Annotated in this window: 207 protein-coding genes, 20 tRNA genes and 5 pseudogenes (2 of these 232 only partly in view); 74 read left to right on the forward strand and 158 right to left on the reverse strand. The window is 71.5% G+C overall.

The window, feature by feature from the left end:
- Positions 1-526: the 3' portion of an SDR family NAD(P)-dependent oxidoreductase gene (locus tag ACIBO8_RS22035; RefSeq protein ID WP_396117171.1), read on the forward strand. It extends 254 nt beyond the left edge of the window; only the last 526 of its 780 coding nucleotides appear in the window; the start codon falls outside the window, past its left edge; its stop codon occupies positions 524-526.
- Positions 527-532: 6 nt separating this feature from the next.
- Here the strand turns inward: ACIBO8_RS22035 and ACIBO8_RS22040 are convergent, their stop codons facing one another.
- From ACIBO8_RS22040 to dxs, 6 genes are all read right to left on the reverse strand, one after another.
- On the reverse strand, positions 533-1,732 hold the full coding sequence (locus ACIBO8_RS22040) for a sensor histidine kinase (RefSeq protein ID WP_396117725.1): 1,200 nt from the start codon (positions 1,730-1,732) through the stop codon (positions 533-535).
- Between the two features lie 26 nt (positions 1,733-1,758).
- On the reverse strand, positions 1,759-2,448 hold the full coding sequence (locus tag ACIBO8_RS22045) for a response regulator transcription factor (protein WP_396117172.1): 690 nt from the start codon (positions 2,446-2,448) through the stop codon (positions 1,759-1,761).
- An 86-nt stretch (positions 2,449-2,534) separates the two neighbouring features.
- Positions 2,535-3,860, reverse strand: coding sequence for a hypothetical protein (locus ACIBO8_RS22050; RefSeq protein WP_396117173.1), 1,326 nt, complete (start codon positions 3,858-3,860; stop codon positions 2,535-2,537).
- 48 nt (positions 3,861-3,908) lie between these two features.
- Positions 3,909-5,246 (reverse strand): PQQ-binding-like beta-propeller repeat protein, encoded by a 1,338-nt coding sequence (locus ACIBO8_RS22055; RefSeq protein ID WP_396117174.1) that lies wholly within the window; start codon positions 5,244-5,246, stop codon positions 3,909-3,911.
- Positions 5,247-5,248: 2 nt separating this feature from the next.
- On the reverse strand, positions 5,249-6,568 hold the full coding sequence (locus ACIBO8_RS22060; protein ID WP_396117175.1) for a PQQ-binding-like beta-propeller repeat protein: 1,320 nt from the start codon (positions 6,566-6,568) through the stop codon (positions 5,249-5,251).
- Positions 6,569-6,612: 44 nt separating this feature from the next.
- Positions 6,613-8,532 carry a 1-deoxy-D-xylulose-5-phosphate synthase gene (gene dxs, locus ACIBO8_RS22065; RefSeq protein ID WP_396117176.1) on the reverse strand — a complete coding sequence of 640 codons (1,920 nt, stop codon included), beginning with the start codon at positions 8,530-8,532 and terminating at the stop codon, positions 6,613-6,615.
- A gap of 126 nt (positions 8,533-8,658) precedes the next feature.
- Here dxs and ACIBO8_RS22070 point away from each other — a divergent pair, with 126 nt between their 5' ends.
- Positions 8,659-10,062, forward strand: coding sequence for a cation:dicarboxylate symporter family transporter (locus ACIBO8_RS22070; protein WP_396117177.1), 1,404 nt, complete (start codon positions 8,659-8,661; stop codon positions 10,060-10,062).
- Here the strand turns inward: ACIBO8_RS22070 and ACIBO8_RS22075 are convergent.
- Entirely contained in the window at positions 9,992-11,242 is a 1,251-nt protein-coding gene (locus tag ACIBO8_RS22075) for a class I SAM-dependent RNA methyltransferase (protein ID WP_396117178.1), read from the reverse strand. The two genes, ACIBO8_RS22070 and ACIBO8_RS22075, sit on opposite strands and share 71 nt — an antisense overlap.
- Positions 11,239-13,311, reverse strand: coding sequence for an APC family permease (locus ACIBO8_RS22080; protein ID WP_396117179.1), 2,073 nt, complete (start codon positions 13,309-13,311; stop codon positions 11,239-11,241). The genes ACIBO8_RS22075 and ACIBO8_RS22080 overlap by 4 nt, the downstream gene beginning before the upstream one ends.
- 113 nt (positions 13,312-13,424) lie before the next feature.
- On the opposite strand from ACIBO8_RS22080, the gene ACIBO8_RS22085 reads away from it, so the two are divergent.
- On the forward strand, positions 13,425-14,090 hold the full coding sequence (locus tag ACIBO8_RS22085) for a potassium channel family protein (protein WP_396117180.1): 666 nt from the start codon (positions 13,425-13,427) through the stop codon (positions 14,088-14,090).
- Complete coding sequence (locus ACIBO8_RS22090; RefSeq protein ID WP_396117181.1) at positions 14,090-14,764, forward strand: potassium channel family protein; 675 nt, start codon at positions 14,090-14,092, stop codon at positions 14,762-14,764. Before ACIBO8_RS22085 ends, ACIBO8_RS22090 begins: the two co-directional genes overlap by 1 nt.
- 6 nt (positions 14,765-14,770) lie before the next feature.
- On the opposite strand, the gene ACIBO8_RS22095 is transcribed toward ACIBO8_RS22090, so the two are convergent.
- The 4 genes from ACIBO8_RS22095 to dut form a co-directional block, all read right to left on the reverse strand.
- Positions 14,771-15,532: a DUF3159 domain-containing protein gene (locus ACIBO8_RS22095; RefSeq protein WP_396117182.1), complete on the reverse strand. Its 762-nt coding sequence runs from the start codon at positions 15,530-15,532 to the stop codon at positions 14,771-14,773.
- Positions 15,529-15,906: an OB-fold nucleic acid binding domain-containing protein gene (locus ACIBO8_RS22100; RefSeq protein WP_396117183.1), complete on the reverse strand. Its 378-nt coding sequence runs from the start codon at positions 15,904-15,906 to the stop codon at positions 15,529-15,531. Before ACIBO8_RS22100 ends, ACIBO8_RS22095 begins: the two co-directional genes overlap by 4 nt.
- A 143-nt stretch (positions 15,907-16,049) precedes the next feature.
- Positions 16,050-16,769, reverse strand: coding sequence for a DUF3710 domain-containing protein (locus ACIBO8_RS22105; RefSeq protein WP_396117184.1), 720 nt, complete (start codon positions 16,767-16,769; stop codon positions 16,050-16,052).
- Positions 16,770-16,789: 20 nt separating this feature from the next.
- A complete protein-coding gene (gene dut, locus ACIBO8_RS22110; RefSeq protein WP_396117185.1) occupies positions 16,790-17,299 on the reverse strand; it encodes a dUTP diphosphatase in 510 nt (169 codons plus the stop codon).
- 43 nt (positions 17,300-17,342) lie between these two features.
- On the opposite strand from dut, the gene ACIBO8_RS22115 reads away from it, so the two are divergent.
- Entirely contained in the window at positions 17,343-17,825 is a 483-nt protein-coding gene (locus ACIBO8_RS22115) for a DUF3093 domain-containing protein (protein ID WP_396117186.1), read from the forward strand.
- Here the strand turns inward: ACIBO8_RS22115 and ACIBO8_RS22120 are convergent.
- On the reverse strand, positions 17,812-18,582 hold the full coding sequence (locus ACIBO8_RS22120; protein ID WP_396117726.1) for a hypothetical protein: 771 nt from the start codon (positions 18,580-18,582) through the stop codon (positions 17,812-17,814). The genes ACIBO8_RS22115 and ACIBO8_RS22120 overlap by 14 nt on opposite strands.
- Positions 18,583-18,760: 178 nt before the next feature.
- The gene (locus ACIBO8_RS22125) at positions 18,761-19,057 is read right to left on the reverse strand and encodes a DUF4193 domain-containing protein (protein WP_023561654.1); all 297 of its coding nucleotides are present in this window, start codon (positions 19,055-19,057) and stop codon (positions 18,761-18,763) included.
- Between the two features lie 388 nt (positions 19,058-19,445).
- On the opposite strand from ACIBO8_RS22125, the gene ACIBO8_RS22130 reads away from it, so the two are divergent.
- Entirely contained in the window at positions 19,446-19,985 is a 540-nt protein-coding gene (locus ACIBO8_RS22130) for a LytR C-terminal domain-containing protein (protein ID WP_396117187.1), read from the forward strand.
- A 16-nt stretch (positions 19,986-20,001) separates the two neighbouring features.
- Here ACIBO8_RS22130 and ACIBO8_RS22135 read toward each other — a convergent pair whose 3' ends face one another.
- Positions 20,002-20,820 (reverse strand): inositol monophosphatase family protein, encoded by an 819-nt coding sequence (locus ACIBO8_RS22135; protein ID WP_396117188.1) that lies wholly within the window; start codon positions 20,818-20,820, stop codon positions 20,002-20,004.
- A gap of 254 nt (positions 20,821-21,074) precedes the next feature.
- Here ACIBO8_RS22135 and ACIBO8_RS22140 point away from each other — a divergent pair, with 254 nt between their 5' ends.
- The gene (locus ACIBO8_RS22140) at positions 21,075-22,649 is read left to right on the forward strand and encodes an RNA polymerase sigma factor (protein ID WP_396117189.1); all 1,575 of its coding nucleotides are present in this window, start codon (positions 21,075-21,077) and stop codon (positions 22,647-22,649) included.
- 440 nt (positions 22,650-23,089) lie between these two features.
- Positions 23,090-23,329 carry a hypothetical protein gene (locus ACIBO8_RS22145; RefSeq protein ID WP_396117727.1) on the forward strand — a complete coding sequence of 80 codons (240 nt, stop codon included), beginning with the start codon at positions 23,090-23,092 and terminating at the stop codon, positions 23,327-23,329.
- 66 nt (positions 23,330-23,395) lie between these two features.
- Here ACIBO8_RS22145 and ACIBO8_RS22150 read toward each other — a convergent pair whose 3' ends face one another.
- From ACIBO8_RS22150 to ACIBO8_RS22160, 3 genes are all read right to left on the reverse strand, one after another.
- On the reverse strand, positions 23,396-25,126 hold the full coding sequence (locus tag ACIBO8_RS22150; protein WP_396117190.1) for a DEAD/DEAH box helicase: 1,731 nt from the start codon (positions 25,124-25,126) through the stop codon (positions 23,396-23,398).
- 90 nt (positions 25,127-25,216) lie between these two features.
- Complete coding sequence (locus ACIBO8_RS22155) at positions 25,217-25,831, reverse strand: trimeric intracellular cation channel family protein (protein WP_396117191.1); 615 nt, start codon at positions 25,829-25,831, stop codon at positions 25,217-25,219.
- Between the two features lie 16 nt (positions 25,832-25,847).
- Complete coding sequence (locus ACIBO8_RS22160) at positions 25,848-26,066, reverse strand: DUF3039 domain-containing protein (protein WP_396117192.1); 219 nt, start codon at positions 26,064-26,066, stop codon at positions 25,848-25,850.
- Between the two features lie 166 nt (positions 26,067-26,232).
- Between ACIBO8_RS22160 and ACIBO8_RS22165 the strand changes: the two genes are divergently transcribed.
- Positions 26,233-27,180, forward strand: a complete 948-nt coding sequence (locus ACIBO8_RS22165; RefSeq protein WP_396117728.1) for a pseudouridine-5'-phosphate glycosidase — start codon at positions 26,233-26,235, stop codon at positions 27,178-27,180.
- Positions 27,177-28,049 carry a carbohydrate kinase family protein gene (locus ACIBO8_RS22170; RefSeq protein WP_396117193.1) on the forward strand — a complete coding sequence of 291 codons (873 nt, stop codon included), beginning with the start codon at positions 27,177-27,179 and terminating at the stop codon, positions 28,047-28,049. The genes ACIBO8_RS22165 and ACIBO8_RS22170 overlap by 4 nt, the downstream gene beginning before the upstream one ends.
- Here the strand turns inward: ACIBO8_RS22170 and ACIBO8_RS22175 are convergent.
- Positions 28,046-28,393 carry a DUF3099 domain-containing protein gene (locus ACIBO8_RS22175; RefSeq protein ID WP_396117194.1) on the reverse strand — a complete coding sequence of 116 codons (348 nt, stop codon included), beginning with the start codon at positions 28,391-28,393 and terminating at the stop codon, positions 28,046-28,048. The two genes, ACIBO8_RS22170 and ACIBO8_RS22175, sit on opposite strands and share 4 nt — an antisense overlap.
- Before the next feature lie 130 nt (positions 28,394-28,523).
- Here ACIBO8_RS22175 and ACIBO8_RS22180 point away from each other — a divergent pair, with 130 nt between their 5' ends.
- Complete coding sequence (locus tag ACIBO8_RS22180) at positions 28,524-30,887, forward strand: putative bifunctional diguanylate cyclase/phosphodiesterase (RefSeq protein WP_396117195.1); 2,364 nt, start codon at positions 28,524-28,526, stop codon at positions 30,885-30,887.
- Here ACIBO8_RS22180 and ACIBO8_RS22185 read toward each other — a convergent pair.
- A complete protein-coding gene (locus ACIBO8_RS22185) occupies positions 30,841-31,419 on the reverse strand; it encodes an HhH-GPD-type base excision DNA repair protein (RefSeq protein WP_396117196.1) in 579 nt (192 codons plus the stop codon). The genes ACIBO8_RS22180 and ACIBO8_RS22185 overlap by 47 nt on opposite strands.
- 71 nt (positions 31,420-31,490) lie before the next feature.
- On the opposite strand from ACIBO8_RS22185, the gene ACIBO8_RS22190 reads away from it, so the two are divergent.
- The gene (locus ACIBO8_RS22190; RefSeq protein WP_396117197.1) at positions 31,491-32,219 is read left to right on the forward strand and encodes a GntR family transcriptional regulator; all 729 of its coding nucleotides are present in this window, start codon (positions 31,491-31,493) and stop codon (positions 32,217-32,219) included.
- Positions 32,216-32,920 (forward strand): deoxyribose-phosphate aldolase, encoded by a 705-nt coding sequence (deoC, locus tag ACIBO8_RS22195; RefSeq protein WP_396117198.1) that lies wholly within the window; start codon positions 32,216-32,218, stop codon positions 32,918-32,920. Before ACIBO8_RS22190 ends, deoC begins: the two co-directional genes overlap by 4 nt.
- Here the strand turns inward: deoC and ACIBO8_RS22200 are convergent.
- On the reverse strand, positions 32,914-36,141 hold the full coding sequence (locus tag ACIBO8_RS22200; protein WP_396117199.1) for an NACHT domain-containing protein: 3,228 nt from the start codon (positions 36,139-36,141) through the stop codon (positions 32,914-32,916). The two genes, deoC and ACIBO8_RS22200, sit on opposite strands and share 7 nt — an antisense overlap.
- Before the next feature lie 63 nt (positions 36,142-36,204).
- Here ACIBO8_RS22200 and ACIBO8_RS22205 point away from each other — a divergent pair, with 63 nt between their 5' ends.
- On the forward strand, positions 36,205-36,444 hold the full coding sequence (locus ACIBO8_RS22205; protein ID WP_396117200.1) for a hypothetical protein: 240 nt from the start codon (positions 36,205-36,207) through the stop codon (positions 36,442-36,444).
- Positions 36,445-36,463: 19 nt separating this feature from the next.
- Complete coding sequence (gene dtd / locus ACIBO8_RS22210) at positions 36,464-36,886, forward strand: D-aminoacyl-tRNA deacylase (RefSeq protein ID WP_396117201.1); 423 nt, start codon at positions 36,464-36,466, stop codon at positions 36,884-36,886.
- On the opposite strand, the gene ACIBO8_RS22215 is transcribed toward dtd, so the two are convergent.
- Positions 36,883-37,668: a sporulation protein gene (locus ACIBO8_RS22215; protein WP_396117202.1), complete on the reverse strand. Its 786-nt coding sequence runs from the start codon at positions 37,666-37,668 to the stop codon at positions 36,883-36,885. The two genes, dtd and ACIBO8_RS22215, sit on opposite strands and share 4 nt — an antisense overlap.
- Before the next feature lie 282 nt (positions 37,669-37,950).
- Between ACIBO8_RS22215 and sigB the strand changes: the two genes are divergently transcribed.
- Both sigB and ACIBO8_RS22225 read left to right on the forward strand, forming a co-directional pair.
- Positions 37,951-38,949, forward strand: a complete 999-nt coding sequence (gene sigB / locus ACIBO8_RS22220) for an RNA polymerase sigma factor SigB (protein ID WP_396117203.1) — start codon at positions 37,951-37,953, stop codon at positions 38,947-38,949.
- Between the two features lie 64 nt (positions 38,950-39,013).
- A complete protein-coding gene (locus ACIBO8_RS22225) occupies positions 39,014-39,364 on the forward strand; it encodes a YrdB family protein (protein WP_396117204.1) in 351 nt (116 codons plus the stop codon).
- Between the two features lie 42 nt (positions 39,365-39,406).
- Here ACIBO8_RS22225 and ACIBO8_RS22230 read toward each other — a convergent pair whose 3' ends face one another.
- The 5 genes from ACIBO8_RS22230 to ACIBO8_RS22250 all read right to left on the reverse strand — a co-directional run bounded on the left by ACIBO8_RS22230 (position 39,407) and on the right by ACIBO8_RS22250 (position 45,915).
- Positions 39,407-40,291, reverse strand: a complete 885-nt coding sequence (locus ACIBO8_RS22230; RefSeq protein WP_396117205.1) for a trypsin-like serine protease — start codon at positions 40,289-40,291, stop codon at positions 39,407-39,409.
- 162 nt (positions 40,292-40,453) lie between these two features.
- On the reverse strand, positions 40,454-41,203 hold the full coding sequence (locus ACIBO8_RS22235; protein ID WP_396117206.1) for an SRPBCC domain-containing protein: 750 nt from the start codon (positions 41,201-41,203) through the stop codon (positions 40,454-40,456).
- Positions 41,200-41,511, reverse strand: coding sequence for an ArsR/SmtB family transcription factor (locus ACIBO8_RS22240; protein WP_396117207.1), 312 nt, complete (start codon positions 41,509-41,511; stop codon positions 41,200-41,202). Before ACIBO8_RS22240 ends, ACIBO8_RS22235 begins: the two co-directional genes overlap by 4 nt.
- A gap of 70 nt (positions 41,512-41,581) precedes the next feature.
- Complete coding sequence (locus ACIBO8_RS22245) at positions 41,582-44,179, reverse strand: GNAT family N-acetyltransferase (RefSeq protein ID WP_396117208.1); 2,598 nt, start codon at positions 44,177-44,179, stop codon at positions 41,582-41,584.
- A 551-nt stretch (positions 44,180-44,730) separates the two neighbouring features.
- On the reverse strand, positions 44,731-45,915 hold the full coding sequence (locus ACIBO8_RS22250; RefSeq protein WP_396117209.1) for an acetoin utilization protein AcuC: 1,185 nt from the start codon (positions 45,913-45,915) through the stop codon (positions 44,731-44,733).
- Between the two features lie 217 nt (positions 45,916-46,132).
- Here ACIBO8_RS22250 and ACIBO8_RS22255 point away from each other — a divergent pair, with 217 nt between their 5' ends.
- Complete coding sequence (locus ACIBO8_RS22255; RefSeq protein ID WP_396117210.1) at positions 46,133-46,831, forward strand: metal-dependent transcriptional regulator; 699 nt, start codon at positions 46,133-46,135, stop codon at positions 46,829-46,831.
- A 39-nt stretch (positions 46,832-46,870) separates the two neighbouring features.
- Here the strand turns inward: ACIBO8_RS22255 and ACIBO8_RS22260 are convergent, their stop codons facing one another.
- Both ACIBO8_RS22260 and ACIBO8_RS22265 read right to left on the reverse strand, forming a co-directional pair.
- Positions 46,871-47,425 carry a hypothetical protein gene (locus ACIBO8_RS22260; protein WP_396117211.1) on the reverse strand — a complete coding sequence of 185 codons (555 nt, stop codon included), beginning with the start codon at positions 47,423-47,425 and terminating at the stop codon, positions 46,871-46,873.
- A gap of 63 nt (positions 47,426-47,488) precedes the next feature.
- Positions 47,489-47,722, reverse strand: a complete 234-nt coding sequence (locus ACIBO8_RS22265; RefSeq protein ID WP_396117212.1) for a DUF5522 domain-containing protein — start codon at positions 47,720-47,722, stop codon at positions 47,489-47,491.
- A 60-nt stretch (positions 47,723-47,782) separates the two neighbouring features.
- Between ACIBO8_RS22265 and ACIBO8_RS22270 the strand changes: the two genes are divergently transcribed.
- Both ACIBO8_RS22270 and ACIBO8_RS22275 read left to right on the forward strand, forming a co-directional pair.
- A complete protein-coding gene (locus ACIBO8_RS22270; protein WP_396117213.1) occupies positions 47,783-48,265 on the forward strand; it encodes a hypothetical protein in 483 nt (160 codons plus the stop codon).
- Positions 48,255-49,163 carry an alpha/beta fold hydrolase gene (locus ACIBO8_RS22275; protein WP_396117214.1) on the forward strand — a complete coding sequence of 303 codons (909 nt, stop codon included), beginning with the start codon at positions 48,255-48,257 and terminating at the stop codon, positions 49,161-49,163. The genes ACIBO8_RS22270 and ACIBO8_RS22275 overlap by 11 nt, the downstream gene beginning before the upstream one ends.
- On the opposite strand, the gene ACIBO8_RS22280 is transcribed toward ACIBO8_RS22275, so the two are convergent.
- Both ACIBO8_RS22280 and ACIBO8_RS22285 read right to left on the reverse strand, forming a co-directional pair.
- Entirely contained in the window at positions 49,138-50,316 is a 1,179-nt protein-coding gene (locus ACIBO8_RS22280; RefSeq protein ID WP_396117729.1) for an MFS transporter, read from the reverse strand. The genes ACIBO8_RS22275 and ACIBO8_RS22280 overlap by 26 nt on opposite strands.
- 31 nt (positions 50,317-50,347) lie before the next feature.
- The gene (locus ACIBO8_RS22285) at positions 50,348-51,094 is read right to left on the reverse strand and encodes a DUF6597 domain-containing transcriptional factor (protein WP_396117215.1); all 747 of its coding nucleotides are present in this window, start codon (positions 51,092-51,094) and stop codon (positions 50,348-50,350) included.
- A gap of 80 nt (positions 51,095-51,174) precedes the next feature.
- Here ACIBO8_RS22285 and ACIBO8_RS22290 point away from each other — a divergent pair, with 80 nt between their 5' ends.
- On the forward strand, positions 51,175-51,744 hold the full coding sequence (locus tag ACIBO8_RS22290; RefSeq protein WP_396117216.1) for a TIGR03086 family metal-binding protein: 570 nt from the start codon (positions 51,175-51,177) through the stop codon (positions 51,742-51,744).
- Between the two features lie 64 nt (positions 51,745-51,808).
- Here ACIBO8_RS22290 and ACIBO8_RS22295 read toward each other — a convergent pair whose 3' ends face one another.
- The 3 genes and pseudogenes from ACIBO8_RS22295 to ACIBO8_RS22305 all read right to left on the reverse strand — a co-directional run bounded on the left by ACIBO8_RS22295 (position 51,809) and on the right by ACIBO8_RS22305 (position 56,817).
- A complete protein-coding gene (locus ACIBO8_RS22295; RefSeq protein WP_396117217.1) occupies positions 51,809-54,721 on the reverse strand; it encodes a vitamin B12-dependent ribonucleotide reductase in 2,913 nt (970 codons plus the stop codon).
- Positions 54,722-55,041: 320 nt separating this feature from the next.
- Positions 55,042-55,497: pseudogene (gene nrdR / locus ACIBO8_RS22300) on the reverse strand (transcriptional regulator NrdR); the annotation flags it as partial.
- 993 nt (positions 55,498-56,490) lie between these two features.
- The gene (locus tag ACIBO8_RS22305) at positions 56,491-56,817 is read right to left on the reverse strand and encodes a LysM peptidoglycan-binding domain-containing protein (RefSeq protein WP_396117218.1); all 327 of its coding nucleotides are present in this window, start codon (positions 56,815-56,817) and stop codon (positions 56,491-56,493) included.
- Positions 56,818-57,085: 268 nt separating this feature from the next.
- Between ACIBO8_RS22305 and lexA the strand changes: the two genes are divergently transcribed.
- Positions 57,086-57,883 carry a transcriptional repressor LexA gene (gene lexA / locus ACIBO8_RS22310; protein WP_396117219.1) on the forward strand — a complete coding sequence of 266 codons (798 nt, stop codon included), beginning with the start codon at positions 57,086-57,088 and terminating at the stop codon, positions 57,881-57,883.
- Positions 57,884-58,597: 714 nt separating this feature from the next.
- Here lexA and ACIBO8_RS22315 read toward each other — a convergent pair.
- The 22 genes from ACIBO8_RS22315 to hflX form a co-directional block, all read right to left on the reverse strand.
- Positions 58,598-58,672 (reverse strand) — tRNA-Cys (locus tag ACIBO8_RS22315).
- A gap of 42 nt (positions 58,673-58,714) precedes the next feature.
- Positions 58,715-58,787 (reverse strand) — tRNA-Arg (locus ACIBO8_RS22320).
- A gap of 4 nt (positions 58,788-58,791) precedes the next feature.
- A tRNA-Tyr gene (locus ACIBO8_RS22325) sits at positions 58,792-58,874 on the reverse strand.
- A gap of 4 nt (positions 58,875-58,878) precedes the next feature.
- Positions 58,879-58,954: transfer RNA gene (locus ACIBO8_RS22330), tRNA-His, on the reverse strand.
- Positions 58,955-58,984: 30 nt separating this feature from the next.
- Positions 58,985-59,058, reverse strand: a tRNA-Val gene (locus ACIBO8_RS22335).
- Positions 59,059-59,107: 49 nt separating this feature from the next.
- Positions 59,108-59,195, reverse strand: a tRNA-Ser gene (locus ACIBO8_RS22340).
- An 11-nt stretch (positions 59,196-59,206) separates the two neighbouring features.
- A tRNA-Pro gene (locus ACIBO8_RS22345) sits at positions 59,207-59,281 on the reverse strand.
- A gap of 34 nt (positions 59,282-59,315) precedes the next feature.
- Positions 59,316-59,388: transfer RNA gene (locus ACIBO8_RS22350), tRNA-Arg, on the reverse strand.
- 1 nt (position 59,389) lies between these two features.
- Positions 59,390-59,466, reverse strand: a tRNA-Ile gene (locus ACIBO8_RS22355).
- A gap of 6 nt (positions 59,467-59,472) precedes the next feature.
- Positions 59,473-59,558 (reverse strand) — tRNA-Ser (locus tag ACIBO8_RS22360).
- A gap of 51 nt (positions 59,559-59,609) precedes the next feature.
- Positions 59,610-59,686, reverse strand: a tRNA-Ala gene (locus tag ACIBO8_RS22365).
- A gap of 15 nt (positions 59,687-59,701) precedes the next feature.
- Positions 59,702-59,776: transfer RNA gene (locus tag ACIBO8_RS22370), tRNA-Leu, on the reverse strand.
- 37 nt (positions 59,777-59,813) lie between these two features.
- Positions 59,814-59,886 (reverse strand) — tRNA-Thr (locus ACIBO8_RS22375).
- A gap of 26 nt (positions 59,887-59,912) precedes the next feature.
- Positions 59,913-59,986 (reverse strand) — tRNA-Leu (locus tag ACIBO8_RS22380).
- Between the two features lie 6 nt (positions 59,987-59,992).
- Positions 59,993-60,064, reverse strand: a tRNA-Gln gene (locus ACIBO8_RS22385).
- Positions 60,065-60,305: 241 nt separating this feature from the next.
- Positions 60,306-60,377 (reverse strand) — tRNA-Gly (locus ACIBO8_RS22390).
- A 25-nt stretch (positions 60,378-60,402) separates the two neighbouring features.
- Positions 60,403-60,472 (reverse strand) — tRNA-Thr (locus ACIBO8_RS22395).
- A gap of 23 nt (positions 60,473-60,495) precedes the next feature.
- Positions 60,496-60,569 (reverse strand) — tRNA-Glu (locus ACIBO8_RS22400).
- A gap of 114 nt (positions 60,570-60,683) precedes the next feature.
- A tRNA-Ala gene (locus ACIBO8_RS22405) sits at positions 60,684-60,755 on the reverse strand.
- Between the two features lie 105 nt (positions 60,756-60,860).
- Positions 60,861-60,934, reverse strand: a tRNA-Trp gene (locus ACIBO8_RS22410).
- Between the two features lie 368 nt (positions 60,935-61,302).
- Complete coding sequence (locus ACIBO8_RS22415; RefSeq protein WP_396117220.1) at positions 61,303-63,219, reverse strand: hypothetical protein; 1,917 nt, start codon at positions 63,217-63,219, stop codon at positions 61,303-61,305.
- A 141-nt stretch (positions 63,220-63,360) separates the two neighbouring features.
- Positions 63,361-64,758 carry a GTPase HflX gene (gene hflX, locus ACIBO8_RS22420; RefSeq protein ID WP_396117221.1) on the reverse strand — a complete coding sequence of 466 codons (1,398 nt, stop codon included), beginning with the start codon at positions 64,756-64,758 and terminating at the stop codon, positions 63,361-63,363.
- 172 nt (positions 64,759-64,930) lie between these two features.
- Between hflX and ACIBO8_RS22425 the strand changes: the two genes are divergently transcribed.
- The gene (locus tag ACIBO8_RS22425; protein ID WP_396117222.1) at positions 64,931-66,391 is read left to right on the forward strand and encodes an NAD-dependent malic enzyme; all 1,461 of its coding nucleotides are present in this window, start codon (positions 64,931-64,933) and stop codon (positions 66,389-66,391) included.
- Here ACIBO8_RS22425 and ACIBO8_RS22430 read toward each other — a convergent pair.
- The 3 genes from ACIBO8_RS22430 to miaA are packed head-to-tail and all read right to left on the reverse strand — an operon-like array spanning position 66,352 to position 68,890.
- Positions 66,352-67,113 (reverse strand): glycerophosphodiester phosphodiesterase, encoded by a 762-nt coding sequence (locus ACIBO8_RS22430; protein WP_396117223.1) that lies wholly within the window; start codon positions 67,111-67,113, stop codon positions 66,352-66,354. The genes ACIBO8_RS22425 and ACIBO8_RS22430 overlap by 40 nt on opposite strands.
- A complete protein-coding gene (gene dapF / locus ACIBO8_RS22435; RefSeq protein WP_396117224.1) occupies positions 67,113-67,958 on the reverse strand; it encodes a diaminopimelate epimerase in 846 nt (281 codons plus the stop codon). The genes ACIBO8_RS22430 and dapF overlap by 1 nt, the downstream gene beginning before the upstream one ends.
- A gap of 8 nt (positions 67,959-67,966) precedes the next feature.
- Complete coding sequence (gene miaA, locus ACIBO8_RS22440; protein ID WP_396117225.1) at positions 67,967-68,890, reverse strand: tRNA (adenosine(37)-N6)-dimethylallyltransferase MiaA; 924 nt, start codon at positions 68,888-68,890, stop codon at positions 67,967-67,969.
- Between the two features lie 172 nt (positions 68,891-69,062).
- Here miaA and ACIBO8_RS22445 point away from each other — a divergent pair, with 172 nt between their 5' ends.
- A complete protein-coding gene (locus ACIBO8_RS22445; protein ID WP_396117226.1) occupies positions 69,063-70,271 on the forward strand; it encodes a DUF349 domain-containing protein in 1,209 nt (402 codons plus the stop codon).
- 20 nt (positions 70,272-70,291) lie between these two features.
- Here the strand turns inward: ACIBO8_RS22445 and ACIBO8_RS22450 are convergent, their stop codons facing one another.
- The 3 genes from ACIBO8_RS22450 to ACIBO8_RS22460 are packed head-to-tail and all read right to left on the reverse strand — an operon-like array spanning position 70,292 to position 73,783.
- Entirely contained in the window at positions 70,292-71,728 is a 1,437-nt protein-coding gene (locus ACIBO8_RS22450; RefSeq protein ID WP_396117227.1) for a diguanylate cyclase domain-containing protein, read from the reverse strand.
- Positions 71,729-71,768: 40 nt separating this feature from the next.
- Positions 71,769-73,259: a tRNA (N6-isopentenyl adenosine(37)-C2)-methylthiotransferase MiaB gene (gene miaB / locus ACIBO8_RS22455; protein ID WP_396117228.1), complete on the reverse strand. Its 1,491-nt coding sequence runs from the start codon at positions 73,257-73,259 to the stop codon at positions 71,769-71,771.
- A gap of 38 nt (positions 73,260-73,297) precedes the next feature.
- The gene (locus tag ACIBO8_RS22460; protein WP_396117229.1) at positions 73,298-73,783 is read right to left on the reverse strand and encodes a hypothetical protein; all 486 of its coding nucleotides are present in this window, start codon (positions 73,781-73,783) and stop codon (positions 73,298-73,300) included.
- A 140-nt stretch (positions 73,784-73,923) separates the two neighbouring features.
- Between ACIBO8_RS22460 and ACIBO8_RS22465 the strand changes: the two genes are divergently transcribed.
- The 4 genes from ACIBO8_RS22465 to ACIBO8_RS22480 are packed head-to-tail and all read left to right on the forward strand — an operon-like array spanning position 73,924 to position 77,301.
- Positions 73,924-74,670, forward strand: a complete 747-nt coding sequence (locus tag ACIBO8_RS22465; RefSeq protein ID WP_396117230.1) for an amino acid ABC transporter ATP-binding protein — start codon at positions 73,924-73,926, stop codon at positions 74,668-74,670.
- Between the two features lie 50 nt (positions 74,671-74,720).
- A complete protein-coding gene (locus tag ACIBO8_RS22470; RefSeq protein WP_396117231.1) occupies positions 74,721-75,593 on the forward strand; it encodes a glutamate ABC transporter substrate-binding protein in 873 nt (290 codons plus the stop codon).
- A 44-nt stretch (positions 75,594-75,637) separates the two neighbouring features.
- Complete coding sequence (locus ACIBO8_RS22475) at positions 75,638-76,345, forward strand: amino acid ABC transporter permease (RefSeq protein ID WP_396117232.1); 708 nt, start codon at positions 75,638-75,640, stop codon at positions 76,343-76,345.
- Positions 76,342-77,301: an amino acid ABC transporter permease gene (locus ACIBO8_RS22480; RefSeq protein ID WP_396117233.1), complete on the forward strand. Its 960-nt coding sequence runs from the start codon at positions 76,342-76,344 to the stop codon at positions 77,299-77,301. The genes ACIBO8_RS22475 and ACIBO8_RS22480 overlap by 4 nt, the downstream gene beginning before the upstream one ends.
- 339 nt (positions 77,302-77,640) lie before the next feature.
- Here the strand turns inward: ACIBO8_RS22480 and ACIBO8_RS22485 are convergent, their stop codons facing one another.
- From ACIBO8_RS22485 to ACIBO8_RS22500, 4 genes are all read right to left on the reverse strand, one after another.
- Positions 77,641-78,132: a GNAT family N-acetyltransferase gene (locus tag ACIBO8_RS22485; RefSeq protein ID WP_396117234.1), complete on the reverse strand. Its 492-nt coding sequence runs from the start codon at positions 78,130-78,132 to the stop codon at positions 77,641-77,643.
- Between the two features lie 167 nt (positions 78,133-78,299).
- Positions 78,300-80,024 (reverse strand): ribonuclease Y, encoded by a 1,725-nt coding sequence (gene rny / locus ACIBO8_RS22490; protein WP_396117235.1) that lies wholly within the window; start codon positions 80,022-80,024, stop codon positions 78,300-78,302.
- 969 nt (positions 80,025-80,993) lie between these two features.
- Positions 80,994-81,722, reverse strand: a complete 729-nt coding sequence (locus ACIBO8_RS22495) for a hypothetical protein (protein ID WP_396117236.1) — start codon at positions 81,720-81,722, stop codon at positions 80,994-80,996.
- A 1,003-nt stretch (positions 81,723-82,725) separates the two neighbouring features.
- Complete coding sequence (locus tag ACIBO8_RS22500) at positions 82,726-83,580, reverse strand: hypothetical protein (protein ID WP_396117237.1); 855 nt, start codon at positions 83,578-83,580, stop codon at positions 82,726-82,728.
- Between the two features lie 570 nt (positions 83,581-84,150).
- On the opposite strand from ACIBO8_RS22500, the pseudogene ACIBO8_RS22505 reads away from it, so the two are divergent.
- Positions 84,151-84,340: pseudogene (locus tag ACIBO8_RS22505) on the forward strand (transposase); the annotation flags it as partial.
- A gap of 223 nt (positions 84,341-84,563) precedes the next feature.
- Here ACIBO8_RS22505 and ACIBO8_RS22510 read toward each other — a convergent pair.
- The 7 genes from ACIBO8_RS22510 to ACIBO8_RS22540 form a co-directional block, all read right to left on the reverse strand.
- Complete coding sequence (locus ACIBO8_RS22510; RefSeq protein WP_396117238.1) at positions 84,564-85,082, reverse strand: hypothetical protein; 519 nt, start codon at positions 85,080-85,082, stop codon at positions 84,564-84,566.
- 84 nt (positions 85,083-85,166) lie between these two features.
- Positions 85,167-86,153 (reverse strand): DUF5937 family protein, encoded by a 987-nt coding sequence (locus ACIBO8_RS22515; protein ID WP_396117239.1) that lies wholly within the window; start codon positions 86,151-86,153, stop codon positions 85,167-85,169.
- A gap of 393 nt (positions 86,154-86,546) precedes the next feature.
- Positions 86,547-87,236: a regulatory protein RecX gene (locus tag ACIBO8_RS22520; RefSeq protein ID WP_396117240.1), complete on the reverse strand. Its 690-nt coding sequence runs from the start codon at positions 87,234-87,236 to the stop codon at positions 86,547-86,549.
- A gap of 537 nt (positions 87,237-87,773) precedes the next feature.
- A complete protein-coding gene (gene recA / locus ACIBO8_RS22525) occupies positions 87,774-88,820 on the reverse strand; it encodes a recombinase RecA (protein ID WP_364714475.1) in 1,047 nt (348 codons plus the stop codon).
- Positions 88,821-89,019: 199 nt separating this feature from the next.
- The gene (locus tag ACIBO8_RS22530; protein ID WP_396117241.1) at positions 89,020-89,220 is read right to left on the reverse strand and encodes a DUF3046 domain-containing protein; all 201 of its coding nucleotides are present in this window, start codon (positions 89,218-89,220) and stop codon (positions 89,020-89,022) included.
- Positions 89,221-89,373: 153 nt separating this feature from the next.
- Positions 89,374-90,036 carry a UdgX family uracil-DNA binding protein gene (locus ACIBO8_RS22535; protein WP_396117242.1) on the reverse strand — a complete coding sequence of 221 codons (663 nt, stop codon included), beginning with the start codon at positions 90,034-90,036 and terminating at the stop codon, positions 89,374-89,376.
- A gap of 106 nt (positions 90,037-90,142) precedes the next feature.
- Complete coding sequence (locus ACIBO8_RS22540; RefSeq protein WP_396117243.1) at positions 90,143-91,486, reverse strand: aminotransferase class I/II-fold pyridoxal phosphate-dependent enzyme; 1,344 nt, start codon at positions 91,484-91,486, stop codon at positions 90,143-90,145.
- A 46-nt stretch (positions 91,487-91,532) separates the two neighbouring features.
- On the opposite strand from ACIBO8_RS22540, the gene ACIBO8_RS22545 reads away from it, so the two are divergent.
- Positions 91,533-92,771 (forward strand): bifunctional pyridoxamine 5'-phosphate oxidase family protein/GNAT family N-acetyltransferase, encoded by a 1,239-nt coding sequence (locus ACIBO8_RS22545; protein WP_396117244.1) that lies wholly within the window; start codon positions 91,533-91,535, stop codon positions 92,769-92,771.
- A 488-nt stretch (positions 92,772-93,259) separates the two neighbouring features.
- Positions 93,260-94,027, forward strand: a complete 768-nt coding sequence (leuE, locus tag ACIBO8_RS22550) for a leucine efflux protein LeuE (protein ID WP_396117245.1) — start codon at positions 93,260-93,262, stop codon at positions 94,025-94,027.
- Positions 94,028-94,239: 212 nt separating this feature from the next.
- Here leuE and ACIBO8_RS22555 read toward each other — a convergent pair whose 3' ends face one another.
- The 7 genes from ACIBO8_RS22555 to ACIBO8_RS22585 all read right to left on the reverse strand — a co-directional run bounded on the left by ACIBO8_RS22555 (position 94,240) and on the right by ACIBO8_RS22585 (position 102,312).
- Positions 94,240-95,043 (reverse strand): sporulation protein, encoded by an 804-nt coding sequence (locus ACIBO8_RS22555; RefSeq protein WP_396117246.1) that lies wholly within the window; start codon positions 95,041-95,043, stop codon positions 94,240-94,242.
- Between the two features lie 13 nt (positions 95,044-95,056).
- The gene (locus tag ACIBO8_RS22560) at positions 95,057-96,112 is read right to left on the reverse strand and encodes a hemolysin family protein (RefSeq protein ID WP_396117247.1); all 1,056 of its coding nucleotides are present in this window, start codon (positions 96,110-96,112) and stop codon (positions 95,057-95,059) included.
- Positions 96,109-97,404: a hemolysin family protein gene (locus tag ACIBO8_RS22565; protein ID WP_396117248.1), complete on the reverse strand. Its 1,296-nt coding sequence runs from the start codon at positions 97,402-97,404 to the stop codon at positions 96,109-96,111. Before ACIBO8_RS22565 ends, ACIBO8_RS22560 begins: the two co-directional genes overlap by 4 nt.
- An 85-nt stretch (positions 97,405-97,489) precedes the next feature.
- Complete coding sequence (locus ACIBO8_RS22570) at positions 97,490-99,061, reverse strand: M28 family peptidase (RefSeq protein ID WP_396117249.1); 1,572 nt, start codon at positions 99,059-99,061, stop codon at positions 97,490-97,492.
- A 45-nt stretch (positions 99,062-99,106) separates the two neighbouring features.
- Positions 99,107-100,780: a protein kinase gene (locus tag ACIBO8_RS22575; RefSeq protein WP_396117250.1), complete on the reverse strand. Its 1,674-nt coding sequence runs from the start codon at positions 100,778-100,780 to the stop codon at positions 99,107-99,109.
- Between the two features lie 63 nt (positions 100,781-100,843).
- Positions 100,844-101,503 carry a class F sortase gene (locus ACIBO8_RS22580; RefSeq protein ID WP_396117251.1) on the reverse strand — a complete coding sequence of 220 codons (660 nt, stop codon included), beginning with the start codon at positions 101,501-101,503 and terminating at the stop codon, positions 100,844-100,846.
- Positions 101,503-102,312 carry a DUF4397 domain-containing protein gene (locus ACIBO8_RS22585; RefSeq protein ID WP_396117252.1) on the reverse strand — a complete coding sequence of 270 codons (810 nt, stop codon included), beginning with the start codon at positions 102,310-102,312 and terminating at the stop codon, positions 101,503-101,505. Before ACIBO8_RS22585 ends, ACIBO8_RS22580 begins: the two co-directional genes overlap by 1 nt.
- 164 nt (positions 102,313-102,476) lie before the next feature.
- On the opposite strand from ACIBO8_RS22585, the gene ACIBO8_RS22590 reads away from it, so the two are divergent.
- From ACIBO8_RS22590 to ACIBO8_RS22600, 3 genes are all read left to right on the forward strand, one after another.
- On the forward strand, positions 102,477-107,027 hold the full coding sequence (locus ACIBO8_RS22590; RefSeq protein WP_396117253.1) for an ATP-dependent helicase: 4,551 nt from the start codon (positions 102,477-102,479) through the stop codon (positions 107,025-107,027).
- A gap of 5 nt (positions 107,028-107,032) precedes the next feature.
- A complete protein-coding gene (locus ACIBO8_RS22595; RefSeq protein WP_396117254.1) occupies positions 107,033-107,452 on the forward strand; it encodes a DUF6086 family protein in 420 nt (139 codons plus the stop codon).
- 86 nt (positions 107,453-107,538) lie between these two features.
- Positions 107,539-107,856: a TM2 domain-containing protein gene (locus tag ACIBO8_RS22600; protein WP_396117255.1), complete on the forward strand. Its 318-nt coding sequence runs from the start codon at positions 107,539-107,541 to the stop codon at positions 107,854-107,856.
- On the opposite strand, the gene ACIBO8_RS22605 is transcribed toward ACIBO8_RS22600, so the two are convergent.
- Together ACIBO8_RS22605 and ACIBO8_RS22610 are read right to left on the reverse strand one after the other, a co-directional pair.
- Positions 107,847-108,377: a GNAT family N-acetyltransferase gene (locus tag ACIBO8_RS22605; protein ID WP_396117256.1), complete on the reverse strand. Its 531-nt coding sequence runs from the start codon at positions 108,375-108,377 to the stop codon at positions 107,847-107,849. The genes ACIBO8_RS22600 and ACIBO8_RS22605 overlap by 10 nt on opposite strands.
- A gap of 99 nt (positions 108,378-108,476) precedes the next feature.
- Positions 108,477-109,406, reverse strand: a complete 930-nt coding sequence (locus tag ACIBO8_RS22610) for an LLM class F420-dependent oxidoreductase (protein WP_396117257.1) — start codon at positions 109,404-109,406, stop codon at positions 108,477-108,479.
- Between the two features lie 81 nt (positions 109,407-109,487).
- Here ACIBO8_RS22610 and ACIBO8_RS22615 point away from each other — a divergent pair, with 81 nt between their 5' ends.
- Both ACIBO8_RS22615 and ACIBO8_RS22620 read left to right on the forward strand, forming a co-directional pair.
- On the forward strand, positions 109,488-110,273 hold the full coding sequence (locus tag ACIBO8_RS22615; RefSeq protein WP_396117258.1) for an S-adenosyl-l-methionine hydroxide adenosyltransferase family protein: 786 nt from the start codon (positions 109,488-109,490) through the stop codon (positions 110,271-110,273).
- 5 nt (positions 110,274-110,278) lie between these two features.
- Entirely contained in the window at positions 110,279-111,067 is a 789-nt protein-coding gene (locus tag ACIBO8_RS22620; RefSeq protein WP_396117259.1) for a DNA-formamidopyrimidine glycosylase family protein, read from the forward strand.
- Between the two features lie 62 nt (positions 111,068-111,129).
- Here ACIBO8_RS22620 and ACIBO8_RS22625 read toward each other — a convergent pair whose 3' ends face one another.
- Both ACIBO8_RS22625 and ACIBO8_RS22630 read right to left on the reverse strand, forming a co-directional pair.
- Positions 111,130-111,300 (reverse strand): nuclear transport factor 2 family protein, encoded by a 171-nt coding sequence (locus ACIBO8_RS22625; protein WP_396117260.1) that lies wholly within the window; start codon positions 111,298-111,300, stop codon positions 111,130-111,132.
- A gap of 76 nt (positions 111,301-111,376) precedes the next feature.
- A complete protein-coding gene (locus ACIBO8_RS22630; protein ID WP_396117261.1) occupies positions 111,377-112,240 on the reverse strand; it encodes a helix-turn-helix transcriptional regulator in 864 nt (287 codons plus the stop codon).
- 150 nt (positions 112,241-112,390) lie between these two features.
- Between ACIBO8_RS22630 and ACIBO8_RS22635 the strand changes: the two genes are divergently transcribed.
- From ACIBO8_RS22635 to ACIBO8_RS22655, 5 genes and pseudogenes are all read left to right on the forward strand, one after another.
- Positions 112,391-113,131, forward strand: coding sequence for a dienelactone hydrolase family protein (locus ACIBO8_RS22635; protein ID WP_396117262.1), 741 nt, complete (start codon positions 112,391-112,393; stop codon positions 113,129-113,131).
- Positions 113,128-113,544 (forward strand): carboxymuconolactone decarboxylase family protein, encoded by a 417-nt coding sequence (locus tag ACIBO8_RS22640; RefSeq protein ID WP_396117263.1) that lies wholly within the window; start codon positions 113,128-113,130, stop codon positions 113,542-113,544. The genes ACIBO8_RS22635 and ACIBO8_RS22640 overlap by 4 nt, the downstream gene beginning before the upstream one ends.
- A gap of 210 nt (positions 113,545-113,754) precedes the next feature.
- Positions 113,755-114,750 carry a beta-ketoacyl-ACP synthase III gene (locus tag ACIBO8_RS22645; RefSeq protein ID WP_396117264.1) on the forward strand — a complete coding sequence of 332 codons (996 nt, stop codon included), beginning with the start codon at positions 113,755-113,757 and terminating at the stop codon, positions 114,748-114,750.
- Positions 114,729-115,127: pseudogene (locus ACIBO8_RS22650) on the forward strand (MFS transporter); the annotation flags it as partial. The gene ACIBO8_RS22645 and the pseudogene ACIBO8_RS22650, both read left to right, overlap by 22 nt.
- 28 nt (positions 115,128-115,155) lie before the next feature.
- A complete protein-coding gene (locus tag ACIBO8_RS22655; protein WP_396117764.1) occupies positions 115,156-115,425 on the forward strand; it encodes a hypothetical protein in 270 nt (89 codons plus the stop codon).
- Here ACIBO8_RS22655 and ACIBO8_RS22660 read toward each other — a convergent pair.
- From ACIBO8_RS22660 to ACIBO8_RS22690, 7 genes are all read right to left on the reverse strand, one after another.
- Positions 115,397-116,158 (reverse strand): hypothetical protein, encoded by a 762-nt coding sequence (locus ACIBO8_RS22660; RefSeq protein WP_396117265.1) that lies wholly within the window; start codon positions 116,156-116,158, stop codon positions 115,397-115,399. The two genes, ACIBO8_RS22655 and ACIBO8_RS22660, sit on opposite strands and share 29 nt — an antisense overlap.
- Positions 116,159-116,195: 37 nt before the next feature.
- Positions 116,196-117,053, reverse strand: coding sequence for a PspA/IM30 family protein (locus ACIBO8_RS22665; protein ID WP_396117266.1), 858 nt, complete (start codon positions 117,051-117,053; stop codon positions 116,196-116,198).
- Between the two features lie 282 nt (positions 117,054-117,335).
- On the reverse strand, positions 117,336-117,848 hold the full coding sequence (locus tag ACIBO8_RS22670) for a helix-turn-helix domain-containing protein (protein ID WP_396117267.1): 513 nt from the start codon (positions 117,846-117,848) through the stop codon (positions 117,336-117,338).
- A gap of 170 nt (positions 117,849-118,018) precedes the next feature.
- Positions 118,019-118,516 (reverse strand): CinA family protein, encoded by a 498-nt coding sequence (locus tag ACIBO8_RS22675; protein ID WP_396117730.1) that lies wholly within the window; start codon positions 118,514-118,516, stop codon positions 118,019-118,021.
- A gap of 32 nt (positions 118,517-118,548) precedes the next feature.
- Positions 118,549-119,139 (reverse strand): CDP-diacylglycerol--glycerol-3-phosphate 3-phosphatidyltransferase, encoded by a 591-nt coding sequence (gene pgsA, locus ACIBO8_RS22680; RefSeq protein ID WP_396117268.1) that lies wholly within the window; start codon positions 119,137-119,139, stop codon positions 118,549-118,551.
- The gene (rimO, locus tag ACIBO8_RS22685) at positions 119,136-120,605 is read right to left on the reverse strand and encodes a 30S ribosomal protein S12 methylthiotransferase RimO (RefSeq protein ID WP_396117269.1); all 1,470 of its coding nucleotides are present in this window, start codon (positions 120,603-120,605) and stop codon (positions 119,136-119,138) included. Before rimO ends, pgsA begins: the two co-directional genes overlap by 4 nt.
- Positions 120,606-120,631: 26 nt before the next feature.
- Positions 120,632-123,190 (reverse strand): DNA translocase FtsK, encoded by a 2,559-nt coding sequence (locus ACIBO8_RS22690; RefSeq protein ID WP_396117270.1) that lies wholly within the window; start codon positions 123,188-123,190, stop codon positions 120,632-120,634.
- Positions 123,191-123,277: 87 nt separating this feature from the next.
- On the opposite strand from ACIBO8_RS22690, the gene ACIBO8_RS22695 reads away from it, so the two are divergent.
- Positions 123,278-123,694, forward strand: a complete 417-nt coding sequence (locus tag ACIBO8_RS22695; protein WP_396117271.1) for a YbjN domain-containing protein — start codon at positions 123,278-123,280, stop codon at positions 123,692-123,694.
- On the opposite strand, the gene ACIBO8_RS22700 is transcribed toward ACIBO8_RS22695, so the two are convergent.
- From ACIBO8_RS22700 to ACIBO8_RS22725, 6 genes are all read right to left on the reverse strand, one after another.
- Complete coding sequence (locus tag ACIBO8_RS22700; RefSeq protein WP_396117272.1) at positions 123,623-124,027, reverse strand: DUF2784 domain-containing protein; 405 nt, start codon at positions 124,025-124,027, stop codon at positions 123,623-123,625. The genes ACIBO8_RS22695 and ACIBO8_RS22700 overlap by 72 nt on opposite strands.
- A 77-nt stretch (positions 124,028-124,104) precedes the next feature.
- Positions 124,105-125,445, reverse strand: coding sequence for a S1 family peptidase (locus tag ACIBO8_RS22705; protein ID WP_396117273.1), 1,341 nt, complete (start codon positions 125,443-125,445; stop codon positions 124,105-124,107).
- 86 nt (positions 125,446-125,531) lie between these two features.
- Entirely contained in the window at positions 125,532-127,220 is a 1,689-nt protein-coding gene (locus ACIBO8_RS22710; RefSeq protein ID WP_396117274.1) for a ribonuclease J, read from the reverse strand.
- A 16-nt stretch (positions 127,221-127,236) separates the two neighbouring features.
- Positions 127,237-128,133, reverse strand: a complete 897-nt coding sequence (dapA, locus tag ACIBO8_RS22715; protein WP_396117275.1) for a 4-hydroxy-tetrahydrodipicolinate synthase — start codon at positions 128,131-128,133, stop codon at positions 127,237-127,239.
- 44 nt (positions 128,134-128,177) lie between these two features.
- Positions 128,178-128,726, reverse strand: coding sequence for a DUF2752 domain-containing protein (locus ACIBO8_RS22720; protein WP_396117276.1), 549 nt, complete (start codon positions 128,724-128,726; stop codon positions 128,178-128,180).
- Between the two features lie 118 nt (positions 128,727-128,844).
- A complete protein-coding gene (locus ACIBO8_RS22725) occupies positions 128,845-130,065 on the reverse strand; it encodes a winged helix-turn-helix domain-containing protein (protein ID WP_396117277.1) in 1,221 nt (406 codons plus the stop codon).
- 18 nt (positions 130,066-130,083) lie between these two features.
- Between ACIBO8_RS22725 and ACIBO8_RS22730 the strand changes: the two genes are divergently transcribed.
- From ACIBO8_RS22730 to ACIBO8_RS22740, 3 genes are read left to right on the forward strand one after another with little or no spacing between them, the layout of a single operon-like run.
- The gene (locus ACIBO8_RS22730) at positions 130,084-130,581 is read left to right on the forward strand and encodes a GNAT family N-acetyltransferase (RefSeq protein WP_396117278.1); all 498 of its coding nucleotides are present in this window, start codon (positions 130,084-130,086) and stop codon (positions 130,579-130,581) included.
- A gap of 10 nt (positions 130,582-130,591) precedes the next feature.
- A complete protein-coding gene (locus ACIBO8_RS22735; RefSeq protein ID WP_396117279.1) occupies positions 130,592-131,155 on the forward strand; it encodes a GNAT family N-acetyltransferase in 564 nt (187 codons plus the stop codon).
- Between the two features lie 4 nt (positions 131,156-131,159).
- Positions 131,160-133,130 (forward strand): glycogen debranching N-terminal domain-containing protein, encoded by a 1,971-nt coding sequence (locus tag ACIBO8_RS22740; protein ID WP_396117280.1) that lies wholly within the window; start codon positions 131,160-131,162, stop codon positions 133,128-133,130.
- On the opposite strand, the gene dapB is transcribed toward ACIBO8_RS22740, so the two are convergent.
- The 6 genes from dapB to ACIBO8_RS22770 form a co-directional block, all read right to left on the reverse strand.
- On the reverse strand, positions 133,116-133,877 hold the full coding sequence (dapB, locus tag ACIBO8_RS22745) for a 4-hydroxy-tetrahydrodipicolinate reductase (RefSeq protein ID WP_396117281.1): 762 nt from the start codon (positions 133,875-133,877) through the stop codon (positions 133,116-133,118). The genes ACIBO8_RS22740 and dapB overlap by 15 nt on opposite strands.
- Positions 133,874-134,806, reverse strand: coding sequence for a phosphatase PAP2 family protein (locus ACIBO8_RS22750; protein WP_396117731.1), 933 nt, complete (start codon positions 134,804-134,806; stop codon positions 133,874-133,876). The genes dapB and ACIBO8_RS22750 overlap by 4 nt, the downstream gene beginning before the upstream one ends.
- 86 nt (positions 134,807-134,892) lie before the next feature.
- The gene (locus tag ACIBO8_RS22755; protein ID WP_396117282.1) at positions 134,893-136,230 is read right to left on the reverse strand and encodes a M16 family metallopeptidase; all 1,338 of its coding nucleotides are present in this window, start codon (positions 136,228-136,230) and stop codon (positions 134,893-134,895) included.
- Between the two features lie 8 nt (positions 136,231-136,238).
- Complete coding sequence (locus ACIBO8_RS22760; protein WP_396117283.1) at positions 136,239-138,578, reverse strand: polyribonucleotide nucleotidyltransferase; 2,340 nt, start codon at positions 138,576-138,578, stop codon at positions 136,239-136,241.
- 192 nt (positions 138,579-138,770) lie between these two features.
- Positions 138,771-139,040 carry a 30S ribosomal protein S15 gene (gene rpsO, locus ACIBO8_RS22765; protein ID WP_396117284.1) on the reverse strand — a complete coding sequence of 90 codons (270 nt, stop codon included), beginning with the start codon at positions 139,038-139,040 and terminating at the stop codon, positions 138,771-138,773.
- 130 nt (positions 139,041-139,170) lie between these two features.
- Complete coding sequence (locus ACIBO8_RS22770) at positions 139,171-140,103, reverse strand: bifunctional riboflavin kinase/FAD synthetase (RefSeq protein ID WP_396117285.1); 933 nt, start codon at positions 140,101-140,103, stop codon at positions 139,171-139,173.
- A gap of 80 nt (positions 140,104-140,183) precedes the next feature.
- Between ACIBO8_RS22770 and ACIBO8_RS22775 the strand changes: the two genes are divergently transcribed.
- Together ACIBO8_RS22775 and ACIBO8_RS22780 are read left to right on the forward strand one after the other, a co-directional pair.
- Complete coding sequence (locus tag ACIBO8_RS22775; RefSeq protein WP_396117286.1) at positions 140,184-142,793, forward strand: response regulator; 2,610 nt, start codon at positions 140,184-140,186, stop codon at positions 142,791-142,793.
- Positions 142,790-143,203: a response regulator gene (locus ACIBO8_RS22780; protein WP_396117287.1), complete on the forward strand. Its 414-nt coding sequence runs from the start codon at positions 142,790-142,792 to the stop codon at positions 143,201-143,203. Before ACIBO8_RS22775 ends, ACIBO8_RS22780 begins: the two co-directional genes overlap by 4 nt.
- Here ACIBO8_RS22780 and truB read toward each other — a convergent pair.
- Positions 143,200-144,084 (reverse strand): tRNA pseudouridine(55) synthase TruB, encoded by an 885-nt coding sequence (truB, locus tag ACIBO8_RS22785; protein WP_396117288.1) that lies wholly within the window; start codon positions 144,082-144,084, stop codon positions 143,200-143,202. The two genes, ACIBO8_RS22780 and truB, sit on opposite strands and share 4 nt — an antisense overlap.
- Before the next feature lie 24 nt (positions 144,085-144,108).
- A complete protein-coding gene (locus ACIBO8_RS22790) occupies positions 144,109-145,428 on the reverse strand; it encodes an MATE family efflux transporter (protein WP_396117289.1) in 1,320 nt (439 codons plus the stop codon).
- Positions 145,429-145,901: 473 nt separating this feature from the next.
- Between ACIBO8_RS22790 and ACIBO8_RS22795 the strand changes: the two genes are divergently transcribed.
- On the forward strand, positions 145,902-146,339 hold the full coding sequence (locus ACIBO8_RS22795; RefSeq protein ID WP_396117290.1) for a helix-turn-helix domain-containing protein: 438 nt from the start codon (positions 145,902-145,904) through the stop codon (positions 146,337-146,339).
- Positions 146,340-146,648: 309 nt separating this feature from the next.
- Here the strand turns inward: ACIBO8_RS22795 and ACIBO8_RS22800 are convergent, their stop codons facing one another.
- The 8 genes from ACIBO8_RS22800 to rimP form a co-directional block, all read right to left on the reverse strand.
- Complete coding sequence (locus ACIBO8_RS22800) at positions 146,649-147,662, reverse strand: bifunctional oligoribonuclease/PAP phosphatase NrnA (protein WP_396117732.1); 1,014 nt, start codon at positions 147,660-147,662, stop codon at positions 146,649-146,651.
- Between the two features lie 62 nt (positions 147,663-147,724).
- The gene (gene rbfA, locus ACIBO8_RS22805; protein ID WP_396117291.1) at positions 147,725-148,195 is read right to left on the reverse strand and encodes a 30S ribosome-binding factor RbfA; all 471 of its coding nucleotides are present in this window, start codon (positions 148,193-148,195) and stop codon (positions 147,725-147,727) included.
- Between the two features lie 121 nt (positions 148,196-148,316).
- Positions 148,317-148,610, reverse strand: a complete 294-nt coding sequence (locus tag ACIBO8_RS22810) for a DUF503 domain-containing protein (protein WP_396117292.1) — start codon at positions 148,608-148,610, stop codon at positions 148,317-148,319.
- Positions 148,611-148,643: 33 nt separating this feature from the next.
- Positions 148,644-149,669 (reverse strand): TRM11 family SAM-dependent methyltransferase, encoded by a 1,026-nt coding sequence (locus ACIBO8_RS22815; RefSeq protein WP_396117293.1) that lies wholly within the window; start codon positions 149,667-149,669, stop codon positions 148,644-148,646.
- 64 nt (positions 149,670-149,733) lie between these two features.
- Positions 149,734-152,784: a translation initiation factor IF-2 gene (gene infB, locus ACIBO8_RS22820; RefSeq protein WP_396117294.1), complete on the reverse strand. Its 3,051-nt coding sequence runs from the start codon at positions 152,782-152,784 to the stop codon at positions 149,734-149,736.
- A 107-nt stretch (positions 152,785-152,891) separates the two neighbouring features.
- Complete coding sequence (locus ACIBO8_RS22825) at positions 152,892-153,275, reverse strand: YlxR family protein (protein WP_396117295.1); 384 nt, start codon at positions 153,273-153,275, stop codon at positions 152,892-152,894.
- Positions 153,253-154,269 carry a transcription termination factor NusA gene (gene nusA / locus ACIBO8_RS22830; protein ID WP_396117296.1) on the reverse strand — a complete coding sequence of 339 codons (1,017 nt, stop codon included), beginning with the start codon at positions 154,267-154,269 and terminating at the stop codon, positions 153,253-153,255. Before nusA ends, ACIBO8_RS22825 begins: the two co-directional genes overlap by 23 nt.
- Positions 154,266-154,937: a ribosome maturation factor RimP gene (gene rimP / locus ACIBO8_RS22835; protein WP_396117297.1), complete on the reverse strand. Its 672-nt coding sequence runs from the start codon at positions 154,935-154,937 to the stop codon at positions 154,266-154,268. Before rimP ends, nusA begins: the two co-directional genes overlap by 4 nt.
- 218 nt (positions 154,938-155,155) lie before the next feature.
- Here rimP and ACIBO8_RS22840 point away from each other — a divergent pair, with 218 nt between their 5' ends.
- The 3 genes from ACIBO8_RS22840 to ACIBO8_RS22850 are packed head-to-tail and all read left to right on the forward strand — an operon-like array spanning position 155,156 to position 156,784.
- The gene (locus ACIBO8_RS22840; RefSeq protein ID WP_396117298.1) at positions 155,156-155,596 is read left to right on the forward strand and encodes a hypothetical protein; all 441 of its coding nucleotides are present in this window, start codon (positions 155,156-155,158) and stop codon (positions 155,594-155,596) included.
- On the forward strand, positions 155,593-156,015 hold the full coding sequence (locus ACIBO8_RS22845; RefSeq protein ID WP_396117299.1) for a DUF4439 domain-containing protein: 423 nt from the start codon (positions 155,593-155,595) through the stop codon (positions 156,013-156,015). The genes ACIBO8_RS22840 and ACIBO8_RS22845 overlap by 4 nt, the downstream gene beginning before the upstream one ends.
- Positions 156,016-156,070: 55 nt before the next feature.
- Positions 156,071-156,784: a nucleotidyltransferase domain-containing protein gene (locus ACIBO8_RS22850; RefSeq protein WP_396117300.1), complete on the forward strand. Its 714-nt coding sequence runs from the start codon at positions 156,071-156,073 to the stop codon at positions 156,782-156,784.
- Between the two features lie 6 nt (positions 156,785-156,790).
- Here ACIBO8_RS22850 and ACIBO8_RS22855 read toward each other — a convergent pair whose 3' ends face one another.
- Genes ACIBO8_RS22855 through map form a run of 3 tightly spaced genes read right to left on the reverse strand, consistent with a single transcriptional unit; the run spans position 156,791 to position 158,655 of the window.
- A complete protein-coding gene (locus ACIBO8_RS22855) occupies positions 156,791-157,078 on the reverse strand; it encodes a DUF1330 domain-containing protein (RefSeq protein WP_396117301.1) in 288 nt (95 codons plus the stop codon).
- Positions 157,079-157,105: 27 nt separating this feature from the next.
- On the reverse strand, positions 157,106-157,801 hold the full coding sequence (locus tag ACIBO8_RS22860; RefSeq protein WP_396117302.1) for a VIT1/CCC1 transporter family protein: 696 nt from the start codon (positions 157,799-157,801) through the stop codon (positions 157,106-157,108).
- Positions 157,798-158,655: a type I methionyl aminopeptidase gene (gene map / locus ACIBO8_RS22865; protein WP_396117303.1), complete on the reverse strand. Its 858-nt coding sequence runs from the start codon at positions 158,653-158,655 to the stop codon at positions 157,798-157,800. Before map ends, ACIBO8_RS22860 begins: the two co-directional genes overlap by 4 nt.
- Positions 158,656-158,744: 89 nt before the next feature.
- Between map and ACIBO8_RS22870 the strand changes: the two genes are divergently transcribed.
- Positions 158,745-159,062: an STAS domain-containing protein gene (locus ACIBO8_RS22870; RefSeq protein WP_396117304.1), complete on the forward strand. Its 318-nt coding sequence runs from the start codon at positions 158,745-158,747 to the stop codon at positions 159,060-159,062.
- Here the strand turns inward: ACIBO8_RS22870 and ACIBO8_RS22875 are convergent.
- The gene (locus ACIBO8_RS22875; protein ID WP_396117305.1) at positions 159,049-162,684 is read right to left on the reverse strand and encodes a SpoIIE family protein phosphatase; all 3,636 of its coding nucleotides are present in this window, start codon (positions 162,682-162,684) and stop codon (positions 159,049-159,051) included. The two genes, ACIBO8_RS22870 and ACIBO8_RS22875, sit on opposite strands and share 14 nt — an antisense overlap.
- 62 nt (positions 162,685-162,746) lie before the next feature.
- Between ACIBO8_RS22875 and ACIBO8_RS22880 the strand changes: the two genes are divergently transcribed.
- The gene (locus ACIBO8_RS22880) at positions 162,747-163,301 is read left to right on the forward strand and encodes an HD domain-containing protein (protein ID WP_396117306.1); all 555 of its coding nucleotides are present in this window, start codon (positions 162,747-162,749) and stop codon (positions 163,299-163,301) included.
- Positions 163,302-163,307: 6 nt separating this feature from the next.
- Here ACIBO8_RS22880 and ACIBO8_RS22885 read toward each other — a convergent pair whose 3' ends face one another.
- Positions 163,308-164,057 (reverse strand): gamma-glutamyl-gamma-aminobutyrate hydrolase family protein, encoded by a 750-nt coding sequence (locus ACIBO8_RS22885; RefSeq protein WP_396117307.1) that lies wholly within the window; start codon positions 164,055-164,057, stop codon positions 163,308-163,310.
- A 347-nt stretch (positions 164,058-164,404) separates the two neighbouring features.
- Positions 164,405-165,106: a gamma-glutamyl-gamma-aminobutyrate hydrolase family protein gene (locus tag ACIBO8_RS22890; RefSeq protein ID WP_396117308.1), complete on the reverse strand. Its 702-nt coding sequence runs from the start codon at positions 165,104-165,106 to the stop codon at positions 164,405-164,407.
- 1,396 nt (positions 165,107-166,502) lie between these two features.
- Between ACIBO8_RS22890 and ACIBO8_RS22895 the strand changes: the two genes are divergently transcribed.
- Complete coding sequence (locus ACIBO8_RS22895; protein WP_396117310.1) at positions 166,503-167,570, forward strand: methyl-accepting chemotaxis protein; 1,068 nt, start codon at positions 166,503-166,505, stop codon at positions 167,568-167,570.
- 163 nt (positions 167,571-167,733) lie between these two features.
- Here the strand turns inward: ACIBO8_RS22895 and ACIBO8_RS22900 are convergent, their stop codons facing one another.
- From ACIBO8_RS22900 to ACIBO8_RS22915, 4 genes are all read right to left on the reverse strand, one after another.
- Positions 167,734-168,498, reverse strand: a complete 765-nt coding sequence (locus ACIBO8_RS22900; RefSeq protein WP_396117311.1) for a 3-oxoacyl-ACP reductase — start codon at positions 168,496-168,498, stop codon at positions 167,734-167,736.
- Between the two features lie 11 nt (positions 168,499-168,509).
- Positions 168,510-169,871: an aldehyde dehydrogenase family protein gene (locus ACIBO8_RS22905; RefSeq protein WP_396117312.1), complete on the reverse strand. Its 1,362-nt coding sequence runs from the start codon at positions 169,869-169,871 to the stop codon at positions 168,510-168,512.
- 36 nt (positions 169,872-169,907) lie between these two features.
- Positions 169,908-171,254, reverse strand: a complete 1,347-nt coding sequence (locus ACIBO8_RS22910) for a glutamine synthetase family protein (RefSeq protein WP_396117313.1) — start codon at positions 171,252-171,254, stop codon at positions 169,908-169,910.
- Between the two features lie 72 nt (positions 171,255-171,326).
- Complete coding sequence (locus ACIBO8_RS22915) at positions 171,327-172,856, reverse strand: amino acid permease (protein ID WP_396117314.1); 1,530 nt, start codon at positions 172,854-172,856, stop codon at positions 171,327-171,329.
- A 672-nt stretch (positions 172,857-173,528) separates the two neighbouring features.
- Here ACIBO8_RS22915 and ACIBO8_RS22920 point away from each other — a divergent pair.
- The gene (locus ACIBO8_RS22920) at positions 173,529-173,927 is read left to right on the forward strand and encodes a MerR family transcriptional regulator (RefSeq protein WP_396117315.1); all 399 of its coding nucleotides are present in this window, start codon (positions 173,529-173,531) and stop codon (positions 173,925-173,927) included.
- Here the strand turns inward: ACIBO8_RS22920 and ACIBO8_RS22925 are convergent.
- Complete coding sequence (locus tag ACIBO8_RS22925; protein WP_396117733.1) at positions 173,885-174,739, reverse strand: SDR family NAD(P)-dependent oxidoreductase; 855 nt, start codon at positions 174,737-174,739, stop codon at positions 173,885-173,887. The two genes, ACIBO8_RS22920 and ACIBO8_RS22925, sit on opposite strands and share 43 nt — an antisense overlap.
- A gap of 46 nt (positions 174,740-174,785) precedes the next feature.
- Between ACIBO8_RS22925 and ACIBO8_RS22930 the strand changes: the two genes are divergently transcribed.
- Both ACIBO8_RS22930 and ACIBO8_RS22935 read left to right on the forward strand, forming a co-directional pair.
- Positions 174,786-175,457: a DUF998 domain-containing protein gene (locus tag ACIBO8_RS22930; protein ID WP_396117316.1), complete on the forward strand. Its 672-nt coding sequence runs from the start codon at positions 174,786-174,788 to the stop codon at positions 175,455-175,457.
- On the forward strand, positions 175,409-175,936 hold the full coding sequence (locus tag ACIBO8_RS22935; RefSeq protein ID WP_396117317.1) for an ArsR family transcriptional regulator: 528 nt from the start codon (positions 175,409-175,411) through the stop codon (positions 175,934-175,936). The genes ACIBO8_RS22930 and ACIBO8_RS22935 overlap by 49 nt, the downstream gene beginning before the upstream one ends.
- Positions 175,937-175,956: 20 nt before the next feature.
- On the opposite strand, the gene ACIBO8_RS22940 is transcribed toward ACIBO8_RS22935, so the two are convergent.
- From ACIBO8_RS22940 to ACIBO8_RS22950, 3 genes are read right to left on the reverse strand one after another with little or no spacing between them, the layout of a single operon-like run.
- Positions 175,957-176,541 (reverse strand): TetR/AcrR family transcriptional regulator, encoded by a 585-nt coding sequence (locus ACIBO8_RS22940; protein WP_396117318.1) that lies wholly within the window; start codon positions 176,539-176,541, stop codon positions 175,957-175,959.
- A 5-nt stretch (positions 176,542-176,546) separates the two neighbouring features.
- Positions 176,547-178,691: a YhgE/Pip family protein gene (locus tag ACIBO8_RS22945; RefSeq protein ID WP_396117319.1), complete on the reverse strand. Its 2,145-nt coding sequence runs from the start codon at positions 178,689-178,691 to the stop codon at positions 176,547-176,549.
- A complete protein-coding gene (locus ACIBO8_RS22950; protein WP_396117320.1) occupies positions 178,688-179,755 on the reverse strand; it encodes an ATP-binding cassette domain-containing protein in 1,068 nt (355 codons plus the stop codon). The genes ACIBO8_RS22945 and ACIBO8_RS22950 overlap by 4 nt, the downstream gene beginning before the upstream one ends.
- 975 nt (positions 179,756-180,730) lie before the next feature.
- Between ACIBO8_RS22950 and ACIBO8_RS22955 the strand changes: the two genes are divergently transcribed.
- Complete coding sequence (locus tag ACIBO8_RS22955) at positions 180,731-181,696, forward strand: LLM class F420-dependent oxidoreductase (RefSeq protein ID WP_396117734.1); 966 nt, start codon at positions 180,731-180,733, stop codon at positions 181,694-181,696.
- A gap of 346 nt (positions 181,697-182,042) precedes the next feature.
- Here ACIBO8_RS22955 and ACIBO8_RS22960 read toward each other — a convergent pair whose 3' ends face one another.
- On the reverse strand, positions 182,043-182,240 hold the full coding sequence (locus tag ACIBO8_RS22960) for a hypothetical protein (protein ID WP_396117322.1): 198 nt from the start codon (positions 182,238-182,240) through the stop codon (positions 182,043-182,045).
- A 470-nt stretch (positions 182,241-182,710) separates the two neighbouring features.
- The gene (locus tag ACIBO8_RS22965) at positions 182,711-183,304 is read right to left on the reverse strand and encodes a PadR family transcriptional regulator (RefSeq protein WP_396117323.1); all 594 of its coding nucleotides are present in this window, start codon (positions 183,302-183,304) and stop codon (positions 182,711-182,713) included.
- A 124-nt stretch (positions 183,305-183,428) separates the two neighbouring features.
- Between ACIBO8_RS22965 and ACIBO8_RS22970 the strand changes: the two genes are divergently transcribed.
- Entirely contained in the window at positions 183,429-184,268 is an 840-nt protein-coding gene (locus ACIBO8_RS22970; protein WP_396117324.1) for a GNAT family N-acetyltransferase, read from the forward strand.
- 40 nt (positions 184,269-184,308) lie between these two features.
- Here ACIBO8_RS22970 and ispG read toward each other — a convergent pair whose 3' ends face one another.
- Genes ispG through ACIBO8_RS22990 form a run of 4 tightly spaced genes read right to left on the reverse strand, consistent with a single transcriptional unit; the run spans position 184,309 to position 188,564 of the window.
- Positions 184,309-185,481: a flavodoxin-dependent (E)-4-hydroxy-3-methylbut-2-enyl-diphosphate synthase gene (gene ispG, locus ACIBO8_RS22975; protein WP_396117325.1), complete on the reverse strand. Its 1,173-nt coding sequence runs from the start codon at positions 185,479-185,481 to the stop codon at positions 184,309-184,311.
- A 7-nt stretch (positions 185,482-185,488) separates the two neighbouring features.
- Positions 185,489-186,739: a M50 family metallopeptidase gene (locus ACIBO8_RS22980; RefSeq protein WP_396117326.1), complete on the reverse strand. Its 1,251-nt coding sequence runs from the start codon at positions 186,737-186,739 to the stop codon at positions 185,489-185,491.
- Positions 186,739-187,950 carry a 1-deoxy-D-xylulose-5-phosphate reductoisomerase gene (gene dxr / locus ACIBO8_RS22985; protein ID WP_396117327.1) on the reverse strand — a complete coding sequence of 404 codons (1,212 nt, stop codon included), beginning with the start codon at positions 187,948-187,950 and terminating at the stop codon, positions 186,739-186,741. The genes ACIBO8_RS22980 and dxr overlap by 1 nt, the downstream gene beginning before the upstream one ends.
- A gap of 29 nt (positions 187,951-187,979) precedes the next feature.
- Positions 187,980-188,564 carry a Uma2 family endonuclease gene (locus ACIBO8_RS22990; protein ID WP_396117328.1) on the reverse strand — a complete coding sequence of 195 codons (585 nt, stop codon included), beginning with the start codon at positions 188,562-188,564 and terminating at the stop codon, positions 187,980-187,982.
- Here ACIBO8_RS22990 and ACIBO8_RS22995 point away from each other — a divergent pair.
- Entirely contained in the window at positions 188,496-189,455 is a 960-nt protein-coding gene (locus ACIBO8_RS22995; protein ID WP_396117329.1) for a YhjD/YihY/BrkB family envelope integrity protein, read from the forward strand. The two genes, ACIBO8_RS22990 and ACIBO8_RS22995, sit on opposite strands and share 69 nt — an antisense overlap.
- Here the strand turns inward: ACIBO8_RS22995 and ACIBO8_RS23000 are convergent.
- A pseudogene (locus ACIBO8_RS23000) lies at positions 189,454-191,445 on the reverse strand (MMPL family transporter); the annotation flags it as partial. The gene ACIBO8_RS22995 and the pseudogene ACIBO8_RS23000 sit on opposite strands and share 2 nt — an antisense overlap.
- 123 nt (positions 191,446-191,568) lie before the next feature.
- Between ACIBO8_RS23000 and ACIBO8_RS23005 the strand changes: the two are divergent.
- The 3 genes from ACIBO8_RS23005 (at position 191,569) to ACIBO8_RS23015 (ending at position 194,571) form a co-directional block, all read left to right on the forward strand.
- Complete coding sequence (locus tag ACIBO8_RS23005; protein ID WP_396117330.1) at positions 191,569-192,282, forward strand: TetR/AcrR family transcriptional regulator; 714 nt, start codon at positions 191,569-191,571, stop codon at positions 192,280-192,282.
- Positions 192,283-192,293: 11 nt separating this feature from the next.
- Positions 192,294-193,889 carry a phytoene desaturase family protein gene (locus ACIBO8_RS23010; RefSeq protein WP_396117331.1) on the forward strand — a complete coding sequence of 532 codons (1,596 nt, stop codon included), beginning with the start codon at positions 192,294-192,296 and terminating at the stop codon, positions 193,887-193,889.
- 205 nt (positions 193,890-194,094) lie between these two features.
- A complete protein-coding gene (locus ACIBO8_RS23015; RefSeq protein WP_396117735.1) occupies positions 194,095-194,571 on the forward strand; it encodes a winged helix-turn-helix domain-containing protein in 477 nt (158 codons plus the stop codon).
- Between the two features lie 147 nt (positions 194,572-194,718).
- Here ACIBO8_RS23015 and ACIBO8_RS23020 read toward each other — a convergent pair whose 3' ends face one another.
- On the reverse strand, positions 194,719-196,266 hold the full coding sequence (locus ACIBO8_RS23020; protein WP_396117332.1) for a Rieske 2Fe-2S domain-containing protein: 1,548 nt from the start codon (positions 196,264-196,266) through the stop codon (positions 194,719-194,721).
- Between the two features lie 133 nt (positions 196,267-196,399).
- Between ACIBO8_RS23020 and ACIBO8_RS23025 the strand changes: the two genes are divergently transcribed.
- Entirely contained in the window at positions 196,400-196,645 is a 246-nt protein-coding gene (locus tag ACIBO8_RS23025; protein WP_396117333.1) for a DUF2631 domain-containing protein, read from the forward strand.
- 48 nt (positions 196,646-196,693) lie between these two features.
- Here the strand turns inward: ACIBO8_RS23025 and ACIBO8_RS23030 are convergent, their stop codons facing one another.
- From ACIBO8_RS23030 to ACIBO8_RS23065, 8 genes are all read right to left on the reverse strand, one after another.
- The gene (locus ACIBO8_RS23030; protein ID WP_396117334.1) at positions 196,694-197,731 is read right to left on the reverse strand and encodes a DivIVA domain-containing protein; all 1,038 of its coding nucleotides are present in this window, start codon (positions 197,729-197,731) and stop codon (positions 196,694-196,696) included.
- A 40-nt stretch (positions 197,732-197,771) separates the two neighbouring features.
- Positions 197,772-198,950 (reverse strand): 23S rRNA (adenine(2503)-C(2))-methyltransferase RlmN, encoded by a 1,179-nt coding sequence (gene rlmN, locus ACIBO8_RS23035; protein ID WP_396117335.1) that lies wholly within the window; start codon positions 198,948-198,950, stop codon positions 197,772-197,774.
- 34 nt (positions 198,951-198,984) lie between these two features.
- Positions 198,985-199,878, reverse strand: a complete 894-nt coding sequence (locus ACIBO8_RS23040) for a phosphatidate cytidylyltransferase (RefSeq protein WP_396117336.1) — start codon at positions 199,876-199,878, stop codon at positions 198,985-198,987.
- Positions 199,879-200,066: 188 nt separating this feature from the next.
- Positions 200,067-200,624: a ribosome recycling factor gene (gene frr, locus ACIBO8_RS23045; protein ID WP_396117337.1), complete on the reverse strand. Its 558-nt coding sequence runs from the start codon at positions 200,622-200,624 to the stop codon at positions 200,067-200,069.
- A gap of 55 nt (positions 200,625-200,679) precedes the next feature.
- Positions 200,680-201,456: a UMP kinase gene (gene pyrH, locus ACIBO8_RS23050; protein WP_396117338.1), complete on the reverse strand. Its 777-nt coding sequence runs from the start codon at positions 201,454-201,456 to the stop codon at positions 200,680-200,682.
- A 92-nt stretch (positions 201,457-201,548) separates the two neighbouring features.
- Complete coding sequence (tsf, locus tag ACIBO8_RS23055; RefSeq protein ID WP_396117339.1) at positions 201,549-202,379, reverse strand: translation elongation factor Ts; 831 nt, start codon at positions 202,377-202,379, stop codon at positions 201,549-201,551.
- Between the two features lie 80 nt (positions 202,380-202,459).
- Positions 202,460-203,308, reverse strand: coding sequence for a 30S ribosomal protein S2 (gene rpsB / locus ACIBO8_RS23060; protein WP_396117340.1), 849 nt, complete (start codon positions 203,306-203,308; stop codon positions 202,460-202,462).
- Between the two features lie 263 nt (positions 203,309-203,571).
- On the reverse strand, positions 203,572-204,189 hold the full coding sequence (locus ACIBO8_RS23065; RefSeq protein ID WP_396117341.1) for a hypothetical protein: 618 nt from the start codon (positions 204,187-204,189) through the stop codon (positions 203,572-203,574).
- A 145-nt stretch (positions 204,190-204,334) separates the two neighbouring features.
- Here ACIBO8_RS23065 and ACIBO8_RS23070 point away from each other — a divergent pair, with 145 nt between their 5' ends.
- The 3 genes from ACIBO8_RS23070 to dprA all read left to right on the forward strand — a co-directional run bounded on the left by ACIBO8_RS23070 (position 204,335) and on the right by dprA (position 207,575).
- On the forward strand, positions 204,335-204,694 hold the full coding sequence (locus ACIBO8_RS23070) for a YraN family protein (protein ID WP_396117342.1): 360 nt from the start codon (positions 204,335-204,337) through the stop codon (positions 204,692-204,694).
- A gap of 1 nt (position 204,695) precedes the next feature.
- Positions 204,696-206,234 (forward strand): YifB family Mg chelatase-like AAA ATPase, encoded by a 1,539-nt coding sequence (locus tag ACIBO8_RS23075; protein ID WP_396117343.1) that lies wholly within the window; start codon positions 204,696-204,698, stop codon positions 206,232-206,234.
- A 120-nt stretch (positions 206,235-206,354) separates the two neighbouring features.
- Positions 206,355-207,575 carry a DNA-processing protein DprA gene (dprA, locus tag ACIBO8_RS23080; RefSeq protein ID WP_396117344.1) on the forward strand — a complete coding sequence of 407 codons (1,221 nt, stop codon included), beginning with the start codon at positions 206,355-206,357 and terminating at the stop codon, positions 207,573-207,575.
- Positions 207,576-207,625: 50 nt separating this feature from the next.
- Here dprA and ACIBO8_RS23085 read toward each other — a convergent pair whose 3' ends face one another.
- Entirely contained in the window at positions 207,626-207,808 is a 183-nt protein-coding gene (locus ACIBO8_RS23085) for a DNA-binding protein (RefSeq protein WP_366158473.1), read from the reverse strand.
- Positions 207,809-209,175: 1,367 nt separating this feature from the next.
- On the opposite strand from ACIBO8_RS23085, the gene ACIBO8_RS23090 reads away from it, so the two are divergent.
- From ACIBO8_RS23090 to ACIBO8_RS23110, 5 genes are all read left to right on the forward strand, one after another.
- Positions 209,176-210,585, forward strand: coding sequence for an APC family permease (locus tag ACIBO8_RS23090; protein ID WP_396117345.1), 1,410 nt, complete (start codon positions 209,176-209,178; stop codon positions 210,583-210,585).
- Positions 210,586-210,589: 4 nt separating this feature from the next.
- Complete coding sequence (locus ACIBO8_RS23095) at positions 210,590-211,612, forward strand: acetamidase/formamidase family protein (RefSeq protein ID WP_396117736.1); 1,023 nt, start codon at positions 210,590-210,592, stop codon at positions 211,610-211,612.
- Positions 211,612-212,277, forward strand: a complete 666-nt coding sequence (locus ACIBO8_RS23100; protein ID WP_396117346.1) for a GPP34 family phosphoprotein — start codon at positions 211,612-211,614, stop codon at positions 212,275-212,277. Before ACIBO8_RS23095 ends, ACIBO8_RS23100 begins: the two co-directional genes overlap by 1 nt.
- Before the next feature lie 43 nt (positions 212,278-212,320).
- Positions 212,321-213,124 carry an SAM-dependent methyltransferase gene (locus ACIBO8_RS23105; protein ID WP_396117347.1) on the forward strand — a complete coding sequence of 268 codons (804 nt, stop codon included), beginning with the start codon at positions 212,321-212,323 and terminating at the stop codon, positions 213,122-213,124.
- A 333-nt stretch (positions 213,125-213,457) separates the two neighbouring features.
- On the forward strand, positions 213,458-213,862 hold the full coding sequence (locus tag ACIBO8_RS23110) for a winged helix-turn-helix domain-containing protein (protein WP_366158448.1): 405 nt from the start codon (positions 213,458-213,460) through the stop codon (positions 213,860-213,862).
- Positions 213,863-214,260: 398 nt separating this feature from the next.
- On the opposite strand, the gene ACIBO8_RS23115 is transcribed toward ACIBO8_RS23110, so the two are convergent.
- Together ACIBO8_RS23115 and ACIBO8_RS23120 are read right to left on the reverse strand one after the other, a co-directional pair.
- A complete protein-coding gene (locus ACIBO8_RS23115; protein WP_396117348.1) occupies positions 214,261-214,722 on the reverse strand; it encodes a pyridoxamine 5'-phosphate oxidase family protein in 462 nt (153 codons plus the stop codon).
- 38 nt (positions 214,723-214,760) lie between these two features.
- Complete coding sequence (locus ACIBO8_RS23120) at positions 214,761-215,327, reverse strand: DUF6636 domain-containing protein (protein ID WP_396117349.1); 567 nt, start codon at positions 215,325-215,327, stop codon at positions 214,761-214,763.
- 83 nt (positions 215,328-215,410) lie between these two features.
- Here ACIBO8_RS23120 and ACIBO8_RS23125 point away from each other — a divergent pair, with 83 nt between their 5' ends.
- Both ACIBO8_RS23125 and ACIBO8_RS23130 read left to right on the forward strand, forming a co-directional pair.
- Entirely contained in the window at positions 215,411-216,289 is an 879-nt protein-coding gene (locus ACIBO8_RS23125; protein ID WP_396117737.1) for a tyrosine recombinase XerC, read from the forward strand.
- Positions 216,290-216,955: 666 nt separating this feature from the next.
- On the forward strand, positions 216,956-218,143 hold the full coding sequence (locus ACIBO8_RS23130) for an aminotransferase class V-fold PLP-dependent enzyme (protein WP_396117738.1): 1,188 nt from the start codon (positions 216,956-216,958) through the stop codon (positions 218,141-218,143).
- 5 nt (positions 218,144-218,148) lie between these two features.
- Here the strand turns inward: ACIBO8_RS23130 and ACIBO8_RS23135 are convergent.
- The 12 genes and pseudogenes from ACIBO8_RS23135 to ACIBO8_RS23190 form a co-directional block, all read right to left on the reverse strand.
- Positions 218,149-218,632, reverse strand: a pseudogene (locus tag ACIBO8_RS23135) (M23 family metallopeptidase); the annotation flags it as partial.
- A 281-nt stretch (positions 218,633-218,913) separates the two neighbouring features.
- Positions 218,914-219,237 (reverse strand): DUF2469 domain-containing protein, encoded by a 324-nt coding sequence (locus ACIBO8_RS23140; protein ID WP_043532656.1) that lies wholly within the window; start codon positions 219,235-219,237, stop codon positions 218,914-218,916.
- The gene (locus tag ACIBO8_RS23145) at positions 219,234-220,097 is read right to left on the reverse strand and encodes a ribonuclease HII (RefSeq protein WP_396117350.1); all 864 of its coding nucleotides are present in this window, start codon (positions 220,095-220,097) and stop codon (positions 219,234-219,236) included. Before ACIBO8_RS23145 ends, ACIBO8_RS23140 begins: the two co-directional genes overlap by 4 nt.
- Positions 220,097-220,540: an NUDIX hydrolase gene (locus ACIBO8_RS23150; protein ID WP_396117351.1), complete on the reverse strand. Its 444-nt coding sequence runs from the start codon at positions 220,538-220,540 to the stop codon at positions 220,097-220,099. Before ACIBO8_RS23150 ends, ACIBO8_RS23145 begins: the two co-directional genes overlap by 1 nt.
- A 47-nt stretch (positions 220,541-220,587) precedes the next feature.
- The gene (gene lepB / locus ACIBO8_RS23155; protein WP_396117352.1) at positions 220,588-221,238 is read right to left on the reverse strand and encodes a signal peptidase I; all 651 of its coding nucleotides are present in this window, start codon (positions 221,236-221,238) and stop codon (positions 220,588-220,590) included.
- Complete coding sequence (gene lepB / locus ACIBO8_RS23160; protein WP_396117353.1) at positions 221,235-222,119, reverse strand: signal peptidase I; 885 nt, start codon at positions 222,117-222,119, stop codon at positions 221,235-221,237. Before lepB (ACIBO8_RS23160) ends, lepB (ACIBO8_RS23155) begins: the two co-directional genes overlap by 4 nt.
- A gap of 225 nt (positions 222,120-222,344) precedes the next feature.
- Positions 222,345-222,704, reverse strand: coding sequence for a 50S ribosomal protein L19 (gene rplS, locus ACIBO8_RS23165; RefSeq protein ID WP_364704692.1), 360 nt, complete (start codon positions 222,702-222,704; stop codon positions 222,345-222,347).
- Positions 222,705-222,829: 125 nt separating this feature from the next.
- Entirely contained in the window at positions 222,830-223,594 is a 765-nt protein-coding gene (trmD, locus tag ACIBO8_RS23170) for a tRNA (guanosine(37)-N1)-methyltransferase TrmD (protein WP_396117354.1), read from the reverse strand.
- A 13-nt stretch (positions 223,595-223,607) separates the two neighbouring features.
- The gene (gene rimM / locus ACIBO8_RS23175; protein ID WP_396117739.1) at positions 223,608-224,168 is read right to left on the reverse strand and encodes a ribosome maturation factor RimM; all 561 of its coding nucleotides are present in this window, start codon (positions 224,166-224,168) and stop codon (positions 223,608-223,610) included.
- An 18-nt stretch (positions 224,169-224,186) separates the two neighbouring features.
- Positions 224,187-224,444 (reverse strand): RNA-binding protein, encoded by a 258-nt coding sequence (locus ACIBO8_RS23180; protein ID WP_014447131.1) that lies wholly within the window; start codon positions 224,442-224,444, stop codon positions 224,187-224,189.
- Positions 224,422-224,946, reverse strand: coding sequence for a 30S ribosomal protein S16 (gene rpsP / locus ACIBO8_RS23185; protein ID WP_396117355.1), 525 nt, complete (start codon positions 224,944-224,946; stop codon positions 224,422-224,424). The genes ACIBO8_RS23180 and rpsP overlap by 23 nt, the downstream gene beginning before the upstream one ends.
- 194 nt (positions 224,947-225,140) lie before the next feature.
- On the reverse strand, positions 225,141-225,777 hold the 3' portion of the coding sequence (locus ACIBO8_RS23190; protein WP_396117356.1) for a hypothetical protein. It continues 20 nt past the right edge of the window; only the last 637 of its 657 coding nucleotides appear in the window; its start codon lies beyond the right edge, outside the window — the gene reads right to left on this strand; the stop codon is at positions 225,141-225,143.

Raw genomic sequence — 225,777 nt, forward strand, 5'->3', positions numbered from 1 at the left:
CGAGCTGCACGGCCGGCTCGACGTGGCCTTCAACAACGCCGGGACGTTCGTGCCGCCCGGGCCGCTGGACCAGGTCGCCCTGGGGGACTTCGACCACGTGTACGCGGTCAACCTCCGCGGACCGTGGCTCTCCATGGTGGCCGAGGTGGCCGCCATCCGGGCCACCGCCGGAACGGGCGCCATCGTGAACAACTCCAGCATCGGCAGCCTGCGGGGCAATCCGGCGCTGCCCGCGTACGCGGCGATGAAGCGTGCGGTCAACAGCCTCACGGAGTCGGCAGCTGTCACGTACGGGCCGGAGGGCATCCGGGTCAACGCGATCGCCCCGGGCCACACCCGGACGGAGATGATCGACGTCTGGCAGGCGGCCTCGCCCGGCGTGGTGGAACGGCTGAAGGCTCTGACCCCGCTGCGCCGCGGCGCCGACCCGGACGAGATCGCCCAGGCCGCGGCGTGGCTCCTCAGCGACCGGGCATCGTTCGTCACCGGCGCGGTGCTCCCCGTCGACGGCGGTGCCCGTGCCTGACCCGGCTCAGCTCGGGGCTATGCCGAGGCCCTTGGTGCGGCGGACGGTGGCCGACGCCGCCACCACCGGCGTCGTGTCGGCGGCCGGCAGACTCACCGTGACCTCCAGGCCGCCTCCGGGCTGCGCGACCGCGGACACCGTGCCGCCGTGCGCGTCGCAGACCGCCCGGACGATGGAGAGTCCCAGGCCGGAGCCGCGGGAGCCGGTACGCTCCCACCCGCCGCGCCGGAACGGCTCGAACAGCCCCGGCACGTCCGCCGGATCCACCTCGTAGCCGGTGTTCCCGACCACCAGCCGGGCCTGCCCGTCCACGTTGTCGGTACGCAGCCAGAGCTTGCCCATCAGGTGGTTGTAGCGGATCGCGTTCTCGATCAGGTTGCCCGCCAGCCGGTCCAGCAGGCTCGGGTCGCCCACCACGTTCGCCGCCTGCAGGTCCGTCGTCACGTCGAGCTTCATCCGCTCGGCCTCGGCCTTCACCGCCGACAGCGCGTTGTAGACGCTCGTGGCGAGGTCGGCGGGGACCTTACGGACCAGCCGGCGGCCGGACTGGGCCTCGCTGCGTGCCAGCACGAGCAGCGCGTCGACCAGGCCGTTGGCGCGTTCGGAGGCGTTGCGGACGACCTTGGCCATGCGGCGGTACTCGGCGACGTCGGCCTCGTCGTCGCTGAGGGTCACGTCGATCTCCGTACGCATCACCGCCAGCGGCGTCCGCAGCTCGTGGGAAGCGTTCGCCACGAACCGTTTCTGCGACTCGAAGGCGCCGGCCAGGCGGTCCAGCATGGCGTCGAACGTCCGGGCGAGCTCGGCCACCTCGTCGTCCGCGCCGGAGTAGCGGATGCGCTGGTCGAGCGTCTCCTCGCCGAGCCGGCGTGCGGTCGCCGTGACGTGGTGCAGCGGGCGCAGGGCCCGGCCGGCCACCGCGTACGCCCCCGCGATGCCGATGATGCCGATGGCGAAGAGGGCCACCAGGCCCTTGACCAGGAGCTCCCGCGAGGCGTTCCGGACCAGGGCGGTCTGCCAGGTGAGGGCGTCGAGGCGGCTGCCGTCGTCCAGCACCACCTGGGTGCCGGGCTGCAGTTTGTCCGAGGGGTGCAGCGCGTCACCGACCAGCAGCCAGGCGAGCAGCACGAGGATCGCGCCGGCGCCGACGAGCAGGATGCCGTTGAGAAGCGTGAGCCGCAGCCGGAGGGTGGGCCGCAGCCGCATCTGCTCCCGGCGGCTGGCGTAGACGGTCACGCGGGGCCGCCGGGTGTGACGACGACGGGTTCGGGAACCCGGTAGCCGGCGCCCACCACCGTCTCGATCAGCGGCGGGTCGCCGACCTTCTTCCGCAAGGTCATGACGGTGACCCGCACGGTCGTGGTGAACGGGTCGGTGTTGGCGTCCCAGACGCGCTCGAGCAGTTCCTCGCTGGAGACGACGCCGCCGCGGGCCTTGAGCAGCTCCTCGAGGACCCCGAACTCCTTGTTGGTGAGGTCGATCGGCGCACCGCCGCGGGTCACGACCCGGCGCGTCTGGTCGAGCACGAGGTTGCCGACGGTGAGCACCGGTGGCGCGGCCGGGGTCGCCCGCCGGCCGAGGGCCTGCACCCGGGCCACCAGCTCGTCGAAGGCGAACGGCTTGGGCAGGTAGTCGTCGGCGCCGAGCTGGAGCCCCTCGACGCGGTCGGCGACCGTGCCGCTGGCGGTGAGCATCAGGACCCGGGTCAGCGCGCCGGACTCGACCAGCGCCGCGCAGATCTCGTCGCCGTGCATGCCGGGCAGGTCCCGGTCCAGCACGACGACGTCGTAGCGGGTCACGTACGCCATCTCGTGGCCGGTCAGGCCGTCGTACGCGACGTCGACCGCCATCCCCTTGCGCCGCAGTCCCCGCGCGATCGCATCGCAGAGGTTCCGCTCGTCTTCCACCACCAGCACGCGCACCCGCGGGTCCTCCGGAATCGTTTCTGTCCGCCGCCCAGCTTCGACGCTGCCACGTTAAGCGGCTGTGAGTGCAGGCTACCTCTATGTCACGACTCGGTAAGAGGCCAGATCGCGACGGACGCGTCGATGCCCCGGCAGACCAGAACCCCCGTCGCGGCCTGGCAGTCCCCCGAGACTCGGGAGGCCCGGCCCAGCACCCGTACGGCCAGCGTGCGCGGGTCGAGCAAGGCGTACCAGACCACGTCGTCGCCGATCCGCTGGCGCAGGCCGACGACCGTACCGTCGGCGCGGACCTGGCCGACCGACCGCCACATCCCGAAGTCGCCGTGCAGCTCGCCGGTCCGCGGGTCGACCACGGCGAGCGGATATCGGGCTTCCAGGCCTTCCCGGCCGGTGACCAGCAGCAGGCCGCCGACGTCGACGGCGGAGGTCCAGCGCGTGCTGGACCAGCGGAAGGCGCCGGTGAGCGGGTCGATGACCTGGACGCCGCCGCGGTAGCCGAAGAGACAGACGGCGCCCGCGCACCCCGGTTGGACCCAGCGCCCGGAGAGGTCGAGCGAGCTGGTCCAGCGCTTGCCGAGGTCGGTGAGGGCGTACGCGGTCACCCCGCCGAACCCGCCGAGCAGGACGATGTCCCCGGCCGCCCAGACGGTGATCCCGCGCCGCGACCAGCTCGGCGGCGCGGGTACGTCGGCCGTGGCCGTGATCCGTCCGCTCACCGTGTCGCGAACCTCGAGGTGCCCGTCGACGGTGGCGGTGACGAGCCGGGACGGGAAGCCGTCCGCGTCGTTCCCGGCCTCGGTCGTGTAGCCGAGCACCGGCTGGCGGAGGATCCACCGGTTGCGCCCGGTGGCGAGGTCGACGCCGTACCAGTTGAGCTTGCCGAACTGGGGGCTGTTCTCGCGCAGCAGCACGACGCCGTCGGCCGGGGACACGCTGAGCAGCCGGGCGGGCACCCGCCACAGCGCGTGATCGGTGCCGGCCGCCACGGCGACGGTGGCCTCGGCGCCCACGGTGTCGACCTGGTACGACACCAGCACAGTGTTCCCGGCGGAGGTCACGTCGAAGACCGCACCGGTGACCGCGGCCGTCGTCCGCGAGAGCAGCGCACCCCCGGGAAGCGCGTACGTGCTGATGACCCGGCTCTGCACGGACGTCGTCGGCTGGGTGGGCGGGGCGTCCACCACGTACAGGCGGTCCCGCTCGACGAACATGGAGTCGCCCAGCCGGGCCGGCACGACCATCGGCCGCACCGGTTCCGCCCGCGGGACCGAGCCGGTCACCAGCGCGAGCAGCACCACCGCGGCGACGCAGAGGGCAGCCCGGTACGGGTGCGGTGACGCCCGGGCGGGCACGGGCGCCGGCTGCTCCTCGTGGCGCAGCTCGCCCAGGTCGATGACCACGTCACCCACGTGGTCATTGTCCGCCGGGAACCATTTTGCGGCGACCGCACACCACGCTCACCCCAGGTGGCGATAGATCCCGACACCGCCGGGTACGCGACAGGCCACGGCCGCGGTGTCAGCCCGGCATTCCCCGGTCGTCTGCGGGATCCGGCCGAGCGGCTGGACCGCCGTCGCCCCGGGCCGCAGGATTCCCGTCACCGTGCTGCTCGTGGCGGCCTCGAACCGCGTCAGCAGATACGCGTCCGCGCGCGGCGAGCTCGTATACGTCATCCAGTACCGCAGGTCGGTGATCGTGCGCCCGGTGCCCCGGTCGGCGATCCGCAGCGGGCGGCTCGAGTTCCGGCTTTCCAGCACCGCGCCCGCGCCGAGCGCGGCCAGGTCGTTGCCCGGCGCCGCCCGCCACAGCGGTGCACCGGTCCGCGGGTCCAGCAGGGCGAGGTCCGTGCGGCTGTTGGCGCAGGGCAGCCCGGCACAGGTGACCGAGCTGCCCTGCGTGTCCGGCTCGTCCCGCTGCCAGAGCAGGTCGAGCGTGTCCTGCGCGTACGCGGCGACCCGGCCGCCCTCGGCGAAATCGCCGTAGTGGACCAGCAACACGTCGCCGATGGGCTCGAACCATGCCGGTGCGCGCCCGCCGATCCGCGGAACCGTTTGCTCGCGGACGACCGCGCCGGTCGAGCCGGACCGCAAGGTGAGGTGGTCGGCGGACAGCACCGCCACCATCTCGTGTTCCGGTCCGAGCCACTGCGCCGAGACCGAGCCGGGCATCACCGCCGACCACAGCCGGCGTCCGGTGGTCATGTCGACGGCGGACAGGGACGTGCTGAGCGCCGGCTCGGTGTGCAGGATGTCGCTGGTGGAGCCGTACAGCCGGCCGGGTTCGCCGGATTCGGGGTCGTACTCGGTGCCGGGCCGGAACCGTTCCTCCTGGACCAGCCCGGTGTCGCCGCCGAGGCGCTGCACGAGGTGGGGCGTCCGCCAGCGCTGCTGCCCGGTGCCCGCGTCGAGGACGGTCGTCGCCCGCCCGGTCCGGACCATCACCAGGCCGGCCGAGGCGTCTGTGATGAAGTAGGGCTGCTCCTGGTTGCCCGGCGGCCCGGGGACACTCCACAGCTCGCGGACCGGGTCCGTCGTCAGCGCCCGGATCCGGGGCGGGGCGCTGCCGTAGTCGACGGTGTAGAGGCGGCCGCCGAAGAGCTGGAAGTCGCCGGACTCGGGCAGCGGCACGACGCCGGTGCGCCGCCAGATCAGCGACGAGGCGGGCGCCGATCCACCGAGGGCCAGCAGGAGGAGCACGGCGAGCAGGAGACCGGCGCGGCGGTAGACGTACGCGGGTGGCGGGGTGGCCGCTGCGGGCGGAGCCGGGGTCTCGGGGCTCAGCTCGATCAGCGCCACGTCTATCCCTTCCGCTCGTACGCCCGGACCACGAGTTCGCCCGCCGTCGAGCGGCAGACCAGCCGGCCCGGTGCCGCCTGGCAGTCGCCGGTGCCGGCGGGCAGGTCGGACAGCAGCTCCGGTCGCGCATCGCCGGGGGCGGCGACGGCGACCATGGTACGGCCACCCACGCCGACGGGCCGCGTCACGAGCAGGTGGTCCCCGCCCGAACCGGGCACCAGCCGCCAGCCGTGGAGGTCGGCGAGGACCCGGCCGGTGCCGGGGTCGATGATGCCGACCGGGTCGTTGTCGCCGGCGGGCGTACCGAAGGCGACGACCAGGCCGCCGCGCTGTTCGACGCTGCGCCAGGCGGGCCGGAACCAGGCGGGGCTGCCGTCGGCGGGGTCTACGGCCCGGACCCCGTCGGGGCCGGCGAGGCACGCGAACCGCCCGCAGGTGGTGATGCCGAAGGCGAACCCGGCCGCCCGGGTCCAGCGGTGCTTCAGGGTCACCGGGTCGAAGGCGGACACCACGCGGCCGGTCAGCGTGGGGTGCCGCAGCAGCAGGAGACCGCCGGATACGACGGGGTTGTCCGGCCCGTAGTCGGCGGCCGGCAGCTTCCCGGTGGCCAGGAGGGCACCGGTGGCCAGGTCGTGCACCGCCGCGGTGCGGTTGTCGTGCACGAGCAGCATCCGCGGCGCGACGTCGCCGGACCTGGGCACTCCGAGCAGCACCGCGGTCGACGGTACGGGCACCTGCCACCCGGTCCGTCCGGTCGCCGGGTCGACCGCCGCCACCGTCCCCTGCACCCGGCGGCCCGGGCCGGCGAAGCTGCGCACGCCGGAGACGGCGAGCAGGGTGGACGAGCCGGCCACGGTGACGACGCTGCCGGCGCGCCGCCACAGGACGGAACCGTTGGTCAGCGAGACGGCGGTGGTGCCGGGATCGATCCGGACCGTTCCCGAGTACGGCCGCAGCAGCACGAGCCCGCCCCCGGTGCGCAGCCGGTACGTGGGCGCCTCCGAGCCGGCCTGCCACCGCATCCGACCGTCGCGGAGGTCGTACGAGAGGAGCGTGCCGAGGCTCTGCACCAGCAGGTCGCCGGCGTCGGTCAGCGCGTACGGGTCCGCCGGCCCGACCCGCACGGTGATCAGCGACGACAGGGCCGGCCGGGGTGGGGCGGCGGACGCGGCGGAGCCGAGCAGCACGAGCAGCGCGACGAGCACGGGCGGGAACCAGCGCGGCACGGTGGAGTGGGCCGGCGAGGCGTACTCGTCGGGTTCACCCCGGTCCAGGCCGAGGTCGATGACTACCGTCGCGCCGCCGAACGTCTCCGCCGCCATACCCCCAAAGGTAACGGCTTAATAACGAAAACGCGCGGCGAGCGTCAGGAGGCGGATTCGCGGACGGCCGCCGGATCCTCCAGCTGCGACACCCACTCGGTGACGTCACGCGCGATGTCCTGGGCGGTCAGGCCCAGGGAGGCGAGGATCTCGGCCCGGGTGCCGTGCGGGTGGAAGCCGACCGGCACGCCGAGGTCCCGCAGCGGCACGTCGACGCCGGCGTCCCGCAGCGTGCTCGCCACGGCCTCGCCGACCCCGCCGGCCCGCACGCCGTCCTCCAGCGTCACCACGAGGCGGTGGCCGCCGGCCAGGCCCACGAGCTCGATCGGCACCGGGCGCACCCAGCGCGGGTCGACGACCGTCACGCCGTACCCCTGCTCCGCGATCCGTTCGGCGACCTCCATGCCGAGCTTGGCGAAGGCACCCACGGCGACCAGGAGCACGTCCTTGCGGTCCTGCTCGCGGAGCACGTCGACCGGGCCGACCCGGCGCAGCGCCGGGAGGTCCGCGGCGACCGAGCCGGTCGGGAAACGCACGATGGTCGGGCCGTCGTCCACCGCGACCGCCTCGCGCAGCTCCTCGCGCAGCGTCGCGGCGTCCCGGGGCGCGGCGATGCGCAGACCCGGCACGACGCCGAAGACGCTCATGTCCCAGATGCCGTAGTGGCTGGGACCGTCCGGGCCGGTGATGCCCGCCCGGTCGAGCACGAAGGTGACCGGCAGCTCGTGCATCGCCACGTCCAGCAGGACCTGGTCGAAGGCGCGGTTGAGGAAGGTCGCGTACACCGCCACCACGGGGTGCAGGCCGCCCATGGCGAGGCCGGCCGCGGAGGTGGCCGCGTGCTGCTCGGCGATACCGACGTCGTACGCCCGCTCCGGGTACTTCCTCGCCAGCGCGGCGATGCCGGTGGGCTCGGCCATCGCGGCGGTGATGCCGACGATGTCGGGCCGCTCGTCGGCGATGGCCACCAGCTCCTCGGCGAAGACGTTCGTCCACTTCACCGACGGCTTGGCGGTCAGCGCACCGGTCTGCGGGTCGAAGGCGCCCGGGCCGTGCAGGCAGTCGGCCTCGTCGTCCTCGGCGGGCCGGTAGCCGTAGCCCTTGCGGGTCACCGCGTGCACGATGACCGGCGCGTTGAAGCCCTTCGCGCGGCGCAGCGCTGACTCCATGGCCTGGGTGTCGTGCCCGTCGACGGGGCCGATGTACTTGATGCCGAGGTCCTCGAACATCGGCTGCGGGCTGACCGCGTCCTTGATGCCCTTCTTGACCGCGTGCAGCACCTCGTACGCCGGCTTGCCCACCACCGGCGTCGACCCGAGGGCGTTCTTGACCAGGTCGAGCACCCGCTCGTAGCCGGGGTTGAGGCGCAGCGTGGAGAGGTGGTCCGCGAGCCCGCCGATCGTCGGCGCGTACGACCGGCCGTTGTCGTTGACGACGATGACCAGCTTGTTCCTGGCGGCGGCGATGTTGTTGAGCGCCTCCCAGCACATGCCGCCGGTCAGCGCGCCGTCGCCCACGACCGCCACCACGTGCCGGTCCTCGCCGCGCAGCGTGAACGCCTTGGAGATGCCGTCCGCGTACGACAGGGCGGTGGAGGCGTGCGAGTTCTCGATGAGGTCGTGCTCGCTCTCGGCGCGGCTGGGGTAGCCGGTGAGGCCACCGCGCTGCCGGAGCAGGTCGAACCCGTCCTGGCGGCCGGTCACGATCTTGTGCACGTACGCCTGGTGCCCGGTGTCGAACAGGATCTTGTCGCGTGGCGAGTCGAACACCCGGTGCAGCGCCAGGGTGGTCTCCACCACGCCGAGGTTGGGTCCGAGGTGGCCGCCCGTGCGGGACACCTTGGCGACCAGGAAGTCGCGGATCTCGGCGGCGAGCAGGGTGAGCTGCTCGGCGCTCAACCGCTTGAGGTCGCCGGGCGTCTCGATGGTGCCGAGGATGCCGGCCTGATCACTGCGCTCGCTCATGAGGCGTCAGTCTATCGGCGTACGGCACGCACGCACGCGGCGCGATCGATTACTGCGACGTCCTGCACAGAACCTGCACAATCGCCTGGTCGTGACTCAGATCACAAGGTGCGGTAGGAAGGACGCATGACCGTCGATGCGCCCCCGGCCCGCCGCGACCGCAGTCACCTGCTCTACATCGCCGTGCTCGTGGCGATGGCCCTCGGCATCGCCGTCGGCTTCCTCTTCCCCGACGTCGGCAAGGAGCTGCGCCCGCTCGGGACCGGCTTCGTCGCGCTGATCAAGATGATGATCTCGCCGATCATCTTCTGCACGATCGTGCTGGGTGTGGGCTCGGTCCGCCGCGCCGCCCAGGTCGGCCGGGTCGGCGGCCTGGCGCTGCTCTACTTCCTCGTCATGTCGACCGTCGCGCTGACGATCGGCCTGGTGGTCGGCAACATCCTGCATCCCGGCTCCGGGCTGCACCTGAGCGCCGAGCTGGCCCGGACCGGCCAGGCGCAGGTGAGCGGAGAGGCGGAATCGGGCGTCGACTTCGTGCTCGGCATCATCCCGGACAGCCTGCTGAGCGCCCTGACCAGCGGCGAGGTGCTGCAGGCCCTGCTGGTCGCGCTGCTCGTCGGCTTCGCCGTGCAGGCGATGGGCGACCGCGGCGAGCCGGTGATCCGGGCGATCGGCGTCATCCAACGACTGGTGTTCAAGATCCTCGCCATGATCATGTGGCTGGCGCCGATCGGCGCGTTCGGCGCCATGGCGGCGGTGGTCGGCGCGACCGGGTTCGACGCCCTCAAGAGCCTCGCCGGCATCATGATGGGCTTCTACACCACCTGCGTACTGTTCGTCTTCGTCGTGCTCGGCCTGCTGCTGCGCCTCGTCGCCCAGATATCGATCTTCAAGCTGCTGCGCTACCTGGCCCGCGAGTTCCTGCTCATCCTGTCCACCTCGTCGTCCGAGTCGGCGCTGCCGCGGCTGATCGCCAAGATGGGGCACCTCGGGGTGAGCCGCCCGGTGGTCGGCATCGTCGTGCCGACCGGCTACTCGTTCAACCTCGACGGCACGGCGATCTACCTCACGATGGCATCGCTGTTCATCGCCGACGCGCTCGACAAGCCGCTCTCCGTGGGCCAGCAGATCGGGCTGCTGGCGTTCATGATCATCGCCTCCAAGGGCGCGGCCGGCGTGACCGGGGCGGGGCTCGCGACGCTCGCCGGCGGCCTGCAAAGCCACCGCCCCGACCTGGTGCCCGGCGTGGGCCTGATCGTCGGCATCGACCGCCTGATGTCCGAGGCGCGGGCGCTGACCAACTTCGCCGGCAACGCCGTCGCCACCGTGCTGATCGGCACCTGGACCGGCGAGTTCGACCGCGAACAGGCTCGCGCCGTGCTCTCCGGCGAGGCCCCGTTCGACGAGACCAGCTACGACGACGAGCCGCACGACGCCACCAAGGTGCCGGAGGCGCCTCTCAGCGATCGGGAACCAGCAGAGCCACGCACTCCACGTGCTGAGTCATCGGAAAGCAGTCGTACGCCCTGAGCGCCGCCACCCGCCAGCCGAGCCCGGTGAACGTCTTGACGTCCCGGGCCAGGGCCGCGGGATCGCACGCCACGTAGGCCACCGCCCGGGGTGCCGCCGCGGCGACCGCCCGGACCACCTTCGCCCCGGCGCCGGCACGCGGCGGATCGAGCACCACGAGGTCGACCGGACCGGCGATCCGGCGGCGGGCCAGCGCGACGTCGACCTTCGCCGCGACCACCTCGGCTTTCACGTCGGCCAGGTTGCGCCGGGCCGCCGCCACTCCCGCCGGGGACGACTCGACCACCGTGGTGCGCCCCCCGGTCCGCTCCGCGAGGGCGGCGGCGAACAGGCCGGCGCCGCCGTAGAGGTCCCACGACGACTCGCCCGGACGGGGGTCGAGCAGCTCCAGCACCGCCGCGACGAGGGTGTCCGCGGCGGCCGGGTGGATCTGCCAGAAGCCCTCGGCCGGCACGTCCCACTCCCGGCCGGCGGCCCGCTCCCGTACGTGCGCCGAGCCCTCGAGCAGGGCGCGGTCACCGCCGTGCGCCTCGTCCAGCAGATCCGCGGGCGCCGAGGCCTCGCGGGCGAACACCGTCACGTCGCCGCCGGTCGACGCGACCGCCTCGATCGCCGAGACGTCCGGCCAGCTGCGCGCGGTCACGTCGAGCTCCTGCAACGCCGGGTGGGCGATGCGGCAGCGGTCGATCGGCACCACCTCGTGCGAGCGGTGCTTGAGCAGGCCGGGACGGTCGGCGGCGTCCACCGCGTACCGGATCCGGGTGCGCCAGCCGAGGAGGCCACCGGGCAGGGGTTCCACCCGTACGCCGAGGGTGTCCGTCAGCCCGCCCATGCGCATCAGCAGCTCGCGCACGACGGCCGTCTTCCACTCCAGCTGTGCTGCCGGCGCCACATGCTGGAGGTCGCAACCCCCACACGCGTCGGGCCGGGCGTACGGGCACGGCGGCGTGACCCGATCCGGCGAGGCCTCCTGCACGCTCACCGCGTCCGCGCGCAGGTATCCCTTGTGCAGTTCGGTGATCTCGGCCGTCACCCGCTCCCCCGGCAGCGCGTGCCGGACGAAGACGACATGGCCGTGCTCGCCGCCGATCCGCGCCACGCAGTGGCCGCCGTGCGCGGGCGCGCCCACGGTGACCTCGACCCGGTCCCCTTCGACGAGATCGTGCTCCGCGAGGCTCACCGGGACTCGTCCGGCCCGGCCGCCGAAGCCGCCGTCCGGTCGTCCGCCCCGGACGCCGGCACCGCGGCGGCCATGTCGGTGCGGCGCGTGCGGGGGCCGCGGGCCGGCGCGCGGCTCAGGTTCTCGTCGAGCCGGTCCAGGTCCCGGTCCTGGCTGGAGCGCAGCTGCCACGGCACGCTGGTCACCATCACGCCCGGCTCGAAGAGCAGCCGGCCCTTGATCCGCAGCGCGCTCTGGTTGTGCAGCAGGTTCTCCCACCAGCGGCCCACGACGTACTCCGGCACGAAGACCGTGACCACGTCGCGCGGCGAGCCCCGGCGGACGCTCTTCACGAAGTCGATGATCGGCCGGGTGATCTCCCGGTACGGCGATTCCACCACGGTCAGCGACACCGGGATCTGCCGCCGCTCCCACTCCGCCTGGATCTTGCGGGTGTCCTTGTCGTCCACGTTGACCGTCACCGCCGTCAGCGTGTCCGGCCGGGTCGCCTGCGCGTACGCCACCGCCCGCAGCGTCGGCAGGTGCACCTTGCTGACCAGCACCACGGCGTGGTTGCGCGACGGCAGCACCGGGCGTTCCTCGGTGGGCTGCAGCTCCGCCGCCACCCGGTCGTAGTGCTTGCGGATGCTCAGCATGAGCACGTAGATCACCACCATCCCGGCGATCGCGATCCACGCGCCCAGCAGGAACTTGGTGACCAGTACGACGATCAGCACCGCACCGGTCATCGCCATGCCGACGGTGTTGATCCCCCGGGAGCGGTACATCTGCCGGCGCTTCGTGGGATCTCGCTGCGTCCCCAGCATCCGGTTCCAGTGCCTGATCATCCCGGCCTGGGAGAGCGTGAACGACACGAAGACGCCCACGATGTAGAGCTGGATCAGCCGGGTGACCTCGGCGTCGAACGCCATGATCAGGACCATCGCGGCGACGGCCAGGAAGATGATGCCGTTGCTGAAGGCCAGCCGGTCGCCGCGGGTGTGCAGCTGACGCGGCAGGTAGCGGTCCTGCGCCAGGATCGAGCCGAGCACCGGGAAGCCGTTGAAGGCGGTGTTCGCGGCCAGGAAGAGGATGAGGGCGGTGACCGCGCCGACCAGGTACAGCAGGATCGAGCCGCTGCCGAACACCGTCTCGCCCAGCTGGGTGGTGACCGTCTTCTGGACGTAGTTCACCGGCCCGCCGACGATCTGCGAGGGGTCCTCGACGTACTGCAGGTGGGTCGCGCGGGCCAGCAGCACGATGCCGACCAGCATCATGATCGCGATGCCGCCGAGCATCAGCAGGGTGGTGGCGGCGTTCTTGCTCTTCGGCGGCTTGAAGGCGGGCACGCCGTTGGAGATGGCCTCCACACCGGTCAGCGCCGCGCAGCCGGACGAGAAGGTCCGCAGCAGCAGGAAGACGAACGCGAAGCTGGTCAGGTGGCTCTCCTCGGCCTTGATGACCAGGTCGGCGCTGGGCGCGTGCAGGTCCTGGCCGAGGACGAAGACCCGGACCATGCCGGTGATGATCATGCCGAGGATGACGACGATGAACGCGTACGTCGGGATGGCGAACGCCGTGCCGGACTCCCGCAGCCCCCGCAGGTTGAGGGAGGTGAGCAGGGCCACGGCCGCCAGCGCGATGCCGATCTTGTGCTCGGCGACGAACGGCACGACCGAACCGAGGTTGTTCACGCCGGCGCTGACCGACACCGCCACCGTGAGGATGTAGTCGACCAGCAGGGCGCTGGCCACGGCCACGCCGAAGCGCGGGCCCAGGTTGACCGTCGCCACCTCGTAGTCGCCGCCGCCCGACGGGTAGGCGTGCACGTTCTGCCGGTAGCTCGCCACCACGGTGATCATCACCACCGCCACGGCGAGCGTGATCCAGGGCGAGTAGACGAACGCACTCGCTCCGGCGATGGAGAGGGTCAGCAGGACTTCATCGGGCGCATAGGCGACGCTGGACAGCGCGTCGGAGGCGAACACGGGCAGCGCGATCCGCTTCGGCAGCAGCGTGTGCTGCAGCTTGTCGGAGCGGAAGGGCCGGCCGAGCAGCAGGCGCTTGGCTAAGGACGTCGAACTCGCCACAAGGGCCAAGCGTACGGCTGTCCGCGCCACGCCGTCTTCCGCCCCGGCCAGCGCCCGCCGCGCGGGCATGGCACGCTCTGCTGAGTACGCAACCAGTGGGAAGGCGCAAAACGGTGCACGTGGTGATCATGGGCTGCGGGCGGCTCGGCTCGACGCTGGCCCACAAGCTCGATGCCCGCGGCCACTCGGTCGCGATCATCGACCAGAATTCGGACGCCTTCCGCCGGCTCGGTGCCGAGTTCAGCGGCCTCACGGTCACCGGCATCGGCTTCGACCGGGACGTGCTGCGCCAGGCCGGCATCGAGCGGGCGGACGCCTTCGCGGCGGTCTCCAGCGGCGACAACTCCAACATCATCTCGGCGCGCCTGGCGCGGGAGACGTACGGCGTCTCCCGGGTGGTCGCCCGCATCTACGACGCCCGCCGCGCGCTGGTGTACGAGCGCCTCGGCATCCCGACCGTGGCGACGATCCGCTGGGCGGCCGACCGGATGGTCCGCCACCTGGTGCCCGAGGGAACGATCGAGGTGTTCCGCGACCCGACGAGCGCCGTGTCGATCGTCGAGGCGCCGCTGCACCGCGAGTGGGTGGGCCGCACGATCAAGGCGCTGGAGGAGGCCACCGGCGCCCGCGTCGCCTACCTGATGCGCTTCGGCATCGGCTCGCTGGCCACGCCGTCGACCGTCCTGCAGGACGGCGACCAGGTCTTCATGCTGGTCACCGACGACATCGTCGATCAGGTGCTCGCGGCGGCCGCGACCACCGAGGTGGGGGGTCACTGATGAGGATCGCCATCGCGGGCGCCGGCAACGTCGGCCGCTCCATCGCGCAGGAGCTCATCGGCAACGGTCACCAGGTCATGCTGATCGAGCGTCAGCCCCGCCAGCTGCGTCCCGAGCGGGTGCCGGAGGCCGAGTGGGTGCTGGCGGACGCGTGCGAGGTCAGCAGCCTCGAGGAGGCCGACGTGGCGGGCTGCGACGTCGTCGTGGCGGCCACCGGTGACGACAAGGCCAACCTGGTCGTCTCCTTGCTCGCCAAGACCGAGTTCGCGGTCGGCCGGGTGGTCGCCCGGGTCAACCGCGCCGAGAACGAGTGGCTGTTCACCGAACAGTGGGGCGTCGACGTCGCGGTGAGCAAGCCGCGCCTCATGGCCGCCCTGGTCGAGGAGGCGGTCACCGTCGGCGACCTGGTCCGGATCATGACCTTCCGGCAGGGCGAGGCCAACCTGGTCGAGATCACGCTGCCCGGCACGGCCCCGTACGTGGGTCAGCCGGTGCGCTCGGTCCCGCTGCCCCGGGACGCGGCGCTGGTGGCCGTCCTGCGGGGCAAGCGCGTGCTGGTGCCGACCCCGGACGACCCGCTGGAGGCCGGGGACGAGCTGATCTTCGTCTGCACGACGGAGGTGGAGGACGCGGTCCGGGCCGTGGTGCTCGGCAAGACCGGCGAGCTCGGCTGACGGCTCTCAGGCCGCCTCTGCCGCTTCGGCGGCCTGGGCCGCCGTCACCCGGTGCACGGCCCAGGCGGTGTACGCGAACGTCGCGGCGTAGATGGGCCAGCTGATGAGGACGCGCACGATGCCGATCGCGTTGGCCTCGTCGGCGAGGTAGAGCCAGCCCTGCACGCCCGCGCGGACGAAGAGGGAGGCGGCCCAGACCAGGGTCAGCCACTGGAACGTACGGAACAGCCGCTGGTTGCTGAACCAGTCGTGCTTCCCGCCGTTGGCCAGCACGCCCCACACGTACCCGATGATCGGCCTGCGGACGGCGACCGACGCGATGAGCAGGACCACCTGTCCCAGCGTCAGCAGGATGCCGGGCAGGTAGAAATTCTTGGCGTCGCCGGTACGCCACGCCAGGAAGGCGCCGACCGCGATGCCGAAGATGCCGTTGACCGCGTGCCGGACCGGCTGCTTGCGGCTCAGCCTGTACGCGCCGATCGCCAGCGCCGAGCCCACGCTGCCGCCGATCGCCCAGTAGAGCGCGGTCTTCTTGGGCAGGTCCAGGACGGCGTCCCCGAGCAGCACGTTGAGCACCACGAACACGAGCACCGGCAGGCTGGACTCGATGAGCCCGCGGACCCCGCCCAGCTGCTCGGCGATCTGCTCGCTCATCGAGGGCAGCGGCTCCTCGACCGGATGCAGGTCGAGTTCCTCGACAACCTCCTCGGCGACCCGCTCCTCCACCGTTTCGTGCGCGGCGTGACGGGGCTCGCTGCCGGGTGTCACCGGGGCGCCTCCAGCTCGTAGTACGGGTTGTAGATGACCTTGCGATCGTCCCGGATCGCGATCCGGCCGCGCGCGGTGAGCTGACGCCCCGGTTCGATGCCGACGATCGAGCGGCGGCCCAGGAAGACGAGCGTGACCACGTCGCTGCCGTCGTAGAGGTCGGCCTCCAGCGTCGGCAGGTTGGTGCGGGGAGTGTACGCCACCGTCCGCAGCCGCCCCGACACGGAGACGACCTGGCCCCGGCGGCACTGTCCCGCCGGCATCGCGCCGCACTTGGCGCTGTCGCGCTGCAGCTCCTGGGCGTCGAGTTCCGCCTCGGAGGCGGTCAGCCGTTCGAAGAACCGGCGCAGGCCGGTGCGCTCATCGGTCGTCATGACCCTCGTGCCACCTCTGTCGGCAAGCCACGGATTCCCACCGGCGGGGGTACCGGCGGACGGCCCCAGTGTGGGCAGGGGCCGTTTCTCCACGGTACGCCGGAAGTGCCTCCGGTGACCTAGGTCACCGGAGGCGAATTCGATCACGTGCCGGCGTGACGCCCGTTGACGCCCGGCATCTGCTGGTTCGGGGCGACGTCCGGCGGCGTGGGGTCCTCGTGGTGGTGGGCGTGCTCCTCGGCCACCTCGGCCATCTCACGCGGCAGCCGCAACGGCAACGCCTCGCGCACCGGCCGCGCCTCGTTGTCCCGCACGACCACCAGGCCGCGCAGGCACTCCCCGAGCACCCCCTCCTGCGCCGGGTCGGCCGCGGCCAGCCCCTGGAACAGGGCGCGGACCATCCAGCGCGGCCCGTCCACGCCGACGAAGCGCACGTCGGCCGGGCCGTCGGGGGTGTTCACCCGGGCCGCCAGCTCCACGCCGTACGGGCCGTCCAGCTCGCGAGGCGCGGCGCCGTCGGCCTTCATGGCGCCGGCGATCTCCTCGCGCACCTCGTCCCAGATGCCCTCGGAGCGCGGCGCGGCGAAGACGCCCAGCTGCAGGGCGCTGTTGCCGTGCACCAGGACGATCTGCTCGACACCGCCGTCCGGGTTCGCCTGCACCCGCACCTCGACCCCCTCGACCGCGGGGATCAGCAGGCTGCCGAGGTCGAGGCGCTGGACTCCCTCCGGCGCCTGCGCGCTGTCCCAGGGACCGAACTCGGGCGCCGGCGGCAGGTCACCCATGCTCTGGGCGAGGGCCGCCGTCTGGGGCGCGTCGTCCGGGCGTACGTGCCGCGGGCCTCCGCGCTTGCGGGAGAACATCTGCTTGCCACCTTCCCGATCTAGAGCTTCTGCTGCGCCAGGGCGCCGTGGCCGCCGGTCGAACCGTGGCCGCCGGTGCCGCGCGCGCTGTCGTCGAGCTCGTCGACGACGTGGAACACGGCCCGTTCGACCCGCTGGACGACGAGCTGGGCGATGCGGTCCCCCCGGGAGATCTTGACGGTGTTCTCCCGGTCGTGGTTGATGAGATTCACCAGGATCTCGCCGCGGTAACCAGCGTCGACCGTACCGGGGGCGTTGAGGACCGTCACACCCAGGCGAGCGGCCAGCCCCGAGCGCGGGTGCACCAGCCCCACGTAGCCCTCCGGCAGGGCGACGGCGACACCGGTCGGCACGCACTTCCACGCCCCGGGGGCGAGCTCCACGGTCTCGGCCGCGTACAGGTCGGCACCGGCGTCGCCGGGGTGCGCGTACGACGGCAGCGGCAGGCCGGGATCGAGGAGACGGACCTGGATGTCCACGGGCGGAAAGTCCTCACGTCGAAGCGGATCGGGCGGCACCCACCCTGCCATCCTGCCGTCGCCGGGGACGGAGGCGCGCCGTACCCTCACCAGCGTGACATCCGAGCCCTCCGCACGCACGGCCCGGCCCGCCGCGTACGCCGAGCGGCTGCGCGCCCCGTGGTGGATGTGGCCCGCCACGGTGGCCGTCGCCGCCCTGCTCGCGGCCGAGATCTGGATGGGCAGCGGCGGGCTGCGCGCATGGATGCCCTTCGCCGTCCTGCTGCCGTTGTCGGCGCTGGTGCCGTGGCGGCTGGGCCGCCTCCGGGTGGCCGTCACGGCGACGGAGTTCCAGGTCGACGACGCCCGGCTGCCGGTCGCGGTGATCTCGGACGTGGTGGCGCTGGACGCCGACGGCAAGCGCGAGGTGCTGGGCGTCGGCTCGCACCCGCTGGCCTTCGTGGTGCAGCGGCCGTGGATCAAGGGTGCGGTGCAGGTGGTCCTGGACGACCCGGCGGACCCGACCCCGTTCTGGGTGGTCAGCACCCGGCACCCGGTCGAGCTGGCGACCGCGCTGCTGGCGGCTAAGCAGGATTGATCGGGCGCCGCTTGCGCAGGTCCTTGACGAGCTTCTCGCCGAGCGAGCGGGTGGCCCGGCGGTTCAGGTAGCTGGCCACGGCCGCGCCGGTCAGCAGCGGTCCCATCGTGGTCAGGTTGCGCCCGAAGCGGCGCAGCAGCGTCTTCTGCAGCTCCTGGCGCGCCGCCGTGCCCAGCACGGTGGCGACCCCGACGCCGGGGACCAGGGGGTTCACGCCGCGCTGGCCGGACCAGGCCTGCACCAGCGCCACTGCCTTCTGCCCGGTGGAACCGGCCACGGGCTGGGCGTACACCTCGTGCAGCTCGCCGATCAGCTTGAGCTCGACGGCGACCACGGCGACCGTCTCGGCGGCCAGCAGCACCGGCGCGGAGAGCAGGGTCGGAGCGGCGACCCACTCGAGCGAGGCCACACCGCCGCCGGCCGCGCCGACCCCGGCGGTGGTCCGGGCGGCGTTGCGGATGAGACGCTCGGCGAGCTCGTCGCCGTCGAGACCGTCGAAGTGGCGGCGCAGCGTGGCCAGATCACGGACCGGTACGTGCGGAGCGACGTCGGCGACCACGTCGGCCATCCAGCGCATCGCCGCGCGCGGGCGGAACAGCTGGCCGAGGCCCCGCCGGCGCACCTCGCCGACCAGCCGGCCGAGCAGATGACGGCGCTTGTCCGGGGCCAGGTCGTCGGCGGTCAGCGCGGCCACGGTGGCACCGATCTCGGCGTCCTCCGCGACCTGCTCCGGCGTCCCTGCCGGGTCGACCTTCATGAGCTCACGCCCCGGCTCTGCGGTCGGTGCCGAGTTCTCTTCTGGGCGGCTCATGGTGGTCGACCTCCCCGTCACGTCTGCCGTCGAAGACCCTTTACCCAGTGAAACAGGCGGGCACACGGGTCACACGGCGCCCGGCCGTCGACGACGGCCGGGTGGTCCTGCTGCGGGGGCGCCGTCAGGCGCACTCGCGGCAGATCAGTTCCCCGTTGCGCTCGACCGCCAGCTGGCTGCGGTGATGCACGAGGAAACAGCGGGCGCAGCGGAACTCGTCGGTCTGCATGGGCAGCACCTTGACGGTCAGTTCCTCGTCGGCCAGGTCCGCACCGGGGAGCTCGAAGCTCTCCGCCACCTCGACCTCGTCGACGTCCACTGCGCCCGACTGCGAGTCGGCGCGGCGGGCCTTGAGCTCCTCGAGGCTGTCCTCGCCGAGGTCGACCTCATCGCGACGCGGAGCGTCGTAGTCGGTGGCCATCGGTTTTCACTCTCCTGTATCGATGTGTCACTTGGCGTAAGTAACGCCGGCGACGACGTTTCGGTTCCCGTTGCGACGGACTTTTCTCCCCGGCCCGAACAGCAGGGAACGACCATCCGCCGAGGCGCCCCCATCCCCTCGTGAAACTGCCCCGGCAGACGCGGCACCTTACCGCCCTGGTGCGACGCTTGTACGTCCATGGGCGGCCAATTGTTCCCGATGTGACTGAGGCGACATCAAGGTAGGGGCCCGACGGCGTGGATCATCGTCGGCGCGCCGGAAACATTCCCTCTTTCCGCGCGCCCGACGGCCAGACGCTAACCTCACCGGCAGACCCTTACGCCACGCGGCCACCGGCCTGCCCGCCTGACCCGGGAGTACCCCACCCATGAGCTTTGCGCGCGTCCGAGCGCTCGTCGTGGTCGGCGTACTCGCCGTCGCCGCCGTGGTCTTCGTCGTCGTGGCGCTGGTGCGCGACACCCAGGGCGGCGCGGTGGCCGGCGGCGGGTGCCCCGACGGCTCGGTCATGGCGAACGTGACGCTGCCCGACGACCCGCAGCAGGTGACCGTCAAGGTCTACAACGGCACCGACCAGCCCGGCCTCGCCGACAACGTCACCAACGAGTTCAAGAACCGGCGCTTCCAGACCCAGAAGCCGGCCGAGAACAACAAGAAGGTCGACGGCGTCGCGGTCATGCGGTACGGCCCCGACGCGGTCGGCGCGGCGTGGCTGCTGCGGGCGTACTTCCTGAACCAGGCCGACCCGCAGTACAACCCCAAGCGCAAGGGCGCCGTGGTCGACGTCGTCATCGGCAGCCAGTTCCAGCAGCTCGCCACCACGACCGAGGTCAACCAGTCGCTCGTGGAGCTGGGCGAGCCGCAGGTCCCGCCGGGCGCCTGCCCCGCACCGGACAAGAAGGACTCCTGACAGTGCCCCGGGGCCGTCAGGGTCCGCCGGCTGCGTCGAGCTCGACGAGGACGTCATGAAGCGCGGGGAAGATCGCCGGTGGCGCGGCCACGAGCATGTCCTTGCCGGCCGCGCGACCGTCGAGTCCGGACACCCGCAGACCGGCCTCGGCGGCGACGAGGCCGCCCGCCGCGTGGTCCCAGGCGTTGAGCCCCTTCTCGAAGTAGGCGTCCAGGCTGCCCTCCGCCGCCATGCACAGGTCCAGGGCGGCGGAGCCGAAGCGGCGGATGTCGCGTACCCGGGTGATCAGGCCGGCCAGCACGGCACCCTGGTGGGCCCGGCGCTCCGGGTCGTAACCGAACCCGGTGCCGACGAGCGCCTGGTCCAGCGTCGTCCGCGCCGACCCGCCGAGCCGCCGGCTGCCGCGCCACGCGCCACCGCCGCGGGTCGCCGTCCACTCGTCTCCGGTCGCCGCGTTGCGGACCACGCCGGCGACCACGGTGCCGTTCACCTCGGCCGCGAGGGACACCGCGTACTGCGGGAGGCCGTAGAGGTAGTTCACCGTGCCGTCGATCGGGTCGAGGATCCAGCGGACCCCGCCGGTGGTCGCGGTGCTGTCGCCGTACTCCTCGCCGAGCACGCCGTCGCCCGGCCGCTCGCGCCGCAGCGCCTCGACCACCTGCCGTTCGACGGCCTTGTCGGCCGCCGTGACCACATCGGTGTCGGTGCTCTTCGTCTGCACGTCCGTGATCGCCTCGGTGCGCATGCGGCGAGCCGTGTCAGCGGCCTCCCGCGCGATCCGTACGGCGATCGCCAGCAACTCGTCCGGCGTCGGCTCCCCGGCGTTCTCAGCCACTCCACACGCCCCTTTCAGCCGCTACTATTCTCCCGCCCGGCAGCTGACAGTAGGTCGGCGACCCCCCGCGGCGTGCTGCGGCGGGAGGATCTCGCTGGACGGCGCTACAATTCACCCCTGCCCACGCTTCACGGACACCGCCTGCAAGCCCCGTCCGGGTCACGAGGGCTCCCACACCACACCGGCCAGCCTCGTTTCGCCGCGTGCTGCGCTGGGCCCATGGCCGTGTTTCATCGCCCTCCGGAAGGTCATTCGTGACAGAAGCCCACCAGACCGGTGCCGACGTTCGCTCTCTCACCGAGGCCCTGATCGCCCACGCGCAGGGTGCGGGTGGGCAGATCACGTCGGCCGAGGTCGTGCAGACGGTCGAGTCCGCCGAGGTGACACCGGCCCAGGCCAAGAAGATCCTCCGCGCCCTCGTGGACGCGGGCGTCACGGTCGTCGTGGACGGCTCGGCGAGCACCCGCCGCCGGGTGGCCGCCGCCCGGGCCGCTACCCCGGCCTCGAAGGCCACCACCGCCAAGGCGACCCGCGCCCCGGCCAAGAAGGCCGCCCCGGCGCCCAAGCAGGCGACCGACGGCGAGGCCGGTGACCCCGCCGAGGCTCCCGCCAAGAAGGCGGCGGCGGCCAAGAAGGCCGCCCCGGCGAAGAAGGCCGCGGCCGGCCCGGCCAAGGCCGCCAAGGCCACGAAGGCGGCGGCCCCCGGCGAGGGTGAGCCCGAGGTCGCCGAGGACATCGACCCCGAGGAGCTCGCCGCCGACCTCGAGGACGTCGTCGTGGAGGAGCCGGCCGCCATGGTGCAGGCCGCCGCCAGCGACGCCGCCAGCTCGGCCACCGACGGCGACTTCGAGTGGGACGACGAGGAGTCGGAGGCGCTCAAGCAGGCCCGCCGCGACGCGGAGCTGACCGCGTCCGCCGACTCCGTCCGTGCCTACCTGAAGCAGATCGGCAAGGTCCCCCTGCTGAACGCGGAGCAGGAGGTCGAGCTCGCCAAGCGCATCGAGGCGGGGCTGTACGCGGCCGAGCGCCTGCGCGCCTGCGAGGAGGGCGAGGAGAAGCTCGACCGCAACTTCGAGCGCGACCTGCGCTGGATCGGCCGTGACGGCGAGCGCGCCAAGAACCACCTCCTCGAGGCCAACCTGCGCCTCGTGGTGTCGCTCGCGAAGCGCTACACCGGCCGCGGCATGGCGTTCCTCGACCTCATCCAGGAAGGCAACCTCGGCCTGATCCGCGCGGTCGAGAAGTTCGACTACACCAAGGGCTACAAGTTCTCCACGTACGCCACCTGGTGGATCCGCCAGGCCATCACCCGCGCCATGGCCGACCAGGCCCGCACCATCCGCATCCCGGTGCACATGGTCGAGGTCATCAACAAGCTGGGCCGCATCCAGCGCGAACTCCTCCAGGACCTGGGCCGCGAGCCCACCCCGGAGGAGCTGGCCAAGGAAATGGACATCACCCCGGAGAAGGTGCTGGAGATCCAGCAGTACGCCCGGGAGCCCATCTCGCTGGACCAGACCATCGGCGACGAGGGCGACAGCCAGCTGGGTGACTTCATCGAGGACTCCGAGGCCGTCGTCGCGGTCGACGCGGTGTCGTTCTCGCTGCTGCAGGACCAGCTCCAGCAGGTGCTGCAGACCCTCTCCGAGCGCGAGGCGGGCGTCGTCCGGCTCCGTTTCGGCCTGACCGACGGCCAGCCGCGCACGCTGGACGAGATCGGCCAGGTGTACGGGGTGACCCGCGAGCGCATCCGGCAGATCGAGTCGAAGACGATGTCGAAGCTGCGCCACCCGTCGCGGTCCCAGGTGCTCCGCGACTACCTCGACTGAGGCGTTCCCCGCTCCGCCGGGCTCACGGCCGCCGCTACCCGTACGGGTTGGCGACTCTGCGTGCGGGAGCCTGGCGGGCGGGGTCTACTCTGCCCGTGGGCGAGCGGTACGACGGCCGGGCGCTCCTCGCGCTTGCGCGTCCAAGATCAGTTGTCCGGAACTGGACACGGACAGTGTGATCAATACGGGACGACCGGCCATTCCGTCAACACTGCGTGCCCTTTTGGTCACCACCCGTACATCATCGGGTGGTGATCAGACCGTTGTGCAGAAGTGATCGTTGACGTGGCACCCTTGGGACACGGCACACTAGCCGGACCACGTGTGACTTGGGTCCCCCCAGGGCACTGTGGGAAGGCTGCAACGGCCGAGGGTGTTGCACGATGGGTGAGCAGTAGCCGAGGAACATGTTCATCGGTGACGACCAGAGGAGGAAGGCGATGACCCCGACTCTCACGCCGCCGGCGGGAAGCGTGGCCGGACCAGCAGCCGATGAACGGTGCGACCGCTGCAATGCAGCCGGGAAGCTCCGTTTGACCCTGGCTGGTGGCAGCGAGCTGGTGTTCTGCGGACACCACGCCAACCGGTACGCCGAGGACCTGGTGAAGATCGCGGTGCAGTACGCGGCCGACCCCGAGTTCACGTGGCGCGGCGCGGAAATGATGTCTAACTCCAACTAACCCCCAGATAGACAGCGAAGGGCGCCCCCGGTGTGTGGGGCGCCCTTTTTCCTGCCCGTCCGACGCTCAGAAGGTCTGGATGGTGGCGATCCGCTCCTCGAGCTGCTCGATCGTCGCCTGGGCGCTCGGCGGGCCGCCGCACAGCCGCCGCAACTCGGCGTGGATCTTGCCGTGCGGCAGGTTGGTGCGGTGGTGGTGGGCGGCCACCAGGGTGTTCAGCTGGCGGCGCAGCGCGACCCGGCGCTCCGCCGCGCTCATCGTTGCCACCGGCTCCCGGGGGGCCGGCACGGCATCCTTGGGCGCCGCCGCGGCCGCTCGCTTCTGGGCGGCGATCTGGTCCGCCTGGCGCTTGTTCAGCAGCACCGCCACCTGGTCCGGGCTCAGCAGCCCCGGCAGGCCCAGGTATTCCTCCTCCTCGGGCGTGCCCGTGCGGGCTCCCGTGCCGAACGAGGCGCCGTCGTAGATGACCTGGTCGAGCTCCGCCGTGGCGGACAGGGCCTCGAAGCGCTTCTCGAGCTCGCCCTCGGCGTCCTCGGCTCGCTGGGCCCGTTCGAGGAGGGCGTCGTCGAGGCCGTCCGGGTCCTTGGGGGCGCCGAGGATGTGGTCGCGTTGCGCCTCCATCTCGCTGGCCAGGCCGAGCAGGTGGGGGACGCTGGGCAGGAAGACCGTCGCCGTCTCGCCCTGGACGCGGGCGCGGACGAAGCGGCCGATCGCCTGGGCGAAGTAGAGCGGCGTGGAGGCGCTGGTGGCGTACACGCCGACGGCGAGGCGGGGGATGTCGACGCCTTCGGAGACCATGCGGACGGCCACGAGCCAGCGGTGTTCCGAGGCCGCGAACTGGGCGATGCGGGCCGAGGCGCCCTGGTCGTCGGAGAGCACCACGACCGCCTTCTCGCCGGTGATCTCGTCGAGGAGCTTCGCGTACGCCCGGGCGGTCTGCTGGTCGCTGGCGATGACCAGGCCGCCCGCGTCCGTCATGCCGTGCTCGCGCAGCTTGGACAGGCGGGCGTCGGCGGCGCGGAGGACCTGGGGCATCCAGTCGCCCCGGTGGTCCAGGGCCGTACGCCAGGCCTGGGCGATCAGGTCCTTGGTCATCGGCTCGCCGAGGCGGGCGGCCAGCTCGTCGCCCGCGCTGGTGCGCCAGCGGGTCTCGCCGGAGTACGCGAGGAAGATCACCGGGCGGACGACGCCGTCGCGCAAAGCGTCGCTGTAGCCGTACACCGAGTCGGAGCGGGAGCGTTGCAGGCCATCCTGGCCGCGCTCGTATTCGACGAACGGGATCGGGTTCTCGTCGGAGCGGAACGGGGTGCCCGTCAGCATCAGGCGGCGCTCGGCCTCGTCGAAGGCCTGCTTGACGCCGTCGCCCCAGGTGCGGGAGTCGCCGGCGTGGTGGATCTCGTCGAGGATGACCATCGTGGGGCGGGTCATGGTGCGCCGCCGGTGCACCGCCGGGGCCATGCCGACCTGGGCGTACGTGAGGACGGCCCCGTGGAAGTCGCGCGAGCTGTGCACGTCGGCGTTGCGGAACGCCGAGTCGAGCTGGATGCCCACCCGGGCCGCCGCCTGCGCCCACTGGGTCTTCAGGTGCTCGGTGGGGCAGACCACGGTGACCGCCTCGACGGTGCCGTCGCAGAGCAGCTCCGCCGCGATGCGCAGGGCGAAGGTGGTCTTGCCGGCGCCCGGGGTCGCGACCGCCATGAAGTCCGGGGACCGTTTGCGCAGGTATCGCACCAGCGCCTTGCGCTGCCAGTCGCGCAGCGGGGGGAAGGTCTCCAGGTTCGGCAACGGCGGGCTCAAGCTGCGACGATCCCTTCCACTCACACAAACGCCCCCGCGGACTGCCGCGGAGGCTGACCCCAGCATAGCGGCGGGGACCGACGGGAACGGCTACGGCACGGCCACGGGGGCGGACCACCGGCGGTACAGGGCGAGCATGCGTACCGCCGTCATGCCGGCGGCCGCGGCGGCCAGGTTCACCGGATCGGCGACATCGAGCCAGCTCAGCACGGTGACCGAGACGGCGCCGCCGAGGGCGACCACCGCGTAGATGTCGCGCTGGAGCACCGCCGGGATCTCACCGGTGAGCAGATCGCGGGCCAGGCCACCGCCGATCCCCGTGAGCATGCCCACCAGGCAGGCCCCCACCGGCGGTACGCCGGCGTCGAGTGCCTTCAAGGTGCCGGTGACCGTGAACAGGCCGAGACCGGCGGCGTCGAGGAGCAGCACGCTGCGGCGCAACCGGTTGAGCTGCGGGTGCAGCCAGAAGACGGCGAGCGAGGCCGCGACGGCGGTGACCGCGTACCGCCAGTCGCCGAAGGCGAGCGGCGGCACCGCGTCGATGACCAGGTCCCGCAGGATTCCGCCGCCGAGGGCCGCGACGAAGCCCACGAAGGCCACGCCGAAGAGGTCGAGGCGCTTCGCGACCGCGGCGCTCGCGCCGGAGGCCGCGAACACCGCCACGCCGATCAGGTCCGCGACGAGGAGGCTGTAGCTTCCCGTCAACGGACGAACCCCCTGATCAACCCTGCATCGACTCGTAGATCTCCTTGCACTGCGGGCACACCGGCGAGCCCGGCTTCGGTGACTTCGTCACCGGGAACTTCTCCCCGCAGAGCGCCACCACGAAGGTGCCCATGACGGCGCTCTCGGCGATCTTCTCCTTGCGCACGTAGTGGAACATCTCCGGCCCGGTGTCGGCGTCTTTCGTCTCCGGGCGCTCGAGGATCTGCGTGCTCACGGCATCTGCCTCTCGTCGGTAACAAAGTTCTGCCCGCCACGTGCCCCCCGGTCTCCGCGGCAGAAGCTCCAACCCGCAAGTCTGACACCTCACGCCTGGTCGGTCCAACGACGGTCGCCCGGCTCGGCGCCGTACCGTTGCCATCGTGACCGATTCCACGCGGCCGGTGGGCCGCTTCACCATCCGTTACGGCGACCACGTGACCCGGGCCCGCCGCGACGGCCGCCCGGTGGTGGCGCTGGAGAGCACGATCGTCTCGCACGGCCTGCCCCGCCCCGACAATCTGCGGGTCGCCCGCGAGATCGAGCAGACCGTACGGGACAACGGCGCCGTACCCGCCACGATCGGGATGATCGGGGGCGAACTGTTCGTCGGCCTGGAGGATCACCAGATCGAGCACCTGGCCGGCGCGGACGGCGTCGCCAAGCTCTCCGTGCGGGACCTCGCCGTCGCGGCCGCGTCCGGGGCGGACGGCGCCACGACCGTCGCCGCCACCAGCGCGGTGGCCGCGGCGGCCGGCATCGGCGTGTTCGCCACCGGGGGCCTCGGCGGCGTGCACCGCGAGGCCGGCACGACGTTCGACGAGTCGGCCGACCTGACCACGCTCGCGCGGACCCCGATCGTCGTGGTGTGCGCGGGCGTCAAGTCGATCCTCGACGTCGGGGCCACCCTGGAACGCCTCGAGACGCTGGGCGTGTCGGTCGCCGGGTACGGCACCCGCCGCTTCCCCGGCTTCTTCGTCACCGACGGCGGCTTCGAGGTGGACTGGCAACTCGACTCCCCCGCCCAGGTGGCGGACGTGATCGCCGCCCGGGAGGAGCAGGGCGTGGGCGCCGGCGCGCTGGTGCTCGGCAACCCGCTGCCGGTGGACGAGCAGCTCGACCCGGAGCTGCACGACCGCACGCTGACCGAGGGCCTGGAGCTGCTCGCGCGCGACGGCATCACGGGCAAGGCGGTGACGCCGTTCCTGCTCTCGCACTTCCACAGCAGCACCGAGGGCAAGAGCCTGGAGGTCAACGTCCGGATCATCCTGCGCAACGCCGCTCTGGCCGCGCAGATCGCCGCGGCGGCCACCCCGGCGCACTCGGCGCTCGGCTTCGCACTCCCCGGATGATCATCGTCGTCGGGGACCTGGTCACCGACGTGCTGATCGCGCAGGCCGGGCCGCTCGCCGCCGGGTCGGACACGGATGCGCGGATCCGCGTCGGCGGGGGCGGGCAGGCGGCGAACACCGCCGCCTGGCTGGCCCACGCCGGCGCGGCGGTGACCCTGATCGCCGCCGTCGGCGACGACACCGCCGGCCGGGAGCGGGTCGCCGAGCTGACCGCCGGCGGGGTGCGCTGCGCGGTGCGGCACCACGCGGGCGCGGCGACCGGCAGTGTCGTGGTGCTCAGCTCCCCGGACGAGCGCACGATGATCACCGACCGGGGTGCGGCGCTGCTGCTGGATCCGGCGGACGTCACGGCGGCGGTCAAGGAGGTCCCGGGCGCGGTGCATCTGCACCTGTCCGGCTATCCGCTGCTGCACGCGGGCTCCCGGCCGGGCGGCCTCGCCGCGCTCGCGGCGGCCCGCGAGCGGGGGCTCACCACCAGCGTCGACGCGGCCTCGGCGGCGCCCTTGCGGCAGTCGGGTGACTTCCTGGATTTGGTACGCGGGACCGACCTGCTGCTGTGCAACGCCGACGAGGCGGACGTGCTGGCCGGACCGGGCCGGCCGGAGGACCAGGCGGGGTTGCTCACCGCTTACGCCCGGAACGTGATCGTCAAGCGTGGCGGCGACGGCGCCGTCTGGAGAATCCGGGACGGGGTGTTGCGGTCGGTCACGGGTGTCCGCGTACCGTCGATCGATCCGACCGGGGCGGGTGACGCCTTCGCGGCCGGCCTGCTCCGGGCATGGTGTTCCGGCGCGGAGCCGCAGGCCGCGCTGGAAGCCGGCGCGGCACTCGGCGCCGCGGCCGTGCAGAAGGTCGGCGCGCGGCCCTAGGGCTCGAGGTCGATGGTGCGGGGCGCGGGATCGTCCGGCTGCTGTTCCAGGGCGCGCGGGAGAGGCTCCGAGCGGGGAGCCGGCGGCTGGGCCCGGCGCTTCGGCGGGCGGTCGTTGGCGATCAGGACGGCCGCCCACGGCAGGAAGACCATCCCGGCGGCGCAGAGGATCAGCCAGACCGGCAGCAGGGGCGGCTTGACGCTGATGAGAATCGCGCCGGCGATCAGGCAGGCGGCGCGCACCGCCATCATCGAGACGTAGCGGATCTCGCGGCTGCGGAGCTGGTCGCTCTGGCTACGGGCGGCGTCGGTGATCAGCACCGGCCGCTCCGGCGGCTTCTTCACCGGCCCATCCTTGCACCGCGACGACCCCGGCGACCAGAATCGACGCAGCGGAAGCGGGCGGTTCGGCCGGTTCCTTCATTCTGTCGCCCGGCGACCGATCTAGAGTTTCGTGCGGCTGACCACACCGGTCTTGCAGCGACGCCGATGGGCCGGCGTCGCGCTCGTCGTCGTGGTTGCGCTCATCGGCGCTGCGGCGTCGTGGGGTGCCGCGCGCGACGCCCGCGCCGCCGAGCAGCGCTATGCCGCCCAGCTCATGGACCGCTACACCAGCGATCTCACCCGGGCGATCAACACCGAGATCCAACGGTACGGCGACACGCTCACCGACGTGGCGATCGCCCTCGGGGCGCAGACGGACCTCACCGCCGACGACTTCAACTGGATCACGTCCAAGGTCAGCAACCGGCGCCTGCCGGGCGCGACGGCGCTCGGCTTCGTCGTCTCGGCGCGGGACACGGGCGTCAAGACACTCGAGAGCTTCTGGCGCGGCCAGGGCGCGCACCACCTTCGGCTCCAGCCTGTCGGCAGCGGCATGGAGCACTCCTTCATGGTGTTCACGCGCTCGTTCGACGGCAGCCCGGTCACGGCGGGCTGGGACCTGAACTCCGCCCCCGAGGTGGACAAGACCCTGGATGAGGCGCGGATCATCGGCGGGATGGCGGTGAGCCGGGCGTACATCTTTCCCGCCGACCGGAGCCTGCCCGCGGCGGAACAGCAGCAGTCGGTCACCCTCGCCGTGCCGGTATACCTCCTGGGCGGCACCTTCCGCGGCTGGCTGACACTGGGCGTGCACGGGGGCGATCTGCTCAACGAGACCTTGCGTACGCAGTCGCACGGCGCCGTGAGCGCCGAGCTGATCGATCCGAACGGGGGCGGCGACGGTGTCATCGCCCGGTCCGCCGCGGGCCAGGCCCAGCCCTCCCGGACGTTGAACCGGGTGTCCTACATCGGCGCCGGACTGCGCACCTGGACGCTGCGGGTGCACCCGACCAGCCGGCTGCTGCAGGAGTCCGACCGCGGCATCGTGAGCTCCACCTGGGCCGTCGCCCTCACCATCACCCTGCTGCTGACCGCCCTCGTCGGCCTGCTCGCCGGCGCCCGGAACCGCGCCATGAGCAAAGTGGACGCGGCGACGGCAGCGCTGCGCCTCGACATCGAGCGCCGCCAGGAGGTCGAGACCAAGCTGCGGCAGCGCGAGAACGAGCTGCGGCAGATGGCGCTGCACGACCCACTCACCGGGCTCGCCAACCGGGCCGGTCTGGACGCCCAGCTGGCGCGGACGGTCGGGCGCCGGGAGGACGTGGCGCTGCTGCTCATCGACCTGGACGACTTCAAACTGGTCAACGACGCGTACGGGCACGCCGCCGGCGACACGATGCTGACCGAGTTCGCGCACATCCTGCGCTCGTCCGTACGGACCGAGGACCTGGCGGCGCGCATCGGCGGCGACGAGTTCGTCGTGCTGCTCACCGACATGCCGGACGACGACGGGGCGGTCAACGCCGCCCAGCGCATCCTGGCGTCCGCCGCGGCATCGCCGGTCCGCCTGGGCGAGGACCTGGTGCCCGTACGCGCGAGCGTCGGCGTGGCCACCACCCGCGTCGGCGACACCCCGAAGGAACTACTGCGCCGCGCCGACATCGCGATGTACCAGGCGAAACACCTGGGTACGCACGGCGCCCAGCTGCACGACCCCTCGATGACCGACCGCCGCGCCGCCGACGCCCAGCTCGGCGAGGACCTGGCCGGTGCCGTGGAACGCGGCGAACTGACGCTGCTCTACCAGCCCCTGGTCGACCTCTCCGACAGCCGCCCGATCGGCGTGGAGGCCCTGGTCCGATGGCAGCACCCGACGCTCGGCGTGGTGTCACCGGCCCGCTTCATCCCGATCGCCGAACGCAACGGCACCATCAGCGGCCTCGGCCTGTGGGTGCTCGAGGAGGCGTGCACCCAGGTCGCGGGGTGGGACGCCGACACGTACGTGAGCGTGAACCTGTCGCCGCGGCAGCTGCAGGAGCCGACGCTCGTGCAGGACGTGCTCGGCGTCCTGCACCGGACCGGCCTCGAGCCCGCCCGCCTGGTCCTCGAGATCACCGAATCGGCGCTGGTCGACGACGCCGCGGGCATCACGATGCTGGCGGCGTTCCGGGAGCACGGCATCCGCGTGGCCATCGACGACTTCGGCACGGGCTATTCGTCGCTGCACTACCTGACCCGGCTGCCCGTCGACATCCTGAAGATCGACCGCAGCTTCGTGGCGGAGCTGAACGGCACCCCGGAGGGCGCCGGCATCACCGAGGCCATCCTGCGCCTCAGCCACGCCCTGCACCTCACGACGGTCGCGGAAGGCATCGAGACCATCGAGCAGGCCGCCGAGCTGCAGCTGCTGGGCTGCGGCGTCGGCCAGGGCTACCTCTTCGCCCCGCCGCTGCCGGCGGAGGAGATGCTCAGCCTGCTGGCGCAGCCTTCGCCGCCGCCTTCATCTCTTTCTTGAACGCCCGCACCTTCGCCAGCGACTCCCCGTCGACGATGTCGGCCACCGACCGGTGGGCGCCCTCCTCGCCGTACGCGCCCGCGGCCTCCCGCCAGCCCGGCGGCTGGACGCCGTACTGCTTGCCCAGCAGCGCCGCGAAGATCTGCGACTTCTGCTTCCCGAAGCCGGGCAGGGCGGCGATCCGCTTGACCAGCTCCTTGCCGTCCGCGGCATCGCGCCACAGGTTCGCGGCGTCGCCGTCGTAACTGCCGACGAGCGCCCGGCACACCTCCTGCACCCGCGCGGCCATCGCCTTGGGGAAGCGGTGCAGGGCGGGCGGCTTCGCGAAGATCTCGATGAGCGCGTCCGGGTCGAAGCCGGCGAGCTCCTCGGCGGTGGGCGCGTGACCGAGCCGCTGCGCAAGCACGTACGGCGAGCTGAACGCCTTCTCCAGCGGGATCTGCTGGTCCAGCACCATGCCGATGAGCAGGGCCAGCGGGTCGGTGGACAGCAGCTTGTTGGCCTCGGCGTCGATGGGCAGGGAGAGCGTCATGGCGCACATCCTATGGACTTCCGGGTGCCGGCCGTGCAACATCTAGGTTGTCTAGACGACCTGGAGGAGTCATGGCGAAGACGCCGCTCTATGTGCGGATCGAGCGGGCCCTGCGCGCCCGCCTCGCGCGCGCCGAGCCCGGTGACATGGTGCCGGCCGAGTCCGCGCTCGCGGAGGAGTTCGGCGTCGCCCGGATGACCGTGCGTGCCGCCCTCAACGCGCTCGAGGCCGACGGGCTGATCGAGCGGGTGCAGGGCCGGGGCACGTTCGTGCGGCAGCGGCCCGCGCCGCGCGCCGCCGGCACGCTGATGAGCTTTCACGATCAGGTGCTCAGCTGGGGAAGGACACCGTCGTCGCGCCTGGTGGAGGCCGAGGTGCGGCCCGCGACGGCCGAGGAGGCCGCCGCGCTGCAACTGACGGCTGCCGCTCCGCAGGTGGTGTCGATCGTCCGGGTACGGCTCGCCGACGACGTCCCGTGGGCGATCGAGTACGCCTGCTTCCCGCCTCACCTCACCGCCCTGCTCGACGTCGATCTGGAGGCGGGTTCGCTGCACCGCGCCCTGCACGACATGGGGCTGCGGCCCACCCTGGGCTCCGCCACGCTCAGCGCCCAGCTCGCCGGCGCCGACGCCGGGCACCTGCAGATCTCCGCCGCCGAGCCGCTGCTGGTGGAGAGCCGGATCATCGTCGACCAGCATTCGCAACCCCTCGAACACTCGGTCAGCCGCTACGTCGGCGACCGCTACTCACTGCAGGTCACCTTCGACGTGCAGCCGCCCCGGACAGGAGACACCCGATGAACGTGGCCAAGATGATCGACCACGCGCTGCTGCGCCCCGAGCTCACCACCGACGACGTGCGGCGGGGCTGCGAGGTGGCCGCCCGGCGCGGGACGGCCTCCGTCTGCGTACGGCCGGCGGACGTGGAACTAGCCGCGGCCGAGCTCGCCGGCACCGGTGTGCTGGTCGGGACGGTGGCCGGCTTCCCGCACGGCAGCGTCCCGACGGCGGTCAAGGTCGCGGAGACGCTGGTCCTGGCCGAGGCCGGCGCCGACGAGATCGACGTGGTGCTGGCCGTCGGGCGGCTGCGGGGCGGCGAGACCGCTTACGTGTACGACGACCTGGCCGCGGTGGTGGCCGCCGCTCAGGGCCGGGTCGTCAAGGTGATCCTGGAGAACGCGTACCTCACCGACGACCAGAAGGTGGCGGGGTGCCGGATCGCCGAACGGGCCGGGGCCCACTTCGTGAAGACCAGCACCGGCTTCGCGCCGGGCGGCGCGACGCTCGAGGACATCCGGCTCATGCGGGCGGCCGTGTCGCCGTCCGTCGAGGTCAAGGCCGCCGGCGGGATCCGTACGCTGGACGACCTGCTGGCCCTGCACGAGGCCGGAGCGACCCGCTTCGGATCGACCGCCACCGAGTTCATCCTCGACGACCTCGCGGCCCGGGAGAGTGGCGAGCGCCCCGCGGTCGCCACGGTGGGCGCCGACGGCGACTACTGATCCAGCGCCCGCTCGACGCGCGCCGCGAGCAAGCGGTCCGCTGCCAGCACGTCACGGGCCTCGGGGTCGGCCATCGCCGCTGCCGCGTCGGGCGCGAGGTGTTCGCGCAGGCTTCGCAGGTGCGCGTGCAGCAGGCTGCCCTCCAGTTCGTGGAGGGCGGCGAGGGCACGCAGCTGGTCCACGGGCGCCAGGCGGAGCCGGCGGAGGTCCATCTCGCCGAGGAGTTCGGCCAGGCCGTGGCCGCCCGGCGCCCGCACCGCGACGAGGCACTCCAGCACCTCCGGAACCGCGCGCCGGAGGTAGCCGCTGCCCGCCACGAGCCGCAGCCAGGCGAGCACGTCCCCGACCGGCAGCCGGCCCGCGTCCCGGGACAGCATGCCGAGCAGCAGCCGGGCCGCCCGCCCGAAGTGCAGCTGCGAGGCCGCCTGTTCCGGGCCGCCGCCGAACAGCGTCGCGATCGCACGGTCGTAGTCGGCGGCGAGGCCTGCGGAGCGGCGGGCCGAGCTGACCCAGACCCGGACCAGGCAGTGCGCGACCGTGTCGGCGTCCTCCTCGCCCACCGCGACGATGGTGGTGAGGGCGTCCGGCATCCAGCCGGCAAGGGGCTCGACGGCCATCCGGAGCAGGTCCGCACCGGTGCCCGCGGTCAGCTGAAGGCGGTTGGCGACCCGGTCGTAGGGCACCGTCCCGCCGGCGGCGATCCAGTCCAGGTCGACGGCCGGGAAGCGGCGCTCGGATGTGGGATCCAGCACCAGGTCACGGCGGTCGCCGTCCCGCGTACGGATCACCGTCAGCGTGGCCACGAGCTCGTTCCAGATCCCGGAAGGCACCGCCGCCTCCCACTGCAACGCCGCGCCGCGCAGCCACGATGCCGGGTCTCCCGCGTGGACGAAGAGCTCGGAAGCGCGCAGCGGCTCACCGCAGGCGAGGGCGAGCAGGGTCAGATTCAGCGAGTACGTCGCCATCAGGTGATCCACCCGCTTGTCGACCGGCCGGTACTCGTGCGCCGGGTACGCCGGCCGGATCAGGGCGGCACGCAACGCGTCCACCAGCCACTCGCGGATCGCGGTGCGGTCCTCCCCGGCCAGCAGTGACGAGACGAAGGGCAGGACGGTCGCGCGCGCCGCCAGCGGAGAATAGCCGAGCAGCGTCTGCACCAGCCCGTCGTCGCGGCGCCCGCCGCCCAGGGGTAGCCGCGCCAATGCCGCCCGGGCAGCCGTCTCCCGCAGGGCGCGCACCACCAGCCGGGCCACCAGGAACTCGCCGAAGGTGGCGTGCAGGAACTCGTACGTCTGCAGGACCCGGTCGTCCTGAGTGGCCCGCGACCGCTGGATGAAGAAGAAGCGCCCGATCAGCTCCTCCCCCGCGGTCAGCGGCCGGTGGAACGCCTCGGTACGCCCCGGCGCCACCCCGGTGATGCCGAGCGCGGCCAGATCGGCGTCGAGTTCCCGCTCGGTCACCGACTGACGCAGCCGGTTGAACATCGCGAACGCCACCACCGACAGCCGGACCAGCTCCTCCTCGACAAGTGGAGGCACCGCCGCCTCCGGCTCCCGCGGGTGCAGGCGCCGTACCTCGCGCTCGGCGAAGCTGGTGAGCAGTCGTTCGTAGAGCTCGGCGGTCTCGAGCGTGTCGTCGCCCTGCAACGCGTGCGTGGCGGCGTCGTAGAGCGCGAGCATGAGCAGCAGCAGCGGCTGCTCGCAGAAGTCGGGAAACCGGGTGAACACCCCGGACGGCAGCGGCCGATAACCCGGGCGGCCGGCGTTCACCCGGTCCCACGTCGCGAGCCAGGCCGCGACCTGGGCCTCGTCGAAGCCCTCCAGCCGGACGGCGAGCGCGCCGCCGGGGAGCCGGGCGCGGTCGGCCACGGCGAGGCGGCTCGTGACCACGACGGCCACCGGGCGCCCGAGCACGGATTCGCGCTGCTGGAACGCCGCCACCCGCTGCAGATAGTCGGACTGGTGGATGCCGGTCGCCTGGATGAGCTCGTCGAACCCGTCGAGCAGGATGACCGGCAGGGCGCCCGCCGCCGCGCGGGTGAGCTCCGGCCAGGCGACGGTCTCCCCGATCGCCGTACGGACGGCCAGCTCCACCTGGTCCTGCACGTCCGCCTCGGCCGGCACCTCCCGCAGCACGACCCGGACCACCAGGAAATCCGCCGCCGGCAGCCGGGCGGCGAGCACCCGGGTCAGCGCCGACTTGCCCGCGCCCGGCTGCCCGAGCAGCACCAGCGGCGCCTCGGCGGCCTGCGGCGTGGTGAGGTAGCCGGCGAGGAAGGCCGCGAGGTCGGCGCGTACCTCCCCGGCCCACCAGGACTCCTCGGCCGGATTCGACCCGGGCACCGCCGCCCTGGCCCGGAACCGCGGATCGAGGTACGCCTCCCCCAGCGTCGGGACCCGTACGTTCCCGGCGTCCCCGTGCACGACCGGCTGCTCCAGGTCGGCCCGGTACGCGGCCGCGAGCGCCGCCCGCCAGCCCTCGGCGCGCCGCTCGGACCCCATCCGCTCGAGCAGCTCCCGCAAGCCGCTCAGGCTGTGGCCGATGGCGCGCGACTCGGCCCGCTGCACCCACACACCGAACTCCGGTACGTCCAGCGCCAGCCGGCAGCTCATCTCCTCGTACCGCCGCAGCGCCAGGCCGGGAAGGCGGTACTGCAGGAGCTCGCTGGCGGCCCGGCGCTCACGGTGGCTCGCGGCCTCCCACACGGCGAGGCCCGCGACGAAGTCGTTCAGGCGCAGGCTCGCCGCCAGGAAGTAGTCGGTCAGACTCGCCGAGAGTTCCTCGTACGGCAGCTCGGGTGCGGGGACGGGGATGGTGGCGGTGAACAAGTGCTCGAGCCAGGCGCCGTCGACACGGGTGCCGATGGCCAGCCTGAGCTGCTCGTCGCGGGTCAGCTGCGGCGATGCCACCCCGCTCGCGGTCACCACCTCGTCGAAGGCCTCGAAGAAGGCGGCTACCACCAGGACCGCGTGGGAGGCCTGGAGCCGGCTGCTGCGGTCGTGGCGCGCCAACCCCCGTACCGTTTCATGGATCCTGCCGGCCACCGCGTGGCCGAGCCGGACCATCTCGGTCTTGGCGTCGAAGAGCGAGAGCGCGACCTCGGAGCCGCCGGCGGTGGCGACCGACAGCACCCCGCCGATGAGATCGTCCACCGCTCTGGCCGCGGGGCCGGCTCCGTCCAGGAGCTTGACGGCATCGACGTAGCGCAATCCCCGTGGCATTCGACCATGATGTCGGCGCGGAGCCCGGTTTGTCACCGCGCACTTCGGGCAACCACTGCCACCATGAGCGACTACAACGACGACGACCCGGGCCTGTCCAGCACCATTCCCGCGGGAACGGACCCGGAGCAGCTGAAGGACGGCGGCCCGCCGCCCGAGGGCGGCGGCATCATGACCACCACCGGCGGTACGGCCGGCCCCAACAGCTTCAAGCCGCAGGCCCGGCACGGCCAGGGTGTCGCCAACACGACCACGGGCGACGCGACCACCGGCGCCATGGACCCGGACCCGGCGGTCGACTGACCCGCTATCGTCTGCGGCGATGAAGGCCCTGATCCAGACCGTCAGCCGGGCGAGCGTGACCGTGGACGAGCAGGTCGTCGGTAAGATCGAGGACGGCCTGCTCGTGCTGCTCGGCGTCACCCACACCGACACCGCGGCGCTCGCCGGGACCATGGCGCGCAAGGTGCACGAGCTGCGCATCCTTGACGACGAGCGCTCCGCTCTCGAGGCGGGCGCGCCGCTGCTGGTGGTCAGCCAGTTCACCCTCTACGGCGATGCGCGCAAGGGCCGGCGGCCCACCTGGTCCGCGGCCGCCCCCGCCGAGGTCGCCGAGCCGCTGGTCACGGCGTTCGTCGAGGCATTGCGGGCTCGCGGCGCGACCGTGGAAACCGGGCGGTTCCGGGCCCACATGCTCGTCGAGAGCGTGAACGTGGGCCCGCGAACCGTCCTGCTGGAGCTCTAGAAGAAGCCGCGGCGCTGCGCGGACTGCTGCAGCCAGCCGTTGAGCTGCGACGTCCAGTCGACCTGGTCGACGGTGTGGTAGTCGACGTCGAACCGGCCGAACGCGTCGTGGCCCTCGGTGAAGAGGCCGCCGCGCTTGTCGATCTCGAGCACCACCTGCAGCTGATGCGGCGTCGGGATGAAGGTCACCTCGAGCTGGTTGATGCCGTGCGCGAACTGGGCCGGCGGGTAGAACTCGATCTCCTGGTAGAACGGCAGCGTCTGCTGCACGCCGTACACGCGGCCGCGCTCCACGTCGGCGCGGCTGAAGCGGAAGCCCAGCCGCAGGAAGGCGTCGAGGATGCGCTCCTGGGCCGGCAGCGGGTGCACGGCCACGGCGTCCAGGTCACCCTTGTCGACCGCCCGGGCCACTTCGAGTTCGGTACGCAGCCCCATGGTCATGCCGTGCAGGTGCTGGCCGTACACCTCGGTGATCGGGGTCTCCCACGGCACGTCGAAGCGGAACGGGATGTCGTGGCGCGCGCCCGCGTCGAGCTTGAACGAGCCGGTGAGGCGCTGGCGGTGGAACTCCTGGTCGGTGTTGTACTCGCTGTCGCCGCTCTCCACCTCGACCCGGGTGGTCAGCCCGACCGCCACGTACTCGATGTCGACGGCGTGGTCGCCGCCCACGACGTGCACCTGACCCTCGAGGTATCCGCCGGGCCGGCAGTTGGGATTGGCGAGCACCGTCTCGACGGACGGGCCGCCCACGCCCATCGCCTGCATGAACCGCTTGAAGACCACCGAACCTCCTTGTCGACCCCGTTCCTCCTCGCAGATTACCGGTCCTGGACAAGACATTCGGAATTGCGCCGCGGTCGGTAAATGTCCCCTCAATACGGACGCACTGTCGGGTCTCCGACCTCAGGGTTCTCCCTGATTCATGCCACCCGTACGCCTGCCTCACCTCGGCTTAACGCCCCCCGGTCCAAACTTTTGATCACCGGCACGAATGCGGCTGGGTAGCACGACATCGTTTAGCGGGGATCGGTTGAGCGGGGAGGGGACTGAAAGGTGGTCCTGCAGATGAAGGCGACGGAGTCCACGGTGGTTACCGCCGAGAACATCATTTCAGACGGTGTCGAGGCCCTGGCCGATCTGGACGCCACCGACGAGCGCGGAGTGTCCGCGGACCTCGTCCGGGCGTACCTCAACGGCATCGGCCGCACCCGCCTCCTCACCGCCGTCGAGGAGGTGACCCTCTCGAAGCGCATCGAGGCCGGCCTGTACGCCGAGGAGAAGCTCCCCGACGCCGCCGAGGACCTCGCCCCGCTGCTCGAGATCATCGTCGCCGAGGGCCGCGCCGCGAAGAACCACCTGCTGGAGGCGAACCTCCGCCTCGTGGTCAGCATCGCGAAGCGCTACACCGGCCGCGGCATGGCGTTCCTCGACCTCATCCAGGAAGGCAACCTCGGCCTGATCCGCGCGGTCGAGAAGTTCGACTACACCAAGGGCTACAAGTTCTCCACGTACGCCACCTGGTGGATCCGCCAGGCCATCACCCGCGCCATGGCCGACCAGGCCCGCACCATCCGCATCCCGGTGCACATGGTCGAGCAGGTCAACCGCATGGTCCGGGCCCGCCGCGACCTCGCCACCCAGCTGGGCCGCGAGCCCGCCGTGGCCGAGATCGCCAAGGCCATGGGCGTGCCCGAGTTCCAGATCATCGAGCTCATCTCGTACGACCGCGAGCCGGTCAGCCTGGACCAGGCGGTCGGTGAGGACGGCGAGAGCGCCCTCGGCGACTTCGTCGCGGCGGTGGACCCGAACGCCGAGCCGGGCGGTGCCGTCGCCCAGGGCGAGCTGCGCAACGAGGTCGAGATCGTGCTGGCGACCCTGTCCGAGCGCGAGTCCGCGGTGATCCGCCTCCGCTTCGGCCTCGACGACGGCCGCCAGCGCACCCTCGACGAGGTGGGCCGCGAGTTCGGCCTGAGCCGCGAGCGCATCCGCCAGATCGAGAAGGTCACCATGTCGAAGCTGCGCGACCCGGAGCGGGCGTCGCGGCTGGAGGCCTACGCCAGCTGATCATCCGAAAGGCCGGTCGCATCCCGCGGCCGGCCTTCGTCGTGCCCGTGGCATCATCCGCGGCATGAAGGCGCTCAATCTGGCCCTGCGCTTCGGCCTGGAGGTCGCGGCGCTGGCTGCTCTCGCGTACGGCGGCTGGCACGTGCCGGGCCCCGTGTGGCTGCGCATCCTCGCGGCGGTGGCGTTGCCGCTGGCCGCGGCGGTGGTGTGGGGACAATGGGTGGCCCCCAAGGCTCGCCGTCCCCTTGCCGATCCCCTGCGCCTGCTGCCGGAGTGGGTGGTCTTCGGCGGGGCGACGACCACGCTGGCGGCGACCGGCCACATTGTTCTCGCGGCGCTGCTCGCCGGTCTGGCCGCGGCGAACCGCCTGGCCCTGCACCTGCTGGCCACCACGACCGGCGGCGAACCAGCCTGACCGGCCGGGGACTCCCCCGACCGGTCGTCGCTGTGGTTCGCCCTACGGCAGCGTCACGTACTGCCCGAGGAACGTACGGGCCGTGTCCGTGTCCATCCGGTACACCACGTTCGTGGCGTAGCAGGGCCCGTCGCCGGTGATCGTCGTGGCGGCGAGCATCCGCTTGCCGCCGACGGTCAGGAAGTTCGGGCCGCCGGAGTCGCCGTAGCAGGCGCCGCCGAAGCCCCGGCTCTCGTTCATCGCCAGACGCACCCAGGTCGGGTTCAGCGCATTGAAGCCCAGGGACGCCTTCATCCGTACGCCGCCGCCGGGGTGGGTCTGACCGCCGGGGCCACGCTGGGCCTCCTGCGTGCCGTACCCCGCGGCCAGCCACTCGGACGCCGCCAAGGTACGGCTGCCCAGCGAGGCCAGCTGGTTGCGGGCCGGCAGCGTGGCCGGGGTGAACGACCAGCGGCTCGCGAGCGCGGCGGCCTGCTTATCGGTGAACGTGATCACCGCGATGTCGTGGGAGTCGGCGGAGTTGCCCGGGTAGGCGGGGCTGGTGTGCTCGGTGCCCGCGACGCCGACGGCCGCGGCGACCTGCGCGGGGGTACGGCCCGGCACCGCCTTCGCCGCGTCCAGCGCACCCTGCACGTCCTGGGCCAGCGAGACGTAGAACCGGGCACCGGGGGCCCAGTCGGTCGTGCAGTGGGCGGCGGTCAGGAAGACGTCGGTGTCGATCATCGTGCCGGAGCAGTACCAGTCGACGACGTCCGGCGTGGCGGGGTCACCGTCCTCGTCCCACTGCACGATCAGGGCGCCGACCTCGGTGCGCTCGGGGGCCGGCTGCGAGTTGTAGGTATTGATCGCCGATGCGGGCGACGCGACGGTCAGCACGACCGCCGCGGCCGCTGCGGACAGCGACGCCACGAAAGCGGAACGACGCAAGGCTTCCTCCACTGGGGTGATCCAGGCGTTGAGATTCCGGCAGCCAACCTCAACCGCCGCAGATCCGGAAGGGTTCCGGGTGAAGATCAGCAGCTCAGGGGGGCTGTGCTCACCTGCATCGGCAATGTCGGCAACCCCCGTTCTGTGGTATGCGCCGCCCGCTCAGCTCAGCGTCATACCGGTGATCATCGGTGTCCAGGGGCGGACGTGGACCTCGAGCAGGCCGGTGGCGACGCTGCGATCGTCCTCGTTCGCCGCGCGGACCACGTCCGGCACTTGCGAGGCGTCGCTCAGCCGCAGGATGGTCATGCCCTCACCGCTGAGCGGGAACGGACCGGCTGCGACGAGGATCTCGCGCTCCCGCAGCCGCGCCAGAAAGGCCGGATGACCGGCGAAGCGAGGATCGGCGAACACGTCGTCGACGCCGGGCGCGGCCGTATGGTGCAGCACGAGCCACACCGGTTCACCGCCGTCGGCGTTTCCGGGGATCTGCTCCGCGAACGCGCCGACGACAGCCGGCCATCCGTTGCGGTACTCCTGCCGGCCGGCGACCGGGTCCGGGTAGTTCTCCCAGCCCGAGTGTTCGATCGTCACCAGGGTCTGCGCCGCGGTGACCGGCACGAAGAGCACTGCGACCTCGCCGGCCCGGTCCGCACCGCGCCCCGGGTGCCACGTCATCCGCAGCTCGTGCGGCGGCCGCCACTGCAGCACGGTGCCCCACTCGGCGACCTCGCCGTCCGGGCCGGTCTCGATCAGACGGCCGTCACGGAACTCGACAGTCGCCTTCTCGCCGTGGACGCTGAACCGGGCCAGGGGCCACCAGGCGCCGATTCGTTCGACGAAGACCCGGAATGCGACGTCGGCCGCGGCCGGCACGGCGACCTGGCGGCGAATCGGCGGCAGGGCCTTCATGCGTCCTCCTGTTGGGCGGTGACGTCGTCCGCGTACGCGGACAGGGCTGCGTCCCAGGTCTGCACCAGCCATTGCTGGAGGGCGACGAAACCCGGCGGCGCCAGCAGGTACAGGTTCCGGGTGCCGACGCTGCGATGCTCGACCAGGCCGGCACCCTCGAGGACTTTGAGGTGCTTGCTGACGGCCGGTCTGCCGACCGGCAAGGTGGCGGCGAGCTCACCGACCGGCAGGGGTCCGGTGTGCAGCCGCTCGACGATCCGTCGCCGCATCGGGTCACCGAGGGCGTCGAAAACCGGGTCCGCAGTCATTGGTTCCTCTCTGGTAACGGTTACCGTAGAGGAACCAAGGCTTCCGGGCAAGCGGGCGGCCCGGCTCGACTCAAGCGGTGTGGAGCCGGCGGGGGCCGGTGTCCTGCCGGGTGCCGGTCTCGCCGATCTCCACCGAGGCGTGCAGGACCGCGTACCCGTCCGGGCGGGCCAGGACCGGGTTCAGCGAGAGGGCGCGCAGGCGGGGATGCTCGTCCGCCAGGCGGCCGACGCGGAGCAGCAGGTCGATCAGCGCGTCCCGGTCGACCGGCTCGGAGCCCCGGTAGCCGTGCAGCAACGGCGCCGCACGCGGCTCATCGACCAGGGCCTCGGCGGCGCGGTCGGTCAGGGGTGCCGCCCGCCAGGCGAGGTCGCCGAGGAGTTCGCTGGCCACGCCGCCGAGACCGAAGCCGACCACCGGCCCGAACGCCGGATCCTCCACCACCTCGACCGTGCAGGCCACCCCCGGCGCGACCATCGACTGGACCAGCACGTGCGGCCCGAACGCCGCCGCCAGCTCCCGGTAGGCCGCGCGGACGTCGTCCTCGTCGGCCAGCGCGAGGCGGACCGCGCCGAGGTCGATGCGGTGACGCAGCGCCCGCCCCGCCGCCTTCAGCGCCACCGGATACCCGAGGGCGGCGGCGGCCGCGGTGGCCTCGTCGATCGTCGACGCGTACGTGGAGGGCTCGAGCGGGATCCCGTACGCGGCCAGCAGCTCGGCCGGCGACCCCTCGACCTCGGCCGCGGCGGCGTCCACACCGGACAGCACCGGCAGCACGCCCGGCGGCCGGCGCAGCCAGTCGGCGTAACCGGCGACCCGGCCCAGCGCGCGTACCGCCTCCTCCACCGACGGGTACGACGGCACCTTCGCCGGCAGCCGCCCGAGCAGGAACGTCGCGACCGTCGGCTTCTCCCCCGCCAAGGCCACGCTGCCCAGAGCCGCGGCGAAGTCGGCGTCCTCGTCCGGCAACTGGCCGGGCAGGGGCGGAGCGAACACCACGACGAGGGCGTCGACCCGGTCGTCCACCGCCGCGTCGGCCAGCGCATCGGCGAAATCGTGGGCGCTCGCCTGCGGGCTGATGTCGTGCGGATATCCGTCGGCGACGACGAGCCCCTCGGCCCGGCAGGCGGCCACCGCGAGCCCGGACAACGCCGAGGAATTGCCCACCACGGCGACCCGGCGGCCGGACGGCAGCGGCTGGTTGGCGAGAAGGACACCGACGTCGAACAGCTCGGCGACGGTATCGACACGGATGACGCCGGACCTGGCGAAGAGCGCGGTCACCGCCTTCGTGTCCGGCCCGGGCAGGTCGCCGGCGAGCCCCGGCGGGCGCGTCGCCGACGCCACCGCGACGACGGGCTTGACCCGGCTCATCCGCCGCGCCAGCCGGGCGAACTTGCGCGGGTTGCCGAACGTCTCCAGGTAGAGCAGGACCACGTCGGTGCCCGGATCGTCCTGCCAGTACTGCAGGAGGTCGTTGCCGGAGACGTCGACGCGGTTGCCCGCCGACACGAAACTGGACAGGCCCAGCCCCCGGCGGTCGGCCTCGGCCAGCAACGCCACGCCGAGCGCGCCGGACTGGCTGAAGAAGCCCACCCGGCCCGCCGCCGGCAGCAGCGGCGCCAACGTGGCGTTGAGGCGTACGGAAGGATCGGTGTTCGCGATTCCCAGGCAGTTGGGGCCGACCACGCGCAAGCCGGCAGCGTGCGCCGCGTCGACCAGGGCCCGCTGGGCGATCGCGCCCTCCGGACCGGCCTCGGCGAAGCCGGCCGAGACGACCACCAGTCCCCCCGCGCCCGCGGCGGCGGCGTCGGCCACGGCGTCCGCGACCCCGTCCGGGGGTACGGCGATGAGCGCCAGATCAACCGCAACACCGGCCGCGGCCGCCGACCGGTACGCCGGCAGCCCCGCCACCCGCTCGGCACTGCGGTGCACGGGCACGATGCTTCCGGTGTAACCGCCGTCCCGGATGTGCGCCAGCACGGCCGCGCCGACACCCTGGCCACTGGCGCTCGCGCCGTACACGGCGACACCGCGCGGGTGCAGCAGCCGCGCGATGGACTTCGCCTCCGTACGCTGCTCGCGGCTCTCCTGCACCTCCCGGGACTTCTCGGTCGGGGCGATGGGAAAGCCGAGGTGCACGACGCCGTCGGCGTACTTCCGCTGAACCTGGTAGCCGAAGTCGCTGAACACCCGCAGCATCCCGCCGTTCTGCGGAAGCACCTCCGCGACGAACCGCGAGATGCCGTTCTCCCGGGCGGCGTCGGCGAGGTGCTCGAGCAGCACCGATCCGATGCCCCGCCCCTGATGCGCGTCCTCGACGACGAACGCCACCTCGGCCTCCGGCGACCCGGGCCCGAGCCGCTCGTACCGTCCGACAGCCATGATCCGCGCGCCGGAGACGATGACGAACGCCTCCCGATCGCGGTGGTCGACGTTGACGAACCGCTCGAGGTCACGTTCGGGGATGCGCGGGTACGGGGAGAAGTAGCGGAGGTAGCGGGTGCGGTCGCTCATCCGTGAGTGGAAGTCCACGATCGCGGACGCGTCGTCGGGGCGGATGGGACGCAGGTGCACGGCGCTGCCGTCGGAGAGCAGCACGTCGGCTTCTCTGGTCACCGGTGTCACCTCCCAAGTCTGGCGCCGGACGAGCGGCGCCGCCGCACGCATCGCCCAGCTTGCCGCGCCGCGGTCCGGGCCGAAGAGCCGCGGGAATCAAAGCCGTCGGACGCGGGCCGGCTCCCTCGGGCCTTCGGCGACGTCCGGGTCCGGCCTGGACCGGCCGTCGGCCGCCCGGCGGGTGGGACCGCCCGGCCGCAGCCGACCACGCCGCACAGCTCCGTGCGGGTCACTCCTGCCCGCACCCGGCACCGCACGGCCCACGCGCTCCCGGCCCACGCGCTCCCGGCCCGCGCGCTCCAGGCCCACGCGCTCCAGGCCCACGCGCTCCAGGCCCACGCGCTCCCGGCCCACGCGCTCCCGGCCCACGCGCTCCCGGCCCACGCGCTCCGGGCCGTCGCCGCCGCCCAGCGCGCACCCGCCCGACCGCAGCCATCCCGGCCGCCCAGCACGACCCTTCCCACTCGCGCCCATGCCCGACGACACAGGGCCCGGTGGGTCACCGCCCGCCCGGTCGCGCGCGGCGCCGCCGCGCCGGGCGATCCCGATGGGCGGGTTGGCGGGGATGTGGGGCTGGGGGCGTTCCGCACGGTCGGGGCCGGTCAGTCGCGGGGGTCGTGGGGGTCGAGGCCGTGGAGCGGGAAGACCGCCATCCGTGTTGCCATGACGGCCTTGTCGACCGGGTCGTTGGCCGTGCCCGGTTCCCATCGTTCGACGGGTGGCGTGACGCCGTCGGTGAGGTCGGCCGGGACCGTGCGGCCCGGGCAGCGGGTTGCCGCGAGCTTGCGCCAGGCAGGGGGCGTCGCCGTGGTGGGGTCCAGCGGCTCGCCGGTTGCCACCGCCAGCAGGTGGGTCCAGGCTCGGGGGACCACCTCCACGAGGGCGTATCCGCCGCCGCCCGTGGCGACCCAGCGCCCGTCGCACACCTCGTCGGCCAGGGCTCGCAGCGCTATGTATGCGGCTCGCTGGCCGTCCACCGTCAGGCGCAGGTCGGCGAGGGGGTCGAGGCGGTGCGCGTCGGCCCCGCACTGGGTGAACAGGAGTTGGGGCTCGAACGCGCGCACCACCGAGGGCACGATCGCGTGGAAGGCGCGCAGCCAGCCGGTGTCCGTCGTGCCGGGCGGGAGGGCGATGTTCACCGCCGTACCCTCGGCCTGGGGTCCTCCGGTTTCGTCGGGGAAGCCCGTGCCGGGGAACAGCGCCAGGGGCGACTCGTGGAGGCTGACGGTCAGGACGCGGGGGTCGTCGTAGAAGGCGGCCTGCACGCCGTCGCCGTGGTGGACGTCGATGTCCACATAGGCGATGCGTTCCGCGCCCAGGTCGAGGAGGCGGGCGATGGCGACCGCGGGGTCGTTGTAGACGCAGAAGCCCGACGCGCGCGCGGCCATGGCGTGATGAAGGCCACCCGAGACGTTGACGGCGCGGGTGGCAGCGCCGGACCAGACCGCCTCGACCGCCGCGATCGTGGCGCCGCAGATGCGGGCGGACGCCTCGTGCATGCCGTCGAAGACCGGGTTGTCGGGGGTGTTGAGGCCCCAGCCGCGGAAGAACGGGTCGATCGGCGCCATCCGCACGGCGTCGAGGTAGTCGGGGCGGTGCACCCGGGTCAGCGCCTCGTCGTCGGCCGGGGCGGGCACGATCGTACGGACCCCGGGCCGGTCGAGAATGCCCAGCTCACGGGCGAGGGCCATGGTCAGCTCGACCCGGACCGGGTTGAGCGCGTGATCACCCATGTCGTACGCGAGCAGCGCCTCGTCCCAGATCACTGCCGTCGTGCCGTCCGCCATGCCGGTCACTCTGCCACGCCGGTCCGACAGAAACGGCGTGGCGGCCGGGCCGGATTGCGCGACTGCCGGTCGGCGCCGGCCGAGAGCGATCGGGTCGGGTGATTTGTCCCTTCCGGGCATCGTCCCGACCGGTCCGGTAAGGTCTGCTCACCCACCTCGTCGGCGCGAAAGTCAACCCCCGGCTACGAGGTAATATCGCTGCTGGGAGGGCCGCACCGTGAATGATCTCGTCGATACCACCGAGATGTACCTGCGCACGATTCTGGAGCTCGAGGAGGAGGGCGTGCCGCCGCTGCGCGCACGCATCGCCGAGCGCCTGCACCAGAGCGGCCCCACGGTCAGCCAGACGGTCGCGCGCATGGAGCGCGACGGCCTTCTGACCGTCGAGAACGACCGCCACCTGCTTCTCACCGAGCAGGGCCGGGTCGCGGCGGTCGCGGTGATGCGCAAGCACCGCCTCGCGGAACTGCTGCTGGTGAACGTCATCGGCATGCCGTACGAGGAGGCGCACGAAGAGGCCTGCCGCTGGGAGCACGTGATGAGCGACTCCGTGGAGCGCAAGGTCTACGAGCTGCTCAACCGGCCGACCCGCTCGCCGTACGGCAACCCGATCCCGGGCCTCGAGGTGCTGGGCCTCCCGCCGGAGGAGCCGCTGGACAGCAGCGCCACGGTCGTCAACGCCGGCGAGCGCAACCTGGCATTCCCCGGGCTGAGCGGCAGCGTCGTGGTGCGGCGGATCTGTGAGAGCGTGCAGACCAACGCCGGTGTGCTGCGGCAGCTGCACGCGGCCGGCATCGACCCGGGTGCGACGGTGACGGTGAATCAGGAGCGGGACGGCGTCACGATCGACCGGTCCGGCGACAAGATCCGGCTGCCGCGCGAGGTCGCCTCGCGGGTCTTCGTCGACGCACACTGATCGGCGGCGATCCGCCGCCCGCTCCGGCCGGGCCGCTGCTCAACCGTTGGTCGTGTTCATGGCCTTCGCCAGGGAGAGCAGGCTCGTCTGCATCCGCTTGACGTCCCCGCTCGCCGCACCCTTCGCGAAGGTGAAGCGCAGCGTCTGCAACTGCTTCGCCTCACTCAGCCAGCCGATCTCGACCGTCGGTCCGTGCCCGCCGGACGGCTTCGTCACGAGGCGGTAGCCGGCCTCGCCCAGACCCTTCAACTTGGTCGCCTTGGCCGGCGTGAGCGCCTGGGTGAACAGCTTGGCGTCGGCCTTGGTGCTTTCGACCACGGAGAGTGCCAGGTACGGCCATTCCGCCGTGGTCGTCTGCACCACGCAGGTCGACGTGTCGTCCACCTGGTCCGAAGCCGCGATCGTGAACTCGACGCCGATCTTCTCCTTGATGAACGCGTAGTCCCAGAGGATGCACGCCCCGCCGGCGGATGCCGCCGGCTGCTGGACTATTCGTACGGGAGGCAGGCTCGCGGCGTCGGCCTTCTTGTCCGAGCAGCCGGCGAGTGCGAGCAGCGCCGCGGCGGCGCCGAGGGCGATGAGACGCTTGCGCACCTGTGTCCTCCCGAATAATTCGGGCACACCGTACTCGGCCGGGGGCGCCGGCGAAAGTCCGGGTCAGACACCATCGACGTACGGACAGTGACGGCAGCCCCGGCTACAGCAGGTGCCGCGCTTGGCGAGGAAGGCTGCCGTGAGCACGAAGAGTCCGGTGTCGGGGTCGAGGTAGCCGGCCTGGCCCCCGGTGAGCGCCTCGGCGTGGGCCGCGAGGATCTCCGCCCGGCGCGGATGGTCAGCGGCGAGGCGGGACGGGTGCGGCTCGGTGAGGGGTCGCGGTGCCGGCGTGTCCACCCCTCCGACCCTAGCGGGCGCTACTTGACACTTCTCGTCAAGTAGCGGAAGGATGGCGGGGTGCCGACGCGAGCCGAACTGGTCGAGCACATCGTGCGACTGCTCGACGTGCGGCTGCTGGATCCGCTAGAGATCCTCCTGGAGGGCGACGACGCGGTGGACCCGCTGCGCCGGCTGATGCGGATCCGGGCGGGCCGGTGGGCCGATCTGATGCGCGGCGACGACGACCGGGCGGCTGCCGGCGCAGTGCTGCGGCTGATCGCCACGCTCTACCCGTCGGACCGGGCCTTCGATCCCCCGCTGGACTGGTGGCGTACGCCGCTCGGACGGGTGGTGGCGCGGCGGGTCGGGCACCCCTCGGCCGAGGCGGTCTCGCTGGCCACCGCCGGAGCGATGCTGGGGATCACCCGGCAGGGCGTGCACGACCTGGTACGCCGCGGCAAGCTGCCCCGCCACCCGGACGGCGGGGTGCCCTCGGCGGCGATCCGGGACCGGTTGAGACTCAGTGACGAACGCGAGCAGGGAGACAGCAATGATCAATGACCGGTTGGTCGACGCCGGGGAGCTGCCCATCGCCGTACGCGACTTCGGCGGCGATCGTCCCCCGCTGCTGCTCCTGCACGGGGCCGGCGGAAACCTGGCGATGCTCACGACGCTGGCCCGGGCCCTGCGGCCGCGGCACCGGGTGATCACGATGGACCTTCGCGGGCACGGCCGGTCCGGCGACGGCCCGTGGTCCTGGGATGCCGCGCTCGGTGACATCGCGGCGGTGACCGTACAGATGGAATTGGATCGTCCGGCCGTGGCCGGGCACTCGCTCGGCGGAATGCTGGCGGTGTTGTGGGGGCAGCGGCACCCGGAGGCTCCCGGAGTGGTCAGTCTCGACGGCAACCCGCCGCCGGCACGCACCGAGCAGCTGCCGGGGCTCGATCCGGAGAAGGCGGCCGGCGAGCTCGCGCGGTTGCATTCGGTCTTCGACGCCGCGCAAGCCCAGGCGGGGCGGACGATCCCGGCCACGGATCTGCCCGACCTGGTCGAGCGCCAGCAGATGGCAGCCCGGGACATGGGCGCGAACGAGAAGGTGTGGATCGAGGGGTTCCGGCGCAACCTCGTGCATCGCGACGGCGAGACGTCGATGCGGCCGACCGCGGAGACGGCCGGCTCTTTGCGTACGCTGATGAAAGATCTTGATCTGGGTACGGTGTACGCCTCGACGCCCGCCCCGACCCTGGCCGTGCTCGCCACACGGGACCTGCCGGACCAGGAACCGTTCGCGGAGCTCTACGCGGCGCACCGCCGCTATCTGGTGGAGCAAGCGGCGGAGGGCGCCAAGGTCAATCCGAGGATGAACTACCTGCAGCTGGCGGACACCTCGCACGCGATGGTGGTCGAACAGCCGGAGCTGCTGGCCCAGATCATCGGCGACTTCCTGGAGCGATGAGGTCCCCGAGCGGGCGGGCCGCCCCCGAGCCGAGCAGGCCCAGCCCGATCGCCGCGACCACCACGCAGAGGGCGCGGAGCACGCCGAAGTGCTGGGCGAGCAGGCCGATGAGCGGCGGGCCGGCCAGGAACGCCCCGTAGCCGACGGACCCCGCCACCGAGACCCGGATCGCCGCGCGCAGCGGATCGTCGGCGGCCGCGCTCATGCCGATCGGGAAGCCGAGCGACGCACCCGCACCCCACAGCAACGCGCCGACGAGCACGGCCGGGACGCCGATCCCGGAAACGACGAGAAGCAGCCCGGCGAACGCCGACGCCGCGGTCAGGCGGAGCGTGACGACGCGGCCCCAGCGTTCGATCGCCGTACCGCCGAAGAGCCGGCCGAGGGTCATCGCCGTGACGAAGAAGCCGAAGCCGATCGCACCGACGGCTTCCGTCGCGTGGTAGCCGTCGACGAGGCCGATCGCGAGCCAGTCGTTGGCCGCGCCCTCGGTGAAGCCGAAGCCCAGCATGATGACGCCGATCAGCAGCGTGCGGGGTTCGCGCCAAGCGTCCCGTACACGCCCTCGCGGGCCCTCGGCCTCGTGCGACGGGGGCACGGGCAGGAAGCTGCGCACGGTTCGCACCATGATCACGCCGGCCAGGGCCGCGGTCGCCAGCACCTGCGCGGTGACGGAGACACCCGCCGCGGCCGCCGCCGCACTCACGCCCGCGCCGGCCACTGTGCCGAGGCTGAAACCGGCATGAAAGCGGGGCATCAAGGTACGGCCGAGCCGCCGTTCGACGTCCGCACCCTCGACGTTCATCGCCACGTCCCAGGTGCTGTTTCCCATGCCGATGAGCACGAGCCCTACCGCGGCGACCGGCACCGCCCCGGCGGCCGCGCCGATGCCGAGCCCGACGAGACCGAGGACGACGGACATGCTGCCGGCCAGGACCGAGCGGGCCGGGCCGTACCGCTGCACGATCGGCCCGGCGAGCGGGATCGCGGCCACGGCAGCCCCGGAGAGGCAGAGCAGAAGGAGGCCGAAGCCCGCCGGGGACAGGCTCAGATCGTCGCGGATGGCGGGAGCGCGTGCGAGCCACCCGCCGAAAGCCAGCCCGTTGGTGGCGAAGGTGACACCGACGGCGACCTTGGCGTTCTCATCGGTCATCACCCTTCGAACTTAACCGTTAAAGTGGCGGTCAGCCACTCGGATAGCGCCGGGCGTAGACGGAGGGTGATTCGCCGACCATGGCGGTGAAGTCGCGGACGAAGTGGGCCTGGTCGGCGTAGCCGAGCTTCGCGGCGAGGGCGGCCCAGTCCGGCAGAGCGATCCCGCCGCCCAGCCTCTCGGTCACCTCTTGGAGGCGGTAGCGGCGGATGACCCACTTCGGGCCGAGCCCGACGTACTCCTGGAACAGGCGCTGCAGCCGCCGCACGCCGATCCCCTCGGCCGCGGCCAGGGCGTCGACCCGGGTGAGCCGCCGGTCCAGCCGGATCCGATCGACCATCGCGGCGACCGCGTCGGCGGTGGGGTCCGGCCGCAGCCGATCGCGGAGGAACTGCTCGACGGTGGCACACCCGGGCGCGACGCCGAATATCTCCGCGGCCGGGAGGGAGCGGCCGACCAGCGTTGCCACCGCGCGGCCGAGAAAGGGCCGGAAGCAACCGGGCCGGAAGGCAATGCCGAACACCGAGCCGCGGCCCTCGAGGTTGCGCACGACGTGTCGGCGGGCCGGGCCGGTGACGAACGGTACGCCGTCACGAAAGGCGAGATGGACGGTCGGGGTAGGGATGATCTTCTGCCGGTACGGGGCCTGACCCCGGAGATCCCAGTCGGCGGTCCAGCAGTGGTCGATGACCGAGGACAAGCCGGGCGGTGCGGCGGCGTGCGTGATGGTCTGGAAAGAGGCCCAGGCGCCGCCCAGCTCGCGCGCGTCCCGGGACATGACCGCAGCCTAACGTCGCTCCTTCCGTCGTCGCGTTTGTTCAAGACGGCGCCCGGGGGCCGGTCGTATCGTCGTCGGCCATGCGGGCATACGACCTTCTCACCCCGGCCCTCGAGCCGACCCTGGCAGTGGTCCGGCACATCCGGCCCGAGCAGGTCGAGGCACCCACCCCGTGCGCCGACTTCACCGTACGAACACTGCTCGCCCACCTGCGGGAGTGGGCGCCGATCCTCGCCGCCGCCTCGCCGGCACCCCCACCGTCCAGTCCGGAGCCCGGCCGTGAAACCGGACTGGAGGCCGGCCTGACCCGGCTCGCCGCGGCATGGTCGTCGCCGGCCGCCTGGCAGGGCACGGCCACCATGAGCGGCGGCCCCGAGATGCCGGCGGCGATGGTCGGCGGGATGGTGCTCGGCGAGATCGTCATCCACGGCTGGGACCTGGCCCGGGCGACCGGCCAGGAGCCACGCTGGGAAGACGAGGTGCTGTCCTTCCTGCACGACGAGGTGGCGCGGACGGCGGATCTCGGTCGCGAGGTGAAGGCGTACGGCCCCGAGGTTCCGGTGCCGCCGACCGCTTCGCCGCTCGACCGCATCCTCGGCCTCACCGGCCGCGACCCCGGCTGGTCCGTTCCCGGTAACGCCGAACGATAGAGCGAAAGAAGGAACCGGGCGCCTCCGCATGCAGCGGAAGCGCCCGGTTCGCGGATCTTCTGACTCAGCTGCAGCCGGACGTCGAGCCGCAGCCCTCACACACGTAGCAGCTGCCCGCCGGGCGCATCTTCGTGCCGCAGGTGAAGCACAGCGGTGCGTCGGCCGAGGTGCCGAGGACGATCTCCAGCAGCTCCGTCGAGGAGTGCGCCTCCTTCTCCGTGTCGGCCTGGGCCTTGGCCCCGGCCGGAGCCTCGACCTGGGCCGCCGGGGCCGCCGGGGCGGTGGCGGCGCCCACCGGGGCGGACACCGGCGCGGACGCGGCCATGCCGGCCAGGTCCACGTTGGCCGCTTCGGCCGCCGCCTCGGCCGCGACCTGGGCCGCGCGCTCCTTGGCGGTGAAGATGCCCAGTTCGGCGCGGGTGTCGTACGGCAGGAAGTCCAGTGCCAGGCGGCGGAAGATGTAGTCCATCACCGACGCGGCCATGCGGACGTCCGGGTCGTCGGTCATGCCGGCCGGCTCGAAGCGCATGTTGGTGAACTTGCTGACGTACGTCTCCAGCGGCACGCCGTACTGGAGCCCTATCGAGATCGCCACGGAGAAGGCGTCCATGACGCCCGCGAGGGTCGAGCCCTGCTTCGACATCTTGAGGAAGACCTCGCCGAGGCCGTCGTCCGGGTAGGACGACGCGGTGAGGTAGCCCTCGGCGCCGCCGACCGAGAACGACACCGTCTCCGACGGGCGCTTCTTCGGCAGGCGCTTGCGGACCGGGCGGTATTCGACGACCCGCTCGACGACCTTCTCGACCTGGGCGGCCGGGGTCTCCTCGGTCGAAGCAGCGGCCTTGTTGGGCTTCGCCGCCGACAGCGGCTGGCCGACCTTGCAGTTGTCGCGGTAGATCGCGAGCGCCTTGAGGCCCAGCTTCCAGCCCTGGAAGTGGATGTGCTCGATGTCCTCGACGGTCGCCGACTCGGGCATGTTGACCGTCTTGGAGATCGCGCCGGAGATGAACGGCTGCACGGCGGCCATCATCCGGACGTGACCCATCGGCGCGATGGACCGCTCGCCCATGGCGCAGTCGAAGACCGGGTAGTGCTCCGGCTTGAGGCCGGGGGCGTCCACGACGTTGCCGTGGTCGGCGATGTGCTCGACGATCGCCTCGACCTGCTCCTCGGGGTAGCCGAGGCTGCGCAGGGCACGCGGCACCGTCTGGTTGACGATCTGCATCGAGCCGCCGCCGACGAGCTTCTTGAACTTGACCAGGGCCAGGTCGGGCTCGATGCCGGTGGTGTCGCAGTCCATCATCAGGCCGATGGTGCCGGTCGGCGCGAGCACGGACGCCTGGGCGTTGCGCCAGCCGTTCTTCTCGCCGATCTTGATGCCGTCCTGCCACTGCTTGGTGGCTTCCTTGACCAGCGCCGTGGCGACGGCGCCGCTCGGGCGGATCTCGTCGTTCGCCGCCGCGTGCTTGCGCATGACGCGCTTGTGCGCCTCGGCGTTGCGGGCGTACCCGTCGTACGGGCCGACGACCCCGGCGAGCTCCGCGGAGCGGCGGTACGCCGTACCCGTCATGAGCGAGGTGATGCCGGCGGCGACCGAGCGACCACCCTCCGAGTCGTACGGCAGGCCGGACGCCATCAGCAGGGCGCCCAGGTTCGCGTACCCGATGCCCAGCTGGCGGTAGGCCCGCGTGGTCTCGCCGATCTTCGGGGTCGGGAAGTCCGCGAACGCGATGGAGATCTCCATCGCGGTGATGACGAACTCGACGCTCTTGACGAACTTCTGGACCTCGAAGCCGCCGTCGGCGTTCAGGAACTTCATCAGGTTGAGCGAGGCGAGGTTGCAGGACGAGTCGTCCAGCGACATGTACTCCGAGCAGGGGTTGGACGCGGTGATGCGGCCGGTCTCGGGGTTGGTGTGCCAGTCGTTGATGGTGTCGTCGTACTGCAGGCCCGGGTCGGCGCACTCCCACGCCGCCTTGGCGATGTCGGTGAACAGCTTCTTGGCGTCGATCGACTCGATGACCTCGCCGTGCAGCCGGCCACGCAGGTCGAACGTGCCGCCCTCCTCGACCGCCCGCATGAACTCGTCGCTGACCCGCACCGAGTTGTTGGCGTTCTGGTACTGCACGCTGACGATGTCGCTGCCACCGAGGTCCATGTCGAACCCGGCGTCCCGCAGCGCGCGGATCTTGTTCTCCTCGCGCGCCTTGGTGAAGACGAACTCCTCGATGTCGGGGTGGTCGACGTCGAGGATGACCATCTTGGCCGCGCGCCGGGTGGCACCGCCGGACTTGATCGTCCCGGCGCTGGCGTCGGCACCGCGCATGAAGCTGACCGGGCCGCTGGCCGTGCCGCCCGAGGAGAGCAGCTCGCGGGAGGAGCGGATCCGGGACAGGTTGACGCCGGATCCGGAGCCGCCCTTGAAGATCAGGCCCTCTTCCTTGTACCAGTCCAGGATCGAGTCCATCGAGTCGTCCACGGACAGGATGAAGCAGGCGCTGACCTGCTGCGGCGACGACGTGCCGACGTTGAACCAGACCGGCGAGTTGAAGCTGAACACCTGGTGCAGCAGCATCCACGTCAGCTCGTGCTCGAACACCTCGGCGTCGGCCGGGGAGGCGAAGTAGCGGTGGTCCTCGCCCGCCTTGCGGTAGGTCTTCACGACCCGGTCGATGAGCTGCTTGAGCGACCATTCCCGCTCGGGCGTGCCGACGGCACCCCGGAAGTACTTGGTGGTGACGATGTTGGCGGCGTTGACGCTCCAGAACGCCGGGTACTCGACCCCGCGCTGCTCGAAGTTGATCGAGCCGTCCCGCCAGTTCGTCATCACGACGTCGCGGCGTTCCCACTCGACCTCGTCATACGGGTGAACACCCTCGGTCGTCCAGACCCGCTCGACGCGCAGCCCCCCGACCGCGGCGCCCCCGTTGCCAGCGCGACTGCGCTGCCTACCTGCTGTCATGCCGTCACCGGCCATGTGTGTGCTCCCCCTCGAACGATCGCGGCTTCCCCACCGCGATCCGCTTTCCGACATCGGCGCGGCTGTCGAGCCGCACCATCTTTCAAGCTTTTTCCGTACGGGCCCAGCGATGCCCAGTGCTCAGGAGACGCCGATCGCGTTGCCCGAGCGCGACCACCGTCACGCCGCTAGGGCGACCGATCCCCGAACTTCGGCGCCCGGCCGCCGGACCGCGGCGCGACGACATGGCGCGGCGCCGCCTCCTTGGCGGCCGTGGCCTCGCGCGCCGCGTCCTTGTCGCGGCCCTCCTTGCCGTCGCGGTCGGCCAGCGGATCCTTCCCGCCGTCGCGGCCGGCCGCACGCAGCTCGGAGATCTCCCTTTCGAACTCGTCGAGCGAGTCGAACGACTTGTAGACGCTCGCGAAGCGCAGGTAGGCCACCTGGTCGAGCTCCCGCAACGGGGTGAGGATCGCCAGCCCGACGTCATGGCTCGGCACCTCGGCCGCGCCCTTGGCCCGGACGGTCTCCTCGACCCGCTGCGCGAGCAGGGCGATCGAGTCCTCGGCGACGGGCCGGCCCTGGCAGGCCTTGCGCACGCCGCTCATGATCTTGGTCCGGCTGAAGGGCTCGGTGACGCCGCTACGCTTGACGACGGCAAGCACGGCCTCCTCCACGGTGGTGAACCGCTTGCCGCACTCCGGGCAGGCCCGACGGCGACGGATCAACTGACCGTCGTCGGCCTCACGCGAGTCGACCACGCGCGAATCGGCGTGTCGGCAGTACGGGCACCGCACCGCGATCCTCCTGTCGCCGGGCTGCCGTTCCCAGGGAGTTGACTGCGGTGTTCCCGTGATCCGGGCACGCCGAACACCAGCCCCAAGGTGATCATTTTCCGCCTCGGACTGTGGACGAGCCTGTGGATTACGGAGGGACCTGACCCCAACCTGTGGACGACTTACACCCTTGTAACTACTAGATGTTGGGGTCGACGTTAGGCCGCTGCCGACCCCGGCGCAAGTTCACCGGCGCGTCGGCGCGCCGCATTTTCTACCTCAACACGACGGGTGCCACGCCGGTCACGGGCAGCACCGGATCACCTTGATCAAGAAGCCGAACGAGCGCGACCCGCCAAGATCGGAACGTCACCGGCGTGGATGAGGCGAACCCCACCACGAGGCGCGCCTCGCCGTCCGAATGCCCCCGGGACAGCCGGGCGGGCCGACAGCGGGTGCGACCAGTCGCCGCCGCCGACACGCGTCGCGCTTCGCGGCCTCAATCCCCTCGGCACAGCCGGGCGGCCCGACAGCGGGTGCGACCAGTCGCCGCCGCCGACACGAGTCGCGCTTCGCGGCCTGAATCCCCTCGGCACAGCCGGGCGGGCCGGCAGCGGGTGACCAGCCGCCACCGCCGACGCGACGCCCGGCGCCGCGCAATGACGCCGGCGCCCGGAAGACAGCACTCACCGACCATCACGAGGCGACGCGATGAACCGACACCCCGCTGGAACTCACCGAGGATCACGAGGCAACCGCACGTGACCTGACCACATGCTTGATGGGCGCGGGGCGCAATGCCGGAGCCCCGGTGCAGCGATCGCCCGCATCCCACCGCGCCGCCGTATGGGAACCGCAGGCCACCAGGGCCGCCGGCGCATGATGGCCGGTTCGGACGACCGCACCGACCTGCCGGGTCTCCGTCGGCACGCGCGGCCGCCAGGTCCCACGACTCCGCACCGCGGGCCACGCGGCCGAGTAGCAGCGTCACCGCCTCAGCGGACGAAGACCCGTTCAGTCCTCGCGGGGGACGAGAAGCGTGTCCCCGGCGTACACGTAAGAGCCTTTGATGTTGTTGAGGTCACGGATCTCGTCGATCACTTCCCGGGGCGCCCGGCCCGGGGCCACGCGCTCGGCGATCGACCAGAGCGTGTCGTCCGGCTGCACGACGACCGTGGGGACGGGACCTCGCTGCGGATCGTCGGCGCGCGAAGCAGTGGTCCACAACACTGCGCTGGCGAGCGAGGCCAGGAGGAAGAAGAAGGTCAGCACGACGATCCGCCCTCGCCGCGTCAGCCGCAACGGGGCCGGCCGCCCCTGACGCATACCGGTGGCTACCACGGCATATTCCTTTCCTCGCATACGTCCCTCGTACGCGCGTTCGATCGAACGCCCGTACGACGGTCTATCAGAACAGGCGTACGGAAGTCGAGCACTTCCGGGCGACACGCCGAGAGAAAGTCGTACAGATGTTTGAATCTGTCGTACCGCGCCGATACGGTTCTCCATCAAGAGGGGTCAGCCGGGCCGACGTCCATCCCCACGGCGAATGCCCGGCTCCGCGAGCACCACGTGCCCTGAAGGGCAGTGGCCGATAGGGAGGGCGGACGTGTCGACCGACGACCGGACGAGCCGGCAAGACCAGAAGGACCTGAAGCCCGAGGCCACGAGCACCAGAGCTGCCATGCGACGCCGGACGCCGGCCCGGGCCCGCAGCGCCGACGCCCCGCAGCTGCGCTCGGTCACCCCGGTGGTCAGCCAGTTTCCGGACCTGGTCACCGCCGATTTGACCGCCCGTCAGCGGCGCATCCTGGAATTCATCAAGGACTGGGTCGAACGGTACGGATACCCGCCGAGCGTCCGCGAGATCGGCGAGGCGGTGGGCCTCGTGTCCCCGTCCAGCGTCGCGTACCAGCTGAAGGAGCTCGAGAAGAAGGGCTTCCTCCGCCGCGACCCCAACCGCCCCCGCGCGGTGGACGTGCGGTCGCCCAGCGACATGGTCGACGACGAGACGCTGCGGTCGGCCCGGCCCACCCCGGCCTACGTGCCGCTGGTCGGTCGGATCGCGGCCGGCGGCCCCATCCTCGCCGAGCAGGCGGTGGAGGACTTCTTCCCCCTCCCGCGCGAGCTGGTCGGCGAGGGCGAGGTCTTCATGCTCGAGGTCAAGGGCGACTCGATGATCGACGCCGCCATCTGCAACGGCGACTGGGTCGTGGTACGTCAGCAGCCCACGGCCACCCCCGGCGACATCGTGGCGGCCATGATCGACGGTGAGGCGACGGTCAAGAGCTACCGGCAGCGGGACGGGCACGTCTGGCTGATGCCGGCCAACCCGGCCTTCGACCCGATCCCGGGCGACGACGCGACGGTGATGGGCAGGGTCGTGGCGGTGCTGCGCCGCGTCTGACACGGCTGGGCTCCGGCGGCATGGAGCGCGACGACAGAGACGGGCCGGTCGGCATGGGCGTGGTGACCGGCCCCCTCGAGTCCGGAGGCTCGCACCAGCGCCCGGATCACCAGCGCGCCGCCGGACGTGCGCCCGCGGTCACGGCGCGGCGCTGGCATGTCGGCCGGGGTGCGGGTAATCGTGGCGCAGTCGGCGGGCCGGCGTCCCACTCTCCGCCGCGGCCTCGGGGCACGATCAGCGGTGCACCTCCGTCGCAGCGTGTCTCCAGCCGACCGTCTCGGGGACGGTGCCAACGGACGAAGGCCGCCGCGGCGAGCGAGCCGGGGCCAGCGGAGGGCCGCCGCGGCGAGCGGCCCGGGGCCAGCGGAGGGCCGCCGCGGCGAGCGGCCCGGGGCCAGCGGAGGAAAGCCGCGGCGAGCGACCCGGGGCCAGCGGAGGAAAGCCGCGGCGAGCGACCCGGGGCCAGCGGAGGAAAGCCGCGGCGAGCGACCCGACAGTCCCAGCGACGGGCGCCAACGGAAGAAGCGTCACGGCACAAGCCAACCGACAGCCCCGCCGACCGAGACCAATGGAGGAACGCGGCGCGGCGCTTGCCAAGGGAACAGGCTTCCGCGGCTCCGGCCGGAGTCCGGCGCCGCGCGAGCCGGCCCGGACATGCGCGAGCCGTGCCGAGACAGGGCTGTGTCTGTCACTCACAGTGGATGGCATGCGACGAGGCCTCGCCCGGAGTCGAACCGGAAGATCACCCGCTTTGCAGGCGGGGCGCTCCACCCGGAACGCCACGAGGCCATCCGCCGGGTCCGCGCCGTGCGGTCCCGGACGGTAGTTGCGTGCCCTCGGCTGGATTCGAACCAGCGGCCCCCAGGTTCGGAACCTGGTGCTCTTTCCGCTGAGCTACGGGGGCGGGGTGCGGGCGGGGGGATTCGAACCCCCTGAGCAGCAAGCACCTGGGTTACAGCCAGGCCCGACTCTCCGGCGTCGGCGCGCCCGCGCGAGGGTGACCGACCGGACTCGAACCGGTTGCCTCCAGGGTCACGACCTGGCGCTCTGACCTGATGAGCTACGGACACCATGTGCCCCGCGAACCGCGGGGACGATACGTACCTGCGGAGGGATTCGAACCCCCAACATCCGTCTTGTAAGGACGGCGCTCTCCCTGATTGAGCTACACAGGCGGGGCCGCGGACCGGTGGCCGTGGCAGGTATGACGTGGTGCAGGGCGAGCGGAGGAGGGCGGGGTCGAACCGCCACGGGCGTGTGCCCCAACCGTTTTCGAGACGGCGGCCGGCGCCAACTGTCGGCTGGCTCCTCCCCTGTGTCGCGTCGGGTCGGCCGGATTCGAACCGGCGTCCTCTCGGTCCCGAACCGAGCGCGCTGACCAAGCTGCGCCACAACCCGTGGAGACCTGATGGGTCCGTCAGGTCCCGGCTTGCACCCCGAGCAGGATTCGAACCTGCGACCTTCCGGTTCGTAGCCGGACGCTCTCTCCCCTGAGCTACCGAGGCATGGTCTCGCCGGATGGATTCGAACCACCGACCTCCTCGTTATCAGCGAGGCGCCCCTACCAGCTGGGCCACGGCGAGACGGTGCGGAGAGTGCAGGGATCGAACCTGCGCAGGACTACGCCCTGTCGACGGCTTAGCAAGCCGCAGCCTTCCCACTCGGCCAACCCTCCCTGCGCGCCGACGACGGGATCGAACCCGCGGCCTACCGGCCTGTGTCGACGTGGTGGACCCGGTCGGATTCGAACCGACAACCCTCGCTGTGCAAGAGCGGCGCTCTACCGATTGGAGCTACGAGCCCTGGAAATGTGCTGCGTACCCGGGACGCGATTCGAACGCGCACTGTGCTGGTTCTAAGCCAGCCGCCTCCTGCCAGTTGGGCTACCCGGGCGTGTGGTCGCGCCGCTGGTGGGGCGGGCGATCCGATGAGCCGGCGGCCGGACTCGAACCGGCTGCCTCCGCTTTACGAGAGCGGTGCACCACCTGTCGTGCTGCGCCGGCGTCGAGGCCGCCGAAGCGGCCGGTCGTGCCCTCGGCGCGAGTCGAACGCGCACTGTACGGCCCCTCAGACCGTCGCCTCTGCCGGTTGGGCTACGAGGGCGGGAAGCTGCGAGCGGAGGATTCGAACCTCCATCGCCCGGGTCAGAGCCGGGTGTGCTGCCGGTTGCACCAGCTCGCATCGCCGGCCGGCGGGGGTAGCGGTCCCGCCGGCCGGATCCAGCGCCGGCGACCTCGGCGAAGCTGCGGACTTGATGAAGGTCCTCAGCGCCGTCCCGGACGCGGCCGGGTTCCGGTCGTCCCTGCGCTGGTCGCAGCCACCACAGGCGGCCGCAGTGTGCAGTCGGAAGTCACCCCGCCGCGCGGCGGGTCCGAGCCCCGCGGCGCGGCGGGGTCCGAGCCCCGCGGCGCGGCGGGGTCCGAGCGGCTACGGGGAGTCGAACCCCGGTCTCCGCCATGGCAAGGCGGCGCACTGACCGTTGTGCTACAGCCACGTGTCACGCCTCGAGGGGCGTGCGGAGCCTTCGGCGGGGCTCGAACCCGCAACGTCCGCCGTACCGGGGCGGAGCCCGACCCGTCGGGCGAAGGCAAGGGGTACCGCATGGTGGTGCGTCGCCCGTCCGGGGGTCGAACCCGGTCTTCCGGATCGAGAGTCCAGTGGTCTACCTGCCTCAACCTCACGGGCGTGTCACCGGCCGCTACCGGTGGTGCCTTCCCTGAGCCGAGCGGTGATCCCTACGGGTGCCACCCGGGCCGGGAAGGCATGGTCAGGCCCGCCCGTCACGGGTGGTGCCTGCCTGTGGACCCGGGCGGATTCGAACCGCCGACCCCCGGTCTGCCGAACCGGTGCGCTACCACTGCGCCACAAGCCCTCTGCGGCGCGTGGCACGGAAAGCTCCGCACCACGCGCCGACATATACATGCCATCCACTGTTGAGTTGACAATGAGCAATTCCCTGAAACGTATTCAGGGCACGCACGGGCGGCAGGATTCGAACCTGCAACCTTCGGTTTTGGAGACCGGTGCTCTATACCGTTGAGCTACACCCGTAAGACAATTCCGGGTACGAAAAAGCCGCCCGGGCCTCGATGGCGAGGTGGGCGGCGCGGGCGCAGATGCTCCTGCCTACCCGCTCCACCGCTCCAGGCCACGACTCGGCTCGCCACCTCGGAGGTGCGGCATCGCCGTCACGCCGGAAATGACAGCTCCATACGCCGCCCACGACGGGGCGATCGTGCAGTTCGGCTGCCACGACATGACGGTTCAACTCCCCTCGAAGCTCTGGTGCGGTGTCGGCATCCAGGATGACCGAGCCCCGCTGTTTTCGTCAACGCTTTTCCGGAGCCATTTTCTGGCTCCGTCGGCGTCGGTACACATTCTGCAATCGAGTGCGGGGTGTGCGCCAGCGATTTAAATGGCTAGGCGCCGAAGAAGCCACTGGGACGGGACGAGCCCGCCTGCCGGCCCTCTCCCGGCGGCGGAGGCGGGGCCCCGTAGACGCCGCCCCCGGGCCGCGCACCGGGCTGACCGCCCTGCGCCGGGCGACCCGGCTGACCACCGCTCGGCCGCCCGGGCTGCCCGCCCGCAGGACGAGCTGGCTGACCCGCAGGACGAGCGGGCTGACCACCCGCGGGGCGAGCAGGCTGACCCGCAGGACGAGCGGGCTGACCACCGGCAGGACGAGCAGGCTGACCCGCGGGACGAGGGGGCTGACCACCCGGGACCGGCGCGGCGCCACCCGCGCGGCCGGGCTGACCACCCGGGCGGCCCTGCTGGCCACCACCGGGCTGCGGCTGACCCGAAACCGGCCGGCCCTGCGGCCCACCGGCGGGACGACCTCCCTGCCCACCCCCGGGGCGACCCGGCTCAGCCACACCCGGACGACCCGGCTGAACGGCACCGGGACGCCCCTGCGGGCCACTGCCCGGACGTACTGGCGGGGCGCTGCCCGGACGCACGGGCGGGGTGTTTCCGGGGCGCACCGGCGGAGTAGTGCCGGGACGGCCTCCCGGAGCAGCGGCCGGCCGGCCGGCCGCGCCTCCGTAGACGCCGCTGCCCTTCGCCGGCGGTTTGGCGCCGCCGTACACGCCGGGTGCGGAGCCCGCGCCGTACACGCCCGAGCGTGGGGCCGGGCCGCCGACGGACAGGAGCTCGGTCTCGGCGTCGGTCGGCTTGGGGCCGCCGGCCGGGTCGGCGCTCTTCGCGGACGCCTCGGGTTGGGGCTTCTTGCGGGCCCGGACGATGCCGAAGATGCCGGCGCCGACGAGCAGAGCGCCCAGGACGCCGATGCCGCCCACCAGGTACGTGATGTCGGAGAGGCTCAGGTCGGAGTACCAGCTCGGGCCGCTGCTGGTGGAGCTCTTCTTGGCCGCGTCCGTGTTCGCCTCGACCACCTGGGTGGCCGGGGTGTAGCGGAGGATGTAGTTGGCCGCTCCCTCGTCGTTGACGTCGCCGAAGTCGGAGACCGTCGCGAACGTCTTGCCGTCCGGGCTGTAGGTGATCGCTTCGCCGAACGGCTCGTCGGGCAGGCCGGTGCCGCGCGGCTTGTTCTTCAGCGCGGCGAGGACGTTGCCGTTGGTCACGTCCCATTCGAAGGCGTCGAGGTACGTACGGATGACGATCTTGTCGCCGCCGGGAGCGATCGCGGCGCCCGTGACCACACCCTGGGCGAGGCGGGCGAAGGCGGTGCCCTGGGTGTCCGTACGCGGAAGCTCGAGCTGCCCGACCTTCTTGAGCGGTACGCCCTCGGTGTTGTTCGTCTTGAGCGGGGCCGCCGGGGTGTAGAGCATCGCCGGCCCGGTGACCTCCTTGGTCACGATGATCGGCTTGCCCTCGGCATCGAGCAGGAGGGCCTCGGCGTCGTGGTAGTCGCCGGACGGGTACGCCAGCCGGTGGATCTTGGGCTCCTTGGAGCCGTCCACGGGCATGGTCCAGACGCTGACCGTCTCGCGGTGTTCCGGTGGCCTCTTGCGGACGCCGTTGTCGCCGGTGTCGGCGATCCAGAGGGTCTTGCCGTCCGGCGACAGGACCATGTCCTCGGTGTCGCGGGGGCCGTTGCCGCTGAACGAGACCCGCTTGGTGATGTCGCAGTTCTCGTCGAGGTAGAAGATCTTCTGGCGCTGCGCGTCGGAACCGTCGTTGATCACGACGTAGCCGTTGTCGGTCGCCACGATGCCCGAGAGCTCGTTCAGGAGCGGATCGGTGACCTTGCACACCTTCTTGCCGGCCGCGGCCTTCCCCGAGGTGGCCGCGGGGGCCGGCTCGGCGGAGGCGGGCACGGCACCCATCATCACCAGCCCGGAGGCGAGCATGACCGGGAACACGAGACGCCGCATCCGATCAGTGTCGCATGCGGCGTCTCGTACTGGCGTTACGCGTGGATCAACGCAGGTCGGACAGGGCGCGCCGGGGAATCAAACGGGCGAATCGCCCGCGTGTCCCCGGTCACAAAGTCCCGGTTCCACAAGGGAGCGGAGTCAGGCCTTGAAGGCCGCCAGCTCGGCCGCGAGCTGCTCGTCGACCCGTACGCGAAGCTCGGTGCCCTCGTCCGTGTGGCGGGTGTCGAGAACCTGACCGCGCCGGTGGATCCGGGCCACCAGGTCGCCCCGGTCGTACGGGAGGAGCACCCGCAGGTCGACGGCCGGCCGCGGCAACCGCTGCGCGATGGCCGCGTGCAGGTCGGCGATGCCCTGCCCGGAGCGGGCCGAGACGAACACCGCGTCGGGCCAGGTGCGCTTGAGCCGCAGCATCGTCTCCTCGTCCGCGGCGTCGATCTTGTTGACGACCAGCAGCTCCGGGATGCGGTCGGCGCCGACCTCGCCGAGGACCTCGCGGACCGCCGACACCTGTCCCTCAGGGTCCGGGTGGGCGCCGTCGACCACGTGCACGACCAGGTCCGCGTACGAGACCTCCTCCAGCGTCGAGCGGAACGCCTCGACGATCTGGTGCGGCAGGTGGCGGACGAAGCCGACCGTGTCGGAGAGGGTGAAGACGCGCCCGTCCTCCGCGGCCGTACGCCGGGTCGTCGGGTCGAGGGTGGCGAACAGCGCGTCCTCGACCAGCACGCCCGCCGACGTCAGCCGGTTGAGCAGGCTGGACTTGCCCGCGTTGGTGTAGCCCGCGATCGCCACGGCCGGCACGCCGCTGCTCGAGCGGCGGGACCGCTTCGTCTGCCGTACCGTCCGCATGGCCTTGATCTCACGCCGCAGCTTCGCGATGCGGTGGTTGATCCGGCGCCGGTCGGTCTCCAGCTTCGTCTCACCGGGACCACGCGTGCCCACGCCGCCACCGCCGGAGCCGCCACCGGCACCACCACCCTGCCGGGAGAGCGACTCACCCCAGCCTCGCAGCCGCGGGAGCAGGTACTGCAGCTGGGCCAGCTCGACCTGCGCCTTACCTTCCTTGCTCTTCGCGTGCTGGGCGAAGATGTCGAGGATCAGGGCGGTCCGGTCGACGACCTTGACCTTCGTCTGCTGTTCCAGGTTGCGCAGCTGCGACGGCGACAGCTCGCCGTCGCAGATGACGGTGTCGGCGCCGGTGGCGACGACCACGTCGCGCAGCTCCTCCACCTTGCCGCGGCCGATGAAGGTGGCCGAGTCGGGGCGGGAGCGCCGCTGGATGAGGCCCTCGAGCACCTGGGAACCGGCGGTCTCGGCCAGCGCGGCAAGCTCGGTGAGCGAGTTCTCCGCGTCCGAGACCGTGCCCTCGGTCCAGACACCGACCAGGACTACTCGCTCGAGCCGCAGCTGCCTGTACTCGACCTCGGTGATGTCCGTGAGCTCCGTGGAGAGCCCGGCTACCCGCCGTAGCGAGTGCCGCTCCTCCAGTTCCAGCTCACCCGTGGTGACGTCGGGTTCGAAAAGCTCGGTTCGCAAAAGGTGACCTCCTCAGCCCGATCGTGGCACGCCCGGGTTGCCGGCGCATCCAGATAACGGGGCTGAACGTTGTCGCAGAGTGTCTGACTCATCAGTAACCACCGCGGTGGGCGCCGTCATTCCCGAAGCGCAAGAATGCGAATACTCACCCGCCAACGACGGAGGGACTCCCGTGGTGACCACCCGCCTGCCCAGTGCAGGATTCTCGATCACGATCCGGATCGCCGTGACCGCCGATGCCTCGTCGATCGGCCGGCTCACCACGTGTGTGGGTGAGGCGGGCGCCATCGTGACGGCGCTCGACGTGGTGGACTCCGACCCCACCCGGGTCCTCGTCGACCTCACCTGCGACACCGCCGACTCCACCCACGCCGACCAGGTCGTCAAGAACCTCGAGGAGCAGGAGGGCGTCGACGTCCGTAAGGTTTCCGACCGTACGTTCCTGCTGCACCTGGGCGGCAAGATCGAAGTGTCGTCGAAGGTCGCGCTGCGCAACCGGGACGAGTTGTCTCGGGCGTACACGCCGGGCGTGGCGCGGGTCTGCATGGCGATCGCGGAGAACCCGGCGGACGCGCGCCGGCTGACCATCAAGCGCAACACGGTCGCCGTCGTCAGCGACGGCTCGGCGGTGCTCGGCCTGGGCAACATCGGCCCGGCGGCCGCGATGCCGGTGATGGAGGGCAAGGCGGCGCTCTTCAAGCGCTTCGGCGGGGTCGACGCGTGGCCGGTGGTGCTCGACACCCAGGACACCGACGAGATCGTCCGTATCGTGAAGGCGATCGCGCCCGCGTACGGCGGCATCAACCTGGAGGACATCGCCGCGCCGCGCTGCTTCGAGATCGAGATGCGGCTGCGCGAGCTGCTGGACATCCCGGTCTTCCACGACGACCAGCACGGGACCGCGATCTGCGTGCTGGCCGCGCTGACGAACGCGCTGCGGGTGGTCGGCAAGAACCTCGCGGACGTCAAGGTGGTCGTCTCCGGCGCGGGTGCCGCGGGTACGGCGATCATGAAGCTCCTGCTGCGTCAGGGCGTGGGCGACATCATCGCGTACGACCGCAGGGGCGCTCTGCACCGCGGCATGGACGACCTGACCCCGACGTGGCAGTGGCTCGCCGAGCACACCAACCGCGACAACTACTCCGGTGACCTGCCCGGCGCGATCGTCGGCGCGGACGTCTTCATCGGGGTCAGCGCGCCGAACCTGCTCACCGGCGCCGACATCGCGAAGATGGCCGACAAGTCGATCGTGTTCGCGCTGGCCAACCCGGACCCGGAGGTGGACCCGCGGGAGGCGCGGCAGCACGCCGCCGTCGTGGCGACCGGCCGCTCGGACCAGCCGAACCAGATCAACAACGTGCTGGCCTTCCCGGGCGTGTTCCGCGGCATGCTCGACGTGAGCGCCGAGGAGTTCACCGAGGAGATGGCGCTGGCCGCGGCGATGGCGATCGCGAACGTGGTCGGCGAGGACAAGATCAACCCGACGGTGATCATTCCCAGCGTCTTCGACGCCCGGGTGACTCCGGCGGTGGCGGCCGCCATCCGCGCGACGGTCAAGGGCGCGCAGGCCCCGCACAACGCGGCCGCGGCGGCTCAGGCCGAGCTCGACGAGGCCCCCGAGGAGACGTTCTGAGCCCAGCCGGTCAGCTCCCCGGTGTGGTCGGTGATCAGGCCGGCCACACCGGCGCCGACCAGATCCGGCCAGAGCGCCGTGTCGTTGGCGGTCCACGGCATGACCGCCACCCCGGCGCCGGCCAGCGCGGCGACCGTCTCCGGCGAGCCGAGCACGGCGTTCATGGAGGGGTTGCAGAAGCTGACGCCCAGCTCCTGCGCGACCTCCACCTGCGAGGTGTCGAAGGCGTCGCGCAGCAGGCCCCGGCGCACGTCGGGGGCGACCTCACCGGCGAGGCGGACGATCGCGGGATCAAAACTCTGCACCACGGTACGGGTGAGCAGGCCCGCATCGCCGACCTGCCCCAGGATGAACTTCACCTGTTCGAGGTTGGCCGGCGGCTTGATCTCCAGCAGCAGTTCGACGCCCGCGTGGGGGCGCAACAGCTCGAGCACCTCGGCCAGCTTGGGGACGCAGATTCCCGCGTAGGCGGATGAGAACCAGGATCCCGCGTCCAGCCGGGCGATCTCGTCCAGGGTCAGCTCCCAGACCTTGCCCGCGCCGTCCGTGGTCCTGTCGACCGTACGGTCGTGGATGACCACCGGCACGCCGTCGGCCGTGGTGCGGACGTCGAACTCGATGAACGTGGCCCCGGCCAGCACCCCGGCGGCAAAGGCGGGCAGCGTGTTCTCCGGCGCGACGGCGGAATAGCCGCGGTGCGCCACGCGGTGCAGCGACCCCATCAGACGAGGGCCGCCGGGTCGACCTCGCCGGTGGCGACGAGCACAGCGGGACCCGCGAGCCACCACCGTCCCTCGCCGTCGGCGGTGACGGTGAGCCGTCCGCCCGGCACGTCCACCGCGACCACGCCGGTCTCGAGGCCCGCGTCGCGCAGCGCCACCGCGGCCACCGCCAGGACGCCGGAGCCGCAGGACAGCGTCTCGGCGGAGCCCCGCTCGTAGACACGCATGTGGACGTGCAGGTCGGCGCCGTCGACGGGCGCGCCGGGGGTGGTGAACTCGACGTTGACGCCCTCCGGGAACAGCGCCGGGTCGTGGCCCGGTGCCACGTGCAGGTCCAGCGCCGCGAGGTCGACCCCGTCGTGCAGGGCGCTCACCAGGTGGGGGTTCCCGCAGTCCACGGCCAGACCCGGCACGGTCAGCGGGCCCACGGTCGCGGTGCTGGCCGCGTACACCCGGGGGGAGCGCATGTGGACCGAAATCAGGTCCTCACCGACCACCGCTCGCACGACGCCGGCCCGGGTGGCGACCGGCAGGCCCTCGGGGCCGGCCGTCGCGAGCCCCTGGCTGACCAGGTAGCGGGTGAAGACCCGCACGCCGTTGCCGCACATCTCCGCGGACGAGCCGTCGGCGTTCCAGTAGTCCATGAACCACTCGGCCTCGGCCGCGAATCCCGCGCTGTCCGGGTGCTTGGCGCTGCGCACGACGCGCAGCACGCCGTCCGCGCCGATGCCGCGGTGACGGTCGCAGAGCGCCGCGACGAGCGACGGCGTCAGATCGAGCGCCCCGTCCGGGTCGGGCAGGATGACGAAGTCGTTGCCGGTGCCGTGGCCCTTGGTGAACAACACGCGCTCCATCATTGCGCAGCCGCGCCGCACGCTGCCAAGGCGTCCTCCGTACACGTCTCGGAGGCGCCGTCGAGCCAGGTCACGCGCTCGTCGCGGCGGAACCAGGAGCGCTGGCGGCGGACGAAGCGGCGGGTTCCGCGTACGGTGTCCGCCTTCGCCTCCTCCTCGCTCAGCACGCCGTCGATCTGGGCGAGCGCCTGCTGGTAGCCGAGGGCACGGCCGGCCGTGCGGCCCTCCCGGAGACCGGCGCGGTCGAGCTCGCGTACCTCTTCGATCAGGCCGGTCGCCCACATCAGGTCGACGCGCTCCGCGATCCGCCGGTCCAGCTCCTCGGTGTCGCGGTCGACGCCGATCTGCACGGAGTCGTAGAAGGGCTTCGGCTCGGGCAGGGCCGCGGTGAAGGGCGCGCCGGTCATCTCGATCACCTCCAGGGCCCGGACGATGCGCCGCCCGTTGGACGCGAGGATCCGGGCGGCGGCATCCGGATCGGCCTCGCGCAGCCGGGCATGCAGCGGCGCCGGGCCGGTCTCGGCCAGCTCCGCCTCCAGCCGTTCCCGAATGGCGGGATCCGTGCCGGGAAATTCGAACTCCTCCAGCACGGCCCGCACGTACAACCCCGAACCCCCGACCAAGATGGGTACGCGGCCCCGCGCGGCGATGTCCTCGACGGCCGCCCGCGCCGCCTCCTGGTATTCCGCCACGCTCGCGGGGAACGTGACGTCCCAGATGTCCAGGACGTGGTGCGGAACGCCTTCGCGCTCGTCGGGCGGCAGTTTCGCGGTGCCGACGTCCATACCGCGATAGAGCTGCATCGAGTCCGCGTTGACCACCTCGCCGCCGAGGGCGTGGGCGAGCGCGAGGCTGAGCGCGGTCTTCCCGGCGGCGGTGGGCCCGACGACGGCGACCACTCCGGGGGGTGGGAGCAATGGCACGGAGTCACCGTAACGGGCTGGTCACGGTCATCCTCGGGCGCTTCCCCGGAACCGGGTTGGACCTGTGACAATGCGCGGGAAAGAATGCCGGTGGAATGATGGCATTCGACTGCGCTATGGCGGCCGTCGGCGGGCAGCGAGGCCCGCGACGCCGGGAGAACGAGGATGGCTCATGAACGACTGGACGACCTTCGGGCGCGTGGATGCCGACGGCACCGTGTACGTGAAGACTGCCGAGGGCGACCGGGTGGTCGGCTCATGGCAGGCGGGCACCCCTGAGGAAGGCCTGGCCCACTTCGCCCGGCGGTTCGCGGACCTGGTCACCGAGGTCGACCTCGTCGAGGCCCGGCTCAAGTCCGGCGCCGCCGACGCGTCGCACTCGCTGACCAGCATCAAGCGGCTGCGGACCACCCTCGACGAGGCGCACGTGGTCGGCGACATCGACGGCCTCGCCGCCCGGCTGGACCGGCTGACCGCCATCGCCGAGGAGAAGGCCGGCGAGGCCAAGGCCGCCCGCGAGGTCGCCCGCACCGAGGCGCTGGCCCGCAAGACGGCGCTGGTCGAGGAGGCGGAGACGATCGCCGCCGAGGCCACCGGTTGGAAGAGCGCGGGCGACCGGCTCAAGGAGATCCTCGACGAGTGGAAGACCATCCGCGGCGTCGACAAGAAGACCGACGGCGAGCTGTGGAAGCGCTTCGCCGCCGCCCGGGACGGCTTCACCCGCCGCCGCGGCGCCCACTTCGCCACTCTCGACGGCCAGCGCAAGCAGGCGCAGTCCGCCAAGGAGGAGCTGGTCAAGGAGGCGGAGGCACTCGCCGAGTCCAGCGAGTGGGGGCCGACCGCGGCCCGGCTCAAGGAGCTGATGAGCGAGTGGAAGGCGGCGCCGCGCGCCGCCAAGGAGGCCGAGCAGCGCCTCTGGGAACGGTTCCGCGCCGCTCAGGACGCGTTCTTCACCCGGCGCAGCGAGGTCTTCTCGGCGCGTGACGCCGAATACAAGGGCAACCTCGAGAAGAAGCAGGCGATCCTCGCCGAGCTCGAGGCGATCGACGTCGACGCGGACCCGCGTGGCGCTCAGAACAAGCTGCGGGACGCCCAGGCCGCCTGGCACGACGCCGGCCGCGTGCCGCGCGAGTCGGCCGCCTCGCTGGACCGCCGCTGGCGGGCCGCGGAGGAGCGGATCCGGATCGCGATGGACTCGGCGTGGCGCAAGACCACGCCGCAGGACAACCCGCTGCTGCGCCAGATGCGCGAGCAGGTCGCGGAGGCCGAGCAGCGGCTCGCCCGGGCGCAGGCCGCCGGCGACAGCCGCCGCATCAAGGAGGCCGAGCAGGCCCTCGCCTCGAAGAAGCAGTTCCTGGCGCTGGCTGAGCAAGCCAACTGAGCGGTACGGGCGCCCGGGGCTCAGGCCACGGTCAGGCTGAGGGCGCCCAAGGACTTGGACCGCTTCGCCTCGTACATGGCGAGGTCGGCGCGGTTGATCAGATCGTCCGTGGTCGCGGCGGGGCACGCGAGGGCCGCGCCCGCGCTGACCCCGATGCGGACCCGCTCGCCGGCGGCTCTGAAGGGTTCGCGGACCATCGCGCCGACGCGGTCGCAGATCAGCTCGACCGCCCGGCGCGGGTCGTGGTCGCGGCAAACGATGACGAACTCGTCGCCGCCGAAGCGGCTGACCAGGTCGTTCTCCCGGACGCAGCCGCGCAGCCGGTCCGCGACCGCGATCAGCAGCTCGTCACCGGCGGCATGACCCAGGCGGTCGTTGACCGGCTTGAACCCGTCGAGGTCGCAGAAGATCACCGCGAGCCCGGTCCGGCCCGCCCCGGCGGCCAGCTCGTCGGTCAGCCGCTGCAGGCACGCGGCCCGGTTCGGCAGGCCGGTCAGCGGGTCCGCGGTCGCCAGGCGCCGGAGCTCCCGCTCGGCCTGCCGGCGTTGGGTGGCCAGCCGGGCGACGCGCAGCATGACCAGCGGGATCAGCACGGCGGAGCCGACCGCGATCAGGACGCCGTCGGCCGGTAGCCCCAGGATCACCCGGCCGCCGCCGACGACCGGGACCAGCGCCATCATCAGGCCGAGGAACATCAGCCGGCCGGTCGTCAGGTCGTCCTCGGGCGCCGGGCCGGGCTCGGTGATCGCCGTGGCGGACGGGTGCAGGACGGCGCAACCTATGCACACGTACGCGAGCAGGAACGGCACGTTGGCCCAGTCCGGGAACACGCCGGTCACCGGGTCGGCGGTGGCGACGAGGACAGCGTTCGCGACCATGCAGGTGGCGAGGCCGGCCGCGAACAGCCACACCGCGACGAGACGCTGCGGCGAAACCAGGGCCACCCGTACCAGGGCGCCGAGAATGCCCATCATGACGAAGACGTCGAGGAACATGATCGCTTGATCGCCCGCGGTGGCGTCGGCGGCCGCGCGGAACGGCAGGAACACGACCTCCCACAGCACGCCGCCCAGGGCCAGGGAGGTGATCGCCGCGTCGATCACGCCGCCGATGTCGCCCCGGCCCCGCCGTACGACGATCGCCACCGCGGCGACGAGCAGGATCAGATACCCCAGGGCGTAGAGGACGGCGGAGACCGGGTCGTCGGCGCTGACGCCGCCGGAGAGGTAGGTCGACCAGACGTAGGCCACGTTGCCCGCATTGAGCACGCCGAGGGCCGTCATCAGCAGCCACCAGGGCAGCCGGGCACCGCGCTCGCTGCGGAACAGGATCCGGCCGACCGCCGGCACCGCGGCGAAGGTCACCAGCAGGAACGGGATCGGCCGCAGCAGCGCCGGAAGCGCCAGGTATGCACCGATGAGCGCCAGCGAGGCGACGGCATACCCACGGGACGACACCGCTGACCTATCGGTCAGGAAGCGGGCTACTTGAGCTGTCCTACAGCGCGCAACCGCCGGTGGTCGCCGGCAGCGGCGCCGGTACGCCGACGGTCGGCAGGCCCAGCGACACACCCGGCATCTTCGGCAGGCGCCCGGCCTCGTACGCGTCACCGGCCCGGGTGCGGCGATGGCTCAGCGGCTCGCCGTCGGCGTTGAGATGGTGCGGGGCCGCGTACGTGACCACGGTCTCGACGATGTCGCCGGGCCGAGGGGCGGTGCCGCCGGTGGCGAAGTGCACCAGGCGGCCGTCGCGGGCGCGGCCGCTCATCCGGCCCGTACGCTCGTCCTTGCGTCCCTCGCCGACCGCGACCAGAACCTCCACCTTCTCCCCCACCAGGCGCTTGTTCTCGGCCCAGGTGATGTCCTCGAGGGTCGCGACGAGCCGCTCGTAGCGCTCCTGCACGACCTGCTTCGGCAGCTGCTCGTCCATCGTCGCGGCGGGCGTGCCGGGCCGCTTCGAATACTGGAACGTGAAGGCGCTCGAGAAGCGGGCCTGCCGGACCACGTCAAGGGTGCGCTCGAAGTCGTCCTCGGTCTCGCCCGGGAAGCCGACGATGATGTCCGTGGTGATCGCGGCGTCGGGCATCGCGGCCCGGACCTTCTCGATGATGCCGAGGTACTTCTCCGAGCGGTAGCTGCGGCGCATCTCCTTGAGCACCCGGTCGGAGCCGGACTGCAGGGGCATGTGCAGCGAGTGGCAGACGTTCGGGGTCTCGGCCATGGCGGCGATCACGTCGTCGGTGAAGTCCTTGGGGTGCGGGCTGGTGAAGCGGACCCGTTCCAGCCCGTCGATCTCGCCGCAGGCGCGCAGCAGCTTGCCGAACGCCAGGCGGTCGCCGAACTCCACGCCGTACGAGTTGACGTTCTGCCCGAGCAGCGTGACCTCGAGGACGCCTTCGCGGGCCAGCGCCTCCACCTCGGCCAGGATCTCCCCCGGGCGGCGGTCCTTCTCCTTGCCGCGCAGCGAGGGGACGATGCAGAAGGTGCAGGTGTTGTTGCACCCGACGGAGATCGACACCCAGCCCGCGTACGTCGACTCGCGCTTGGTGGGCAGGGTCGACGGGAACACCTCGAGCGCCTCGAGGATCTCGACCTCGGCCTCCTGGTTGTGCCGGGCGCGTTCCAGCAGCGCGGGCAGGGAGCCGATGTTGTGCGTACCGAAAACGACGTCGACCCAGGGCGCGCGCTTGACGATGTCGCCGCGGTCCTTCTGCGCCAGGCAGCCACCGACAGCGATCTGCATGCCGGGGTTCTTGAGCTTGGTGGGGCGCAGGTGACCGAGGTTGCCGTAGAGCCGATTGTCCGCATTCTCCCGGACCGCGCAGGTGTTGAAGACCACGACGTCGGCAACGTCCGCGTCGACGGCGCGGACATAACCCGCGTCCTCCATCAGGCCGGAGATTCGCTCGCTGTCGTGCACGTTCATCTGGCAGCCGTACGTACGCACGTCATAGGTGCGGGGCGCGGCGCTCTGCGGGGTCTCAGTCATGGCAATTGACCAGGGTAGTCCCCCGCCGGGCCGAACCCCTAAGCGGCCGCGGGTCGCTCCGGGGTGGCCGCCGGCTTCCAGCGGGAGCGGGTGCAGCCGGGGCCGGCCGCGCACGCCGGGTCGGAGCCGGTGCACGGGCGTACGTGGCGGCGCTCCGTACCGTCGTCGGTCTCGGTCTCGTCCACGTGCACGGCCCGCAGCGTCCCGTCGGGCTCGGCCAGGACGTACCTCGTGGGGTTGAGCGTGTCGTCGGGAAGCAGAAGGTCGGCGCCGAGCCGGACCGCGACGGCGCTGGCGATCGTCGCCTCGCAGAGATCGCCGGGCGTCAGATAGCAATCGATCAATGTCGGGAAGTCGCCGCCGACGTGCCAGACGTCGCACAGCACCGCATCCCCGGCCGGCGAGTCCAACGTGGTCACCGGTCGCTGCAGGGCACCGGAGACGGCCGCACGGACCGCCGTGGCATCCACGGTGCCGGCGGCGCACCAGTTCCAGAGGCCATCTGTCGGATCGGCGTCAGCCATACCGCTCATCGTGGACATCCCTTTCCCCGCACACCTGCGGTGTTACTGCTCCGTGACCATTCTCGGCGCGAACCGATACACCCGTCCCCCTAGAGTGACCCCCATCCGAGTGAACCCAACGACGGGACGGTGGTCAGACGGTGACGACGAGCGAGCCTCTCATCGTCCTCGAGCACGTCGACAAGTACTTCGGCCCGTTGCACGTCCTGCAGGATGTCAGCCTCTCCGTAGCCCGCGGCGAGGTGGTCGTCGTGATCGGACCGTCCGGTTCGGGCAAGTCGACGCTGTGCCGGGCGATCAACCGGCTGGAACCGATCAACTCCGGAACCATCACCTTCGACGGCCGTCCACTGCCGGCGGAGGGCAAGGCGCTGGCGCGGCTGCGCAGCGAGGTCGGGATGGTCTTCCAGTCGTTCAACCTCTTCGCGCACAAGACCATCCTGCAGAACGTCATGCTCGGCCCGGTGAAGGTGCGCCGGGAACAGCCGGCAACGGTACGGGAGCGGGCGATGGGCCTTCTCGATCGGGTCGGCATCGCGAACCAGGCGGACAAGTACCCGGCACAGCTCTCCGGCGGCCAGCAGCAGCGCGTGGCGATCGCCCGCGCCCTGGCGATGCAGCCCAAGGCGTTGCTCTTCGACGAGCCGACCAGCGCCCTCGACCCGGAGATGGTGGGCGAGGTGCTCGACGTCATGACGTCGCTCGCCAAGGAGGGGATGACCATGGTCGTGGTGACCCACGAGATGGGCTTCGCCCGGCACGCCGCGGATCGCGTCGTGTTCATGGCCGACGGCCAGCTCGTCGAGGAGTCCACCCCGGCGGACTTCTTCGAGAACCCCAAGAGCGAGCGCGCCCGCGACTTCCTGTCCAAGATCCTCACGCACTGATCCGTCCATTCCGGACACCTTTGTCAGTATTCAATAGGAGGAGTGGCACGATGCGCATCACCCGACTGACCGCGGCGGCCGGGGCCCTGGTCCTGGCCATGACCGCGGCCGCGTGCGGCGGGGACGATTCCGGTTCCGGCGGCGAGAAGAAGAACTTCCCCGCGGGTTCGACGATGCAGAAGCTCAACGATGCGAAGAAGCTGCGCGTCGGCACCAAGTTCGACCAGCCCGGCTTCGGCCTCAAGGGCCTCAGCGGCAAGCCCGAGGGCTTCGACGTCGAGATCGCCAAGATGATCGCCAAGCAGCTCGGCATCGCCGAGGGCAACATCGAGTACACCGAGACGCCGTCGACCGTCCGCGAGCAGGTGCTCCAGCAGGACAAGGTCGACATCGTGGTGGCGACGTACACGATCAACGACAAGCGCAAGGAAGTCATCGACTTCGCCGGGCCGTACTACATCGCCGGACAGGCGATCATGGTGAAGAAGGACGACACCTCCATCACCGGACCCGATTCCTTCAAGGACGGCACCAAGAAGGTCTGCTCCGTCACCAACTCGACGCCGGCGACCAACATCGAGAAGTACCTGAAGGACAAGGCGAAGCAGCTGGTGCTCTTCGACATCTACCAGAAGTGCGTGGATGCCCTGAAGGGCGGCCAGGTCGACGCGGTCACCACCGACAACGTCATCCTCACCGGCTTCATCGCGACCAACAAGGACCAGTTCAAGCTGGCCGGCAGCACCTTCACCGAGGAGCCGTACGGCATCGGCGTGAAGAAGGGCGACAAGGACTTCCGGAACTTCATCAACGACACCCTGGAGGCGTCGTTCAAGGACGGCTCGTACACGAAGGCGTGGAAGGACACCGCCGGCAAGTACGACCCGAACGACCCGAAGATCCCCACGGTCGACCGGTACTGAGAAGGGATGAGCTGGAGGGTGTCTGACATTCGGAGGACGGATCCGTGAGCACGATCGCCGACCATCTCGACGTCTTCGCGAGCGGTTTCTGGCTCACCCTCCAGCTCTGCCTGCTGTCGGCCGTCGGCGCGCTGATCATCGGCACGCTGATGGCCGTCATGCGGATCTCCCCCGTGCCACCCCTGCGCGCGGTCGGCACGGCGTACGTGACGGTGTTCCGCAACATCCCGCTGACCATCGTCTTCTTCTTCTCGGCGTTCGGCCTGCCGGCGCTCGGCTCGAACGCCGACTTCCTGCGCATCCCCGGGCTGACGTCGCTGTTCGACCGGCTCGGGATCGACCTGCCGTACTTCCGCTTCGCGATCATCGCGCTCAGCCTCTACACCGGCGCGTTCATCTGCGAGGCCCTGCGGGCGGGCATCAACGCGGTTCCCACGGGGCAGGCCGAGGCGGCTCGCGCCATCGGGCTCACCTTCGGGCAGAACCTGCGCTTCGTGGTTCTCCCCCAGGCCTGGAAGGCGGCCGTCGTGCCCCTCGGCAGCGTGATCATCGCGATGATCAAGAATTCCGCGCTCGCGGGCTTCTTCGGCGTCGTCGGCGACCTCTCCAACAGCGGCTACTCGCTCATCACCGTCCAGGGCGAACCCGCCATCCCGGTGATGATCGGCATCTCGATCTTCTATCTGATCCTGACCGTGCCGCTGGGCGTGCTCCTGGACCAGATCGAGAAGCGCCGGGCGGTGGCCCGATGAGCGCCCTCTACGACGCGCCGGGGCCGCGCGCCAAGCGCGTCACCCTGATCAGCAGCATCGTCGTCGCGGCGCTGCTCATGGCCGGCGCCTACTACCTCGTCTACCGTCCCCTGGACGCGCGGGGCGAGTTCACGATGGAGAAGTGGGGTCCGCTGTTCGACCCCTCCAACGAATACTTCAGCCAGGTCTGGAAGCGCATCGGCGAAGGCTTCCGGGCCACCCTGATCGCGGCCGTCCTGGCGGTGGTCGGCTCGGTCCTCTTCGGCACCCTGCTCGCCATCGCCCGTATCCAGCTCAAGGCGGTCAGCAAGCGGCGCTTCACCGGCTTCGCCAAGCCGCTCGCCATCGGGTTGCGCGTGCTGACCGTCGCGCTGGACTGGCTCAGCCGCATCGTCGTCGAGGTGTTCCGCGGTCTGCCGGTGGTCATCACCATCGTCTTCGTCTGGCTGGGCCTGCCCTCGGTGGGCGTAGAGCTCGGTGACCTGCTCTGGTACTTGGTCATCGGCCTGATCCTCTACAACACCGTGGTGATCGCCGAGATCCTGCGCTCCGGCATGGAGGGCCTCCCGGGCGGCCAGCGCGAGGCGGCGGAGGCCATCGGGCTGAGCACCTTCGACACCACGATCCAGATCCTGCTCCCCCAGGCCTTCCGGATCATGCTGCCGGCGCTGATCAGCCAGCTCGTCGTCGTCCTCAAGGACACGTCGCTGGGCTTCATCATCGGCTACGAGGAGATCCTCCGGGTCACCAGCCAGATCGTCCAGTTCCTCAACAACCAGATCCAGATGTACGTCGTGGTCGGGGTGATCTACATCCTGGTCAACTACGGGCTCTCGAAGCTGGCCGGCTACGTCCAGCGACGGCTGGCACGGGGGCGCAAGACGCGCGCCCTGCCCACGGACGTCGCGCAGGAAGCCGGGCTGACCGAGGCATCGCAGGTGGGCGTCTCCCGCTGAGGCGAGACAGAGCCGCCTGGACTCCTCCGGATGATCGTGCGACTGGGCGGCGCGGCCGGACGTGGGGGCACTGGCTGAGCTGCAGTGCATCGCACCCGACAAGATCGCGGCATACGCCGACTGGGTGGCCGCGCACGCGGAGACGCATCTGCCGTTCGTCGCCGAGATCGACGGGTACGTGGTCGGCGCTGCCTGGCTGCTCGTCGCCGAACGGGTGCCTCGCAACGAGTCGCGGCATCGGTGGTACGGCGACGTCCAGTCGGTCATGGTTCGCGAGGACGTTCAGCCACCTTCGCCAGCTCCTGCTCTGGGAGCCGGCAGATCCCTGATCCGGTCGCTCTACAACAGTTTCTCCATCACGAAGGTGGGGCGGCCCTTCGCTCGGTCCGGGCGCAGGTCGATCTCGCGGTATCCCAGCCTGGCCCAGAACTGCTGAGCCTCCGTGTTGACGACCAGGACGCCGAGGCGGACCGCGGTCGCGCCCTCGGACCGGAACCGGTCCTCGACCGCCGTGACGATCTCGCGGCCGTACCCTCGACGACCTTGCCGCCCGTCGACCATCAACAGCCCGATCCACGGGTGGCCGTCGACCGGATGGCGCAGCAGCAGCTGGGCGAAGCCCACCACCCGGCCGGCGCTGTCGCGGCCGACCACCGTCTCGCATCCGTCCGCCTCGGCGTCCTCGCGGAGCATCGCCTCGATCTCGGCCCGGGTCATCGAGTCGGGATCCTGGTCGCCGCTGGCCCGCCAGTAGGCCGGCTGCGATCGGCAGATCTCGTCAAGGCTGCCCAGCTCCGCGGCGGTGAGGGTCGCGCGATGAAGAGTGATCACCGTCAGGAGGCTAGTACCGGCCGCCCTCAGCGGCGCAACCACTTACGCAGAATGAAGGGTGCGGGTGGCTGTTCTGGAGCGTCAGCTCCTCGGCCGCCCGTGCCCGGCCTCGGCGGGAGCGACGGTCTGCACCCCCCACTTCGCTACGACAGCCAGCTCTTGACCTTTCAGCGGGCGAGCTCGGTGACGCGCGACTCGCGGACGACCGTCACCCGGATCTGACCGGGATAGGTCAGCTCCTCCTCGATCTGCTTGGCGACGTCGCGGGCCAGGACCGCGGCGCCGATGTCGTCGACGTCCTCCGGGCGGACCATCACCCGGATCTCGCGGCCGGCCTGCATGGCGAAGACCTTGTCGACGCCGGCCTTGCCACCGGCGATCTCCTCGATGCGCTCGAGACGCTTCACGTACGCCTCCAGACTCTCGCGGCGCGCGCCCGGGCGACCGCCCGAGCAGGCGTCGGCGGCCTGGGTGAGGACGGCCTCGATGGTCTGCGGCTGCACCTCGTTGTGGTGGGCCTCGATCGCGTGGACGACGTCCTCGGACTCGCCGTACTTGCGGGCCAGGTCGGCGCCGATCAGGGCGTGACTGCCCTCGACCTCGTGCGTCAGCGCCTTGCCGATGTCGTGCAGGAAGGCCGAGCGCTTCATGGTGGGAACGTCGAGGCCGAGCTCGGCGGCCATGATGCCGGCGATGTGGGCGGTCTCGACCAGGTGCTTGAGGACGTTCTGGCCGTAGCTGGTGCGGTAGCGCAGCCGGCCCAGCAGCGTGGCGAGCTCCGGGTGGATGTCGGTGATGCCAACATCGACGAGCGCTTCCTCGGCGGCCCGCTCGCAGAGGCGGTCGACCTCGCTCTTGGCGCTCTCGAACACCTCTTCGATGCGGTGCGGATGGATGCGGCCGTCGAGAACGAGCTTCTCGAGCGTCAGCCGGCCGACCTCCCGGCGAACCGGATCGAAGCAGGAGAGCAGCACCGCCTCGGGGGTGTCGTCGATGATCAGGTTGACGCCGGTGGTCGACTCGAACGCCCGGATGTTGCGGCCCTCGCGGCCGATGATCCGGCCCTTCATCTCGTCGCTGGGCAGGTGCAGCACGCTGACGACGCTCTCGGCCGTCTGCTCGCTGGCGATGCGCTGGATGGCGTCCACGACGATGTGCCGGGCCCGGGTGTCGGCGGTGCGCTTCGCCTCGGTCTCGATGTCGCGTACCAGGATCGCGGCCTCCCGCTTGACCTGGCCCTCGATGTTCTCGATCAGCTCGGCGCGCGCCTGATCGGCGGTGAGGTTCGCGATCCGCTCCAGCTCCCGGCGGCGCCGCTCCTCAGCCTCGGTGAGCTCGGTCTCCCGGGTGCTCAGGGCGGCCTCGCGGGCGGTCAGATCGGCGTCCATGGCAGCGAGGCGGCGCTCGCGCTCGACGAGACGCTCCACCTCCTCGGCGTGCAGGCGCTCCCGCTCGTCGATCCGGGCTTCCCGCCGCTCGACCTCCGCGGCCTGCTCCTTCACCGTGGTGTTGAGGAGCGCGACCTCGCGTTCACCGCTGCGGCGGGCGGCTGCCCGAACCTGCTCGGCGTCGGACTCCGCCTGGCGGTGGGCGTGCTCGAGGATCGTGTCGGCTTCCTCGTGCGCGGATTCCAGAACCCGCCGCGCCTCGGCCCGGGCGGCGGTCGCTTCCGCTTTGGCGGCGGCTACTTCCGCGCGTACGGAGGCAGCTTTCGCGTTCGCGTCGTCGACCTTGGCCTTGGCGGTCTGCAAGGTGCGCTCACGGTTCTCCTGATCGGCGGACCGGGCCTCCTGGAGCTGGCGCAAAGCCCGCGCGCCGAGTATCAGGCCGGCCACGACGGCGGCGGCGAGAACGACGACCGCCACCACGAGCACCCAGTCCAGGGGCGTCATCTCGCCGCTTCTCCCTTCGCCGCGCCGCAGGCTCTGCGGGCCGGTCTGTTTCCTGCGCGGAGCGCGGGCTGGTCCTGCGCGGAGCGCGGGCTGGTCCTGCGCGGAGCGCGGGTAAGGGATGCCCGACCAAAGGCTGATGATCGCAGGTGCTGTCGGCCGCGTGGCTTCAGGCGCCGCACGGTGGGGTTGTGCGGGCGTCGGGGCCGACGACCGACCGCGGGTGGTGGCTCGGCGCTGCCCGTGCGGTCTTTCGGGCGGCGCCGGTGGCTTCCGGCTGGTGGGCAGCCTTGCCTGGTGGTGCGGCTCGGCCGGCTCGCGCCTGCCGTGCTCGGCTTTCGCCTGCCGTGGCTGGGCATGCGCCTGCCGTGGCCGGGCTTTGTCCGGGGTGGCCGGTCGCTTTCCGTGGCGGGTTGCCCCGGATGTGGCCGGCTGCCGCGGTCGCTTGCCCCGGGCCGTGGCCGGATTCCGGCTGGTCCAATTGTCCCGCCGTGTGCTTCCGGCCCTGGCCGGGCTCCCGGTCATGGGCGCGTCTCGCCGACTCCTGCCGGTTCGATGGGCCCCCGACCCGAAGCCGCCGATCCTGCCCCTTCCCGCACAGCACCGGCCAGGCCGGGCCGACGGGGTTACCGGCCCAGGTCGTGCCGATGCCCCGGCGTTCCGGTCGGCGATGCGCGGCCTGAACCGAGTCACCGCCTCGGGTACCGGGCAGCCGATAGTGCTCATGCCCCCACCGGTAGGGCGGTCGGCTGGCGGCGATGGCGTCGCCGGGCGTCCCGTCCAAGACCAGAAGTGATGCCGAAAAGTAATGCGATCTATGTTGTGCGCTTAGCCTTCGATGGTCGAACAAACCTTGTGTAACGCGAGGCTAGGTCGCGGAAGCCGGTTCGGTCAAGGACTCATGATTCGGCAGCGGATGGGACGTACGGCACAGACTCACTCAGGCCCAGCTCACGCTGGGTGAGGGGCATTTCAGGCGTAGCGGGACCAGATGTCGCGCAGAGGATCCCACTTCTCACCCGCCCCCTCCTTCCAGTACGCGAGCAGGTACGCCGCGACGGGCGTACCACTGTCGTCCCACCAGATGCCGGCCACCGTGCGACCGGAGACCTGGTAGGCGTACTCGACGTAGTTACCGCTCGTACGCCCCGAGGGAGTAGCCCGCTCGGCCGTCGGACCGACGCCCGGAGTGAGCGTACGCGCGTCGACGTTCTGGCCCAACGTGGTGACCCGAGCCTTGTCGCGGTCGGCGGTGGTGCCGTACTCGACGAAGATCACACTCATGGCGTCCATCTCGCAACGGACGCGAGCCTTCTCACCCTGGGCCAGCTTCGGGCCGTCCTTCTCACCGCTGCGAGAACAACCCGAAAGGTACGGGAGCCAGCCGCGCGCGACGGGTTCCAGCGAACCGGCGAACTTCGGCTGGTTGATCGCGATCTGGCGCTGCTCGTAAACGCCTGGGGTCGGGGCGGCGCTGGGGGCCGCGACTGTCGGGGCGGCCTTGGGGTTCGGGGCGGTGGAGCGGCCGAGGAACCAGCCGCCCGTACCGAAGATCAGCAAGCCGGTGACGAGGCCGGCGAGGGCCGGGACGAGGAGGCGGCCGCGGGGTTGCTTCGGGGTGGGCTCGATACGCGGGCCGGAGCTGTAGCTCGGGGCGACCTCGAAGCCGAAGCGGTCCTGTGCACCTGCGCCGCTCGCCATGGCGTACGGATCGGTTGCGCCTGCGCCGCTGGCGGGTTTGCCTGCGCCGCTTGTCGGCGCGAAGGGACCCGGGCCGCCGGCGCCGCTGGTGGGAATCCGTGCGCCGCTTGTCGGCGCGAAGGCGTCCGGCACCCCGGCGCCGCTCAAGGGGTTCCCTGCGCCGCTTGTCGGAGCAAAGGGATCCGGCACCCCGGCGCCGCTTAAGGGGTTCCCTGCGCCGCTTGTCGGAGCAAAGGGATCCGGCACCCCGGCGCCGCTCGCGGGGCTCCCTGCGCCGCTTGTCGGAGCAAAGGGATCCGGCGACCCGGCGCCCCTGGTGGGACCGAAGTGGTGAGGGCCGCCGAGGTCGAGGCCGTATTCGTCGACCCCTGCGCCGGAGGTCGGGGTGGACCAGTCCGGGGGCGCGGAGGTGGAACCCGTTCCTGAGGTTGGCACCGGGCCGGCGAACGGTGGCACTCCGGGGGTGGGGGTCCGCATCTCGGCCGTGTTGTGGAACGGGCCGTAGGACGGGGTCGCTGCCGGGGCCGGGCTTCCCGGCACCGCGTCGTAGTGGGACGCGGCTGGCTGGGGCGGAGGGGCGGGTGCTGCTACTGAGCCGGGGCTCGCCCCCTCAGGACTTCCGATACTGCTCTCGCGGTCGCCATGCGGAGACGTTCCGTATGGGTGGTCCGTTCGACTCACCGAGCCCGTCTCCTCGGGTGTGCTGTCTTGGCGCTCCTCACCCGAGCCTGCCGAACCGCCGGACTGCGAGGAAATGACCGACTCGGGGTGCTCGACAACTCCGCCCGGTCGCGCGGCCACGGACGTCGCCTCGGTGTCCCCCGGAAGGGGAACGCCGGCATGGTGGGCGCCCTGGACGTCGTCTGTCACGACGATGCAGGTTACCAGTCGGCTGCGATCGAGGACGTCCCGTGAAGATCGACCGAAGAGAATGGACCCGCAGCCCAGAGGGGCTGCGGGTCCGCCTTCATCCGCTCGCCACCAGCCTTCCGAGGAGGGCCGGTCAGGCGTCCGCGTCCTCCGGACGGCGACGCCGTGTCACGAGGATGAGACCAACGCCACCCGCGGCGATCGCCGCGCCGACGCCGGCGATGCTCACGACGTTGACGCCGGTGACCGGAAGGCCACCGCTCGCGTCGGAGCTCCCACCGGTGCCACCGTTAGTGCCACCGTTGCCGCTGCCGCCGTTGGTGCCGCCACCGGTGGTGCCGGCGTTGTCGCCGGTGCCGCCCCCTTCGCCGGATTCGGACGGGAGCGTCGGGTCGGACGGGTTGTTACTGCCACCGCCGTCGTTCGGATCATCCGGAGTGTTCGGGTCGTTCGGAGTGTCCGGGTCGTTCGGAGTGTCCGGGTCGTTCGGAGTGTCCGGGTCAGTCGGAGTATCCGGATCGGTCGGAGTATCCGGATCGGTCGGAGTATCCGGGTCAGTCGGAGTATCCGGGTCGGTCGGAGTATCCGGGTCGGTCGGAGTATCCGGGTCAGTCGGAGTATCCGGGTCAGTTGGAGTGTCCGGATCGTCGGGAGTGTTCGGGTCGTCGGCACCGGCGTCGTCGCCGCCTCCGGCGCCGCCCTGGTTGGTCGGTGCATCCGAGTCGTTCGGAGTGCTCGGATCATCGGGGGCGCCCGGTTCACTGGTTGCCGGGTCGTCGCCCTCCTCGGCCGCCTTGGTGGCCGAGTTGTCTCCGGACGTGGCGGCAGGCTCGTCGAGTACCACGACACCACGAGCGTGGATCTGCGTCGTGGAAGCGGCCGCGCCAGAGGCACCCGCGAGGGCCGCCACACCGACCGCACCGACGATGAAGCCGAGCCGCGCTACGGCACGCACGCCGCGCTGGCGTGCGAGCTGATTGGTTCGCATGTTCCTCCCCGTACTTCAGACCGTTCGGTCTTCAGTGGACAATCATTTACGTGAGTCCGGAGAGGCAGATTACCCGGAAGACGTGGATCACTTCCATCCACCATTGACAATGTGGGTGAAGCCGGGCGTTGTTCAGGGCGGAGCATCGACGCACCGTAGGCGCCTGATCGCTCCCTTGCACCATGGTTCGGCCGGTGCGAGGGCCTATCCGGCCGTCCGATCGGGTGCGGCGGCGAGGTGGATGTCAGCTTCCACGTCGCACTCTGCCTGCGCTTTGACGGCCAGACCCGCTCCCCTTGCCGTGCGCAAGATCACGGCGATGCGTACTCGGGCCGGTTATGCCACCCCCCTAGCGGCATGCTGTGCGGGGGCCCCAGCGGCGGACGTCGCCCGTGGCGGATTCCATTTCGGAATCCGTCCTGGATAAACCGGCTCTCGGCGAGGCGAGCAGGAGCGACGACTAAGGCGTGTTTGGTTATTTGCTGGGGTGTCAGCTGTTCATTGGCGTGGCGGTGACCGGTACGAGACGAGGTCTCCGGTAAGTCGATTAGCGCCCAAACCAGCGCAGCGGTGACAAGGCGGCACGATCTCACCGACGCTTAGTGAGCGGCCTGGTCGCGGTCCTACCTGCTGTACGGGTGCGTAGGCGGCCGCCGAAGTGGAGCGGCCGACAGTTCATCGACGGGATCCGTGGCGGATCCGGGTCGGGGCGCCGTGGCGGGAAGTGCCCGCGGAGTGTGCGCCCGTGCAGACGTTGTACTGACTGTTTCGCGAGTGGCAGCGGCTGCTGACCGCGTTGCACCGGCGCAAGCTCGGGTCGGAGGGCGGCCGACCGCCGACCTTCGACCCGGAGCTCTGCGAACAGCGTCACGCCGTCGAGTGCGGCATGGCGACCTGCTGCGACCACCTTGCCGTTCCTACGAAGCCCCCGTGACTATCACCGCGATCAACGAATGGCTCTGACCCGATTACCAAGCACACCCTCAGGCGAGCGTCTCGCAGAGGTTCTCCATCGTCCCGAGCCGCACCGGTACCTCGCGGCTGCCGTCCGGGTGCCGGATCACGACGAAGTCGCCGTGGGTGATGTAGTCACCGCCGGGGAAGCCCACGTTGGACGCCTTGATCGGCAGGGCGTTGTGGCCGCGTAGCTGCGAGATCCGGGTGCCGTCCTCCAGGTAGTACACCCGGATGGAACCGGTCGCGTCGCGGACGACCGACTTCTGGTTGCCGGTGTTGGTGTACCGGATCACCAGCACGCCCTCGAAGTCCTGCACCTTCGGCGAACCGTCCGGGTAGGTCGCCGGCGTCCGCATCCGCTCGCGGTCACGGACGATGTCGCCCTTTACCTCGAAGGAGCACACGTCCCCGGCCGGGATGACGAACGGTGGTGTGCTCGTCGGCTCCCACCCGCCGCCGGTGCCGGAGCCGGACGCGGCAGCCGGCACCGCGGAAACCGCCACCATCGCCGTCGCCGCCGCCGTCAGTACAAATACCTTTGCCACGCGCATGTGTGGCCTCCCTCATGTCCGTTGCGCTGTCCCGGACATGGTGTGCTGAGGCGCCGCGGCGGCTCCACGATTCGGCGCTCACCGAATGCTCGCCCCCGCACCGGCCCCCAGGAGGTCGGTACCGAGTGCCGTGCGCTGGTAGAGCACCTGGCGGCCGGCCCGGCGCGACCAGACCAGCCCCGACCGGCGCAGCACCGACAGGTGCTCACTGACCGCCGCCACGCTCAGCCCGAGGTCCCGCGCGACCTGGGTGGTGGACAGGGGCAGATCGAGCCGCGCCAGCAGCGCCGCCCGGCTGCGGCCGAGCAGATCGGCGACCGGCGGCGTCGCCGACCGGGCCGAGCCGTCCCAGACCTGGCCGACACCGCGTGGGCTGTAGACGAGCGTCGGGCACTGTGGATCGGTGTCGACCAGCAGTGAGGGCCAGGCGAACACGCACGGCACCAGCAGCACCCCGGCGCCGTCGAGCCTGCTCTGCGACTGCCAGGCCGGCCAGAGGATCCGCAACGCGTCGTCGGCGTATTCCAGCTCCGGGTGCAGGTTGCCCAGCAGCCGCACGATGCCGCCGGAGGTCAGCTGGTCGGCGCGGTGGCCGATCTCGGCATCGAGCAGGCCGGCCAGCCGGGACCAGACCGGATCGATCGCCACCCGCCAGTACGCCTGCATCTCGGCGGCCAGCCGGCCCAGGTGCCGCTCCGGATCCTCGTACAGCGGCAGCAACGCCTCCGGCAGCGCGCCGTCCCCGGCGAGCAACTCCAGCTGCGCACGGACGGTCGCCTCCGGCGTACTGCGCACCCGGGCCAGCTCGTCGGCGAACCTGGTGTCCATCCGATCCGGCGGCGGCGTCAGGAAATCTGGCACGTATCGCCGGGCGGCGAGCAGCGGCCGCAGCAGGTCGAGCCGCAGGGCGGACACGGCCCCGCGCACCGATTGCACCCACGGCTGGTGCATCCGGGTCCGATCGGCGTGACCGGCGATCCGCATGCTGCTCATGAGCTCTTGCACGGGTGAGCGCGCGAAGCGAATCCGAGCCAGGTCACCCGGCTCGAACAACAGCTCGATCACCCAAACCACGATACCGATGTCCTGCCGGGACGGCGGCTAGGCCTCTCGGGTGCGGATGACCACGACGGGCACCTGGCTTGGGATCCGGGCGAGCATTCCGATCAAGGCTGACCATGCCGCGCACCGGAGCAAGCTGGGGTCGAAGGGCGGCCGGCCATCGGCCTTCCGGGACCTACAAGCAGCCCCAGGCGGTGGAGTGCGAGAGCAACCAGCTCAACGCAACCGCGGGAGGCCACTCGCTTCGACAAGCTTGCCGTGCGCTGCCAGGCCGCCGGTGGGGGCACGGGCTGACCGAGCGGTTCCGCGACGCGGAACGATCACCGGGATCAACAAGTGGCACTGACCGGACACACCATCACGCCCTGATTCGGAAGATCCAATCTTGGCAAGTGGTCACGACGAGCTGTCGTTTTCGTTGTCGGCCATGGCGTCGGCGTCGATCTGGTCGGCGAACTCGGCCGCCTCCGCGTCGCGGGCCGCCAGCGCGTCCTTGACGGCGCGAATGGCCACGCCGGCCGGGTAGCCCTTCCGGGCCAGCATGCCGACCAGGCGACGGAAGATCTGGTCGGGCGTACCGGTGGCCGTACGGAGCTTGCGGTCCACCATCGCCCGGGCGGTCGCGGCCTCTTCGTCCTCGTCGAGGCTCTCGAGCGCCTCGGTCGCCACCTCGGCGTCGACCCCGCGCTGCCGGAGCTCGTTGGCCAGGGCGCGGCGGGCCAGACCGCGACCGTGGTGACGGCTGGACACCCAGGCCCGGGCGAAGGCGGCGTCATCGATGATGCCGACCTCGTCGTAGCGGTCGAGAACCTCGGCGATGACCTCCTCGGAGATCTCCTTGCGGGTCAGTGCCTTGGCCAGCTCGGCGCGGGTGCGGGGGCGTACGGCGAGTTGCCGGAGACAGATCTCTCTGGCCAGCTCCGCCTCGGACTTCGGCGGTTCGGCCGGGCGGTCCGCGGCCTCGGCAGATCGGGCGCGCCGCCGTCCGCCGGCGAAGGCGTCGCGGTCAGGAGAGTTGCCCCGGGCGGCGCGGGGCGGGAGCGCATCCCAGCCCCGTCCGGACCGCGCACCGCGTCGTCCTGCCACAGCTCAACGTCCCCTCGTTTCCAGCTGGCCCGGGTGGGTCAGATCGACGGCCATCCGGTCGCCGGCCGGGCCGATTGATGACGAGACCGGCCCGACGGGCCGGGTGGATCGGCCCAGCGAGACCAGCCCAGGCCGTCAGGACCAGCCCGGGCCCGCCTCCCGAGATCCAGCCAGTCGGGACCAGCCCGGCGGGGCACCCGGCGTGGCCAGCGCACCGAGACGAACCCAGCCGGACCGCCCAGCCGGACCGCCCAGCCGGACCGCCCAGCCGGACCGCCCAGCCGGACCGCCCAGGCCGTCAGGACCAGCCCGGGTCCGCCCCACGAGATCCAGCCAGTCGGGACCAGCCCGGCGGGGCACCCGGCGTGACCGGCGCACCGAGACGAGCCCAGCCAGACCAGCCCAGCCCTCTGGGACCAACGCAAGGACTGCCCGGCGGACCGGGCCGGCAGGCGTTCGCCGCGGAGGCCGCCGACGTCCCCGCCCGGCGGACCGATCCGACGAGATCGAGCCCGGCGCGGGCGGGCGGGCGTTGGATCAGAAGTCGACCGGCGGGAGCTCCGGACCACCCGCGGCGTCGCCGGTGGTCTGGCCCACGCCGAGCTTCTCGAGGATCTTCTTCTCGATCTCGGCCGCGACGTCGGGGTTCTCCTTCAGGAACTCGCGCGCCTTCTCCTTGCCCTGGCCGAGCTGGTCACCGTCGTACGTGTACCAGGCGCCGGACTTGCGGATGATGCTCTGCTCGACGCCGACGTCGATCAGGGAGCCTTCGCGGGAGATGCCCTTGCCGTACATGATGTCGAACTCGGCCTGCTTGAACGGCGCGGCGACCTTGTTCTTCACGACCTTGACGCGGGTGCGGTTGCCGACCACGTCGGTGCCGTCCTTGAGGCTCTCGATGCGGCGCACGTCGAGGCGCACCGACGAGTAGAACTTCAGGGCGCGGCCACCGGTCGTCGTCTCCGGCGAGCCGAACATGACGCCGATCTTCTCGCGGAGCTGGTTGATGAAGATGGCGGTCGTGCCGGAGTTGTTCAGGACACCGGTGATCTTCCGCAGCGCCTGGCTCATCAGGCGGGCCTGCAGACCGACGTGGCTGTCTCCCATCTCGCCCTCGATCTCGGCACGCGGCACGAGGGCGGCCACCGAGTCGATGACGATGATGTCGAGCGCGCCGGAGCGGATCAGCATGTCCGCGATCTCGAGCGCCTGCTCACCGGTGTCGGGCTGCGACACGAGCAGGGCGTCCGTGTCGACGCCGAGCGCCCGGGCATACTCCGGGTCGAGCGCGTGCTCGGCATCGATGAAGGCCGCGATGCCGCCGGCCCGCTGGGCGTTGGCCACCGCGTGCAGGGCGACCGTCGTCTTACCGCTGGACTCGGGTCCGTAGACCTCGATGACCCGGCCGCGCGGCAGACCGCCGACGCCGAGCGCCACGTCGAGGGCGATCGAGCCGGTCGGGATGACGGCGGTCTGCACGACCGGCCGCTCACCCAGCCGCATCACCGAGCCCTTGCCGAACTGCTTGTCGATCTGTGCCAACGCCAGATCGAGAGCCTTGTCCCGGTCAGGTCCTGCCACCATGTCCGCCACCCCTGTATTCGACTTCGCAGGCGTCTTCGCCGATGAGCTTCTGTTCACCACGCCGGTCACGCTAGACGCTGGGTCTGACAGAAAACCGCCGCCCGGTCGTCAGCTGTGGATGAGTACGCCGTTGGCGACAATAGCCGAACAGGTGTACGACGATCGAGCGACACGCCAGAACAAACGTACGAAAAATCAGTCAGTAGAGCTGGAGGGGCACCCGATCGGGGTACGCCGCCACCACGGCTCGCCAGATCGTGGCCGTATCAACACCCTGAGCGATGGCCTCGTCGATCGTCCGTCCACCGAGGTCCGAGAAGGTGTGATCGGCGGCGATGCTGCGCGCGTACGTGGCCCCGAAGGCCTGCTCGAGGCGCTGCCAGAAGTCCGTCAATCGCACTCGGGAAGCCTACTCGCGGAGCCTCGGCGACCGAGCGCACCCGTAGCGCCCCGAGCAGGTCGGTGAGACCCGAATCACGGGTGCCGATGCGCGCTCCGACAGCGGGCGTGCAGCGACGCGACGCTCCCAGCACGAGCCGTCAGGGCGCACCGATCAAGCCAGTGCCGTGGCGGCGACCTTGAGATCGTCGACCAGGCCCTGATACGCGACGTCACGGTCGTCTGCCCGCAGCACAGCGGACGGGTGGATGGTGGCGAGCGCCTGGATCTCCGCCACCGGGAAGTCCTCAGGATGCTGGGCGGACGCCGGCCAAGGCATGAGCTGACCGCGCGACCGCGTGACCCGGAACGACGGGCCGAGCAGCGCCTTGGCTGCGGTGGCGCCGAGCACCACCACCAGCTCGGGCTTGAGCAGCGCGAACTCGGCCACGAGCCAGGGGCGGCAGGCCGTGATGTGGGCCGGGCCCGGGCTCTGGTGGATGCGGCGCTTGCCGCGCAGCTCGAAGCGGAAGTGCTTGACCGCGTTGGTGATGTAGACGTTCCCGGGGTCGATACCGGCATCGTCCACAGCTTCGCGCAGGAGCCGCCCGGCGGGGCCGACGAAGGGCAGACCCTGCTGGTCCTCGACGTCGCCCGGCTGCTCACCGACGAAGACGACACGCGCGTGGGCGGCACCGCGGCCGAACACCGTCTGCGTGGCGTTCTGGTAGAGCTCGCAGCCCTCGCAGTGGGCTGCGGCGGATTTGAGCTCCTCGAGCTCGTGCGCGTTCGGCGGAACGAAATGCTGCGCCCCGATGGGAGCCTCGGTCCTCGGCATGTCACCGTTCTACCCCTTCCCGCGCGCTCCACGCCCGGCGGTATCACCTGAAGGGGGTTGACCAGGACCGCCTTCCGGCACGCGGTGGGCGCACGAGCCGACGACCTCATCGGCCCGGGATGCTCACGCCGGGCGGGTAGGCGGCCGCGGCCACACTTTCGGCGAGAGGCTCGATCGCGGCGTCGTCGAGCGGGCTGACGGTGATCCGTACGCCCGGCGGCGCGTCGATACGGAACAGGGACCCGGGCGCCACCGCGTACCCCGCATCTCGTAGGGCCGTCACGAGGCGGGTTTCGTCGGGTGTGCGTACCCATAGATTGATGCCTGTCTGACCGTAGGCCTTGACCCCCCGGGACGTCAGGGCTTCACGCAGCGCGTGGCGCCGACGGTCGTAGCTTCTGCCGGCCTCGGCGATCTGCGCCGTCACGTCCCCGTCCTGCCAGAGCCGGAGCAGCAGGCGCTGCAGCACTGTGGACACCCAACCGGCGCCGACGCGCATGCGGCCCGCCACGCGGGCGATGGTCGCCTCGTCCCCAGCCACGACGGCGATGCGCAGGTCGGGGCCGAAAGGTTTGGACGCCGATCGGATGAAAGCCCAAGATCTGGTGGCACCGATCAGGCAATGCACCGGTACGCCGGAGAGCTCCGCAGCGTGATCGTCCTCGATGAGCAGGACGTCAGCGCGAGAGGACAGGACCTCACGAAGCGCGGCGGCGCGCTCGCCTGTGACCGCGGCTCCGGTCGGATTCTGGGCGCGTGTCGTGATGACGGCTGCGCGCACCCCGGCCGTGAGGGCCGCCATAAGACTGTCCGGAAGCGGACCCTCGTCGTCCACCGAGACCGGCACGGCCGTCAGACCGAGCGCCGCGAGCAGATCAAGGAGATTGGCCCAGCCCGGATCCTCGACGGCCACGGGGTCTCCGGGCCGGAGATGGGTCGTGAGCAGGCGTTCGATGGCGTCGAGCGTGCCGTTCGTGACAGTGATGGCCGCGTCGGCGACCGGGACGCCATCGGCCTCGAGGCGCGGGCGCGCCGCGTCGATGAGCTCGGGCATGGCGCCTGCTGCGTACCCATAAGGAGGGTCGACCACATCGGACAGCGCGCGGAGGTGCGGACCCAGGGCGGGCAGCAAGCGGACATCGGGGTCTCCGGACGACAGGTCCACCGCGCCGGCGGGCACGGGCAGGCGCAGCTCGGCCCGCGGGCCGGCGACCGGAGGGCGAGGTCTGATCCGCGTGCCGCGCCTCCCCGAGGTCTCCACGATGCCGCGTTGGCGCAGGTCCTGATACGCCTTCGAGACCGTGGCGGGGCTGACGTGCAGCTGGTCGGCGAGCATCCGGATCGGCGGCAGTGCGGCACCCCAGACCCAGTCACCGCGCCGGACACCCGCCTCGATGCTCTCGGAAATCGATGCGGCGGTCGAGCCGCTGACCTGATATTGTTCTGCCACAGCGATGATTCTGTACTAGTACAAAGGCTTTGGCAAGGAGGATCTTGTGACCGACCTCTACCAGCCGACCGCACGCACGACGGCGACCCGGTACCGCGATCGCATGCACTACGAGCGCGACACTGCGCACGCGATCTTGGACGAGGCGTATGACTGCACGGTGGCCTTCGTGGTCGACGACGAGCCTCGTGCTCTGCCCACGCTGCACGTTCGCGTCGGTGACACGCTCTATCTCCATGCCTCGACGGGGGGCCGGCTCGGCCTGACGGCACGGCCCGACGGCGTGCGCGTCTGCGTCTCGGTGACCCTGCTGGACGGGCTCGTCTACGCGCGTTCGCAGTTCCATCACAGCGCCAACTATCGGTCTCTGATCGCGCACGGCACGGCGCGACCGGTCACGGATGCTGCCGAGAAGCGCGCCGCGATGACAGCTCTGGTCGAGAAGCTGGGAGCCGGCCGGGCGGCCGACAGCCGCCCACCCACAAACCGGGAGTTGACGACCACGGCGGTTCTGGCGCTGCCGTTGACGGAGGTTTCGGTACGGGCACGCGCAGGCGGAGTGGCCGACGATGCCGACGACCTCCCTCTCCCGCACTGGGCCGGAGTGGTACCCCTGCAACGCGTGGCCGGCCCGCCACAGCCGGATGCCGGAGTGGCACCGCCCCCGCCGGCCTACCTGCCCAAGAAGGCCTCACCGTGGACCACGGCCGCGCCCATGCGAGGACGGCACGTGTCGCTGGAGCCACTCGCGCCGGCGCACGTCGACGGCCTGCTGGCCGCGCTGGCGGACGACGAGGTGTGGCAGTTCCTTCCCACGCCGCGCCCGAAGACCCGCGAGGAGATGGCGGAGCACGTCGCGATAGCAGCCCGCCAGCAGTGGGCGGGCGACCGTGTCTCGTGGGCGCAGTGCGACCCGAACACGGGCGAGGTCATGGGGATGACCAGCTACCACGACGTGGACGAGGAACGAGGCTCGCTCGGCATCGGCCACACGATCCTGGGACGCCGCTGGTGGCGCAGCGGGGTCAACACGGAGGCCAAGCTGCTGCTGTTGGAGCGAGCTTTCGAGGTGCTCGGCGCGGAACGCGTGTTCTGGTACACGGACATCCGCAACGAGCGGTCACAGCGAGCCATCGCGCGGCTGGGCGCCAGCCGGGACGGTGTGATCAGGCGGCATCGGTTGCGGCCGGATGGGACGTGGCGGGATTCCGTGTTCTTCGCGATGACGGTGGACGAGTGGCCCGCGGCCCGGGATCGGCTACGGACCCGGTTGGAGGCCGCCTGAGCGGTGCGTCTTTGGTCTGCTGATCGACATGACGATGGACGGGTGGCCCGCGGCCCAGGATCGGTTGCGGACACGGTCGGAGGCCGCCTGAGCGGTGCGCCTCTGGCCTGTTGATCGACTACCGCGGGGAGCGTCTCCGCGGGGAGGCCGGGCGCGCGGGCGGCGGGGCCCGCCGGCGGCGCGGCGGCACTCCAAGGACGGCCAGGCGGCGGCTTCCGGGCGGGCGCCAAGCGGCGGCTTCCGCACGGGCGCCCGGCGGCGGCTTCCGCACGGGCGCCAAGCGACGGCTTCCGGGCGGGCGCCCGGCCGCGGCTTCCGGGCGGGCTGCGGTATCGCTTCGGAGGTCGGCTGGCCATCGGAGAAGACGTGTCCCGCCAGGCGCACCAGCGGCCAAGCTCCGAAGCGATGCTCACGTCGTGGGCAAAGCCACAGCGTCCTGGCCGTCCGGACCAGTGCCGTGACGCCACCGCGATGCCGAGTATAGGAACGTGCTGGGTATCACCGAGTTCTGGACGTACGTGCTGGGCACCGTGGCTATCGTTCTCCTGCCCGGCCCCAACTCGATCTTCGTGATCTCCGTTGCCGCGCAGCGGGGCGTACGGGCCGGGTACCGCGCCGCCTTCGGGGTGTTTCTGGGCGACACCGTTCTGATGGTGCTCGCCGCCGCTGGGGTGGCGTCCCTGCTCCAGGCGTACCCGCCGATCTTCATGGTGGTGAAGTACGCCGGCGGTGCCTACCTCGCCTGGCTGGGCGTGGGGATCTTGCTGAGCGCCTGGCGGAAATGGCGGGCCAGGGGTCCGGCGGACGGCAGGTTCGCGGCAGCGGCGGGCTCAGCGGGTCCTGGGACCAAGCGCGCAGCTGGTCATGAGACCCAGCGCGCAGCCCGTTATGAGACCAAGCGCGTAACCGGTCATGAGACCAAGGGCGCAGCGGGTCCTGAGACCAAGGGCGTGCAGCGACCCTTCCGACGGGCCCTGCTCGTCAGTGTGCTCAATCCCAAGGCGATTCTCTTCGTCGTCTCGTTCTTCATCCAGTTCGTCGATCCGGGCTACGCGCACCCGGCCCTGTCGTTCCTGGTGCTCGGCGCGATCCTGCAGTTCTTCAGCGTCCTCTACCTGAGCGGACTCATCTTCGGGGGACAGTTCCTGGCAGGGCAGTTCCGGCGACGGCGCCGGTTGTCCGCTGCGGCTTCCACCGGGATCGGCATGGTTTTCGTCGGATTCGGCATCAAGCTCGCCACCGCCACCGCCGGCTGATCAGCTCACCGCCCTCGCCGTGGGGGCCGCCGGGGCACGCGGACGAGGAGCCGTCCGCAGCCGAAGGGGATGCAGGCGTCGAACGGCGAGGGCCAGGGAGACGGAAAGGTCAGGAAGACGGAAGGGCGGGGAGACTGAAAGGGCCGGGGACGGGAAGCGCCGGGGCAGAGGCGGGGGCAAGGCCGAGATCGACCAGCCCCAGGGGACCGCCCTCAGAGCGCGTGCATCCCGCCGTCCCGCGGCAGCCCCGGAGCCCCCGCCGGCAACGCCTCCCGGATCGCCCGCTCCACCTCCACCGCCCAGTCCCTCGACGCCGGCTCCAGGTGCGATATCCGGAGCCGGGCATACCTGTCCTCGGCCTGGCGCCACAGACCCCCGTGCTTCTCCAGTTCGAGGATCACCTCAACCCCTTCCGGGTCCGCCACGAAGGTCAGTTCCATCTCGTCCATCTCCGCCGCGAGCACCTCCGGCGGCGTGAATTCGATCTCCTGGTAGAACGGCAGCTCCTGGCGTACCCCGTAGATCGCTCCTCGTTCCACGTCGGCGTGCCGGAAGCCGAAGCCGAGGCGGTCCACCGCGGCGAGCACCGCCTCCTGGGCGGGCAGTGGATGCACGGCCACGAGGTCCACGTCCCCCTTGTCGACCGCTTTCTCCACCGTCAGCTCGGTGCGCAGGCCGAGGGACATTCCGCTGAGCTTTTTCCCGTACGCGTGGGTCAGCGGCGTCTCCCACGGCAGCGTGATGCTGAACGGGATGTCCTGATGCTCCCCCGCCGCCAGGGTGAAGCCGGCGGCTACCCACGCGCGGTGGAATTCGACGAGGGCGTCGCCGTCCTCGGCCTCCACCCGGGTCACCAGGCCTACGGCCAGCGTTTCGATCGCGACGTCGTAGTCGCCGCCGGTGATCCGGACCGCGCCGAGGAGTTCGCCGCCGGGGTAGGCGTCGGGGGTGGCCAGGACGGTGTCGACGGTCGGGCCGCCTACGCCGAATGCGCGTAACACCTTCTCGAAGACCATCGGCGTTTTCCTCTCAGCGCATGCGCCTGCCCACCGGTACGGGATCAGTCTCGTCGTCGAACTCGCCGATGACCTGCTCCAACAGGTCTTCCAGGGCGACGAAACCGGCTCTTTCCCCACGTCGGGTGACGATCGCGAGCTGTGCCCGGGCGCCGCGCATCGCGGTCACCGCGTCCGTGACCGTCGTGCCCGCGTCCAGGACGAACGGCGGGTCCATCAGGTCCCGAGCGGTTGCGGGCCTGCCGGCCGTGGTGGCTCGTACGGCGTCGCGGACGTGCACCACGCCGACGACCACGTCCGCGGGGGAGATCACGGCGAGGCGGGATCGACCGCTGCGCAGCGATGCCTGCTCCACGTCTCCCGCTGACGAGCCCGGCCGTACCGTGACCAGCTGGTCGTCCGGGATCAGCAGATCCGCGACCTTCATCTCCTGCAGCTTGAGCATGCTGGTCAGCAGCTCGGTCTGCTCCGCCCCGATCAGCCCTTCCGCCCGCGAGCGCTCCAGGAGGATGTTCATCTCCTCCGGCCCGTGGGCCTGCGCCAGCTGGTTCTGCGGGTGCACACCGAAGGGTTTGAGGGCCGCGTTCGCCAGCCAGTTGAGGGCTACCAGCGCCGGGCGGGCGAGCCGGACGAAGCCGCGGAACGGGAGGGCCAGCAGGGTGGCCGAGCGTTCCGGGTCGGTGATCGACCAGGACTTGGGCATCATCTCGCCCAGGACCAGGTGCAGGAACGTGACCACCATCAGCGCCACCAGGAGGGCGATCGCCGCGCTGGGGACGTCGGGAAGGCCGGCGGCGTGCAGCAGCGGGTGGAGCAGGTGTTCGATGGCCGGTTCGGCGAGCGCGCCGAGGCCGAGCGAGCACAGGGTGATGCCGAGCTGGGCGCCGGCCAGCATCAGGGAGAGTTCCCGGCTGCCGTCGAGGGCGGCGCGGGCGGCTCGGCTGCCGTCCGCCGCGGCGTGTTCCAGGCGGTAGCGCTTGCTCGCCACCAGGGCGAACTCCGCCGCCACGAAGAAGCCGTTGCCGGCCAGCAGCAGCAGTGAACAGATGGCGGCCCAGGTGGTGCTCACGGGGCCACGATCCGTACCGACTCGGGGACGTGCCGGTCGACCGACAGCACGGCGAGGTCCGCTCCGGAGTCCAGGGACACCGAGTCGCCCACTTCGGGCACCCGGCCCAGGTGGGACATCACGAGGCCGGAGATGGTGTCGTAGTCGGTGCCCTCGGGCAGGTCGACGCCGGTCGCGTCGGTGACCTCGTCGATGCGCCAGCGGGCCGGGACGATCCACGAGCCGTCGTCCTGGCGGGCCGGGGCCGGCTCGGGCAGGTCGTCCTCGTCGCGGATCGGGCCGACCAGTTCCTCCGCGATGTCCTCGAGGGTGATGATGCCGGCGAAGCCGCCGTACTCGTCGACGACGCAGGCCAGCTGGCGGTGGCCGGCGCGGAGGCGGTCGAGGACCGTGGGCAGGCGCAGCGACGCGGGGACGAGCAGCGGCGGGACCGAGATCTCCGAGATCGCGGTGGTGGCACGGTCGGCCGGGGGTACGGCGAGCAGGTCCGCTATGCCGACGACGCCGACGATCTCGTCCACGCCCGTACCGGAGCGGACCGGGAAGCGGGACCGGCCCGTGCGGAGCAGGTCGACGATCTGCGATGCCGGGGCCGAGGCCTGGACGGTGTGGACGTCCACGCGCGGCACCATCACCTCGGAGGCCGTGCGCCGGCGGAAGTCGAGGCCGCGGTCGAGCAGCTCGGAGAGCTCCGGGCCGAGGTGTCCCTCGGCGCGCGACTCGGCGATGATCTGCTCGAGGTCTTCCTCGGTCGCGCCCTCCGGCAGCTCCTCGATCGGCTCGATGCCGACGCGGCGCAGCAGCTTGGCCGCCGCGGCGTCGAAGAGCTTGATGACCGGGCCGAAGACGGTGAGGTAGAGCAGCGTCGAACGGCCGAGGGCCTTGGCGACGGTCTCCGCGCGGGCGATCGCCAGGTTCTTGGGGGCGAGCTCGCCGAGGACCATCTGCACGACGGTGGCGACGATCAGGGCCAGCACGATGGAGACCGGCATGCCGACGGCCGGTGGGATGCCGGCCACGCCGAGCAGGCCGGCCAGGCCCTCGCCCAGGAACGGCTCGGCCACGTAGCCGACGATCAGGGCGGTGACGGTGATGCCGAGCTGCGCGCCGGACAGCACGAACGAGAGACGTTCGGTGACGGTCAGGGCGCGGGCGGCGGCTTTGTCGCCCTGCTCCGCCTGCTGGCGGAGGCGGTTGCGGTCGACCGCGACGTAACCGAACTCCTGGGCGACGAAGTAGCCCGTGACGGCGGTCACCACGATGACGAGCAGGAGGCCCACCAGGATCAGCATGGCGGGGCCAGGGACCGGGAAGGCCGGGCAGGGCCCGGCCTCATACTGCCACTCATCGGAAAAAGGGTAACAGCCCGGTGAAAGGTCAGGCCTGGGTGATCACGATGTCGTCCACCGCCGCCTCGACCAGGCTGGCGGTGCCGGTGTCGGCCGCCTCGACCTGCAGGCGGATGGTCTGGCCGGCGTACGCGGCGAGGCTCACGGTCGCCTTCTGCCATGCGGCGGCCCGGTCGGTCGCCGCCCCGGCCTGACTGAACACCGTGGTCGCCGTGGTTCCCGAGATCACCTGGACGCGGAAGTAGTCGCCGCTGGTGGCGTTACTCAGGTGCGCCAGGTACCACGAGAAGGACAGCGTGGACGCGCCCGCGGGCAGGGTGATCGCGGGTGAGCGGACCGTCGTGGTGCCGCCGTCGACGTCGTTCGCGCCGGCGCTGGAACCCGCCGAAGCCCCGGTCACCAGGTCGTTGCTGCCGTTGACGGTGGTGCCGAGCTGGGTGGCGACGCCGGACGAGGTCGCCGCGGGGTCACCGCGCTCCCAGGCTCCGGTGGTGGCCGTGTCGGTGCCCGCGGCGTTGGTGGTCCAGCCCTTGGCCGCCTCGAAGTCGTCGGAGAAGACCGCGGGGCCGGGCGGGGTGGTGGTGCCCGCGGCCAGGGTCCAGACCGCGTACGCGATGGCGTCCGAGTCGCGGTCCAGCGCGGTGTCGTTGATGTTCGCCGTCGTGTCGCAGGAACGGTGGTAGCAGGCGTCGAACGCGGCCTGCGTACCGCCCCAGAGCTGGACCTGCGCCGCGGTCTTGCGGCCCTCGGCGCCGGTGAAGATGCCGCCCGCCGGGATGCCCGCCGCGATGAACGGGCCGTAGTCGCTGCGGCCGTCGAAGTCGGTGCCGCGGGTCGGTACGCCGATCGACGTGAAGTACGCCTCCAACGTGTCCTCGATCTCGGCGGAGCCCGCGGGGCCGGGGCCGGAGCCGGTGCCGTCGGAGTTGTCGCCGTCGTAGAGGAAGTAGCCGGGGTTCGGCGAGGCGACCATGTCGAAGTTGAGGTAGCCGGTGATGGCGGCCTTCTGCGCCGAGCTGAGCGAGTTGACGTACGCCGTGGAGCCGCGCAGCCCCAGCTCCTCGGCGCCCCACCAGCCGAAGCGCAGGTGCCGGTCGGGATGGAACCCGGTCCGCGCCACGGCGAGCGCGACCTCGAGGTTCGCCGCCGAGCCGGAGCCGTTGTCGTTGATGCCCGGGCCGGCCGTGACGCTGTCGAGGTGAGCGCCGACCATCAGCGTGTCGGCCGTGTCGCCGCCCGGCCAGTCGGCGATGAGGTTGTAGCCGGTGGCTCCGCCGTACGTGAAGGACTGCTGCTGGGTCTGGAAGCCGGCGGCGTCGAGCAGGCCCTTCACGTAGGTGACCGAGGCGAGGAAGCCGGGGCGGCCGTGGGCGCGGTTGCCGCCGTTGGCCGTGGCGATGGACTGCAGTTGCGAGAGGTGGTTCTTGACGTTGGCGAGCGGGATGTCCGGGGGCGCCACGGCAGCGGCGTGCGCCGGTGCCGCCGCCGCGACGGTGGCCAGCAGGGCCGTCGCGCCGATCAGGGATAGTGCTCTCACGGGGGTCCTCCGCGGGCTCGGGTCGCCGGCGCCGTGGGTGTGGCGCGCGGCCAAGCCGAGCATTTCAGAGACGGCCCTCTATGGATTCATACCGACTGAGCCATACCGTCAGGGGTCCGTGTAGAAGGTGCTGACGATCATTCCCCAGGTGGCGAAGTTGGCCGGCCAGTCGAGGTCGCGGGTCATCAGTCCGAACGCGTAGCCGTTGCCGTCGGAGGCGATCCAGCGGGTCATCGCGTGCATGCGGACGCCGTTCGGGCCGTCGTACGCGTACTCCCAGTCGGCGGCGCGGGTGAGCGACGGCACCTTCCTGAGCGCGTACTGCTGGTAGCCGGGCAGGTCGCCCGCGACCCGCAGCCGGGCCGCCTCGTCCCGGCAGGCCTTGACCGGATCACCCTTTGCCTTGCGCTCGGGGTCGACGCTGAGCACCCGCAGGTTGCTGGGATCGCGGAAGCAGAGCGTGGTGCCGATGCGCTCGACCGTCCAGCCGTCGGGCACCGCGATGTGGAAGTCGCCCTGGGTGAAGTAGGACCAGCCCTGGTAGAGCGCCCAGCCGTCGCGCAGCTTCTCCGCGCCGGACTGCGGGGTCCGGGGCAGCCCCGGTCCGGCCGGGCTCAGGCAGCCGACCGGGCTGAAGCCGCCGGCGCCGCCGCCGACGCCGGACGAGGACGCCACCGGCGGGGAGCCGATGGCGCTGGGTGGCGTGGGCGCGGAGTCGTCACGGATCGTCAGGCCCACGGCGATCGCGCCGGCGCCCAGGACGGCAGCCGTCGCCACTCCCGCGACGAGCAGCCGGGACCTCGGGCGCAGCGGAACGTACGAGGAATGATCGCGCTGGTGCGGGATCGGCGGTGCGTCGAGTCGCGTCCGGACCCGCGTCGCGGCGGCCAGGGTCGAGCCCCGCGCCGGATCGGCGGCGTGCCGCGGCCCGGTGCGCGGAGACGCTCCGGGCGCCGGCACGGCCTCGGCGGCGAGAATGGCGCGCAGCCGCTCCCGCACCTCCTTGCCGGTCAGGCGTTCGACCGGCTCCCGCCGCAGCAGGCCGGTCAGCACCGGGGCCAGCGGACCGGCCCGGGCGGGCGGATCGGGCTCATCGGTCGCGAGCGCCATCAGGGTCGCCATCGCGCTCTCCCGCGCGAACGGCGAACGGCCCTCGACCGCGGCGTACAGGGTCGCGCCGAACGACCACAAGTCCGATTCCACCGTGGACGCGCCGTCGCGGGCCCGCTCGGGCGAGACGTATTGCGGGGAGCCGACCACCAGGCCGGGGCCGGTCACCGAGCCGTCGTCGACGAACGTGGCGAGCCCGAAGTCGGTGAGGACCACCCGGCCGTCGGTGCCGATCAGGACGTTGTGCGGCTTGACGTCACGGTGCAGCACGCCGGCGCGGTGGGCGGCGGTGATGGCCTCCAGCACGTCCAGGCCGATGCGGGCGGCCTCCAGCGGCGGATAGGGGCCGTCCTCGCCGATGACCTGGTGCAGCGAGCGCGACGGCACGTACTCCATCACGATCCACGGCAGATCCTCGGCGTGCACGACGTCGTAGATCTTGACCACGTGCGGATGGTTGAGCCGCGCCGCGCTGCGAGCCTCGCGCAGCGTCCGGGTGCGCAGCCGGGCCTTCTCGTTGTCCGTCATCCAGTCCGGCGGCACGAACTCCTTGACCGCCACGTCCCGGTCGAGCATCTCGTCGCGGGCCAGCCACACCCGGCCCATGCCTCCGGCACCGACCGGCTCGTGGAGACGATACCGACCGGCGATGAGCATCCGCCTGACCGCCATCGGCTCCCACCCGTCGCTTCGTTGTGAAGGATAGTCGTGCTGCCCCGTCCTCGGATACCACGATCACCCGGCCACCGCGTACACCACCAGGTTGTCCCGGTATGACCGGAGACTCCGATCGAACACGCCGCCGCACGTGATCAGCCGCAGCTGACGGTCCGGCGTCGGGCCGTAGACACGGTCGGTCGGGAACGCCTTCTTCGGATACCAGGCCGTCGCGGTGACGGTGAACCGGACCGTCCTGCCGCCGCGGACCACCTCGATGCGGTCGCCGACGGTGATCTCCCGCAGCCGGTAGAAGACCGCCGGGCCGCTCCGGGAGTCCACATGGCCCGCGAGCACCGCCGGACCGATGTCGCCGGGCGCGGTGCCGTCGGCGAACCACCCGGCCCGCTCGTCGCCCTTGGGCGGCACCAGTTCCCCGCCGGCCCCGAGATGCAGCGTCTCCAGCTCCGTGTCGATGCCCAGCGCCGCAACCCGCAGGCGGGTCGGCCGGCCGCTCAGCTCCGGCTTCGCGGTCCGGAACGGGTCCGGCACCCCGTCCGGGCGCGGCCAATCGGATGGTCCAGGCAAATTAGACGGTACGGACACAGCCGGCGCGACGCCATCAGGAGTAGCGCGGGGCTCATGGGTCACCAGATAGCCGACCGCGACGACCACCCCGGTGAGCAGGCCGACCGCCACGGGCAGGAGCGCCCGCCGCGCGGTGGTCCGTACGGTCATCAAGAGCGCCGGAGCGCGACCACGACGCACCCGGCGAGCGCGGCCGCAAGACCCGCCAGCAGCAGCGCCATCGGCAGTGGATCATCCGGGCGGCTGCCGCCGGCACCGGTGGCGACGCCGCCCTGCGGCACACCGCCCCGCCGGGCCGCGTCGATGTGCAGCTCCGGCTTGAGGCCGCCGTTCTTGTCGTCGAGCACCAGCAGCGAGTAGACGTTGCCCGCGCCCAGCGTGCACGGCAGATCGCTGGCCTTGCCGCCGCCGGACGGCTGCACCTGCACCGTCCACTTGCCCGGGTTCACCTCCCGGTAGGCGGTCGTGGTGGCGAACGCGACCCCGTCGGCGATGGTCCGGCCGTTGGCGCCGCCCACGTCGAGTACGGGTGCGCGTACCGAAGCCTGAATGATTCTGATCTTGGACTCGTCCCGGCCGGGCAGCCGCAGATCGTCCTTCAGCACCCGCAGGCCCAGGTCGGCGTAGCGGCCCACGCCGGCGACCGTGTACGCCGCGCCGTCGTCGACCGTGACCTGGGTGGTGAGCACCGGCGGCGTGCTCGCGGCGGCACCCGCCTTGCGCATCGCCACGGAGTAGGTGCCCGTCGGCAGGCGCAGGTAATCGGACATGGCCCCGTACGCGACACCGTCGAACCGCTGAGCCTTGCCTTTCGCGCCCTTGAGGTAGACGTCGACCGCCGGCGTGTCCGGCGACAGGTGCGCCAGCCGCACATAGCCCGCTCCGGCTGCCGCCGCCGGCGACGCGGGCAGGGCGATTGCGGCGAGCATGACCACCACGGCAGCGATGCGCTTCACCACGGAGCCTCCCGTTCGGTCTCAGCGTCAGGCATCAATGTGCTCTCCCTCACGGGACGAACACCATGGTCCGTCCGGTCCGGTATCGCCGCCTGTCCGGTGCCCGAACTGTGCTCCGGCGTCTGATTTCCTCGGCCCACGCATTTCTGTCGTACCCCCGGGGCACGATGGGAGGCGTGTCAGACGTGCTGGAGCGATTCGGCCTGGCCACCCGCGAGTGGTTCAAGGCCGCCTTTGCCGCGCCCACGGCCGCGCAGGCCGGAGCGTGGCAGGCCATCGGGGCCGGGCGCAACGCGCTGGTGGTGGCCCCCACCGGCTCCGGCAAGACCCTCGCGGCATTCCTGTGGTCGCTCGACCGGCTGGCCCACGAGCCGGTTCCCGAGGACCCGAAGCATCGCTGCCGGGTGCTCTACGTCAGCCCCCTCAAAGCGCTCGCCGTCGACGTCGAGCGCAACCTGCGGGCACCGCTCACCGGGATCCGGCAGGCGTCGGGACGGCTCGGCGTGCCGCCCCCGGACATCACCGTCGGCATGCGCACCGGCGACACCCCGGCCGACGAACGGCGCAGCTTCGCGCGTACGCCGCCGGACATCCTGATCACCACACCGGAGTCGTTGTTCCTCATCCTGACCTCGGCCGCCCGCGAGTCCCTGCGCGGCGTGGAGACCGTCATCATCGACGAGGTCCACGCCGTTGCCGCCACCAAGCGCGGCGCCCACCTCGCGCTCTCCCTCGAGCGCCTCGACGGCCTGCTCGGCCGGCCCGCCCAGCGCGTCGGCCTGTCCGCGACCGTGCGGCCCATCGAGGACACCGCCCGCTTCCTCGGCGGTGCCCAGGACGTCGAGATCGTCCAGCCGAAGAGTGCCAAGACCATCGAGGTGGAGGTCCAGGTCCCGGTCGAGGACATGACCCGCCTCGACGAGGTGCCCGACCCGGATGCCGACGACCCCGGCGCCGGCCGCCACTCGCCGTCGATCTGGCCGGCGGTCGAGGAGCGCGTGCTCGACCTGATCCAGGAGCACCGCTCGACGATCGTCTTCACCAACTCGCGGCGGGGCGCCGAGCGGCTCTGCGCCCGGATCAACGAGCTCGCCCTCGAGCGGGCCGGCGGGGAGCTCACCCCTGCACCGCGGCCTCCGGCGCAGGTGATGGCCCAGTCCGGGGAGGCGGGCGGGGCGCCGCCGGTCGTCGCGCGGGCGCACCACGGGAGCGTGTCGCGCGAGGAGCGCAAGCAGATCGAGGAGGCGCTGAAGTCCGGGCAGCTGCCCGCCGTGGTGGCCACCTCCAGCCTCGAGCTGGGCATCGACATGGGTGCGGTCGACCTGGTGGTCCAGATCGAGGCGCCGCCGTCGGTCTCCGCCGGCCTCCAGCGCATCGGCCGGGCCGGGCACCAGGTCGGCGCGATCTCCCGGGGCGTGGTCTTCCCGAAGCACCGCGGCGACCTCGTCTCGTGCGCCGTCGTCGCCGAGCGCATGGGCGAGGGAGCCATCGAGGAGCTGCGCTATCCGCGCAACCCGCTCGACGTCCTCGCCCAGCAGATCGTCGCCATGGTCGCGCTGGACGAATGGCACGTCGACGAGCTCGCCGCCCTGGTCCGCCGCGCCGCACCGTATGCCGAGCTGCCCGACTCGGCCCTGCACGCGGTGCTGGACATGCTTTCCGGGCGCTACCCCTCCACCGCGTTCGCCGAGCTGCGTCCCCGGCTGGTCTGGGACCGTACGACCGACCGGCTCACCGGCCGCCCGGGCGCCCAGCGGCTGGCCGTCACCAGCGGGGGCACGATCCCCGACCGCGGCATGTTCGGCGTCTTCCTCGCCGGTTCCGAGCGCGCGTCCCGCGTCGGCGAGCTCGACGAGGAGATGGTCTACGAGTCCCGCGTCGGCGACGTGTTCCTGCTCGGCTCCACCTCCTGGCGCATCGAGGACATCACGCCCGACCGCGTGCTCGTCTCCCCCGCGCCGGGGGCGCCCGCGCGCATGCCGTTCTGGAAGGGCGACGCCCTGGGTCGCCCGGTGGAGCTGGGCCGGGCCATCGGGGCGCGGCTGCGCGGCCTCACCCGCGCCGGCGACGACACCGCCACCGCCTCGCTGCGCGACTCCGGCCTGGACGAGTGGGCCGCCAACAACCTGGTGGCATACCTCCGCGAGCAACGCGAATCCACCCGCAACCTGCCTGACGACCGCACGATCGTGGTCGAGCGCTTCCGTGACGAGCTGGGCGACTGGCGGATGACGGTGCACTGCGTCCTGGGCGCGCGGGTCAACGCGCCGTGGGCCCTGGCCATCGGCCGCCGCCTCGGCGAGCGGTACGGCGTGGACGGTCAGGTCATGCCGTCCGACGACGGCATCGTGGTGCGCCTGCCCGACACCGCGGAGGAGCCGCCCGGCGCCGACCTGGTGGCCTTCGACCCCGAGGAGATCGCCCAGCTCGTCGAGGAGTCCGTCGGCACGTCGGCGCTGTTCGCCTCCCGGTTCCGCGAGTGCGCCGCCCGGTCCCTGCTGCTGCCGCGCCGCGATCCCCGCCGCCGTCAGCCGCTCTGGCAGCAGCGGCAGCGCTCGGCCCAGCTCCTCGACGTGGCGCGCGAGTTCGCCGACTTCCCGGTGACGCTCGAGGCGGCCCGCGAATGCCTCCAGGACGTCTTCGACGTCCCCGGCCTCGTCGGGCTGATGCGCGAGATCGCGGGCCGCAAGGTGCGCCTGGTGGAGGCCGAGACCCCGCGTCCGTCGCCGTTCGCCCGCTCGCTGCTCTTCGGGTACGTCGGCGCGTTCCTCTACGAGGGCGACGCCCCGCTGGCCGAGCGCCGCGCCGCCGCCCTCGCCCTCGACTCGACGCTGCTCGGCGAGCTGCTCGGCCGCGTGGACCTGCGCGAGCTGCTCGACCCGGCGGTGGTGACCGAGAGCGAGAGCCAGCTGCAGTGGCTGACCACCCAGCGCACGCCGCGCGACGCCGAGGACGCCGCCGAGCTGCTCCGATTGCTCGGCGACCTGTCCCCCGAGGAGCTGACCGCCCGCTCGGTGGACCTGAGCTGGATGGACGAGCTGGCAGCAGCCCGCCGCGCCATCCGGGTGCGCATCGCCGGCGAGGACCGCTGGATCGGCGTGGAGGACGCGGGCCGCTACCGCGACGCCCTCGGTGTCGCCCTGCCGGTCGGCGTCGCGGAGGCCTACCTCGAACCCGTCGCCGACCCCCTCGGTGACCTCGTCGCCCGGTGGGCCCGCACCCACGGCCCGTTCGCGGCGGCCACCTGCGCCGCCCGGTTCGGCCTCGGCGTCTTCGTCGTCGAACAGGCCCTCAAGCGGCTCAGCGCGACCGGGCGGGTGGTCTCCGGCGAGTTCTCCCCCGGCGGCGCCGGCACGGAGTGGTGCGACGCCGAGGTGCTGCGGCTGCTGCGCCGGCGATCCCTGGCCGCCCTGCGCCGCGAGATCGAGCCGGTGCCGCCGCGCGTGCTGGCCGCGTTCCTGCCCCGCTGGCACCAGATCGGCGGCAACGCCCGCGGCGTCGACGCGGTAGCCGCCGCCGTCGAGCAGCTCCAGGGCGTGGCGGCGCCGGCGTCGGCCTGGGAACGGCTGATCCTGCCGGCCCGCGTCGCCGACTACGCAGCCCCGCAGCTCGACGAGCTCTGCGCCGGCGGCGAGGTGCTCTGGGCCGGCTCGGGCAGCATCGCCGGCGGCGACGGCTGGGTCACCCTGGCCTACGCGGACAGCGCCCCGCTGCTGCTCCCGCCCCCGGACGACGAGCTGGCGCTGACGCCCCTGCACCAGGCGATTCTCGACACCCTCGGCGACGGCCAGGCACTGTTCTTCCGCAACCTCTCCGACCGCGTGGGGTCCACCGACGACACCGCCCTCGCCGCGGCCGTGTGGGATCTCGTGTGGGCGGGTCACCTCACCAACGACACCCTCGCACCGCTGCGGGCCCTGCTCGGCGGCAGCGGCGCCCACCGCGCGAAGGCGGCCCCGGCTCGCACCCGCTACCGCCGCCCGGGCCGCCCCACCATGCCGTCGCGCAGCGGTCCACCCGCCATGGCAGGCCGCTGGTCCCGCCTCCCCGATCGCGACCTGGACCCGACCCGCCGCGCGGCAGCCCTCGCCGACCTCCTCCTCGAACGCCACGGCGTCGTCACCCGTGGCGCCGTCATGGCCGAGGGCGTCACCGGCGGCTTCGCGGCGGTCTACCCGGTCCTCGGCGCCCTCGAAGAACGCGGAGCAGCCCGCCGTGGCTACTTCGTCGAAGGACTGGGAGCGGCCCAGTTCGCGGTCCCCGGCGCGGTCGACCGGCTCCGAGCCCTGTCCGAGCCCGCCGAGCTGGCCAAGCGCGCCGGCGCCACGGCCGTGGTGCTGGCGGCCACCGACCCGGCCAACCCGTACGGCGCGGCGCTGCCCTGGCCGGACCGGGTCGTGGACAGCGGCAACGGCGAAACCGTCCCGGCGGCGGGCCACCGAGCAGGCCGCAAAGCAGGAGCCCTCGTCGTCCTGGTGACCGGCGACCTGACCCTGTACGTCGAACGCGGCGGCCGAACCCTCCTCTCGTTCACCGACGACAACGAGGCCTTGGTGGCAGCCGGCCAGGCGCTGGCAGCCTCGGTGCGCTCAGGCGCCCTGGGAGCGATGTCGGTGGAGCGGGCGGACGGCGAATCGGTGCATTCCTCGCCGCTGCGGGATGCGCTGACGGCGGCCGGCTTCCGGGCGACGCCCCGGGGTTTGCGTCTGCGGGGCTGAGTGCAGTGAGCCAGTACTTCCAGGTCGGTGACGTGGTCTTGTGGAATCCTGCGACCCGGGTGGCGCAGCTCTTCCTCCGCAGTAGCGAGGCAATCGCCCCGCTGGTGGACCTGCCGACCGGAATCAGCCTCGTCATGGGCGACGAGTACGACATCGACCTGGACACGTTCACCGTCTTCGTCGACGCGCTCGTGCACCGCTATCTGTCATCCAGCCATCCGATCCTCAGGTCGTTGCTGGAGGGCTTCACCGCCACCGCGATCGTCCTGGTGGAGCGTGCGGGTCGCAGCGTCCCCGCGTTGACGGAGACGCCCACCCGCGATCCGCGGGACGTCTCCGTCGGACCCAGCGGTATCGCAGCCCTGGGCGACATCGAGCACCTTCGGGTTCTCGCGGCCGACCACGCCGGGGCCATGCCTGTCTGACAGTGGACTCAGCGCCTGGCCCACTCCGCGGGCCGGGCCGAATCCGGTGATGCGGGGTTGCCGGGACGGCGGCTATCGTTGCGCCGATGAGCCCGGGCCAGGCCGAACTCCCGAAGTGGCAGAAGATCCGCATGCTCCGCGCCGAGGCCGAGTACGACGCCGTCAAGAAGGACGTCCGCGTGGCCTACGCCCTGTGGTGCGTCGTGGGCCTCCTCGGTGGCCACCGGTTCTACCTCGGTGACACCGCCCGCTCGATAGCGATGCTGTTCACCTTCGGTGGCCTCGGGGTGTGGACGCTGCTCGACGTGTTCTTCGTCGCCCGACGGGTCCGCGCCGTCAACCGGTCTCGCCGGGCCGCCGTCATGGCCCGCTACGGCATCATCGACGGCCCCGGCTACGCCTGAGCGGAGGCGCCCGGCCAGCGCAGGACGTACATCCAGTCGGGGCCGTCCTCGCCGGGCTCGTCGAGCTGGTCGGCGCGGGTCAGTCCCGCGCGCAGGGCGACCCGCTGGGACGCGATGTTGTCGGGGCGCACCCGGGCCAGGACCGGCCATTCCGGCAGGTGCTCGCCGGCCCATTCCACGACGGCGGTCGCCGCCTCGGTGCCCAGGCCGCTGCCCCACACCGCGGGGTCGAAGCGGTAGAAGAGGTTGAGCACCTCCCGGTCCCGGAAGCGTACGAACTTGAGACCGCAGAAGCCGATCGTGGTGCCGGCCTCGCGGGTGCACGCCACCCAGTAGCCGAAGCTGTGCCGGCGCCAGTGCTCGTCCCATTTCGCGAAGAGCTCTTCCGCGTCACCACGGGTGGCGAGCAGGTCGGACGGATTGTGGTGGCAGGCCTCCGGGTCGTGGTGGATCTCGTAGATCGCGTCGAGGTCGCAGGGGACCGGTCGGCGCAAAGTGAGCCGGGCGGTGACAATCTCCACGGTTTGCGACTTTACGATCTAGCACGGCATCACCACCAACGCGACACATACCGGCCCCGTCCGTTGAGTAGGCGGACGGGGCCGAATGAGCAGATGCCGTCAGCCGAGTTGAGGCGCGACCGCCGACGCGACCAGTTCGACGTGGTCGAGGTCGCTCAGGTCCAGCGTCTGCAGGTAGATCCGCGAGGCGCCGGCGCGGGCGTACCGGCCGAGGATGTCCACGACCTGGTCCGGGGTGCCGACGATGCCGCCGTTGCCGCGCATCTCGTCCACCTCGCGGCCGATCGCCGCGGCTCGCCGGGCGACCTCCGCGTCGTCGCGGCCGACGCACAGGACCGCGGCCGCCGAGAACGCCGGGGGTGTGTCGCGGCCGATGGCCCGGGATGCCTCGCGGACGCGGTCGTACATCGCGGGCAGGTCGTCGATCTTGGCGAACGGGGTGTTGAACTCGTCGGCGTAGCGGGCGGCGAGGGCCGGCGTGCGCTTCTTGCCGGCCCCGCCCACGATGATCGGCGGCCGCGGGGACTGGGCCGGCTTGGGCAGGGCCGGCGAGCCCAGGATCTGGTAGTGCTTGCCGTCGAAGCCGTACGTCTCACCCTGCGGTGTCGTCCACAGTCCCGTGACGATCTCGAGTTGTTCCTCGAGGCGGTCGAAGCGCTCGCCGAGCGGCGGGAACGGGATGCCGTAGCCGGTGTGCTCGGCCTGGAACCAGCCGCCGCCCAGGCCGAGCTCGACCCGGCCGCCGCTCATGGCGTCGACCTGGGCCACGCTGATCGCCAGGGGGCCGGGCAGGCGGAAGGTCGCCGAGGTGACCAGCGTGCCCAGCCGGATGCGGGAGGTCTGCACCGCCAGCCCGGCCAGCGTCACCCAGGCGTCGGTCGGGCCGGGCAGGCCGTCGCCGCCCATGGCGAGGTAGTGGTCGGAGCGGAAGAAGCCGTCGTACCCGGCCTCCTCGGCGAGCTGAGCCACCCGGCGCAGGTCCTCGTAGGAGGCGCCCTGCTGGGGTTCGGTGAAGATGACGAGACGCATGGTGCAACCCTGCCAGACCCGGCGACCCGCCCAGGGGACCTGCCGCACACAGAGCGTGCCGGGGCAGTAACGTAACTCCCCATGGGCTCCTATGGATGGATCAGCCTCACCACGGACTACGGCACGTTCGACGGCTTCGCCGCCGCCTGCCACGGGGTGATCGCGCGCCTGGCTCCCGCCGTTCGTGTCATCGACGTCACCCATCACGTGCCGCCGGCGGACGTCGCCCGGGGGGCCGCGGTGCTGGCGCAGACGGCGCCGCACCTGCCGCCGTCCGTCCATGTCGCCGTGGTCGACCCGGGGGTCGGCACCGAGCGGCGCGGCATCGCCGTCGGCACCCCGAACGGCATCCTGGTGGGACCCGACAACGGGCTGCTGGTGTGGGCGGCCGAGGCGCTGGGCGGCCTGGACACCGTGGTGGAGCTGACCAACCGCGAGTGGTTCCTCGGCGACGTCTCGCGCACCTTCCACGGGCGCGACGTCTTCTCCCCCGTCGCGGCGCGGCTGGCGCTCGGCCAGCCGCTCGCCGACGCCGGACGGTCGGTCGATCCGAAGTCCGTGGTACGCCTGCCCGACCCGGTCGTCGCCATCGGGGACGGCTGGATCGAGGCCGAGGTCGTCACGGTCGACCGGTTCGGCAACGTGCAGCTCGCGGCGGGCGGCAGCATGCTCGCCGGCCTCGGCCCCGAGCTGGTCGTCGGCGGCGTGAAGGCCCGCCGGGCGCAGACGTTCGGCGACGCCGGACAGGGCGAGATGATCGTGTACGAGGACTCCGCCGGCCGGCTCGCGATCGCGGTCAACGGCGGCCGGGCGGTCGTCGTGCTCTCGGTCCGCCCGGGCGATGTGGTGCGCGTTGCGGAACGCTAGAGCACATGCCCGAAGGTGACACCGTATGGAACACGGCCCGAGTCCTGGAACGCGCGCTGACCGGTGACGTCCTCACCGGCTCCGACTTCCGGGTGCCGCGGCTCGCGACCACCGATCTGACCGGCTGGACGGTGGCGGAGTCGGCCAGCCGCGGCAAGCACCTGCTGCTCCGGCTGACCCGCGAGGACCGGGCCATGACCCTGCACTCCCACCTGCGCATGGACGGCGCCTGGCGGGCGTACGCCCCGGGCGAGCGCTGGACCGGACGCCCGGCGCATCTGATCCGCGTGGTGCTGCGGACCAACCGGTCCGTGGCCGTCGGCTATCACCTGCACGAGGTGACGCTGGTGCCGACCGCGGAGGAGGACTCCCTCGTCGGCCACCTGGGCCCGGACCTGCTGGGTGACGACTGGGACCCGGAGGAGGCGGTGCGCCGCATCGCGGCCCGGCCCGAGGCCAGCATCGCCGAGGCCCTCCTCGATCAGCGCAACCTCGCCGGCGTGGGCAACCTCTACAAGGCGGAGACGCTGTTCCTGCGCGGCCTGTGGCCCTGGACACCGGTGGCGGACGTGCCGGACCTCCCGGGCACGGTGGTCCTGGCCCAGAAGCTTCTCGCCTCGAACCGCGGCCGCTGGACCCAGACGACCACGGGCTCACTACGCAAGGGCCAGACCAGCTATGTGTACGGCCGCAGAGCCCAGCCCTGCCGTCGCTGCGGCACCGCGATCGCGAAGGCGGAGCAGGACGAGCGCGTCACGTACTGGTGCCCGCACTGCCAGCCGGAACCTCGGTGAAGGGCGGGGGTGGATCCGAACGGGGGCCGGATCCACGCCCCCCGCCTTCGGCGAGGCGGCGGTCAGGGGGTGAAGGCCTGCGCCGCCGCGTAGCTGTTCTCGAACATCGTGTAGCGGGTGATCCGGCCCTGCTCCACGGTGATCCGCAGGGCGAACCGGCCCTCGAAGATCTTGCCCGTGGCGATGACCTCGTGGGCCAGCTCGCCGAGGACGATCCCGTCCGCGCCGTCCACGATGGTCTTCTCGATGACGAAGCGCTGGGTCCGGATGTCCTCCAGCCGGCGTCCCGCGGGCGCGGGCGGCTGAACCTCAGGACTCGCGGGTGGCGGGACGCGCCGACTCGGGCGCGTTCCACATCGCGATGAGGTCGAGGGCCGCCTGCGCCGGGCCGGCCGGATCGGCGGAGAAGGCGACCAGGCGCTGACCGGCCACGCCGGGCAGGTCGAAATTCTCGAAACGCAATGTCAGTTCGCCGACAAGCGGGTGCCGGAATCGTTTCTGGCCGTGCGTGCGTTCCCGGACATCGCGGCCGGCCCACAGATTCCGGAATGCCTCGCTGCGCATGGTGAGCTCGCCGAGAAGTGTAGCCAGGGCCTCATCGTCGGAATAGCGACCGGCGGCCAGCCGCAGGGCACCGACGGTCGCTTTCGCGACATCCGCCCAGTCGACCCATCGTTCGCCGCTCGCGGGGTCGAGAAAGGCGAACCGCGCGAGGTTGCGCTCCTTCGCCGAGACCGCGTCGAAGTCGAAGAACAACATGGCCGCCAGCCGGTTCCAGGCCAGCACGTCCATCCGATAGTTGATCAACAGCGCCGGCGTCTTCTCCATCAGCCCGAGCAGCTGCACCAGCTCCGGGCGGGCCCGCTCGGGCTGCGGCGAGCGGCGTGGTTTCACCGCGCCGGTCCGGGTGAGGTCCTGCAGGTGGGCGCGTTCGACGTCGTCGAGTTCGAGGGCACGGGCGAGAGCGTCGAGGACCTCCGGACTCGGGCGGGTGGCGCGGCCCTGCTCCAGCCGGACGTAGTACTCCACGCTGATGTCGGCCAGCTGCGCCACCTCCTCCCGGCGCAGTCCCTGCACCCGCCGGCGTGCGGAGACGTGCAGGCCGGCGCGTTCCGGGCTGATCCGGGCCCGGCGTGATTGCAGGAAACGGCCCAGTTCGGGGCGATCGTCCATGGTGGCCAGTATTCCCTGCGCGGGCGAGCTCAGGGTGGTCCTGTCGTTACCAGTAAGGCCGGTACCCGGGTCGGACAGGGGTCTGGCTGCCCCCGTCCGCGGTCACGACCATGGCATTCACCGCACCTCGAGACCGAAGGAGCTCCATCCATGTGTCACAGCACCGAGAGCAGGCCGCCGGCCGCGCCGGTCACCGGCAGCGTCAAGGAGGCCGGTCCGCTCACGCTGACCTCCGCGGACGATACGCGATTCGGCGCGTTCCAGGCGCTGCCCGGCGAGCCCAACGGCCGCAACGTGGTGATCCTGCCCGATGTCCGCGGCGTGCACGCGTACTACCAGGATCTCGCGCGGCGCTTCGCCGAGGCGGGCTTCGGCGCCGTCGTGGTCGACTACTACGGGCGTACCGCGGGGGTCGGCGAGCGCAACGACGACTTCGACTGGCAGCCGCTGCTCCCGCAGGTTCAGGCCGACGAGGTGGCCGCGGACGTACGCGCGGCGGCCGAGCACGTGACGGCGGCCAACCCGGGCGCGACGTTCTCCGTCGGCTTCTGCTTCGGCGGCGGCCAGTCGTGGCGGCTCGCCGCGGGCGACCTGCCGCTCGCGGGCTCGATCGGCTTCTACGGCAACCCGGCGCACGTCGAGGACGTCGTCGAGAAGGTGTCGTCGCCGGTGCTGATGCTCATCGCGGGCGACGACGTGGCGACCCCGCAGGAGAAGTTCCACGAGCTGGACGCCAAGCTCAAGGCGGCGGGCGCCACCCACGAGATGTACGTCTACGACAACGCCCCGCACTCCTTCTTCGACCGCTCCTTCGGCGAGTGGCGGGAGGCGTGTGACGACGCGTGGCGCCGCATTCTGGCCTTCACCAGCACGCACAGCGCCACGTCATGAGCGCGTGGGGTGAAGGCGAGCGCTACGACCGGGGCGCCGCCCGGATCGCCGAGATCGACGGCGACGCGCCGCAGCGCCGGCAGGAGGGGTACCGGGTGCTCGCGGAGGTCGCACCGGACCTGCCCCGGTTCGCGATCGAGTTCGCGTACGGCGACATCCATTCCCGCCCGGGCCTCGACGCCGCCCGGCGGGAGCTGGTCATCATCGGCGTGCTGATCGCGCTCGGTGACACCGAACGGCAGCTCACCTCGCATCTCGTCAGCGGCCTGAACATGGGGCTGAAGCCGCAAGAGGTCGTCGAGGCAGTGCTGCAGGCCCTTCCGTATGCCGGTTTTCCCCGCACCATCAACGCCATGAGCGTGGTGCGGCGGGTGCTCGAGGAACGCGGGGAGTTGCCGCTCCCCCCGTGCTGAGCGCCTGTTTCCCGGTCCCGGTCACCGCCGCCCCCGCGGTGACCGGGACCGGCGCGCCCGCCATTGCGGGGAACCGGCACCGATTCGGGCGTAGCGGGCCGTCTTCGGCTTCGAGACGGTCACCGACGTCGACAAGGCGATCGCCCTGGCCCAGGACGAGTACAAGGCCGTCGACATGACCATCGAGTCCGACCGGGCTTGGGCCACGAAGTGAGGCACGCCGTCCTCGCGGGGCTCGGTGCGGCCGTACCGGAGCAGCGCATCATCAACGCGATGCTGGCTGAGCGGATGGACACCAGCGACGAGTGGATTCGCAGCCGCACGGGAATCGCCGAGCGGCGACGGGTCGGCCCGGAGGAGTCCACCAGCGACCTGGCCGTGGCCGCGGGTCGCCGGGCGCTCGACTCGGCCGGCGGCGAACCGGTCGACGCCGTCGTGGTCGCGACCACCACCCCGGACCACACCTGCCCGGCCACCGCACCCACGGTGGCCAGCCGGCTCGGGCTCGGCACGGTGCCCGCGTTCGACGTGGCCGCGGTCTGCTCCGGCTTCATCTACGGGTTGTTCACCGCGGCGGGGCTGATCGCCCAGGGCGGCGCCCGCCGGGTGCTCGTCATCGGGGCGGAGGCCTTCAGCACGATCATCAATCCGGACGACCGCACCACGGCGCCGATCTTCGGGGACGGCGCCGGCGCGGTCGTGCTGCGGGCCGGCGACGAGAGGGAGCCCGGCGTCCTGCGCGAGTTCGCCCTGGGCAGCGACGGCAGCCTCGCCGACCTGATCATCGTGCCGGCCGGCGGGGCCCGCCAGCGCTCGTCCGGCAAGCCGGCGGCGCCCGACGACCACTACTTCCAGATGCAGGGCAAGAGGGTGTTCATGCACGCCGTCCTGCGGATGGAGGAGTCGTCGCGGGAGGTGCTGCGGCGTACGGGCTGGGACACTTCCAGTGTGGACCTGCTGGTGGGCCACCAGGCCAACGTCCGCATCCTGCACGCGGTCGCCGAACGGCTGGGCATTCCCGCCGGGCGCGCCTTCGTCAGCCTCGGCCACTACGGCAACACATCGGCCGCCTCGATCCCGCTGGCGCTCGACGAGGCGGCGTCCACCGGCGCGCTCAAGGCCGGCGACCGGGTGCTGCTGACCGCCTTCGGCGGCGCCGTCACCTGGGGCTCGGTCGCCCTGCAATGGCCCGACCTGGCCGCCTGATCGACACCGCCACACCACCACATCGCATCTGTGCCCGCCTGCGATACCCGGAGCTGCTCCGGTCCACCGCCGCGCTGCGCCGCGAGGAACCCCTGCTGCGGCTGCGTTGTGCGTACGGGTTCCTGTCCTTCGCGGGCTTCTCCGCCCTGTGGGCCTCGCTGGCGTTCCTGCTCGCCGGCGCGCCGTACCACTACGGCGAGGCGGCGATCGGGCTGGTGGGTCTGGCCGGTGCCGCGGGCGCGCTCGCGGCGCCGCTGGCCGGACGGCTCATCGACCGCGGCCACGAACGCCGGGCGACCGGGCTGCTGATGGTGTGCATCCTCGGCGGCTGGGGTCTCGCCGCGATCGCGGGTGGTCGCGTGGCGGCCACCTTGCTGCTCGGGATCATCCTGCTGGACCCTCGGCGTGCAGGGGCTGCAGACGACCAACCTGAGCGTGATCTACACCTTGCGGCCGGCGGCTCGCAACCGAGTGACCACCGCCTACACCGTCACGTACTTCCTGGGCGGCTTCGCCGGGGCCGCCGTGTCCGGCGTGGCCTACGACCGGGCCGGCTGGCCCGGGGTGTGCGTGGCGGGAGCCGTGTTCGCCGTGCTGGCGTTGCCGCTGCGCGTCGCGGCAGCGATCAAGGAGGGCAGGACCAGGCTCAGGCGGCCGGCGTCGGCGGGCGCTTGAGCTCGGAGAGGCCCTCGGCCAGGCCGCGCAGCCGGTCCGTCGCGTCGGTGAGGCTGCCGAGGGCCGGGTGCTGGCCGGTCACCGGGTGCCCGTCCTCGGCGACATAGCTCGCCGCCGCCGCGACCAGCCGCTCGTACGCGGACACTCCCTCGGTGAACTGCGTCGCCAGGCTCTCGTGGGACTCCTCCAGGACGGCGCGGCGGTCCGGCGGGGTCAGCGGGAGGGCCCGCTCGACGCTGGCCACCCGCTGCCCGAGGTCGCGGAGCCACTGCTCGGCGACGGCCGCCTCCAGGACCGCGCCCTCGCCGGGGCCCGTCAGCCTGCCGGCGAGCCCGGCGAGGGTGGTCGAGGCGCGGTCCAGCCGATCCCAGGCCTGCGCAACGGCGGAGCCGCGGACGGCGTAGCGGTTGCGCTGGCGGCGTACCTCCTGGACGACCTGGCGGCCGGCGGGGAACCGCTCGACCGCCGCCATCAGGCGCTGACCCGGCAGGGCCGGCGGAGGGGCCGGCGGGGGCGGGATCGCGGCGAGCTGCCGGTGGTCGCTCCACCGCCACCAGGCGAGCGCCACCGAGGCCCCGGCGGAGGCGGCCCAGGCGGCGTCGGCGATCCCGATTCCCGCGTACGGGGTGAGCACAGCGGTGGCCGCGGTCAGCCCACCTCCGATGACGCTCCACCGCCGCGCCGAGCCGCGCAGGCGCTTGAGCCGCCGGAAGTATCTGGTCCTGTCGTCCACCGTCCGCTCCCCTTCCGCTCCGGGCCGCTCGGCCCGATCAGCCCGCGGCGGTGGTGTCCCCGCGCTTGCTGTTCATGCTGGCCCGGATCTCGTCGAGGCGGGCGACACCGGCCGGGTCCGCCGCCGGGGCGGCCTGCTCGACCGCCGGCTGGGCCGGGGTGCCGCCGAGCTTCTCGCCGGCCATGCTGGCCCGGATCTGCTCCAGGCGGGACGAGCCGGCCAGGTCGAGGCTCGACTTCTGCACCTCGAGCATGCGGCCCTCGACCGAGTTGGAGGCGAGCTCCGCGCGGCCCATCGCGTTCGCGTACCGCTGCTCGATCTTGTCGCGGACCTCGTCCAGGGACGGGGTGTTGCCGGGCGCCGCCAGCGAGGACATGGACTCGAGCGACTTGGCGACCGTCTCCTGCATCTTGGCCTGCTCGAGCTGGCTGAGCAGGCGGGAGCGCTCGGCGATGCGCTGCTGGAGCACCATCGCGTTGTTCTCGACCGCCTTGCGGGCCTGCCCGGCGGCGGCCAGCGCCTGGTCGTGCAGGGTCTTCAGGTCCTCCATCGACTGCTCGCCCGACACCAGCTGGGTGGCGAGCGTCTGGGCGGTCGACTCGTACTTCTGGGCCTCGGCCTCGTCGCCCGCGGCGCGGGCGCGGTCGGCCAGGACCAGCGCCTGCCGGGCCATGCCCTGGAGCTTCTCGACCTCGGACATCTGCCGCGACAGCTTCATCTCGAGCTGACGCTGGTTGCCGATCACCGCCGCGGCCTGCTGCACGAGCGCCTGGTGCTGCCGCTGGGCATCCTCGATGGCCTGCTGGATCTGCACCTTCGGGTCGGCGTACTCGTCGATCTTCGCGCCGAAGAGCGCCATCACGTAACGCCAGCCCTTGACGAACGGGTTCGCCATATCCGCGGTATCCCCTCAATGTCGCTGCATCGGACGCGCCACCGACGCTTGGCCCGAGGGGTCTTCACGATGGCGCGGGCTCCATCGTGTCAGCTCCACGCCACCGGCGTCACGTGACCTCGGGGGGATCTCAGGGTGTTACCCGAGGACCCCCCCACCACGAGGCTACGCGCCGATCCGCGTTCCGGCGACGCCCCGGTGCAGGCCCGGTAAGGCGGCACCGGGAGCGGGCACACGAAGCCGGCCCCACCCCCGCCCCCGAGGGAAAGGCCGGCGCGAAACTCAGGCGGCGTAGATCACATCGCGCTCGCGCTTGCGACGCGTGCGCAGGGTGGCCTTGAGCGGCGTGTCCTGGCGGACCGAGACGGACACGGTGCCGTCGGTGGTCACCTGGCGGACCGGCGCCGCCTCCTTGGCCTGCTGGGCGGCCTTCGCTCCGGCAGCCGCGGCGCTCATCGCGGCCGAGGCGGCCTTGACCGGGGCTTCCGGCGCCGCGGCGGCGCCCGAGCCGGTCGACTGGGTCGGCGCGGTCCCCACGGGGACCAGCACACCCTCCATGCCCTCGGCGAGCGCGAGCGTGTCGCTCACCTCGCCGAGCACCTCGGACAGGCGTGCGCCCAGCGCCTCACAGATGGCGGCGAGCAGCTCGCTCGACGCCTCCTTCTGGCCACGTTCGATCTCGGAGAGATATCCCAGGCTGACGTTGGCGGCGGTCGACACCTCACGCAGCGTGCGGTGCTGTCCCTGCCGACGCGCCCGAAGTGCGTCACCGATAACCCGGCGTAGCAGGACCATGGCACCTCCTCCTGCGGCGGGGCCGCCGGCAGCCGCCGGAGGCTTCCCGCAACCGTACCCGCTGCGGGCCACGCCGACATCCCGCCCCGCCGAATTCCGGGACGGCCGGGAAGCGCCGGGTGTCCGCGGTGCTGCCGCGTCCATCGATACGCAGGATGCGGCGCGAAGGCTCAATCAGCCGGTCCCTCGCCGGATTCGCGCAGCTCATCGACGAGGAGGGAGAGGGCCGAGACCATCGTCTCGTGCCGGACGTCGGCCCTCGACCCGCTGAGCTTGAGCTCCTGGACGGTCGTGCGCCCGGGACCGGCCACGGCGACGAAAACCATCCCCACGGGTTTGCCGTCCTGCGGCTCCGGGCCGGCGACGCCGGTGGTGGCGAGGCCCCAGTCGGCCCCGCAGCGGGCGCGGGCGCCCTCGGCCAGGGCCTTGGCGACGTCCGCGTCGACCGGGCCCCGGTCGGCCAGCAGATCCTCGGGTACGCCGGCGAGCGAGTGCTTGAGGTCTGTCGCATACACGACCAGGCCGCCACGGAAGACGGAGCTGACGCCGGGAATCTCCACCACAGTGGCGGCCAGCAGCCCGCCGGTCAGCGACTCCGCCACCGCGAGGGTCTGCCGGCGTTCGACGAGTGCGTGCACGGCGGCTGCCGCGGCTACCCCGGTGTCCATGCCTGTCATATGCCCACATTCCACGCGAGTAGTCAGTCTCGCGCCTTCCGGCGGATGCGCACCGCCTGCAGGACGTAGTCCACGCCGGTGACGACGGTGACGATCAGCGCCGCCACCATGAGCCCGGTGCCGATCACGTCGAACGGCGCGGGCACGGGCCAGAGGAACCACGCGATCGCCGCGATCTGCAGAGCGGTCTTCAGCTTGCCGCCCCGGCTGGCCGGGATGATGCCGTAGCGGATCACCCAGAACCGCAGCGCGGTGACCCCCCACTCGCGGATCAAGATCAACCCCGTCACCCACCAGGACAGTTTCCCGTACGCCGAGAGCAGCACCAGCGCGCTGCCGGTCAGGGCCTTGTCGGCGATGGGATCCGCCACCTTGCCGAACGAGGTGACGAGCTCGTAGCGCCGGGCGATCCAGCCGTCCGCGAAATCGGTCGCGGAGGCGACGCAGAAGGTCAGGCAGGCCGCGATGCGCCAGGCCGACTCCGCCATGCCGGAGACGACGACCATCACCACGAAGACCGGGACGAGCACGATGCGGGCGGCCGTCAGCAGGTTGGCCGGGTTGTGCAGCGGGACCTGCCGGGTGGCGGCGACCGGCACCGGCTCGTCGGTCATGGCTGTGCGGTCCGGGCGACAGGTGCTGCCGAGATCATCTCGATCGGTACGGCGACCAGGTCGACGCCCTCCGTCGCGGTCACCCGGGCCCGCACGAGGTCGCCGGGGCGCAGCACCGCCAGGTCGACCTGCCCGTCGCCGGCCACCAGGGTGGTGGAGCCGTCGACCTCGGGCGCCTGGTGCTCGGCGCGGCCCTCGACCTCTCCCGCGTCCACCGCGTCGACCATGACCTCGACCAGGGAGCCGAGCCGGTCCTCGGCGCGCTGGGCGCAGAGCTCGTCGGCCAGGTCGCTGATCCGGGCGTACCGGCGCTTGATCGTGTCCTCGCGCACCTTGCCGGACAGGCCCGCGGCCTCGGTGCCGTCCTCGTCGCTGTAGTCGAAGACGCCGATGGCGTCGAGACGCGCCTCGGTCAGGAACCGGACCAGCTCCTCGACGTCCTGCTTCGTCTCGCCGGGGAAGCCGACGATGAAGTTGCTGCGCGCGCCGGCCTCGGGGGCGAGGGCCCGCGCCGAGGCCAGCAGGTCGAGGAAGCGGTCGGTGGAACCGAATCGGCGCATCCGGCGCAGCACCGGCTCGCTGGAGTGCTGGAACGACAGGTCGTAGTACGCGGCGACGCCCGGCGTGGTGGCGATGACCTCGACCAGGCCCGGCCGCGTCTCGGCGGGCTGCAGGTAGCTGGCGCGCACCCGCACGATCCCGTCGACGGCGGCAAGCTGCGGCAGGAGCTTCTCGAGGGCCCGCGGGTCGCCGAGATCCTTGCCGTACGAGGTGCTGTTCTCGCTGACCAGCACCAGCTCCCGCACCCCGGTCTTGGCCAGCCACTCCGCCTCGGCGAGCAGCTCCTGCGGGTCCCGGGAGACGAACGCGCCCCGGAAGGCCGGGATCGCGCAGAACGAGCAGCGGCGGTCGCAGCCGCTGGCGAGCTTCAGGCTGGCGACCGGCCCGGTGTCGAGCCGGCGGCGCAGCACCGTACGCAGGTGGGCGGGGGTGTGCTCGTCGACGGTGGCGTGCCCCGGGACGACGACCTTGGCCGCCTGGCGGTGCACCGGGGTCAGCGGCAGCAGCTCCCGCCGGTCGCGCGGGGTGTGCGAGTCGAACCGCTCCCCCGCCAGCACGCCGTCGAGCCGTGCGGCGATGTCGGTGTAGTCGTCGAAGCCCAGCACGGCCTGCGCCTCGGGGAGGCTGTCGGCCAGCTCACGCCCGTACCGTTCGGCCATGCAGCCGGCGGCGACCACCTTGGCGCCGGTGTCCGCGGCCGCGAGCAGCGTCTCGATCGAGTCCTGCTTCGCCTTCTCGACGAAGCCGCAGGTGTTGACGACCACCACGTCGGCGCCCTCGGCGTCGGTGCTCACCTGCCATCCGCCCGCATCGAGGCGCGCGGCGAGCTCCTCGGAGTCGACCTCGTTACGGGCACAACCGAGGGTGAGCAGAGCGACGCGGCGCGCAGGGGGAGTCACGGACACCCGACAAGGTTACCGGCAGTCCCCGCTCAGTCGTCGAGGCGGAGGGTAGCGAGGGTTGCTTCCAGTTCGTCCGGTTTGACGAGCACCTCGCGGGCCTTGGAGCCCTCCGACGGGCCGACGATGCCGCGGGTCTCCATGAGGTCCATCAGGCGGCCCGCCTTGGCGAACCCGACCCGCAGCTTGCGCTGGAGCATCGACGTGGAGCCGAACTGCGAGGTCACCACCAGCTCGATGGCCTGGAGCAGGACGTCCAGGTCCTCGCCGATCTCCTCGTCGATCTCCTTCTTCTTGTTCGCCACCGGCGTGGTGACGTCCTCGCGGAACTCCGGCTCGCGCTGGTCCTTGCAGAACTTGACGACCTGGGCGATCTCCTTCTCGTCCACCCAGGCGCCCTGGATGCGGATCGGCTTGGAGGCGCCCATCGGCAGGAACAGCCCGTCGCCGCGACCCAGCAGCTTCTCGGCGCCGGGCTGGTCGAGGATGACCCGGGAATCGGCCAGCGAGCTGGTGGCGAACGCCAGGCGGGACGGGACGTTGGCCTTGATCAGGCCGGTCACCACGTCGACGGAGGGCCGCTGGGTGGCCAGCACCAAATGGATGCCGGCCGCGCGGGCGAGCTGGGTGATGCGGACGACCGAGTCCTCCACGTCGCGCGGCGCGACCATCATCAGGTCGGCGAGCTCGTCGACGATGACCAGCAGATACGGGTACGGCTTCATGACCCGCTCGCTGCCCGGCGGCGCCGTGATCTCGCCGTTGCGCACCTTGCGGTTGAAGTCGTCGATGTGGCGTACGCCGTTGGCCGCGAGGTCGTCGTAGCGCATGTCCATCTCGCGGACCACCCATTCGAGGGCGTCGGCGGCCTTCTTGGGGTTGGTGACGATCGGCGTGACGAGGTGCGGGATGCCCTCGTACGCGGTCATCTCCACCCGCTTGGGGTCGACCAGCAGCAGGCGTACCTCGTCCGGGGTGGCCCGGGTCAGGATCGACACGAGCAGCGAGTTGAGGCACGACGACTTACCGGCACCGGTGGCGCCCGCGATCAGGATGTGCGGCATCTTGGCGAGGTTGGCGACGACGAAGCCGCCCTCGATGTCCTTGCCGAGCGCGACCAGCATCGGGTGGTGGTCGGCCGTCGCCGCGCGCGAGCGCAGGACGTCGCCGAGCGAGACGTTCTCCGGGTCGGTGTTCGGGATCTCCACGCCGACCGCGCTCTTGCCCGGGATCGGCGACAGGATGCGCACGTCGGGCGACTTCACCGCGTACGCGATGTTGCGCGACAGCTGGGTGATCCGCTCGACCTTGACGCCCGGGCCGACCTCGACCTCGTAGCGGGTCACCGTCGGGCCCCGGGTGAAGCCGGTGACCTGCGCGTCGATGTTGAACTGGTCGAAGACGCCGGTCAGCGCCGCCATGATCTCGTCGTTGGCGCGGCTGCGGGACTTGGGCGGCGTGCCCTTGCCCAGCAGGTTCGGCGGCGGCAGGCGGTAGTCGCCCGGCACCGAGTTGATGTCGAGCTGCTCGGCGCGGGTCGGCAGCGGCGAGTGCTCCGGCGGCTCCGGGGACTTCCGGCTGGCCGGCAGCTTGGCGCCGCGCGGCAGGGCGACCGTGTCGTGCAGGATCTCGTCCTCGGCCGGGCCCTCCTCGCCTTCGCCGGGGGCCAGGCCGATGTCCGCGAGCGAGCCCTGGCGACGGCGGGCCGGCCGGCGGCGCTTGGGTTCCTCCTCCGCGCCGTCCTCGTCCTCGTCGCCGAGATCGGGCAGGTCGGGGCCGGGCAGCGGCGCGCGGGCGGTCGACCGGCCCAGCAGCACGTCGGTCAGGAGCAGCAGCCGCTCGGGGATCTTGTTGATCGGCGTCGCGGTGATGACCAGCAGGCCGAAGACGAACAACAAGATGAGCAACGGTACGGCGACCCAGGCGGTGACCGCGCGCTCCAGCAGCGAGCCGACGCCGTACCCGAGCAGGCCGCCGGCGCCGGCGAGCTGGTCCTCGGCGGGGTGCCGGCTGATGTGCAGCAGGCTCGCCGTGGCGATGATCAGGGCGCTCCAGCCCACCACCGACCGGCCCCGGTGCTCGGGGTCAGCCGGCTTGCGCATGAAGCGGACGGCGCCGTACAGGAGAAGCAGCGGGAGCAGGACGCCCAGGCCGCCGAGGAAGAGCCGGACGGCATCGGCGAGCCACGTGCCGACCGGGCCGGCGGAGCCCGCCCAGACCGCGACGCCGACCAGGATCGCCAGGCCGAGCATCAGCAGCCCGGCACCGTCGCGGCGGTGCTCGGGATCGATCTCCTTGGCGGTGGCCGCCTGCCGGCCGACGCCGCGGGCGACCCAGCCGACGCTGTGCGCCACCCCCATCCAGAGGGCGCCGATGCCGCGGCCGACACCCCCGGCGACGGCCGAGCCGACGCTGGGACGCGCCCGCGTGGCACTGCGCGCCCTGGCGCGCGCCGGAGTGGACTTGCGAGCAGGGGCGGCAGCGGCGGCCTTGCGGGCTGGCTGGCGCGCCGGTTGCCGGGCACGCGCCGACGCGGAACCGCCCTTGGACGCGGCACGGCCCCGGCTCGCCGGAGGAGTACGGCCCGCCATGTCCCTTACCGTAACGGTGCGGCGCCCGCGAGCCCGCGCGCCGCACCGTGACCAGGATTCGCTTTTTCCCCGATTAGGATGATCACCATGTCCGCGCCCCTGCAGCCGCTCAGCCACGACATGATCGTCTCGGCGCTCTCCGCCCGCGAATTCGCGCACTTCGTCGACGAGGACGGCGACGTCGGCGGCAACTGGCAGGGCTGCCTGATCTACTTCTTCCGGCTCGGCAAGAACCACGAGATCTTCCAGGTCCGCGCGCTCACCCATTCCGCGTTCAGCACCGACGACGTGCCCCAGCTCTACGCGTTCTGCAACGCCTGGAACCACGACCGGCTCTGGCCCAAGGCGTACGTGCACACCGGCGACGACGGGGTGGTGCACGTGGTGGGCGAGGTGGGCGCCGACTTCGAACACGGCGTCACGCCCGAGCAGCTAGACCAGGTGATGGTCTGCGGCATCGCCACCGGCATCGAGCTGGCGGAGGCGGTGGCGGCGCTGAAGTAGCGCGAAGCCGATCCACGAGGTCAGGACCAGCACGGCCACCACGATCTGGGCGACCCATTCGTAGCCGTGCGGATAGAAGATGCCCGCGGCGTGGTTGTCCAGGAAGCCGCCCTCCAGCGCCGGCTTGCCCAGGCCTTCCCGGCCCCGGTCCTCGAGCCAGGTGAGCGGGCAGTAGAGCTTGGCGACGACGATCACCAGCAGCCAGAGCGCGGCGACGACCTGCAGCCAGATGAGCCGCGGCCAGCGCCAGGCCAGGAAACCGCCGAAGATGCCGAACGCCAGGAACGCGAAGTGCGCTCCGACGGCGGCCGCTATCAGCAGCGAGTAGCCCACCTGTACCACGGTATAGACAGAGCGCTGCCCGCGTAGGACGGAGGATGACCTACGCGGGCAGCACGTCTTGGGGAATTTCAGTTGCCGAGAAGCTGTCCCAGCCCGCGGTGCTTGTGGCCGCGGCCGCGGCCCTGGCCGTTCCCGTTGTTGCCCGGGGGCTGGGTCGCCTCGGCTGGCGGCTGCGTCGCGTCCGCCGGCGGGGCCGCCGCGCCGCCACCGTTGTCGCCGGCACCGGCGCCGCCGCCACCCGTGGTGAGCAGCGTCAGGTTGTTGCGCTCGAGGATCTCGTTGACCGGCTGGAAGAAGGTCTCGCCGCCCTGCTTGCAGTCGCCCGAGCCACCCGAGGTGACGCCCTGGGCCTGGTCACCCGAGAGCCACGGCCCGCCCGAGTCGCCACCCTCGGCGCAGACATCGGTACGGGTGAGGCCGGTGACCGTACCCTCCGGGTAGTTGACCGTCTGGTTCTTCGCCAGGATCGTCCCGCAGAAGGTGCCGGTGGTGGAGCCGGACCGGCAGACCGCCGCGCCGACCGGCGACTCGGTCGAACCGCCGACCGGCAGCGCGTTGCCGTCGAAGTCGTCGACGAACGGCTGCAGCTGCACGTCGGCGTTCGTCTGGACGAAGCCCATGTCGGCGTTGCCCGGGAAGACCGACGCCGCCACCTCGCCCTGCGGCTGGTTGTCGGCGTCGGTGGTCGGGGTGCCCGCCCCGCCGCAGTGACCGGCGGTGATGAAGCCGCCCTCGACCGCGAAGCCGATCGAGCAGCGGGCCTGGGCGTTGCCGAGGTTGATGAAGTACGGCTCGGCGCCGATCACGTCCGCCAGCGGCCGCGGCGCCGACTTCACCGTCACCACGCGGAACGCCGAGTCCGGCAGGCCCGCGTCGTCGGCGAGGTTCCGGGCGCGGGCGGCGTCGCCGGGCAGCGCCTGCAGCACGACCTGGTTCGAGGCCACGTCCACGTACCAGCCGGGCAGGTCGCGGTCGGCCTTCGTGGCGGCCGCGTCCAGCGCCTGCTTCGCCCGGTCCAGCTGGGCCACGCTGCGCTGCACCAGCTTGGGCTGGGCGCCGGCGGCGCGGACCTCGTCGGCCAGGGCGGCGTCGGTGATCGCGATGTTCAGCGTGGTGCCGTCCTTGCCCAGCCACGAGCCGCCGTACGAGTCACCCGAGGCACTGCGGAGCTTGGCGCTGACGCCGCTGGCCCACTTCGCCCGCTGCACGCGGGCGGTGGCCTCGTCGGCGCTGAGGCCGAGGTCGCGCTTCATCGCGGCGAGCAGCTGCGGGGCCACCCCGGCGGCCGGCTGCTGGGCGGCGGAGCGCCGGGACGGGGTGGTGCCCGCCATCGACGGCAGGGTGAAGGCCACCGCCGCGCCCGCCGCCGTCACCGTCGCCGCGATCGCGACGACCGTTCTGCGCTGCATTCGGTACTCCCCTCGCATCGCGGTGCCGTGGGGGCGGCACCGTGCCCATCGATACGAAGGCGAGCCCGGAACAGTTCAAAAAAAGGTCAAACCTCGACCACGGTGGGGACGATCATGGGCCGCCGGCGGTACGCGTCGTTGACCCAGCGGCCCACCGTACGGCGCACCACCTGCTGCAACTGGTGGGTGTCGGTGATGCCCTCCTCCGCCGAGCGGTGCAGCGCGGCGGTGAGCAGCGGGATCACCGGGCTGAACGCCTCGGGGTCCTCGGAGAAGCCCTTGGCCATGACGCTGGGCTCGCCGACGACCTTGCCGGTGACCGAGTCGATGACCACGGTCGCCGAGATGAAGCCGCCGTCGCCGAGGATGCGCCGCTCCGTCAGCAGGGACTCGCTCACGTCGCCGACCGCGAGGCCGTCCACGTACACGTAGCGGTTCTTGACCCGCCCGACGTGCCGGGCGTGCCCCTCCACCAGGTCCACCACGTCGCCGTCCTCGCAGAGCACCACCCGGTCGGGCGCGACGCCCGACTCGATGCCCAGCTGGGCGTGGGCGCGCAGGTGCCGCCACTCGCCGTGCACGGGCATCAGGTTGCTCGGGCGTACGACGTTGAGCAGGTAGAGCAGCTCCCCGGCCGGGGCGTGCCCGGAGACGTGCACCTTGGCGGTGTCCTTGTGCACCACCGTGGCACCGGCCCGCGCCAGCTGGTTGATGACCCGGTAGACCGACGTCTCGTTGCCCGGCACCAGCGAGCTCGCCAGCACCACGGTGTCGCCGGGGGCGATCGTGATGTGCCGGTGGTCGCCGGTCGACATCCGGCCGAGCGCGCTCATCGGCTCGCCCTGCGACCCGGTCGACATGAACACGATCTCGTCCGGTGGGAGGTTCGTCGCCTCGTCCAGGCTGACCAGCAGGCCGTCCGGGATCCGCAGCAGGCCGAGGTCGCGGGCGATGCCCATGTTGCGAACCATCGAGCGGCCGATCAGGGCCACCTTGCGCTCGTACTCGTACGCGGCGTCCATGACCTGCTGCACGCGGTGCACGTGGGAGGCGAAGCTCGCCACGATGACCCGGCCGCTCGCCTTGCCGAAGATGGCGTTGAGCACCGGGCCGATGTCGCGCTCCGGTGTGACGAACCCGGGGATCTCCGCGTTGGTGGAGTCCGACAGCAGCAGGTCCACGCCCTCGGCACCGAGGCGGGCGAACCCGGCCAGGTCGGTGATGCGCCCGTCGAGCGGCACCTGGTCCATCTTGAAGTCGCCGGTGTGCAGCACCAGGCCGGCCGGCGTACGCACGGCGACGGCCAGCGCGTCCGGGATGGAGTGGTTGACCGCGAAGAACTCGCACTCGAACGGGCCGAGCCGCTCGGTGCCGCCCTCCCGCACGGTCAGCGTGTACGGGTCCAGCCGCCGCTCCGCCAGCTTCGCCTCGGCGAGCGCGAGCGTGAACTCCGAGCCCACCAGCGGGATGTCCGGCTTGAGCGCGAGCAGGTAGGGCACGGCGCCGATGTGGTCCTCGTGCCCGTGGGTGAGGACGATCGCCTGCACGTCGTCGAGCCGGTCCCGGATCGGGTCGAAGTCCGGCAGGATCAGGTCGACGCCCGGCTGCTCCACGTCGGGGAACAGCACGCCGCAGTCGACGATCAGCAGCTTCCCGTCGTACTCGTAGACCGTCATGTTGCGGCCGATGGCGCCGAGTCCACCGAGCGGTATGACCCGGAGGGCGCCCTCGGGAAGCGGCGGAGGCGGATCCAGCTCGACGTGCGCTTGGCTCATGTGTTTCTTTCCGTTGTCAGAGGTCCACGCCGGCCGCTTGGGCGTCCTGGCGCAGCTGGTTCAGTTCCGCTTCGGTGGCGTCCACCAGCGGCGATCGCACCGGCCCGGCCGGGAGGCCCAGGGCGCGCAGGCCGGCCTTCACGAGAATCGTGCCCTGGGTGCGGAAGATGCCGGTGAACAACGGCAGCAGCTGCCGGTGCAGGGCGAGGGCGCCGGCGACGTCGCCGCGCTCGTACGCCTCGATCATCTCCTTGGTCCGCGCCCCGATGAAGTGCGTCGAGGTGCCGACCACCCCGACCGCGCCGACCGACAGCAACGGCAGGATGGCGGCGTCCTCGCCGGAGTAGTACGCCAGGTCGGTACGCCGCAGCACGTCGGAGCTCGCCGCGATGTCACCCTTCGCGTCCTTGACCCCGACGATGTTCGGGTGCTCGGCGAGGCGCACCAGCGTCTCGGTGGCGATCGGCACGCCGGAGCGGTGCGGGATGTCGTAGAGCAGCACGGGCAGCCCGGTCGCGTCGGCCACGGCCGTGAAGTGCCGGACCAGCCCCGCCTGCGGCGGCTTGTTGTAATACGGCGTCACGACCAGCAGACCGTGCGCGCCGGCCTTCTCCGCGGAGCGAGCCAGCTCGATCGTGTGCGCGGTGTTGTTGGTGCCCACCCCGGCGATGACCCGGGCCCGGTCCCCGACCGCCTCGGCGACGACCCGGACGAGGGTCTCCTTCTCGGCGTCGGTGGTGGTGGGCGACTCCCCGCCGGTGCCGCTGATGACGAGCGCGTCGTGACGCTGCTCGTCGACCAGGTGGGTGGCGAGTGCGGCGGCCCCGTCGGCGTCGAGCGAGCCGTCCGTGGCGAACGGGGTCACCATGGCCGTGATCAGCCGGCCGAAGGGCCGGGCGGGGTCGTGCGTCATACCGAACAACTTATCGGACGCCGCCCGGCGCCGCCGTGGGGCAGTCAGACGGCGAACGCGGTGAAGGGCGCCCAGGGAAGGTTTCGGAGCACGCTGAAGACACCCCAGACGGCGATGAACGCCCCGATAACACCGGGGGACAGGACGAGCTGCGGGATCCGCCAGCCGAAGAGGCGCTTCCCCGCCCAGGCCACGTACATGTAGAGCAGGAAGGGCACCGCGAACACGAAGAGCGCGTGGTGCCGAGCCGCCGCTGGAAGGTCGCCGTGCAGCAGGAACCACGCGGCGCGGGTGCCGCCGCATCCCGGGCAGGTGAAGCCGGTCGTGTACTTGAGCAGGCAGCTGGGCGCCGCGCCGGCGTTCGCCTCGGTGGGGTGCGTGGCCAGGGTGTAGCCGACCGCGCCGGCCATGCAGACGAGCATCGCCGTGGGCGCCGCCCAGAGCGGCGAGTTGCGCCATGTGCGCTGGATGAAGCGGGTGACCCGGTCCTGCTGAGGCTCCTGGTGGTACGGCGGCGGGTATCCGTCCCACGCCGGCACCTGGTGCGGCAGAGCCGGGTGTGACACCTCCGGCTGCGAAGTCGCACTGCTCATGGCCGCCACGGTACACCGGCCACCACACCACCCGGCGCCCCGAGAACGGCCGAAACCGTTCGCCATGCGGGCACGGCGGTGCCGGACGGCGAGCTCACCGGATGTCGCTGGCCCTCGGCTAGGAGCCCGCCTTGAGGGCCGACGTCAGCGGTCCCGCGAAATCGCCTCTCTCGGGCGCCGCGATCGCGCTCAGGCCCAGCCAGGCGGCCAGCCGCCGCAGCTCCGCCGCCAACGCCTCCGCGGTCTCGTCCTGGTCGGCGGCCGGTTCGAGCCACGCCGCCGGGATCTGCAGGACGCCCGCCTTGCGGTCGGCCTTGAGGTCGAGCCGGGCCGCGAACCGGTCGCCCAGCAGGAACGGCAGGACGTAGTAGCCGTACAGCCGCTGGGCGGCCGGGACGTAGATCTCGATGCGGTAGTTCATGTCGAAGAGCCGCTCGGTGCGCCCCCGTTCCCAGATCAGCGGGTCGAACGGGCTGACCAGCGTCGCCGCGCGCACCCAGCGCGGGAGACGGGCCTCGTGGTGCAGGTAGGCGGGGTTCTTCCAGCCCTTGACCGTCACGGGCACCAGGACCTTGTCCTCCGCCAGCTCGGCCAGCGCCTGCTTGAAGCCCGCCACCGGCAGCCGGAAATAGTCCCGCAGCTCGGGCTCGGCCGCCACGCCCAGCGCCCGGGCCGACATCTCCACCAGCGCGCGGAACGCGTCCTGCGGCGCCGGCGTGGGCGTCTCGAGGACGTGCCGGGGCAGGACCCGCTCGGTGAGGTCGTAGCGGCGGGCGAACGAGGTCGTGCGCTCGGCCGCGGTGACCTGGCCGGTGTAGAAGAGCCATTCGAGGGCCTGCTTGACCGCCGACCAGTTCCAGCCCCAATGGTCCTTGGTGCGGGGCACGTCGTGCTCGATCTGGGCGGCGGTGATCGGGCCGCGGTCGCGGACCTCGCTCAGCACGCGCTCGACCAGCTCAGGCTGCTGGGTGGCGATGCGGACCATGCCGCCCCACGCATACTCCCGCGCGCGCTCCATCCGCCAGCGGAACAGCGGCTGCAGGTCGGTGGTGATCAGCGAGGCCTCGTGGCCCCAGAACTCGAAGAGCTCGCGAGGGGCACGGTAGGCGGCCCGCTCCAGCAGCCCCGGATCGTACGGCCCCAGCCGGCTGTAGAGCGGCATGTAGTGCGCCCGCTGGAGCACGTTGACGGAGTCCATCTGGATCAGGTGCATGCGGCGCAGCACCCGGCGCAGGTGGCGCCGATCGGTGGCGCCGCCGGGTGCGGGGTCGGCGAACCCCTGCGCGGCCAGCGCGATCCTGCGGGCCTGCGCGACGGAGATAGATTCAGGAACGGCCATCGATCGCGACGCTAACGGATGGGTACGACAAAAATGCTCGAGATCCGTCCGCAGACCGACGCCGACATCGAGGAAGCCGCCGCCCTGCACCTGCGCACCTGGCAGATCGCGTACGCCGGCATCGTCCCGGCCGACTACCTCGCCGCCCTGAGGCACGAGGAGTTCGTGGCCCGTCGCAGGTCCGGCACGACGCTGCTGGCAGTGGACGACGGCGCCGTCGTCGGACTCGCGGGCTTCGGACCCGATCCTGAGGACGGGGCGCACGGCCAGCTCTACGCCCTCTACGTGGCCCCCGAACGGTGGAACACCGGTGCCGGGCGCGCGCTGCTCGAGGCCGCGGAGAAGGAGCTGGCGGGCGCGTACCCGGACATGCGCCTCTGGGTTCTGGAGGAGAACCACCGGGCCCGGCGGTTCTACGAGCGTGCGGGTCTGCGCACCGACGGCGCGCGGGAGCTGTGGCGGCCGCACGGCACGAGCGTGGATCTGCCCGAAGTCCGGTACGCCAAGCCTCTGTAGGCTGCCTCGCATGGCACTCGGCTTCGTCCGTCCGGCCCGTCCCGAGGACGCCGGTGAGATCGCGCGCATCCAGCTGTCGACGTGGCGTACGGCGTACCGGCGGATGTTCCCGGCGCACGTGCTCGCCAACCTGGACGAGGCATACCTGGCCCGCGGGTGGACCGAGGCGATCGAGTCCGCGCCCTCGCCACGGCACCGGGTGCTGATAGCCGTCGAGCAGAGCGAGTCGGCGCAGACGGTGGTCGGGTTCGCGGCCGCCGGCCCGGCCGACGAGCAGGCGCTGGCGCCCGAGGAGCCGCCGCTGGCCGACGGCGTCGCGGCGATCACCGATCTGCTGGTCGAGCCGCGCTGGGGCCGGCGGGGGCACGGCAGCCGGCTGCTGGCGGCGACCGTCGACCTGTGGCGCGAGGACGGCTTCACCGCCGCGGTGGCGTGGGCGTACGACGCCGACGACGTGATGAAGAAGTTCCTGACGTCGACCGGCTGGGAGCCCGACGGCGCCACCCGCGCCCTGGACGTGGACGACATGCTGGTCAACCAGCTCCGGCTGCACGTCGGGCTCGAGCAGGCCTGAGCCGATGCAGCCGCTGCTGCACGACCTCGTCGTCGCCGTCGCCGCGCCGACCTCGGTGCTCTGCGGCGCCGACGGACAGATCCGGGCGACCGGGGTGCAGGGCATGTTCCACGCCGATGCGCGCGTGCTGTCCGAGGCGGTGCTGCGGCTCGACGGCGAGGAACCCGAGCCGATCGGTGACGCTCCGGCCTCGGCGGGGACCATCCACTTCGTCGCTTTCGCGCGCCGGCCCGGCGGTCCGACGGTGCGGATCCGGCGGACGCGGGTCGTCTCCCCCGCGCGGATGGACGAGCGCATCACGCTCGAGGCGTCCGAGTCGGTGACCACCACCGTGACCCTCGACCTGGCCAGTGATCTCGCCCCGATGGCCCTGGTGCGCTCGGGCGGCACCGGCACGCCGCTCGCTCCGCATCCGGGCCCGGGCTCGCTGCGCTGGTCCCGCGAGGGCATCACCGTCACGGCCGGCCACGACGGCGCCGGGCCGGGCAGCCGGCTGAGCTGGGCGGTCACGCTCGAGCCGGGTGCGCCCCACGAGCTGACCTTCACGGTACGGGTGAACGACCCGTCCGCCGTGATCTCCCCACCGGTGCGCGACCACGACTGGAACCCGGCGCGCGTGACCTCGGGCGACCGACGGCTGGCCCGCCTCGTCGCCCGCTCCCTCGAGGACCTGCGCGGATTGCGGCTGGCCGACGGCGACGACACGTACCTGGGCGCCGGGGTGCCGTGGTACCTGACGCTCTTCGGGCGCGACAGCATCTGGGCCGCCCGCATGCTGCTGCCGCTCGGCACCGGCCTCGCGTTCGGCACGCTGCGGGTGCTGGCCCGCCGTCAGGGCACCCGGCTCGACCCGGTCTCCGGCGAGGCACCCGGCAAGATCATGCACGAGCTGCGGCGGGAGGATCTGCACCTGCCCGGCTCGGGCCTGGCGCTGCCCGCGGCGTACTACGGGACGATCGACGCCACGCCGCTCTGGATCAGCCTGCTGCACGACGCGTGGCGCTGGGGCCTGCCCGGCGATCGGGTCGCCGAGCTGCTGCCGCACCTCGACGCCGCGCTGGGGTGGCTCGCCGGACAGGGCGGCGGCTTCCTCGAATACGAGGACGTCAGCGGCCGTGGCCTGGTCCATCAGGGCTGGAAGGACTCCGGCGACGCGGTGCGGTTCCGCGACGGACGCCTGGCCCAGCCGCCGATCGCGCTGGCCGAGGTGCAGGGCTACGCCTGCCGGGCTGCCCTCGACGCGGCCGCGCTGCTGGACGCGTTCGGCCGGCCGGACGGCGACCGGTGGCGGGAGTACGCCGCCGCGCTCGCCATCGGGTTCCGGGACCGGTTCTGGGTGCCCGGCGGCTACCCGGCCCTCGCCCTGGACCGCGGCGGGCGGCCGGTGGACTCCCTGACCAGCAACATCGGGCATCTGCTCGGCACCGGGCTGCTCACTCGCGACGAGGAGCGGTCGGTGGTGGCGGCGCTCTCCTCGGACGCCATGTCCGGGAGCTACGGGCTCCGGACCATGTCCACCGACGACCGCGGCTTCGCGCCGCTGTCGTACCACTGCGGCTCGGTCTGGGCGCACGACACCGCGATCGTCGCCGCAGGGATGGCCCGCGCCGGGTTCGGCGCGGAGGCGGCGGCCTTGATCGACGGGCTGCTGACCGCCGCCGAGGCGTTCGACTACCGGCTGCCCGAGCTGCATTCCGGGGATTCGCGGGCGCTGCTGAGCCGGCCGATGCCGTACCCGGCGGCCTGCCGCCCGCAGGCCTGGTCCGCGGCGGCGTCCGTACTCATGCTTCAAGCCGTGCTGGGTCTGGAACCCGACGTTCCCGGCGGCCGGGTACGACTCGACCCGCTGCCAGGCCTGCCGTTCGGCGAGCTGGCGGCGACCGGGCTGGCGATCGGCGGAACGCCGGTGGACGTCACGGTCGGCGCGACCGGCGCGACGATCAGCGGGCTGCCGGCCGGGTTATCCGTCGAGTAGCGCGTCGAGGCCGATGGTGAGGCCCGGGCGGTTCCGGATCCGGCGCACCGCGAGCAGGACGCCGGGCATGAACGAGACCCGGTCCAGGCTGTCGTGACGGATGGTCAGCGTCTCTCCCGGCGTACCGAAGAGGACCTCCTGGTGGGCGACCAGGCCGGCCGCTCGCACCGCGTGGACCCGCACGCCGTCGATCTCCGTGCCGCGGGCGCCGGCCATCTCCTCTTTGGTGGCGTCGGGCATCGGCCCGAGGCCCGCCTCGGCGCGGGCGGCACCGATCAGCCGGGCGGTGTGGGTCGCCGTGCCGCTGGGGGCGTCGAGCTTGCGCGGGTGGTGCTGCTCGATGATCTCGACCGACTCGAAGTAGCGGGCCGCGCGGGCGGCGAACTGCATCATCAGCACCGCGCCGATGCCGAAGTTGGGCGCGATCAGCACACTCGCGCCGGGCTTCGCGGACAGCCAGGTGCGGACCTGTTCGAAACGCTCCTCGGTGAATCCGCTCGTGCCGACGACCACGTCGATGCCCTGCTCGACGGCCCACCGCAGGTTGTCCATCACCACGTCGGGGGTGGTGAAGTCGACGAGCACCTGGGCGCCGGCGTCGGCGGCCTCGGTCAGCCGGCCACCCTGTACGAGCTTCGCCACGAGTTCGAGGTCGTCGGCGGCGTCCACCGCCTTGCACACCTCGAGACCCATGCGGCCATGGGCGCCGAGGACGCCCACCCGGATCCGTTCACGCTCGTCAGTCACGCGGACAATTTACTGCCGGCCGGCGCAAGGGCGCCCTCCGGCCCCGGCTCCGCATCCGGGTCCGTCGGATGCCGGTTGCGCCACCACCGCTCGGCGGCCCCGACCAGCAGGAAGACCATTCCCACGTACGTCCAGCCGACCAGCACGTCGATGACGTAGTGCTCACCCGAGTAGACCAGCGTGAAGGTCATCGCCAGCGGGTACGCGAGCAGCAGCGGCCACCAGCGCCGCGCCACCATCGGCAGGAAGAACGCGACGGCCATCAGCGCGTACGCGGTGTGCAACGACGGCATAGCGGCGACCGGGTTGGACGCCTCGACCTGCAGTGCGTTGAGGGTGTTGCCGGCGCTGTGCAGACCGATCGCGCTCCACCCGTTGGTGGAGATCCGCTCGACGTGCTCCGGGAGCCGGCCGTGCAGCGACGCCCACCACGGCGGCGCGGCGGGGTAGAGGAAATACGTGATCAGACCGGCGACGCTCAGCGTGAACCAGCGGCGCATGAACCGCGCCCACTGCTCCCGCCGCCGCAGCCACAGGATCACGCCGATGGTCGGTACGGCCAGGAAGTGCGAGACGTAGACGAGGGAGACGACGACCTCCCACCACTGCACCACGTCCGGCCGGTAGAGGTGCTGCTGGAGCCAGATGGTCGGGACGTGCCCGCCGAAGAGGGTCCGGTCGGCATGGATCAGCTCGGTGACGTGCGGTGCGAACAGGTCGTCGGCGTACCCGCGGGAGACGTTGTAGACGACCAGCAGCAGCGAGATCGGCAGCCAGTCGCGCAGGAACAGCAGGTGCTGCTTCCAGGGCAGGTCGCTGCGCCAGGCGATGGTGGCGAGCCAGAGCCAGCCGAAGGCGATCAGCGGGTCGCTGGTCGGCACGCCGATGAAGTACGTGCCGACCGCGAACAGCGCCGCCCACACGAGCATGCCGATGATGCGGCGCTTCCGGCGGGCGGCCGGGAGCGGCTCGTCGACGGGGGGCGGGGGGCTGAGGATGGTCACGGCGTCCCAGGCTAGCTGGCGGGCGGAAATGCGCCGTCGTCGAACGGGCCGACCACGGCCAGCGACATCGGGCGGGTGAGCAGCTCGGCGGCGAGCGCGTTGACCTCGTCGAGGGTCACCGCGTCGACCCGGGCGAGGAGCTCGTCGACGCTCATCATGTCGCCGTAGAGCAGCTCGGACTTGGCCAGCCGGCTCATCCGCGAGCCGGTGTCCTCGAGGCCGAGCACGTACGTGCCCTTGGCCATGCCCTTGCCGCGGGCCAGCTCGGTCGCGGTGACGCCCTGAGCGGCGACCGCGGCCAGCTCGGCCCGGATCAGCTCGAGAACCTCCTCGGCCTTGCCCGGCGCGCAGCCGGCGTAGACCGCGAAGACGCCCGCGTCGGCGTACTGGCTGCCGTAGGAGTAGACCGAGTACGCGAGCCCGCGCTTCTCCCGGATCTCCTGGAACAGCCGGCTGGACATGCCGCCGCCGAGCACGTTGTTGAGCACGCCCTGGGCGAAGCGGCGCTCGTCGTCGCGGCCGAGGCCCTCGCAGCCGAGCACCAGGTGGGCCTGTTCGGTGTCCCGGTGGCGTACCACGGTGGCGGGCGGCTTGACCCGGTGCCGCTTCGAGCCGTCCCGGACGGCGGCCGGGGCGCCGGCGGTGTCCAGCGGAGTGCCCGCCAATGCCGCCCGGATCAGGCGGACGACGCTGCCGTGGTCCAGGTTGCCGGCCGCGGTGATGACGATCTGCGGCGCCTTGTAGCGGGCGCGGTAGAACCGGTTGATCTGTGCCCGGGTCATCGGCGAGATGGTCGCCTCGGTGCCGGAGATCAGCCGGCCGAGCGCGGTGCCGGGGCCGAAGATCGCCTCGGTGAAGACGTCGTGCACCTCGTCGCCGGGCTCGTCGTCGTGCATGGCGATCTCTTCGAGGATCACCCCGCGCTCGGTCTCCACGTCGGCCGGGTCGAGCACCGAGTTGGCGACCGCGTCGCAGAGCACGTCCACCGCCAGCGGCAGGTCGGCGTCGAGCACCCGCGCGTAGTAGCAGGTGTACTCCTTCGTGGTGAAGGCGTTCGTCTCGCCGCCGACGGCCTCGATCTCCGCGGAGATGTCGAGGGCCGAGCGCTTCTGCGTGCCCTTGAAGAGCAGGTGCTCGAGGAAGTGGGAGGCGCCCGACAGCGCGGGCGTCTCGTCGCGGGAGCCGACCCCCACCCACACGCCGAGCGAGGCGCTGCGGGTGGTCGGGATCGACTCGGTGATGATGCGCAGACCGCTGGGCAGGACGGTACGGCGTACGCCGTCCTGCAGGGTCTTGGTAATGGCGCGGGCCGGCCTCTCGGCCGGCCCGCGGTTGTTACTCGCTGTCATGTGGTGACTTAGCCGCGATCGCCGCCGCGGTCGCCGCCACGGTCGCCGCTGGGGCGCGACCGGCGGCGACGGGGCTGCTCGCCGCCCTCGCCACGGTCACCGCGGGGAGCACGCTCCTCGCGCGGCTTGTCGGACGCGGCCGCAGCGGCGCCCTCGGGAGCCGCCTCGCCCTCGGGGCGGACCTTGTCGAGGTAGATCTTGCCGCGGTTGTCGATGTCCGCGATCGAGACCTCGACCTTGTCGCCGACGTTGAGGAAGTCCTCGACCTTCTCGACGCGCTTGCCGTCGCCCACCTTGGAGATGTGCAGCAGGCCGTCGCGGCCGGGCAGCAGCGAGATGAACGCGCCGAACGCGGCCGTCTTCACCACCGTGCCGAGGAACTTGTCGCCGACCTTCGGCAGGGTCGGGTTGGCGATGGCGTTGATCCGCTCCACCGCCGCCTCGGCCGCCGGGCCGTTGGTCGCGCCGACGTAGATCGTGCCGTCGTCCTCGATGGAGATGTCGGCGCCGGTCTCGTCCTGGATCGCGTTGATCGTCTGGCCCTTGGGGCCGATGACCATGCCGATCTTGTCGACCGGGATCTTCACGCTGGTGACCCGCGGGGCGTACTCGCTCATCTCGGCCGGGCTGTTGATGGCCTGGTCCATGACCTCGAGGATGGTGGCCCGCGCGTCGTGCGCCTGCTGCAGGGCGGACGCCAGCACGTCGGACGGGATGCCGTCGAGCTTGGTGTCGAGCTGCAGCGCGGTGACGAACTCGCTGGTGCCGGCGACCTTGAAGTCCATGTCGCCGAACGCGTCCTCGGCACCGAGGATGTCGGTCAGCGCGACGTACTGCGTCTTGCCGTCGACCTCGTCGGAGATGAGGCCCATCGCGATGCCGGCGACCGGCGCCTTCAGCGGCACACCGGCGCTCAGCAGCGCCAGGGTCGAGGCGCAGACCGAGCCCATCGAGGTCGAGCCGTTGGAGCCCAGCGCCTCGGAGACCTGGCGGATCGCGTACGGGAACTCCTCGCGCGACGGCAGCACGGGCACCAGGGCCCGCTCGGCCAGCGCGCCGTGGCCGATCTCGCGGCGCTTCGGCGAACCCACCCGGCCGGTCTCACCGGTCGAGTACGGCGGGAAGTTGTAGTTGTGCATGTAGCGCTTGGACTTCTCGGGCGCGAGGGTGTCCAGCGCCTGCTCCATGCGCAGCATGTTCAGCGTGGTGACACCCATGATCTGGGTCTCGCCGCGCTCGAACAGCGCCGAGCCGTGCACCCGCGGGAGGATGCCCACCTCGGCGGTCAGCGGCCGGATGTCGCGCGGGCCGCGGCCGTCGATGCGGATCTGCTCGCGCAGCACGCGCTGGCGCACCTCGGACTTGGTGACCGAGCGGAACGCCGCGCTGATCTCCTTCTCCCGGCCCTCGAACCGCTCGTCGAGCAGCTCGTGCGCCTTGGCCTTGACCCGGTCGAGGGCCTCCTCACGCTCCTGCTTGGCAGCGATCTTGAGGGCCTCGGCGGTCTCCTCGCGGACGGCCTCCGTGACGGCGGCGTAGACGTCGTCCTGGTAGTCGAGGAAGACCGGGAACTCCTGGACCGGCTTCGCGGCGACCTCGGCCAGCTCGCTCTGCGCGCGGCAGAGCTCGCGGATGGCGGGCTTGGCGGCCTCGAGCCCGCTGGCGACGACCTCCTCGGTCGGCGCGATCGCGCCGGCCTGGATCAGCTTGATCGCGTGCGGGGTGGCCTCGGCCTCGACCATCATGATCGCGACATCGCCGTCGGCGGTGACCCGGCCGGCGACCACCATGTCGAAGGTGGCGCGCTCGAGCTCCTCGAGGGTCGGGAAGGCGACCCACTGGCCCTCGACGTGCGCGATGCGGGTCGAGCCGACCGGGCCGCTGAACGGCAGGCCGGAGAGCTTGGTCGACATCGAGGCGCCGTTCATGGCGACGACGTCGTACGGGTGCTGCGGGTCGAGCGCGAGGACGGTCTCGACGACCTGGACCTCGTTGCGCAGGCCCTTGGTGAACGACGGGCGCAGCGGCCGGTCGATCAGGCGGCAGGTGAGGATCGCGTCCTCGCTCGGGCGGCCCTCGCGGCGGAAGAACGAGCCGGGGATGCGGCCGGCCGCGTACATCCGCTCCTCGACGTCGACCGTGAGCGGGAAGAAGTCGAAGTGCTCCTTGGGAGCCTTGCTGGCCGTGGTGGCCGACAGCACGGTGGTCTCGCCGAGCTGGACGATGACCGAGCCGGCGGCCTGCTTGGCCAGGCGGCCGGTGGAGAAGACGACCTCGCGGGTGCCGAACGACCCGTTGTCGATGACGGCGGTGCGAGTTTCGGTGCCGAGAGCTTTCTGCTCTGTCATGTGGTGCGGTACTCCTTCGTCGAGGACCCGGCGGTCTCTACAGCGCGGTTACAGCGTGGCCGGTCTTCGATCGAAGTGCCCGGGATTCAGCCCGGGAACCACTACCGGAGACCGGTGCCGTCTTGACTGCGGCCGCGCGGGTCCGTGGGTGAAACTCGGGGGAGCGGCCACCTCGGCCACTCCCCCGTCAGGTCATCGGCGCAGGCCGAGACGCTCGATCAGCGTCCGGTAGCGCGCGATGTCCTTCTTCTGTACGTAGTTGAGCAGGCGGCGGCGACGACCCACCAGCAGCAGCAGACCACGACGGCTGTGGTGGTCGTGCTTGTGCACCTTCAGGTGCTCGGTGAGGTCGGCGATCCGCTTGGTGAGCATCGCGACCTGAACCTCGGGAGAGCCGGTGTCGCCCTCCTGGGTCGCGTACTCGCCCATGATCTTGTTCTTGGTCTCTTGATCGAGCGCCATGTTCTCCGTGATTCTGTGTTGCCGGTGAGTCGGTTTCCCCGCGGCCCGCGGCGTCGGGCAGGCAGGCGGGACCATGACATAGAAAACTGCGGCCCGGATAAGCCGGTCCGGGGTCAACCCTACCAGCAGCTCAGCGCAGCACTGCGCGGGTATCCTCCACGTCCTGCCGAATCTGCGCCACCAAAGGCTCGATGCCGGTGTATACGCGCTGCTCGCGCAGGTGGGCGACGAAGTCCAGGCTCACCCGCTCGCCGTACAGATCACCCTCGAAGTCGAGGACGTACGCCTCGACCCGGCGCTCCCGCCCGGAGAAGGTCGGGTTGGTGCCGATCGAGACCGATGCCGCGAGCGGGCCGCCGTGGTCGCCGCCGCGGATGAGCCGGGCCGCGTAGACGCCGTCGGCCGGGATCGCCGCGTACCGGTGACACATCAGGTTTGCCGTGGGGAAGCCGAGCTCGCGGCCGCGCTGGTCGCCGCGGACCACCACGCCGGAGAGCCGGTGCGGGCGACCGAGGGCGTCCGCCGCCGCCTTGACGTCACCGGCGTCGACGCAGCTGCGGATGTACGTGGACGAGAACACCAACCCGTCCTCGGTCACCAGCGGCGCCTCCTCGACGGAGAAGCCGAAGGCACGCCCCAGCCGGGCCAGCAGGGCGAGGTCGCCGGCCGCCTTGTGGCCGAAGCGGAAGTTGTCACCCTCGACCACCACCGCCGCGTGCAGCGCGTCCACCAGCACGTCGTGGACGAACTCCTCGGGGCCGAGGTGGGAGAACGCGGGTGTGAACGGCACCACACAGAGCGCGTCGACGCCGAGCTGCTCGATCAGCTCCGCCTTGCGCACCGGCTCGGTCAGCACGGCGGGATGCGAGCCGGGGCGGACCACCTCGGCCGGGTGCGGGTCGAAGGTCACCACCACCGACTGCAGGCCGAGGTCACGGGCCCGCTTCACGGCATACCCGATGATCGCCTGATGGCCGCGGTGCACCCCGTCGAAGACCCCGATGGTCACCACCGACCGGCCGAAGCCGCCGGGCACCGCCTCGTACCCGCGCCACCGCTGCATTCTGCGCGCCTCCCCTGTGCGTCCCGGGCGTAAGCGTATCGGTCTCGGCGACTGCCTGAAACGGTACAGTTGATGCCGATATGCGCATCGACTGGAGTGCCGTCATCCTCCTGGCGGCGGAGTTCACCTTCGCCGTCCTTTTCGCGCGGGCGCTGCTGGGTTACCTGCGCCGGCGCGACCCGCTGCAGCGCGACGTGACGCTCGTCTTCGCGCCCTGCACGATCCTGTTCGGCCTGGACATCGCCCGCCGGATCCTCGACGGGACGCCGCCGGTCTGGGTGAACTCGCTCTCGCTGGCCTGCTTTCTGGCCCAGCCCTACCTGACGGTGCGCCTTGTCGGCCGGGTCCGTTCGCTACCGCGCTGGTTGAACGTCGTCCTCCCGGTGGCCTACCTGGCCGTCACCGTGCCGGTGTTCTTCCTGGACCGGCCGCTGCCCAAGAGCTGGGTGCTTCCGGCGGTGGGCTACTTCCTGGTGACCGAGGTCATCGCGGCCACGCTGCTCTACGGCAAGGCCCGGTCCCGCACCGGGGCGAACCGCGCCCGGCTGACGATCGCCGCCTGCGCCACCTTCACCTTCGGCATCATGATCGTGTTGCTGGGCGTGAGCGGGCTGCCCGCCGTCGTGAACCGCATGCTGGCCCTCGTCTCCGGCATCGGCTACCTGATCGCCTTCGTGCCGCCCCGCTGGCTGCGCCGGGTCTTCGGCGCCACCGCCGCCCAGTCGGTCACCGAGCAGATGCTGCGTGCCGACGTCACCACGCCGGAACAGGTCTGGCAGACGTACGCCGAGATCATGCGGCAGCAGACCGGCGCGGACGCGGTGGCCGTCCTGATGCCGCGCAGCGACGGCCTGCTGGCACCCGCCGCGTACGCCGGACCCGCCGTGCGTACCCCCGAGGAGCTGCGAGCCGCCGACCTGACCGCGCTGATCCGCGCCGGGCGCCCGGCGCGGCTGCGCGAGGGGAGCCCGGCCCTGGTCCAGCACTTCGGCAACGACCTGGGCGACGACTTCGTGACCGTGCTGAGCATGCCCGTGCCGCCCGAGGCCGAGGGCGCGGTCCTGCTTTTCAACCGGCACCGCACCCTGTTCAGCGACGACGATCTGCGACTGCTCGCCCTGCTCGGCGGCCAGGCGGGCATCCTCGCCGAGCGGCAGGCCGTCATGGCCGCGCAGAGCCGGATGGCTCACGAGCTCAGCGCCTCGGTGGAGGCGCTCACCCGGGCCAGCCAGGCGAAGAGCGCATTCCTGGCCAATATGAGCCACGAGCTGCGTACGCCGCTGAACGCGATCATCGGGTTCAGCGACCTCATGCGCATGGAGGAGCCCGAGGGCGACCGGCGGCGGGTGCCCGCGGAGTGGGTCGAGCACATCCACACCAGCGGCCGGCACCTGCTCGGCCTGATCAACGACATCCTCGACCTGGCCAAGGTCGAGGCCGGCCGGCTGGAGCTCCGGCTCGCCCCGCTGCGCGTGGACACCGCCGTCGAGGAGCTGCTCACCGGCCTTGCCCCGCTGATCACGACGGGCGAGCTCACCGTGGTCACCGACCTGGCGCCGGCCACCGCGTCGGCCGACCGGCTGCGCTTCCGGCAGATCGTCGAGAACCTGCTCTCCAACGCCATCAAGTTCACCCCGGAGGGCGGCCGGATCACGGTCACGACGGCGACCGACGACAAGGTCGTGACCGTCACCGTGGCGGACACCGGGGTCGGCATCGCGCCGGAGGACCACCAGAAGGTCTTCGAGGAATTCCAGCAGGTCGGCGACCCCGACCGGCAGCGCGCCGGCACCGGGCTCGGGCTCGCCCTCACCAAGCGCCTGGTCGAGGCCCACGGAGGGGAGATCTCGCTGGTGTCGGCGCCGGGTGCGGGCAGCGCTTTCACCGTACGGTTGCCCGCCGCGCCCGTGATCAGCGCGTCCGCCCCGGACCAGTCGGCGGGAGGCGCCCGCGTTCTGCTGGTCGAGGACGACCCGCAGTCGGCCGAGCTCCTGCAGACCCAGCTCGAGAACGCGGGCTACCGCGTCGACGTGGCCGGAACCGGGGAGGCGGGGCTCACGGCGGCCGGGGCGCACCCGCCGGACGCGATCGTGCTGGACGTGGCGCTGCCCGGCATGGACGGCTTCGAGGTCATCCGGCGACTCAAGGCCGACGAGCGGCTCTCCGGCATCCCGGTGTTCTTCGCCACCATCATCGACGAGCGGCAGGCCGGGCTGGCGCTCGGCGCCGACGGCTACTTCATCAAGCCGGTCGATCAGGCGGCCCTGCTGGGGGCGCTGGCCCGTACGGTCGCCTGCCGCCCGGCTCCCCGCGTGCTCGTGGTCGACCACGACGACACCATCCGCCAGGCCATCGAGGACGGCCTGCGCGCCGGCGGGGCCGACGTGGTGGCGGTCGCTGACGGCCGCGACGGGCTCGCGATGAGCCGCGAGAGCCACTTCGACCTGATCGTCTGCGACATGCAGGCCCGCGAGGTCGACGGTTTCAGCATGCTGGCGGCGCTCGAGCAGGACCCGGCGACCCGGCAGACGCCGGTGCTGGGCGTCACCCCGGGGGCCGGGGACGCTTCCCTGGTGGCCACGGCGATGGCGGGCGGCGTGGTCGCCACCGCGATGGCCGGAGGGGCCGGTTCGGACAAGCTCGCGCCGTTGCTCGGCGTGCGTAATGACGTGGACAAGGAGAAGCCGTGACGGCCCACAACCCGCGCATCCTGCTGGTCGAGGACGAGGAACTGAACCGTACCCTGGTGAAGGCGGTCCTCGCGCGGGCCGACATCGAGGCCGTTCGCGACGCCGAGGTCATCGACGCGCCCAGCCTGGCGGCGGCGCGTACCCGCCTCGGCGAGCGCGAGATCGACCTCATCCTGCTGGACATGAACCTGCCGGACGGCAACGGGCTGACGCTGGCCGGGGAACTCGCGGCGGGCACGGTGCCCGTCGGCAACCACAAGCGGCCGGCCGTGGTGGCGGTGACGGCGAGCGTGCTGCCGCAGGACCGGGCGGCGGCCTTGGAAGCGGGCTGCGACGGCTTCCTGGACAAGCCGTACGCGGCGGCCGAGCTCGTCGCCGTCGTGGCCGAGCACCTCCCCCGGCGCGCCTAGGAAGCCGGCCGCAGCACGATCTCGGCGCGGGCCTTGCCGCCGCGTTCCGACACGACGGCCAGCACCTCGCCGTCCGGGGCGAAGACCGCGTACGGCCCCTCGATGCCCACCGGCTCCAACGGGCCGCCGTGACCGAGCACCCTCGCCTCCTCGGGCGTCGCCTCGCGCTGCGGGAACGCACGCCTGGCGGCCTCGGCCATCGGCAACGAGACGACGTCCGGGGCGCGTTCCTCCAGCTGGTCGAGGGTGGCCGCCTCGGCGAGCGTCATACCGCCCACGGCCGTACGCCGCAGCGCCGTCAGGTGGCCGCCGACGCCCAGCCCGTGGCCCAGGTCCCGGGCGATGGCCCGGATGTAGGTCCCGCTCGAACAGGTCACGTCCACGTCCACGTCGACCGCGTCGCCCGGCCGGCGGATGTCGAGGACGTCGAGGCGGTGCACGGTGACTCGGCGCGCGGCCAGCTCGACCGCCTCGCCGTCACGCACCCGCTTGTACGCCCGCTCCCCGTTCACCTTGATCGCGCTGACGGCGCTCGGCACCTGGTCGATCTCGCCCGTCTGCGCGGCCAGCCCGGCTCGGATCCCGTCGTCGGTGACCCCATCGGTGTCCGCGGTCGCGGTCACGTCGCCCTCGGCGTCGTCGGTGACGGTCGACTGGCCCAGCCGGATCGTGGCCCGGTAGCTCTTCTGCGAGCCGATCACGTACGTGAGCAGCCGCGTCGCCCGGTTGACGCCGATCACCAGCACCCCGGTGGCCATCGGGTCCAGGGTGCCGCCGTGCCCGACCCGCCGGGTCTTCGCCAGCCGCCTGATCCGGGCGACGACGTCATGGGAGGTCATCCCGGCCGGCTTGTCCACAACGATGAGCCCGTCCACGTTCACGGCCTCCACCCAACCAGACCCGCGTCAGCGGGTGACGCCCAGGACCGCCCATCGCGCGCTGCGCCAGCGGAGCACCAGGGCGACGAGGCGCACCAGCGTGAACATGGCAAGGCCGGCCCAGATGCCCGGCAGGCCCCAGCCGAACGCGTACGCCAGCCAGATCAGCGGGAGGAAGCCGCCCAGCGCGCCCACCAGGGTCATGGAACGCAGGTAGCCGACGTCACCGGCGCCGATCATCACCCCGTCGAGGGCGTAGACCACCCCGGCGAACGGCAGCATCGCCACGAACCACGGCCAGACCACCGCCGCCTGCTCGTGCACCGCCCGGTCGCCGGTGAAGAGCCCCGGGATCACCCCGGCACCCGCCGCGGTCAGCACCGCGAAGCCGAGGCCGGCGACCCCGCCGACGAGGGTCACCCGCCGCGCCACCTCGCGGGCCGCGCTCTCGTCACCCGCGCCCAGGGCCGCCCCCACGAGAGACTGAGCGGCGATCGCCACCGCGTCGAGGGCCAGCGCCGCGAAGAACCACAGCTGCAGCGCGATCTGGTGAGCGCCGAGCGCGGCCACCCCGAACCGGGCGGCGACCGCGGTGGCCGAGAGCCAGCACGCCTGGAAGGCGGCGCCGCGGATCAGCAGATCGCGCCCCAGAACGAGCTGGTTGCCGATGACCGAGGGCACCGGCCGCAGCGGTGCGCGTTCCCGCACCACGGCCCACAGGAAGAGGCCGCCGGAGACGGACTGGGCGACGACGTTGGCGACCGCGGACCCGGTGAGACCCCATCCCAGCGGATAGACCAGCAGCGGGCAGAGCGCGGCGGAGAGCACGTTCGCGCCGAGCACGAAGTAGAGCGGCCGGCGGGTGTCCTGCACCCCGCGCATCCAGCCGTTCCCGGCGGCGGCGAGCAGCAGCCCCGGAGCGCCGAGCACGGCAATCCGCAGCCACCCGGCGGCGGCGCCGGCGGCCTGCGGGTCGCTCGCGAGCGCACGGGCCAGCGGATCGGCGAAGATCTGGGCGAGCACGACCAGCAGGACGCCGGTCGTGAGCGCGAGCCACGACGCCTGCACACCCTCGGCCACGGCGGCGGTCCGGTCGCCCGCACCGAACCGGCGGGCGGCGCGCCCGGTCGTCCCGTACGCCATGAGCGTGCCGAACCAGACGGCCAGCGACATGACCGTGCCGCCGACGGCGACCGCGGCGAGCGGCACGCGGCCGAGATGGCCGACAACGGCGGTGTCGACGAGCACGTAGAGCGGCTCGGCAGCGAGCACGACGAGGGCGGGCAGCGCGAGCGCGGCGATGCGTCGCGACAGCGAGCTGTCAGCGATGACGGCGGACGGGCTCATGAATACCCATGATGCCCGCCCCGCCGTAAGGATCGCAATGCGGTGCGGCAGTTACCTACTGACGCGTGTCCATCGACGTTTGCAGGGCGCGGCGAGCCTGCTCGCGGGCATCTTCGGACGGCTGGGGCTTCGGCTTGGCAGCCATGATTCGGTCCTTCCACAGGTGGGGTCGAGCGGTGCGTCGCGAGGACCGGTCCGGGATCGCCGGACCTGAGGCGGGGCAACGCGGCCCGGATTGGTGCATCCGGGTGGCTCGAGGTCTTCGCGACGGGCCATGGTCGTGACCGTGCAAAAACCAAATCACCGTTCAACTCAAACTATCGTTCAGTCCCGCTGTGTGCCTGCGGATCCCGAACAGCGGGATACCGATCAACGACAGCGGGCCGGCTCCGACAACGGGGTGAAGCAACTTCGTCGTACATCGGTAGCGTCGGCGACGAGGTCCGTCCGCAACCGCGACCAAGGACGAATAAGTGGACCGATTCGCCGATGAGCTTCGCCGCCTTCGAGCACAGCGCGTCCTGTCCCTCCGTGAACTCGCGGCGGCCGTGCATTACGGCAAGTCCTACCTGCATGAGCTTGAAACCGGCCGAAAACCGGTCTCCGCGAGCGTGGCAAGCCGTCTCGACGATGCATTGGGTGCCGGCGGCCGCGATGTGATCGCCGAGTTGGAGAGGGAGAACGGCCGCCCGCGACGCGTCGCGTCCGCGAAGCTTGACCTGGGGCTGGCCCTACTGGCAACCGGCAAGGCCGATGAGGCTGCCGCCGCCGCGAGCGAAGCGATCACGTCCGGCCGCATCGTGCCGTCGAACTGGTGGCGAGTTTCAGAGGTAGTCGCCGGGGTGCGCAGTACAGGCGTCACCGAGGCGCGTGACCTGTACGAGCAGTACATGGCCTGCCGGCCGGCATAGCTGCCTGTCCGCGGACAGGTCGATGGCAGCGCGGACGCCTCGTATCTCCCCATCCGGTCACCGCGCGGCAACCATCGCGATCGGGACGGACGAAGCGGAGTCTCTTGACCAAGTGACGCGGAGGCGACCATGCCCTGGATCAACCGATGGCGCAGAGCTCGGACCCGACGCGCTCTCGAAGCAGCGCGTCGAGAGCAAGAGCAGGAACGCGCGGCAGCCTGTCGACGTTTGTCAGAGCTGGCCGCCTCCCCCGAGTGGAACGCGGCCACCTGTGCTCTTCCGACCGCTCCCCTTGTTCCCAGGGGACGGCTAGACGATGAGGTGCCGGTCGAGCTGCTCCCGCACGGCCACGACGACGTCGCCCGGGGTGCCGTGGCCGGTGAAGCCCGCCGCGAGCCGGTGGCCGCCGCCGCCCAGGGCGACCGCCACGGCGCTCACGTCCACCGCGCCCTTGCTGCGCAGGGACACCGCCCACTCGCCCTCGGCGGTCTGCTTGACCACGACCGAGACGTCCACCTCTGCCACGCAGCGCACCGGGTCGATGAGCGCGTCCAGCACGTACGGCCGCTGCTCGTGGCGCTCGAGGTCCTCCAGCGTCGCGTACGTCCACACCATGCCCTGCCCGCCGGCCGCCGTGGGGTCGAGCTGCGCGCGGCCCAGCACGTCGGCGAAGAGCTTCATGGCGCCGAACGGGCGGCTGTCGAAGATGCGCCGGGAGATGTCGCCGGGGCGCAGGCCGGTGGCGATGAGCCGGGCGGCCATCTCGTGCACCCGGGGCGTGGTCATGTCGAAGCGGAAGGAGCCGGTGTCGGTCGCCAGCGCCACGTACAGGCATTCGGCGATCTCCGCGTCGAGCGGCACGTCCAGCCGGTCGAGCAGCTCCTCGGCGACCACGGAGGTGGCGGCCGCGGTGGCGTCGATCAGGTTGACGCCGCCGAAGCGGGTGTTCGAGGCGTGATGGTCGAGCACGACCGTGGCGCCGGCGGTGTCCAGCCGGTCGACCAGAGCGCCCAGCCGCGATTCCGAGGCCACGTCGAAGACCAGGAGCAGATCCGGATCCGGGTACGCCCCGGACTCGGGCACCAGCAGGTCGAGGCCGGGCATCCCGGTGAACGGGTCGGGGATCTCGAACAGGCCGGGGAAGGTGGCCTGCAGGTCGCGCACGCCGAGCCGGCGCAGGCCCAGCGCGAAGCCGAGCATGCTGCCGAGCGCGTCGCCGTCGGGGTTGACGTGGCAGACCAGCAGCACGCGACCGCCCGGAGCGAGCCGCCGCACCGTGTGCACCGCGGCGATCCAGTCGGCCTCCGCGATGCTCACCGGCACGGTGAGGGCCTCGTCCCGGCTTCCCGCGTCGCCGCGGGACCGCGCGGTGGCAACCGCGTCCGTCACCGTTTGTCCTCGGCGCCCACGCGTTCGTCGGCCTCCGCCTCGTCGTCCTCGTCCTCGGTCGACTTGTACGGGTCCGGGTCCCCGGCGTACTGCTTGCCGGCGGCCAGCCGCTGCACCTCGGCGTCCTGGTGCCGCGCCGCGGCGAGCAGGTCGTCGATCTCCTTGGCGTGGTCGAGCACGTTGTCGAGCACGAACGTGAGGCTGGGCGAGTGCCGCAGCCCGAGCGCGTGCCCCACGCGGGTGCGCAACATGCCCTTGGCGCTCTCCAGGGCGGCGGCGGTCGAGGCCTGCTCGGTCTGGTCACCCAGCACGGTGTAGTAGACGTGGGCGTCCCGCAGGTCACCCGTGATCCGGGCGTCGGTGACCGTCACCATGCCGAGCCGGGGATCCTTGATCTCGCGCACCAGCGAGGCCACCAGCTCCCGCACCCGCTCCGCGTGCCGTCGCGTCTTGGCCGGGTCCGACATATCGCCCACCTCCGACAACCGTGCCTACGGGGTAAGACCAACCCCCGCCCAACGCAGAGAGCCTACCCATGACCGCCCCACCCCGAACGTCCCGCCGGTCCGTCGGAGGCCGGGCACTGCCTCAGTCGTCCTCGCCGTGGAGACGGCGGCGCACCGACAGCAGTTCGATCTCCGGCCGCCCGGCGACCTGGTTCTCGCACGTGTCGATCACGGCCCGGGCCTGAGCCGCCTCGGCCGCGACCACCGCGACCCCGATCTGTGCCCGCCCGTGCAGGTCGTGCATCCCCACCTCGGCGACGCTGACCTCGAACTTGCGCAGCATGGCGATGATCGGCCGGACGTAGGAGCGCTTCTGCTTGAGCGATCGTGAGTCACCGGGCAGGAGCAGGTCGAAGAGCGCAGTCTCGGTAAACATCAGCCAGCAGACTACGCCCCTCCCCCGACAAGATCATCCGGGTTTCCGGGCGACCAGGACGTCCCGCTCGATGCCCTGGTCGACGCGGTGGCTCAGCTCCTCGTGGGCGACGAGCTCCAGGCCGTTGGCGAGCAGGATGTCCTCGGCCAGCTCGCGCTTGGCCACCTTGGTGTTCCAGGACAGCCCTACGGCCCCGCCGGGCCGCAGCAGGGTCAGCCACACCGGTACGGCGCGTTCGAGCAGGTCCAGCGGCCGGCGCGACATGCCGCCCTCGTCGTCGTGGCTGCCGTGGGCGACGCCGTACGGAAGGTCGGCGACCACGACGTCGGCGCAGTTGGCCCGCAGGAGGCCGTCCAGCTGGGTCGTGTCGGTGTGCAGCACCGTGACCTTCTGCACCGCCCCGGCCTTGTGGTCCTCCTTGCTGGCCGCGAGCGTGACCTCCAGGCGGCGGGCGGCGCGGCGGCCCTGGCGGCGTACGGGAACCAGCTCCGCCGTGTGCTTGAGCCGTTTGCGCTTGAGCCACGTCTGGAGGAACAGCTTGTACGCCTCCACGTCCTTGCCGTCGATCTCGATGCCCAGCGCGTCGTAGCCGTACATGAGGGCCTGGTTGAGCGTGGTGCCGCGGCCCGCGAGCGGGTCGCAGACGGTGAGCCGGCCGTCGAGCATCCGGGGCGCCGACGCCGAGGCGAGCAGGGTCAGGTTGAGCAGCAGCTTGGTGAACTGCTCGTTGGTCTTGCCCGCGTACTTGGGGATGGTGATCAGGTCGCTGTCGAAGCGGGCCAGCGGGTGCAGCTCGACGGGTCGCAGCAGGTCGTCCTCGACCCGCTCGAAGAGCGCGTAGCCGGCCGACAGGTTGGACAGGTACGCGACGTCCCGCGCGCCGAGGTCACCCTCGAAGGTGACGTAGCCGACGCCGCCGATGGTGGTCTCCGTGATCGCCTCGAGCGGGCCGCTCAGGACCGGGCCGAAGGCGGCCAGTTCCGCGCGGGAGAGGCGGCCGGCCTGGTCGGCGTAGACGCGGTTGGCGGAGGGGGCGAGCAGCAGGGCGTAGCGGGACATCCCAGTAGTAAAGACAACGGCCCCCGGTGCCGGAGCACCGGGGGCCGACGTCATGCCGGGGGCATCAGGCCCGCGGCTTCTCGCGCATCTCGAAGGTCTCGATCACGTCGCCGATCTGCGGCGTGCCGAAGCCCTGGAGCGTCAGACCACACTCGAAGCCCTCGCGGACCTCGGTGGCGTCGTCCTTGAACCGCTTCAGCGAGCTGATCGTGACGTTCTCCGCCACCACGACACCCTCGCGCAGGATGCGCGCCTTGGCGTTGCGGCGGATGAGACCCGACCGGACCATACAACCCGCGATGAGACCGATCTTGGACGAGCGGAAGACCTCGCGGATCTCCGCCGTGCCCAGCTCGACCTCTTCGTACTCGGGCTTGAGCAGGCCCTTGAGCGCCGCCTCGATCTCCTCGATGGCCTGGTAGATCACGCTGTAGTAGCGGATCTCCACGCCGGCGCGGTCGGCCATCTCCTTGACCTTGTTGGAGGCCCGGACGTTGAAGCCGATGATCGTCGCGATCTGCTCCGACGAGGCCGACGCCAGGTTGACGTCGCTCTCGGTGATCGCACCGACGCCGCGGTGGATGACCTTGAGCTGGATCTCGTCCGGAATCTCGATCTTGAACAGCGCGTCCTCGAGGGCCTCCACCGAACCGGAGGAGTCACCCTTGATGAGCAGCGTGAGCGAGGTCTTCTCGCCCTCCTTGAGCTGCTCCATGAGCGTCTCGAGGGTGGCCCGGCCGCGCGAGTTGGCGAAGCTCGCCGCGCGGCGGCGTGCCTGCCGCTGCTCGGCGATCTGCCGCACCGTGCGGTCGTCCTCGGCGGCGAGGAAGGTGTCGCCCGCGCCCGGCACCGAGGTCAGACCCAGCACCAGGACCGGGCGAGCCGGCTCGGCCTCGGCCACGGTCTTGCCGTTCTCGTCGAGCATGGCGCGGACGCGGCCGTGCGCGCCGCCCGCCACGATCGAGTCGCCGGCCCGCAGCGTGCCCTTCTGCACCAGGACGGTGGCGACCGCACCGCGGCCCTTGTCCAGGTGCGACTCGACCACGACACCCTGGGCGGGGCCGTCGATCGGGGCGGTGAGCTCCAGCGACGCGTCGGCGGTCAGCAGGACGGCCTCGAGCAGGTCGTCGATGCCGATGCCGGGCTTCGCCGCGACGTTGACGAACATCGTGTCGCCGCCGTACTCCTCGGCGAGGAGCCCGTAGTCGGCCAGCTGCTGGCGGACCTTCTCCGGGTTGGCGTCCGGCTTGTCGACCTTGTTGACCGCGACGACGATCGGCACCTCGGCGGCCTTGGCGTGGTTCAGCGCCTCGACCGTCTGCGGCATCACGCCGTCGTCCGCCGCCACCACGAGGATGACGATGTCCGTCGCCTGGGCGCCACGGGCACGCATGGCGGTGAACGCCTCGTGACCCGGGGTGTCCAGGAAGGTGATCGCCCGGTCCTCGCCGTTGTGCTCGTACTGCACCTGGTAGGCGCCGATGTGCTGGGTGATGCCACCCGCCTCGCCGGCGACCACGTTGGTCTTGCGGATCGCGTCGAGCAGCTTCGTCTTACCGTGGTCGACGTGACCCATGACGGTCACGACCGGCGGACGGGTGACGAGGCGGTCCTCGGCGACGTCGGCGTCGAGGTCGATGTTGAACTGCGCGAGCAGCTCGCGGTCCTCGTCCTCGGGGCTGACGATCTGCACGTCGAAGCCCAGGTGCTCGCCGAGCAGCAGCAGCGTGTCGTCGGAGCACGACTGCGTCGCCGTCACCATCTCGCCCAGGTTGAACATCTCCTGGACCAGCGAACCCGGGTTGGCGTTGATCTTGTCGGCGAAGTCGGAGAGCGACGCGCCGCGCGACAGCCTGATCTCCTGGCCGTTACCGCGGGGCGCGCCCGACGACATGGCCGGAGCCGACAGGTTGTCGAACTCTTGACGCCGCTGCTTCTTCGACTTGCGGCCACGGGTCGGCCGGCCACCCGGACGCCCGAAGGCACCCGCGGCACCGCCGCCACGGCCACGGCCGCCGCCACCGGGACGACCCGGGGCACCGGCACCGACCGGTCCACCGCCGCCACCACCGGGGCCGCCGCGGTAGCCACCGCCACCGCCGCCACCGCCGGGGCCGCCACGGTAGCCACCGCCACCGCCGGCGCCGCCACCGGGACGGAAGCCGCCACCGGCACCGCCACCGCCGCCACCGGGACGGAAGCCGCCACCGGCACCGCCACGGCCGCCGCCACCGCCCGGACCACCGGGACGGCCCGCGCCGGGACCACCCGGACGGCCGGGACGCTGTGCGGGCATGGAAGCGGGGCTGGGCCGCGGCGGCATCGAGGCAGGGCTCGGCCGCGGCGGCATGCCCGCCTGGTTGGGACGCGGCATCGCCGAGGGGGTCGGCCGCGGTGCGCCGCCACCGGAGACGCCGAACGGGTTGTTACCGGGACCACGCGCCGGCGGGCGCGGGGCGCCGCCCGGACCGGGACGACCCGGCGTGGGCGTGCCCGGCGTGCCGGGACGAGCGGCCGCGGGGGAACCCGGACGCGGCGGAACCGAGCCCGGACCCGGCGGACGCGGACGCGAGGCGCCGTCGGCCGGGGGCTGCTGCGCCCGGCGCTCGGCGTCGCGGGTGCGCGCGGCCTGAGCCGCCTTGACGGCGGCCTCCTGCTCGGCCTTCAGCGCCGAGGCGCGCGCCTCGGCGGCCGCCACCTCGATGTCGTGGGCACTCGCCGGCTTGGCGACCGGGCCGGGCGTGGGGCCCGGACGGCCGGGTACCGGCGGCTTGGGCCGGACCGTCGGCCCCGGGCTCGGCGCCGGGGACGCGGGCGCGCTGGGCGCTCCCGCAGCCGGGGCGGCCGGCCGGCGCGGCGGCTGCGGCCGTGCGGTCGTGGGGGCGGGACGGGGCGCACTGGGCGCGGGGGCGCTCGGCGCAGCCGCGGCGGGGGCTGCCGGAGCAGCGCCGCCCTGGGCGTCGAGGGCACCACGCAGCCGCCGGGCCACTGGGGCCTCGACCGTGCTCGATGCGGACTTGACGAACTCGCCCATCTCCTTGAGCTTGGCGAGAACGGTCTTGCTGTCGACCCCGAGCTCCTTCGCGAGCTCGTGTACGCGGGCCTTACCTGGCACTGCACTCCTCACTTCGAGGTCGTGCGAGCCAAACCCGCAGCGACCTCACTCCTGCACTTGAAGCCTGGTCATTTCAGGGACTTCATCGTGTGCTCATGTCGGTCGTCCTACCTTGCTGGGTCGTGACGAAGCTCTGACGCGTCGTCATCGGTTGTTCCGCGCGGCACAGCCGTGCGGATGTGTTCGGCAAGCAAGCCGGTGTCAGCAACACCAGTGAGACGCAGCGCACGCCCGAAGGCGCGACGCCGCTCCGCCTGCGCGAAACAGGCCGGATCAGGATGCAGGTGCGCTCCCCGGCCCGGCAGCCGACGGCCCGGATCGGGCTGGAGGCGGAGGTCATCCCCGTCTCGCACCGCGACGAACCGCAGTAACTGGGAGGTCGGCACGCGTGAACGACAACCGATGCAGGTTCGCACCGGGCCGACCCCTGAAAAGTCTACCCCTCCGACGCGTGGTCCGCGTATCCGGTCAGCTTCCGGTCTCGGCGGCATCCCGCTCCGCGGCCGCGGCCGGCTCGTTGTCCGGACGGATGTCGATGCGCCACCCGGTCAGCCGGGCCGCGAGGCGGGCGTTCTGCCCCTCGCGACCGATGGCCAGGGAGAGCTGGAAGTCCGGCACGGTCACCCGCGCGGTCCGCGCAGCGGCGTCGACAACCTCCACACGCAGGGCCTTTGCCGGCGAGAGAGCGTTGCCGACGAACTGCGCGGGGTCGTCCGACCAGTCGATGATGTCGATCTTCTCGCCGTGCAGTTCGCTCATGACGGCGCGCACCCGCTGGCCCATCGGCCCGATGCACGCGCCCTTGGCGTTGACGCCCGCCACCGTCGAACGCACCGCGATCTTCGTACGGTGACCTGACTCACGTGCGATGGCGGCGATCTCCACGGTGCCGTCGGCGATCTCCGGCACCTCGAGCGCGAAGAGCTTCTTCACCAGCGCCGGGTGCGAACGCGACAGCGTGATCTGCGGCCCACGGAAGCCCTTGGCCACGTGCACCACGATCGCGCGGATCCGCGACCCGTGGTCGTACGTCTCCCCGGGCACCTGCTCGGCCTGCGGCAGCACCGCTTCGAGCTTGCCGAGGTCGACGATGACGATGCCCTTCTCGGCTCGGGCGGCGTCGGCCTGCACGATGCCGGTGACCAGGTCACCGTCGCGGCCGGCGTACTCACCGAAGTGCGCCTCGTCGGTGGCTTCGCGCAGCCGCTGGAGGATCACCTGCTTCGCCGTCATGGCGGCGATGCGGCCGAAGTCGTGCGGCGTGTCGTCCCACTCGCGGACGACCGTCCCATCGGCGTCCAGCTCCTGCGCGAACACGGAAGCCGCGCCGGTCTTGCGGTCGATCTCCACCCGGGCGTGCCCCTCGGCCCCGTCCGTGTGCCGGTACGCGGTCAGCAGCGCGGTCTCGATCGCCGCGAGGATCGTCTCGAACGGGATCTCCCGCTCGCGCTCCAGGGCGCGCAGCGCCGCGAGGTCGATGTTCACCTCTCCTCGCCCTCCCCATCCTCGTCGTCATCTTCATCGTCGTCGGGGTCGTCGCCCGCGTCGTCCTCGTCGTCCTCGTCCGGGAAGACGGCCTCGTCGAGCCGCTTGAACTCGATCTGGACCTTGCCCGGCCCGAGGTCGGCGTACGCGATCTCGTTCGCCGTGCCGTCGACGTCCAGCACGATCCCGGCGTCGTCGGCCGCCACGACGCGCCCGGTCAGCGACCGGCCGCCGGTGGTCACGGTGACCAGCCGGCCGACGTTGCGCCGCCAGTGCCGGGGCAGGGTCAGCGGCCGGTCGACCCCGGGCGAGCCGACCTCGAGCTGATACTCGCCGGCGAGCACCTCGCCCTCGGCCTCCTCGGCGGCGTCCAGCGCCGCGGAGATCTCCCGGGAGACCACGGCCACGTCGTCCAGGCTGATGCCGCCGTCGGCGTCGACCAGCACCCTGACGAGGTGGCGTCGCCCGGCACGGGACAGATTCACCTCTTCGAGGTCGTACCCGGCGGCCACGACGACCGGCTCGATCACCGCGCGGACCCGGGCCCGGGCGGCCACGAGGTCGATCCGCGGGGCGGCGGGGGCGCGCGTCTCGTCGGAGGCGTCCCGGCCCCTGTTCCCGGAGCGGCGGTTCGCCGGCCGGGCGCCGGTGCGACCACGCTGCGTCATCGGGCCCAACCCTTCTGCTCGAATACGGCGGGATGGCACGCCACCCGCCGGCGATCGCCGGGAACACCGGCATGCCACCGGGGCATTTTCCCCGGCGGCTGACGCAGAGCGTAACGCGCCGGGGGCACGGCCCCGCCGCCGCCGCACCGAATGCGCGCCATGCGCAGGTCAGCGACCACCGACCGGATCACGGGCGCCCATGGTGTTGACTTGCGGGCGTGAAAAGACGTCAGCTGCTGGGGACAGCTGTGAGTGTGTCCGCGCTCGCCGGGTGCGGGCTCTTCGACGACGGCCCCGAGCCACCGCCGCGCCCCGACGCCCTCCAGCCCGTGCTGGACGAGGCGCTGAAGCTGGCCGCTGCGTACGACCGCGCCGTCCTGGCCGAGCCCGGACTGGCGAAGCGGCTGACGCCCCTGGCCGAGGATCACCGGGCGCACGCCGCCGAGCTCGCGAAGGTCATCGACACTGCACTGCCGTCGGCCGCCGCCTCCAGCGCTCCCCCGTCCGGGGCAGGGCAGTCCGTGGCGGCGTTGCGCAAGGCCGAGCAGGCCGCGCAGAAGACCGCCGCCGCCGCATGCCGCGCCGCGCCGGCGAACCGGGCCGCGCTGGTGGGCTCGATCGCCGCCGCACGGGCCGCGCACGCCGAGGCACTGCGATGAACACGCAGCTGGCGGCCGCGCTCGCGGCGGAGGAGGCGGCGATCTACGCGTACGGGGCGCTGGGGGTGCGGCTCACCGGTGCGGGTGAGCGGACCGAGGCGCGGGCCGCGGAGGCGGCGCACCGGGACCGCCGCGACGTGCTGGTCAGCAGGCTGGCGTCGCTGCAGGCGAGCACCGCGCCCGCCCCGGCCGGCTACGAGCTGCCGTACGAGGTGACCGACCGCGAGAGCGCGCTGAAGCTGGCGATCCAGGTGGAGGACGGCGTGGCGCAGGCGTGGCGGGCCGCCCTGCCGGTCACCGAGGGCGGCGACCGGTCGGCAGCCCTGAGCGCATTGACGGATGCCGCTGTCCGGGCCACCCGGTGGCGGCGCCTCGGCTCGGTCACGCCGGCGACCATGGCCTGGCCGGGACGGCCCTGAGACCGGGACACCGCAAGACCTTTCGCGTGCGGGTCGCGTACCCGAGAATCAAGCGGTGTCGCTGGACGAGATCGACCTGGCCAACCCCCGGTGGTATCTGGCCACGCGGCTGCGCGACGTCATCCTGCGGCGGTGGTCGGCCGAGGTCCAGGCGATCGGCGTGCACGGGTCCATGGCGCACGGCGACGACACCGAGTCCAGCGACGTCAACCTGGTCGTCGTCACGTACCGGCAGGGCGCCGGACCCCGCGCGGCCCTGCGCCGCGTCGACGGCATCCTGGTGGATCTCAGGGTCGCCTCCGGCGAGGAGGGACTGCGCCGGGCGCGGGACCTGACCCCGCGGTGGCCGCTGGAGGCGGACCGTTGCCTGACCACCCGCGATCTGTTCGACCCGCGCGGCTGGTTCGGCACCCAGCGCGACGCGCACCTCGCCAAGCTCGCCGAGACCCGGCCCGGGGAGTTCAGCGGGCTGGCCCGCCGCAACTGGTGCGTGGCATCGGCGGCGCACGCCCGCGCGGTCCGGCTCGCCGAGTGGTACGACACCGACGCCGCCCTGGTGCTGATCGCCGAGGCCCGCCTGCACGCCGCGATGGTCGCCGGCCTGCTCTCCCGCACGTATTTCCGCAACCGCGCCGACGCGGTCAAGCGCACCGGGCTCGCCGGCGTGGACATGACCGAGCTGGGCGCCGTGCTCAAGGCGCAGGCCGAGGAGCTGACCGCGCGCGGCCGCCCGGTCGACGGCCCGCTCGGAGCGCTCTTCGAGAGCTAGGCGCTGCTAGATGCCCCGTACGGTCAGCACCACGCCGTCGGTCGCGGCGAGCCGGTCCTTGGAGATCTCCTGGTATTCCGGGGAGTTCGCCCACCGTTCGAACGCCGCCTGATCCTCGAACGCCACCAGCACGACCTTGTCGTGCGGCCAGACGCCTTCCACGGCCACCGGCGCCTCGTCGGCAGCAAGGAGCCGGCCCCCGTACCGGATCAGCACCGGCATGAAGCGCGCGGCGTATCGGTCATATCGTTCCCGGTCCTGGATGCTGACCTGGGCGAGCACGTAGACAGTCACACGCCGATGTTACTGGTGAGTAACCAGCTAGGCCACCCCGACGCCGATCAGCATGCCGACCACGTAGGTGGCGCCGGCCGCCGCGGCGCCCAGCAGCAGCTGGCGCAGACCGCTGACGAGCCAGCCCTGCCCGGTGAAGCGGGCGACGATCACCCCGGCCGCGAAGAGCCCCAGCCCGCCGACGGCCAGCGCGAGCGCGAGGCTGTCGAAGCCCATCAGGTACGTCAGCAGCGGCACGATCGCGCCGATCGAGAAGCACACGAACGAGGAGAACGCGGCCGTCCACGGGCTCGGCAGCTCGTCCGGCACGACGCCGAGCTCCTCCTGCGCGTGCACCCGCAGCGCCTGCTCCGGGTTGTGCTTGAGCACGTCGGCCACCTGCCGGGCCAGGTCCTCGGGCAGCCCCCGGGCGGTCCAGATGGCGACCAGCTCGGCGGCCTCGCCGTCCGGGTTCTCCCGCAGTTCGCGCAGCTCCTTGTCGAGCTCGGCGGCGACCTGGTCGTTCTGGGTCCGCACGCTGGTGTACTCGCCGAGGCCCATGGAGACGGCGCCGGCCACCAGGCCGGCCACCCCGGTGAGGATCAGCGTGTGCCGGCTCACGCCCCCGCCACCGACCCCGGCGATGAGGGCGATGTTGGTGACGAGGCCGTCCATCGCGCCGAAGGTGGCCGCGCGCAGCCAGCCACCCGACACGTCAGCGTGGTGATGCTCCACGATCGTCACGGGAGCGTCAGGATCTCGTACCCGTCCTCCGTCACCACCAAAGTGTGCTCGAACTGCGCCGTCCACTTCCGATCCTTCGTCACGACCGTCCAACCGTCGTTCCACATCTCGTATTCATGGGTGCCCAGGGTGATCATCGGCTCGATGGTGAAGGTCATGCCCGGCTCCATCACCGTGTTCAGCCGGGGGTTGTCGTAGTGCGGGATGTAGAGCCCGCTGTGGAAGGTCTCGCCGATGCCGTGGCCGGTGAAGTCGCGCACCACGCCGTAGCCGAAGCGGCGGGCGTACGCCTCGATGACCCGGCCGATGGCGTTGATCTGCCGGCCCGGGGCCACCGCGCGGATCCCCCGCATCATCGCCTCGTGGGTCCGCTCGACCAGCAGCCGGGCCTCCTCGCTCACCTCACCCACGCAGAACGTCGCGTCGGTGTCGCCGTGCACGCCCCCGATGTACGCGGTGACGTCGACGTTGACGATGTCGCCGTCCTCCAGCACCGTGCTGTCCGGGATGCCGTGGCAGATCACCTCGTTGAGCGACGTGCAGCACGACTTCGGGAAGCCCTTGTAACCCAGCGTCGACGGATACGCTCCGTGGTCGACGAGGAAGTCGTGCACCACGCGGTCGATCTCGTCCGTGGTGACGCCCGGCTTGCAGTGCTCGCCGGCGAGCTGAGTGGCCTGGGCGGCGAGGCGCCCCGCGATCCGCATCTTCTCGATCGTCTCGGGCGTCTGCACGTGCGAGCCGCGCCACTCTTTCGGGCGCTTCTTGCCGACGTACTCGGGACGGACGATCTGGGGCGGCACCGCCCGCCAGGGCGACTGCTTACCCGGGGTGAGCGGGGCACGAACGGTCATGGCGCCCAGCCTATCGCCGCCGATCCGGCCGCCTCCGGGAGCGTGCACCGGTTGTTGCCGCCCGTGGGCCCCTGTGTAATCGTGTCAGCGTGGATCAAGACGGCCCCGAGAACATCTTCTCGGCCACCACGTCGGTGGCAGACGACCGCGTCACCGTGATGGTGACCGGCGAGGTCGACATGTCGACGGCGGACGAGATGTTCCGCGCGGCGACGGACGAGAGCGCCCCCCGGGTCACCCTCGACCTGCGCGGCGTCACCTTCTTCGACTCGGCGGCCATCCATACCCTGATCCGGCTCGCCGAGCGCTATCCCGCGGCCCTCGAGGTCATCCCGTCGCCGCAGGTGCGGCGGGTGCTCGACATCTCCGGGCTCAGCGGCCAGCCCTGGCTGGTCACGAGCGACTGAGCAGCCGGCGCAGCGTCACCGACGTCCCGGTCTCCGAGCGCTCCACGGTCAGCTCCGACAGGGCGCCGATCAGGGCCAGCCCGCGCCCCCGGAACCCGGTCCCGGTGGCCGGGCGCCAGCTGCCCGTGTCACGCACGGTGGCGGTCACCGAGTCCTCGTCCAGCGTGACCTCGACGGTGATCACCGGCTCAGCCGGGGCGACCGGGTGCTCCACCGCGTTCGCCGCGGCCTCGGAGACCGCCACCATCAGGTCGAAGATGTCGTTCTCGGGCACACCGTTGGCCGTCAGGAAGTCCTCCAGCCGCCGGCGCAGCACGCTGAGCCGGGTCGGGTCGGCGGGCAACCGCAGGACGAACTCCCGCGGTTCGGTCGCCTGCAGCGCCAGCAGGGCGATGTCGTCGCGCCGGGTCTGCCGGGCGGCCTTCTCCAGCAGGTTGTCGAGCAGGTCCTCGACGTGGTCGGCCGGCTTGGCGAGGTCGGCGCGCACCTGGGCGAGGCCGATGTCGATGCCCTGCCGCCGGTCCTCGACCAGCCCGTCGGTGTAGAGCAGCAGCCGGTCGCCCGGCTGCAGCTCGGCCCGCAGCGTCGGATATTCGGAGCCCGGAACGGCGCCGATCGGGGGCCCCAGCGCCGAGGTGTAGAGGAACTCCCCCTCCTCCCCCGGCGTGGCGTGCACCGGCGACGGGTGCCCGGCTGCCGAGAAGTGCAGCTCCCGGGCGCGGGGATCGAAGCGTACGCACACCACGGTCGCGAACTGCCGCCGGCCGAGGTTGTCCACCAGCCGGTTCAGGCGGGTCAGGGCCTCCCCGCAGTCGAACCCCTCGAGGATGTACGCCCGCAGCGCGTTCCGCAGCTGTCCCATGCCCGCGGCGGCCTGCACACCCTTGCCGACCACGTCGCCGATGACCAGGAACAGCTGGTTGCCGGGGGCGGCGATGACGTCGTACCAGTCGCCGCCGACCTCGGCCTCGCTGCTGCCGGGCAGGTAGCGGCTCGCCACGATCGCGCCCGGCACCCGCGGCAGCGACTGCGGCAGCAGGCTGTGCTGCAGGGTGCTCGCGATGCGGTGCTCGGCCTCGTAGAGCCGCGCGTTCTCCAGGCGCAGGCCGATGAGGCGGGCGAGCTGGGTGAGCAGCACCGGCTCGACCGGGCCGTCCGGACCCGACCAGACCTTGAGCTCGCCGAGGCTCCCCCCGGAGGTGTCGGGCAGCGTCAGGACCTCGTCCGGCTCCGCGGTGGCCGACGCCCCGCCGTCCAGTTCCGCACGGGCGCCGGGTGCGGTCAGCACGACCCGGCCGGCCGAGGTCATCGCGAGCACGTGCCGCGCCGCGACGTTCAGCACCTCGGCGGTGGTCCGTACCGTATTCACCGCCGCCGCCGCGTCGACCAGGCCGCGCAGCCGGCTGATGATCTGCCGGCGCAGCTGCCCGAGCTCGAGGTTGGCGCGGACCCGGGCGGTGAGGTCGCGCGCCGAGAACGGTTTGACCAGATAGTCGTCGGCGCCGGCGGCGAGCCCCTCGACCGACGATTCCTCGCCGGCGCGGGCGGACAACACCACGATCGGGACGTCCCGGGTACGTTCATCGCCGCGTAACGCCTTGATCAGGCCGAACCCGTCCAGCCGCGGCATCATCACGTCGGTGAGCACGAGGTCGAACGGGTCGCGCCGGGCCCGTTCCAGGGCGTCGAGGCCGTCGACCGCGGTGGTCACCTCCCAGTACGGCCGCAGCAACCGCGCCACGTGGTCGCGCAGGTCGGCGTTGTCGTCGACGAGCAGCACCCGGCCCTGCCGCGCGTCCTCGACCTTGCCGGGAACCGCCGCGGACTCCGCCTCGCCGGTGTCGCCGATCCACCAGTGCGCCTCCTCGACATAGAGGCGGGCCTGGTCGTCGTCGGCGGCGGCGGTGCGCTCGTCGAGGATGCGGTCGGCGGGCAGGTGGCCGGTGCCCAGCGGTACGGTGACCGTGAACGTGCTCCCGGCGCCGGGTTCGCTGCGCGCGCTCGCCGTGCCGCCGTGCAGCTCGGCCAGCTCGCGCACCAGGGCCAGGCCGATGCCCGTACCCTCGTGGCTGCGGGACCAGGAACCGGTGACCCGGTGGAAACGGTCGAAGAGCAGGTGCTGATCGTCGGCGCTGACGCCGACGCCCGTGTCCTCGACCTCCATGACCGCGGAACCGTCCCGCTCGAAGAGGCGCACGGTGATGCCGCCCGACGGCGTGAACTTCACGGCGTTGGAGAGCAGGTTGAAAACGATCTTCTCCCACATCTCCCGGTCGACGTGGACGGGCGCGCTCAGCGGCGGGCAGTCGACGTCCAGGCGCAGCCCGGCCCGCTCGGCCGCGGAGCGGAAGGTGCTGGCCAGCCGGGCGGTGTAGTCCGCCAAGTCGGTCGGCCGGTAGGCGGCGCGCAGCCGCCCGGACTCCAGCCGGGAGAAGTCGAGCACGGTGTTGACCAGCTTCAGCAGCCGCAGGCCGTTGCGTTGCATCGGCATCAGCCGCTCGCGCTGCTCGTCGCTGAGCCCCTGGCTCGCGAGCAGGTCCTCGAGCGGGCCGAGGATCAACGTCAGCGGCGTGCGGAACTCGTGGCTGACGTTGGAGAAGAAGTTCGTCTTCGCCGCGTCCAGCGCGGCCAGCTCCGCGGCCCGCTTCCTTTCCTGCTCGTACGTCCGCAGGTTCGTGACCGCCCGCGAGATCTGCGACGTGGCCAGGTCGAGGAAGTCCCGGTAGCCGCCGTCCAGGGCCAGATTGCGGCTTACCCCCACGACAAGCGCGCCGACGTCGCTGCTCCCCACGCCCACGGGCAGCACAAGCGCCTCGTCGGCGGCGGGCTTCGGCGGCCGGGCCGTGACGGCGGCGATGGGCAAGGTCGCCGGCCGGTCGGTCCGCATGACCTCCTCGACGACCCGCAGCGCCTCGCCCGCCAGCGGCAGGCACCCGCTCTCCGGCACCCCCGCCACCGCGGCCAGGGACAACGCATCCCCACCGGCGGGATCGTCGAGGTACAACGCGGCGAACGGCACGTCGCCCGGGTTCTCGCCGAGGACCTGCGCGACCTGGACACCGAGCGCGGCCTGGTCCGGCGAATCGGCCAGCCGGGAGCCGAGCTGGCTGAGGGTACGGACCCGGCGATCGGCGAGGACCCGCCGGGTGGTGTCGCTGACGATGCAGAACACGCCGCCCACCGTGCCGTCGGCGAGCCGGATCGGGTCGTACGAGATGTCGAAGTACGTCTCCTCGAGGAACCCGTACCGCTCCAGCATGAAGGGGTGATCGGCGGCGTAGTACGACTCGTCGGCGGCGGCCACCCCGTCGAAGAGCTCCTGCAGCACCGACCAGGTCTCGGCCCACATCTCCCGCCCTGGACGCCCCAGGTGCCCGGGATGTTTGCTGCCCATCGTGGTGATGTACGCGTCGTTGTAGAGAGCGCAGTAATCAGGCCCCCAGAAGAGCACGATCTGCGCCTTCGATGCGAGCATGGTGGCAACGGCGTGCCCGAGCTCCGGCGGCCAGTCGGCGGGCGGCCCGAGCGGGGTCGTCGTCCCGTCGAGGGCGAGCATGCGCCCGCCCATCTCGCCACCACGCTCGAACGCCGTCCGGAGCCGCTCCGGCAAGGCGCCGCCCATGCATCCTCCGGTGGTTCCGATCGAACGAGACCTGCACCGTAACCGTAGCTAGCCTTGGCCGCGTGACAACCCCGGGCCTCGAACTGGCGCTGACCGCATCGCCCCTGCTCCCGCTGCCGCCGCCCGCAGACGAACTCCTGCGCGAGCTCGGCGCGCCTCCGCGGCTCGGCGCCCACCTGCGCGCGGTCCACGACGTGGCCTGGACGCTGACCGACCGGCTCGGCCGGCTCCGGCCGGACCTGGATTTCGACACCACGGCGATCCTCTTCGGCGCCGCGACCCACGACATCGGCAAGATCATCCACCTGGACGAGCTCGCGCGGCCCGGTCACCACCACGAGGCCGCGGGCCGCGACCTGCTTCTCCGGTACGGCGTGCCGAACGACCTGGCCCGGTTCGCGGCCACGCACGGCTCCTGGACCGCCCCGGAGTGCGGCCTCGACGACCTGCTGGTGAGCGTGGCGGATCAGGTGTGGAAGGGCGTGCGGATCGGTCCGCTGGAAAACCGGGTAGCGAGCTTCCTGGGCGACGCGTCGCTCCTGCTCGACGACATCCTCCGGGAACTGGCGGCCGGAGCGGACGAACGGCTCGCCTTCCAGTCCTCGTTCCCGGTCTGAGACCGCTCAGGCCGCCATCGTCGTCCGGGAGAGGTCGGAGCGGCCGGCGGCGGCTTCCACCAGGGCGGCGAAGACGCGCAGGTCACCCGTACGTTCCGGATGCCATTGCACCCCGAGAGCGAAATGCCGGTCGCGGTCCTCGAGGATCTCCACGATCCGGTCGTCGGGGCACCACCCGCTGACCGTGAACGTGCCGGGGTCGTCGACCGCCTGGTGGTGGAACGAGTTCACGGTGAGCCGTGCCCCGAGCAGCCCCATCGCACGGGAACCGCGCTGCAGGACGACCTCGTGCCGCCCGAACGACGAGGCGTCGGCGGCCAGCGGGTCGGTGCCGGCGGCCGCGCGGTGCCGGTCGTGGCCGACCAGGTCCGGCAGGTGCTGGTGCAGGGAACCCCCGGTCGCGACCGCCATGATCTGCATACCCCGGCACACCCCGAGGACCGGCAGGTCGGCGTCGAGCGCGGCCCGCATCAGCATCAGCTCGGACCGGTCCCGGACGGGATCGGTGTCGGTCGACGGATGCGGCTCGGCGCCCCAATGCGACGGATCGACGTCACCGCCGCCGGCGAAGACGAGGCCGTCGAGCGACTCGATGACGTCGGTGCCGGGATCGTCCGGCGTGATGAGGACCGCTCGCCCACCCGTGGCGTGCACAGCCCTGACGTAGGACATCGGCAGCATTCCGGCCTCGACGTCGTTGCCGTTGTACCGAACGTGCTGGGCGTACGAGGTCAGTCCGATCAAGGGCCTGCGCATGGGGTGCGATCCTCTCGGTCTCCAGGTCTCCGCTATCGGCGGGCCGAAGCGAAGCCTTAGCCGGATTCCCGGCCACGGGTGGGAAAGGGGGGATTACGACGTCGGCTCCGCGGCCCCTGCAACTTCCTTACCGCCGGGCGCCGCACGCCAATCTGTTGATCACCGACGTTTTCCGCCGGCGATTCCATTGCTGGGGAAACCGCGCGGCCGGCCCGGGCCCGGGCCGCCTGCCAGGCGGTTTGGTCGTGGCGCCGGACCTGGCTCGACATCGTCGTCAGCAAAGCCGCAACGGCGCCCACTCCATTTCCAACGTTAACTCCGCCCACCAATTCCGGCGAATGCGTCGTTCACCCCATCGGGTCACGAACTGCCGCAGCACCCACGAGAGCGCCGAACAACCGCTTGTCCCGTACGACTTCCGGATGCCATTGCACACCGAGCACGAACGCCCGCGCCGGATCCTCGATCGCCTCGACGGTCCCGTCATCGGTACGCCCACTGATCATCAGCGATCCCGCATCGGTGACGCCCTGGTGGTGGTAGCACTGCACGAACCGGTCGTCACCCATCAACGCGGCGATCCGGCTGCCCGGGGCGAAGGTGGCCTCCTGCCGCCCGTACACGGCGGGAGCGGGCCGATGCCCCTCGTGCCCGACCACATCGGGCAGATGCTGGTGCAAGGACCCCCCGGCAGCGACGGCCAGCAACTGCATCCCCCGGCACACGCCGAGGATCGGCAGGTCGGCCTCGAGAGCGGCGCGGGCGAGGAGCAGCTCGGCGGAGTCGCGGTCGGGCCGGGTGACGGTCAGCGGCCCGGGTTCGGAGCCGTACAGCTCGGGCCCGACATCGGCGCCCCCGCTCAGCACCAGCCCGTCGAGCACCCGGACGACATCGGCATCGAGATCGTCGGGCGGCAGCAACACGGCACGCCCCCCGGCCGCCTGCACTGCGGCGACGTAGTCGTGCGGGAGGAGGGCGGTGGGCAGGTCGTGCCAGACTCCCCAGGTCGCGGGCTCCACATAGGTGGTGATGCCGATGACGGGACGCATCACCCCAACCTAACCATCAGCCCGTACGGATCAAGTGGGTGCTTCCTGCCAGCAGCGGCTTTGTCCGGGCCGGCTCTCTCCGCGGCTGCGCGGAAGGCGGCATTCTCCGCGGCACCGGCTCTGTCCCGACCTCGCGGCAGCGGCTTTCCAGGGCCACGCGTTACCGGCTTTCTTCTTGGCTGCACGGAACCGGGCTGCGCCGGGGCTTGCACGAAACCGGCTTGGCCCCGTCGCTCCCGGCCACCCGGAGCAGCTCGACCCGCCGCCGCTCCCGGCCACCCGGACCAGCTCGACCCGCCGCCGCTCCCGACCGCCCGAGCCGGCTCGACCCGCCGCCGCTCCCGGCCGCCGGAGCCGGCTTGGCCTGGCCGCAGGTGAACCGGCGCCTTCACTGCCGGACCGGAGCCGCGGGCACGAGCGCGCGGCGCCCGCCTCGGTGGGCCGGCGCCGCGCTCGGGCCCGTGCGACCCACCGGCACAGCGATCGAAGCGTGCACCGGCGGGGACTCGACCCCTGCGACCTGCGTGAGCAGGTCGTGATCGATCGGTGCCCGCAGCCCGATCCCCCTAAACAAGTCGTTCGGGTGCGAATGTGCCAGGTTCACCGGCTCCGGGACTCCACACAGCACGATGTGCCGATCAACGAGCCAGATTCATCCGTCGCAAATCCGTCAGCGCCTCGGGCGCGCCAACTGGTCGACCGCCCGCCCGTCGCGGACCGACCCGGCCCGACCCGCAAGCCAAGAGCCACTACCCGTCGCGGACCGGCCCGGCCCGCAGGCCAAGAGCGACCACCCGTCGCGGACCGACCCGGCCCGCCCGGCCAAGAGCGACCACCCGTCGCGGACCGACCCGGCCCGCCCGGCCAAGAGCGACCACCCGTCGCGGACCGACCCGGCCCGCCCGGCCAGGAGCGACCACCCGTCGCGGACCGACCCGGCCCGCCCGGCCAGGAGCGACCACCCGCCTCGGGCCGGGTCGCGAACCGACCCCACGCCGCAGCCCGGGCCGCCGCCGGCCGGCCATCCGCCGACCGTGGTTCTACCAACCGGCCGCCATGCCCGCCGCAACTCAGCCCCGGCCCGACACCAGGATCGGACGGATCACGACGGCGCACGAACAGACCAACCGCCGCCGTCCCGAGGGGACCACGCACTCGGAGTCCCACCATCCGGACGCCAAGCGACCACCCCGCCCGCCGCCTCGGCCGCGATCCGCCCCCGCCGGCCAACCCTTGACCGCCTCCCGCCACCCAAGGCACGCCGCCCGCCGCACGACACCAGGGGGGCCGGGGCAGAGATCCGCCACCGCATCTGCCGCGATTTCAGGGCTCAGGGACACCCGTTCGCGGCCGACAAAAGTGATGAGGGGTTCACACGGACAGCAGAGGGAGCACCATGGGTCTGTTCCGGCGGCGGACGGGCACTTCCGGCCTGCACAAGGTCGTGGAGGAGATGGGGTTGGAGCAGGTGGTGGCGCAGTCGCCGGCCAGCCTGCTCATCACGGACCGGGAAGGCACCATCGTTTACCGCAACGCGGCCGCGCTGGCGGTCGCCGCGAAGGTCGCGGGCGACCTCAACGACTCGGTGCTCGACCAGCTGCGTAAGGCACTGCGGGACGCGATCTTCGAGGCGAAGTCGTTCCCGTACACCAAGTCTTTTCACGTGCAGGCGGACGGGCGCGACTCCTGGGCCCAGGCGACGATCAACAAGCTGGACGCCGGATACCTGGCGACCTGGTCCGAGATCACGGCGGAGCACCAGCGCCGGATGGTGCTCACCGAGACCGCGCATCAGCTGACGAGCGCCGTCGAGTCCTTCGAGCGGCTGATCGCCGGGCTGTCCCGGGACACCGACGAGGTGTCCGCCCGCGCCGAGGCGGTGGCCAGCGGCACCGAGCAGCTGACCGCGAGCATCCGTGACATCTCCTCGAGTACGTCCACGGCGGCGAACAACACCGGCACGGCTGTCCTGTCCGCCGGCACCGCCAACGAGCGCATCACCGAACTGGGCGAGTCCAGCACCCAGATCGGCGCGGTCGGTGAGCTGATCAAGTCGATCGCGGAGCAGACGAACCTCCTGGCGCTGAACGCCACGATCGAGGCGGCCCGCGCGGGCGAGGCGGGCAAGGGCTTCGCCGTCGTCGCGGGCGAGGTGAAGGACCTCGCCCAGCGCACCAGCGATGCCACCGGCCAGATCGCCCAGATGATCGACGCCATCCAGTCCGACAGCGTCGGCGCGGCCGGCTCGATCGAGGAGATCGTCCGGCTCATCGGCCAGATCGAGGGCGAACAGAGCAGCATCGCCAGCGCGGTCGAGGAGCAGAGCGCAACCGCATCGGAGATCAGCTCCAGCGTGTCGGCGGTGGCCCAGGCGGCCCACTCCTCGGCGAGCGCGGTGGAGGACCTCAAGACCGCGGTGTCGCTGCTCTCGGAGAAGGCCCAGCGCCTCCGCGAGCTGGTCTGACCACCGGGGTAGACGGCGGCGGCGAGGCGGCGGCAGCCGCCCCGCTCAGCAGGGCACCACACCGCGCCGAGCCGGGCCGCGCGGGCCCGAGCCGGTCAAGGCTGGCCGGGCCCAGCCCGGCGAAAGCCGCGGTCGAGCCGGAGTCGCGGCCGGGCCCAAACCCCTACAGCGGCGTCACATATGCCCCCGTGATGCCCCCATCCACGACGAACTGCGCGGCCGTCATGAACGACGCGTCATCGCTGGCCAGGAAGGCGACCGCAGCCGCGATCTCCTCCGGTTCCGCGAATCGGCCCATCGGTACGTGCACCAGCCGCCGCGCCGCCCGCTCCGGGTCCTTGGCGAACAGCTCCATCAGCAACGGCGTGGCGACCGGCCCGGGACAAAGGGCGTTGATGCGGATGCCCTCACGCGCGAACTGCACGCCGAGTTCCCGCGTCATCGCGAGCACCCCGCCCTTGCTCGCCGTGTACGCGATCTGCGACGTCGCCGCCCCCAACAGCGCGACGAACGACGCGGTGTTGATGATCGAGCCCTTGCCCTGGCGTTGCATGTGCGGGATCGCGTACTTGCAGCAGAAGAACACGCTGGTGGTGTTGACCTTGAGCACCCGTTCCCAGGCGTCGAGGCCGGTGACGAGGATGGAGTCGTCGTCCGGCGGGGAGATGCCCGCGTTGTTGAAGGCGATGTCCACCCGGCCGTGCCGCTCGGCCACCCCGTCGAAGAGGGCGCGTACGGACTCCTCGTCGCTGACGTCGCAGGCGACGAACTCGCCGCTCACCTCGTCCGCGGCGGCCTTGCCCGCATCCGACGAGATGTCGGCGCAGACGACCTTGGCTCCTTCGGCGGCGAACCGCCGGGCGGTCGCCAGCCCGATGCCGCTGCCGGCCCCGGTGATGACGGCGACCCGATCCTGCAAACGCTCCACTGCCGGCCCTCTCAGCTGTCCGTCGCGATGAACACGTTCTTGACGTCGGTGAAGCTGAGCAGCGCGTCGGGCCCCAGCTCGCGGCCCAGCCCGGACTGCTTCATCCCACCGAACGGCGTCCAGTAGCGCACCGAGGAGTGCGAGTTGACGCTCAGGTTGCCGGTCTCCACGGCCCGCGACATCCGCAACGCCCGGCCGAGGTCGCGGGTCCAGATCGAGCCGGAGAGGCCGTACTCGGTGTCGTTGGCAAGCTCGATCGCCTCGGCCTCGTCGTGGAACGGCATCACGGACAGCACCGGCCCGAAGACCTCCTCGCGCCAGTGCCGGTCGCTGGAGGAGCGGGCGAGCAGCACCGTCGGCGGGAACCACCAGCCGTCGCCCGCGGGCGCGTCGCCGGTGAACGCGACCTCGGCCTCGCCGGTGTAGGACGCGACCGTGTCCCGGTGCGCGGCGGAGATCAGCGGGCCCATCTGCGCGGTGTCCAGGCTCGGGTCCTGGACCCGGAACGCCTTGACGGCCGGTTCGAGCAGCGCCAGGAAGCGCTCGTACACCGACTCCTGCACGAGGAGCCGGGACCGCGCGCAGCAGTCCTGCCCGGCGTTGTCGAACACTCCGCCCGGTGCGGCCGCCGCGGCACGCTCCAGGTCGGCGTCGGCGAAGACGATGTTGGCGCTCTTGCCGCCCAGCTCGAGGGTCACCCGTTTCACCTGGTCGGCGCAGCCTGCCATGATCGACTTCCCGACCTCGGTGGAGCCGGTGAAGCACACCTTGCGGACCGCCGGGTGCGTCACGAACCGCTGCCCGACGACGCTCCCCTTGCCCGGCAGCACCGTGAACACGTGCTCGGGCAGGCCGGCCTCCAGCGCCAGCTCGCCGAGCCGGATCGCGGTCATGGGGGTCAGCTCGGCCGGCTTGAGCACCACGGTGTTGCCCGCTGCGAGCGCCGGCGCGAACCCCCATCCGGCGATCGGCATGGGGAAGTTCCACGGCACGATGATGCCGACCACCCCGAGCGGCTCGTGGAAGGTGAGGTCGATGCCGCCCGGCACCGGGATCTGCCGTCCGGCCAGCCGCTCCGGGGCACCCGCGTAGTAGTCGAGCACGTCCCGGACGTTGCCCGCCTCCCAGCGCGCGTTGCCGATGGTGTGCCCGGCGTTGCGGACCTCGAGCTCGGCGAGCTCCTCCAGATGGTCGTCGACCACGGCGGCGAAGCGTCGCAGCAACCGCGCCCGGTCCCCGGGCGCCACCTCACGCCACGACACGAATGCTCGCTGCGCCCGCTCGATCGCGGCATCGGTTTCGGCCAACCCCGATGACGGTACGGCGCCCAGCACACCCCCGGTCGCCGGATTGATCACCTCAGTGCTGTCCACGCCCCACCTCCCCCAGGATGATCACACGCCGTGCGCTCACATCCGCTCGAAGCCACGGCGTAGCTCCCAGTCGGTCACCGCGGCGTCGTATGCCGCCAGTTCCACCCGGGCCATGTTCGCGTAGTGCGCCACGACGTCCTCCCCGAACGCCGCCGCCCCGATCGGCCCGTGCTCCCACAGCTCCAGCGCGTCCCTCAGCGTCGACGGCACCCGGGGCGCGCTGCTGTCGTCGTACGCGTTGCCCTGAAACTCGTCCTCCAGCGTCAGCTCGTTCTCGATCCCGTGCAGCGCCCCGGCGATCAGCGCGGCGATCGCCAGGTACGGGTTGACGTCCCCGCCCGGCACCCGGTTCTCCACCCGCATGCCCTCGCCGTGGCCGGCTATCCGCAACGCGCACGTACGGTTGTCCACGCCCCAGCGCAGCGCCGTGGGCGCGAAGGAGCCGGGCTGATAGCGCTTGTACGAGTTGATGTTCGGCGCGAAGAGCAGGCTGAACTCGCGCATGGTGGCGAGCAGCCCGGCGAGCACCCGCTGTCCCGTGATCGACAGGTGGGCCGGCCCGTCGCCGAGCATCGCCGAGCGCCCGTCCTCGCCGCGCAGCGAGAAGTGGATGTGACAGGAGTTGCCCTCGCGCTCGTTGGGCTTCGCCATGAAGGTGAGCGCCATGCCCTGCTGCGACGCGATCTCCTTGGCGCCGTTCTTGTAGATCACGTGATGGTCGGCGCAGGTGAGCGCGTCGGCGTACCGGAATGCGATCTCGTGCTGGCCGAAGTTGCACTCGCCCTTGGCGCTTTCCGGCACCAGCCCGGCGCCGGCCATCTCGTTGCGGATGCGGCGCAGCAGCGGCTCGACGCGGGCGGTACCCAGCAGGGAGTAGTCCACGTTGTACTGGTTGGCGGGGATCAGGCCGCGGTAGTTCTTCGCGAAGGCCTGCTCGTAGGTGTCCTTGTAGAGGACGAACTCCAGTTCCGTTCCCGCGTACGCCTTCAGCCCGTGAGCGGCGAGCCGATCGAGCTGCCGGCGCAGGATCTGGCGCGGTGACGCGTACACGGGGTGGCCGTCGGTGGTCTCGAGGTCGGCGAGGACCATGGCGGTGCCGGGCTGCCACGGCACCGGCCGCAGGGTGGAGAAGTCGGGCTTCATCACGAAGTCGCCGTAGCCGCTGTTCCACGAGGACATCGCGTACCCGTCGACGGTGTTCATGTCCACGTCGACGGCGAGCAGGTAGTTGCAGCCCTCGCTGCCGCCGGCGACCACCTCGTCCATGAAGTAGCGGCCGTGGAGCCGTTTGCCCTGCAGGCGGCCCTGCATGTCGGTCAGGGCCAGCAGCACGGTGTCGATGCTGCCGTTGGTGACGGCGACGTCGAGGTCCTCGAGATCCATGAGTGCAGTCCTATCGCATGGGGCCGACAAAATCGCGGGGGCCGGGCGAAATGCCCGGCCCCCGGCTCACGATCATTCCGGTGGGGTGGGGATGGTCTGCTCGCCGTGCGCGGCCTTCTCGATGAGATTCTGCTTCGGTCCGGTGAACCAGTTCTTCGCGCTCACGATCCACCAGACGGCGGCCGCGCCGACGACGACCGCCACGGCGACGATCGTGTAGTTGAACGTCTTGGCCGTGATCGGGCTGGCCGTCGGCAGGATGAACAGCACGCAGATCACCGCGACCCAGATGATGGCGATCCAGCCGATCGGGGCGCTCCACCGGCCGAGGTTCCACGGCCCCGGCTCGAACTCGGGGCTCAGCCGGCGCAGCAGCACAGGACCCACGTACGCGATGTAGAGCCCGATGACCGCGATGGACGTCGCCGCGAGGTACGCGGTCGTGTTCCACAGCGACGGGAGCACCAGCAGCGTGCTGATCGCCACGCACAGCCAGATGGAGTTCGTGGGCGTACCCGTGCGGGGATTGACCTGTTTCCACAGCCGGGATCCGGGCAGCGCGCCGTCGCGGGCGAAGGCGAACGCCATCCGGGAGTTGGCGGTGACGGAGGCCATGCCGCAGAACCACTGCGCCACCATGCAGATGAACAGCAGGAACGTGCCGAGGTCGTGGCCGACGGCGTCGATGAAGATCTGCGCCGGCGGCAGCGCGAGCGGGGTCTTCAGCTCGGCGCCGTAGTCCTGGATCGACCACGTGATCGCGAAGAGCAGCACGAAGCCGGCGATCACCGAGACCACCACGGACATCACGATGCCGCGGGGAGCGGCGCGGGACGCGTCGTGGGTCTCCTCGGCCACGTGCGCCGAAGCGTCGTATCCCGTGTACGTGTACTGCGCCATCAACAGGCCGATCAGGACGGCGTAGGCGCCCGCGCCGGCGAACGTGAAGCCCGTCTCGTTGCGAACCTCGAAGAAGACCTCGGAGATCGGCTTGTGGTTGTCGGGGATGGCGGCCAGCAGCACCACGATGACCGCGACGCCGATCAGGTGCCACCATGCGCTGACGTCGGAGAGCAACCGTACGAGGTTCACGCCGAACGTGTTCAGCAGGCCGTGCACGACGATGATCACCAGGAAGATCAGGAACGTCCGCCCGGCGGTGACCTCCATGTCGAAGGCGAGGCCCAGGAACGCCGAGGTCGTGATCGCCGCACCGAAGTCGATCGCCGCGGTGACGGCGACCTCGCCGAGGAAGTTGAACCAGCCGACGAACCATGCCCACGCCGCCTTGTTGCGTCTGGCGAGGGCGGCGGCCCACCAGTACAGCGCGCCGGCGGTCGGATAGGCGGAGCAGACCTCCGCCATCGCCAGGGCCACGAAGGTGACCATGACGCCGACGAAGAGCCAGCCGAGGGTGATGGCGAGCGGTCCGCCGGCGGTCATGGCGATCCCGTACGAGGTGATCGCGCCGGCCAGGATCGAGATGATGGAGAAGGAGACCGCGAAGTTCGAGAAGCCGGACAGTCGGCGGTGCAGTTCCTGCTGGTAGCCGAGCTGGGCAAGCCGTTCTTCGTCGGTGCTGGGGACAGGGTCAGCGCTCATGCAGGCTCCCTAGACCGAGGGGCGGCTGTGACCTGGGCCACTGCCGTTCGGTGATGATCTACCCACGGCGTGACACCCGTCAATGAGCGGGGTTAATTGCGTTGCCGGGCGCGAATCGCAGGCCGCACACTCGTACGCATGTCAGGGCAAACGCACGCGTGGCGAACACGCGCGGCCCTGCCGGTGTTCTGACGCCGCATCCGGCGCGCGAGCCCTCGGCAGGCATCGCGAACACCTGGGAGCGCTCTGCGAAGCAGCTCCCCCACCCGCGGCGGCGCGGGGCGCGGTCACCTCTCTCTCGACACGGCTCCCGCTGTGCCACGCGCCCGCCCCGCGCCGCCGCCTCTACTTCGCCGACACACGAAAATCTACAGCGGCGAGTCTAGAAATTGACACGCGATCGGCCTAACATCGGTGGAGTCGGCGACGCACAGCCGGCACGCAACTGGCACAGAACCTGTTGGTTAAGGAGGACGAGATACCGCAGCAACGCGTAATCGCCACGTCCCCGAATCGACAAGAGGTGATCGCAGCCGATGCCCATCACTCAGGCGGCCCGCTAGCGGCACGCAAGCGGACCGGCCTAGCCGACGACGGTCGGCAGCAGAATTGAACATCCAGGGCCCCGGTAACCCGCCGGGGCCCTGGACTGTGCTCGCGAAGAAAGGAAGCATGAGCTCCGCGTTCGACGACGCCGACTTCCCGGCGTACACCATGGGCCGGGCCGCCGAGATGATCGGTGTGACCCCTGCCTTCCTGCGCAGCCTGGGAGCGGCCGGCCTGCTCGCGCCGGAACGCTCCCTGGGCGGCCACCGCCGCTACTCCCGGCACCAGCTCCAGCTGGCCGGGCGCGTTCGTCAGCTGCTCGACGAGGGCATCCTGCTGGCGGCCGCCTGCCGCATCGTCACCCTCGAGGACCGCCTCGCGGCCGCACACCGCCGCATCATCGAGCTCGGCGGCACCCTCACCGCGGAGGACGACGTGGATCTCCCCACCCAGACGCACCCCGACATCGCTACGACGAAGTACTACCCGACTCCCCGCACCGACCGCTCCCCCTCGGCGCCGTAGCGCACGGCGGCCAGACTCGATTCCCACAGCAACCGGGCCCGCTCCGCGCTGGTGGAGCGGCCCGTGGCCACGAACGGCCGCTGCCACGCGAAGTAGCCGCCGGGCACCAGCCCGCGCGGCTCTCGCGCGAGCCAGACCAGCGTGCCGGCGCCCTCCGCCGGAGTCCGGAACAGCACCGGCACCAGGCCGGCCAGGGAGAACACCGGACTGCGCCGGCCGAAGCGGCTCCGGATCAGGCCCGGGAAGAAACAGGTCGGCACTATTCGGTACGTCGACCAGCGCCGCGCCGCCTCCACCGTGAAGAGGAGGTTCGCCTGCTTGCTGGCACCGTACGCGAGCCATCTGCTGAATTGGCGCCGACCGGGACGCCGCACGTCCAGCGTGCCCCACGCCTCGGCCGCGGAGCCGGTCGTGATCACCCGGGCCGGCCCCTCGGCGCCGGCCGCCGCCCTCAGACGGTCCAACAGCAGGTGGGTCAGCAGAAAGCCGGCCAGGTGGTTGGTCTGCATGGTGGGATCGAACCCGTCGACGGTGAGCCGGCGTACGGATGCGAGCTGCCCCGCATTGTTGACGAGCACATGGATCCGCTCGCGATCCGCAGCGATCTTGGCGCCCACCTCGCGCACCTCGTCCAGCACGGCGAAATCGGCCCGGTAGGCCGCTGGCGAGGACCCACCGACCTCGCGCACCGCCTGCACGGCACGCTGCAGGCGTCCCGGATCCCGCCCCAGAAGCACCAGGTCGTCGCCGCGACGGGCCAGTTCCACCGCCGCGGCCAGGCCGATGCCCGAGCTGGCTCCCGTGATCACCACCGTGCGCGCCATCGGCCCATTCGATCACGACGGCTAGCTTGGGCTCATGAGACCCGACGCCGCCCGCGCCCGCGGAGCAGCCGCCGGCTTCGCCATCCCGGCGGGCGCGCTGATCATGCTGATCGCGCTGGTCGTCACCCCCGGTTCGTGGTTGCAGGGGTACGTGAGTGAGGCGGGCACCGCCGCGGCGCCGTGGGCGACCGCGTACCGATCGGGTCTGATCCTGCTCGCGGCCGGAGTGGCACTGCTCGGACTGGCGCTGCGTCCGGCCTCTCCCTTGCTCGCCGCGCTGCTCGGCAGCGCCGCCCTTCTCGCCGGCACCTCGGGAGCCGTGCCGTGCACCGATCGGTGTCCGCTGCCGCCCTTCGAGCCGACTACCTGGAGTGACCTCCTTCACACCACTGCCAGCATCCTCGGAATGGTCGCGCTGACCGCCGCCATGACACTTCTGGCCTGTTCATCGGGTTACCGACCAGCGATGCGACGGCTCGCGGCGGCTTCGGTGGCGCTGACGGTCCCCCTGGGCGGGGCGCTGGGCCTGACCATGCTCTTCGCAGGCCGGGGTCCGCTCGGTGCGATCTTGGAGCGCATCTTGCTGACGGTCGCGGTGAGCTGGCTGACGGGAACGGCCCTCTTGACGCTATTACGTAATTCCGTAAAAGTGGAGCCATGGAAGCCTCCCCTCCCGACCCGCTCGAGCACCGGGTCTCGGAGCTAGAACGTCGCTTCGCCGAGCTGATCAGCAGGTTCGCGGACGGCGAACCGGCGCCCGCCCGCCGGAAGCCCCCGGACGTCTTCTGGGCGCTGGAGGGGCTCCGCGAGCGGATCGGCGACGACAACGCCGGCGCGGTCCTCTTCACCGGCGCGGTCAACCTGCCGACCGGCGAACACTACGAGTGGCAATACGGCACCGCCGTCGACGACATGTTCGAGGCGGACTGGTCGGACTGGGCTGGAGCGCTGGGCGCCCTCGGCCATCCGGTCCGGCTGCTGCTGCTGCGCCGCGTGCTCGCCGGCACCCGTACGGCCACGGAGCTCGCCGCCGACGAAGCGCTCGGCACCACCGGCCAGCTCTATCACCATCTGCGCCAGCTCGTCGGCGCCGGCTGGCTCCACTCCTCGGCGCGCGGGCAGTACGCCGTGCCCGGAGACCGCGTGGTGCCGCTGCTGGTCGTCCTCTCCGGAGCCAAGCGATGACGTGCGGCCCCGGGCGGACGTCAGGCGACGCGCCGGACGATGGACAGCAGCGACTGCTCGACGTCCTCGATGGGGCGTTCCGGCTGGAAGACCAGCCAGTCCACCGCCACCACCAGCCCGATGCCGAACAGCGCCGACGCCGCGACCCGCACGTCCAGGTCCGCCGGCAGGTCCCCGGTGTCCACCCCGGCCTGCATCGTCTCGGCGATCACCCCGATCGCCTGCTCGCGCAGCAGCACGAGCGTCTGCTGCCACTCCCGGTTCGTCCGCCACATCTCGGAGAGCAGGAGCTGCGCGAAGGCCCGGTAACGCCGGATGTATTCCAGCTGCGCCCGCACCAGCGCCGCCACCGCGTCCCGGGGCGGCAGTCCCTCCACCGCCGCCCGGAACTCGTCGGTGAGCAGGCCGATGCCGTGCCGGAGCAGCTCCTCGAACAACGCCGTCTTGGAGGCGAAGTTGTAGTAGACCGTGCCCTTGGCGACCTTGGCCCGCAGCGCGATGTCGTCCACCGTCGTCGCGGAGAAGCCCTGCTCGGCGATCAGCTCCACCGCCGCCTCGTACAGGCGCTGACGGGTGTCCTCGCGCCTGCGGGTCCTACCGTCCACAGTTCTCAGATCACCAGCTCCGGGTGCAGGTCGGACGAGGTCAGGCGGCGCTTGCCGCGGGCCACGACCATGGTGAGCGCGAGGGCGCCGAGACCGTACGCGAGCAGCGCAAGCACGCCGGTGACCACCGTACCTCCCGACCCTCCGTTGATCGTGTGGCGCAACGCCTGCACGACGTACGTCATCGGAAGCCAGGGATGAATCGCCTGGAAGAACCCGGGCTCCGTCTGCACGGGATAGGTGCCGCCCGACGAGGTGAGCTGCAGCATCAGCAGGGCGAGCGACAGGATCCGGCCCGCCGGCCCGACCGCCGCGCCCAGCAGCTGCATGATCGCCGTGAAGCCGGCCGCGGTCAGCATCAGCACGCCCAGCGTCTGGCCCGGGTCCACCGGCCCGAGGTCGAGCGCGAAGACCACCACGAGGAAGAGCACGAGCGCCTGAACGAGTCCCACGGCCAGCGCGGGCAGGAAGCCGGCCAGCGCCACCCGGTAGGCCGGGGCGCCCGAGACCACGTACCGCCGGTTCAGCGGTCGCAGCACCATGTAGGTGATCATCGCGCCGACCCAGAGCGCAAGCGCCAGGAAGTACGGGGCGAACCCGACGCCGTAGGTGGCCGCCGCATGGCGTACGTCGCGGTTCAGGCCCACCGGATCGCCGAGCAGGTCGGCACGGTCGGAGGGGTCGTCGCCGAATCCGGGGATCTGGTCCGCACCGTCGCTCAGCCCGGACGCGAGCTTGGCGGCGCCGCCCTCGAGGTCCCCCAGGCCGTCGGCGAGCCGGCGCCCGCCGTCCGACAGCGTCCCCAGTCCACCGTTCAGCTGACGCGCACCCGAGGCGAGCTGGAAGATGCCGCCCCGCAACTGCGTCGCCCCGGCCGCCGCGTCGGAGGTGCCGCTGTTCAGCTGCTTGGCCCCAGTAGCAAGGTCGTTCAGCCCGGACGCCAGCTCGTCGACACGGGCCCGGGCCGCGGCCACGTCGTCCGCCAGGTGCGGAGCCGCGGCCGCGACCTTGCGCGCGGTGACCGCCACGTCGTGCAGGCGGTCGCTCAGCGCATCGAGATCGGCGTCGTGCACCACGGTCTGCACCCGCTGGGCGGCGGCCAGCAGCTGATCCGCCAGCGCCCGGGCCTCGTCACGGTGCGGCGTACCCTCCGGCAGTCCATAGACGAGCTCGCGCAACTGCTTCGCCTTGGTCACGGCATCGTCCGCCGCGTCGTCCAGCCGGTCGACGTTCCGGGACAACAGATCGGCACCGTTCGCCACCTGATTCGCCGCGTCCTCGATCAGCTCGGCGTTGTCCCGCAGCACCGGCTCGACCCGGTCGGCGGCGGCGTCGACGACGGTCGCGAGCTGACGGCCACCCGCGGCGGCTTGCTGCGTACCCGTGGCCAGCTGAGCCGCCCCCGCCTGCAGCGCCGCCAGCCCGTCGGCGAGGTCGTCCGCGCCCCGCGCGGCCGACCCGAGCCCTCCGGCAAGCTGACCGGCGCCCTTCTCCGCATCGGTGAGCCCACCCTCGAGCTGCCCGGCGCCCTTGTGCGCGCTGCCCAGCCCGTCATCGATCTGATGCGCGCCGTCCGCGGCCTCGGTGGTCTTCTCCTTGATGTCGGTGAACGCGATGAGCATCTTGTCGAAGTACCCGGCCTGAGCGCTCTGCGCGGCGGAAGCCCTGACCTCGGTGAAGACGGTCCGCGAGAAGACGCCGGAAAGGTAGTTGTTGGCATCGTCGTTGACGACGAGAAGCTGCGCCGCCTTGGGCGTGGCGTCGGCGTCCGGCCCGGTCGTCAGATTCGTCGAGAAGTCCCGCGGAATGCGCAGCGCCAACTGGTACCGCCCATCGGCAAGCCCGGCCTCAGCGCCACGCTCATCGGTGACGTGCCAGTCGAAGACCTCCCGATCCATGAGCTCCTTGGCGAGGTCCTGCCCCGCGTGCACCTTGGTCCCGTCGCTGGCCGTAGCGGCCCGGTCCTCCATCACGAGCGCGGCGGGAATGTGGTTGAGCTTCCCGTAGGGATTCCAGAACGCGGCCAGATAGAGAGCCCCGTAGAGCAACGGAATAACACAGAGAATGACGAGCGCGGCCACCGGAAGCGGGCCGCGCAGAAGCCGGCGCAGCTCGAAGCCGGCGAGGCGCAGACTGGGCAATCGCTTCACTTCTGCTCTCCAACGTGCGTCTCGTGCTGTCCCTGGGTGCCGGCCTTCTTGCCGTTCGCGTTGACCACGGGCGAGTCCACCTTCGTGCCGGGATCGCTCTCCGCCGCACCAGGCTCGGCCGTCCTGGGGCCATCCGCCTCGCGCGTAGCCGTCCTGCCGTCCTCCGCCTCAGGCCCAGCGGTTTTGCTGTCGTCCGCCTCGGACCTGGCCGCCAGGGCGACCTGCGTCTCGCGCCCGGCCGCCTCGGCGACCCCGGTCTTGGACCGATCTGCCGAAGGTTGCTCCGTCCGGGGCTTCACCGGCGCTGCCGCCTTGCGCTGCGCCGCCGTGGGCTCGTGGAGCTGCTCGACCTCCGCCCGCTCGTCCGTAGGCTCATCCACCGTGGATTCCTCGGCCAGGGGTTCCTTGGTTCCAGGCTCACCGGCCTTGAGTTCCTGGGTTTTCAGCCCACCGGCGTCCGGGCCGGGAACCGGAACGGCGTCCGCTCGCACCGCCAGCTCTGCACCACCGAGCCGCACCACCGTGGACACCTGCGCCTCGTCCACCTCGCGCGCCGTGACCAGCACCGCGACACCCTGCGCCGCGACGTCGCGGATCTGCCGCCAGAGCGCCTCCCGCTCCGCCGCGTCGAGCCCCTCGTCGACCCCGTCGAGCGCCACCACCTGAGGCGCCGCGATCCGGGCGAGGATCAGACCCAGAACCTGCTTCTCGTACGGGCTGAGCTGCCAACCCCGAGCCCGGGGGTCGAGCCCGTGCCACGCCACCTCCCCCGCCGGCCGCCCGGCGAGGAGAGACCTCTCGCGTACGTGCTCGGCCACCGTCAGGACGGATTCGGGTTCGGAGACACCGGGCACATAGCCGAGGGCCGCCGTACCCGTGAGGTCGACGCGGCCGGCGGACAGCTTGAAGCGCCGGGCCAACGCCAGCAGCACCGTGGTGCGCCCACTGCCGGGCGGCCCCACGATCGCGACGACATCGCCCGGCGAGGCCGCGACGTCCAGGTCACGGAAGAGCCACCGGCGGCGGCGTCGTACGCCCGCGGCCTGAGCACTGAGGACCGACATGAGGAGGCACCCAACTTTGAACTGACTGGTCAGTTCAAAAACATACCCGTAACGCCGATCGATGGGCGCCTCAGGTGGCAGACCTCACGCCCCGCCGCTTCGCACCATCCGGCAAACCTAGGACTCGCCTCAGCACCCGCTGCTGTCACCCGCGCAGAGTTCCGCCGAGCAGGCCGCTTTATTCCCGGGCAGGCCAGCCACGCAGGCGCATCATGCCTGCAAGCACCCGCCGACGGATCCGCCGCCATCGAAACTTGTGCCCGCCGCCACCACCGTCATGGCAGCCCGTACCCGAGCCACCACACACGGCGCACCAAGACACCACCTCGTGCGCAACCGACCACAGAGCGCACGCAATACCGGCAGCGTCTCCCGAAGCGCGGACGCCTCGACCGCCGACCGAGACGCCTCCCTCAAACGCCCGCCAGCCCCACCGGTACACCAGCCGCAGGGCCCCCACCGCCGCCAACCCGCCGGACACACCAGCCGCCGCGCTGACCACCATCCCCAGCCCGCCGGACACACCAGCCGCCGCGCTGACCACCATCCCCAGCCCGCCGGACACACCAGCCGCCGCGCCGACCACCATCCCCAGCCCGCCGGACACACCAGCCGCCGCGCTGACCACCATCCCCAGCCCGCCGGACACACCAGCCGCAGCGCCCACGCCACGAGCCCGATCGACACCCGCAGCAGCGTCCCCCCATCACTGCCAGCCCAAGCGATACGCCAGCCACCCACGAGCCGCGGCGTCTCGTCCAGCGCCAGCCACCCCGGCCGCTTGCGACCAGCCCCGCCTCCGCAGGCTCCAAGTTCTCGTCTTCCGACCAAGCCCCCAGCAGGCCGCAGCACTTCCTGAAGTCCGCCCAACCACCGGCAGCAGCTGAGGAAAACTCCACCCCACTCCCTGCGGCCAGCCCGGTAGACCGCCCACTCGCGACCGGGCAGGATCAAGCCATGGCGACGCGTTGGGGCATGACCGTTCCGCTGGCCGGCGTTCCTCTCGCCGAGCATGCATCGGTGTTCGCAGCGTTGAATGACGCCGGCTTCACCGACTTCTGGTCGAGCGAGGTGAACGGCACCGACGCGTTCACCCCCCTCACCCTCGCTTCGGTGTGGCAGCCCAGCGCCCGCCTCGGCACCGCCATCGCCCCCGTCTTCACCCGCGGCCCCGGCCTCCTGGCCATGACCGCAGCCTCACTGGCCGACGCCGCACCCGGCCGCTTCCAGCTCGGGATCGGCGCCTCGTCACCGGTGGTGGTCGGCGACTGGAACGCCGTCGATTTCACGCAGCCCTTCGCCCGCAGCCGTGACATGCTCCGCTTTCTCCGTGCCGCACTGGCCGGCGAGACAGTCGACCAGTCGTACGAGACCTTCCAGATCCGCCGCTTCCGCCTCGAGCGCCCACCGGCCGTTCCGCCGCGCCTGCTCCTGGCTGCCTTGCGCCCCGGCATGCTTCGCCTTGCCGCAGCCGAAGCCGACGGGGTGATCCTCAACTGGCTGGCCACCACCGACGTCCCCCGGGCACTGGCAGAGGCGAAGACCGACAACCCCGACTTCGACGTGGTGGCCCGCATCTTCGTCTGCCCGACCACCGACACCGCCTACGCCCGCACGATCGGCCGCCGCATGATCGCGGCATACCTGACCGTCCCGGCGTACCTGGAATTCCACCGCTGGCTGGGTCGCGAACCGGTCCTCGCTCCGATGTGGAAGGCCTGGGCAGCCGGCGACCGCAAGGCCGCGCTGGCCGCGATCCCGGACGACGTCGTGGACGAGCTGATCGTGCACGGCAGCCCCGAGGAATGCCGAGCCCACGTCGCCCGGTACGCCGAAGCAGGCGTCAAGGTCCCCGTGATGGCCCTCCTCCCCACCCCCGAACTCGAGAAGGGAGGTGCGGCAGCCTTAGCAGCCCTCATCCCGGCGCTCGGCAATCGCTGAATTCCTAGCCGCGGCGCGGACCGTGTCACTCGACGACGCCGCCCGCGGGGCCAGAGGGTTACGACCGCAAAGGCAGGAAGGGCCACCACCCCAGGCCCGCGCAACTCCCTGGTCCGCAGGAGGCGTCTCGAAGCCGGTGTTGGGTTGGGTCAGCGCCTCTACACCGCGAAGCCGCTGCTGCCGGTGCTGCCGGGGGGTGCCGGGGGTGCCGGGGGTGCCGGGGGGGGCCAACGCGCGCGACGCCCCCGAACCGGTGCTGCGCTTGGTCCGCGCCGTCCACACGGCCCAGCCGGGCGGTGGCCCCATCGATGTCGCCGCACAGCCGATGTCGCCGCACAGCCGGGCATCACGTGGTGATGGCCGATCCGGAGGGCAACGAGTTCTGCGTGGCGGCCCGACGGGGTCCGAGGGGTAGCTGCGCGGCGGTGTGCCAGGGGCCGCCGGGTTCGGGGGTGCCGTGGATGAGGTGGACGGTGTCGATGTCGGCGGTGATGGGCAGGTGGGTGGCGGCTTCGTCGGCGGCGCGCAGGGTGGAGGTCACCACGCAACCAACGTCACCTCACAGCCGACGCCACGGGCAACCAACGCCACCGGCAACCAACGCCGCCGCGCAACCAACGCCACCGCGCAACCAACGCCACCGCGCAACCAACATCACCACGCAACCAACATCACCACGCAACCGACGTTGCCGTTGGGCCGCTGACCGCGGCCGCACGTCCGCGCAGCCGCTGCTGCGGGTGGGTCGGCAAACGCGCCCGTGCGACCCACAGAACCCGCTGCTGCACTCGCGCCGACATCCCGCCCCGCGACGCCACACCACGCTTCGACCAGCGCACCGGTGACTTCGCCCTCCGGCACGGACACCGCGGCCCCAGCTCCCGCGTCAGCTGCCAGGCAGCCGTGACGCCGCCCGGCCGGTGCTGCGGTTGGGTCGCTGTGGCGCCGTACCGTCGAATGGGTTTGGGCATGCAGAAAGGGCGCACCTGAGCGGCGCGCCCTTTCGGTCGGGGGTTACTCGCCGTCGGCGAGGATGGCGTAGAGCTTGCGCTTGGTCTCGTTCAGGATCTCGAGGGCTCGCTGGCGCTGCTCCGGGGTGCCGCTGAAGCCGACCTGGCGCAGGGCGCTCATGATGCCGACCGCGGCGTCGCGAAAGTCCTGGACCTGCGACATCGTGTCGTCGCTGAATTGGGCCCACGGCGGGTTCTCCGCGGCGGTCTGCGCCTCGGCGCGGCCGGCTTCGGTGAGGGAGAAGCGCTTGCGGCCGCCGCTGGCCTCCGCTTCGATCAGGCCTTCGTCCTCGAGGAGCTGGAGGGTCGGGTAGACCGAGCCGGGGCTCGGGCGCCAGATGCCGCCGGTGCGGCTCTCCAGTTCCTGGATCATTTCGTAGCCGTGCATCGGGCGTTCCAGGAGGAGCGCCAGCAGGGCGGGCCGGACATTGGGGCGGCTGCCTCGACCGCCGCGGCGATGGCCGCGGCCGCCGGGGCCCTCATGTCCCCAGCCGGGGCCGCCGAAGCCCGGGCCGCCCTGGCCGAAGGGAAATCCGGGCGGGAACCCGAAGCCGCGCATACGAGCCTCGTGCAGACGACGCATGTGTTCGTGCCTCATGACTATCTCCGATCTGTTGGCGATAGTTAGACGATATATCGGCAACGTGTCGGCTGCAAGGGTTTCTTGGATACGGCGGGGAGCGTCGGGTGTGCGGGGGCCGCCATCTGGCAATCTGATACCTGTGCTGACGGTGCCCATTCGCCAACTCGGGGAGCCCGAGCGGGCGACGGTCGAGCGGATCCTCGACCAAGACCCGTACGCCGGCGCCCAGATCGCCGAGCGCGTAGCGGCCCACGGGCTCAATTGGTGGCGCTCGGACGGGCGCATCTACGGGTACGGCCAGGGTCGCGGCGTCGAATCCTTGTGCTGGTCGGGCGCACACCTGGTGCCGGTCTGCGCCTCTCCGCCCGCCGTCGCGGCGTTCGCCGATCTGCTCGGCGCCGACCCGCGGATCTGCTCCTCGATCATCGGCCGCGCCGACGCGGTGCTGGACCTGTGGGACCGCCTCGGCGGCCACTGGGGGCCGGCCCGGGACGTGCGCCCCCATCAGCCGCTGCTCGTCGCCGACCGGGAGGCGCCGATCGCCCCGGACCCCGCCGTGCGGCTGGTCACCGCCAGGGAGGTCGACCAGCTCTTCCCCGCCGCCGTGGCGATGTACACCGAAGAGGTCGGGGTGTCGCCGCTGATGGACGACGGCGGTCGCGGCTACAAGCGGCGGATCGCGGAATTGGTACGGGGCAGACGAGCGTACGCCCGCTTCGTCGGCGACCGGGTGATCTTCAAGGCCGAGCTGGCGATCATCACGCGGCGGACGACGCAGGTGCAGGGCGTGTGGGTCGACCCGGAGTACCGCGGGCGGGGAATCGCCGCGGGCGCCATGGCGGCCGTCTTGAACGATGCGCTCAGGCGGGTGGCGCCCACGGTGAGTCTCTACGTCAACGACTACAACACCGCTGCCCGGCGGGTCTACGCGCGATGCGGCTTCGTGCAGCAGGGCAGCTTCGCGACCGTCTTGTTCTGACCGCCGCCGACCCTCTTGTGCTGACCGCCGCCGACGCGGCTCAGTGCACCGTCACCTGCGGGCCGGGCATCAGCTCGCGGAGCTCCTCCGGCAGCTCGGCGCCCATCTCGTCGGCGAGGCGCAGCGCCTCCTCCACCAGCGTCTCCACGATCACCGCTTCCGGGACGGTCTTGATGACCTTGCCCTTGACGAAGATCTGGCCCTTGCCGTTGCCGGACGCCACCCCGAGGTCGGCCTCGCGCGCCTCGCCGGGCCCGTTCACGACGCAGCCCATGACGGCGACGCGCAGCGGGACCGGGAAGCCTTCCAGCGCCGCGGTGACCTGCTCGGCGAGGGTGTAGACGTCCACCTGGGCGCGGCCACACGACGGGCAGGAGACGATCTCGAGGCCGCGTTCGCGCAGGCCGAGTGATTCCAGGATCGCCTGACCGACCTTGATCTCCTCGACCGGCGGGGCCGAGAGCGAGACGCGGATCGTGTCGCCGATGCCCTCCGCGAGCAGCGCGCCGAACGCGACCGCGCTCTTGATCGTGCCCTGGAAGGCCGGGCCTGCCTCGGTGACGCCGAGGTGCAGCGGGTAGTCGCACTGCTCGGCGAGCTGACGGTACGCGCGGACCATGACGACCGGGTCGTTGTGCTTGACCGAGATCTTGATGTCGCGGAAGCCGTGCTCCTCGAAGAGCGAGCACTCCCAGAGCGCCGACTCGACGAGGGCCTCGGCCGTGGCCTTGCCGTACTTCTCCAGCAGGCGCTTGTCGAGCGAGCCCGCGTTGACGCCGATGCGGATCGGGACGCCGGCGTCGGAGGCCGCCTTGGCGATCTCCTTGACCTTGTCGTCGAACTGGCGGATGTTGCCCGGGTTGACCCGGACCGCCGCGCAACCGGCGTCGATGGCCGCGAAGACGTACTTGGGCTGGAAGTGGATGTCCGCGATCACCGGGATCTGCGACTTCTTGGCGATCGAGGGGAGCGCCTCGACGTCGTCCTGGGACGGGACCGCGACCCGGACGATCTGGCAGCCGGAGGCGGTGAGCTCGGCGATCTGCTGCAGGGTCGCGTTGACGTCGGCGGTGAGGGTGGTGGTCATCGACTGGACGCTGACCGGGGCGCCGCCGCCGACCAGGACGCCGCCGACGTTGATCTGCCGGCTCTGGCGCCGGGGGGCCAGCGGCGGCGGGGGCACGGCGGGCATGCCGAGACTGACTGCGGTCATTTCACACTCACCTGGAGAAGATCGAGATCGGGTTGATGACGTCGGCGGTGATCGTCAGCAGCGTGAAGGCGCCACCGATCAGGATGACGGCGTACGTCAACGGCATGAGCTTGTAGTAGTCGACGCGCCCGGGATCGGGCTTCTTCAACCGAGCGTAGATCCACGACCGGATGCGCTCGTACCAGGCGATCGCGATGTGACCGCCGTCCACCGGCAGCAGCGGGAGCAGGTTGAAGAGGCCGATGAAGACGTTCAGCGAGATGAAGATCATGAGGAAGATCTCGGGTACGCCGCGCTCGATCGCCTCGCCGCCGAGCCGGCTGGCGCCCACCACGCTGATCGGCGTGTCCGGGTCGCGCTTGTCGCCCGTGATGGAGTTCCACAACGCGGGGACCTTCTCCGGGATGCGCTTCATCGCGGCGAACGACGCCTTCACCAGGCTCCAGCCGTAGTCGACGCTCGCGCCGACGCCGTCGACCGGCCCGTACGTGACCAGCCCCGGCATGTCGAGCTGCGGTCCGACACCGGCGACGGCAACCTGCTTGACCGCCCCGTCGGGGTTGTCGAGCGGCGCGCGCTGGGCGGCGATGAGCTTGACGGTCGCGGTGCCGGCCACCCCGTCGCGGGTGTAGCCGAACGGCACGTCGCCCGGCGGAAGCGACCGGATCACGTCGGTGAGCTGCCCGTAGTTGGCGATCGGCTTGCCGCCGACGCTGGTGATGAGGTCACCGGACCTGAGGCCCGCCACGGCCGCGGGCGCCTTGGGGTCGTTCGGCGCGCAGCCCTGCTGGTCGGTGATGACGACCTGCACGCACTCGCCGACGGAGATCTTCGCCGGGATGGCGCGCTCCTCGGCGGCGTTCTTCGGCAGGTCGGGGTTGGGCAGGCCGACGAAGACCGCGGCGAACCAGGTCGCGACGATCGCCAGCAGGAAGTGGGTGATCGAGCCGGCCGACATGACGATGGTGCGCTTCCAGACGGGGAAGCGCCACATCGCGCGGGGCTGGTCCTGCGGCTCGACGTCGTCGTCCTGCGGCGTCATCCCCACGATCTTGCAGAAGCCGCCGAGCGGGATGGCCTTGAGGCCGTACTCGGTCTCGCCCCGCTTGAACGAGAAGATCGTCGGGCCGAAGCCGACGAAGTACTTGGTGACCTTCATGCCGAACCGCTTGGCCGTGATCATGTGGCCCAGCTCGTGCAGGCTCACCGAGATCAGGATCGCGAGCGCGAACGCCGCCGTCCCCAACCAGTACAGCATCAGGCTCCTTCTGCCGCAGTCGCGATGATCCGCTGTGCCTGGGCCCGCGCCCAGGACTCCGCGGCAAGCACGTCATCGACGGTACCCGGTTCGTCGAGGTCCGGGGCCGCCGCGAGCACCGCCGCCAGGGTGTCGACGATGCCCAGAAAAGGTAGCCGACCGGACACGAAGGCGGCCACACACTCCTCGTTGGCGGCGTTGTAGATCGCCGGACGGCAGCGGCCCGCCCGGCCGGCCGCCTTGGCCAGCTCGACGGCGGGGAACGCCTCCTCGTCCAGCGGCCGCAGCTCCCAGTTGTGCGCGAGGGTCCAGTCGACCGCGGCGGCGGCCTCCGGCACACGGTCCGGCCAGGCCAGCGCCAGCGCGATCGGCAGGCGCATGTCCGGCGGGCTGGCCTGGGCGAGCGTGGAGCCGTCGGTGAACTCGACCAGCGAGTGCAGCACCGACTGGGGGTGCACCATCACCTCGATGTGGTCGTAGGGCACACCGAACAACTCGTGCGCCTCGATCACCTCGAGCCCCTTGTTCACCATCGTCGCGGAGTTGATGGTGACGACCGGGCCCATGTCCCAGGTAGGGTGCTTCAGCGCTTCCTCCGGCGTGACGTTCGTCAACTCGGTGCGCCGCCGGTCCCGGAAAGCCCCGCCGCTGGCGGTCAGCACCAGCCGGCGCACCTCCCGCTCGGCGCCGCCCCGCAGGCACTGGGCGAGCGCCGAATGCTCCGAGTCGACCGGAACGATCTGCCCCGGCCGCGTCACCGCGGCCTTGACGAGAGGGCCGCCGGCAACGAGCGACTCCTTGTTGGCGAGCGCGAGGGTACGCCCGGAGCCGAGCGCCGCCAGCGTCGGAGCGAGCCCGAGGCTGCCGACCACGCCGTTGAGCACCACGTCACACGGCCACTGCGCGAGCTCGGTCATCGCATCCGGCCCGGCCACGATCTTGGGCAGCTTGAAGTCCCCGGTGGCCCAGCCCCGCTTCTGCGCCTCGGCGTAGAACGCCAGCTGCAGATCCTGCACGACACTCGAGCGAGCGACCCCGACGACGTCGACCCCGAGCTCGAGCGCCTGCGCGGCGAGCAGCTCGACGTTGCCACCACCGGCCCCGAGCGCGACCACGCGGAACTTGTCCGGGTTTCGCCGGACGATGTCGATGGCCTGGGTACCGATGGACCCGGTGGAACCGAGCAGCACGAGCTCACGCATGCCAGCCATCTTCCCGGACGCCCGCACGCCGGTGCCGCTCAGCCTTCCTCGTCGAGCAGATCGGCCGGATCGATCGAGAACTCGAATGGCTGCCGCATCGCGAACGTCCCCCCGGCGGCCGCCGCGACGACAGGAAGGTACTCGCCGTCCACGAGTTCATGAAGGACCAGTGAGGGGATGCGGTTGCGGAAGTCGACGCGGAGAAAGAACGGAACGCCCGCCGCGGCATACTCCCGCGGGCGATCGATGATGTCCTTGCGGCGGTTCGACCCCGAAACGATCTCCCCCATCAGCACAGCCTCGGCGATGGGCATGACGGTTTTGCCGCCGCCGGACCTGCGCAGGACGACGAAGTCCGGGATGAACAGATCGTCTCCCGAGACGATGGTGACCCCGGGATAGGCCCACATACCGGCTTCCCGAGCCGACCGGTGCAGCAGGAACGCCAGCTGCCTCTCGGCTGCGCCGAAGTCAGCGTACCGCCGTGTGCCTTCCTCGCCCGCCTGTGGACAACCGGCCTGTGGACAACTGGTGGCTGTGGGTATGTGGGGGGCATGGGAGACCTGCGCCGGCGGCTGGCCGTGCCTTTCCGTCCGCTGCGGGGGCGGGATCTCGCCCTGCACGCCGCCGCGGTCACCTTCTACGCCGGGATCGCCGTCGTGCCCGTCGCCCTGCTCGCCGTGTGGATCACCGGGTTGGTCGCCGGGCCCGGCCGGGTACGCCGCCTCACCGGCCAGGCCATCGCGGCCCTGCCGGACGCGATCGGTGCCCCGCACGCCCTCTCCCGGCTGATCGAGGCCGGCCTGCACCTCACCCCGGTTCTGGCCCTGGCCAGCCTCCTGCCCGCCACCCTCTACGGCGAGGGCCTGCGCCGCGCGTTCGTGAGCCTGCGGGAGCCGGGTGAGTCGCTGGTGGGCTGGCGCGGCCGCCTGCTCTGGCTGCCCCTGCTCGCCGCGTCGCCCGCCCTGCTGCTGGCGCTCTTCCTGGCCCTGCCGGTCACGAGCGGGCTCTGGGTCCGCGGCGGCTGGTACGCGGTGGCCGGCGTGATCCTGTCCTTCCTGGCCGCCTGGCTGCTGCTCACCCCGGTGGTGGTCTGGGTGTACCGAGGCGTGGCGCCCGGCCGGCCGGAATGGCTCGCGACGGTGCTGGTCGGCTCGTTCACCGCCGCGAACCTCTCCGGCTTCCTGCACGGGTTCGTGCTCTTCTGCTCCCTGCCGCTGGACCTGGGCGTACCGTTCGGCGGCTTCACCGAGATCGGCGGTGTGGTGGCGGTGGGCCTGTGGCTGTACCTGTTCCACGTGATCCTGCTCGCCGGCTTCGCCGCCACCCAGAGTGCGAGCACCTATCAGCGAGCTAGAGGCCGACGGATTCCGGCGAAGGTGAAGGGGCGGGAGCCGGCGCCGAAGGGGTCTCGTGGATGCCGAAGCGGGAGTAGACGCGGCCCAGGACGCCCGGCGCCCACCAGTTCCACCGGCCCAGCAGCCGCATCGTCGCCGGGACCAGCAGCGCCCTGACCAGCGTCGCGTCCACCACGATCGCCACGATCATGCCGATGCCGATGGTCTTGATGACGGTCACGCCGCCGGTGGCGAAGCCCGCCACCACGGTGATCAGCAGCAGCGCGGCGGCCGTGATGATGCCGCCGGTGTGCTGCAGGCCGGTGGCGACCGCGGCGGTGTTGTCGCCGCGGGCGTCCCATTCCTCGCGGACCCGGGACAGCAGGAACACCTCGTAGTCGGTCGCCAGCCCGAAGAGCACCGCCAGCACCAGGATCATGTTGCTGGGTTCGATGAAGCCGGTGGACTCGAAGCGCAGCACGTTCTCGAGGTGGCCTTCCTGGAAGATCCATACGACCACGCCGAAGGACGCGCCGATCGAGACCAGGTTCATGAGTACGGCCTTGAGCGGCAGCAGCACCGAACCGAATGCCAGGAACAGCAGCACCATCGTGGCCACCATCATGATCAATGCCATCCACGGCAGCCGGTCGGCCAGGCTTTCCAGCAGGTCACGGTCGATGGCCGGGCGACCGCCGACGAGCATCTCGGCGCCGGCGGGCGGGGTCAGGTCGCGGATGTGCGCGACGATCTGCCGCGCGTCCGCACCGGAGAGCGTGGGCGGGTACGTCACCGTGATGAGCGAGGAGCCGCCCTTCGACGCGGTCACGGTGGCCGCGGTGACGTCGGGCAGGGCGGCGATGCGTTCGGGCAGCCCGGTGGCGGGACCGGTGACGAGCACCGAGATCGGGTCCTCCCCGCCGCCCGGGAACTCGCCGCCCAGCCGCTCGCCGACCACGCGCGCCTCGGAGCCCGGTGGCAGCACGCGCTCGTCGAAGCCGCCGAACTCCACGCGCAGGAAGGGCGCCGCGAAGGCGACGAGGACCACGAGCACGCCCACGACGTACAGGACGGGGCGCTTCATGACGCTGTGCGCGACCTTGGCCCATCCCCCGCGCTCACCGGCGCGCTTGCGCGACGGGAACGGGACGCGCAGCTTGTCGATGCGGTGGCCGAGCAGGGACAGGGCCGCGGGGAGCACGGTGAGGGCGGCCAGCATGGCGACCAGCACGGCGGCCATGCCGCCGATCGCCAGGCCGCCGAGGAACGGCTGCGGGAAGATCAGCAGGCTGGAGAGCGCCAGGACGATGGTCAGGCCCGAGACCATGACGGTACGCCCGGCAGTCGCGACCGTGGTCCGGATGGCGGTGGGCACGTCATGGCCGTGGGCCAGCTCCTCGCGGAAGCGGCTGACCACGAAGAGCGAGTAGTCGACGGCCATGCCGAGGCCCAGCAGCGTGATGACGTTGATCGCGAAGACCGAGATGTCGGTGACGTAGGTCAGCGCCCGGACGGCGAGGAACGCCCCGAGGATCGCGATGCCGCCGACGAGCAGCGGGGACAGCGCGGCGATCAGGCCCCGGAAGATCAGCACGAGGAGCACGAAGAGCACCGGCAGCGAGAAGATCTCCGCGCGGGTGATGTCCTTCTTCGTCTGGGTGTTGGCCTGGTCGGTGAAGGCCACCAGGCCGCCGACCTGGGTACGCAGCCCCGGCGCGGCGAAGTCGGGCTCGATGCGGTGGTACGCCGCGAGCTTCCCGTCCTCATCGTCCGCCTTCAGGTACACGGCCGCGTACGTGGCGTGCTTGTCGGTGCTGACCAGGGCCGGCGGTGCCTGCGGATCGACGTAGCCGGCGACCTGCTCGACGTCGGCCTCCGCGCGGATACGCCCCACGGCGGCGGACACGGCCTGCCGGAAGGCGTCGTCGTCGACCTTCGCGGTGCTGCTGGACCAGAGCACCACCAGGTCCGGGTCGCGCGTGCCGAGCTGCTGCGCGATGCCCGCGGCTGCGCGGTTCGACTCGCTGTCCGGGTCGTCGTAGCCACCGCCGGTCAGCGCGCCGAAGACGCCGGCGCCCCACGTGGCACCCGCCACGACCAGGGCCAGCGCGGCGGCGACCACCCACCAGCGCAGCCGTACGACCGCACTGCCCCACCACCGGAACATTCGTGTGCCTCCCGGGTCACCAGTTAAAGTCGCCACAGATCGCCAGCAGATCAGTGAACACCGTTTACTCTGGCAAACAGCGTTCGCTCACGTCAATTTCCGCGCCCGTCGATGGAGCCCACTGTGACGACCACCACGCCCAGCCGCCGGGAACGGCTGCGCGCGGAGACCGCCACCGAGATCAAGGACGCCGCCCGGCGCCTGCTGGTCGCCGGTGGCCCCACGGCCGTCTCGCTGCGAGCCATCGCCCGCGACGTGGGCATGACCGCACCGGCGCTGTACCGCTACTTTCCCGGCCTCGACGCCCTGGTCCTCGCGATCGTCACCGACCTGTTCGAGGACCTGCGCATGACCGTCGAGGACGTCGCCGCGGCACACGCCGACGACGAACCTCTTACCCGCGTCGGGCACATGGCACGCGGATTCCGCCGATGGGCGCTCGACCACCCCGCCGAGTTCGCCCTGATGTTCGGCAGCCCGGTTCCCGGGGTCACGCAATTCGGGGAGCACTGTGTGCCGGGGCCGGTCAACGACGCCGGGGCGCGGTTCGGCGAGACGTTCTTCGCCGTCCTGGGCGAGCACTTCCAGCGGCACCCGTTCGGCGACGAACCCGACGACCTGCCCGACCCGGCCCTTCGCGAGCTTCTCGGGCCGTACCTGGAGACCTTCGGCGAGCGCTTCCCCCTGCCGGTCGTCGCGCTCTTCCTGGCAGCCTGGACCCGCCTGTACGGGCTCGTGGCCATGGAGGTCTTCGGCCACCTGGCCTGGGCGGTGACGGACGTCGAGCCGCTCTTCGAAGCCGAATTGGCGCGAACCGTCCGCCAGTTGGCACGCTAAGCTCGGCGGCCATGAGCGCTCTGCCGGATCGTGCCGACGTCGTGATCATCGGATCGGGCCACAACGGCCTGGTCTCCGCCGTGCTGCTGGCCCGCGCCGGCCTCGACGTCGTCGTGCTCGAGGCCGCCGACGTGCTGGGCGGCGCCACCCGCACCGAGCACCCGTTCGGCAAGGTGCCCGGCCTCGGCCAGTCCACCGGGTCGTACCTGCTGGGTCTCATGCCGCCGGAGCTGCTGGCGACGCTGGACGTCGACATCCCGGTGCTGCGCCGCGACCCGCACTACTTCCTGCCCACGCCGGGCGGGCCCGGCTCGCCGTACCTGCTCTTCGGCAGCGACCGCGACGCCACCCGGGCCCAGATGGAGCGGTTCTTCTCCCCGCGCGACATCGCCGCGGACGAGGCCATGCAGGTCGAGATCGCCGCGCTGCGCGCCGACCTCGCCCCCGCGTGGCTCCAGGAGCCGGCCTCCGTCGAGGAGATCGCCGACCGCCACATCCGGCCGCAGCTCCAGAGCACCTTCATCGATCTGGTACGCGGCTCCGTCGCCGACTACCTCCAGCGCTTCGGATTCAAGAGCGAACTGCTCACGAGCATGTACGCGGTGACCGACGGCCTCTCCGGGCTCAACGCGGGCCCCGACGACCCGGGCACCGGCCACAACTTCCTGGTCCACAACATGTGCCGCCTGCCCGGCGCGGACGGCACGTGGATGGTCGCGGCGGGCGGCATGGGCACGGTCTCCCGCACCTTCGCGTCCGCTGCGAGGTCCGCAGGAGCCCAGATCTTCACGGGTACGCCGGTGAGCGCCGTAACCGTGTCCCAGGCAACGGCGACCGGCGTGGCCCTCGCCGACGGCCGGACCATCACGTCCCGGGTCGTGCTCGGCTCGTGCGACCCGTACCAGCTGATGTCCCTGGTGCCTTCCGGAGCGCTGCCGGAGGCCCTCACCACGCGGATGGCGGCGGTCAAGCGCACCGGCACGACGATGAAGGTGAACCTCGCGCTGGCGGGTCTGCCGCGCTTCTCGTGCCTGCCGGAGGACGCCGCGTCGCCGTTCGGCTCGACGATCCACCTGCTGCCCGGCTCGGCGGGCCTGGCCGGGCTCGCCGACTACGACTCCCCCATGGCCGCCCTCCGCGCCATGTGGGCGGACGTGCAGGCCGGCCGCCTGCCCGCGGAGCCGACCATCGAGTGGTACCTGCACACCACGGTCGACCGCTCGCTGCAGGACGAGGCCGGCCACCACTCGTCGGCGCTGTTCGTGCAGTCGGTGCCGTACGAGCTCGAGGGCACCACCTGGGACGAGGCGCTGCCCGGCTACGTCACCCGGCTGCTGGAGATCTGCGACCGCTACGCGCCCGGCACGTCGTCGCTGGTGGCGGACATGATGCCGCTCACCCCGCAGGGCATCGAGCGGCACTTCGGCATCACCGGCGGGCACATCCACCACGTCGACAACACGGTCGCCTTCGACGAGCGCATGCCGTACTTCACCGGCCTGGACGGGCTCTACGCCGGCTCGGCGGGCGCCCACCCGGCCGGCAGCGTCATCGGCGCCGCCGGCCACAACGCCGCCAAGCGCATCCTGGCCGACCTGGGCCGCTAAGGCCACGACAAGGTCCCGCCGCCGGGCGTCAAGAACGCGCCAAGGCCCTCGCCGGTGCGACTCCGGCGTGGCTTGACCGGCCCGCTGTCGTCCGTGGCGTACGCGACCCAGGAGATCCTGCATGTGCTGACGCTGGGCGGGTTGGCGCACCTTGTTCCTGGCCCCCTGGGTCGCGCTGGCCGTCGTGGTGCTGCTGGCGGTGGTCGTGGCCTCGTACCGGCACGTGGTGCGCGCCTATCCGAGCGGCGACGGATCCTACGAGGTCGCCGCGCTGGACGCCGGCGCGGACGACTACGTCACCAAGCCGTTCGGCATGGACGAGTTGCTCGCCCGCATCCGGGCCGCCCTGCGCCGGGCGGCGCCCGCGCCGGAGAGCGGCAACGCCACCATCACCACCGCGGCGTTCACGATCGATCTGGCCGCCAAGAGGCTGACCACGGCGGCGGGCGAGGTGCGCCTCACCCCGACCGAGTGGCATCTGTTGGAGATCCTCGCCCGCAGCCCGGGCAAGGTGATCGACCACCGTCGGCTCCTCCGCGAGGTGTGGGGGCCGGCCTACGGCAACGAGACCAACTACCTGCGCGTGCACTTCGCGAACCTGCGCCGCAAGATCGAGCCGGATCCGGCCCGGCCGCGCTACGTCGTGACGGAGCCGGGACTCGGTTACCGGTTCGCGCCCTGATCTTCCGGGTTTTTCGGGGCGCGACCACTCACGCACGTCGCCGGGGTGGGCCGAGCGTTCCGGGCGCCCCGCGCCCGTGCTCGGCTCGCCCCGGCCCTCGGCGGGAGCAGCGGTCCGCACCCACCACCCCGCTACGACGTCCTGCTCTTACGAACCTGTCTTCTCTGCCCGGATCTTGTGGCCCACGCTGGTGAGGCAGCGCCCGCTCGGGAGGTCGAACTTCCAGCCGTGCAGCTGGCAGGTCAGAACGTTGCCCTCGACGATGCCGAAACGGCTCAGGTCGGCCTTGAGGTGCGGGCAGCGGCGCTGGACCGTCCACTCGCCGAAGTGGGTGTCCTCGGCCTCCACGGCCTTCTCGTGCTCGTCGTACCAGCCCTCGGCGTATTGCAGGCGCTCCTCGCTGAGGCACTTGAAGAACGCGTAGACGAACTCGTTGTACTGGCCGATGCGGGCCGCGGAGAAGCGGCAGGAGAGGAACAGCGAATTCACCCAGTCGCCCTCGTCGATGAAGATGAGGTGCTCGACGAGCTCGCGCTGGGTGCGGAAGCGGTAGCGGACCTTCTCGTCGGCGTACGGGCGGACCTGCTTGCCGGGGAAGTCCACCACGATCGACTCGATCGCGTCGCCGTCGTAGCTCACCAGGTCGAAGCGGACCGGGCCGCCGACGCCCTTGGCCAGGTAGATCGACTCCTCGAGCAGGGGTTCGATGCGCTTCTTGAGCTCGCCCAGTACGTCGATCTCGGGGTGCCGCCACGACGCCTTCTCCGCGGCGATGATCGGCGCCTTGCGTTCGCGCATCTCCTCGAGGTGGGCCTTCTTGTTGGCGAAGAACTCGTCGACGTCCGTGGGGTGGGTGGTCTCGATGCTCTCCGTGGTGAGCTCGGACACGCTGCCCGGGAGCAGGACGACGCCGTTCGTGCCGCCGACCTTCGCGTATTCGGCCATGAAGACCGACTGGTCGGGGAAGATGTTGCCCTCGTCGCCGAAGATGTCGTTGAACTGCCACAGCTCGTCGTCGAGGAAGCACGGCGGGCCGGCGATCGGGAAGACGTGATCGGCCTTCAGGTCGTCGATGTAGCGCCAGGTGCGGTCGAACTGCCGGTCACGCTTCTGCTTGCCGAAGGCGGTCTTGGCGGACGTGGGCAGCTCGTAGACCATCGGATACCAGATCGCGCCGGAGAACTGCAGCATGTGCGCGTGCACGTGGCCGAGCTCGGCGAAGGTCGACAGGTCCGTGGGGCGGGCGTCGTTCTGGTTGAGGACGCGGACGCCGTCGTGCTCGACCCAGAGCGAGGAGTCGCCGATCGGCCCGTCGGTGGGGCTGATCAGCGCCTGGATCATGATCTTCAGGCCGCCGTCGAGCTCGTGCACCTCGTTGCTCTTCGTCTTGAAGAAGCTCGTGAAGCCCAGCTCGCGCAGCTCGTCCTCGAGCTGGCTGGTCGGATACTCCGGCAGCAGCACCGTGGCCTTCTTGCTGATGAAACGCTTGAGGTGCGCGGCGTCGAAGTGGTCGCGGTGCAGGTGCGAGACGTAGAGGTAGTCGACGTCGCCCAGCGTCTCCCAGTCGAGCTGCGAGTTGTCCGGGAACGGGAACCACGACGCGAAGTACGCCGGGTTGACCCACGGATCGCACAGGATGCTGCCCGCGCCCGTGTCGATCCGCATGCTGGCATGCCCAGTGCCCGTGATCCGCACCGTGTCACTCCCTCGGCTCCTACACAATCCGACGGCATCGAAGGTACCGGGTACGGGTTGGTGAGCCGCGCGCGGAGGCGCCGTGCGAGACTGACCGTGACGTTGGCACCGCTTCCTCGAGGAGGACCGAGTCGTGGCAGATCAGCCGGTTGTGGCAAACGAGCCGGTTTACGCGCCTGACCAGCTCAAGCCGGGCAACCGCAAGTGGGCCCGGATCGGCGCGCTGGGGTCGGCCGCGATCATGCTGCTCTACCTGTGGGGCAACCACGAGGGCAACACCGAGAACATCTGGCTCATCGGCATGGCGCTGCTGCTCGTCGGCATCGTGCTGGCCGACGTGGTGCTGCGCCGCAACGGCCTGAAGGCCAACGACCAGTAGGACGACGACGGCCCGCCTTCCCCGTGGGGAGGCGGGCCGTTCCGTGCGTCAGCGACGCCGCAGCAGGATGTCCTTGACCTCGCGCAGCGCGGCGTCGACCTCGGCCTCGAAGTAGCCACCCGGAACCAGCCCGAACTGCAGCGTGTCGAGCTCGTTCTCGGGCACCGGCATCGGGCCCCGGCCGGTCATGGCCTGCAGGATGCTCTCGAAGAGGCGGTCGACCTGGACCGGGTCGTAGCCGCTGCCGAAACGCCGCGGCTGGAAGGTGCGGCGCAGCTGGTCCACCCGGTAGAGCTCGGGGTTGCCGCCGCCGCCGGGACCGCCGCCCATCGGCGGGCCGCTCATCGGGGGACCGCTCATCGGCGGGCCACTCATGGGCGGGCCGCTCATCGGGGCCGGGCCGCCGAAGCCGCCCCGCTCCCGCTCCGGCATGCGGATCTCGGCGGTCATGTCGGCCTTGCCGTGCCGGCCCGGCTCGAACTGCTCGTACGAGCCGGTGTCGTAGCCCTGCGGGCCCGGGGCACGCTGCGGCATCTGCTGGCCGCCGTAGCCGGGTTCCTCGTAGCGACCGTACGGGTCCGGGCCGGGCATCTGCCGCTGGGGCATCTGCTGCGGCTGCATGCGGTCCTCCGCGTACGGGTCGCGGGCGTACTGGTCGTCGCGGGCGTACTGCTCGTCGCGGGCGTACTCGTCGCGGGCGAACTGGCGGTCGTCGCGCACCGGGGCCTGCAGCCGCTCGGTCGGCGGGGCCGTGCGGCCCATCGCCGGGCTCATCCGGTCGGGGGGCATGGCGCCGCCCCGCATCGGCTCGGGCTGCATCCGCACCTCGGGACCCCGGCCGCCGCGGTCCTCGAACTCGGCCAGCTGCCGCTCCACCCGGTCGAGGTGCAGGTCGACCTGCCACTCGTCATAGCCGCCGAAACGCACCCGGAAGACGACGTCGTGCACCTCCTGGGCGCCCACGGGCGCTCCGACCGGCTCGCCGGCCAGGGTGGCCTCCACCCGGTCCAGGAAGGCGTCGACCTCGTCGACCTTGTAGCCGCGGCGCAGTGCGCGACGGCGGAAACGCTGCCCCTGACTCGTCACAACGTCTCCCAAATTCGCGTCTGCTGGGAACCAGGCCCAGTCATCGTGCCACCTCCGCGTCGGCGGCGGCGCCCCCAGCGTCCACCACCGTCAGCTCACTTGCGGCCAGCTGGCCGCATGCACCGTCGATCTCCCGGCCCCGGGTGTCGCGGACCGTGGTCGCGACGCCGGCCTCCCGCAGTCGGCGGACGAACTCGCGCTCGACCGGCTTGGGGCTGGCGTCCCACTTGCTGCCCGGCGTGGGGTTGAGCGGGATCAGGTTCACATGCGCCAGCTTGCCGTGCAGCAGCCTGCCAAGCAGGTCGGCACGCCAGGGCTGATCGTTTACGTCCCTGATCAGGGCGTATTCGATGGAGATCCGACGACCGGTCTGCGCCGCGTAGTCGAACGCGGCATCGAGCACCTCGGCCACCTTCCAGCGCTGGTTGACGGGCACTAGCTCATCGCGCAGATCATCATCGGGGGCGTGCAGGGACAACGCAAGGGTCACGGACAGCTCTTCGGCGATCAACCGACGCATTGCGGGCACCAGCCCCACGGTGGAGACCGTGATGTGCCGTTGTGACAGCCCCAGGCCCTCAGGCGCCGGGGCGGTGAGGCGCCGGACGGCCTCGATCACCCGGGGGTAGTTGGCCAGCGGCTCGCCCATGCCCATGAACACCACCCGGGACAGCCGCGGCGGTGAGCCGGTGACCGCGCCGGAGGCCGCGACGCCCGCCAGGTACACGACCTGGTCGACGATCTCGGCCACCGAGAGGTTGCGGGTGAGCCCCGCCTGGCCGGTGGCGCAGAACGGGCACGCCATGCCGCAGCCCGCCTGGCTGGACACGCAGGCGGTGACCCGGTCGGGGTAGCCCATGAGCACGCTCTCGACCATCGCGCCGTCGTGCAGCTTCCACAGCGTCTTGCGGGTGGCGCCGTCGTCGCAGGCCAGCTCCCGTTGCGGGGTCAGCAGGGTGGGCAGCAGGTCCTCGGCGAGGCGGCTGCGGGCGGCGGCCGGCAGGTCGGTCATCGCCTCGGGATCGCGCACGAGCCGGCCGAAGTAGTGCGTGGAGAGCTGCTTGGCGCGGAAGGCGGGCTCGCCCAGGTCGGCCACGGCGGCCCGGCGGCCGGCCAGGTCGAGGTCGGCGAGGTGGCGCGGGGGCATGGCGGGGCGGCGGCGCGTCGGAACCGCGTCCGGGGTGTCGGGGCTGGTCGGGATGACCGGAAGAATCGTCATGGCGTATCCAGTCTCCCACGTCGCATGCGCATGCCTACCCCGGCGGCGCGATGAGGGAGAGCAGCAGATACGCCGCGGGTACGGCGAAGAGGATGGAGTCGAGCCGGTCCATGAGGCCGCCGTGGCCGGGCAGCAGGTTGCTCATGTCCTTGATCCCGATGTCGCGCTTGAGCATCGACTCGGCCAGGTCGCCGACGACCGCGGCGACCGAGATCACCGCACCGAAGAGCAGCCCCCAGCCGAACGAGATGTCGAGCAGGAAGTAGAGCAGCAGCGAGCTGCCCACGGCGGCCGCGGTGAGCGACCCGGCGAAGCCCTCCCAGGACTTCTTGGGGCTGATGGTCGGGGCCATCGGGTGCTTGCCGAAGAAGACGCCGGCCGCGTACCCGCCCGTGTCGGAGAGCACCACCGCGAGCAGCGCGCACAGCACCCGCATCGCGCCGTCGTCCGGCTTGACGAGCAGCACGCCGAAGCTGAGCAGGAAGGGCACGTACACCGTGATCAGCGCGGCTGCGGCGAGATCCCGCCGGAAACCGGCCTTGTGCTCACTGAAGCGCCAGACGAGTGCGGCGAGCAGGGTGGCGGCCAGGCCGAGCTGGAGCGCGTCGGGGCCCTCGTACCAGGCCAGGCCGGTCATCAGCAGGCCGCCGCCGAGCAACGGGACCAGCGGGGGCCGGGCCCCGGTCACCTTGAGCGCGCGCACCATCTCCCAGATGCCGACGCCCGCGGCGAGCGCGATGACGCCGAGGAAGGCGGGCTTCCAGAAGATCATGGAGAGCAGCACGGCGAGCACCAGACCGGTGCCGACCCCGATCGCCGCCGGCAGATTGCGCCCGGCACGGCCGTTCTGCTTCGCCGGCACCGGCTTCCCGTCCCGTCCCGCGCGGCGCTTGCCCGGGCCGCGCCGGGTCGCTTCCGCTGTGGTCAACTCCCACTCCGCCTGTGAGGTCGAGGTCGCCGCGGTCGGCGCCGCCCAGGACGGTTCCGGCGGCTGCGCCGCCCAGGCGGACCCCGTTCCGGCCCGCGGTGCCGGAGCACCGGCATACGGCGCCGGGACGTCGGAGGAATCTGACGCCCGGCTGCCGGAGTGCCCGCCGCGGGGCTCGGGGTACGACATCAGACCTCGAGCAGCTCGGTTTCCTTGTGCTTGACCAGCTCGTCCACGACCGCGACGTAGCGGTGCGTGAGGTCGTCGAGCTCCTTCTCGGCGCGCCGGACCTCGTCCTCGCCGGCGTCGCCGTCCTTGACCAGGCGGTCCAGCTGCTCCTTGGCCTTGCGGCGCACGTTGCGGATGGCCACGCGGCCTTCCTCGGCCTTGTGCCGCGCCACCTTGGTCATCTCCCGGCGCCGCTCCTCGGTCATCTGCGGCAGGTGGATGCGCAGCTGGGTGCCCTCGTTGTTCGGGTTCACCCCGAGGTCCGAGTCGCGGATCGCCCGCTCGATCGGGCCGAGCTGGGACTGGTCGTACGGCTTGACGATCACCATGCGCGGCTCGGGCACCCCGACGGACGCCATCTGGGTCACGGGGGTGGGCGCGCCGTAGTAGTCGACAACGATCTTGGAGAACATCGCCGGCGTGGCACGGCCCGTACGGATCGCGGCGAACTCCTCCTTGGCGTGCTCGACCGCGCTCTCCATCTTCTCTTCGGCCTCGAAGAGGATCTCGTCGATCACCGCTCCGTCGCCTCCTTGCTTCTACTGGACTTCCGATGGTGGTCGTGGCGCGGGATCACGTGGTGATCAAAGTACCGATCTTCTCGCCGCTCACGGCTCGGACGATGGTGTCGTCACCCTGAGCCCCGAAGACGAGCATGGGCAGGCCGTTCTCCTCGCAGAGGCTGAAAGCGGCCTGGTCGGCCACCCGAAGGCCCTGCTGGAGCACGCCCGCGAAGGTGATGTGGTCGATCTTCCGGGCGCCCGGGTCGGTACGGGGGTCCGCGGTGTAGACGCCGTCGACACCGTTCTTGCTCATCAGCACCAGATCGGCGTGGATCTCCAGGGCGCGCTGCGCCGTGACCGTGTCCGTGGAGAAGTACGGCATGCCGGCGCCGGCACCGAAGATGACGACGCGCCCCTTCTCGAGGTGCCGGATCGCCCGCAGCGGGATGTACGGCTCGGCGACCTGGGCCATCGTGATCGCGGTCTGCACCCGCGTCTCGATGCCCTCCTTCTCGAGGAAGTCCTGCAGCGCCAGGCAGTTCATGACCGTGCCGAGCATGCCCATGTAGTCGGCGCGGTTGCGGTCCATGCCGCGCTTCTGCAGCTCGGCACCGCGGAAGAAGTTGCCGCCGCCGACGACGACGGCGATCTGCACGCCGCGGCGGGTCACCGAGGCGATCTGGCGGGCGATGCCCTGCACCACGTCGGGGTCGACGCCCACCGCGCCGCCGCCGAAGACCTCGCCGGAGAGCTTGAGGACGACCCGCCGGGGCCGTTCGGGCCGCGGCACCGGGACCTCGCCCACCGCGACAGTCTGCTCGGTAGTCTGCTCGGTCACCATCGTCATGCCGACCCTGCCCTTCCTTCGCTAACCCGAGACCTTATGTGACGGGGAGGCCGGGCGCTTGCTTCGCGTCCCGACCTCCCCCTCGGCTTGGATTACTCCTGGCCGACCTCGAACCGGACGAAGCGCGTGACCTCGATGCCGGCCTCGGTGGCGACCTGCTTGACCGTCTTCTTGTTGTCGGTGACCGACGGCTGCTCGAGCAGGACGAAGTCCTTGAAGAAGGAGTTCACCCGGCCCTCGACGATCTTGGGCAGGGCCTGCTCGGGCTTGCCCTCCTCGCGCGCGGTCTCCTCGGCGATGCGGCGCTCGTTCTCGACCGTCTCGGCCGGGACCTCGTCGCGGGTGAGGAACTTCGGCCGCATGGCGGCGATCTGCATGCCGACGGCGCGGGCGTCGTCGGCGCCGGCCTCGTCGTCCTTGCCGGTGTACTGCACCAGGACGCCCACCTGTGGCGGCAGGTCCTGCGCCTTGCGGTGCAGGTAGACCGCGACGTTGCCGTCGAGCTCGGCGAAGCGGTTGACCACGATCTTCTCGCCGATCTTGGCCGAGAAGTCCTGGATCACGTCGGCGACGGCGCGGCCGTCCTCGAGCTTCGAGCCGAGCAGCGCGGCGGCGTCGGCCGCCTTGGTCTTCGAGCCGTGCTCGACCAGCGTCTGACCCAGCGCGACGAAGTCGGGGGTCTTGGCGACGAAGTCGGTCTCGCAGTTGAGCTCGAGCAGCGCGGTGCCGAAGTGGCTGACGATGCCGTTCGCGGCGGTCCGGCCGGCGCGCTTGCCGACGTCCTTGGCACCCTTGATGCGCAGGAACTCGACGGCCTTGTCGAAGTCACCGTCCGACTCGTCGAGCGCCTTCTTGCAGTCCATCATGCCGGCGCCGGTGAGGTCGCGGAGCTTCTTCACGTCCGCGGCGGTGTAGTTGGCCATGACTCTCTCTTCGATCCTCGGGAAGGTCTCGGGACTGCAGGTGCCGGCCGCCGTCTCGCGGCGACCGGCTGCCTGAGGGATTACTCCGCGGCGGTCGCGACCGGCTCGGCGGCGGCCGGCTCGGTGTCCGCGGCCTTCTTCTCGGCACCCTCGTAGAGGTCGCGCTCCCACTCGGGCAGCGGCTCGCCGGCGGCGACGGTGGCCTCGGGCTTCTCGTCGGCGCCACCCCGGCCCCGGCCGGAGCGGGCGATCAGGCCGTCGGCGACGGCGGCCGCGACGACCTTGGTCAGCAGCTCGGCGGAGCGGATCGCGTCGTCGTTGCCCGGGATCGGGAAGTCGACCTCGTCCGGGTCGCAGTTGGTGTCGAGTACGGCGATGACCGGGATGCCCAGCTTGCGAGCCTCGTCGACCGCGATGTGCTCCTTCTTGGTGTCGACGACCCAGATCGCCGACGGCACCTTGGTCATGTCGCGCAGACCACCGAGGGTCTTGGTGAGCTTGGTCTTCTCCCGGTAGAGCTGGAGGGTCTCCTTCTTGGTGTACCCGGCGGCGGTGCCGGTCAGGTCACCCAGAGCCTCGAGCTCCTTCATGCGCTGCAGACGCTTGTACACCGTCTGGAAGTTGGTGAGCATGCCGCCCAGCCAGCGGTGGTTGACGTACGGCTGGCCCACGCGGGTCGCCTGCTCGGCGATCGCCTCCTGAGCCTGCTTCTTGGTGCCGACGAAGAGGATGTGGCCACCCTCGGCGACGGTGTCCCGCACGTAGGCGTAGGCCTTCTCGATGTAGTCGAGCGTCTGGCGCAGGTCGATGATGTAGATACCGTTGCGCTCGGTGAAGATGAAGCGCTTCATCTTCGGGTTCCAGCGCCGGGTCTGGTGCCCGAAGTGGACACCGCTCTCCAGCAGCTGACGCATGGTCACGACGGCCATGGTGAATTGCTCCCTGTTTTCCCTGGTTGTCACGCTCACCGGCGGTGGGCGTCCTGGCGCCCGGTCGCCGGCCCGGGATGGACCCGAAGGAGATCGGGACCAGGGAGGGCCGTCGCTGACGGCTCATCATCGACCACGGCGCGGTCGATGAGCACGTTGCAGAGGGCGCGCGAGGTCGACCGCGCGAGGCGGTCGCCGCCGACAAGCATACGCCGTGCGTCCGGGGGCTCGCTCCCGGGCGGCTCCCGGTCCCCCGGCCCGCGTCAGCCCACGCCCAGGCCGGCCGCCAGGAGCAAGATCAAACCCACTGGAAGGTACGCCAGGGGCGGGCGCAACCAGGCCTCGAGGCGGGCGGCGCGCCCTTCCCCGGAGAGCGTGTAGAGCCCCATGCCGGTGAGCGGGAGCCCGAGCATCAGCAGAACGGCCGGCACGACGCCCCGCGCGGCCGGATCGTCGATGAAGGCAGCCTGGATCAGCAACAGGACGGCCGGGACGAGCAGGACAGCAGTGCCGACCGCGAAGAGCACGGCGGAAACCGGGCGCCGGGCCGCCCCGGCGTACGTGGAGGTCGTCACGGGCTCGGGCTTACCGGTCGGCCGGACCGTCGGATATTCCGGTCCGCGCACCGGGATGCGTAGCGAGCCGGACTCGGTAGGTGACACCGAGTAGCCACCCGAGGTCGCCATCGGATCGGGCGACGAATAACCCGGAGGAGCCGCGTACGGGTCGGCGGGGCGCTGCTCCGGAAGCCGGAACGCGCCGCTGGGGCGCTCGTGCACCCCCGAGTCGTAAGAGTTCACGGCCGGGCTCTCGGCCGAGGCGCGCTGCCCCGTGTACCAGCTCGGCTCCGGATCTTCGGCGTACCGGCGATGTCCGTCCACGATTTCGCACCGTAGGTGACGCGGACGCGGGATGCCACCGCTGAGCCCTTATCACCCCTCCGTGATCACCGTACGGTTATCCACAGTTGCCCTGCGTCCACAACCGCCCACCCGCCCCGCCCACATCCGGGCCAGGGTGACGCCCATGACGAACCAGAGACGCGCGGTCGGCCAGTACGGCGAACGCCTCGCCGAACGCCACCTGAGCGACCAAGGCCTCATAACCCTGGCCCGCAACTGGCGCTGCACCGACGGCGAGATCGACCTGATCCTCCGCGACGGCGACGACGTGGTCTTCTGCGAGGTCAAAACCCGGCGCAGCGCGACATTCGGGACGCCGGCGGAGGCGATAAGCCGCACCAAGGTGCAGCGACTGCGCAGACTGGCGGCCCGCTGGCTGGCGGAGAGCACGCTGCGGCCACGGGAGGTCCGCTTCGACGTGGTGGCGGTGACACCCCAGCCGAAGGGGCCGGCCCGGATCGAACACCTCCGCGCGGCGTTCTGAAATGAGCTACGCCCGAGTCCTTTGCGTCGGCCTGGTCGGCATGTCCGGCCACGTGGTGGAGGTGGAGGCCGACCTCTCCGTCGGGTTGCCCGCGGTCGTCCTCACCGGCCTACCCGACGCGGCCCTCAACGAGGCCCGGGATCGCGTCCGGGCGGCCGTCGTCAATTCCGGCCAACATTGGCCCAACCGCCGCATCACGGTGAACCTGCTGCCCGCCACCTTGCCGAAACAGGGCAGCACCTTCGATGTCGCCATCGCCTGCGCCCTGCTCGCCGGGGCAGGTGAGCTACCACTGCAGCCCCTGGAAGGAGTGGTGGTCCTCGGCGAGCTCGGCCTGGACGGAACGGTCCGCCCGGTGCGGGGCATCCTGCCGATGGTCGCGGCAGCCGCAGCCGCCGGCCTGCAGCGAGTCATCGTGCCGTTGGAGAACGCCCGCGAGGCCACCATGGTGCCGGGAATGGCGGTCGGGGCGGTCGACTCCCTACGCCGGCTCGTCTCCTTCATATGCGGAGGCCACGACCTCCTTCCCCCGCCTCCACCGATCGTCGCCCCGGAGCCTCGTGGCCCGGACCTGGCCGACATCGCGGGACAGGAGTTCGGCCGGTACGCGATCGAGGTCGCCGCAGCAGGCGGACACCACCTGTCCATGCTCGGCCCTCCGGGCGCAGGCAAGACGATGCTCGCCGAGCGCCTGCCCTCGATCCTCCCCGAGCTGGACGACACCTCCGCCCTCGAAGTGACGGCGCTCCAGTCGATAGCCGGAGTGCTCCCCGCCGACGGCCGGCTGGTCCGGCGTCCTCCCTTCCAGGCGCCGCATCACAGCGCCAGCCTCGCCGCACTCGTCGGCGGCGGCACCGGCCTGGCGCGGCCCGGCGCGATCTCCCTCGCCCACCGCGGCGTCCTCTTCCTCGACGAGGCGCCGGAATTCGCCAACGGCACCCTGCAGGCCCTCCGGCAACCGCTGGAGAGCGGTCGCGTCGTGCTGGCGCGAGCCCGCGGCAACACCGAATACCCGGCCCGCGTCCAGCTCGTGCTCGCCGCTAATCCGTGCCCCTGCGCCAACCCCGGCGGAGAGCAATTCTGCCAATGCACCGCACTGGTGCGGCGCCGCTACTTGAGCAGGATCTCGGGTCCGCTGCTCGACCGGATCGACATCCAGATCACCCTGCCCCCGATCCGCGCCGCCCAGCTGATGACCACCGCGGCAACGACCGAACCCTCCGCTGCCGTCGCCCGGCGCGTCGCCCAAGCCAGGGCCGCAGCCGCGGCCCGGTGGGCGGCCGACGGGTGGCTGGTCAACGCGGAGGTCCCGGGCCCGCACCTACGGCGGCAGCCCTGGCGCCTGCCACCCAAAGCGACCGCGGCGCTGCGTGCCGGCCTCGACCGGGGTTCGCTCTCCGCTCGTGGCTTCGACCGCATCCTCCGGCTGGCCTGGACCATCGCCGACCTCGACGGACGGCAAAGACCGAGCGGCTCCGACGTGGACGAGGCCGCACAACTGAGGTTGGGAGACGCACATGCTCGACAAGCCGAACACTGAACCGAAACCGCACCACCGGGTCCTCACGGGAACAACCGACCGGCCCGTCGGCATCATGCGCGACGGCCGACCGTCGAAGAGACCGCCCTCCCCCGCCGAGACCGACGACAGGACGGCGAAGTGACCAGCCGGCCGGGAAGCGACACCGATCGCCTGGCCCGGGTCGCCCTCACCTGGCTCGCCGAGCCCGGCAACCGCATCATCTGGCACCTGGTGCAGACCCAGGGCGCCGAGGAGACCCTGGCCCGTCTCATCGCCGGCGACATTCCCGAGGCTGCCTTGCGTACGGCGGTCGCATCGCGCTCCGACTCCGCAGACCCGCGCCGCATCGCAGAGATGGCCCTGCGCCGCGCCCAGCGCCTCGGTGCGCGGGTGGTCGTACCGGCCGACGGCGAGTGGCCCATCGGCGTCGAGGCGCTGGCCACGCTGGAACTCGACGTCGCCGGCCGCGTCAACCGGGACGTACGCCCGCCGCTCTGCTTGTGGGTGCGCGGCTCCCGTCCCCTGAGCGACGCCTTCGAGCGCTCAGTGGCCATCGTGGGAGCACGCGCCGCGACACCGTACGGGCAGCACGTCACCGCCGACCTCGGGTACGGGCTCGCGGAGCAGGAGTGGACGGTCGTTTCCGGCGGAGCGTTCGGTATCGACGCGGCGGCGCACCGGGCGGCCTTGGCAGCGGGCGGCTTCACGGTCGCGGTGCTGGCGTGCGGGCTCGACCGGCCCTATCCGGTGGGCAACGCCGCCCTGTTCGAACAGATCGCGGACAGCGGCGTACTGATGAGCGAATGGCCGCCGGGCGCGGAGCCGCTTCGTCACCGCTTCCTCATCCGCAACCGTGTCATCGCCGCAGCGACATCGGGAACGGTGGTGGTGGAGGCAGCGGCCCGCAGCGGCGCGTTCCAGACGATGAGTCGCGTGGTCGCCCTGAACAGGCACGCGATGGTCGTGCCGGGACCGGTGACCTCGGCGATGTCGGTGGGCTGCCACGAACTGCTCCGGCGATATCCGCAGACCCGGCTGGTGACGAATGTGGCGCACGTACTCGACGAAGTCGGCAGGATCGGCGAATACCTGGCCGAGCCTGCCCGCGCCCGCAACCACGTCCGCGACGACCTCGACGAGGAATCGGCCCTGGTCCTGGAGGCGGTCCCCCATCGCGGCAGCGCCGGCCCGGAACAACTCGCGGCACGAGCCGGATTGGGGATACGTACGGTGCTCCGCCGCCTGTCCTTACTGGAGATGAAAGGCCTGGTGGTCCGCCGCAACGACGGGATAGCACTGGCGGCGCTGGCCCGAAGCTCGGTGGCTCGTACGGGATTCCCACCCCAGGATCCGGCATGACCGGCTGTCCCGGCTTGCGGATCTCACCTCCGGGGACGCGTCGCGAGTCTCTATTCGGCGTCGTCGACGTCGCGGCGGTGCGCCTTCATCCAGACTTCGACGTCCTCCGCGAGCCAGACCTTGCCCTGCGCCAGGTCGGCGATCGGCGCAGGGAAATCCGCGCGGCTGGTGATCTGATACGCCCGTTGCCGGCTCACCATGCCCAGACGGACGCGGATCTCGTGCGCACCCATGAGTCGGATTGCCTTAGCCACATGATCGACCGTAGACTTATGACTATTAGTCATGGGTCAACTTGCTGAGAGACGTCTAGTCGTACGTCAAGTAGGGTAGCTTCATGACCAGCCCACTCAGGCGAAGTTCAGCCCAGGTCACGCACGTGCACCCCCGGGCCCCGACGGCCCACCCAGCGGCCCACCCAGCGGCATTGCCTCACCTGCGGTCGTCGGCAACCTCTCCTCCCACCGGTCCGAGAACCGCACGGTTCGGTTCCTGCTCAGCCTGCACCTGCATCATCCCGACATCGACCATCACCGCCTCCCCGCCACAAAATGATCGTCTTGCTCAGGCCACGAGCACCGCCGTGGCCGAGGATGACCTTCCCACCGTCTCGCACAACAGCCTCGCAGCGCTCGACATCGTGGATGTGGACAAAAGACAGACGCCACTCACCGGGAAGAACGGGCTGGCTACTCGCCCGTCCCCGGCCGGCAGTCACCACACGCCACACCCCAGACCTACAGCGCTCGGCATCACACATGTGGACCAGAAACAGACGCCACTCACCGGGAAGAACAGGCTGACTACTCGCCCGTCCCCGGCCGGCGGTCACCACGAGCCACATTCCGTCCGGCGACCCTTCGTCAACATCGTTGCCCCGGCTGCGGCCCGATGCTTCGCGTGGTCCTGACCGCACTGGACCAGACGGTTCCCCCACCCGCGTGCGGCCTCTAGGTCGACGCGGGACAGGCGCTGTTCCGGCTCTGTACGTGCCCGCACGAGCTCAGGCGATCCGTGGATTTCCCTCAGCGAATCAGTGGCGTGGTTTTGCTTTCGCCACGCGCACCGAATCGCTGTTGCTGTGTGGCTTCAGGCGCACAAGGGGCGAGGACTCCTCATCGGCAGATCCGTCACCGCAGCTCCAGTTGGACTACTACGTCCGGACAAAGGTCCACTCGCGGCCATGCCTGCGCTAGACGACCGCTCTGTCCCCGGCTGAACAGGCCGAGATGCGCATCGTCCGGCCGAGCAGCCAGAGGGCCGCACGGCCTGGGCCAAGCGGACCGGCGGAGCAGGCCGGAACCCGCTCGGTCCCGGCCAAGCAAGCCGAGAGCGGCACCGGGCGGGCCAGCAGGCGGAGAGCGGCACGGCCCCGGCCGAGCAAGCGGAGAGCGGCACGGCCCCGGCCGACCAAGCGCAGTGCCGCACGGTCCCGCCCGGGCAGGGCCGAGCACCGCACGGTTCCGGCCCAGCACGGTCAACGACCGCCGCGCGCCGGCCACACCGACAACGCCGAGGGCAGGAAGCCGATGGTCACCGAACCGGGTCGAAGGGCTGGCGGCCTCACCACACCCCCTCGGACAGAAAGGCACCCCGCCGAATGGCTGCACATAATCCCGATACCCCCACCCTGGAACGCTTCGGCTACCGACAGGAGCTCCGGCGTACCCTCAGCTTCGCCGACCTGGTCGTCTACGGCCTGATCTACATGGTCGTGATCGCCCCGATGGGCATCTTCGGCTCGGTCTTCCAGGCCTCCGGCGGCATGGTCGCCCTGGCCTACGCCATCGGCATGGTCGCCATGATGGTCACGGCCTCGTCCTACGGCGTGATGGCGCAGGCCTATCCGATGGCCGGATCCGTCTATACGTACGCCGGACGGGCGCTGGCCCCGTGGGTCGGCTTTCTGGCCGGCTGGACCATTCTGCTCGACTACGTTCTCGTCCCCGGTCTGTTGTCGTTGATAGCCGCGGCGTCGATGACTTCGGTGGCTCCGGCTGTGCCCGTGTGGGCGTGGATCGTCGTCTTCGTCGTCGTCAATGCGGCGCTGAATCTGTTCGGCATCAAGACCACCCGGTTGCTCAACAAGGTGTTCCTCGTCGGGCAGCTGGCAATCCTCGCGATCTACATGGCCGCCGCGACCATGGCGTTGGCCATCGGGCGCGGGCGGGGATTCTCCTGGGAGCCCTTCTACACCAGTAGCCAGTTTCACCTCGGCGTGCTGGCCACGGCGGCTTCCGTGGCGACCCTTTCCTTCCTGGGTTTCGACGCGTTGTCCACTTTGGCCGAAGATTCCCGGGGCGGGGCCAAGCAGGTGAGCCGCGCCATGGTTGCCGCGCTCGGGATCACGGGGTTGGTGTTCATTGCCCAGACCTTTCTTGCGGCCTTGCTGGTCGAGGATCCCGCGACGCTGATCGCCGACGGGGATGCGGCGGGGACGGCCTTCTTCGAGACCGCCCGCGTTGCGGCCGGGTCGTGGTTGGCCACTCTCACCGCGCTCGCGACCGCCTTGGCGTGGGGGCTGGCCAACAACATGGTCGCCCAGGTCGGCACGTCGCGGCTGCTCTATGCGATGGCTCGCGACCGGCAGCTGCCGGCATTTCTGGCCAGAGTTTCGGTACGGCGTTCCGTGCCGGCCAACGGCATTCTGCTCACCGCCGTCGTCTCCCTGGTTCTCGGCCTGTACATGGCTTCGCGGGACGACGGGATCTCGCTGATGGCAAGCCTGGTGAACTTCGGGGCGATCCTGTCGTTCATCGTGGTGCACCTGTCGGTCGTCGCCCGCCGCGTACGGGTGGGCCGGGCCGCGGGCGGGGTCGTACGCACACTGCTCCTGCCGACCGCGGGCGTGCTGATCCTCAGCGGAATCGTCGTCAACGCGAACATCCTGGCGCAGCGCACCGGGCTGGCGTGGCTCGGTCTGGGTGTGCTGGTGCTGCTGGCGCTGACGGCGACCGGACGCCGTCCGTACCTGGCGGGTCTTGACTCCGAGGCGGGCGACCGTGACTGAGGACATGTCGTTCATCCCCGCCATCGACACGACCATCGGGTACACCTTCGGCGGCAAGGATCCGGTCGCCCGCATCCTGCCTCGGCGGCCGGTTCGGCTGCGCACCCTCGACTGCTTCGCGGGCAATGTCCGCTCGGCCGATGATCTGCCCAGCAGGGTATGCACGATGCCGTACCTGAACCCGGTGACCGGCCCGTTGGAGGTGGTGGGGGCGCAGCCGGGCGACACCCTGGCCGTACATGTGATGTCTTTGACTCCGGTGGGTGGAGTCGGCTTCTCGTCGACGTTTCCGCATTTCGGCGCCCTCACCGGAACCCACACGACGGCCATGTTGCATCCCCCGCTGACCGAACGCGTGTGGGAGTACACGATCGATCACCGGCGGGCGACGGTCCGCTACGCCGCCCGGGGCAGCAGCTATCACGTCGACCTCCCGCTCGTACCGATGCTGGGCACCATCGGTGTGGCACCTGCCGCCGGCGAGGTGCGGGCCTCGATCCTTCCCGGAACCCACGGCGGCAATCTCGACAGCCCGCTGATCCGGGCCGGCACCACCGTCTACCTGCCGGTCAACGTGTCGGGCGCGCTGCTTGCGGTGGGCGACGGCCACGCTCGCCAGGGCGACGGCGAGCTGTGCGGGGTGGCCGTCGAGGTGCCGATGGACGTCGTGCTGATCGTCGACGTGGTTCCCGGCGTACCGTCCGCACTGCCCCGGCTGGAGACCGACGTTGCCGTCATGTCCGTCGGTGTCGCGCGGCCGCTGGAAGACGCGTATCGGATGGCCCATGCCGATCTCGTGCACCATGTCAGCGCGCTGACCGGGCTCGACCTGCTCGACGCGTATCAGCTCATCTCCCAGGCGGGCCGCGCTCACGTCGGCAACGTGGTCGACGCCGAATACACGATCGTCGCGGCCGTCGACAAACGCTTGGTGCGAGGCGATCCGCCATACCGGGGTACGCACCAACGGCTCCGCACCATCGCAGCCGCAGGAGGCAACCACTCGTCGCTCGGGGCCGTGGTGTGATGACCCGCGACGTCGCCTCGATCCGCGACCAACTGTGGCTGCTCGCGCACGATGAGACCCGCGACCTGCGTCCACGCCTCGACGTCCGCGCCCTGAACGTCGGCCTGGCCGGCGCGGCCATCGTCGACCTGCTCCTGCAGGACCGTGTTCACCTGCGCGACGGCCGAGTCCGCCTCCACGGCTACCAGACCGGCCCCACGGGCGACCCGATCGCCGCGGCCGTCCTGATCACCATCCGCGACCGGCACGAACCCCGGCTCGCCGATCTGCTGCGAGATCCCACCCTCCATCTGTACGACCGCACGGTAGCGGCAATGATCGCCGCCGGAACCCTGGTCGAGCACCGCCGCCTGCTCCGGGGCAGCCGCTACCGGCTGGCCGACGACGCCATCACGTCGTGGATCAGGTCGCAGTTCATCCGGCGGCTCTACAAGACCGACGTACGCGACAACGCCCTCGACGGCTTGTGCGCACTGGTCTGGGCGCTGAACCTGCACAGCACGCTGCTGCTGCCGTACAGCACCGCGGAAGCCGAGGCGATCCTGCGCACCATCACCGACCAGATCCCGGCCCGCGCCGGCACCCTCTCCCGGCTCGCCGTGATCCCGCACATCGCCGGACTCGTCCGCTACGCCATCGGCGACCTGGCGACCGCGCCCTTCTGACCGCCGTTCCTCCACGTCCGTCTACAGCAAGGACTGCGACCGCATGACATCCGACGAGAACCGGCCGAGCATCGACACCTCCGTGGCCCATCCCGCCCGCCGCTACAACTACTGGCTGGGCGGCAAGGACAACTTCAAAGCCGATCGCGAGTCGGCCGATGCCGTCGAGGCCCTCTATCCGTACGTCAGAATCACCGCCCAGCAGAACCGGCTGTTCCTGCAACGCATCGTGCGCTACCTCGTGAAGGAGGCCGGGATACGCCAACTGCTCGACATCGGCACCGGCCTCCCCACCGCCGACAACACCCACGAGGTCGCCCAGGGCATCGACCCCACAACCCGCATCGTGTACGTGGACAACGACCCCCTCGTCCTCGTACACGCCCGCGCCCTGCTCGTCAGTGATCCCCGCGGAAGAACCGCCTACCTACAGGCCGACCTGCGCGAACCCGAGCGAATCCTGGCCCATGCGGAACTGACCGGCACGCTGAATCTCGACGAGCCCGTCGGGCTGCTCCTCATCGCGGTCCTGCACTTCATCCCGGACGCGGAGCAGGCCTACGGCATCGTGAGAACGCTGATGGACGGGCTGGCACCGGGCAGCTACCTCGCGCTGTCGCACGGCACCGGCGATTTCCTGCCGCCGGGGACTGCGGACGCATTGCGCATGAAGAACTTCGACTTCAGCTTGCGCAGCCGTGGGCAGATCGAGCGCTTCTTCGACGGGTACGAGTTGGTGCCGCCGGGTGTGGCGGTCATCAGCAGGTGGCGGAATACCGCTGAGGATGCGCCTCCGCCGGAACAGGTGGGGGGTTATGGCGGTCTTGCTCGCAAGCCTGCTCCTTGAGCGGTTGGGGTATCCGTCGGTGCCTCCGTCCGGCGGACGGTGCGCCGAGGGTGTGGAAGTCGCCGATGTCGTTCCAGCCGAACTCGCCGGGGACCGCGCCGACCAGGGTCAACATTGTGGCCGCTATTACCGCCGCCGATGCGGCTGGCATTATCGCGGCGGGATGGCGCCGGGCACGATGAACCGTGGACGGCGGTCGGGACCTCATAGGAGCGCCGACCGCCGCTCGCCACCCGATCAAGCTCGGCCTTCTCAGCGTGGCTCACCTATTATAGCTACGTTCCTTCGTACGTACAATGCTATGGAGCATCGTGACCACGTACGGTGTGAGCCATGATCGATCCCTCGGCCGACCGCGCGGTCTTCCGCCAGCTCGCCGATCTGCTGCGCAACCAGATCGAGTCCGGCGACCTCGCGCCGGGCGAGCCGCTGCCGAGCGAACTGCGCCTGGCCCAGGAATACGGCATCAGCCGCACCACCGTCCGGCAGGCCATCGGCCAGCTCCGCACCGAGGGCCTCGTAACCGTCGACCGGCCACGAGGGACGTTCGTCCGCGTCCCCGAGCCGACGGAGATCGTGACCCTGGGCCGCGGCGAGAAAGCCGGCGCCCGCATGCCCACCGACGCGGAACGCCGCACGTACCGCCTCGGCGAAGGCGTTCCCGTCCTCGTCGTGACGGCGACCGACGGCACCGTGACGGTGTATCCCGCGGACCGCGTGCAGCTGACCCGCCCCTGATTCCCTGGCCTCGGGAGCTCGCTCGAGCCCCTTCGCCGGCCGGAAAGCCGGGCAGGCACCGGCGTCGGCCGGCCACCGACAGGCGTCGACGCCTCGCGACTCCAGCCGACATCCGCGGGCGTCAAGCGGAAGCGTGTCCACCGCCCGCGGCAGCAGCCGTGCGTCTTCCGTCAAACCGGACCACAGTCTCGCCGTCCGACCAGCAGCCCGGTCGGACTCCGGCGGCAGCCCCAAATTGCCGGCGGCAGCCCCAAATTGCGGACGGCAGCCCCGACCCCAACCCGCCAGCCGCGACCCAGCCCGACAGCGCGACCCCCAGCCCGCATGGCACGACGACTACGCGCCGGCGCGGCAGCGACGGGCCCGGAACCGTCATTCCGCACGCCGAACGACGACGGCTACTTGCGGGTGCGCCGACGATAACCGTGCTTCGTGTCCCAAGACTCGATCACCAGGTGATCCGCCGGATCGCCCACGTACGTCATCGACACCTCCCTCACGTCAACGCGGAAGAACCCGGCCCCTTCATGGGGACTCCCCTCCGGCGACGGCGTCTCCACCGCATTGCCGGCAAGCTTCGCGTCGCCCGGCCACTGTTCCGGGTGGTCGGCGGGCGGCTCCAGGGTGGGGCTGTGGATCGCGATGCGCGGGTCTCTGCGGATGTCGAGCAACTTCATCGAGCCGCCCATCGAGCCGAAGGTGACCTCGCCGGCGTCGAATTTCAGCTCGGTGCCGCTGATGCGCGGCGACCCGTCCCGGCGGAGGGTTGCGATCGTCTTGTTGGTGCCCGCCTCGAACAGGGCCTTGACCCTGGCGGCGAACTCCGGCTTGTCGTTCTCGATCTCCTGCCAACTCGCCATGGCTCGACCCTAGAGCGGGGGTCCGACAGGAATCGGCTTCAGAAGAGGTCGTACTTCTCCTTGGCCACGGTGAACCCGTGTCCCGAGTCCTCGTTCTCGCATCGCATGCCGATGCTCTCGCTGTCGCACCGGAACTTGCCGGCCTTCAGCGCCTGCCCGTACGCGAGCATCTCCTTCGCCCCCAGCACGGTGTCCCCGGCGCAGGTGAAGGTGCCTTTTCCGCTGGTGCCGACGGCGACGCCGAAGCCCCAGTCGAGCTCGCAGTCGGCCGGCGCCGGCCCGGGCGACCAGGCCTTCTTGGCGATGTCGCACCGTGCACCGTCCCCGCTCAGGTAGCAGCCGATGTTGCCCGACGGCGACGAGAACGCGGCCTCCGCGACCACCCTCGCGGAGGCGCTCGGCGACGGGGCGTTCCCCAGTCCGGCGTTCGCGGCGGCCGTCGGGGTGGCCCGAGTGTCGCCGCGCGTGCCGGACGGGCTGGAGCACGCGGCAACGGCCGCACCTACCGCCACGAAGACAACGACGGCCCACAGCCGCGCAGCGACGGCCCGCGACCGCACAGCGGGAACGGCGGCGGGACGGATGAGATCGTGTGCAGCAGGCATGCCACCTCCAAAGGCGGAATGATAGGTCCGTGGAGCAAGACCGAATCGTCACCCGCGCGGCCCACGAAGCACTGCCGCCCGCCATGCGCCAGGCCGTGGACGACTTCGGCCTGCACCTCGCCCGGATCGAGAATCGCTCGGCCCACACCGTACGGGCATATGTCGGTGATGTGGTGTCTTTGCTCGATCATGCCGCCGAGGCCGGCTGCGCCTCGCCCGCCGAGCTGGACATCGTCGTCCTCCGCGGCTGGCTGGCGCGGCGGATGACCGAGGGCGCCGCTCGCAGCTCCCAGGCCCGGCGGGCGGCGGCCGCGCGGACGTTCACCGCCTGGGCTCACCGCAACGGTCTCTGCCCGGCCGACGTGGGCGCGCAGCTCGCCAGCCCGAAGGCACACCGCGACCTTCCGTCGGTGTTGCGCGCCGACCAGGCGGCGGAGCTGGTCGTCAGCACGCCCAACCCTCATTCGGTACGCGACAGAGCCGTCCTGGAACTCCTCTACGCGACCGGCGTACGGGTCAGCGAGCTCTGCGGCCTGGACATCACCGACGTCGACGAGCCACGGAGAGTGATCCGCGTCTTCGGCAAGGGCGCGAAGGAACGCGCGGTCCCGTACGGCGTCCCGGCACAGCGAGCCCTGGACGACTGGTTACGGCACGAGCGCCCGAAGGTGGCTCATGCCGGCAGTGGCAACGCCCTGTTCCTCGGGGCGCGCGGTGGACGGTTGCAGCAGACGGTCGTACGCCGGATCGTGGACGCCGCCGCGCAGGCCGCGGGCCTTCCGCACACCAGTCCGCACGACCTGCGTCACTCGGCGGCGACCCACCTCCTGGACGGGGGCGCGGACCTGCGGGCGGTGCAGGACCTGCTCGGCCACTCGTCGCTGTCGAGTACGCAGATCTACACGCACGTATCGACCGAGCGACTCCGCGCGGCGTTCAAGCAGGCTCACCCGAGGGCTTGAGCGGTCTGAGCAGGCGGCGGCTCGCGGGCTTGAGCAGCCCCACCAGGCGGCCTGGCTCGCAGGCTTGAGCAGCCGGAACAGGCGGCCTGGCTCGAGGGCTTGAGCAGCCGGAGCAGGCGGCCTGGCTCGAGGGCTTGAGTGCCGGACGCGCATATCCCGGAGATCGACGCACCCGAAGGTCTCAATGCGTCGACAAGTGCGAGGACCCCCGAGCGCGGACGGCCCGGCGAGGGCGACAGGCCCGGCCGGGGTCAGGGACCCGGCCGGGGTCATGGCCCGGGCAGCGTGACGGACCGGCCAGGGCCCCGGACCCGACCAGGACCACGACCCGACCAGGACCACGGATCCGACCACGGCCACAGACCCGACCACGGCCACAGACCCGACCACGGCCACAGACCCGACCACGGCCACAGACCCGACCACGGCCACAGACCCGACCAGGGCGACAGACCCAACGGTTGCGAAGGGCCGTAGCCGCATGCCCTGAACAGCTCGACCAGGCGCGGAGCGGGAGTCACCGCAGAGCTCGAGCGCATCAACCACTGAACGGGCGTGCGGGAGTTCGAGTGTGACCGGGCGGCTTCGACGTCTCGGCCATGCAGTCAAGATCGGCGGGCCGCGGATCGCGGCACGGTGCTGCGTGTGGTGACGTACGATCGCTGCGTGAGCGTCGGAGATCCGCCCCCGCCCATTCCGGGAGCGCGGCTCCTCTTTTCGCTCGATGCTGCCACCGCCTACCTCAATCATGGGTCTTTCGGCGCGGTGCCGATCAGCGTCCAGCGGGCCCAGCAGCGGCTGCGGGATGAGACCGAGCGCAATCCGATGTCGTTCTTCCTGCCGCCCGGGCTCACCGATCGCATCGTCCATACCCGACGGCATCTGGCGCAGTTCCTGGGCGCCGATCCGGACGGCAGCGCGCTGGTGCCCAACACCACCGCCGGCGTGTCGCTGGTGCTGCAGTCGGTGCGGCTTCAGTCCGGTGACGAGGTTCTGCTCACCGATCATGGGTACGGCTCGAACGCGCTGGCCACGCGCCGGCAGTGTCGGCGGGCCGGGGCTACCGCGCGGACCGTTGCGGTGCCTGTGGATGCGGGTGAGGCGGAGGTCGTGGCTCGGATCCGGGGGGCGTTGCGGCCCGGGCGGACCAAGTTGCTCATCGTCGACCAGTTGACCTCGCCCACCGCCAAGGTGCTGCCCGTACGCGAGATCGCCGCGGCGGCGCGGGAGCATGAGATTCCGGTTCTGGTGGATGCCGCTCATGTGCCGGGGATGCTGCCGGTCGAGGTCGATCGGATCGGCGCCGACTTCTGGGTGGGCAACCTGCACAAGTGGGCGTACGCGCCGCGCGGGACGGCTCTGCTCGTCGTCGCGCCCGCTTGGCGGCGCCGGATGGAGCCGCTGGTCGTTTCGTGGGAGCAGGACTCCGGCTTTCCGCTGTCCGTCGAGTTCCAGGGCACGTTGGACTACACCTCGTGGCTGGCGGCTCCCACGGGACTGTTCACGCTGCGTACGCTCGGCGTGGATACCGTGCGGCAGCACAATGCGGCGCTCGCTGCGTACGGTCAGCGGGTTGTGGGTGAGGCTCTCGGCCTCGTGCCCTCCGACCTGCCGGACCCGGGTGCTGCCGAGGCCTCCATGCGGATCCTGCCGCTGCCCTCCGGTATCGCCACCACGCTGCCGGAGGCGCGCGCTCTTCGCCAGAGCATCGCGGAGAAGTTGGCGACCGAGGTCGCGGTGAACGCCTGGGGTGGGCGCGGCTGGCTGCGGTTGAGCGCCCAGGTCTACAACCGCGCGGAGGAATACGACCGCTTGGCGCAACATCTGCCGGAGCTGCTCGCTAACGCGCGCTGACGGTGTCATAGGGGTAGGAGCCGGACCCGGCCGAGTCCCAGCAGGGTCAGCGGATCGAGATAGACGTCGCCGCGGCGCAGGCCCCAGTGCAGGCATGCCGTTGCCGGGCAGCCCGGGTGTCCGGGGGCCAGTCGGCCGATCTCTTGGCCGGCCCTGACCGCCTCCCCCACCCGCAGCGGCGCCGGGACGAGGGGCTCGTAGGTGGTGCGGAGGCCGTCGGGGTGGGCGATGCTCACGACGCCACGGCCCGCGACGGTGCCGGAGAAGACGACGCTGCCGGAGCCGGCCGAGCGGACCGGAGTGCCCGGGGCGGCGGCCAGGTCGACGCCGCGGTGGCCGGCCAGCCAGGGCCGGGGCGGCGGGTCGAAGCGGCGGGTCACCTGGTGGTCGGGCACCGGCCAGGCGAAGGACAGGGACAGCAGGAGCGCCAGGAGCAGGGGCATGCCGGCATCGTGCCGGAATTGGCCCGGGCCCGGGGAAGGCCTGTGGACAACGACCGGGTACCGATCCACAGAACTTGCGGCTGTGGACAAAGGCCGGCCACGATCAGGCAAGACCGGCGAACAATCGGCAGCCGTGGGCGACGTCCAGCCGCGATCAAGCGAATCCGGCGACTCAGCGGCGGCGGTGCGCAACGGCCGGCCCGATCGAGCGAAAGCAGCGGAGAGCCGGGGGGCCCGATCAAGGCCAGGCTGTGGGACCCAGCGAAAGCAGCCCAAGCATGGTGTGAACCCCACCGACCCCGGTCACGCGTCGGCGGAACCGCCGGGTCAGCCGCCGAAGTTGGCGTCGTCCGGCAGGGAGATGTCCGGCTTCTCCAGCTCCTCGACGTTGACGTCCTTGAACGTCATCACGCGGACGTTCTTGACGAAGCGCGCCGGCCTGTACATGTCCCAGACCCACGCGTCGTGCATCTCTACCTCGAAGTAGACCTCGCCGTCGGAGTTGCGCACGTGGAGGTCCACCTGGTTCGCCAGGTAGAAGCGGCGTTCCGTCTCCACCACGTACGAGAATTGTCGGACGATGTCGCGGTACTCCCGGTAGAGCTGCAGCTCCATCTCGGTCTCGTACTTCTCGAGATCCTCTGCGCTCATCGCTTCTCGCCCTCCATGGCCTCATCTTCCCCCACCGGCACCGGCGGCCGAGGCTGCTCGCCCGACGCCACGCCGACGGTACCCTCCAGCGTCGGCCAGAGCATCAGCGGCTCGGCGGTAGGCTGCATCGAAAGCGAAGCCGAACCGGACGCCGAACCCGCGGCCGGGTCCGAAGCCGAAGCCGGCCGCCGGGCGCGCGGGGGCCGGTTGCCCCGCCCGGAGGCCGCCGCCACGTTCACGTACGAGAACCGGTGCTCGGCGCAGGGCCCATGAGCAGTCAACGCAGCGCTGTGCTCGTCGGTGATGTACCCCTTGTGCACCGCGAACCCGTAGTCGGGGAAGCGTCCGTCCAGCTCCACCATCAGCCGGTCCCGCGTCACCTTGGCGAGCACGCTCGCGGCCGCCACGCAGGCTGCCACCCGGTCGCCCTTCCAGACCGCCAGCCCCGGCGCTCCGAGGCCGTCGACCGGGAAGCCGTCGGTCAGGACGTAGTCCGGTCCGGTGGTCAGCAGCGCGAGGGCGCGCCGCATCGCGGCGAGGTTGCAGACGTGCAGGCCGCGGGCATCCACCTCGGCCGGCGGGATGATCACCACCGACCAGGCGAGGGCGCGCTTGACCACCTCGTCGTAGACCCGCTCGCGGGCGGCCGGAGTGAGCAGCTTGGAGTCGGCCAGCTCCTCGATCTCGCCGCGCTTGCCCTCCGGCAGGATCGCCGCGCCGGCCACCAGGGGGCCGGCGCACGCTCCGCGTCCGGCCTCGTCGGCGCCGGCGACGTTGCGGAAGCCGCGGCGCTGCAGTGCGCGTTCCAAGGCGTAGAGGCCGCCTTCGCGCCGGACCACCGTGCGAGGGGGTGCCAGCATCAGAGCCGCCGGAGCAGGTCGGCGAGGTCGCGAGGGTAGATCTCCTCGTCCGACGCGTCGATCTCGGCCAGGGACCACCAGCGGTGATCGGTGATGGACTGCCGTTCGCCCTCGTCGAAGCCGTCGAAGCTCACGTCCCAGTGCGGCACCCGGTGCAGGAAGAAGTGCTGGGCCTGCCGGTAGTGCCGGGCGTCGTAGCTGAACTCGGTCACCTCGTGGTGCACGGGTTCGCCCAGGTCGGCGGGGTCCACACGCAGGCCGGTCTCCTCGTCCAGCTCCCGCGCCGCACCCTCGGCGGGCGTCTCGCCCTCGTCGAGGCCCCCGCCGGGCGTGAACCACCACCGCTTGCCCGCTTGCGCAGGGTCGCCGCCGTGCAGCAGCAACACGCGCTCAGCGGCGTCGATGAGCAGCACCCGCGCGGCGCGCCGGTCGATGTACGTCACGCCTCAAGCCTATTGCGCCAGACATCGATCTTGAGCCGGGGTCCGCTCTACTTCGCGGTGGCCGGGTCCGGGATGGCGTCGAACTGCTCGGGCACCGGCAGCCAGGTGGCGCGGTCGACCGGCCAGAAGATGGTGAAGGCACGGCCCACGATCGAGTCCGCCTTGATCGTGGCCTCGTCGATGTTCTCGGTCTGCTCCCAGTGCTCCAGGGAGTCGCCGGAGGCGGAGCGGTGGTCGCCCATCACCCAGAGGCGGTCGGCGGGCACGGTGATGTCGAAGGGCTCGTCGGCGGCCGGGTCCTGGTTGCCGTCGGCGTCCTTGTAGATGTACGGCTCGTCCAGCGAGTGACCGTTGATGATCAGGCGCTGCTGGGCGTCGCAGCAGACCACGTGGTCACCGCCGACACCGATGATGCGCTTGATGAAGTCCTCGCCCTCGGTGCCGCTCTGCCAGTCGGTGGGCGCCTTGAAGACGACGATCTCGCCGCGGTGGGGCTCGCGGAAGTCGTAGACGAGCTTGTTGACCAGCACCCGGTCCCAGACGTTGAGGGTGTGTTCCATCGACGGGGACGGGATGTAGAAGGTCTGCAGGACGAAGGCCCGAACCAGGACTGCGACCAGGATCGCCACGCCCAGCAGGATGGGAAGCTCACGCCAGAAGGAACCACGGCGCTGCTCGCCGGTCTGCTCGTCAATCACGAAGGGAGCCTACGTCGCCGCGGGCTGAACCACAGTCCGGAACGCGCGGATACGCCGACACTTAGCAGGAACGGCAACATAACCGCCGTGGTGGCCGGATCGGGCCCTCGGGCCGGTTCCGGGCCGATCGGGGCCGCCCCGACAGGATGGGCGGCGGCGTACGCCTTCCAGTTGTCGGGCACGGAAAGGCCGGTGAAGCGGCTTGTGGGCCACACGACGACGAAGGCCCGGCCGATCACGTTGTCGATGGGAACCGGGCCCTGGCAGCGCGCGTCCTGGGACACCAGGCGGTGGTCGCCCATGACGAACATCTCACCCTGGGGGACGGTCACCTCGGCGAAACGCCGGCTGCTGCACTGCCGGGGGTTGGGCGGCGCGTCGAGGGGGGAGTTCTCCTGCACGTACGGCTCGTCGACGGGCTGGCCGTTGACCGTGATCCGGCCCTTCTCGTCGCAGCACGCGACCTTGTCGCCAGGCAGTCCGATCACCCGTTTGATGAAGTCACGCTCACCCGGGCGGCTGACACCGACGAGGTCGCCGATGGTGCGGCCGAGCTTCGCGCCGAAGGTGTTGCTCACCGGCTGGGACGGCTGCTCGGGCGCCCAGTTGTCGGTGCCGCGGAAGACGACGATCTCGCCGCGGACCGGATCGCGCATGTCGTAGACGACCTTGTTGACGAGCACCCGGTCGCCGACGAGCAGGGTGTTCTCCATGGAGCCGGACGGGATGAAGAAGGCCTGTACGAGGAAGGTGCGGATGAGCACCGCGAGGCAGAACGCCACGACCAGCAGCAGCGGCAGCTCCTGCCAGAGCGGCATCTCCTTGCGCCGGATCACCCGGCCGCGGCGCCGCCCGGAGGACGAGCCCCGGTACCCCTGCATCGGTTCCACGCTACGCATCTCCCGCCGCCGATCCGGCGCAACGCCCCGGATACAGCACTACCGCCCGGAGTCCCGCAGGGAACAGGTCGGGCGGTAGTGCGAATGGCCCACCAGCGCGGCGGACGCCGCAATGGCACTGATTCCCATCCGTCACTGGCGCAAGCGTAGTTCGCGTGCGCAGTAAACGTCAGTCCGAGTGAATACGGCCCCGGACCGCTTCGGGGTTCAGCTGACGGTCTGCTTCTCGCGCAGCTCCTTGATCTTGGCCTTCTTGCCACGGAGCTCACGCAGGTAGTACAGCTTGGCGCGGCGCACGTCACCGCGGGTCACGACCTCGATGCGGTCGATCGCCGGGCTGTTGAGCGGGTAGGTACGCTCGACCCCGACGCCGAAGCTGATCTTCCGGATCTTGAAGGTCTCGCGCAGGCCGCCGCCCTGGCGGCTGATCACGACGCCCTGGAAGACCTGGACGCGGGAGCGGTTGCCCTCGACGACCCGGGCGTGGACCTTGAGCGTGTCCCCGGCGCGGAAGTCGGGAATGTCGGTGCGCTGCGACTGGGCGTCGAGAGCGTCCAGCGTGTTCATCGCTGCATCCTCGGGTAACTCATAGCGCACCGGGAGTTCGATGCGCGAATGGGTGATTCTGATCTTCCGTAGGTGAAGAAGATCCTCGTCCGCCCGCCACGGCGTGGGAGCGAACGGCAACCTCCCTACTTTGCCACACCCGACCCCGGGATCCGAAATCCGGCCTCCTCGATCGCCGCTCGGTCCTTGGCGGTGAGATTCTCGGCCGGGTAGGCCTCGAACAGATCCGGCCGGCGCGAGGCGGTCCGCAGCAGCGATTGCTCCCGTCGCCAGCGCGCGATCCGGCCGTGGTCGCCGGAGCGGAGCACCTCCGGGACGTCCATCCCCCGCCAGGACGCCGGCTTGGTGTAGACGGGCGCTTCCAGCAGGCCGGCCGCGTGCGACTCCTCGGTGAGCGAATCGGCGTTGCCCAGCACGCCCGGGAGCAGCCGGGTGACGGCCTCCATGATCACGATGACCGCGACCTCACCGCCGAAAAGGACGTAATCGCCCAGAGACACCTCGCGCACCGGCATCCGGGTCGCGGCGTCATCGAGAACCCGCTGGTCGATGCCCTCATAGCGGCCGCAGGCAAAGATCAAGTGTGGCAGCGCGGCGAAGGAAGCAGCATCGGCCTGGGTGAACGGTTTGCCGACAGGAGAGGGCACCACCAGGACGGAGTCTTCAGAAGAAACAGCGGCCAGGGCGGCAGCCCACGGCTCCGGGCGCATCACCATGCCGGGTCCGCCGCCGTACGGGGTGTCGTCGACGGTCCGGTGCACGTCGGAGGTCCACGTGCGGAGATCGTGCACGGAGAGATCGAGGATCCCGGCGCCGCGCGCCTTGCCGATCAGCGACAGGTCCAGCGGCGAGAAGTAGTCCGGGAAGATCGAGATGACGTCGACGCGCACGGGGGGCAACCTTCTAGAGGTCGAGCAGGCCCTCGGGCAGGTCGACGACGACGCGGCCGGCGGCCAGATCGACGGTCGGGACGATCGAGCTGACGAACGGGATGAGCGCGGTGCCGCCCTGAGCCTTGCGCAGCACGATCAGGTCGGAGGCGGGCGCGTGGTCGATGCGGTCCACCGTGCCGAGCTCGGTGCCGTCCTGGTCGACCACCGACAGCCCGATGAGCTGGTGATCGTGGAATTCGTCCGGGTCGTCCGGCGGCGCGACGTCGGCGCTGTCGACCTGCAGGAAGACGCCGCGGAGCGCCTCGGCGACATTGCGGTCGTACACGCCTTCGAACTGGGCGATGATCTTGCCCTGATGCCAGCGGAGTGACTCGAGGGTGAGCTTGTCCGGCACCCGGTAAGGGACCCCGGCGGCGGGCGCCGGGCCGGTGCTCACCCTGCGGTCCCGTGGGACCTCGGTGGCGAACACCGCCCCGGCGACGAATCTCGCCTCTGGCTCATCGGTCCGGACGGTCACCAGAACCTCCCCACGGATGCCGTGGGGCTTACCGATCTGGCCGATTACCAGCAGCATCGCGCGACGGACGCCTCAGTACGCGTCGACGATGTCGACGCGGATGCCGCGCCCACCGATCGACCCGATGACCTGGCGCAGCGCCTTGGCCGTACGCCCGCCGCGCCCGATGACCGTTCCCAGGTCCTCGGGGTGCACGCGGACCTCGAGCCGCTTGCCGCGGCGCGAGTCGACCAGCCGCACCCGGACGTCGTCCGGGTTGTCGACGATGCCCTTGACGAGGTGCTCCAGCGCGGGCCGGAGCGCCCCGTCAGCTCGCGTCGGCGCCGGCACCGGCCGGGTCCTCTGCGGTCTCGGCAACGGCCTCGCGGTTGGGCTCCGCCCGGTCCGCCTCGCGCGTCTGCTCGGGCTTGGCCTCGACGGCCTCCGGCGCGGCGGCCGGCTTGTCGCTCTTGGCCTTCTTCGGGGTGCTCTTCGCCGGGGTCTCGGCGACACCGGCGGCGGCCTTGGCCTCGGCCTCGTACGCGGCCTGGCGGTTGGCCTTCTCCGGGGCGACGAGCAGCGGCGGCGGGGCCGGCAGGCCCTTGAACTGCTGCCAGTCGCCGGTCTTCTCGAGGATGCGCTGCACGGCCTCGCTCGGCTGCGCGCCGACCGAGAGCCAGTACTGCACGCGCTCGCTCTTGACCTCGATGACCGACGGGTCGTGCTTCGGCTGGTAGATGCCGACGTACTCGATGGCACGGCCGTCGCGCTTGGTGCGGGAGTCGGCGACGACGATGCGGTACTGCGGGTTGCGGATCTTGCCCATCCGCAGGAGCCGGATCTTTACGGCCACGGTTGTTTCGCTCCTGATGATCACGAGGGTGAGCCGACGGAACCCACGTGGGGATGCGGGACCGATGGTTCTGAACTGGTTAGGTTCGTGGACTGGCGACGCGATCAGGGTTAGAGGGCGCCTCACGCGTGCCGGATACCAGCTAGCCATTCTGCCAGACGATCGGCTGGCGCTCCCAATCGGGCCGGAACAGCTCAGCGAAGCCGAGGAAACGAGGCCCGGATTCCGTCGGAGAGGGCCCGGAAGGCCGGCTCCGGTGGGTCGACGGCCAGCACGGATCCGTTCCGGGGTACGACGAGCTGCGCGTCGATGATCAGGTTGGCGTCCCGGGCGGCCACCTGGAAGGCGCCGTCCCCGTCGGAGTGGCTGAATGCCTCCTCGCCTAGACCCGCCACGTCTCGCACGTCCTTCTCGGCGTAGATCGAACCAGCAGCCTCATCACGATGCACGGAGAAGTAGAGCTGCGCGACAGGAGCGTACGGATAACGCGTGACGGTCATCTCACCGACGGCGCGCGGCGTGACGCCGTCGGACCCGGTGACGGTGAAGCGGCAGCGGTGGGTGACTGCTTCACCGGCGGAATCGGCATCGCTGGGCCGGTCGGCAGCCGTGGGTGTCGCGACCGGCCCCGGCAGCGCCTTGAGGATCGGCTGGAGGTCTACCACGGGGCAGATGTCGCGGGCGAGGGCGGGATACGGCGCGCCGACGAGTTTCCGGCCGGCATGGTACGCGTAGGCGCCGCCGGCGAGGACGGCGAGCAGGGCGAGCCAGGAAGCGGTGCGACGAGGCGGCCGCCGGATCGGATCCCACGCCGGGGCCACTTCCGCGATG

This window comes from Actinoplanes sp. NPDC049681 (assembly GCF_044465265.1).
Lineage (GTDB): Bacteria > Actinomycetota > Actinomycetes > Mycobacteriales > Micromonosporaceae > Actinoplanes.

Excerpts from the sequence above, each read along its gene's own strand:
- ACIBO8_RS22040 (WP_396117725.1), bottom strand. The coding sequence starts at position 1,732 with ATGCGGCTGCGGCCCACCCTCCGGCTGCGGCTCACGCTTCTCAACGGC.
- ACIBO8_RS22060 (WP_396117175.1), bottom strand. The coding sequence starts at position 6,568 with ATGGCGGCGGAGACGTTCGGCGGCGCGACGGTAGTCATCGACCTCGGC.
- dxs (WP_396117176.1), bottom strand. The coding sequence starts at position 8,532 with ATGAGCGAGCGCAGTGATCAGGCCGGCATCCTCGGCACCATCGAGACG.
- ACIBO8_RS22070 (WP_396117177.1), top strand. The coding sequence starts at position 8,659 with ATGACCGTCGATGCGCCCCCGGCCCGCCGCGACCGCAGTCACCTGCTC.
- ACIBO8_RS22090 (WP_396117181.1), top strand. The coding sequence starts at position 14,090 with ATGAGGATCGCCATCGCGGGCGCCGGCAACGTCGGCCGCTCCATCGCG.
- ACIBO8_RS22100 (WP_396117183.1), bottom strand. The coding sequence starts at position 15,906 with ATGACGACCGATGAGCGCACCGGCCTGCGCCGGTTCTTCGAACGGCTG.
- ACIBO8_RS22105 (WP_396117184.1), bottom strand. The coding sequence starts at position 16,769 with ATGTTCTCCCGCAAGCGCGGAGGCCCGCGGCACGTACGCCCGGACGAC.
- dut (WP_396117185.1), bottom strand. The coding sequence starts at position 17,299 with ATGGCAGGGTGGGTGCCGCCCGATCCGCTTCGACGTGAGGACTTTCCG.
- ACIBO8_RS22120 (WP_396117726.1), bottom strand. The coding sequence starts at position 18,582 with ATGAAGGTCGACCCGGCAGGGACGCCGGAGCAGGTCGCGGAGGACGCC.
- ACIBO8_RS22125 (WP_023561654.1), bottom strand. The coding sequence starts at position 19,057 with ATGGCCACCGACTACGACGCTCCGCGTCGCGATGAGGTCGACCTCGGC.
- ACIBO8_RS22130 (WP_396117187.1), top strand. The coding sequence starts at position 19,446 with ATGAGCTTTGCGCGCGTCCGAGCGCTCGTCGTGGTCGGCGTACTCGCC.
- ACIBO8_RS22145 (WP_396117727.1), top strand. The coding sequence starts at position 23,090 with ATGACCCCGACTCTCACGCCGCCGGCGGGAAGCGTGGCCGGACCAGCA.
- ACIBO8_RS22170 (WP_396117193.1), top strand. The coding sequence starts at position 27,177 with ATGATCATCGTCGTCGGGGACCTGGTCACCGACGTGCTGATCGCGCAG.
- ACIBO8_RS22185 (WP_396117196.1), bottom strand. The coding sequence starts at position 31,419 with ATGACGCTCTCCCTGCCCATCGACGCCGAGGCCAACAAGCTGCTGTCC.
- ACIBO8_RS22190 (WP_396117197.1), top strand. The coding sequence starts at position 31,491 with ATGGCGAAGACGCCGCTCTATGTGCGGATCGAGCGGGCCCTGCGCGCC.
- deoC (WP_396117198.1), top strand. The coding sequence starts at position 32,216 with ATGAACGTGGCCAAGATGATCGACCACGCGCTGCTGCGCCCCGAGCTC.
- ACIBO8_RS22200 (WP_396117199.1), bottom strand. The coding sequence starts at position 36,141 with ATGCCACGGGGATTGCGCTACGTCGATGCCGTCAAGCTCCTGGACGGA.
- ACIBO8_RS22205 (WP_396117200.1), top strand. The coding sequence starts at position 36,205 with ATGAGCGACTACAACGACGACGACCCGGGCCTGTCCAGCACCATTCCC.
- dtd (WP_396117201.1), top strand. The coding sequence starts at position 36,464 with ATGAAGGCCCTGATCCAGACCGTCAGCCGGGCGAGCGTGACCGTGGAC.
- sigB (WP_396117203.1), top strand. The coding sequence starts at position 37,951 with ATGAAGGCGACGGAGTCCACGGTGGTTACCGCCGAGAACATCATTTCA.
- ACIBO8_RS22225 (WP_396117204.1), top strand. The coding sequence starts at position 39,014 with ATGAAGGCGCTCAATCTGGCCCTGCGCTTCGGCCTGGAGGTCGCGGCG.
- ACIBO8_RS22235 (WP_396117206.1), bottom strand. The coding sequence starts at position 41,203 with ATGAAGGCCCTGCCGCCGATTCGCCGCCAGGTCGCCGTGCCGGCCGCG.
- ACIBO8_RS22240 (WP_396117207.1), bottom strand. The coding sequence starts at position 41,511 with ATGACTGCGGACCCGGTTTTCGACGCCCTCGGTGACCCGATGCGGCGA.
- ACIBO8_RS22245 (WP_396117208.1), bottom strand. The coding sequence starts at position 44,179 with ATGCGTGCGGCGGCGCCGCTCGTCCGGCGCCAGACTTGGGAGGTGACA.
- ACIBO8_RS22250 (WP_396117209.1), bottom strand. The coding sequence starts at position 45,915 with ATGGCGGACGGCACGACGGCAGTGATCTGGGACGAGGCGCTGCTCGCG.
- ACIBO8_RS22275 (WP_396117214.1), top strand. The coding sequence starts at position 48,255 with ATGATCAATGACCGGTTGGTCGACGCCGGGGAGCTGCCCATCGCCGTA.
- ACIBO8_RS22280 (WP_396117729.1), bottom strand. The coding sequence starts at position 50,316 with ATGACCGATGAGAACGCCAAGGTCGCCGTCGGTGTCACCTTCGCCACC.
- ACIBO8_RS22285 (WP_396117215.1), bottom strand. The coding sequence starts at position 51,094 with ATGTCCCGGGACGCGCGCGAGCTGGGCGGCGCCTGGGCCTCTTTCCAG.
- ACIBO8_RS22290 (WP_396117216.1), top strand. The coding sequence starts at position 51,175 with ATGCGGGCATACGACCTTCTCACCCCGGCCCTCGAGCCGACCCTGGCA.
- ACIBO8_RS22295 (WP_396117217.1), bottom strand. The coding sequence starts at position 54,721 with ATGGCCGGTGACGGCATGACAGCAGGTAGGCAGCGCAGTCGCGCTGGC.
- ACIBO8_RS22415 (WP_396117220.1), bottom strand. The coding sequence starts at position 63,219 with ATGCGGCGTCTCGTGTTCCCGGTCATGCTCGCCTCCGGGCTGGTGATG.
- ACIBO8_RS22430 (WP_396117223.1), bottom strand. The coding sequence starts at position 67,113 with ATGGGGTCGCTGCACCGCGTGGCGCACCGCGGCTATTCCGCCGTCGCG.
- ACIBO8_RS22445 (WP_396117226.1), top strand. The coding sequence starts at position 69,063 with ATGAACGACTGGACGACCTTCGGGCGCGTGGATGCCGACGGCACCGTG.
- miaB (WP_396117228.1), bottom strand. The coding sequence starts at position 73,259 with ATGACTGAGACCCCGCAGAGCGCCGCGCCCCGCACCTATGACGTGCGT.
- ACIBO8_RS22460 (WP_396117229.1), bottom strand. The coding sequence starts at position 73,783 with ATGGCTGACGCCGATCCGACAGATGGCCTCTGGAACTGGTGCGCCGCC.
- ACIBO8_RS22470 (WP_396117231.1), top strand. The coding sequence starts at position 74,721 with ATGCGCATCACCCGACTGACCGCGGCGGCCGGGGCCCTGGTCCTGGCC.
- ACIBO8_RS22480 (WP_396117233.1), top strand. The coding sequence starts at position 76,342 with ATGAGCGCCCTCTACGACGCGCCGGGGCCGCGCGCCAAGCGCGTCACC.
- rny (WP_396117235.1), bottom strand. The coding sequence starts at position 80,024 with ATGACGCCCCTGGACTGGGTGCTCGTGGTGGCGGTCGTCGTTCTCGCC.
- ACIBO8_RS22495 (WP_396117236.1), bottom strand. The coding sequence starts at position 81,722 with ATGGCGAGCGGCGCAGGTGCACAGGACCGCTTCGGCTTCGAGGTCGCC.
- ACIBO8_RS22500 (WP_396117237.1), bottom strand. The coding sequence starts at position 83,580 with ATGCGAACCAATCAGCTCGCACGCCAGCGCGGCGTGCGTGCCGTAGCG.
- recA (WP_364714475.1), bottom strand. The coding sequence starts at position 88,820 with ATGGTGGCAGGACCTGACCGGGACAAGGCTCTCGATCTGGCGTTGGCA.
- ACIBO8_RS22535 (WP_396117242.1), bottom strand. The coding sequence starts at position 90,036 with ATGCCGAGGACCGAGGCTCCCATCGGGGCGCAGCATTTCGTTCCGCCG.
- ACIBO8_RS22555 (WP_396117246.1), bottom strand. The coding sequence starts at position 95,043 with ATGGTCTTCGAGAAGGTGTTACGCGCATTCGGCGTAGGCGGCCCGACC.
- ACIBO8_RS22565 (WP_396117248.1), bottom strand. The coding sequence starts at position 97,404 with ATGCTGATCCTGGTGGGCCTCCTGCTCGTCATCGTGGTGACCGCCGTC.
- ACIBO8_RS22570 (WP_396117249.1), bottom strand. The coding sequence starts at position 99,061 with ATGCTCGGCTTGGCCGCGCGCCACACCCACGGCGCCGGCGACCCGAGC.
- ACIBO8_RS22575 (WP_396117250.1), bottom strand. The coding sequence starts at position 100,780 with ATGGCGGTCAGGCGGATGCTCATCGCCGGTCGGTATCGTCTCCACGAG.
- ACIBO8_RS22580 (WP_396117251.1), bottom strand. The coding sequence starts at position 101,503 with ATGACCGTACGGACCACCGCGCGGCGGGCGCTCCTGCCCGTGGCGGTC.
- ACIBO8_RS22590 (WP_396117253.1), top strand. The coding sequence starts at position 102,477 with ATGGGAGGCGTGTCAGACGTGCTGGAGCGATTCGGCCTGGCCACCCGC.
- ACIBO8_RS22600 (WP_396117255.1), top strand. The coding sequence starts at position 107,539 with ATGAGCCCGGGCCAGGCCGAACTCCCGAAGTGGCAGAAGATCCGCATG.
- ACIBO8_RS22610 (WP_396117257.1), bottom strand. The coding sequence starts at position 109,406 with ATGCGTCTCGTCATCTTCACCGAACCCCAGCAGGGCGCCTCCTACGAG.
- ACIBO8_RS22615 (WP_396117258.1), top strand. The coding sequence starts at position 109,488 with ATGGGCTCCTATGGATGGATCAGCCTCACCACGGACTACGGCACGTTC.
- ACIBO8_RS22620 (WP_396117259.1), top strand. The coding sequence starts at position 110,279 with ATGCCCGAAGGTGACACCGTATGGAACACGGCCCGAGTCCTGGAACGC.
- ACIBO8_RS22630 (WP_396117261.1), bottom strand. The coding sequence starts at position 112,240 with ATGGACGATCGCCCCGAACTGGGCCGTTTCCTGCAATCACGCCGGGCC.
- ACIBO8_RS22635 (WP_396117262.1), top strand. The coding sequence starts at position 112,391 with ATGTGTCACAGCACCGAGAGCAGGCCGCCGGCCGCGCCGGTCACCGGC.
- ACIBO8_RS22640 (WP_396117263.1), top strand. The coding sequence starts at position 113,128 with ATGAGCGCGTGGGGTGAAGGCGAGCGCTACGACCGGGGCGCCGCCCGG.
- ACIBO8_RS22665 (WP_396117266.1), bottom strand. The coding sequence starts at position 117,053 with ATGGCGAACCCGTTCGTCAAGGGCTGGCGTTACGTGATGGCGCTCTTC.
- ACIBO8_RS22670 (WP_396117267.1), bottom strand. The coding sequence starts at position 117,848 with ATGGTCCTGCTACGCCGGGTTATCGGTGACGCACTTCGGGCGCGTCGG.
- ACIBO8_RS22675 (WP_396117730.1), bottom strand. The coding sequence starts at position 118,516 with ATGGACACCGGGGTAGCCGCGGCAGCCGCCGTGCACGCACTCGTCGAA.
- pgsA (WP_396117268.1), bottom strand. The coding sequence starts at position 119,139 with ATGACCGACGAGCCGGTGCCGGTCGCCGCCACCCGGCAGGTCCCGCTG.
- ACIBO8_RS22690 (WP_396117270.1), bottom strand. The coding sequence starts at position 123,190 with ATGGCGGGCCGTACTCCTCCGGCGAGCCGGGGCCGTGCCGCGTCCAAG.
- ACIBO8_RS22695 (WP_396117271.1), top strand. The coding sequence starts at position 123,278 with ATGTCCGCGCCCCTGCAGCCGCTCAGCCACGACATGATCGTCTCGGCG.
- ACIBO8_RS22705 (WP_396117273.1), bottom strand. The coding sequence starts at position 125,445 with ATGCAGCGCAGAACGGTCGTCGCGATCGCGGCGACGGTGACGGCGGCG.
- ACIBO8_RS22710 (WP_396117274.1), bottom strand. The coding sequence starts at position 127,220 with ATGAGCCAAGCGCACGTCGAGCTGGATCCGCCTCCGCCGCTTCCCGAG.
- dapA (WP_396117275.1), bottom strand. The coding sequence starts at position 128,133 with ATGACGCACGACCCCGCCCGGCCCTTCGGCCGGCTGATCACGGCCATG.
- ACIBO8_RS22720 (WP_396117276.1), bottom strand. The coding sequence starts at position 128,726 with ATGAGCAGTGCGACTTCGCAGCCGGAGGTGTCACACCCGGCTCTGCCG.
- ACIBO8_RS22725 (WP_396117277.1), bottom strand. The coding sequence starts at position 130,065 with ATGGCCGTTCCTGAATCTATCTCCGTCGCGCAGGCCCGCAGGATCGCG.
- ACIBO8_RS22730 (WP_396117278.1), top strand. The coding sequence starts at position 130,084 with ATGGGTACGACAAAAATGCTCGAGATCCGTCCGCAGACCGACGCCGAC.
- ACIBO8_RS22735 (WP_396117279.1), top strand. The coding sequence starts at position 130,592 with ATGGCACTCGGCTTCGTCCGTCCGGCCCGTCCCGAGGACGCCGGTGAG.
- ACIBO8_RS22740 (WP_396117280.1), top strand. The coding sequence starts at position 131,160 with ATGCAGCCGCTGCTGCACGACCTCGTCGTCGCCGTCGCCGCGCCGACC.
- ACIBO8_RS22750 (WP_396117731.1), bottom strand. The coding sequence starts at position 134,806 with ATGCTCGTGTGGGCGGCGCTGTTCGCGGTCGGCACGTACTTCATCGGC.
- ACIBO8_RS22755 (WP_396117282.1), bottom strand. The coding sequence starts at position 136,230 with ATGACAGCGAGTAACAACCGCGGGCCGGCCGAGAGGCCGGCCCGCGCC.
- ACIBO8_RS22760 (WP_396117283.1), bottom strand. The coding sequence starts at position 138,578 with ATGACAGAGCAGAAAGCTCTCGGCACCGAAACTCGCACCGCCGTCATC.
- rpsO (WP_396117284.1), bottom strand. The coding sequence starts at position 139,040 with ATGGCGCTCGATCAAGAGACCAAGAACAAGATCATGGGCGAGTACGCG.
- ACIBO8_RS22770 (WP_396117285.1), bottom strand. The coding sequence starts at position 140,103 with ATGCAGCGGTGGCGCGGGTACGAGGCGGTGCCCGGCGGCTTCGGCCGG.
- ACIBO8_RS22775 (WP_396117286.1), top strand. The coding sequence starts at position 140,184 with ATGCGCATCGACTGGAGTGCCGTCATCCTCCTGGCGGCGGAGTTCACC.
- ACIBO8_RS22790 (WP_396117289.1), bottom strand. The coding sequence starts at position 145,428 with ATGAGCCCGTCCGCCGTCATCGCTGACAGCTCGCTGTCGCGACGCATC.
- rbfA (WP_396117291.1), bottom strand. The coding sequence starts at position 148,195 with ATGTCGGACCCGGCCAAGACGCGACGGCACGCGGAGCGGGTGCGGGAG.
- ACIBO8_RS22810 (WP_396117292.1), bottom strand. The coding sequence starts at position 148,610 with ATGTTTACCGAGACTGCGCTCTTCGACCTGCTCCTGCCCGGTGACTCA.
- ACIBO8_RS22815 (WP_396117293.1), bottom strand. The coding sequence starts at position 149,669 with ATGTCCCGCTACGCCCTGCTGCTCGCCCCCTCCGCCAACCGCGTCTAC.
- ACIBO8_RS22825 (WP_396117295.1), bottom strand. The coding sequence starts at position 153,275 with ATGCCGCCGAGACCGGAAGCTGACCGGATACGCGGACCACGCGTCGGA.
- rimP (WP_396117297.1), bottom strand. The coding sequence starts at position 154,937 with ATGACGCAGCGTGGTCGCACCGGCGCCCGGCCGGCGAACCGCCGCTCC.
- ACIBO8_RS22845 (WP_396117299.1), top strand. The coding sequence starts at position 155,593 with ATGAACACGCAGCTGGCGGCCGCGCTCGCGGCGGAGGAGGCGGCGATC.
- map (WP_396117303.1), bottom strand. The coding sequence starts at position 158,655 with ATGACCGTTCGTGCCCCGCTCACCCCGGGTAAGCAGTCGCCCTGGCGG.
- ACIBO8_RS22875 (WP_396117305.1), bottom strand. The coding sequence starts at position 162,684 with ATGGGCGGCGCCTTGCCGGAGCGGCTCCGGACGGCGTTCGAGCGTGGT.
- ACIBO8_RS22885 (WP_396117307.1), bottom strand. The coding sequence starts at position 164,057 with ATGCGCAGGCCCTTGATCGGACTGACCTCGTACGCCCAGCACGTTCGG.
- ACIBO8_RS22890 (WP_396117308.1), bottom strand. The coding sequence starts at position 165,106 with ATGCGTCCCGTCATCGGCATCACCACCTATGTGGAGCCCGCGACCTGG.
- ACIBO8_RS22895 (WP_396117310.1), top strand. The coding sequence starts at position 166,503 with ATGGGTCTGTTCCGGCGGCGGACGGGCACTTCCGGCCTGCACAAGGTC.
- ACIBO8_RS22910 (WP_396117313.1), bottom strand. The coding sequence starts at position 171,254 with ATGGATCTCGAGGACCTCGACGTCGCCGTCACCAACGGCAGCATCGAC.
- ACIBO8_RS22915 (WP_396117314.1), bottom strand. The coding sequence starts at position 172,856 with ATGAGCGCTGACCCTGTCCCCAGCACCGACGAAGAACGGCTTGCCCAG.
- ACIBO8_RS22920 (WP_396117315.1), top strand. The coding sequence starts at position 173,529 with ATGAGCTCCGCGTTCGACGACGCCGACTTCCCGGCGTACACCATGGGC.
- ACIBO8_RS22930 (WP_396117316.1), top strand. The coding sequence starts at position 174,786 with ATGAGACCCGACGCCGCCCGCGCCCGCGGAGCAGCCGCCGGCTTCGCC.
- ACIBO8_RS22935 (WP_396117317.1), top strand. The coding sequence starts at position 175,409 with ATGGAAGCCTCCCCTCCCGACCCGCTCGAGCACCGGGTCTCGGAGCTA.
- ACIBO8_RS22950 (WP_396117320.1), bottom strand. The coding sequence starts at position 179,755 with ATGTCGGTCCTCAGTGCTCAGGCCGCGGGCGTACGACGCCGCCGCCGG.
- ACIBO8_RS22955 (WP_396117734.1), top strand. The coding sequence starts at position 180,731 with ATGACCGTTCCGCTGGCCGGCGTTCCTCTCGCCGAGCATGCATCGGTG.
- ACIBO8_RS22965 (WP_396117323.1), bottom strand. The coding sequence starts at position 183,304 with ATGAGGCACGAACACATGCGTCGTCTGCACGAGGCTCGTATGCGCGGC.
- ispG (WP_396117325.1), bottom strand. The coding sequence starts at position 185,481 with ATGACCGCAGTCAGTCTCGGCATGCCCGCCGTGCCCCCGCCGCCGCTG.
- ACIBO8_RS22980 (WP_396117326.1), bottom strand. The coding sequence starts at position 186,739 with ATGCTGTACTGGTTGGGGACGGCGGCGTTCGCGCTCGCGATCCTGATC.
- dxr (WP_396117327.1), bottom strand. The coding sequence starts at position 187,950 with ATGGCTGGCATGCGTGAGCTCGTGCTGCTCGGTTCCACCGGGTCCATC.
- ACIBO8_RS22995 (WP_396117329.1), top strand. The coding sequence starts at position 188,496 with ATGGGAGACCTGCGCCGGCGGCTGGCCGTGCCTTTCCGTCCGCTGCGG.
- ACIBO8_RS23010 (WP_396117331.1), top strand. The coding sequence starts at position 192,294 with ATGAGCGCTCTGCCGGATCGTGCCGACGTCGTGATCATCGGATCGGGC.
- rlmN (WP_396117335.1), bottom strand. The coding sequence starts at position 198,950 with ATGACGATTCTTCCGGTCATCCCGACCAGCCCCGACACCCCGGACGCG.
- pyrH (WP_396117338.1), bottom strand. The coding sequence starts at position 201,456 with ATGACGATGGTGACCGAGCAGACTACCGAGCAGACTGTCGCGGTGGGC.
- tsf (WP_396117339.1), bottom strand. The coding sequence starts at position 202,379 with ATGGCCAACTACACCGCCGCGGACGTGAAGAAGCTCCGCGACCTCACC.
- rpsB (WP_396117340.1), bottom strand. The coding sequence starts at position 203,308 with ATGGCCGTCGTGACCATGCGTCAGCTGCTGGAGAGCGGTGTCCACTTC.
- ACIBO8_RS23070 (WP_396117342.1), top strand. The coding sequence starts at position 204,335 with ATGACGAACCAGAGACGCGCGGTCGGCCAGTACGGCGAACGCCTCGCC.
- ACIBO8_RS23075 (WP_396117343.1), top strand. The coding sequence starts at position 204,696 with ATGAGCTACGCCCGAGTCCTTTGCGTCGGCCTGGTCGGCATGTCCGGC.
- ACIBO8_RS23085 (WP_366158473.1), bottom strand. The coding sequence starts at position 207,808 with ATGGGTGCGCACGAGATCCGCGTCCGTCTGGGCATGGTGAGCCGGCAA.
- ACIBO8_RS23090 (WP_396117345.1), top strand. The coding sequence starts at position 209,176 with ATGGCTGCACATAATCCCGATACCCCCACCCTGGAACGCTTCGGCTAC.
- ACIBO8_RS23095 (WP_396117736.1), top strand. The coding sequence starts at position 210,590 with ATGTCGTTCATCCCCGCCATCGACACGACCATCGGGTACACCTTCGGC.
- ACIBO8_RS23100 (WP_396117346.1), top strand. The coding sequence starts at position 211,612 with ATGACCCGCGACGTCGCCTCGATCCGCGACCAACTGTGGCTGCTCGCG.
- ACIBO8_RS23105 (WP_396117347.1), top strand. The coding sequence starts at position 212,321 with ATGACATCCGACGAGAACCGGCCGAGCATCGACACCTCCGTGGCCCAT.
- ACIBO8_RS23110 (WP_366158448.1), top strand. The coding sequence starts at position 213,458 with ATGATCGATCCCTCGGCCGACCGCGCGGTCTTCCGCCAGCTCGCCGAT.
- ACIBO8_RS23115 (WP_396117348.1), bottom strand. The coding sequence starts at position 214,722 with ATGGCGAGTTGGCAGGAGATCGAGAACGACAAGCCGGAGTTCGCCGCC.
- ACIBO8_RS23120 (WP_396117349.1), bottom strand. The coding sequence starts at position 215,327 with ATGCCTGCTGCACACGATCTCATCCGTCCCGCCGCCGTTCCCGCTGTG.
- ACIBO8_RS23125 (WP_396117737.1), top strand. The coding sequence starts at position 215,411 with ATGCGCCAGGCCGTGGACGACTTCGGCCTGCACCTCGCCCGGATCGAG.
- ACIBO8_RS23140 (WP_043532656.1), bottom strand. The coding sequence starts at position 219,237 with ATGAGCGCAGAGGATCTCGAGAAGTACGAGACCGAGATGGAGCTGCAG.
- ACIBO8_RS23145 (WP_396117350.1), bottom strand. The coding sequence starts at position 220,097 with ATGCTGGCACCCCCTCGCACGGTGGTCCGGCGCGAAGGCGGCCTCTAC.
- lepB (WP_396117353.1), bottom strand. The coding sequence starts at position 222,119 with ATGCAGGGGTACCGGGGCTCGTCCTCCGGGCGGCGCCGCGGCCGGGTG.
- rplS (WP_364704692.1), bottom strand. The coding sequence starts at position 222,704 with ATGAACACGCTGGACGCTCTCGACGCCCAGTCGCAGCGCACCGACATT.